Origin of the sequence: Niveispirillum sp. KHB5.9, assembly GCF_048066115.1 — a bacterium.
Classification (GTDB): domain Bacteria; phylum Pseudomonadota; class Alphaproteobacteria; order Azospirillales; family Azospirillaceae; genus Niveispirillum.
Genome location: NZ_JBLTYX010000003.1, coordinates 55,321 through 281,630, shown reverse-complemented (window position 1 = coordinate 281,630; position 226,310 = coordinate 55,321). Strand labels below are relative to the sequence as shown.

Here is a 226,310-nt window from a genome sequence, read left to right as displayed (position 1 = left end):
TCCGTGGCGGCGGTAGAAGGCCACGGCCCGGTCATTGGCCCAGCGCGTCTCCAGCAGCAGCCTTTCATAGCCCAGCCCACGCGCCGCCTCCTCCAGGAAGGCCAGGACGACCGCGCCCACCCCGGCACCGCAGGGAACGGCGTACATGCGCTTGATCTCCCCCACCCTGCCATCGAACGGGCGGACGGCACCACAGCCCACGGGCACCCCGTCCAGCCGGGCCAGGGCGAATATCGACCGGTCGGCGACATCCGTCCAGCCGGCCAGCCCGCCGCGCCCGTCACTGCCGAAACGGGCCGCCAGATCGGCGGACAGGGCATCGATCAGGGGCAGCGCATCGGGATCGTCGGGCGACGCCGCCGCCACCGTCAGACCCGCCGGCCGTTCCCGCAGCTGCCGGTACATGACATGGGTGGCATGGCTGGTGCCGTCGCCATTCAGCGCGTAGTCGGGAATGATGCCGCAGCTTTGCCAGCCCAGCCTTCCGTAAAGCCGCTCCGCATCGTCACCCTGGCGCGTGTCCAGCACGAGAAGGCGCCTGCCGTGGAGCCGCGCCACCTCCTCCGCCCGTTTAAGCAGCGAAGCGGCGATGCCCCGGCGGCGGGCATCGGGATGCACCAGCATCTTGGCGATCTCCGCCCGATGGGTGCCGTTCACCTGCGGCGCCAGGGCCAGGGTGACGGTACCGACAACACGGTCCCCGTCGGTCGCCAGCAGGATGATCTTCTCCCCCGCCCGCACCGCCGATTGCTGGCCTTGCCAGAAGGCGGCGGCCATGTCGGCCTCCAGCGGCGGGATGAAGCCGACCGCGGCCCCGTTCATGACACAGGCCCGCAGCAATTGGGCGAGTTCGGGGATCGCGGCCGTGAAACTCTCCCCGGCCGCGGTGACGATGTCATACTGCATGAAAGCCTCTTATACAGTTTCCGGTGATCGTTAGGCGATCACCGGCCTCAGGCGCCGGCGTCCACATCCGTGAACTTGGCTCACGCGGCACGGGCCGCGCGGCGGCCGTCGCCGCCGAACCCGATCCCGGTTTGGCCGGGATCGGGTTTCAGGGTCTTGTGATGGCGATGATGTAGCGGGCAGGCACGTCGCCCAGGCTGTGGAAGCGCGTGGCGCCATAAAGCCGGAAGCGCAGGACATCGCCCGGTTCCAGCACATGCGCCACCCCGTCCAGCCGGTATTCCAGCCTTCCTTCCAGCAGCCAGATATGCTGTTCCAGGCCCGGCACGGGCGGGGCGTCGTAATCGATGATGGTGCCGGCCGGCATTGTGCCGTGGATCATCTCCGTCTCCAGCCCGGAGGCGGGCGGAGACAGGGATCGGCGGACAAAGCCGGTGGCGGGATCGGTCCAGACCGGTTGGTCCGCCGCCCGGATCAGCAGGGCGGGCTCCGCCTCCACCTCCGCCAGCAGGCGGGACATGGGGCGGCCATGGGCGGCGCAGAGCCGGCCCAGCAGGCTGGCGGTGGGGCTGGTCTCTCCCCGCTCCAGACGGGACAGGGTGGCCTTGGGGATGCCGCTGCGCGACGCCAGCTCATCCAGGGACCAGCCGGCGTCCCGGCGCAGCTGCGTCAGGCGGTTGGCCAAGCGTGTGTCGATATTTTGTTCCATAAATGAGATAAAATCCCATTTATGGAACACCGTCAAGTGTGGAAGTCGTCAAGCAGGGATATCATTCCCCGCGCAGCATGCGCCGGATCGCTTCGGCCAGCATCCGATAGGGGTCCTCCCCCTTTTCCTTGGCGGCGCGCTGCACCTGCTCCTTGAAACCGCGATCCTTGGCCTGGCGGCGCAGGCGCTCGATCTCCCCCTGCCGGATACGGCCATCCAGCTCGCCCTCCGCCGGGGCGGGGGCGGGGACCGGTGGCTTGGGCGGGGGGCGACGGGCGATCATCCCATGCCCTCAATCCCCGACGAAGGTGTTGCCCACGCCGGTGTTGCGGACATTGGCCTTGCCTTCATGCTTGGCGATATGGACGTTGCCGGAACCCGATGCCACCACCAGCGGGTCATAGGCCGTGCCGTTGAATTCGAACGTGCCGGCGCCGCTGACATTGGCCTGCAGCGGCCGTGCTTCGCCCGACCCGATGCTGACACTGCCGGCACCGGGGAAATCCACCTTGATGGGGCCGTCGGCCCGGCCGATATCCACCTCGGCATGGCCGGGGATGGACAGGCTCACCCCCTCCTCCACCCGGCCGAGCGAGACATTGGCATGGCCCTGGATTTCCAGCTGCGCGCTTTGCGCCCGTTCCACGGACAGTTCACCCGAACCGCTGACATTGAAACGCACATCGCCTTCCACGCGCTGGACGGAAACCGACCCCGATTCCTTGATATCGACGGACAAGGCGCCCACGCGTTCGGCCGACACGTCGCCGCGCAGCAGCTGCACCGACAGCTTGCCGTCCGACCGGCCGCCGATGGACAGGTTGCCGGCCAGCCCGGCCACGGTCAGGTCGCCTTCGCTGGGCATGGTCAGACGAATCTCGGCATTGCCGACATGCGGATCGCTGTTGCTGCGAACAGTCAGCACGCCGTCCTTCACCACGACATCCATGGTGCGCGCACCCTTGTCGATCTCCAGCTTCACCTTGTCGGCACGCGAAGACCGCTCGATGGTGACGTCGCCGCCGATATTGACCAGCTGCACGCCCTTGGGCGCGTCGAAACTCTGCATCAGGCTGCCTTCGCCGGCATTGGCGCTGTTGGCGGCCCCCATGGCCGCACCCGATGCGGCGGCCACCCCCATCTCGGCGACACGCAAAGCGCCCTCGGCGATGGCGGGCACATCCTTGCCCTCCGCCCGCAGGCGGGCACGCGCCTCTTCGATCTCGCGCCGCGCATCGGCCAGACCAGCCTGGGCATCGCGCAGGGCCTGCATATGGGTGGCATCGACATCCACACCCCGCATGGCGTCGCGCACCGTGCGCTCGACCATGGCCGGGTCGATATCAACATTGACATGCACGTCGCCGGGCGCGCGGGGCGGACGCGGCGGAGTGGGGGCTTCCGGCGGCTCGGGCGGTTCAGGGGGCTCCGGCGCGTCGAAGCTGACACTCATCCGGTGATTGTCGCGACCATCGCCGCCGGCGGCCAGGCCCCAGCCGATGACGCCCAGGGCCACGATGATGGCGGCTATGCCGCCGGCCGGCACGCCCGGCGTCAGGCGCGGGCGGCTGGACAGGCTTGAGGGCGGGTTGGGGGAAAGCGCGCCATCCATGGGTCGGTTCCTGTATTTCATCGGTTCCGTTGTCTCACCTTGGATATTGCGGCAGCCCGATCCCCCTGTCCGCCGCGTTTGCAGGGGGCTTACAAAAATCCGGCCTTGGTAACGGACCGACGCGTGTCCGTTACATAAGCTTAACTCTTCATACGCCATCCCGTCGAATAAAGCCGCACGGCCAGCGCCAGCAGCGCCATGATCCCGATGCCCAGGAACAGGGCGGACAGGGCGGGCGACTGTGCCGCGCCGCCCAGCATGCCGTGCCGGAACCCCTCCATGGCGTGATAGAGCGGGTTCAGCTTCACGATGGCGGCAAAGGTGGCCGGCATCGCATCCACCGGCGCGAACAGGCCCGACAGGAAGGAAAGCGGGGTGAACAGGAAGGTGAAATAGGCGGAGATATGGTCCCACTTGGTGCTGGCCATCCCGCACAGGAAACCGCACAGCGCCATGAACAGGGCGGCGGCCAGCACGAAGCCGATGGCCGTCAGTGGATGGGCCACCGGCAGCGGCCAGAAGAACAGCGACGCGATCCACACGGCCAGGCCGCTGATCAGGCCCGCCGTCACCCCGGCCAGCAGATAGGCGGGCACCGCCTCCCGCGCGCCGACGGGGGCCATCAGTTCATCGATGATATGGCCTTCGATCTTGCTGTAGAGCAGGTAGAACCCGCCGCTTTCCGCCGCGCGCAGCAGCACCGACAGCATGATCAGGCCGGGAACGAGATAGGAGAGGACGGCGTCGCCCGTCGGGGTACCGCGTTCCGGCCCCAACCCGAACAGGAAGCAGAAGAAATAGATGATGGCCATCAGGGCGGGCGCCACGATGAAGGCCACCGCCATCTTCATCATCCGCCGCAATTCCCGCCGGCACAGGGCCAGGAAGGCGACCCAATGGAAGGACGGCACCTGCCGGCCGATGGCGGCGTTGAAGGCGCCGGCCGGGCGGCCTGTCTGTTCCACGCTGCTCATGCCCCGCTCCTAATCCGGATACCAGACCGGGTCCCGTTTCGGGGCCCGGACAGCGGCGACTGCCGCCGTGCCGCTCGTGCGGCGTAAGCCAAGGCGCCGGTGGCGCCGCCGGCGACTGAGGCCGCTGATCGGTCACGATCAGCGGAAAGGCGTTAAGCCTTCAGCTTGTAACCCTTGGCGATCATCCGCCAGGCAACGAAGCCCAGCACCAGGTTGGTCCCCAGCATCACCAGGATGCCAGTGCCCAGCGTCCCGTCCGTCTGGCCGATGAAGCCGTAGCGGAAGCCGTCGATGAAATAGAAGAACGGGTTCAGGTGCGCGATGAAGCGGAAGGCAGGCGGCACGCTTTCGATGGAATAGAAGGTGCCCGACAGGAAGGACAAGGGCGTGACGATGAAGTTGGTCACCACCGCCATATGGTCGAACTTGTCGGCCCAGATGCCGCCGATCAGGCCCAGCAGCGCCAGCAGCGACGCCGCCGCCACCCCGTGGAACAGCACGAAGCCGATGGAATGGATCGACAGCGGCACGAACAGCGTGATGGCCAGCGCCGTGACCAGCCCCACCATGGCGCCGCGCACCACGCCCCCCACGATATAGGCACTGGTCAGTTCCAGGGCGGAGATGGGTGGCATCAGCACATCGACGATATTGCCCTGGACCTTGGCCACCAGGACCGAGGAGGAGGAATTGGCAAAGGCGTTCTGGGCGATGGCCATCATGATCAGGCCGGGCGCCAGGAACAGCATGAAGGGCACGTCGCCGACCATCCGCACCACCCCGCCCAGCGCCAGGGCGAAGACGGCATAGAACAGCAGGGTGGTGACGATCGGGGCGGCGACCGTCTGCACCCAGACCTTCAGGAACCGGTGCACTTCCTTGCGGATCAAGGTGGAAAGCCCGATCCAGTTGACGGCGCCGACGGCGCGGGGCATGGGGGTGGTCGGTTGTGGCATGTTTGTCCTGGGACGCCTGTCGGGGGCGATGGGAAGGGCCAGACACTATACGGCCGGCCGGATAGGGGCAATGCTGCCCTATCTTCAGGGGGATCGACAGTGACGGACGACACGGGTGGGCGTACAGGCGGGCGCCCGGAGGCGCGAAAGGTGAAGCGGGTAAGTTCCGCCTATCTGGATCGCGCCGCCCTGCATTATCTGGAACGGTTCGCCAGCTCGTCGGCAAACCTGCGCAAGCTGCTGCTGCGCCGTGTCGATGCCTCGGCCCGCGCCCACGGCACCGACCCGGCGGAGGGGCGGGAATGGGTCGAGGCCCTGATCCAGCGCTATCAGCGCCAGGGCATCCTCAATGACGGGCTGTATGCGGAGATGAAGGCCGGCGGCCTGCAGCGCCGTGGCGGGTCCACCCGCATGATCCGGCAGAAGCTGACGGCCAAGGGTCTGGACGACGGGCAGGTGGAAGCGGCACTCGCCGGCCTGGAAGGGGCCGATGAGGGGGAGGCGGAGATGAAGGCCGCCATCGCCTATGCCCGCCGCCGTCGCCTGGGCGGGTTCCGCCCCGACCGGGGATTGCCGGAGGAGGAGGTCCGGGCGCGCCGCGACAAGGATATCGCGGCGATGGCACGGGCCGGATTCGACCTGGAAACGGCCCGCCGCGTCATCGATGCCGACGACCCGTCGGCATTGTGAGATCGGCGGGGGGAGTCCCCCCGCCGTTGGGAACTATTCGCTCTGCAGCTGCTGGCGCGCGGTTTCCAGCAGGCTGTCCAGCTCCTTCTCGATCCGGTGCTCGGACACGTCCACGCCCTTGGCCTGGAAATCGGCCAGCAGCTTGCGGACGATGTCCTTGTGGCCCGGCTCCTCGAAATCCACGGCCACGATCTGCTTGGCATAGGCGGTGGCATCGTCGCCGGTCAGGCCCAGCAGCCCCGCGGCCCATTGGCCGGCCAGCCGGGCGCGGCGGGCATAGATGCGGAACAGAAACTCCTGGTCATGCTTGAACTTGTTTTCGAATGCCTGTTCGCGCTCGTCGAACGTCGTCATTTTTAATCCTCTGCAGGCGGGTCGAACCGATAGCCGGGAAAACTTATATATACGGCCGATGTGACAGAAGCCATCACCCGTCGCACCTTCCCTTCTATAAGGATGGTGCCTTCGTTTCCGTCTTTTAAGGTCCGCTCGCCCATGTGCACCGTCGTCATCCTGCGCCGCCCCGGTCATGAATGGCCGCTCCTGCTCGCCGGCAACCGGGACGAGATGGCGGGGCGCCCCTGGAAGCCGCCAGGCCGCCATTGGCCCGACCGGCCGGAGGTGCTGGCGGGCCTTGATGAAGGTGCGGGCGGGTCCTGGCTGGGCATCAATGACCATGGTGTCGTCGCCACGGTGCTGAACCGCGAGGGCACGCTGGGCCAGATGGCCGGCAAAAGGTCACGCGGCGAACTGGTGCTGGACGCGCTGGACCATGCCGATGCCGAAACCGCCGCCGAGGCGCTGTCGCATCTGGATGGCCGTGCCTACCGGCCGTTCAACCTCGTGGTGGCCGATAATCGCGACGCCTTCTGGCTGTCGCTGCCGGCCGACGGGGCACGGGTACGGTCCACATCGATCCCGGTGGGCCTGTCGATGATGGCGGCAAGCGACCTGGACGACAGGACCCACCCCCGCATCCGCTTCTTCAAGCCGCTGTTCCAGGTGGCGGCTGTGCCGGACCCGGCGGCGGACGACTGGCAGGGCTGGACGGAACTGCTGGGCTGCCGCATCTGGGACGGCGATGCCGGTCCGCGCGGGGCCATGTGCATCGTCACGCCCACCGGATTCGGCACGGGCAGTTCGGCGCTGGTGGCCCTGCCGTCGATGCAGCGTGCGGGCATGAAGCCCCGCCTGCTGTTCGCGCCCGGCCGGCCCGACCAGGTCGGGTACGACACCGTCGCCCTCTGATCGCCGCCACCCAGCCGTGACCCGCCCGCATCGCTGGTTTCATTGTGCCGAACGGTGTAGCTTGCTATAGGAGTGGCCCGGACCCGCTGGCCAGCCGCCATGCGGGTCCGTCTCCCTTTTGGCTGGAACGATTGCTGGACACCAGACCCATGACGCGACGCCGGCGCATCTACGAAGGCAAGGCCAAGATCCTGTATGAGGGCCCTGAGCCTGGCACCCTGGTCCAGTACTTCAAGGACGATGCTACCGCGTTCAACGCCCAGAAGAAGGGCACGATCACGGGCAAGGGCGTCCTGAACAACCGCATCAGCGAGTATCTGATGCAGAAGCTGGGCGAGATCGGTATCCCGAACCACTTTGTTCGACGCCTGAACATGCGTGAGCAGCTGGTGCGCGAAGTGGAGATCATCCCCATCGAGGTGGTGGTCCGCAACATCGCCGCCGGTTCGCTGACCAAGCGTTTCGGCATCCCGGAGGGCACGCCGCTGCCCCGCTCCATCGTCGAATATTACTTCAAGAACGACGAGCTGGGCGATCCGATGGTGTCGGAAGAGCATATCACGGCGTTCGGCTGGGCTGCCCCGCAGGACCTGGACGACATGCTGTCGCTGGCGCTGCGCATCAACGACTACCTGAACGGCCTGTTCCTGGGCATCGGGCTGAAGCTGGTGGACTTCAAGGTGGAGTTCGGCCGGCTTTGGGAAAATGAAGAGATGCGCATCATCCTGGCCGACGAGATCAGCCCGGACAATTGCCGTCTCTGGGACGCCAAGACCAACGAGAAGCTGGACAAGGACCGTTTCCGCCAGGACCTGGGCAATGTCGCCGAGGCCTATCAGGAAGTGGCCCGCCGCCTGGGCATCCTGCCCGAGGCCGGCCCCGGCGACCATACGGCGCCCAAGCTGGTGCAGTAAGCGCCGCTTGATCGTGTAATGAAAAACGCCGGAACCGTCCCGCACGGTCCCGGCGTTTTTCATTTCCGGGTGACCGCATGCCCGCCTGGGACAAGGCTTCCCTGCGGGTTTCGCCATCGCCAAGCAGGATCGATTTTGCTATCCCACCGCCATCGCTTTTCCGACCAAGGACACGGGTGTTCCCATGAAGGCCAAAGTCATCGTCACCCTGAAGAACGGCGTGCTGGACCCGCAGGGCAAGGCCATCGGCCATGCGCTGACCAACCTGGGCTTCGAAGGGATCGGCGAGGTCCGCCAGGGCAAGCTGATCGAGCTGGAAGTGGCCGAAACCGACCCGGCCAAGGCCAAGGCCCAGATCGAGGACATGTGCCGCAAGCTGCTGGCCAACACCGTCATCGAGAATTACTCGATCGAGCTGGTGGCCTGATACCACCAGCCATGCCAACGGCGGCGACTGCCGCCGCGCCGCACCTGCGGCGTAGCCAAGGGTGCCTTATGCGCCCGCCCGGCGATTGAGGGCATGAACCAACCCATGCGGGGGTGATACAGCCCCCGCATTCGGTTGAGATATTTCCGGCCAACGGGTACAGACAGACGCATCGACGGTTCCATAGGGAATTTGACCCGATGCGCGATTTCCGCCTGTCCCGCCTGCTTGCCGCCGCCCTTGTCCTGTCGGGCCCGGCGATATTGCCCGCCCCCGCCCTGGCCGCCGGCCAGGACGATGTGCTGAAATGCCTGGGCATTCTCGACAACAGCGCGCGGCTCGCCTGCTATGACCGCACCGTGCCGGGCCTGCGCCACGCCGCCCCGCCGCCGGCCGCCCCCATGGCTCCCCAGGCCCCGATTCCCCCCGCCCCGCCGGTGAGCAAGGAGCAGGCCTTCGGTGCCGAGCGCATCCAGGACAAGCAGAACCCCGCCGTCGCCGCCAAGCCGGAAGAGGCGGAGAGCATCACTGCCAAGCTGGTCTCCGTCAGCCAGCAGACCATCGACCGCTATACCTTCACGCTGGACAATGGCCAGGTCTGGAGCCAGGTCGTGGCCCGCTCCATCGCCAATGCCAAGACCGGCAAGACCGTGCGGATCGAGAAGGGCATCGTCGGCAGCTTCACCATGACCATCGATGGCGTCACCGGCATCATCAAAGTCCGCCGCGTGAAGTGAGCAGGGCGAGCGCCCCGAAGGGGGCTTTATACCACCGGCGAAGTACTTGCCGGTGGTACGGCGGCGACTGCCGCCGCGCGCCACGTGGCGCATGAGCCAAGCCCGCGGATGCGGGCGCCCGGCGCCTCAGGGAACAAACTATACCGGCGCCACGGAGCGCAGGAAGGCCAGGGGCATGGCCTGCACCCGGGTCGGCGGCAGGGTCACGGTGACCAGCGTGCCATGCTCCAGCCGGCTTTCCAGCCGCGCGTCGCCGCCATGCAGGCGGGCCAGAGCCAGAACCAGCGGCAGGCCCAGGCCGACACCGCCGGCGCTGCGCGAATGGCTACCCTCGATCTGCCGGAACGGCTCCATGGCGGTGGTCATGTCCTCCTCCCGCATGCCGATACCGGTATCGCGGACATAGAGCGACAGGGCCCCATCCTCCTCCACCCGCGCGCCGCAGACGACCTTGCCGCCATCGGGCGTGAACTTCACGGCGTTGGACAACAGGTTGTTCAGAATCTGTTTCAGCGCTACCTCGTCGGCGCGCACCGGCGGCAATTCCGCCTCCATCTCCGTCTCCAGCAGCACGCCGCCCTTGTCGGCGCGTTCCGCCACCAGGCGCATGCTGGACCGGATCAGGCGCGGCACATCCACCAGCTTCTCCGACAGTTCCTTCTTGCCGGCCTGGATGCGCGACAGGTCCAGGATGTCGTTGATCAGGGTCAGCAGCATCTGACCGCTGTCATGGATGTCATGGGCATATTCACGATAGGCGGGCTGGCCGATGGGTCCCATGGCCTGGGTGGCGATGATCTCCGAAAAGCCGATGATGGCGTTCAAGGGTGTGCGCAGCTCGTGCGTCATGTTGGCCAGGAATTCCGACTTGGCGCGATTGGCCATCTCGGCCGCACTCAGCGCCTGTTCCATGGCCAGCCGGTCGCGCCGCCATTGCGTGATGTCGCGCACGCTGCCCTGGAAGGCCACGGCGCGCCCATCCTCGTTGCGGATGATGCGGGCGGAGATGGCGACCCAGAAATGGCTGCCGTCGCGGTGGCGCAGTTCCACCGGCATGCTGCCCACCTCCTCCTGCGCCAGCAGGGACTGGGTGATCGCCTCGCGGTTCTCCTGGTCGACATAGAAGCTGACAGTGGCATCGACCACCTCGGCCTTCAGTTGCGCCTCGTTGTCGTAACCGATCATGGTCAGCAAGGCGGGATTGGCGGACAGGAAGCGGCCGGAAATGTCGGTGGTGAACATCCCCTCCATCGCCGTCTCGTAAATCTCGCGGTATTTGCGCTCCGACTGGGCCAGCCGGTCCAGCGCCGCCTGCTGGCGGCCCACCTGCGCCACCAGGGCGGCATTGGCGGTGCGCAGGTCGCGGCGCTCACCCAACGCATCCGCCTGATGCTGGCGGACGGCATGGATGATGACCCAGAGCAGCAGCAGCAGGGCGATGCCGGCACAGACCAGCGCCGCCGGCTGCCAGGGATCGATCCGGGCGGGCAGGGTCGCCTCCGGCCAGGCCAGGGTCACGACAATGGCAAGAATCCCGACCAGCGCCAGGGGCAGGGCCAGCCAGGGGGAGAACACCGATGCACGCGCCCGGGGGCGGTCCGGTGTATGGGGTGGCCGTTCTGCGCCGGTCGTACCGTCCATCGCCTGCTCGCGGCCAAGAGGATGAATATTGTTAGCACTCCCAACCCCTGGTGTCATGACACACAAGCATAGTATGGCCTTCGTCGTGGGCGTATGACCGCCCCCCGAGCAACCCACCCGTCAGACAGGCATGACGCATCCCACCCCCCTTCCCACCGCCATCATTGGCGCCGGCCTGGCCGGGCTGGCCGCAGCCCTTGCCCTGTCGGCGCATGGGTTACCCGTCACCCTGTTCGATGCGGGCACGGCACCGGGCGGGCGCCTGTCCACGCACCGGGCCGGCGGCTGGCGCTTCGACCATGGTGGGCAGTTCCTGACGGTGCGCGATGCGGGGTTCCGTGACGTGATGGGCGAACTGGTGGGGGACGGTCACGCCGCCCCCTGGATGGGGCATGTCGTGCGGCTGTCCGCCGATGGAAGCGTGCAACCGCATGTGGTGGAACGGTTCGTGGGCCTGCCCGGCATGGATGGCATCATCAGGGGCCTGATCGCTCGCCTGCCGGAGGCGGCCCGTCCGCGCTTCGGCAGCAGGGTCACCGCCGTCACGGGCACACCCGGCCATTGGCATCTGGCACTGGCGGATGACGCGCAGGAGGGGCCTTTCACCCGGGTCGTCATCGCCGTCCCGGCCCCGCTGGCGGCCAGGTTACTGTCCCTCGTTGCCCCCGCCCTGGCGACGCGGGCGGCGCAGGCCGTGATGGCACCCTGCCGGGCGCTGATGCTGGGCTATGGGGCCGCCGTGCTGCCGCCCTGGGATGCCGCCTTCCTGGGCGGTGCGGGCGCAGAGGATCGGCCGCTATCCTGGATCGCCCATGACGGGGGCAAGCCGGGCCGCGACGGACGGGCCGGCTTCATCGCCCATGCCGCCCCTGCATGGTCCGAACGCCACCGGGAGGACACGGACGACGCCGTGATCACCACCCTGCTGCCGGCCTTCCGCGCCGCCACGGGGATCACGGCCGAGCCCGCCTTCCTCGCCCTGCACCATTGGCCGCACGCCCTGCCCACGGCGCCGCTGTCCGACGGATACCTTTGGGACGCCCCCCTGGGCCTGGGGGCTTGCGGCGACTGGTGCCTGGAAGCGCGGGCGGAAGCCGCCTTCGTCAGCGGCGCGCGGCTGGCCGCCGCCATGGGGGCATGAACATGGAGAACCCGAGCCAAGACGATTATGTGCCCAGCCCCTGCATCCGCCGCTGCGACCTGGACCGCAAGCGCCAATATTGCCTGGGCTGCAAGCGGCTCCTGGAAGAGATCATGCGCTGGGGTGTCATGACCCCGGACGAACGCCGCGCCGTCTGGACCCGGCTGGGAAGGCCCGTGCCCGGCACGGACTGACCGTTGGGGCAAAATCCACTGGGCAAAAAGCGCCGGCCCAATGGCAATCCGCAAGGGACATTGCGGATTGCAAGAACATCATACGCCATAACTCATTGTAATCATTGAAATTTCTAGCACTGGCCCGCGCCTTGCTTTTCCACCCCCGCCATCAGCAGCGGGGGATTTCATGGACGGCAGCGCGCATATCCGGTTCATCCAGTCCGGCGAGACCGAAGCCGAGGGCAGCTTCGCCCAGCTTTACCGTCAGGCCCATGGCAAGGCCGGCCTGTCGCGCCTGGGCGTGGGGTCCATCCTGGACTGGCTGACCCGGCGTGGCGGCGAGGCCCAGGGCATCGATACGCTGCTGGAGGATGGCACGCCCCTGACGTCCGACAATCGCGACCGGGTGAAGGGCAACCTGTTCCTGTCCTTCCTGTTCCATGACCTGCGCGACAAGCTGCGGGGGCGCATGGAACTGGCCCGCACCCATGGCGACGGCCCGTTCGCTCCCCTGCCCGCCGGCCTGTCACAGGCGCAGAAGTTGAACTGGCTGCGCGCCCAGGCCTGTATCAGCCTGAACTTGGTGCTGGATGAATGGGCCGCCGAACTGGTGAACAAGCCTGTTCCCGCCTGCCCGTTCGCCCGCATGGCCCGCTTCGCCCAGGGCTTCTTCAAGGGGTCCGCGCTTTACGCCCGCGCCGACCATGACATGGTCTCCATCTCCAAGACCGGCAGCAACACCGCCCTGCATATGTGCTTCAGCCTGGTGGAGGCCTCGCTGCATCTGGGCCTGGACCTGCCCGTCAACCATTGGCGCGACGCCATGTGGCGCAGCCGCAAGGAACTGAAGACGCTTGCCGCCGGCAGCCTGGGCATGATCGTCACCTTCCTGCATGCCTCCAAGCTGGAACCGGAGGGGGAGAGTGCAGTGAACCCGACGACCGGTGAAGCTTGTGCGTTCCGCATCGAACATGCACCGGACGGCATCCGCCTGCGCCTGGATGGCCGTTCCATCACGCCGTTCAGCACGGGCAATGACCGGCTCTACACCGGCTGCCCGGCCTTCCATGTGTCGGGCATGATCGAGATGTATCTGGACTGGGTGCTGGACCTGGCCATCCATCACGGCCTGCAGGCCCCGGAACGCCCGCTCTATGACCGCCCCTGGCCGCAGCGTTGGGAAGGGGCTTCGGCCGTGGCCGATTGATCATTCTGTATCCGGAATAGAAAAGGGCCGCCCGTCACCGGGCGGCCCATTCATTTTATTGCACCACCGGAATGATCAGACTTCCAGCAGGATGCGCTCCGGATTCTCGATGCATTCCTTGACGCGGACCAGGAAGGTCACCGCTTCGCGGCCATCGATGATGCGGTGATCGTAGGACAGGGCCAGATACATCATGGGACGGACCTCGACCTTCCCGTTCACGACGACGGCGCGGTCCATGGTCTTGTGCATGCCCAGGATGCCGGACTGCGGCGTGTTCAGGATCGGGGTCGACATCAGCGAGCCATAGACACCACCGTTGGAGATGGTGAAGGTGCCGCCCGACAGGTCTTCCATCGACAGCTTGCCGTCACGGGCCTTCTTGCCCAGATCGCCGATGGTCTTTTCCACCCCGGCGAAGGAAAGCTGGTCAGCGTTGCGGACGACCGGAACCACCAGACCCTGCGGCGTGCCGACGGCAACACCGATGTCATAGTAGTTCTTGTAGACCAGATCGGTACCGTCGATCTCGGCATTGACCGCTGGCAACTCCTTCAGGGCCACCAGACAGGCCTTCACGAAGAAGGACATGAAGCCCAGCTTCACGCCGTGCTTCTTCTCGAAGCCGTCCTTCAACTGGTTGCGCATGGCGATCACGTTCGTCATGTCCACCTCGTTGAAGGTGGTCAGCATGGCGGCGGTGTTCTGCGCTTCCTTCAGACGCTCGGCGATACGCTGGCGCAGGCGGGTCATGCGCACCCGCTCCTCCAGGTCGGCCTTGGCGCGCGGACCGGACGGGGCCGGGGCGGGCTTGGGTGCGGGAGCCGGGGCGGGAGCGGCGGCCTTCGGCGTGTCGATGGCGGCCAGCACGTCGCCCTTGGTCACGCGGCCATCCTTGCCGGTGCCGGCGATGGCGCCGGTATCGACGCCGTTATCGGCAGCAATCTTGGCGGCGGCCGGGAACACGGGCGCGCCAGCCACCGGGGCAGCGGGGGCGGCCGCCGGAGCCGGGGCGGCAACGGCGGGGGCCGGGGCAGCAGCGGCCGGCTTGGCAGCCGGAGCACCGGCGCCTTCGCCGATGGTGCCCAGCAGGGCGCCGACGGCGACATTGGCGCCTTCGGCGGCCACGATCTCGACCAGGGTACCGGCGGCCTGGGCATTGACCTCCAGCGTCACCTTGTCGGTTTCCAGTTCCACCAGGGCGTCATCGACATTGATCGCGTCGCCGACCTTCTTCAGCCAGCGGGCAACCGTCGCTTCCGTGACCGATTCGCCCAGGGTGGGCACCTTGATTTCCGTCGCCATGTTTTGTGGCCTTCGCGTTTGGATGGTCTTTAAGGAATGGGTGGAAGCCGGTGGATCAGACCGTCAGCGCTTCATCCAGAAGCTTCGCCTGCTCCTGGTTGTGGCGCTTCAGCATGCCGGTGGCGGGGGCGGCCGATTCCGGACGGCCCGCGTATTTCGGACGGCTGGCCTTGTGGGAGATGCTGACCAGCACCTTCTCGATGCGGCGGTCGACGAAGGTCCAGTAACCCTGGTTCTCCGACTCCTCCTGGCACCAGACCACGTCGGCGTTCGGGTACTTGGCCAGTTCCTCGGCCAGCACGTCGGCCGGGAACGGATAGAGCTGCTCCAGGCGCAGTATGGCCACATCCTTGACGCCCCGGTTCTCCCGCTCCTGGAACAGATCGTAATAGACCTTGCCCGTGCAGATGACGACGCGGCGGATCTTGTCGTTGGCCACCAGATCCACACCCGTTTCATAGAGGACGCGGTGGAAGGTCTGGCCGTTGGAGAACATGTCCAGCGGCGATACGGCCAGCTTGTGGCGCAGCAGCGACTTCGGCGACATCACGATCAGCGGCTTGCGGAAGTCGCGGCGCACCTGGCGGCGCAGCGCGTGGAAATAATTGGCCGGCGTCGTGATGTTGCAGATCTGCCAGTTATCCTCGGCGCAGTTCTGCAGGAAGCGCTCCGGACGGGCGGACGAATGCTCCGGCCCCTGGCCTTCCATGCCGTGCGGCAGCAGCATGACCAGACCGGACATGCGCAGCCACTTCGATTCGGCAGAGCTGATGAACTGGTCGATGATGACCTGGGCGCCATTCACGAAATCGCCGAACTGCGCTTCCCAGATGGTCAGCGCATGCGGTTCCGTCAGGGAGAAGCCATATTCGAAACCCAGGACCGCGGCTTCCGACAGCGGGCTGTCATGCACCTCGAAATTGGCCTGGCTGCCCGGACGGATCAGGTTCAGGGGAACCAGCTTCTCCTCGTTCACCTGATCGACCAGCACGCAATGGCGCTGGGAGAAGGTGCCGCGGCCCACATCCTGACCCGACAGGCGCACCGGGGTGCCCTCCACGGCCAGCGTACCGAAGGCCAGCGCCTCGGCCGTGGCCCAGTCGATGCCCTGGCCCGACTCGATCGCCTCGGCCTTAGCCTTGAGCTGACGGGCGACCTTGGAATTGACGTTGAAGCCGGCCGGCACCTTGGAGATGGCCAGGCCAACCTCCTTCAGCACGTCCGGGGCCACGGCGGTGACGCCACGGCGGGCATCCGGCGTGGCGGTCGACAGGCCCGACCACTTGCCTTCCAGCCAGTCGGCCTTGTTGGCCTTGTATGACATGCCGGCCTGGAATTCGGCCTCCAGCGTCGCATTGAAATCGGCGACGTAACCATCGGCCTCGGCGGCTGTCAGCACGCCTTCGGCCACCAGCTGCTGGGCATAAAGGGCGCGGGTCGTGGTCTGCTTGGCGATGGTCTTGTACATCAGCGGCTGGGTGAATGCCGGCTCGTCGCCTTCATTGTGACCCTGGCGGCGATAGCAGACCACGTCGACCACCACGTCCTTCAGGAACTTCTGGCGGAATTCGATGGCGATGCGGCTGACATGGATGACGGCTTCCGGATCGTCACCATTCACATGGAAGATCGGGGCCTGGATCGACTTGGCCACTTCCGTCGGATACGGGCCGGAACGGCTGTATTGCGGGGCGGTGGTGAAGCCGATCTGGTTGTTGATGATGAAATGGATGATACCGCCGGTGCGGTAGCCCTTCAGCTCCGACAGCAGCAGCGTCTCGGGCACCAGGCCCTGGCCGGCGAACGCCGCGTCGCCATGCAGCAGCACGCCCAGCACATTGGCGCGGCTTTCATCCGACGGCGGCACCTGGCCGGAGATCTGGCACTGCTTGGCGCGTACACGCCCGCAGACGACCGGGTTCACGACTTCCAGATGCGACGGGTTGGGCGACAGCGACAGGTGGATGGTATTGCCGTCGAAATCACGGTCGCTGGACGTACCCATATGGTACTTCACGTCGCCGGAGCCCTGCACATCCTCGGGGTTGGCGGGGTTGCCCTGGAACTCGCTGAAGATGGCCTTGAACGGCTTGCCCATGACATTGGCCAGCACGTTCAGGCGGCCGCGATGGGCCATGCCCAGCACGATCTCCTTCAGGCCCATCTGGCCACCGCGCTTCATCACCTGCTCGATGGCCGGGACCAGCACCTCGCCGCCTTCCAGGCCGAAGCGCTTCGTGCCCGTGTATTTCACCTGGCAGAACTTCTCGAAACCTTCCGCCGCCGTCAGCCGTTGCAGGATGGCCTTCTTGCCATTGACGGTGAAGTCGGTCTGGTTGCGAATGCCTTCGATGCGCTCCTGTATCCAGGCCTTCTGCTCCGGGTCCTGGATATGCATGAACTCCACGCCGATGGAACCGCAGTAGGTGCGCTGCACCGCGTCCACGATCTGGCGCAGGGTGGCGGTTTCCATCCCCAGCACATTGTTGATGAAGATAGGGCGGTCCAGATCGGCATCGGTGAAGCCGTGATGGCGGTAATCCAGCTCCGCATGCTCAGCCCGCTTGTCCATGCCCAGCGGGTCCAGCTTGGCCAGCAGATGGCCGCGGACACGATAGTTCCGGATCAGCATCAGGGCGCGCAGACTGTCCAGCTGGGCCTGACGGACCTGCTCGGGCGTGAAGCCGTTGACAACCGGGGCGGCGGCGGCCGGGGTCGGGGCGGCCTTGTCGCCCTTGCCGGGCTTGGCCGGCGGCGGGGCGTCCGGGTCGGCGGCCCCGATGACCTTGGCGGTCGCTTTCGCCCAGGAGGCACCGTTCAGTTCGGCCAGGATGGCGTGTCCATCATCGCCCAGTTCGGCGAAGAAGGACTGCCAGCTGGCATCGACCGCGGTCGGGTCCTGACGGTAACGGGCGTAGAGTTCCGCGATGAAGGTGCCGTTGGCGCCGAAAAGGAAGGACAGGCGCTCGCTCGGGGCTTGATCGTAGGGGGCCATTTGGGGTTCCGGTCGGAAAGGCCCGCGACGTTGGATCGCCGGGGCCGGGTGCAAAGGCTTGAGAATCCGCGACGGTTTTACGTCAGCTAGGCGGTGTCATCAACATGCAGGTCTGCCGAGGCAGCCTTTTGCCGTGAGCACGGGTAACATGGGTAGCCGGACAAAGGTCGATTGAAAACCGCGCGCCCGTGCTAAAGATAGTGTCCGTGCGTGCCAAATCCAGGGAAAGTCAGGGAAAAATCGCCGATGAGCCGTCAGCCCCGCGCCGAACTCGCCAAAGCCGTCCTGCACGAGGCGCGCAAACTGGTCGCCGACCATGGGCTGGCCGCGCTGACGGCGCGGACTTTGGCACTGGCTGTCGGTTGTTCGGTGGGAACACTCTACAACCTGTACCCCAATCTCGACACGGTGCGCCTGCATCTGAACGCAGAGCTGCTAGACCGTTTACAGGTGGTGATGAAGGCGGCCGATGACGCCGTGCCGAGCGACGCGGCGGTGGAAACGCGGCTGCTGGCCCTGGCCAAGGCCTATCTCAGCTTCGCACGGTCCAACCTGAACCTGTTCCAGACCCTGATCGACAACCGCCCGCCGGTCCTGACCGAACCGCTGCCCGACTGGCTGCTGGAACGGATCGTGCGCCTGCGCCGGGGGATCGAGATGGCGGTGGCGCCGCTGATCCCCAAGGCCAGCCCCGACCGGCTGGAACGCGCCGCCGCCACCACCTGGGCCGCCGTCAACGGCCTGGTGGAAGGCATCGTTTCCGGCAACCTGGCCCCGGTCAGCAGCGCCGACCCGGAGGTGATGATGGCCGAACTGGTGGAAACGCTGGCGGCGGGGCTGCGGGTGCGGGGATAGCTCCTGCTTGCCAACATCATCGCTATTGGCGATGATGATTGTGATGAAGCTGATCATCCTGACCAATGCTCAGAAGATGTTGGCCAACATGCCTGCGCATGGTGGTCGGGCCATGCGTGAGACGCTTCGCGTATTCGCCGCCGATCCTTACGGCATCCATCCATGGGCAAAGGCGTTTGGGGACGGCGTGGGCCGTATTCGCCAAGGCGACTGGCGTGCCCTGTATCGTATCGACAATGGAGTGATGACGGTGACGATCACCCGGATCGGCAACCGTCGGGAGGTCTATCGATGAACGCCCTGTCCTTGCGACCGATCCATGAAGACCAGGAAAGCGTCACCCTGCGCCGCGCCGATTTCGAGGCTCTGCTGGAGATGCTGGAAGACGCGCAGGATATGGCGGAAATCCAAGCGGCTATGCGCCGTCTGGAACGGGGTGAGGAAGAGGCTGTTCCCTTTGAATTGGCTGAACAGATCATGGATGGGATGCATCCCGTTCGCGTCTATCGCCAGTACCGGGAACTCACCCAGCAGGCACTGGCCGAACAGGCCAGCGTATCCCCTTCTTATCTTTCCGAGATCGAATCCGGCCGTAAACCTGGCAGCCTGGAGGCCATGACCCGGCTCTCCGGCGTATTGCGCATTCCCGTTGAATGCCTGCTGCCCCCGAAGCGGGCGGATTGATGCGCGCTGCCCGACTGATCGTCGCCACCCTGGCGCTCTCCCTCACCCTCCCGGCCACAGCGCAGGAGGCTCGCCCCAACGCGCTGCTGGAAAGCCGGCTGTGCGGGGCGCTGACGGTGGCGGTCGATGCCGTGCCCGGCAAGGGGCCGGCCTTCCTGCGCAGCTTCGACCACCCGTCCGGTGCCGGGGCCCCGGCCGAGGATGCGCTGAAGAATGCCGCCTTCACCTATGATAATGCGCTGGCCGCCATCGCCCTGGTCGCCTGCCGCCGCGCCATCAAGGCCAGGCGCATTGGCGACGCGCTATTGTCGGCGGTGGACAGTGACCGGGCCGGACCGCAGGGGCGGCTGCGCACCACCTATCGCGCCGGGCCGCAGCAGGAATTCCCCATCCCGCCCAATGGCTGGTGGAACCAGAAATCCCAGCGCTGGGAAGAGGATGCCTATCAGGTCGGCACCGCCACCGGCAATGTCGCCTGGGCCGGCCTGGCCCTGCTGACCCTGGCCGAGGCGCTGGACGAGCCGAAATACCGTGACGGGGCCGCGAAGCTGGGCGCCTGGGTGCTGGCCCACACCGCCGACGCCAAGGGCCCCGGCGGCTTCACCGGCGGCGTGCATGGCGACGGGGCCGGCACAAGGCCGCTGGGGTGGAAGGCCACGGAACATAATACCGACCTTGTCGCCCTGTTCGGCTGGCTGGAAAGGTCGGGCGCCAAGGGTGGTGACTGGCCCGCCGGCAAGGCATCGGCGCGTTCCTTCCTGGACGCGATGTGGCGGACGGGCGCCGGCCATTTCCCGACTGGCACCCTGGAAGACGGGGCCAGCGTGAATAATGGCAATTCCGGCCTGGATGCCCAGCTCTGGCCCCTGCTGCTGCCCGGTGCCGCAACAGAATGGCGGCGCGCCCTGGACTATGCGGACAAGGTGCATGGCGTGGCCGGCGGCTATGATTTCAACGGCGACCGCGATGGGGTCTGGGTGGAGGGCACCGCCCAGGCCGCCCTGGCCTGGTTTGCCGCCGGTGATCGGGAACGCGCCGATACGATACTGGCCACCCTGGTCAGTGACATCAGCCCCGGCGGTTACCTGTGGGCCACGCGCGGGGAGAAACTGTCCACCGGCTTCGCCATCGGACCCGACAGCAAGGATGCCGACTTCTTCTATTTCCGTCAGCCGCATCTGGGCGCTACATCCTGGGCGGTGCTGGCGGCGAAACGCTGGAACCCGTTTACCGGCAAACCCCTCACCACCCCTTGATAGGGCGGGGCCGCTTCTGTGATGCTGCCGCTTCGGCAATCCACGACCAGAAGAAGAAGCGACATGCGCCTGACCTTGCTTGCCACCGCCGCCCTGCTGGCCCTGTCCATCCAAGCCACCGCCGAGGAGGCGCCCAAGCGCGCCACACCGGCGGAAGTGCTGGCGGCATCGCCCGCCACCGACTGGCGGGCGCCTGCGCCGGAAAACACGCTGTACATGGAACTGCCGGGCGGACGGGTGGTGATCGAACTGGCGCCCGGATTCGCGCCCGTGCATGTGGAGAACATGCGCAAGCTGGCACGCGAGAACTGGTACGAGGGCACGTTCATCGTCCGCGTGCAGGATAATTACGTGACCCAATGGGGCATGCCCGACGAAACGCCCAAGCCGATGAAGACGGCGCTGGACAAGCTGGCACCGGAATTCACCGTCAAGGACGGGGCCAGGAGCCTGCCCTTCGCCAAGCTGCCCGATCCGGACGCTTATGCGCCGGAGGTCGGCATCTCCGATATCTTCCCCGCCGCCCGCGATCCGAAATCGGGCGAAGCCTGGATGACCCATTGCTATGGCATTGTCGGGGTCGGGCGCGGCATGCCGCTGGACAGCGGCAGCGGGGCGGAGCTGTACACCGTCATCGGCCACTCCCCCCGTCCGCTGGACCGGGTCATCACCCTGGTGGGCCGCGTCCTGAAGGGCATGGAACTGCTGACCGCCCTGCCGCGCGGCACGGGCGCGCTCGGCTTCTATGAGAAGGTCGAACAGCGCGTGCCGATCAGCACGGTGCGGCTGGCCGCCGACGTGCCGGAGGCGGAGCGGGAAAAGATCGAGGTCCTGTCCGGCCAGTCGGAGACCTACACCAAGTGGCGCGACGCGCGGCGCTTTCGCCAGGATGATTTCTTCATCCGCGCCTCGGGCCATGTCGATGTCTGCAACGCCATGCCGCCGGTGCGGCCGGTAAAGGGGTAGTTTTCAGTTCCCTCGAGAAGCCGGGCCGGCGGTCATGAGAAATGACCGATGGCTCACAGCTGCTTCGGCACCGCCAGACCACGGTCGCGCGCGGCCCTGGTGAAGCTGTCCCACGCCCGGTCGGCCACGCCCTCCGCCCAAGCCTGGCCCAGCGACATGCTCTGCGCCATGATGGTGGGCGACAGCGCCACCAGCTTGCGCCCGGCCGGGGAGCGGTAGAAGGCGATCATCTGATCCAGTTCGGCGGCCGTGAAATGTGCTGCATAGAGGCCGGTGATGCCGCGCGACAGTTCCGGCAGGGCCGCCCTTGCCTTGGGCAGGAAATGGTCGCGGACCAGGATCGTCACCTCCGCCTCCCGCCCTGGATTCTCATGCGCGATCAGTTCTTCCGCCTGGCGCGTCACGGCCAGCAGCGCCTGATCGGCCAGGACATCGCTGCCCGACAGTTCCATCAGCACCCGCGCCTTCTCCAGCCGTGCGGCATCATTTGCCCAGGCAGGGGGTGCAGTCAGGATCAGGGCGAGCAGAAGCGGAAGAAGGAAGCGCACGGGGAACGGCCTGCGGCGGGGGCGGATCATCATGGGATACGCCACCGGCACGCGGCGATCAATGCAGGGTACCGCCCGTGGCCGCCGCCGGGGCCGTGGCGCGGCCGCCGGCCTGATACTTGTCCATGGCACGGCTCATCATGTCGGCGATCAGTTCCTTGGGCAACGGCGTCGCCCCACCCGGTGGCCAGGCGGCGGCCGGCTGCTGCTGCTGCTGCTGCTGCTGCTGCTGCTGCTGTGCCTGGACGCTAGAGACGGTTTCGGCAACCGGAACCGCGGCCGGGGCCACGACGGTGGCCGTGCTGGCGGCCTGCGGCTTCACCGTCTGGGTGGTCATGGCGGGATGGGTCGCGACATTGGCGCCCGGCATGTTGGCACCGGCGGCACGGGCCATCTGGTTGGCACGCGAGGCGACGACGGGCTTGATCTGCATGGACCCGCTGGAAATGGCGGCGGCGCGGTAATCCGCCAGGCCCCTGCCCATGTTGGGGCTCTTGGAACGCTGCTGGTCCTGTTCCATCGCGGCCAGCAGATTGTCGCCGGCACCCGATGCACCCGGCGCCGGCAGGCTGGCCACCACGGCGGCCGATCCCATGCCGCGCGCGGCGGTCAGGGCGGCCGACGCACCGGGCGTGGCTTCCAGGTCCTTCAACTGCTTCGCCGTGGCGATGCCACCGGCGGCAGGGGCATGGGCACTGATGGAAGTGGCGGTGACGGCGGCGGGAGCGGGCGTGACAGCGGCCGCCGGGGCGGCAACGGTTGCAGCGGCGGCGGGCGCGCTGGGCAAAGCCTGCCCACCACCGTTCATCAGCCGCTCCAGCAGGGCCGCCTGACCGGCCGACAGATCGATGGGCTGGCCGGACGGGGTCACCGGCGCGGCGGCAGCGGGTTCTTCCTGCGGGGCCGGGGCGGCTTCCGCCGTTTGCAGGCGCGGGGCGGTGACGGTGAAGGGATCATCCTCGGCCGGCGCCTCGGCGGGGGCGTCCTTGTCCAGGCCCAGGGCACTGGTGACATGGCCCAGCGCATCTTTGCCCGTTTCCTTCTCCAGCACGGCATCGGCGCTGGCCACGGCCATGCCGATGGGGCCGAAGAACAGGGCGGCGCCGGCGATCTTGGCCGGGGTGCGGATCGTGTCGCCGGTGATGGCCTGATAGATCTTGTTGACGCCTGGGATATGCTGCAACGGGTTCACCACGTCCAGCACGTCCCAGAAGGACATGCCCTCGCCCTTATCCGCCTTGTCCGCCTTTTCAGGCTTGGCCGTTTCCGCAGCCGACTGACGTTCCAGCGCCGCGCTGTGCAGGTGCTGGGTCTTGGCACGGATCTGGTCCATATGGATGGCGCTGGGGGGCATGACGTTCCTCCGGGTTCGGGAACATCAATGCAGGGACCGTGCCAAGTGCGGGAGGGAGATTCCTGCCGGGTCATGCCAAGTCACATCTTCGATGTGACTTGGCTGGCGCGTTGAGCGCCCGCGCCCCCATGGACGCGCAAGCCAAGCCGCCGGATGGCGGCGCCCGGCGTCTGAGGGAACTGTAAAAAACCTTAAAACAAATGCCCCGACTTCTCGGCCTTGGTGCGCAGATAGGCCTCGTTATGGCCATTGGCGGGGAAGATGTGGGGAACGCGTTCCACCACCTCCACGCCCCAGCGCGACAGCTGTTCCATCTTGTCAGGATTGTTGGTCAGCAGGCGCACCTGGGCGAAGCCCAGCTGGCGCAGCATGCCGGCAGCGGGCAGATAGACCCGCTCATCGGCATCGAAGCCCAGGACATTGTTGGCATCCACCGTATCCAGCCCGCCATCCTGCAGGCGATAGGCGCGCAGCTTGTTCATCAGGCCGATGCCGCGCCCTTCCTGAGCCAAGTACAGGACGATGCCCTGGCCGGCCTCCGCGATCTCCTTGATGGCGCCGCGCAGCTGCGGACCGCAGTCACAGCGCAAGGACCCCAGCAGATCGCCGGTGAAACATTCCGAATGCAGGCGCGCCAGCACCGGCTGGCCCGGCGCCGGATCACCGATGACGATGGCCAGATGTTCCGGCCCGCCATCGGTGGGGCGGAAGGCGATGATGCGGGTCCGTTCCGCATCCTCCAGCGGCACGGCGGCTTCGGCCACGCGCGCCAGGCTCTGGGCGGAGCGGCGGCGGTAATCGACGATGTCGGCCGCGCGCACGGTCAGCAGGTCGTGACGGCGGGCGAAGGCGCCGGCATCCACAGGTCCGCGTCCGCCGGGCAGCGATGCCACGATGGCGGCGGGCAGCAGGCCGGCGATCTTGGCCAGAATGGTGGCCGCCCCTTCCGCCGCACCGTCGATGGCAGCAGCACCGGCCACCTTGCCGGCACGGGCCGGGCGGGTGGGATCGGTCAGGTCGCGCACCAGATCGGCGGTCAGGCCGGCGGGCGGGGAAACGCGCACAGGCCCGTCCACGGGCACGCCCAGGCCCAGGGCCCGGCCGCGCTGGCCGGTGATCACCAGGGACGGGGCGGCACCGGACAGCTGCGCCAGATGGTTCAGGGCCTGGGTCGTCACCGCTTCCGCCGCCATGACCAGCAGCGCCCGGCCAGCATCGGCCGTGACCACCAGCACCTCCCCCCGGCGCAGGTCGGACAGGGCGCGATCAACCGCGCGCTGGGCCGCATGGTCCGGCGGGGTGGCGTGATCGGCGGAGGCGTATTCCAGAACCATGCTATCCATTTTTCGTTCCACCGGCGTCATCGCGGCGGCTCAGGAGCCAAACCGTATCGGCGCTGAAAGAGAAAAGCAAAAGCGCAAGCGCTGCACCCACCGCAAGGCCGGTCAGCGGCGGCCCGGCCAGCGGCGTGACGGCCAGGGCCAGCACCCCCACCTGCACCATGCAGATGACCCGCCGCCGCTGGCTGTGGGGCAGTGGCCGGGCCACCACGGGCCAGACCCACCCCGCCGCCACGAACAGGGGCCGCAGCAGCGCCGACAGCAGCACCCAGGCCCCCACCTCCCCCGACAGAAAGAGCAGCAGGCAGAGATAGAGGATGGCGAGCGTGTCCATCTCCATGTCGAACCGGGCGCCATAGGGGCTGGACAGTCCCTGCCGGCGCGCCAGCCAACCATCCACCCCATCCAGGACCAGGGCGGTGACGGCGATCACCGCCACCACCCATGCCGGGCCTGTGCCCAACGCATGGGCGAAGGGCAGGGTTCCCCCGACCAGGGCCAGCAGGCCCGACCGCAGCAGGGTGACGCGGTTGGCGTGGCCCCAGCCGGGACCGGCATGCGCCCCCAACCGGGTCAGCGCGAACCACAGCACCGGCAGGAACGCCACCAGCACCGCAGCCGGATAGGCATAGGGCACCCCCATCGCCTGCCCCAGCCCCCAGGCGACGGCCAGCAGCAGCGGGATGGCGGCACCGAGATGCGCCAGCACCGACCGGCGCAGCAAAGGGGCGGGTCCAAGGGTTTGGGTCATGACCATGGAATTAAGGTTGGTGCGACCGCCCGCAAGGCAAGGGGAAATTTTGCACAGGCCCGTGAAGCTGGCTCATGTCGGCCGACCAAGCTATGGTTGCCGCCGCATAAAACCCACCTCCGTCAGGAACGGCCATGACCGGCGATTTCCCCAATCTCTTCGTCCTCGACCATCCGCTGATCCAGCACAAGCTGTCCTGCATGCGGGACAAGGACCGGTCGACCATGGGGTTCCGGCAGCTGCTGCGCGAGATCGCGCTGCTGATGGGGTATGAGCTGACGCGCGACCTGCCCATGACCACGGAGCGGATTGAAACCCCGCTCTGCCCCATGGATGCGCCGGTGATCGAGGGCAAGAAGCTGGCCGTGGTGCCGATCCTGCGCGCCGGGCTGGTGATGGCCGACGGGTTGCTGGAACTGGTGCCGGCGGCGCGCGAGGGCCATATCGGGCTCTATCGCGACCATGAAACCAAGCGGCCGGTGGAATATCTGGTGAAGCTGCCCGACCCGACGGGCCGCATCTTCATCCTGGTCGATCCGATGCTGGCCACCGGCCATTCGGCCGTGCATGCCGTGGATGTGCTGAACCGCCACGGCGTGGCCGACAGCCAGATCCGCTTCATGGCCCTGGTATCGGCGCCGGAGGGCGTGCGCACCTTCCACGCCGCCCATCCGGATGTGCCGGTCTATACGGCGGCACTTGACAGCCACCTGAACGAGAACGCCTATATCGTCCCCGGCCTGGGTGACGCCGGGGACCGCCTGTTCGGGACGAAGTAACTACCGCAAATCCGCCATCGCCAGAACCTGGCGCAGCTGTTCCGCCCCGCCGACATCGCGGATGGTGACGGTGACCGCCTGTTTCGCCCAGTCGATCTCGATCAGGCCGAAATTCTGCGCCCGGTAAGCCTCGCCCACCCGTCGCGCGTTGGGCGGCAGGACGGGCCAGACCTCCGTCAGGCCGGACGAGGTGAAGTCCCACAGCGGATAGGGCACGTTCCAGTCCAGCTTTGAGATTTCCGCGTAATGCGTGTCGCCGGAGATGCAGAACAGGCCGTTGGCCTGCTTCTCGCGGATCGCCTCGATCAGGCGCTGATGGTCATGGGTGAAGTTGATCCAGGCTTCCCAGCCGGGGAAATCGGAGACCACCTGCAGGCTGGATGCCAGGATGCGCAGGTCGGCGGGCCGGGCCATTTGCGCCTCCAGCCATTGCCATTGCGACGCACCCAGCTGCGTGGCCGCATCCTCGGGCAGGCGGGCATAGGGGCCGGGGACGGTCTGGCCGGCCTCATGCCGGGCCGTGGCCCATTCCTTGTATTCCTTGCCACCCATGTCGATGGTGGCCAGCGCCGTACGGTTCCAGCGCAGGTCGGGCAGGATCACCTGCAACCGCTTGCCCCTGGGCCCGAACTCGTACGCCGTATAGATGCCGTCTGGCCGGGTGCGGCGTACGCTGTCGGCCGCTTCGCCGAAGAAGTCGCAGAACAGCTTGCGGCTATGCTCCTTCATCGGATAGTCGGCACCGGCATCATTTTCGCCGAAATCATGATCGTCCCAGGTGGCGACGATGGGAATGGCGTCGCGCACCCGCTGGAACCCCGGCTTGGCCGCCAGCATGGCGTATTTGGCCTTCATGTCGTCGACATTGCGGGTGTCGAGATAGACATTGTCGCCCAGCAGCACCAGCAGGTCGGGCTTGGCCGCCAGAATCGCGTCCCAGATCGGCTGATCCTTGGTCTGGTGGGCACAGGAACCAAAAGCGATGCGGGTGGGCGTGGCGTCGGCGGGCAGGCGGCGGACGCTCTGCGCCTGGGCGGCCTGGACCACGAGCGGGGAAGCGGCAAGCCCGGTCAGCAGCAAACGGCGGTCGAGCAGGGTCATGGGGGCATCCTGTCGGTCAAAGAAAAGACGGAGCGGACCGGCGGCCCGCCCCGTTCAAGGCGACATCAGGGAAGAGAGAGATGAGAGGTGCCGGGCAGAGCGGCTTCCGGAACTCGGAAGCCGCTACGGCGCTTGAGGAACACGAAACTTAAAACTGCTTCTTCAGCGAGACGAAGAACTGGCGCGGTGCGCCGGCCAGCAGGGTCTGGGCGGCCCCGGTCGGGTCGCTGTTGACGAAGCCGTTCGACCCGATGGTCGAGACATACTTCTTGTCGAACAGGTTGGTGACGTTGGCCTGCAGCTCCGCCCCTTCCAGCCAGTCGCTGCCCTCGAACCGATAGCCCAGGCTGGCTTCCACCAGCGTATAGGCATCGACGGCACCGTCATTCAGGTAGGTGTAATAGCGCTTGGACGTGTAGTTGGCGCCCAGCGTGGCAAACAGGTTGCCGTCGTCGTAGCTGACCTCGCCCTTCAGCAGATGCTTGGGCGAATTGACGACGGTCTTGTCCTTGGTGGCGATGACATTGGTGCCGTCCAGGACGTTATCGTCATAGGCGCTGTCATTATAGGTGTAGGAGGCGAACAGCGAGACGGCGTCCATCACCTTGAAGGTGCCGGCAGCCTCGATACCGCGGGTGGTGACGCTGCCGACATTCTGCAGCGACGGCGGCAGGCCCTGGATGCCCGAGCCGACGGTGACGGTCAGCAGGCGGTCGTCGAACTTGACGTCATAGGCGGCCACCGAGCCCTGGAAATTATCGACACGGAAGCGCCAGCCCAGCTCGAAGGTACGGGAATTTTCCGGTTCCAGATTGTCCTTGATCGCATCGAAGGCAACCTTCGTCGTGCTGAACGGACCGCCGGTGCCCGACGATTCGAAGGCGCGCATGTTCTCGGCATAGGAGCCGAACACCTGATGCTCGTCGTCGATTTCATAGACGATGCCGGCTTGGGGCAGGAAATTGTCCTTGGCCTTGATCTTGCCGTTCTTGACCGGGCCGGCGACGGTGGCCCCCGTATTCTCGATATTCAGCGACTTGAAGCCGGCATTGACGGTCAGCTGGTCGGTGACCTTCCACGTGTCGGACAGGTTGAACTGCGTGGTCTTGGTATTGAAGTCGTATTCCCACTGCGTGGCCATGGCCCCGGTCTGGAACTGGGTGGAGGACCGGCCCGGCGAGGCACGGTTCAGGCCATAGAAGCGACGGGCCTGGTTGAAGTCGTTATCCTCGACCCACACGCCACCGCTGACCCTGTGGTCGCCCACCTCGGCTGTCAGCTGGCCGATGCCGCCGACGCGTTCGATGCTGTATTCCGTGGTGCGGATCGACATCGGGGCACCGCCCGGCGTCGGGGTATAGGGCGTGAACCACAGGCCCTGGCCGTCATTCTGGTGGCCATAGCCGGTCAGGTCCAGCTTCAGGCTGTCGGTCAGCGGATAGGTGAAGTTCACCGCACCGATCGTGTCCTTGCGCAGGCCGGCGGCGTCATAATAGGCGTCATCCACGGTCTGGATCTTGCCCGGGAACGGGCCGGTGGCCAGGCCGTTATAGATGTCGGCCACGCGCAGGGCCGTGGCCCAGTCCTTGGCGAAATTGTCCCAGTCGTAACCCAGGCGGTCAATCATCTGCAAAGACAGGTCCTGGTAGTCGTTCTCGCGACGGTCGGACCAGTTCAGCCAGGCGCTGACCTCGCCCTCGCCCACACTCTGGACGACCTTGAAATTGGCCTGATCCTGCTTCTGGATGCCATTGCCCTTCCACTTCTCGGCATTCTGGCGGGTATAGCTGATATAGGCGCTGGTGCCGGTGCTCAGCTCGCCCGTCTCCAGGCGGACGAAGCCGCGGCCCGTGCTCTCGCTGCCGAACATGCCGGCGACATAGGCGCCGGCTTCCTTGGACGGCTTGTGCGAGGTGAACTGCACCGTGCCGCCCAGGTTGCTGGAGGACGCGGTGGAGAGCGAGCCGGCACCCTGGGCCACCGTCACCTCACCGACATTCTCTGAGCTGATGGCGCGGGAGATGTGCAGGCCGTTATGGTTGCCGTACGACATGTCGCCCAGCGGCACGCCGTCCAGGGTGAAGCCCAGCTGGTTCTGGTTGAAGCCGCGGATGGAGATACGGGCCGACCATTCGTAATTGCCGAACGGGTCGGCCGACTGGAAGCTGACGCCGGGCAGGTTCTCGATGGCCTTCAGCGGGCTGGTGCCCGGCGCTTCCAGCGCGATGGCGGCGGCGGTCACGCCCTGGACCTGGCGGGCTTCGCCACGGCCATAGACGATGATCTCTTCCAGCAGCACGGGCTCGGCGGCGGCTTCGGCCACCTGGGTGGTCTGGGCGAGGGCGGGGGAGACGGCGAACAGGGTGGCGAGTGCTGTCGCCTGGATCAGCTGACGATGGTTCATTATTAGGCATCCCTTCGGTCGCCGGCATGGTTGCTGCGGCGCACAAGGGGCGGATAGCATTGTTATATTTCAGGGATTTGACGGGTTTCCGGCGGAAACATGATGGTTGTGTTTCGCGGTTGCGTGACTGTCCGGCACCACATACGCCTTCCGTAACGGAAGGTGAAGTCGTGCAATACCAAGGGCATGAGCTTTTGACTCATGCCCTTGGAGGCTGGCCCTTGGAGGCTGGCGACCGCCGGCCCGCGCTCACGTGGGCGCGTAAGCCAAGCCCGCGGATGCGGGCGCCCGGCGCCTGAGGGACATGAAACTTTGCCGCAACTGTCCCCGCCGCAAAGCGCCATTGTCCGGCAACGGCACTGCGGCTAGAAAGGCCCATCATCCCAAGGTTTTGTTGGCGGAGAGTTCCATGCAGCCGATGTGGCGTGTCGCGTTCGAAGTGCCGGAGGCGCTGGTCCCCGTTTTCGCCGATATGGTGGAACCGCATGTCGACGCCGTCTCCACCTTCGAGTTGCAGGAGGGCGGCCAGTGGCTGATCGAATGCACCTCCTACAGCGAGCCGGACACCAGCCGCATCGGCCTGAAGCTGGCCGTGCTGGCTGCCGCCCATGGCATTGCCGAACCGGAGCTGACCAAGGAACCGCTGGCCCCCATCGACTGGGTGACCAAGACCTATCTGTCCTTCCCGCCGATCGAGGCCGGGCGCTTCTTCATCCATGGCAGCCACCACAAGAAGCCGGTGCCCAAGGGCAAGCTGGGTTTGCAGATCGAAGCCGCCATGGCCTTCGGGTCGGGTGAGCATGCCACGACCCAGGGCTGCCTGCGTGCCATCTCCGAATTCGCCCAGCGCGGGCGCGGCACCTTCCGCAACGCGCTGGACATGGGTTGCGGCTCCGGCATCCTGGCCTTCGCCATCGCCAAGCTGGCGCGCAAGCCGGTGATCGGTGTCGATATCGACAAGCTGTCGATCGAAATCGCCACGGAAAATGCCGAACTGAACCGCGTGCACAAGCTGGTGAAGCTGTACGCCGCCAACGGCTACGCAGCCGAAGCGGTGCGCAAGCATGGCAAGTTCGACATGATCGTGGCCAACATCCTGGCCCGCCCCCTGGCCAAAATGTCGCCGGCGCTGGACAAGTATCTGGTGCCGGGCGGCATCTGCATCCTGTCCGGCCTGCTGCATCGCCAGGAACCGCTGGTCATCAACGCCCACCGCGCCCAGGGCCTGCGCCTGGTCAAGCGCTACCGCCTGGGCGACTGGTCCACACTGGTGATGAAGAAGGGCTGAGGCCTTGGCCAGCGGCACGATCCTTCTTTATATCGTGGCCGCCTTGGCGGAGATCGCCGGCTGTTTCGCCTTCTGGGCCTGGATGCGGGAAGGGCGCTCGGCCCTGTGGCTGGCACCCGGCATGGCCAGTCTGGCCCTGTTCGCCTGGGTGCTGACGCGCGTGCCGGTGGACGCGGCGGGCCGCGCCTATGCGGCCTATGGTGGCGTCTATATCGCCGCTTCCCTGGCCTGGCTGTGGTTGGTGGAGGGGCAAAGGCCCGACCGGTGGGATGTCACTGGTGCCGCGCTCTGCCTGGTGGGGGCGGCGGCGATCCTGTGGGCGCCGCGGGGGGCTTGACGGAAATGAGCCGTAGGTCAGGTCGAGGGCGCAAGCCCGAGCCCTGACAGGCTTCGGCGCCTGTGAATGTCGGGGCTCGCCTATGGCTCGACCTGACCTACGCGCGATCAATCACAACCACCCGCGCTTGCGGAAATACCAGAGCGGCCCCAACGCGGCCAAAACCATCAGCCCCAGCGCCAGCGGATAGCCCCAGGTCCAGTCCAGCTCCGGCATATGCTCGAAATTCATGCCATAGATGCTGGCCACCAGGGTCGGCGGCAGGAAGGCGACGGACGCCACCGAGAAGATCTTGATGATGTTGGTCTGCTGAATATTGATCACGCCCAGGGTCGCATCCAGCAGGAAATTGGTCTGCATGGCCTGGAAGGCGGCATGTTCGACCAGGGAATGCACGTCGCGGCCGATGGTCTTCAGCCGGGATTTCTGGTCCTTGTTCATGCGCGGGCCGGCCACCGTGGTGGCGAATGCCACCAGCCGTTCCAGCCCCGCCAGACTGTCGCGCACCTTCTGCGTCAGGTCGCCCGCCCGGCCCACGGCGTTGATCACGGCACGCATGGACACGGTGGTGGGTGGGCGGCGGCGCACATGCTGCCGGTCGACCACCTGTTTGCGCTGGACCACGCCGCCATCGCGGCCGACCAGCGGTTCCACCGTCCGGTCCTCATGATCGGCGAAGACGCGGTGCGACAGCCGGTCCAGGTCCGCCGTCACCCGTTCCAGCACGTCGGCCGCCCGGTCCACCACCGCCTCCAGCAGGCCCAGGAACGCCTCCAGCGGATTGCACACCAGTTCCGCCTGCCGCAACGCGCGGGCCGCGAAAATGGCGAACCACAGGGGCTCGGTATGCCGGATGGTGACCAACATGTCGGGTGCCAGGACGAAGGTCAGCAACCCGCGTTCCAGCGGCCCGCTGGCCGAGCGCACGATGACCGGCGTGGTCATGAACGCCACATCGCCCTCGGTATAGAGGCGCGAGGAGGTTTCGATCTCGTTGATATCATCCTGTGTCGGCAGATCGACCGACAGCAGGTTGGAAACAGTCAGCCGTTCCGTCTCGTCCGGATACAGCAGGTCCAGCCAGACCGTGCCCGGGGGAACGGCTTCCCCTGTGGCCAGGGCCTGGGCATGCAGCCCTGCCGCATCGCGGACGTAAGCGGTAATCAAAGGCCGATCCCGTCTGGAACTGCCACCCCTGCCGACCGGCAGGCGGCGGTGACGGTGTTGGCCAGCAAGCACGCGATGGTCATCGGCCCCACCCCGCCCGGCACCGGGGTGATGGCGCCGGCCACAGACGCCGCTTCGGCATAGGCAACGTCGCCGACGATACGGGTCTTGCCGGCGGCGGCCGCTTCCGGATCGCGGGCCGGCACGCGGTTGATGCCGACATCGATGACGATGGCGCCTTCCTTGATCCAGTCGCCGCGCACCATTTCCGGCCGCCCCACGGCGGCGACCAGGATATCGGCCTCCCGGCAGACCGACGCGATGTCACGCGTGCGGGAATGGGCGATGGTCACGGTGCAATCGGCCTGCAGCAGCAGCTGGGCCATGGGCTTGCCCACGATGTTGGACCGGCCGACGACAACGGCATGCAGGCCGCGCAGATCCTTCACAATATCCTTCAGCAGCAGCATACAGCCCAGCGGCGTGCAGGGCACCAGCGACGGCAGGCCCACGGCCAACCGCCCGGCATTGACCACATGGAACCCGTCCACATCCTTGGCGGGATCGATGGAGGAGAGCACGGATTGGGCGTCGATATGGGCGGGCAGGGGCAACTGCACCAGGATGCCGTGGATCGACGGGTCCTTGTTCAGCTGGTCGACCAGGCGCAGCAATTCGTCCTGGCTGACCGACGCGTCGAGGCGGTGGGTGACGGAATGCATCCCCGCCTCGCGGGTCTGCTCACCCTTGTTGCGGACATAGATGGAACTGGCCGGGTCCTCGCCCACCAGCACCACGGCCAGGCCGGGGACCAGGGCATGCGTCGTGCGCAGCTGTTCCACGGCGGCACCGATGCGGGACCGGAGCCCGGCGGCGAAGCCCTTGCCATCGATGATGCGTGCCTCGGCCATGCCCGGTCTCCCCGTCTCTCTATCTATATGATGCTAAAGCCCGCCCAGCCAATCCGTCAGCCGGGACATCAGGGCGTCCGTTTGCCCGGCAACGAATAATATCTTTGACCGGTCGGTGCCACCCGCGACGACGCCGATGCTGCTTTTCGGAATTCGCCACGCTTTGGCCAGCAGCTCGATGATCGCGGCATTGGCCTTGCCATCCTCCGGCACCGCCGTCACCGCGATCTTCACCTGTTGCCTGCCGTCCGCCCCCTCCGCCACACCCTGCACGGCGTTGCGGCTGGCACGCGGCGTGGCGCGCACGAACAGGCGCACGCCGCCCTGGGCCGGTTCCAGCGGCGGCTTGGCCATCAGCTCAACAGGCCGTAATTCAGGATCAGGCGCTGAAGGAACATGATCACCAGGATCAGCACGATGGGCGACAGATCGACGCCACCCAGGTTGGGCAACACATTGCGGATGGGCCGCAGTGCGGGTTCCGTCAACCGGTACAGCACGTCGGAGATGGTATAGACGACGCGGTTGCGGGTGTTGACGACATTGAAGGCAATCAGCCAAGAGAGGATGGCCGAGATGATCAGCACCCAGACATAGAGATCCAGCGCCACATAGATGATTTCGGCGATGGTGCGCAGCAGCGGGTCCATGATCGTCCTATCGATGGCCGGGGCGGCGGCACCGCCCCCTCTCAATCTTCCCTGGAACGTAATGTCGCCGCCCCGCCCTGTCCACCCCCACCGCCGAAGCGGCATGGGGGCGTGCGGGCAAAGTGGAACGGGGCCATGATGGCATGCTTGACAGGCGGGGGCCGGATCAGCATTATCCGCGCCACTTCGGAGGCCCGCTGTTCTTGCGGGATCGATAGTGTGGGGCCGTAGCTCAGCTGGGAGAGCGTCGCGTTCGCAATGCGAAGGTCGGGAGTTCGATCCTCCTCGGCTCCACCATTCCTCCTCCTGCCAATCGCAGAGTTTCCATATCGACAATCCTGATGTTCGGGTCTGGCAGATGCAGCGCTGTTCCGGCATGGCCAACCTGATATCCTGTCCATCGCAGGCGATGGTCGGGGAAAGCCGTCATGCCCACTGAGATCCGGCATATCATCTTCACCAATGAAGAGGTGATCCGCGCAGTCGTGGATTACCACAAGCGCGCCGGCAATCCCCTGCCGTCGGGTAGCATCATCCGGCTGGAGATACAGACGGAACCGCAAGTGCGCTGCGCCCTGCATATCGGCCTGGATGACGGCACGCGGCAGGTCAGCTGGATCGACAATCCCACCCTGGCCGCCTGCCTGATCTTCTATTGCATCAACCAGCGCATCCCGCTGCCGACCAAATCGGCCAAGCAGCTGCATATGATGAACGACAAGGTCACCCTGGTCGTCCACAAGAACGCCCAGACCGACCGTGGCGGCGCGCGGGTGGCCTGAATGCGCCGCTGGATGACAGCACCGGGCGCCTGAGGGGATTCAACATATTGCACTGCGGTGAATGTGGACAGGGCGTCGGGACGGGCGCACCATGGCCACCCTTGTTCAACATTTGGTCAGCGCCCCATGCAATCCGGCTCTGCCAACCCGTCGCAACCGCCGCCGCTTCCCCTCGGGGAGGAGCATCCGCCGGCGTTGTTGCAACCCCTGCTGCCCTGGTGGCGTGCGCTGCCGCGGGACGGGCTGCTGCCCTTATGGACGGGGGAACTGGTCTTCGATCTGAAGCCCTGGCTGGGCCATCTGCTGATGGCCCGCTTCCCGCGCAGCGGGGTGGAGGCGCGCTATACGCTCTATGGAACCGAGCTGGTGGAGTTCACCGGTCGCGACCTGACGGGCCGCGGCCTGCGCGACGCCACCAAGTCGCCGGGTTTCCGGGTGACGGCGGAAAGCTATGTAACCGCCCGTGCAAGCGGCCGGCCGCACTGGAGCCGTGTGCGCGTCGACCTGCCGGGTGGCGACAAGGTACGCTATGACCGGCTGCTGCTGCCCTTTTCCTGCAGCGACGGCGATGACCGCGTGCTGGGCGCTATCCGCTTCGACCGCCGCCTGCCCCGATTCTGGGACGCCGACGACATGAGCCTGACCATCGAACAGGAAGCGCTGCTGGCGTGAAGGCAGGTAAGGGATACCAGCGGCATAAATGCCGCCGGATGGCGGCGCCCGGCGCTTGAGGGAACAAAAAATACCCTTAAAACAAAGATGGCGGACCGTCCCAACCAGGAGACGACCCGCCATGTCTTCGATAGCCTCTCGGCTTCAGCCGGATGGGCACAAGCCATATTCAACCGCACTGTGGCGGCGGCCTCGCCGCGATAAATCCGGCCGATTGTCCGGCCGCCCTTCATCAGGATCGGTCGGTCATGGCGGGGATTGGTCCTAATCGCCCCCGTCATGAGATGAATGCTGCGCCCATCCTGGCCGGTGGGCAACGCCCAATGACGTATGGTGCGGGGCGGTAAAATCCCGCTCACCGCATGACTATCAACCATGCTGGGTAAAAACGGGGCTCATACCAATTGCCGATGCGTTCGGTTCGTCGGCGACCCTGGGGGCAGCGATCGGTGACGATCACCGGGACTTTGTATTATCGCACTGCATGCCTGCCCCTTGCCCCCCTGAAAGGTGCGGGCGCTTGACTATCGCGCCGCAGCGGATCACTTAATCGGTACCAAATTGGTCCTGTATTGAGAAAGGTTCGCAACAAGCCATGCTGCGGCTCAGCAAGATGACGGATTACGCCGTGGTGGTCCTGACCACGCTGGCGCATGCCGACGGCGCGCTGCACACGGCGAATTCACTGGCCGACCGCACGGGCCTGCCCATGCCCACGGTGCAGAAGCTGCTGAAGCTGCTGGCAAGGGGCGAGCTGCTGCAATCGCACCGGGGTGCGCTGGGTGGCTACAGCCTGTCGCGCGAACCCGCCCGCATCAATGTCGTCCATATCATCGAAGCGATCGAGGGGCCCATCGCCCTGACCGACTGCGTCGATGGCGGGTCGGGCGGCTGCGGCGTGCAGAGCCTGTGCTCACGCAAGACCCATTGGGAAAAGGTGAACGGTGCCGTGCGCCGGGCGCTGGAGGATGTGACGCTGGCCGACATGGCCACGCCCAGCCTGTTCGATTTTGACCCCAAGCCTGCCGCCCGCGCGGCGCTGGCGGGTCGGTCGACGGCTGGTTGAAGGGCGAAGGGGAGCGACGGATATGGCCGCCACTGAACAGACGATCGAACAGGTCAAGAGCCTGGCGGAGGGGAAGTACAAGTACGGCTTCTTCACCGACATCGAATCCGAAACGGCACCCAAGGGCCTGTCGGAGGATATCGTCCGTTTCATCTCCGCCAAGAAGGGCGAGCCGGAATGGCTGCTGGAATGGCGGCTGAAGGCCTATCGCCACTGGCTGACCATGGACGAGCCGGACTGGGCCAAGCTGCATTACCCGCCCATCGACTATCAGGACAGCTACTACTATTCCGCGCCCAAGCAGACGGCAGGCCCGAAGTCGCTGGACGAGGTCGATCCCGAACTGCTGAAGACCTATGAGAAGCTGGGCATTCCGCTGAAGGAACAGGCGATCCTGGCCGGGGTCGAAGGGGCGGGCGACATGCCGGCCATCGCGGTCGATGCCGTGTTCGACTCGGTGTCGGTCGCCACCACCTTCAAGAAGAAGCTGGAGGAGAAGGGGATCGTCTTCTGCTCCATCAGCGAGGCGGTGAAGACCCATCCGGAACTGGTGCGCCAGTATCTGGGCACCGTCGTCCCCTATTCCGACAATTACTTCGCGACCCTGAACTGCGCCGTCTTCACCGATGGAAGCTTCGTCTATATCCCCAAGGGCGTGCGCTGCCCCATGGAGCTGTCCACCTATTTCCGCATCAATGCGAAGAATACCGGCCAGTTCGAACGCACCCTGATCATCGCCGACGAAGGCTCCTACGTCAGTTACCTGGAGGGCTGCACCGCCCCGCAGCGTGACGAGAACCAGCTGCATGCCGCCGTGGTGGAACTGGTAGCGCTGGATGACGCCACCATCAAGTACTCCACGGTCCAGAACTGGTATCCGGGCGACGAGAATGGCAAGGGCGGCATCTACAACTTCGTGACCAAGCGCGCTGCCTGCCGCGGCCGCAATTCCAAGGTCAGCTGGACCCAGGTGGAAACCGGGTCGGCCATCACCTGGAAATACCCGAGCTGCATCCTGCAGGGCGACAATTCGGTGGGCGAGTTCTACTCCGTCGCCATCACCAACAATATGCAGCAGGCCGATACCGGCACCAAGATGATCCATATCGGGAAGAACACCCGCTCCACGATCATCTCCAAAGGCATCTCCGCCGGCAAGGCGCAGAACACCTATCGCGGCCTGGTCCGCATCCTGCCCAAGGCCCAGAACGCCCGTAACTTCACCCAGTGCGACAGCCTGCTGATCGGCGACAAGTGCGGGGCGCACACCGTGCCCTACATCGAAAGCCGCAACCGCACGGCGCGGGTGGAGCATGAGGCGACGACGGCGAAGATCAGCGAGGACCAGCTGTTCTATTGCCGCCAGCGCGGCTTGAGCGAAGAGGACGCTGTCGGGCTGATCGTCAACGGCTTCTGCAAGGAAGTGCTGAAGGAACTGCCGATGGAGTTCGCCGTGGAAGCCCAGAAGCTGGTGGCGATCAGCCTTGAGGGCTCGGTGGGCTGAGGCCCCTTGGATGAAGAGATGACGCGGAGGGCCCGGCCCTCCGCCATGAGATTTGAGTGGAGCAGCAAATGTCCCTGATCGAAATCAAGAACCTGCATGCCTCGGTCGATGGCAAGGCGATCCTGAAGGGGGTCGATCTGACCATCAATCCCGGTGAGGTGCATGCCATCATGGGCCCCAACGGGTCGGGCAAGAGCACCCTGTCCTATGTGCTGGCCGGCCGTGAGGGCTATGAGATCACCGAGGGTTCCGTGACCTTCGACGGCCATGACCTGCTGTCCATGGAGATCGAGGAGCGCGCCGCCGCCGGCCTGTTCCTGGCGTTCCAGTATCCGGTGGAAATCCCCGGCGTCACCAACACCACCTTCCTGAAGGAGGCGCTGAACGCCATCCGCAAGAGCAAGGGGGAGACGCCGCTGGACGCCATGCAGTTCCTGAAGCTGATCCGGGCCAAGGCCAAGGATCTGTCCATGACGGACGAGATGATCAAGCGCGCCGTCAATGTCGGCTTCTCCGGTGGTGAGAAGAAGCGCAACGAGGCTTTGCAGATGGCCGTGCTTCAGCCCAAGCTGGCGATCCTGGATGAGACCGACAGCGGCCTGGATATCGACGCGCTGAAGATCGTGGCCGAAGGCGTGAACAAGCTGCGCGGGCCCGAACGCGGCATGCTGGTCATCACCCATTACCAGCGCCTGCTGGATTACATCGTGCCCGACGTCGTGCATGTCCTGGCCCATGGCCGCATCCAGAAGACCGGCGGCAAGGAGCTGGCGCTGGAGCTGGAGGCCAACGGCTATGCCCAGTTCGGCGTGACCGAGGCGGCCTGATCCATGACCGCCCCGGATGTCCGCATCAGCATCGAATATGGCGTGCCGGTCACCGGACCGGACGCGGATATCGTGCTGGGCGGGTTGATGGCCTATAACGCCGCCGCCCTGCCGGCCGTCACCGGCCGGTTCAGCATCGTGGCCAGCGACCAGGAGAGCGCCGACCTGCGGGCCGGCCTGTCGATCTCGCAATGGGGTCGCGACGCCTATTGCTTCTGGGGCATCTGGGTCGTGCCGGGCGTTGAACCGGGTCCCGCCATCGCTGCCGTGCTGGCACGGACGGAGGCGGAACTGGTCCGCCGGGACGCCGACAGGCTGATCATGGTGGTGCGGTCGCATGACGACACCGCCCCCTATCTGGCGGCCGGCTATGGCGTGCGGCAGGTGATCGGCCCCCACATAAGGGGCGGCAATTTCACCGTGCTGGAAAAGCGGCTGGCCCGTGGGGCGGAACCCGCCGCCCCGGGTCTGGCGCTGGCGGTGCATGAACCGGCCCCCAAGCGTCTGGCCAAGGAAATCTGGCGCATTACCGATGCCCGCCGGCAGGGTCTGCTGGCAGCGCCGGTGAAGCTGGTGGCGGCCTATGTCCGCGATGTGTCGGCCGGCACACCGCGTGGTGCCGCCCTCTGCTATGCCGTGGAAAACGACTTCATGGTCGACATGGTCTGGCTGGACGACAGCCTGCGCGGCACCGGCACCGGTTTCGCCATGCTGGCCGCCGCGCTGGACGAGGGGCGCAAGCTGGGCTGCACGCGCGCCGCGGTGGAGACCATGGATTGCCAGGCGCCGACATTCTATCCGCAGCATGGGTTCCGGCGCTTCGGCTATGCCGAATACGACGTGCCGGGCCTGAACATGAACTTCTACGACATGAAGCTTTGAACGATGCGCGACGAACAGAACCAGACGGCCGCCAAGGGCTTCGTTGAACAGGTGACGGCGCTGCACCCGTCGCTGGGCGGTACCCCGGCGCTGGCCAGCCTGCGCGGCGCCGGCCTGGACCGCTTCGCCAAGGGCGGCCTGCCCACCACGCGGATCGAGGCCTGGAAATTCACCAATCTGCGCGGGCTGGACAAGCTGGTGCTCGCCCCGGCGCCCGATGCCGCCACGGTGGCGGTGGATGCCATCCCGTCGGCGCTGGAGGCCCAGGGCCCGCGGCTGGTGTTCGTGGCCGGGCAGTTCCGCGCCGACCTGTCGCGTGTGGGTGAACTGCCGGACGGCGTGGTGCTGGAAAGCCTGTCTTCGGCCTTGACCCGCGACCCCGCCGGTCTGGCCGCCCTGCTGGATGGTGACACCACCGGCACCTTCCGCGCTCTGAACAACGCCTTCCTGGCCGAAGGGGCCGTGCTGCGCGTGGCCGCCGGCGTGAAGCTGGCCAGCCCGGTGGAACTGGTGTTCATCGCCGCCACGGCGGGTGACAAGGCCAGCCTCTGGCACCCGCGCATCGTCGTGGATATCGCCGACGGAGCCGAGGCCACGATCGTCGAGCATCATACGGGTGCCGATGCGAGCGCCTATGTCAGCAACATCGCCGCCGATATCCGCGTCGGCGCCAAGGCCCGCCTGCATCATTACAAATTGCAGACCGAAAGCCTGGAGGCCTTCCATCTGGCCAATGTCACGGCGGTGCTGGGCAATGAGGCCACCTACGACACGTTCGTCCTGAACCTGGGCGCGCGTCTGGCCCGGCATGAGGCCCGACAGGTGCTGGGTGGCGAGGGGATCGAGGCGCGGGTGTCCGGCGCCTATGCCATCCGCGGCAACCAAGTCAGCGACATCACCACCCTGATCGACCATGCCAAGCCCAACTGCACCAGCCGCGAGGTGGTGAAGGGCGTCATCGACGGGTCGGCCCGCGCGGTGTTCCAGGGCAAGATCATCGTGCGTCCCGACGCGCAGAAGACCGATGGTTACCAGCTGAACCGCGCCCTGCTGCTGTCGGACAATGCCGAGATCAATTCCAAGCCCGAGCTGGAGATTTACGCCGACGACGTGAAGTGCAGCCATGGCGCCACCGCCGGGGAGCTGGACGAGGACCAGATGTTCTATCTGCGCGCCCGCGGCGTCCCGCGCGACGCGGCCCGCGTCCTGCTGATCGGCGCCTTCCTGGACGAGGCGTTGGACGAGATCATCGACGAGGAGGTGCGGGCCTATTTCCGTGCCCGCGCCGAGAGCTGGATGGGGACGCGCTGAACCCATGCCCGACAGCCTGTCCCGCCACCCGGTCTTGAGCTTCACCCACCGCCACCCGGCGGATGGGGAGGTGATGGGCTGGCTGCATGGCAAGGCCATGGCGGCGGAAAAGGCGGCCCTGGGCGTGGAACGCCGGCCGCTGGGCCTGTTCATCCGCGACACGGCCGGCACGATCCAGGCGGGTGCGGTGATCTGGCTCTATGCCAGCGATGCCTATATGCATGTCCTGTGGGTGGATGCGCCCTGGCGCGGCAAGGGGCTGGGTGCGGCCCTGCTGCGCGCGGCGGAGAACGCCGCCGTGGCGGCGGGTGCTGGCCGGCTCTATCTCTCCACCATGGGGTTCCAGGGGCCGGATTATTATCCGCGCTACGGGTTCACGGCCCAGGGCGTGTTCGCCGACTTCACCTGGGGCCATGCACGACATTATTTCAGCAAGGCGCCGCTGGCGACCGGTGCGGCCCTGCCGCTGCCTCCCGGCCTTTATCTGCACCGGGCGGAAGCGCCCGATGCGGCGGATGTCCAGGCGGTGGAAAACGGCCTGGACGCGCACTGGTACCTGACCATCCCCGATCCCTATACCGAACTGACGGTGGAGGCGGTGGATGGTGCCGGCACGCGGCTTGGGGCGGCCCTGGCCGTGGTGGACGGCGCCTATCTGACCCTGGTCGATCTGCATGTCGAGCCGGAATGGCGCGCACACGGGATCGGCCGGCAATTGCTGGGTGAGCTGGAGGCGGCCGGGGCGCAAGCGGGCTGCCGCTGGGCCACGGTGATGCCCATGGATTACCAGCATCCGGAATTCTTCCTGCGTCACGGATACGAGCGCCGGATGCGGGTGGACACATATCTTCTCGGCCAGGGGCGCGACTGGTTGCGCCGCGCCATCGGGGACGATCATGAGTGAAGTGCTGCACAAGCTGGGCAATGCCCCCTACGACGTGACCCGCATCCGCCAGGATTTCCCGATCCTGACGCGGCTGGTGCATGAGAAGAAGGGCCGTCCCGGCAAGCCCCTGGTCTATCTGGACAATGGCGCGTCGGCGCAGAAGCCGCGCCAGGTGATCGACGCAATGTCGCACCTGCTGGAAAACGACTATGCCAACGTGCATCGTGGCGTGCATTTCCTGTCGCAGCGTTCCACCGACCTGTACGAGGCGGTGCGCGGCAAGGTGGCCAAATTCCTGAACGCGCCCAGCCACGAGAACATCGTCTTCACCCGCAACGCCACCGAGGCCTTCAACCTGCTGGCCCATAGCTGGGGGGGCAAGTTCCTTAAGGCCGGTGACGCGGTGATCATCTCCTGGATGGAACACCACGCCAATATCGTGCCCTGGCAGCTGCTGCGTGACCGGATCGGCATCGAGATCAAGGTGGTGCCCGTCCTGGACGATGGCAGCCTGGACATGGACGCGTATGAGGCCATGCTGACGCCGGAGGTCAAGCTGGTCTCCATCACCCATGCCAGCAACGTGCTGGGCACGGTGAACCCGGCGGCCCGCATATCCCGTCTGGCCCATGCCAAGGGCATCACGGTGATCTTCGACGGCAGCCAGGCCGCCGTCCACCAGCCGGTGGACGTCCAGGCCATCGATGCCGATTTCTACGTCTTCACCGGCCATAAGCTGTATGGCCCCACCGGCATCGGCGTGCTCTATGGCCGCAAGGAGCTGCTGGACGCCATGCCCCCCTGGCAGGGTGGCGGCGACATGATCAGCACGGTCAGTTTCGAGAAGACGACCTATCGCGAGGCGCCCTACCGGTTCGAGGCCGGAACGCCGGCCATCGTGGAGGGGATCGGGCTGGGCGCCGCCATCGACTATGTGACGGCTTTGGGCATGGACGCCATCCAGGCGCATGAACAGCGCCTGCTGGCCTATGCCACGCACAAGCTGTCGGAGATCGAGGGACTGCGCATCATCGGCAACGCCCCGGACAAGGCGGCCATCATCAGCTTCACCATGGACGGCATCCACCCCCACGATATCGGCACCTTGCTGGATCGTGGCGGGGTGGCGGTGCGTGTGGGGCGCCATTGTGCGGAGCCATTGATGGACCGGTTCGGGGTGGGGGCCACCGCGCGGGCCAGTTTCGGCCTATATAATACTGAGGGCGAAGTGGATGCCCTGGTGGAGGCTGTTCAGGCCTGCAAAGCGTTCTTCGGTTGAGGCGGCACCAGAATGTTTGATGACCTTCGCGATCTTTATCAGGAAGTGATCCTGGACCACGGGAAACACCCGCGGAATTTCGGCAAGCCCGGTGCCTTCAACCGCACGGCCAGGGGCGACAATCCCATGTGCGGGGACAAGATCGCCATCTACCTGACCGTGGGTGATGACGGCATCATCCAGGACCTGCATTTCGACGGTCGCGGCTGCGCCATCAGCCAGGCCAGCGCCAGCCTGATGACCGAGATCCTGCGCGGCAAGGACATGAAGGAGGCGGAACAGCTGTTCGGCTTCTTCCACGACATGTGCACCAAGGATGAGGATGAGCAGGGCGACCATGGCCCCCTGGACGAGGAAGCCACGGACAAGCTGGCCGTCCTGTCGGGCGTGCGCGAATTCCCCATGCGGGTGAAATGCGCGACGCTGGCGTGGCACACGATGAATGCCGCCCTGCATGGCGAACAAGCCGCCTCCACCGAGAACGCGTCCTTCTGAGGGCCAGGTAATGAACCAGAGCACCACCCGCCCCATCGCCCCCGACGTCTCCATGGGCTCCCCCGTGGATGTGCCGGAGCATGAGAAGCTGCCGCCCGACGCCCCGCTTGAGGATCGCGTCATCGAGGCGCTGCGCACCGTCTATGACCCGGAAATCCCGGTGAATATCTACGAGTTGGGGCTGATCTACCGCTGCGATGTCGATGCCGATGGCGATGTCGAGATCGACATGACGCTCACCGCCCCCGCCTGTCCCGTGGCCGGTGAGATGCCGGGCCAGGTACAGCAGGTGGTGGCCGCCGTGGAGGGGGTCGGCAGCGTCCATGTCGAACTGATCTGGGAACCCGCCTGGGACCCGTCCCGGATGAGCGACGAAGCGCGCATCGCGCTGAACATGTTTTGAGCCAAGGGAGAAAGATGATGGCCCGCGCCCTGCCCAAGGCCCTGACCCTGACCGACGCCGCCGCCGAACGGGTCAAGGAACTGATGTCCCGCTCCGAAAAGCCGCTGGTCGGCCTGCGTGTCGGCGTGAAGACCCGTGGCTGTTCCGGCATGTCCTATTTCGTGGAATATGCCGAGGAGAAGAAGAAGTTCGAGGAGGTGGTGGAGGACAAGGGCGTGACGATCCTGATCGACCCGGCCGCCACCATGTTCCTGATCGGCAGCGAAATGGACTATGAAGAGGACAAGTTCCAGTCCGGCTTCACCTTCAAGAACCCCAACGAGAAGGCGCGGTGCGGCTGCGGGGAGAGCTTCTCGGTGTAAATTTTCCGCCTCCCCGCAAATATGTGGGCTGCCAGGGTTCCGACAATCTCCACCATCACCCCGGCGAAGGCCGGGGCCCACGTCGTAGAGCGAAGTGCTTGTCACTTGGGCCCCGGCCTTCGCCGGGGTGACGGTTGAAGAAACGACAGCGCCAGTGCCCATAGTTCCCCTTTTCCAAAATCACCCATGTCCCTTCCCCCCACCCTCTCCGCCGCCGCAATCACTGTCCTGACCACGGCAGACGCGCTTGAAAAGGCCCGCCAGACCCGCGCCTTCGCCGCCGCCTGGCGCGAGGGCGCCATCACGGAGCTGGGCCGCGGCACGCCCCCCGTCCGTCCCGCGCGCCCGGCCCGGCCGGAATTGTGCCATCCCAAGGACATGCCCAAGCGCGGCAAGGGCCAGTCGCTGGCCAACCGCATCGCCCTGCTGCATGCCATCGCCCATATCGAGCTGAACGCCATCGATCTGGCCTGGGACATCCTGGCCCGGTTCCATCAGCTGCCCGACGGCACGCCCCTGCCCATCGCCTTCCACACCGACTGGCTGCGCGTGGCGGATGAGGAGGCGCTGCATTTCTCCCTGGTCGCCGACCGGCTGGCCAGCCTGGGTGCGGCCTATGGCGACCATCCCGCCCATGACGGGCTGTGGCAGGCATCGGAAGCCACCGCCCATGACCTGCCGGCCCGACTGGCCGTCGTGCCCATGGTGCTGGAGGCGCGGGGCCTGGACGTCACCCCCGGCATCATCGCCAGCCTGACCAAGGCCGGCGACCATGAAAGCGTGGCGGTACTGGAGATCATCCTGCGCGATGAGGTCGGCCATGTCGCCACCGGCCGGCACTGGTTCCAATTGGCCGCGCAGACCATGGGGCAGGAGGCTGGCCCCTGGTGGCAGCATCTGGTCCGCACCCATTTCAAGGGCGAGTTGAAGCGCCCCTTCAACGGTCTGTCGCGCGATCTGGCCGGCCTGCCATCGGATTGGTACGAGCCGTTGGCCGGGAATTGATCCCTTCTACATCTTTTGAACTATGTTCATTCATCACGACCTGTGACATGGTGCACCGCAGGGTGGCTGAATGGGGGCGAAGCACATGCGGTTGATGCTGGAGGCGGGGCTATTGCTGCTGTTCGCCGTGCTGTTCCTGCTGATGGCCGCCCTGGCGGTGAAGGCGCAGCAGCCGGATGCCCAGCCGCAGGGCGCCAAGGCCCAGCAGCAGCCCGCCATGGAGGATGAGATCATCGTGCGCGGCCGGCGCAACGAGCCCGACTTCCAGGAGGAATGGGAGCATCACCGCAAGGAATTCGACCGGCTGAGCAAGATCTATGGCGACCCCTTCACCCCCAACCGCCGATCCGACCGGATGACCGACACCCCCAATCCCGACAAGGGCAAGAGCGTGATGCGCAGCCCCAGCAGCGATACGGTCCAGGGGCGTCCCAGCCGGGATTGATGCCAACGGTCATTGACAATGACCGTTGGAGACCGGCGACCGCCGGCCCGCCGCCCATGCGGCGTGAGCCAAGCCCACGGATGTGGGCGCCCGGCGCTTGAGGGAGCAAAGGCTTCCCGTTACAGCTTGTTTACAATGGATTTCTTGGCCGGAAATTGAGAACGGGTAGGATGCTGCCTCAGCAATCCAATCGTTGCAAACCGGAGCCAATATGCCCGTCCTGTCCCGCCGCGCCGCCCTTTCCGGCCTGTTCGCCCTGTCCGCCACCGCCATGGCGCTGGAGGGCATCATGCCCCGCCTGGCGCTGGCCGGCCAGGACAGCCCGGCCGACAAGGCGCTGAACGATTACCTGGAGAAATGCTGGCAGGGCGATCTGGCGCGCAGCCCGGAACAGCGCACGCGCATGGGCCTGCCCGGCCCCCATGATGCCTGGACCCTGCCGGACGAGGCGTTCCAGCAGCTCTCCCTGTCGATCGCCGCCGAACAGCTGAAGGGCCTGTCGGCCTTCGATCTGGAAGGTCTGTCTCCCACGGCACGCGTCTCCTACAAGCTGTTCGAGGGGCAGCTGCGCCGCGGCCTGGAAGGCTATCGCTGGCGCCGCCACGGCTATTCCGTCAGCCACCTCCAGGGTGCTCATACCGACATCCCCTCCTTCCTGATCGGCTATCACGCCATCACCAGCGAAGGTGACGCGCGCGATTACGTGAAGCGGCTGGAGGGTGTGGCCGCCGTCATCGATGTGGCGGCGGAGAATATGACGCGCGACGCCAAGGCCGGCGTGCTGCCCCCTTCCTTCAGCTTCGACCGCATCGTCGAGGCCGCCCGCAACGTCATCTCCGGCGCGCCATTCGACAAGGGTGCCAAGAGCGACAGCCCGCTGCTGGCCGACCTGAAGGAGAAGGTGGGCAAGCTGACCTTGCCCGAGGCGAAGAAGAAGGCCCTGGTCGCCGCCGGCACCAAGGCGCTGACCGCCGGCGTGAAACCCGCCTATGAGCGGTTCATCGCCACCGTCACCGATCTGGCCGCGACCCAGAAGAACAGCAATGGCGTCTGGGCCCTGCCCGACGGGGCCGATTTCTACAAGGCGCAGATCAAGCTGCATACCGGTCTGGACATGTCGGCCGACGATATCCACGCCCTGGGGCTGGCGGAGACGGCCCGCCTGCATGGCGAGCTGCGCGATGCCATGGTCAAGCTGGACTTCAAGGGCAGTGTCCAGGATTTCTTCAATTTCGTGCGCACCGACCCGTCGGTCCGCTTCCCCGATACGGAAGAGGGCCGCAAGGAGTATCTGGCCACCGCCACCGCCTATATCGACGACATGGCCGCCCGCCTGCCGGAGATGTTCGGCACCCTGCCCAAGGCCAAGGTGGTGGTGAAGCCGGTGGAAGCTTACCGCGAGAACGCCACGCCCAGCGCCTTCTACGAACCCTCCTCGCCCGACGGCACGCGGCCCGGCGTGTTCTATGCCAACCTGGTCGACATGTCGGTGCAGACCCGCCACGACCTGGAGGCCCTGTGCCATCATGAGGGCTTGCCCGGCCACCATATGCAGATCGCCATCGCGCAGGAGGTGCAGGGCCTGCCCACTTTCCGCAAATATGCCTGGGACACCGCCTATGGCGAAGGCTGGGCCATGTATACCGAACGCATGGCCAAGGATTACGGCTTCTACAAGAACCCGCTGTCGGAGGCCGGGCGCATCGTGTCGGAGCTGTTCCGCGCCGGCCGCCTGGTGCTGGATACCGGCATCCATCACAAGCGCTGGACGCGCGAGCAAGCCGTGACCTGGATGAACGAGAACACGGCCAACCCGCTGTCCGACAACAAGACGGAGATCGACCGCTACTTCGTCTGGCCGGGCCAGGCGCTGGGCTACAAGATCGGGATGAACAAGATCCTGGAGCTGCGGGAGAAGGCCAAGGTGGCACTGGGGCCGAAGTTCGACATCCGCGGCTTCCACGACGCGGTCCTGACCAACGGCCCCGTCACCCTGCCCATCCTGGAGGAAGTGGTCCAGGGCTGGATCGACGCGCGCAAGGCGGCGGCGTGAGGGACGAGAGCGGTTTCCGGTTACCCGGAAACCGCTTCGGCGGCGACTGCCGCCGCGCCGCACGTGCGGCGTGAAGCCAAGCCGCGGATGCGGCGCCGGCGCTTGAGGAAAAAATAACCTTTCACCAATCCACCGGCTCGTACGCCAGCACGGCATCGAACTCGGCATTGGCCGGGTCGATGTCGGCGGTGATCGGGTCGGCCTTGCCCAGCACCTTCAGCACGAAGCGGCTGGCCACCAGCCATTTGCGCCGGTCGCCCCATTTCAGTTCCGCCACCGCCTCCTCGCACAGCAGTGCTGCCGCCAGCGTATCAGCCATCAGGGTCAGCAGGCGCCGTCCATGGCGCGGCCCCTGTTCCGGATTGCGCCGCAGGAAGGACAGGGCGGCGCGGCATTCCTCGACCGCCCCTTCCAGGATGGCCGATACATCCGCCGCCGCCGGTTCGCGCGATGTCGGCGGCAGGTCGGACAGGATGGTGCCCACCCGGCCCAGGAACATCTGGTCGCCCGGCCGCTTGCCCGTGACCATGCGCAGCAGTTCCAGGGCCTGGATATTGGCCGGCCCTTCCCAGACCGACACGACCAGGCAGTCGCGATAGAAGCGGCTGGTCGCCATCTCGTCGGTATAGCCGTTGCCGCCCACCATCTCCACCGCCTGACGGCAAGCCGTCACCGCCTGCTCGGCCGTGCGGTACTTGGCCAAGGCGGTCGCCAGCCGCAGCCAGTCCCCGCCCATGTCGGGATCGGCCAGATGCGCATCGAAGGACAGGACCGACTCGAAAGCCAGGGCGGTGGCCGCTTCCTGCTCCATCATCATGTCCAGCAGCTGGTCCTGCACCATCGGATACTGGCGGATGGGGTTGCCGAAGGCCACGCGGTGCGTGGCCCAGCCCGCACTTTCCAGGAACGCCCGGCGGATCAGCCCGGCCGACCCCACGGCATTATGGATGCGGCTGTATTCCAGCGCCGCCATCATCATCTTCAGCCCGTCGGGTGGTGGGGCCAACTCCACGGCCCAGCAGCCATTCAGGTCCAGCTCCGCCGTGGCCAGCCCCTTGGTCCCCGCCTTCTCCTTCAGGCGCCGTGCACGCTGATGGTTTTGGGTGCCGTCCTCCAGGTGGGAGGGAACGAGGTAGCAGCCCAGCCCCCTGCCGCCCGGCTCCGCCCCATCGGGCCTTGCCGTGGCCATGGCCAGGCCGGCGCCGGCATTGCTGGTGAACCATTTGATGCCATGCAGGCGGTGGCCGTCGTTACGCCGCTCGGCCCGCGTCGTGGTGGCCCCCACATCCGACCCGCCATGCAGCTCCGTCGCCCAGGTGCCGCCGGACAGGGCCAGCCCATCCATGCGGATCATCTCCGGCAGATAGCGGCCGCGCACATCGGCCGGCGCCAGCGTATCCAGCACATGCGCCACCGCCCCCGTCATGGTGACAGGGCAATGGATGGAGATGTCGGCCTGCGACAGCATGTATCCCATGGTGAAACAGGCGGCATGGCTGGGCGCCCCCGTCGGTCCCTTGCCCTCGGGCAGATAGGCCAAGCCCACGGCCCCGCGCTTATAGGCTTCGGCATGGCAGGCCAGGTAATCGGGGTTGAAGACGACGCGGCCCGTGCGGTTGCCGTCGATGTCGTACCCGTCCAGACGCGGCGGGGCGAACCGGTCGGTATATTCGGCCTGCCGGTCCAGCGCGTCACCGGCCCAGGCGCCGAATTCCGACAGCCTGCCCTCATGCGCCTCCAGCACATGCGGCGCGCGGCGTTCCAGCAGGCGGATCAGGTTGGTGTCGGTTTCAAAGAAATTGCTGCCGCGCGCCGTGCGCGGATAATCGGCGGCGTCACTCATGCCCGCATCCTCCCCGTTTGGTCAAAGGATGACGAAACGGGGAGGTCGGGGGAAGGAGTATTAAGCAGCCAGCCCTTCGGCCACCGCGAACTCGGCCTCGGTCTTCTCCTTGATCTCGTCCAGCGTCACGCCGGGCGCCAGTTCGATCAGGGTCAGGGGGCCGGTGCCCTGCTTGTCCACCTGGAACACGCCCAGGTCGGTAACCACCAGATCGACGACGCGGGCGCCGGTCAGCGGCAGGGAACAGGCCTTCAGCAGTTTCGGTTCAATGGCGCCCGTCTTCTTGTCGACGGCGCAATGTTCCATCACCACCACGACCTTCTTGACGCCGGCCACCAGGTCCATGGCGCCGCCCATGCCCTTGACCATCTTGCCGGGGATCATCCAGTTGGCCAGATCGCCATTGGCGGCCACCTGCATGGCGCCCAGCACCGACAGGTCGATATGCCCGCCACGGATCATGGCGAAGCTGTCCGCACTGCTGAAATAGCTGCTGTAGGACAGTTCGGTGATCGTCTGCTTGCCGGCATTGATCAGGTCGGCATCCTCTTCCCCTTCAAAGGGGAAGGGGCCCATGCCCAGCATGCCGTTCTCCGACTGCAAGGTCACATGCATGCCGTCGGGGATGAAGTTCGCCACCAGGGTCGGGATGCCGATGCCCAGGTTCACATAGAAGCCGTCGCGCAGTTCCTTCGCAGCACGGGCGGCCATTTCCTCACGGGTCCAAGCCATTTTATTTCCCCTCGCCCTTAGTCGCGCTTACGCGTGGTACGCTGTTCGATGCGCTTCTCGTGCGTGCCTTCGATGATGCGCTGCACGAAGATGCCCGGCGTGTGGACATGGTCGGGATCGATGGTGCCGACATTGACCAGCTGCTCGACCTCGGCCACCGTAACCTTGCCCGCCATGGCCATCATCGGATTGAAGTTCCGCGCGGTCTTCCGGTAGATCAGGTTGCCTTCCGTGTCGCCCTTCCAGGCCTTCACGATGGCCAGGTCGGCGCGCAAGCCCCGTTCCATGACATAGGTCTCGCCGTCGAATTCGCGCAGTTCCTTGCCTTCCGCCACCAGCGTGCCCACGCCGGTCTTGGTGAAGAAGGCGGGGATGCCCGCACCGCCGGCGCGGATGCGCTCGGCCAGCGTGCCCTGCGGGTTGAATTCCAGCTGCAATTCACCGGACAGGAACTGCTGCGCAAACAGCTTGTTCTCACCCACATAGGAGGAGACCATCTTGGCGATCTGCTTGGTTTCCAACAGCTGGCCAAGACCGAACCCGTCCACGCCGGCATTGTTGGAGATAACCGTCAGGCCCTTCACGCCCGACAGCTTGATCGCCGCGATCAGGTTTTCGGGAATGCCGCAGAGGCCGAACCCGCCGGCCATCACGGTCATGTCGTCGCGCAGCAGCCCAGCCAGGGCCGATACGGCATCGGTATAGACTTTCTTGCTCATGTGCGCGCCCGCGGCCTCCTCCATTATGGGCTTTTCCCCAGAGGTGTACGGCGGTGCAGCATGGGAGTCAATGCGCCATGACCCACAAATATGAAAGTTGATTCGATTTTCATGTTTGAAATATGTAGTGCGTGGACGGGCACTACCTTGTTTCCAATGTTACTCCTGTGGCGCGGCCGTGGCGAGGGCGGCAAGATTATCTGCAGATGGGTTGGCGGGCCGGGATGGCCCCGGGATCGGACCCGAAACGTCATCCGAAACGTCAAAGGTGTTTTCAAATCATGCGTACGCGTTTCAATCCGGGCCGCCTTCTGCGCCCGGCCCTGGCCCTTTCCCTGCTGCTGGCCGCCGCCATCGACGCACCCGCCCGCGACACGGCGCGCGGGGCCTATCTGGTGGGCATCATGGGCTGCGGCGACTGCCATACGGCGGGCACGATGCAGGGCAAGCCCGATATGGCCCGGCCTCTGGGCGGCAGCGATGTCGGCTGGCAGGTGCCGGGCATGGGCGTCTTCGTCGGGTCCAACCTGACCCCGGACCGGGAAACCGGCCTGGGTGCCTGGTCGGATGCGGAGATCGTCACGGCCCTGCGCACCGGGGTACGCCCCGACGGGCGCCAGCTTGCCCCGGTCATGCCCTATATGGGTTACAAGAACATGACGGACGCGGATGCCGATGCCATCGTCGCCTATCTGCGCAGCCTGAAGCCGGTATCGACCAAGGTGCCCGGCCCCTTCGGCCCCACGGAAAAGCCGACCCTGCCCTATTTCACCCTGGTCATGCCGGGCAAGTGATACGGCAGGTCACAAGTACGGCGCCACGTGACGCGCAAGCCCAGGGCGCGTATGTGTCCGCCCGGCGCCTGAGGGAACATAAATGCAAGGGGCGAATGCCCCTTTCGGGCTTTCACGGGAAGGTGGTGGCGTGACAGGATGCCGGCCACCTCCGTACCCCCGACCCAGGACCATCATGACCTACTGTCTCGGCATCAAGATCAAGGACGGGCTGATCGCGCTGGCCGATGGCCGCATCACCGCCGGCACCCAGGTGACGGCCGCCCGCAAGGTAACCCTGATCAAGAACGGCAAGGACCAGTTCTTCGTCATGACCTCGGGCCTGCGGTCGGTGCGCGACAAGACGCTGGCCTATCTGCGCCGGGAAATGGCGGAGAAGAAGGCCAAGCCCTTCCCCACCATGCTGGACGCCGCCAACGCCTTCGCCCAGTGCCTGCGCACCGTGGCCAAGGAGGACAAGGAGGCGCTGGAGGCGTCGAACCTGAAGTTCAACCTGCACGCCATCATCGGCGGCCAGCTGTCCAAGGATGAGGAACCGACCATGTTCCTGATCTATCCGGAGGGCAACTGGATCGAGGTGGATGAGCGCACGCCCTACCTGTCCATCGGCGCCACCACCTATGGCAAGCCGATCCTGGACCGGGCGCTGAAGCATGAGACGACCATGCCGATGGCGCTGAAGCTGGCCTATCTCTCCTTCGACAGCACGCGCTATTCCTCCGCCGACGTGGGATATCCGATCGACGTGATGACCTATCATCCGTCCGACCGGAAATGGCGCGAGGACCAGTTCGACTATGACCATCTGGTCGAACAAAGGCATTGGTGGAACAAGCACATCACCGACCTGGCCAACCGCCTGCCCAATGGCCCGTGGATGGATACGCTGCTGCCCAAGTGAACATCCTTGCCGATTCGCAAGGACCCGTCATGGCCCATGGAGGGGCCGTGACGGGGAACCGCCATCCTCGGCAAAAGATTGCATACGCCGATGTGCCTTCCCCGCACCCGGGCGTGACAAGTCCGACGGCACACCCCCAAAACGGGTAAAGCTATTGGACATGAACACGCCTGGGGACGTAACCTTGCTGTCGGCATGGTTAACGGGAGTTCCCCGCAGTGGCGGATTTCAGCATCGTCCCCCCCGCGCCCGAGGATGAGGCGGACTGGCGCCGTCACTGGGCCGCGTACCTGACGCGCTATACCGTCAATGTCGAACCGCTGACCACCGACATCATCTGGGCCCGGATGCTGGACCCCACGTCTTCCATGCGCGGTTTCATCGCCCGTGACGCGGACGGCACGGGCATCGGCTTCTGCCACCTGATCCTGCATGACAATACCTGGTCGCTGCATCCGTTCTGCTATCTGGAGGACATGTTCGTGGCGGCCGAGCATCGCCGCCGCGGTGTGGGCCGCGCCATGCTGGACCGGATCATCGACACCGCACGGGCCAGCAACTGGGCCCGCGTCTATTGGACCAGCTGGAACAACAACGCCCCGGCCCGCGCGCTCTATGACAATGTCACCGGCGGCGCCGACCAGCTGGTGCATTATACGGTGAAGCTGCTGGCCTGATCCCCCGCACCCCCGATCCGGCACACACGCCCGAATTCCGACAGCGTTGTCGTTCCCCTTTGGTTCCGGCGGTAACCATGATAGGGTCGCTGCCGCCATGCGGGTCGGGAGGCCGGGGATGGCGGGCGGGCGCGTTTCACGAAGCCGCGGGTTTGTTTCGCGTATTCGGGCGTGAAAACGAAGGCGCCAGTGCAGATATCCAAGCCGCCCCGACCGACCTCCCCCTCCGGTTCCGCCGAGGCCGGCGGGGGAATTGTCTGGATGCTGGACGGATACGATGACTGATAAACGTGACCTGCTGCGCTCCCTGACCATCGACCGCCCGGCCGAGATGCCGGCGGCGGGCCTGGCCCCGCGCCGGTCCGGCCTGCCGGGCTGGGCCAAGGGCGTGGGCGTCGTCGCCCTGCTGGGCCTGGGTGTGGCCGGCGGCGTCTATGGTCCCGCCCTGTTCGGGGGGGAAGAAGCGGCGCCGGCCAAAGCGCCCGTCGCGGCAGCCGCCACGGCGGGCAGCGGCACCGCATCGGCCGCCACGCCCAGCGCCGCCCCCGCCCCGCGCCCGTCCAACACGCTGGTGGCGTCGGGCTATATCGTGGCACGGCGCACGGCCACCGTGTCGGCGGAGATCACCGGCCGGGTGCAGGATGTGCTGGTCGATGAAGGCATGGTGGTGACCAAGGGCCAGGAACTGGCCCGCCTGGACGCCACCCTGGCCGGCATCGACCTGGACCTGGCCAAGGCTCGCGTCGCATCCGCCCAGGCCCAGATCGAGGGGCTGGGCGCGGACTTGCGCGATGCCGAACGCATCCTGGCCCGCACCTCCTCGCTCTCCCGCGCGTCCAACGCTTCCGAAGCGGAGCTGACGCGCGTGCAGGCGCGCACCGAAACCCTGCGCGCCCAGCTGAAGGGGGCCCGCGCCGATCTGGAGGTGGCCCGGATTTCCGTGGCGCGACAGACGGAGACGGTGGACCGCCATATCGTGCGGGCACCCTTCAATGGCGTCGTCATCGACAAGAACGCCCAGCCGGGCGAGATCATCTCGCCCATGTCGTCGGGCGGCTTCACCCGCACCGGCGTCTGCACCCTGGTCGACATGGACAGCCTGGAGGTGGAGGTGGACGTGAATGAGGCCAATATCGGCCGCGTCCGCCCCGGCCAGAAGGTGGAAGCGCTGCTGGACGCCTATCCGGACTGGAAGATCCCGGCCAGCGTCATCGCCGTCGTGCCCCGCGCCAACCGCGACAAGGCCACGATCAAGGTGCGCATCAAGCTGGAACAGCGCGACACCCGCGTCCTGCCCGACATGGGCGCCAAGGTCACCTTCCTGGACGCGCGCCCGACCGGGAACTGAAATCCGATCCCCGGTGAGAAGTCACCGGGGATCGACGGCGGCGACTGCCGCCGCGCGCCTCGTGGCGCGTAAGCCCGAGCCCACGGATGTGGGCGCCGGCGCCTGAGGCCCGATGATCGGTCACGATCAGCGGGAATGCGTTCACATCTTTCCGGCTTGCTGGCCGGCACTTGGGGGAAGAACCATGACGGCACTGATCAGCATCCAGGGTGGGGCCAAGCGCTTCGTGAAGGGGCGGGAGACCATCACCATCTTCGACCATCTGGACATGACCATCGAACAGGGTGATTTCATCGCCATCATGGGGCCGTCGGGGTCGGGCAAGACGACGCTGTTGAACCTGCTGGGCGGCATCGACCGCGCCACGGCCGGTTCCATCACCTTCGCCGGCCAGCGTCTGGACCAGATGGGCGAAGGCCAGCTGTCGGCCTGGCGCGCCGCCAATGTCGGCTTCATCTTCCAGTTCTACAATCTGATGCCGGCGCTGAACGCCGCCCGCAACGTGGAACTGCCGCTGCTGCTGACCAGCCTGGGGGCCGGGGAACGGCGCAAGCGGGTGGAAACCGCCTTGCAGATCGTGGGCCTGGCCGAACGCGCCAAACATTTCCCGCGTGAGATGTCGGGTGGCCAGCAGCAGCGCGTAGCCATCGCCCGCGCCATCGTCGCCGATCCGCGCATGCTGCTCTGCGACGAGCCGACGGGCGACCTGGACCGCAAGACGGCGGATGAGATCCTCTCCATGCTCCAGCTGCTGAACAAGGAAATGGGCAAGACCATCATCATGGTCACCCATGACCCGGAGGCCGCGCGCTATGCAAACCGGGTCCTGCATCTGGACAAGGGCCGCTTCGTCGAGCAGGTGGCGGCATGAGCGACTTCTCCCTGATCCTGGCCAACCTGTTCAGCCGCAAGCTGCGCGCCGCCCTGATGATCGTGGCGATCTTCTTCGCCTTCCTGATCTTCGGCGTGCTGGCCGGCGTGCAGAACGGCTTTGACAGCTTCGGCAACGCGGCGGGTGAGAACCGGCTGGTCGCCATGAATAAGATCAACTTCACCCAGCCGCTGCCGCTCGCCTATATCAACCGCATCCGGTCGGTGGAAGGCGTGGTCCAGGCCAGCCATGCCAACTGGTTCGGCGGCTATTACCAGGACCCCAAGAACCTGGTGATGACCTTCGCCGTGGACCCGGAAAGCTATCTGGACATCTATGCCGGCGACGTCCTGCTGGCCGCCGACCAGAAGGCCGCCTTCCTGGCCGATCGCACGGGCCTGCTGGTCGGCCGCAAGATCGCGGAAAAGAACGGCTGGAAGGTGGGCGACCGCATCCCGCTGAACTCCAACATCTACACCAACAAGAATACCGGCAAGCAGAGCTGGGAGTTCACCATCTCCGGCATCGTCGATCCGGCGCGCGAGGATGGCAGCACCGATTGGGGCATCTTCCATTACGACTATTTCAGCGAGTCGGTGACCTTCGGCCAGAACACCATCGGCTATGTCATCATCGAAACGGCGGACAAGGCGCTGAACCAGAAGATCGCCAAGGTGATCGATGAGATGTTCGCCAATTCCCCCGCCGAAACCGCCACCGACACGGAAAAGGCCTTCGGCCAGGCGTTCGCGGCGCAGTTGGGCAACATCGCCCTGATCATCACGCTGGTGGTGGGGGCGGCCTTCTTCACCATCCTGATGATCGTCGGCAACACCATGGTCATGGCCGTGCGCGAGCGGACGAAGGAGATCGGGGTGATGAAGACGCTGGGCTTCCCGTCGGGCCGCATCTTCCGGCTGGTGCTGGGGGAAAGCCTGCTGCTGGCCGCATTGGGCGCGCTGCCGGCGCTGGGCGCCGCCGGCCTGCTGCTGCTGTGGATGAAGAAGGCGGTCGGCATGCCGGGCCTGGCGCTGACCCTGCCCTATGTGGCGCTGGGGGTGGGCATCATGCTGGCGCTGGGTCTGATGACCGGGCTGGTGCCGGCCTGGAATGCGCTTCGGCTGAACATCGTCACCGCCCTCGGGCGGCAGTGAGCGGGGAGCGACACATGCGTATCCTGAACCAGATCATCGCCGTCTCCGCCATCAACCTGAAAAGCCTGCCGCAACGCTTCTGGCTGTCCTTCTCCACGATCGTGGCGGTGGCGATGGTGGTGATGGTGCTGCTGTCCTTCCTGGCCATGGCGGCCGGGTTCCAGCGCACCATCAGCGGCTCCGGCTCCGACAACATCGCCATCCTGATGCGCGACGGCTCGCAGCAGGAGATCAATTCCGTCGTAATGCTGGACCAGGTGCGCCTGGTGGGCGAGGCGCCGGGCATCGTACGCAAGCCGGATGGCAACGCCGTCATCTCGGCCGAACTCTACGTCATCGTCGATGGCATCAAGCGGTCCACGGGCCTGAAATCCAACCTGCCCATGCGCGGCATCGGGCTGGACGGGGCGCCGCTGCGCGACGGCTGGGCCATCACCCGGGGCCGGATGTTCGAACCCGGCAGCAACGAGATCGTGGTGGGGGAGAACCTGCTGCGGGAATTCGCCGGCTTCGATCTGGGCCGGGAGATCAAGCTGGGCACGGCCACCTGGAAGGTGGTGGGCGTGTTCGCCATGAACGGCTCCGTCTTCGAAAGCGAGCTGTGGGGCGACGTCACCGTGGTGCAGAGCATGTTCCGGCGCGGCAACAGCTTCCAGACCATCCGCGTCCGGCTGGAGAACCAGGACGCCATCGACGGCCTGCGCACCTATGTGGAAAACGAACCGCGCCTGAAGCTGGCGGTGCAGTCGGAAAAGGGCTTCTTCGCGGGCCAATCGTCCGGCACCATCAAGCTGATCCGCAATGCCGGCTGGCCGCTGGCCATCGCCATGGCGATCGGCGCATTGGCCGGTGCGCTCAACACCATGTACAGCTCCGTCGCCGCCCGCTCGCGCGAGATCGCGACCCTGCGCTGCCTGGGCTTCGGCGGTTTTCCCAGCTTCGTGGCCACCCTGCTGGAAAGCCTGGTGCTGGCCGCCATCGGCGGCGGACTGGGGGCGCTGGTCACCTTCCTGTTCTTCGACGGGTTCAGCACCTCCACCCTCGGCGAAGGCTTCACCCAGATCGTGTTCAGCTTCAGCCTGACCGCGGCCCTGGTGCAGCAGGGCATCGTACTGGCCCTGATCGTCGGCCTGATCGGCGGCTTCTTCCCGGCCCTGCGCGCCGCCCGTCTGCCCATCGTGGCGGCCTACGCGCAGGGGTGAAGCCACTTTTGCCAATGGCATGAGTTTTTTCTCATGCCATTGGAAGTCGGCGACTGCCGGCCCGCCGCAGATGCGGCGTAAGCCAAGCCCACGGATGTGGACGCCCGGCGCCTGAGGGAACATAGAAAAAAGGCCCGGTGATCAGCGCTGATCACCGGGCCTTTGCTTTTACGCCATCGCCATCACGCCGGTCCGCCGGCCCAACGCCATCGGCGGCGGCAAGGTCGGGGCCATCTCCGCCTGGGACCGGACGCGGCGCACCACCTTCTTGTAGGCGCCGCTTTCGATCTGGCGGATACGCTCCTTGCTGACGCCATACTGGCGGGCCAGCGTCTCCAGCGTCACCGGCTGGTCGGCCAGATTACGGGCGGCGAAGATATGCCGCTCGCGGTCGCCCAGCTGGGTCAGCGCATCCTTCATCAGGGCACGGCGCGCGGTCAGCTCGCCACGGTCGGCCAGCCGCTCCTCCACGCTTTCCGTCTCGTCGGCCAGCAGGTCGATGGCCTCGTGGTCGCCATCCTCGCCCACCGGCACGTTCAGCGAGCTGACGGGCGTGGCGAAACGATGTTCCATCTCACGCACATCCTCCAGGCTGGCGCCCAAAGTCTCCGCCACTTGCCGGGCCTCCGCATCGCTCATGATCCGGTCATGGATACCCAGCCTGCGCTGGGTCTGGCGCAGGTTGAAGAACAGGCGCTTCAGGGTGGCGGTATTGCCGCCCTTCAACAGCGACCAGTTATGCAGCACGAAGGATTGCACCTCCGCCCGGATCCACCACAGGGCATAGGTGGCCAGACGGAAGCCACGGGTCGGGTCGAAACGCTGCACGGCCTTGACCAGGCCGATATTGGCTTCCGACACCAGATCGGCGATGGGCAGGCCGGAACGGGCATATTTGCCCGCCACCTTCACGGCCAGGCGCATATGGGAATGGACAAGCTTGTCGAAGGCGCGGCGGTCCTGGCGTTCGGTCCAGTCGCGGGCCAGCTGCGCCTCCTGTTCAGGCAGCAGCATCGGATAACGGTTGGCCTGGGCCGTGAAATTCCGCAGGAATTCGCCGCTGTCGGTATAACTGGCCATGATCTGTCTCCCCGGGGGTCGCGAGGCCGCAAGGGCGGCCCGGGCGCGTCCACCCGTCTTAGAATAATTCTAAGATAAGATGCCGGTATGCGGGCCGCAAGCCCGCCCAGGGTACTATCCGCAAGGACATAGCGGCCCTTCGTCCCCGGCATTGCTCTACAGGGACAACAACGATCGGTGGTGGGAAGTTCCCCCCTCCACCGACTTCAAGTGTCAGTTGAGAAGAGGGGGTAAGCTGCGCCCTCAGGCCGCCGGCAGCCCCGACAGCGCCTCCAGCACGATCCCTTCCGTCAGGATCTGCGGCAGGATCACCGGTTCCGCCTTGCCCGGCAGATACAGCAGATAGAGCGGAACGCCGCTGCGCCCATGGCTTTCCAGGACGCGGGCGATGGTGGCGTCGCGGTTGGTCCAGTCGCCCTTCAAATAGGCCACACCCTTGTCGGCCAGTGCCTTTTTCACCGCCTCACCCGACAGCGACGTGCGTTCATTCACCAGGCAGGTCACGCACCAGGCGGCGGTGAAATTCACGAAGACCGGCTTGCCCTGGCCGGTCAGGTCGGCCTGACGCTCCGGCGTCCAGGGCTCGAACCCGGCGGCCTTGGCTTCGCCTGCCGTCGCCACGGAGGCGGTGACGGGTGTCGTCCCTGTGGCGCCGATAACAGCACCCAACAGCAGGGCCAGTGCCGCAACCGTACCCACGCCGCGGCCCACCGTGCCGGCATAGCGCGTCTGGCCGTAAAGCCAGGCGGCGAAGCCGATGGCGACCATGCCGGCAAGCACCGTGGCCAGCGCCCCCGGCCCGGCCTGGATCGACAGAACCCAGACCAGCCAGGCAGCCGACGCATAGAGCGGGAAGGCCAGCACCTGCTTCACCCGGTCCATCCACAGGCCCGGCCGCGGCAGGCGCGCCAGCAGGGCGGGGGAGAAGGACAGGGCCAGGAATGGCAGGGCCATGCCCAGGCCCAGCGCCAGGAACACCGACAGGGCCACCGGCCAGGGCTGGGTGATGGCATAGCCCAGGGCCGTGCCCATGAAGGGTGCCGTGCAGGGCGTGGCCACCACGGTGGCCAGCACGCCGGTGAAGAAGCTGCCGGCCAGCCCGTCGCGACCTGCCAGCCCCTGGCCCACCCCCATCACCGACCCGCCCAGCGTGAACACGCCCGACAGCGACAGGCCCAGCAGCAGCATGACATAGGCCAGGATGGCCACCACCGGCGGGTCCTGCAACTGGAAGCCCCAGCCGATGGCGGCCCCACCGGCGCGCAGGGCCAGCAGGGCACCGGCCACGACGGCGAAACAGACCAGCACCCCGGCCGTATAGGCCAACCCGTGCCGGCGGGCATGTTCGGGCCCGTGCTTCAGCAGGGCCAGCGCCTTCATCGACAGGACCGGAAAGACGCACGGCATCAGGTTCAGCACCATGCCCCCCAGCAAGGCCAGCAGCAGGGCCATGGCCCAGCCCGTCTCCAGGGTGGCGCCTTGTTGTGCGGCCACGGGCGGGGGGGCAGCGGCTTCCGTCGCCGCCAGGGCCAGCACCTGTGCCTCCACCGCCAGGACATGCGCCGTCTCCTGGCCCTCATATTCCTCGGTGTAGCGCAGGACGCCCGTGACCGGCCCTGGGGGCAGCGCCCCGCCGGGCACCAGGGTCAGGGTCAGGCCTTTCCCATCGACAACCGCCTCCTGCGCCCCGTTGGCGCTGGCCACCTTGTAATCATGGGGAAAGAAGAAGGCGTCCTTGATCGTGTGCCCATGCAGGGCGGGGTCGGCCAGGGTCAGACGGTGGGTGTCGCCACCCGGCACCAGATCGACCGGATAGGCGCTGGGCACGGGCAAGCTGGCGCGGGCATCATGGAACAGCGACGCCACATCATGTTCCAGCAGCGCGGTTCCCACCGCCACCGGCACGTTCAGCGACAGGTCGGCACTTTCCGGGATGCAGATCTCCTCGCAGACCAGCCAATCGACCTTGGCATCCAGCTTCACCACCCCACCCGGCTTCACATCCTGCGGCACGGTCAGGGGCACCAGCAGATGCACCTGATCCTCGTACCCGAAATTGACCAGCGGCCCGATGGGGAAGCGGGTGGGGGCGGGCCAGACGATGGCACCGGCCTTCCAGCCCTCCGGCAGGGTCCATGTGATCTCGGTCGGGATGCCGCTGTCGCCGGGATTGATCCAGTAGGTGTGCCAGTGCGGGCGGATCCTCTGGGTCAACGCCGCCCAGACCGTCTGGCCGGGCGCCACGCCCTTGGTTTCCAGGGTGATGAAGGTTTCCACATTGTCCGTGGCCACCAAGTTGGACCGGACGGGTTCCGCCCGGGCGGCACCGGCCAGCAGCAACAGGGCGGACAGCACGGAAAGACCGAGTTTCTTCATCACCGCAACCATGCGTGAGGGCAACCGCATCCTATGTAATGTGCCGGCGGCCTTTCAGCCAGTGCCGCTATGGCCGCAGGTGGCTTATTCGGGACAATAATCGCGATAGGCGTGTTTATTCCCGCGCGGGTCCTCCACCTGCCACTCCCCCTCGGCCACCGGCGTCAGATAGCTTTCGGTCATCGGCACCTTCCCGTGCCCGCCGGGAATGTCCAGGATATACGTGGGCTGGCAGAGGCCCGACACGTCGCCGCGCAGCGCCTTGATCAGGGCGCGGCCGTCGGCCACGCTGGTGCGGAAATGCGCGGTGCCCTTGGCCAGGTCGCCATGGTTCAGGTGATAGGGCTTGATGCGGTTGGACACCATGGCGCGGAAGGTGCGGGTCAGCGTCTCCACATCATCGTTCACGCCGGCCATCAGCACGGTCTGGCCCAGCATGGGAACGCCGGCATCGACCAGCCTTGCCACGGCCGCCCTGCCCTCTTCCCCGAATTCCCGCCAATGGTTGGAATGCAGCACCACCCAGGTGGCAATGCGCGGGCCCTTCAGGGCTGCCAGCATCTCCACATCCACCCGTGCCGGATCGACCAGGGGCACGCGGGTATGGATGCGCACCAGCCCCAGATGCGGAATGGCGTTCAGCCGGGCGATGATCTCCCCCATGCGCCGGGGCGACAGGATCATGGGATCGCCGCCGGTCAGGATGACTTCCCATATCTCCGGATTGCCTTCGATATAGGCGATGGCCGCGTCCAGCTCGTCCGCGTTCAGCGCGTCCGCCCCCGGCCCCACCATTTCCCGCCTGAAGCAGAAGCGGCAATAGACCGGGCAGGCATGGACGGGCTTCAGCAGCACCCGGTCCTTGTAGCGATGGACGATGCCCTTCACCGGCGTGAACGGATCGTCGCCGATGGGATCGGCCAGTTCGTCGTCCCGAATGTCCAGTTCGCGCGCATCGGGCAGGAACTGGCGGCCCACCGGATCGTGCGGGTCGGTCGGATCGATCAGATCGGCCATGGTCGGGGTCACCGCGACCGCGAACTGGGCGGCCACCCGCTCCAGTTCGGGCAGGTCGGTCTTGTCCACCAGGCCCTGATCCGCCAGATCGCGGACATGGCGAAGGGTTTTGGGACGGGGGGCGGGATCGCGTGGCATGATGGGCCCTATGGGCGCCTTGCCATGCCCGCCTGTCAAGCGGCGGGCCGGCGGGGCGGCCATGCTCCCCCGCCGCAACGCCGGAGATGATGATCATGGTGCAGTCCAAGGCCGCGACCGTTGATGAATATCTGGCCCAGGCCGATCCGGCCCGACAGCCATGGCTGGCACGGATTCGGGAAGTGGCGCTGGCCAGCCTGCCCGACCCCGTGGAGAGCATGCAATGGGGCATGCCGGCCTATGGCGTCGGCGACCAGGTGGTCTTCGCCTTCGCCAGCCAGAAGCAATATGTGTCGCTCTATGTGACCAACCTCAGCATCCATGAACGCCACGCCGAGGCGCTGTCCCGCCTGGACCATGGCAAGAGCTGCATCCGCTTCCGCAAGCCGGAAACCATCGATTTCGACCTGCTGGCGGCCCTGTTGCGCGAAGGGGTTTCCCCCGTCACCCCGTGACGCCCGCCCCTTCATGCCGCAGCAGCCATTCCTTGCGGTGCAGCCCGCCGCCATAGCCGGTCAGCGATCCGTTGGCGCCGATGACGCGGTGGCAGGGCACGACGATGGCGATGGGATTGGCGCCATTGGCCAGTCCCATGGCCCGCACCGCCGTCGGCTGGCCGATGCGCACCGATATGCCGCCATAGGTCGATACCTCCCCTGGCTTCAGCCGGCGCAGTTCCGCCCAGACACGGGTCTGGAAATCCGTGCCGTTGGTGATGGTGGGCAGGGCATCGACGGCGGTCAGGTCGCCGTCGAAATAGGCGGTCAGCGCATCGCGGATGGGCCGGGGCGGCGCCCCGTCCATCAGTTCCACCGCTCCATAGTGCCGGTGTAGCAGCCGATCCATGCGTGGCCGGTAATCCTCGAAATCCAGGGCACGCAGCGTGCCGGCATCGTCGGTGACGATCAGGGACGTGCCGATTGGCGTGGACAGGGTGGAAAGGGTCAGGCGCATGGGCTTGGTCCTGCGAATGGCGACGGAGGATGGGTTAGCATGCCCCATCCCCTGTCGCTGGCGGTTATCGGACCTTTACGCTGATTTCTTTGAGACAAGCCTCAAAATCCATCCGCCAAATCCGGGCCGAAATCGGCATTCCGACCCGGATTTCAGCCCTCACGCCTTGGACCAAGCCTCAACCTGTTCCTGCAGGATGGGCATGGGCAGGCGGCCATTCTTCAGCACGGTATCGTGGAAGCCGCGAATGTCGAACCTGGCCCCCATGCGCTTCTTCGCCGCCTCGCGCAGCTCCAGGATCTTCAGCATGCCGATCTTGTAGCTGGTGGCCTGACCGGGCCAGCCGATATAGCGGTCGATCTCGCGCGCCGCGCCGCCGGGGTCCATGGGTGTGTTCTCGACAAAGAAATCGATAGCCTTCTGCCGGTCCCAGCGCTTGGCATGGATGCCGCTATCCACTACCAGCCGCACGGCCCGCCACAGCTCCGCAACCAGACGGCCGTAATCGCTGTACGGGTCCTGGAAAAAGCCCATCTCCTTGGCCAGGAACTCGGTATAGAGCGCCCAGCCTTCCCCGAAGGCGGAATAGCCGCCGCCGAATTTCTGAAAATCGGGCACGCCGTCCAGTTCCTGGGCGATGGCCACCTGCATGTGATGGCCGGGAATGCCCTCGTGATAGGAGAGCGTCTCCAGCCCAAAGCGCGGGCGGGCGCGCATGTTGGACAGGTTGACATAATAGATGCCGGGCCGCTTCCCGTCGGGCGAGGGGCCGTTATAGAAGGCACTGGACGTGCTCTTCTCGCGGAACTTCTCCACCGCCCGCACCTCCATCGGCGCCTTGGGCTGCAGGTTGAACACCAGGTCCAGCTTGGCCTTGATGGCATCGACATAGGCCGTGGCCTGCTTCAGATAATCCGCCCGCCCCTCCTCGCTGTCGGGGAAATAGAAACGGTCATCGTCGCGGGTGTAATTGAAGAAATCGGTCAGGCTGCCCTTGAACTCCACCTTGTCCATGATGGACTTGATCTCGCCATGGATGCGCTTCACCTCGTCCATGCCGGTCTTGTGGATATAGTCGGCGCTCAGCGGCAGCGAGGTCCAGCGCTTCAGGCAGGAAGCGTAGAATTCCTGGCCCCTGGGCAGACGCCAGGCGCCATGGTCGGGGTTGGCGCGCGGGGCCGCCCCTTGCAGCCACTTGATCAGCGACAGATAGGCCGGTGCCACACCCTCGCGCATCGCGGCGGCCGCCTTCTCCACCAGCGCCGCCTTCTCATCCGCCGGGATCTCCAGCTTCTCGATCTTGGTGCGCAGATCGGCGAACAGGGGGGCTTCGGCGTCCGCCTGCGGCTCCACCGGCCGGCCCTTGATCTGGTTGCGCGACACGGAAATCAGGTCGGGGAAGAAATAACGGGGCGGCAACACGCCGGCCTCATCCGCTAGGCGCAGCCGTTCCTCCACCTGCCCGAAATAACGCGGGAACTGGCGCAGGCGGGAAATATAGGCCTCGGCGTCTTGCTTGCTCTCCACCTTGTGCTGGTTGATCAGCTGCACCGGCAGGTTGGTGTGCGGACCGCTGACCAGGGTCAGGATGTATTGGTGGTGGCGCCAGGGGAAATCCTCGATCCGGTCCTCGGCGCGCTCCCGGAACAGCCTTGCATAGAGCCGGGCCGTGTCCGACAGCTTGTCTTCCGGAAACTCGCGTGTCAGGCGGGCCAGATCGGCCTTGGCCTGTTCCAGCTCCGCCACGGCGCGGGCCTCGCTGGCATCGTCCAGTTGGTCATAGCCGGTCTTGCGCCCCAGTTGCATGGCGCGCAGCGGGCTTTCGGCGACATCACGCTCGAACAGTTCGGCGAAAAAGGCATAGAGCGCCTTGTCGCCCGGCCCTTCGGCGGCGAGGGCAAGAGTGGGCAACAGGGCCAGGGCCGCGGTCGTGCCGCCCAGCGCCAGAAGATGACGACGAGAGATCATGGAAGGAACACCCGTTATTATTCATGTCCGATGAAAGCAGGGTGCCTGTTCCAGTTTCCAGGTCAAGGACTTGATGGAATTGGTCCCATGGCGGATGGAACCACCGTCAGTCGCCGGCGGCAGCCTGGCGGCGCATCGGCTGCGACAGGCGGCGGCGGATGCGGGTGCCGGCGGCACGCAGCCGGTCGCGGAAACCGGCCCAGCCGGTGGCCGGTGGCGTCAGGTCGATGCCCACCACCGACACCTTGCCGCCATCCAGCGCCACGACGATCAAATCCATCTCCCCCACCCGCACCCGGTCGCCCAGCGACGGATCATGGCCCAGGCGGCGGCGCATCAGGCCGGACAACGTCAGGGACGGATCGTCGCCCGCATCGAACCCGTACATGCCGCCCACAGCCATGGCCGGCATGTCGCCCTGGATCTGGAAATCGCCGGCCGGCCGGTCCTCGTCGAACGCCTCCACCTTGCGGCCGAACAGCCGGTCCATGACGGCCAGGGCCGACCCGTCGCCCATGGCCAGCACGGTGTCGCCGGGCTGCAGGCGGTTGGCATCCTCCGGCCGCACGGGCCGGCCATTCTGGATCAGGGCCAGCAGCTGCACCGATTCGGGGATGATCAGCTTGCCACGCCCGCGCCGTGCCGCCTCGCTGTCGCGCGCGACCGTGAACACGGCCAGCTGCCCCGACCCATCGGGCAGGTCCACATCGGCACGGCTTGGCGGTTCCGGCTGCGGCGGTGCCAGCAGGCCCAGCAGCCGTGCCGCCGGCCCCACGGTCCAGCCCTGGATCAGCAGCGACAGCAGCACAACCACGAAGGCCACGGCGAAATAGGCCTCGGCATTGGGCACGCCGGCCAGCACCGGCATGGCGGCCAGCACGATGGGCACCGCCCCGCGCAGCCCGACCCAGGAAATATAGGTCAGTTCCGGCAGGGTGAAACGGAAGGGTAGCAGGCCGGCAAAGACGGCGATGGGCCGCGCCACCAGCATCAGGACCACAGCCACCAGTACGCCCGGCACCAGATAGGGGCCCAGCTGCGACGGCGTCACCAGCAGGCCCAGCATCACGAACAGCCCGATCTGCGCCAGCCAGGCCAGACCGTCATGGAAGCGGCGGATCAGCCGGTCGGCCTTGTGCGGGCGGTTGCCCAGGATCAAGCCCGCCAGATAGACGGCCATGAAACCCGAGGCGCCGGCCGCCTGCGCCCCGCCGAACACGAACAGGGAAAAGGACAGGGCCAGGATGGGGTAAAGCCCATCGGCAAGGTCCAGCTTGTTGACCAGCCAGACCAGCACGAAACCGGCGGCCACCCCGAACATCACCCCGCCCACCAGCTGCTGCACCAGTTCCAGCACCAGATGCAGCGGCTGCAATTCACCCGGCGTGGTCAGCGCCGTGACGGCCAGCAGGGTGAGCAGTACCGCCATCGGGTCGTTCAGGCCCGATTCGACCTCCAGCGTCGCCGAGACACGGCCGCGCAGCGCCAGCCCGCGCAGGTTCAGCAGGAAGAACACGGCCGCCGCGTCGGTGGACGCGATGATGGATCCCACCAGGAATCCTTCCATCCAGCCGACATCCATGACGAAGCAGACGAAACCGCCAGTGATTAACGCCGTGACCAGCACCCCGCCCGTGGCAAGGCTCAGCGCCGGCCAGCGGGCCAACCGGAACGTGTCGGCATGGGTGCGCAACCCGCCATCGAACAGGATGACGGCGAGCGCGGTGGAGCCCATCAGATAGGCCAGCTTGAAATCGCCGAAATGGATGCGGCCGGGCCCATCCTCCCCCGCCAGCATGCCCAGGCCCAGGAAGACCAGCAGCAGCGGCGCGCCCAGGCGCGAGGAGATGCGGCCGGCCAGGATGGACAGCAGCAGCAGCAAACCCGCCAGGAAGATCATCTCGTTGACGGCTTCCACGCCCGCACCCTCTTCCCGTGCCCGTGACCTTCAGACCGCCACTATAGGCATGGCCGGATTAAGGTCATGACTATTTCGCCACGATTGTGACTTGCAAAACACAGGTCCGGTACTGAGCGAAAGGATAGTGGGCAATGCCGTACGGCCTATGACCCCGAGGGTCACCGGCGGAAACACGTCGAAGCCGGAAAGATCAGCGCCCGGCATCGGCCAGGGTGCGTTCCAGCATTTCCGCCTTCACCAGGCCTGTATCGGCACTGGCCATGGCGATGCGGCCGGGCTTGGCGGAGCCGGCGGCGACGCCGGCCATGACCAGCAGCAGGGCCGTGGTGAACACCAGACCCATGGCCGACAGCTTCTGGCGGTCGATACGGGAAAGGGTGCGGTCCAGGGTGCGGCTGGTCATGGCGTCGTCCTCCAACAGGCTTGTCGTCGTACCGGTTTCGGGGCGGGAAGCCGGCCGACGACAAGGAAGAGAACAACAGCCGCCCTGGGCGGAGTTGGGACGGGATTGGGGCCATTTGGCGGCAAGGGCGGTACCACCCGAAGGCAGTACCGGTTAACCTGAACGGGTAGGGCCCGTCCGACTCAATCCCGAATCCCCGTCATCCCGGCGAAAGCCGGGATGACGGGGTGAGCTTCGATCCCTACCGCGCCAGCGCCGCGTCGATCAGGGCCACCGTCTCCTTCACGCCATAGAGCGCGATGAAGCTGCCCATGCGGGGGCCGGTGGTCTGGCCCAGCAGCACTTCGTACAAGGCCTGGAACCAGGTGCGCAGTTCGGTGAAGCCATGCTTCTTGCCGACCTCGAACACCTGGTTCTGCAGCTGGTCGGCCGGGGTATCCAGGGCCAGGGTGGACAGAACCTCCCGCAGCTCGGTGATCGCCGCCCGTTCCTGTTCGGTCGGCGCCCGGTACTGTTTCGTGGGCTTCACGAAATCCTGGTAATAGGTGACGGCGTAGCCGACCAGCTTGTCCAGGAACGGGGCCGTTTCCGGGCTGGCGCCGGCGGCGTAGCGGCGGATGAAGCCCCACATCACGTCGGCACTCTCGGCGTTCGCCGCACCGGCCAGGTTCAGCAGCAGGCCGAAGCTGAGGCCCGCCGTGCCCTTCACATCGTTGGGCACCTGGCCGTCATGGATGTGATGGACGGCGGTTTCCAGCTTCTGCGCCGGCTCCAGCCCATCGAACTTCTCCACGAAGGTCAGATACTCGTCCACGGCGCGCGGGATGACGTCGAAATAGAGCTTCTTGGCGGCGCGCGGCTTGTTGAACATGTACAGCGCCAGGCTTTCCGGCGGGGCATAGCGCAGCCATTCCTCCATCGTCAGGCCATTGCCCTTCGACTTGGAGATCTTCTGGCCCTTCTCGTCCAGGAACAGCTCGTAATTGAAGCCGTCGGGCGGGGTGCCGCCCAGAATCTTGACGATCTTGCCCGCCAGTTCCACGGACGGGATCAGGTCCTTGCCGGCCATTTCATAATCGACGCCCAGCGCGAACCAGCGCATGGCCCAGTCGGGCTTCCATTGCAGCTTCACCGCACCGCCGGTGACGGGGGTTTCCACCTTCTTCCCGTCCTCATCCTCATAGACGATGGTGCCGGCATCGACGTCGCGCTCCAGGATCGGCACCTGCAGGACGCGGCCCGTCGTCGGGCTGATGGGCAGGAACGGGCTGTAGGTCGCCTGACGCTCGGCGCCCAGGGTCGGCAGCATCACGCCCATGATCTCGTCATAATGGCGCAGCACGGCCAGCAGGGCGGCATCGAACCGGCCCGACTTGTACCAGTCGGACGCCGACTGGAACTCGTACTGGAAGCCGAACCGGTCCAGGAAGTCGCGCAGCATGGCGTTGTTGTGATGGCCGAAGCTCTCATACTTGCCGAACGGGTCGGGCACCTGGGTCAGGGGCTTGTGCAGGTTGGCGGCCAGCAGTTCCTTGTTGGGCACATTTTCCGGGACCTTGCGCAACCCGTCCATATCGTCGGAAAAGGCGAACAGCCGCGTGGGCACGCCCGGCATCATCCGTTCGAAGGCGCGGCGCACCATGGTGGTGCGCGCCACTTCGCCGAAGGTGCCGATATGCGGCAGGCCGGACGGGCCGTATCCTGTCTCGAACAGGACATAGCCTTTGGGCGGGGCTTTGCCGCCAAGGCGCGCGACCAGTTTGCGCGCCTCCTCGAACGGCCAAGCCTTCGCCGCAAATGCCAATTCCTGTTCGCTGCTCATCGCATGATCACCAGATAGAGAAATAACAAGGCCGCAAAACTAGGGCGAAGGCCGGGAACGGTCAACGCACAGCCCCGTTAGGACGGGCATGCGGCAGGTCTAGGAGGGTGTTGTGTCCCCGGAGATGAAGGCACGCCTGCGCTACAGCCTGATCCTGTCCATCATCGCGGTCATCGCGGGCCTGGGCCTGTTCGACCGCGCCGAACGGGCGTTCCTGCCCAAGACCCTGGCCATGGCCAGTCAGGAGGCGCTGCACGACAATCTGGCCCAGGCCACCGCGGTCTTCGCCACGGCGCGGGTCATCGATGCCGCCGTGTCGGTGGCGCAGACGGTGGAGGTGTCGGCCGGGCTGGGCGTGCAGCCGGGGCAGGTGCTGGACCCTGTCAACGATCTGGTGGAACGGTTTTCCACCATGATGCTGGGGGCCACCGTGGTGCTGGGCGGGGCCACCCTGCTGGTCAAGGCCGGCGACATGCTGGGGCTGGCAGTGCTGCTGCCGGCCGGATTGCTGCTGGCGGCACTGGCAGCACCGATGCCGGGAATGGGGGCGCTGTTCGCGCGGCGGCTGGGCACGTTCCTGCTGTTCGCGGCTTTGGTGCTGAAGGTCGGGGTGCCGCTGGTGGTACTGGGATCGGCTTCCTTGTCGGCGCAGCTGCTGGACCCGGCCATCGCCGATGCGCAGTTGCGCCTGGACGCGCTGTCGCTGGCGGCGGCACCCGTGCCGGTGGAGGGCGATGGCGGGCTGATGGACCGGCTGCGGGCACTGGGCAATGCGACGGGGGCGGTGACGCGGCTGGTGTCGGCCCTGGGCGATCTGGCCGATATCGTCATCGACCTGACCATCGCCTATGCCGCCAAGCTCGTCCTGCTGCCGCTGCTGCTGTTCTGGATATTGGGGCGGATGGCGGAAACCGCCGCCTCAAGCCTGACCGCCTGGCCCGGGGAGCGGGTGGGGTGACGCCTCATCGGTGCCGAACCTGAACCGCTCTTCCTTCTCCGGCAGAACATAGGTGCCGAACATCCGGTCCCAGATGGCCAGCGCGGTACCGAAATTGCGGTCGCGATGTTGCAGCGCCATTGAATGGTGAAGTTGGTGCATGTGTGGGGAGATCAACCAGCGTGAAAGCCAACCGGGAAAGGGCAATGGCACCGCGCTGTGGCGCAGATGCGCGAAACCCAGCCCCCAGGCCAGGGTGAAGATATTGACGCCCAGCACGGTCAGCGCCGGCACCTGCGCACCCGCCAGCCCGGCGGCCAGCCCCAGCCCCAGACCTTGGGCCAGCATGTTGGCGCTGATATGCACCGCCTGCTCCCAGGGCCAGAAACGGAAGGCGGTCAGCGGCGTCAGCACGGGCGGCGCATGGTGCAGCCGGTGCGAGCGCCAGAGGAGGGGCACCCCATGGAACAGCCGGTGCGTCCAATAGAGCGCGAAATCACCGGCCACGAAGGCGAAAAACGCGGCGGCCAGCAGCAGGGGCCAGCCCGGTGCCCCACCCGGTGTGGTGCCCACGACCATCCCGGCCAGCACCGCCCCCAGCCGGTTGCCGATCAGCACCAGGCCAAGCAGCCAGGGGGCCAGCAGGAAAGGCAGGGTGGAATTGGCCAGGAAGCAGCCGGCATCGATGGGCAATTCGCGCCAGTAATCGGCCGCCCGACCCCACAGGCCGCTTTGGCGCCCGTACCAGACGGCACCCACCAGCCCAACTGCCAGGCCCGGCCACCAGAAGACGGATTCAGGTGCCGTCAGCAGACCGCCCAACGAGGCCAGCCAGTCATCGGTGGCCTTGTCCCAATCCTGCCGCGCCATGCCACGGCCACCCCGTCCTTATCGAAGACGGGGCAGCATGACAGATCGGGACCGGACCGCAAAGACGGGGTCATACTAACGGCATGATACCACCGGTCGAAATATTTGACCGGTGGTACGGCGGCGACTGCCGCCGCGCGCCACGTGGCGCGTAAGCCAAGCCGCCGATGGCGGCGCCCGGCGCCTGAGGGAACAAGAAAGCCTTACGCCGCCGGCTGGTCACTTTCGGCGTCGGCCATCTCGTTGCCCTGGTCGTCACCGCCCTCGGCATCGTCGAAGCCATCGCCATCGTGCCGGGGCACGGGCTGACGGGCGCGGCCTTCCTGCTCGTTGATCTGGCAGATGATGCGGTAATAATGCTCCGCATGCTGCAGATAGTTCTCGGCAGCCACCCGGTCGCCCGAGGCGTGGGCGTCGCGCGCCAGCGCCTGGTACTTCTCATAGACCTGGAAGGCATTGCCACGGATGCGCACATCCGGACCATTGCTGTCGAAGTTCTGATGACGCAACGGCATGTTCTGGCGGCGATTGCCACCGCCGTTATTGCCGCCGCCACCACCGCCACCATTATTGCCGCCGCCGCCATTGCCGCCACGGCCACGGCCGCGCCGCTGCTGCTGGTTATTGGGTCCCTGTCTCATTCGCTATATGCTCGGCCCCTGGTTTTCCGAGCCCCCGGACATCCTGTCGCCCCGTCTTATCCGCGTTTATTCGGCCTTGACCTTCTGGGCGGCGAAAAATCGCCTCGCCCTGGGACGCATAAGCCCCGGTCCGAGGGCTTTGCCACGGCAGGCGCCCCACGCGCTGCTGCCGTCCGAAGCGGACCCTAGCGATACTCGCCTTGCATTCCAAGGGTTTTTTACAGCTTCGTAACGATCAGCTGTGGAAATCCTGCGCCATGGCGATCCGATCGCGCCCGCCCAGGTCCTGGCGCGTATGGACATCGCCGAAACCGGCATAGCGCAGCAGGCTGGCGACATCCGGCCCCTGGTCCGCGCCATGTTCGAACCCGATGATGCCGCCCGGCGCCAGCAACGGCGGCAGCACCTTGACCAGATGCCGGTACGGATCCAGCCCATCCGCGCCGCCGGCCAGCGCCCGCCAGGGCTCGAACCGGGCCACCTCCGGCGCCAATCCTTCGATATCGGCATCGGGGATATAGGGAGGGTTGGACACGATGATGTCGAACCGCCCGGTCAGGGCATCGACCCAGGAGCCCGACAGGAAGGCCGACCGTCCGTCCAGGCCCAATGCGGCCGCATTGCCGGCCGCCACCTTTGCCGCATCGGGCGACAGGTCCACGCCCACGCCGAATGAATGCGGATATTCCGACAGCAGCGCCAGCAGGATGGCCCCGGTGCCCGTGCCCAGATCCAGGATGCGCCAGGGATGCGTCCGGTCGGGCCGGGCGCGCAGCACCGCCTCCACCAGCGTTTCCGTATCCGGCCTTGGGATCAGCGTTTCCGGTCCCAGCGCCAGGGTCAGGCCCCAGAATTCCCAATCACCCAGGATACGCTGCACCGGTTCGCGCGTGGCACGGCGATCAACCAGCGCCTGGAAGCCGGGCACGGCATCGGCTGGCACGGTCAGGCCATCGGCCCGGCGCAGCCGGTTGACGGGAATGGCGAAGGCGCGTTCGGCCAGATAGAGCAGGTCCAGCCGCGCCTCTTCCACGCCGAGATCCGCCAGCCTTTTCTCCGCCGCGCGCAGCAGGGGGGGCAGGGATATCCTCTCGCTCATCGCTTCCTCCGGCGGCGGCCTGCCTGTCGCGGTGGGGCGGCGTTGGCCGCCAGTTTTTCCGCCAGCCCGGCCAAGGCGGCGAAGGGATTGTCGGCATCGACCGCGACAGGCTTGGCGGCAACCGGCACCGGGGTCGGGTCCGGCCGGCGGCGCACCCAGATGTCCGGCGCGGGCGGCTGGCCCTCTTCCACAGACGGCTTCCGGCGCAGACGCCAGCCCAGCGCCATCAAGATCTCCGGCAGTTCGGCATTGGAACTGGCGGCCAGCGGTGCCAGGCCCGACAGGTCGATCAGGCGCCCGTCCTGCGCGCGTTCGGCAATGGTCTGCATCAGCCGGTCGGCCATATCCACCCGCACGGCGCGCGGTCCCAGCGGCAGGAAACCGGCGGCGCGCAGCAATCCGTCGCCCGCCGGGTCCCGCGGGACGGAGATGCGGCCGGGCGATGGCAGCGGGGCCGGCAGGGGCAGCCCGTGGCGCACGGACCAGAGCAGGCCCAGCATGGCGGCGGCCTTGGGCTTGATCAGGGCCGGCAGGTACAGCTGTGCGCCACCGAAGCGCACGCCCAGCCGTTCCAGGGCTGCGCGAGCCGGCTTGTCCAGGCTGGCCACCAGCCCCTCGACATCCGCGCGGGCCAGGATGCCGGCGGCCTCCGTCAGCTGGAAGGCGATGCCGCGTGCCGGGCCGGACAGGTCGGCCGCCGCCAGCCGCGCCAGCGGCGCCAGATCGGCCTTTATCCGCGTCTGTGTGAAGGTCAGCAGCCGTGTGCGTATCCGGTCACGCTGCCCACCTTCCAGCAACTCATCCCGCAGCAGGCGGACGCCGGGCGACAGCAGCCTTTCGCCGGGCAGCAGCCGTCCCAGTTCCACCCCGTCCCAGCGGATGATACCGTCTTCGTTTAGGGCGAAGGCACCGTCGCCCGCCGCGTCGGCCAGCGCCACACGCCGCGCGATCTCATCCCGCAAAGCGCGGCGGGCGGCGGTCATCAGGGTCGGGTGATCATCGTCGCCGACATCGGCCTGCATGTCGAAAGCCAGCCCCTTCAGGGCGCCAACCTCATGCCCCTCTACGAACACCACCCCGTCGGCGGTGACATGGCCCGTCAGATCGCGCCCGTCACGCAGGGATTTGACCAGCCCGGCCGATCGCTTATCGACGAAACGCTGTGTCAGCCGTTCATGCAGCGCGTCGGACAGCCGATCCTCGATCCCGCGCGTCACCCCCTGCCAGTGCTTGGGGTCGGTCACCCAGTCCGGCCGGTGGCTGATATAGGTCCAGGTGCGGATATGGGCGATGCGGGAGACCAGCGTGTCGATATCGCCCGACAGATTGTCCATCCGCTGCACCTGCCCCGCCACGAAATCCGTGGTCAGCCGCCCGCCCGGCGCCATCAGCTGGCGATAGAGCTGACCCAGCAGCCTTGTATGGGCGTCGGTCATGGTCTTGCGGAAATCGGGGACCTGGCAGACTTCCCACAGCAGCTTCACCCCGCGCGGGCGACGGGTCAGGCCCATCACCTCCCCATCGCCGGCCAGGGCCTTCAGCGCCTCCACATCATCGGCGGGGCGCGACCGGATCAGCAGGGGTGAGGGCGGGCGGGCCTCCAGCGTGCGCAGCAGGGCCTCGACCGATCGCGTATCCAGGTCGCTGTTGCGCCAGACCAGCTGTTGCAGCGGCTGGAACTCATGGTTCTCCACCGCCCGCACGATATCCTCATCCAGGGGCGAGCAGTCCCAGGTGGTGCCGAAGGTGCCGTCGCTCTGGTGCCGGCCGGCACGGCCGCCGATCTGGGCGACCTCCGGGGCGGTCAGGCGGCGGGGGCGCTGCCCGTCGAACTTGGTCATCCGCGCGAACCAGACATGGTCGACATCCATGTTCAGGCCCATGCCGATGGCATCCGTGGCCACCAGGTAATCGACGTCGCCGGCCTGATACATCGCCACCTGGGCGTTGCGGGTGCGGGGGCTGAGTGCGCCCATCACCACCGCCGTGCCGCCGCGCGACCGGCGCACCATTTCGGCCAGCTGATAGACCTCCGTCACCGAGAAAGCTGTGATGGCGCTGCGCGGCGGCAGCTTGGTCAGTTTCTTGTGCCCGCCATAGGACAGTTTGGAGAAGCGCGGCCTTGTGATCACCTCCACCTTGGGGATCAGCTTCAGGATCAGCGGCCGGATCATGTCGGAGCCCAGGAACATCGTCTCCTCGGCCCCGCGCGCATGCAGCAGCCGGTCGGTGAAGATGTGCCCGCGCTCATCATCGGCGCAAAGCTGGATCTCATCCACGCAGAGGAAACCCACCTGCCGGTCCAGCGGCATGCTTTCCACCGTGCACACCCAATAGCGCGGGGCGGGGGGAATGATCTTCTCCTCCCCCGTCACCAGGGCCACGGCATTGGCCCCCTTCATCTTCACCAGCTTGTCGTAATTCTCCCGCGCCAGCAGGCGCAGGGGAAAGCCGATCATGCCGGTGGAATGCGCGGCCATGCGTTCCATGGCCAGATAGGTCTTGCCGGTATTGGTGGGGCCCAGGACGGCCAGCACCCGGCCGCCAACGGGAGTAATCTGCGTCATGGCTTATCTGTGGGCGGACGCCTGTGATATTGCAAGCCCGGCCACGGAAAAGCCATCTGTCCAGGGCAGATGAACAGGCATGAAGAAAGCGCTTCTCCTTCTCCCCATCCTGATGCTGGCGCTGGCCGGCCCCGCCACCGCCAGCCCGGAACAGGCGGCGGCCCTGCGCGACACGGTCACAAACCGGCTGGGCGAATCGGCTGTCAGCAACGACCGGCTGCGGGTGGAACGCGTGCCCGACGTGACGGTGAGCGAGGCTGGCGGCCAGTACCGGCTGCGCATCCCCAAGCTGCGCCTGGCCGCCAATGATGGCTGGATGGTGGAAGCCCCGCTGGTGGAAGGCGACGGCACGCCGCAGGCGGACGGGTCCTGGCGCCTGAAACTGAAACTGTCACAGCCGCTGACGCTCTATGGCGCCAATGGTTTCCGCCTGGGCGACATCGCGCTGGGCCGGCAGAACCTGATCCTGTCGGTCAGTGGCGACGGGCGCAGCCTGATCGCCGCCGATATCGATCTGGGCGAGGCGAAATTCACCCCCGCCATGGGGGCCGGTACGGGCAGCTTGGCGGCCCTGCGCTTCATCCTGACACCCAGAGCCGCGACGGGTGGCACCTGGAGCGGGCAGGTGTCGCTGTCGCTGGATGGGCTGTCGGTGAAGGACCCGATGGGGGTGGACCGGCTGGCCGTAAACCGGCTGCGCCTGGACGCATCCGCCGACGCTCTGGACATGACGCGCATGGGCGCGCTGATGGCCGATGGTGACCGCGCCAATCTGGACCGGCTGGCACGCGGCATCGACATCTCCGCCGATATCGCCGGCCTGCGACAGGTGCGCGACAATGGCACCCGCACCCTGCTGGACAGTGCCAAGGGCAAACTGTCCCTTACCGGCCTGAACGCGGCCAAGGCCGGGCTGGTGCTGGACTGGGTGCACGAAGGTTTGGACCATACCGGCCCCGGCATCGATCCGGGCCTGCTGCCCACACGGGCGGAACTGGCCCTGACCGGCACGTCGCTGCCGCGCGAATTGCTGACCGGGGCCAAGCCGCCGGGCGGCTGGACGCCGCTGCTGGCCTCATCGGGCAGTAATGTAAGGATCGGCCGGCTGAGCCTGTGGAACGCGCAATCGACCGTGCTGGGCAAGGGCGATTTCCGTTTCTCCACATCCAGCGCCAATGGCGTGACGGGGGAGGCCGATCTGGCCCTGCGCGGCGTGGACCGGATCATCGGTGCTGTGAACCAGACGATGGGGGCACGGGGCGCGGGTCTGGCCATCGGGCTCTATGCCCTGCAGGGACTGGGCCGGCAGGAGGTGGGGGAGAAGGGCACCACCCTTCAATACCGTCTGACCATGGGCAATGATGGCCGCGTCATCCTGAATGGCAGCGACGCCACCAGCCTTTTCAAGGGGATGATGGCGTTCAATTGACGCCAACGGCAGAAAGCCGCTGCAGGCCGGCGACCGCCGGCCCGCCGCTCGTGCGACGTGAGCCAAGGGCGCGGATGCGCCCGCCCGGCGCCTGAGGGAACGAACAAAACGCAACGATGTTGCGTTGCACACATGCGAATCCCACCTATCCGGACTGTGACGGAAGCGTGACCTTGCGGCGACCGGGGCTTGACACCCCTTATACTCTGCGCGAGCATAAGGGAGAGTAATGCTCAATTCGAGCATAAGTCTTGTCCCATGCCCGCCCCCGCGGGTTGCCGGAGTGTCTCGCGATGTCCGCCCCCCTCGACCTCACCTACAGCCCTGCCGTGGCCGAAGCGACCCGGCCCATCTTCGAGAAGGTGAAGGGCGTGATCCCGGAGGTGGAGTGGCCGTTCCATGCGCCGCTGGTGCATGCCATCAACCGGCTGAAGAAGGAACGCAACGCCGTCATCCTGGCGCACAATTATCAGGCGCCGGAGATTTTCCACACGGTGGCCGATATCGTGGGCGACAGTCTGCTGCTGGCCCGCAAGGCCGCCGATACGGATGCCGACGTCATCGTCCTGGCCGGCGTGCATTTCATGGCGGAGACGGCGAAGATCCTGTCGCCGGAAAAGACCGTGCTGATGCCGGCCATGGATGCCGGCTGCTCCCTGGCCGACAGCATCACCGCCGCCGATGTCCGCCTGCTGCGTGAACGCTATCCGGGCGTGCCGATTGCCACCTATGTGAACACGTCGGCCGCGGTGAAGGCGGAAAGCGATGTCTGCATCACGTCCGGCAACGCGGTGGAGGTGATCAATTCGCTGCCGGGTGACGAGGTGCTGTGCATCCCCGACGAATATCTGGCCAAGTGGGTAGCCACCCAGACCACCAAGAAAGTCATCGCCTGGAAGGGCCATTGCGAGGTGCATGAGCGGTTCAGCGGCGAACAACTGAAGGCCTACCGCACCCAGTTCAAGGGCGACATCACCATCATCGCCCATCCCGAATGCCCGCCGGACGTGCTGGCGGAGGCGGATTTCGTCGGCTCCACCGCCAAGATGCAGGATTATGTCGAGGGCCAGCAGCCCAAGCGCGTGCTGCTGATCACCGAATGCTCCATGGCCGACAATCTGGCGGCGACCAATCCGGCGGTGGAGTTCGTCCGCCCCTGCAACCTGTGCCCGCATATGCGCCGCATCACCCTTTCCAACATCCTGGAAAGCCTGGTCAGCATGCAGCCGCAGGTGCATGTCGATCCGGAAGTGGGTGCCCGCGCCAAGCTGGCGGTGGAGCGCATGCTGGCGGTGGGCAAGAAGTGATGGTTAGCCATATGCACCAAAGGCCGGCGACCGCCGGCCCGCGCCACGTGGCGCGTGAGCCAAGCCGCCGGATGGCGGCGCCCGGCGCCTGAGGGAACAGCAAAATGCAGATGCGGCATAGCGATGTGATTGTCGTCGGGTCCGGCATGGCCGGGCTGGTGGCGGCCTTGTCGCTGGCGCCGCTCAGCGTCACGCTGCTGACCAAGACGGACGATCTGCCGGGCGGGTCCAGCAACTGGGCCCAGGGCGGCATCGCCGCCGCCATCGATCCCGCCGACGATCCGGCCGAACATGCCGCCGATACGGTGGCGGCCGGGGCCGGGCTGACCGATCCGGAAATGGCGTCGTTGCTGACGCAGGAGGGGGCCAAGCGCCTGACCCGCTGGATCAATCGCGGCCTGCCGTTCGACCGGGAGGCCAATGGCCGCCTGTGCCTGGGGCGAGAGGCGGCGCATGGTGCCGCCCGCGTTCTGCATGCCGGCGGTGATGCCACGGGCCGGACCCTGATGGCGGACTTGTCGGCGCGGGTGCGGGCGGCGGATCATATCAAGGTGGAGCCGGGTACCTTCGCCTGGGATCTGGTGACGGGTCGACAGGGTGTGGTCGGGCTGCTGGCCCATCATGCGGCCGAAGGCTGGGTGTTCCACCGGGCCGGGGCCGTGCTGCTCGCCTGCGGTGGGGTGGGGCAGCTTTACCGGCACACGACCAACCCGGCGGAAGCGACGGGCGACGGTATCGCCCTGGCCGCCCGCGCCGGGGCCGATCTGGCCGATCTGGAATTCGTGCAGTTCCACCCCACCGCCCTGGCCGGGTCGCGCACCGGACAGGTGCCGCTGCTGACCGAGGCACTGCGCGGGGCCGGCGCGCATCTGCTGGACGAGCATGGCGGGCGCTTCATGGTGAAGGCGCATCCGCTGGCCGAACTGGCGCCGCGCGACGTGGTGGCCAAGGCCATCGGCGCGCGCATCGCCGGCGGCCTGCCCGTCTATCTGGATCTGCGCAGCCTGTGGGCCCAGGGCGGGGCCGGGAAGTTCCCCACCGTCGCCGGCATCTGCGCCAATGCCAAGCTGGACCCGGCCCGCATGCCGATCCCGGTGGCGCCGGCCGCCCATTATCACATGGGCGGCGTGGTCACCGATGCCGATGGCCGCACCAGCATCCAGGGCCTCTATGCGGCGGGGGAGGTGGCCTGCACCGGCGTGCATGGCGCCAACCGGCTGGCCAGCAATTCCCTGCTGGAGGCGCTGGTGTTTGCCGAGCGTGCGGCCGATGCGATCCTGGCCTCCACCCCGGCCCGGCCCGGCCCCGTGGGCCTGCCCGCGATTCCCGATGGTTTCACGCCCACGGCCCAGGCGGCCCTGGTCGCAGTGCAGGCGGCCGACATCATGGCGGAAAGCGTCGGCCTGCTGCGTGATGGTATCGGCCTGTCCTGCGCCATTGCCGAGCTGGAGGCTTTGCAGGCCGGGCTGGAGCCGCAGACGGGCATCGACGATGCCACCGCCATCCGCCTGTCGGGCGAGGTGCGCAACCGGCTTCTCGTCTCCCTGCTGATCGCGCGGTCGGCGTTGAACCGGCAGGAAAGCCGTGGTGCGCATCAGCGGTCCGACTGGCCCGACAGCCGGCCGGAATGGCGCCAGCGCCAGCGCGTGACCCTGTCCGGCCCGGCCCCGCGCATCCGCGTGGCCCCGCCCCGTTCCCCCCTGCCGGTGATGTGATGACCCTGCCGCTCTACCCGATCCAGTACGAGACCCTGATCCGCACGGCCCTGGCGGAGGATCTGGGCATGGCCGGGGACCTGACCGCCGATGCCTGCGTGCCCGAAGATGCCACGGCCAAGGGGCTGTTCAACGCGCGGCACGAGGGCGTGTGCGCCGGGCTGGACGCGGCCCTGCACACCTTCACCCTGCTGGACCCCAGCCTGAAGATCACCCGCCATGTGAAGGATGGCGACCGCATCGGTAAAGGCACAGCCCTGGCCACGGTGGAAGGGGCGGCGCGGCCCATTCTGACGGGAGAGCGCACGGCGCTGAACCTGCTGGGCCGGCTGTGCGGCATCGCCAGCGAGACGCGCCGGCTGGTCGACCGGATCGAGGGCACGGGCGCCACGGTGGTCTGCACCCGCAAGACCACGCCCGGCCTGCGCGCGCTGGAGAAGTATGCCGTGCGCGTGGGCGGTGGTGGCAATCACCGTTTCGCCCTGAACGACGCCGTCCTGATCAAGGACAACCATCTGGTCGCCGCCGGCGGCCTGCGCCCCGCCGTGGAACGCGCCCGGGCACGGGCCGGCCATCTGGTGAAGATCGAGGTCGAAGTGGATGACCTGGACCAGCTGGCCGAACTGATCGAGCTGAAGGTCGATGCCGTCCTGCTGGACAATATGGACCCGCCCACCCTGCGCCGCGCCGTGCAGATGGTGGATGGCCGCATGGTGACCGAGGCGTCGGGCGGCGTGACGCCGGAGACCATCCGCGCCATCGCCGAGACGGGCGTGACCCTGATCAGCCTGGGCTGGCTGACCCATTCGGTGAAGAATTTCGATATCGGCCTGGATTTCGTGGTGGGTTAAGGCGCATCTGCCTGCTCACTTTCGCGAGGCGTCTGCAAAACTTCTGGGCACCCTTGTTGCCCCTCTCTCTACCGTCACCCCGGCGGAGGCCGGGGCCCAAGTCGTAGAACAAAGCGCTTGTCATCGGGCCCCGGCCTCCGCCGGGGTGACGGTAGATATTGTTGAAACTCTCACAGCCCAGACTTTTCCGGGGAAGCAATAAGGGGCTGATTTTCTTTACGTCCCCCGTTCAAGGCGCGGCCATACCCGCCGCTTCCCGGAAATAGGCCGTCACCCCGGCCGGTGCGTAATAGGGGGTGGGATCGCCCGGCAGGGTGCGGGGACCGCGCAGGGCTGCCAGCCGCCCATCATCATCCAGCAGCAGCCAGGGCGGATCGCGCCACAGCGCCTCGTCCAGGTCCAGCAGCAGCGAGGGCACATCCGTCCCCTGGGCGCGGGCCGGGCCGGTATGAGCGGCGACCATGGCCACCCGTCCGCCATCGCCATCCGACCGGTGCAGCCAGTGGCTGACACCCGGCCGTTGCCGCCGCACGGCAAGGGCGGGCCAATCGCCATCGGGCAGGCGTACGGGGATGATGCCGAAGCTGGCCACCCCCGCCGATCCCGGCACCACCCGCCCATCGGCCAGCATCAGCGGCAGGGGGGACGGTAAATCCGCGCCGGTGTCGGGCAGCAGCACCAGACCGCGCGCATCCACCACCACACCCGTCACCGCACCCCAGCGGACCAGGGCCGCCCCCGGCGCTGCGGCCGGCGCCTCCGGTACGGCTTCGGGTTCCACCGGCGGGGCGGGTGGGAGCGGGGTGGACAGGGTGGGTGGCAGCAGCGATGCCGTCACGCCCCCACCCGGTGGCATCGTCGCCAGCGCCCGGAATTCCGGTAATGCTGCCAGACGGCGGGCAGCGTCGGCCATGGCGTTGCGCAGGATGACGTCATAGCGGCCATTGATCGACGGGATGTCGGTTTCACCCTGCCCTTGCGTGGTGAAGCGCTGCACCGGGTTGGGCGGGTCGGTCAGTTCCCAGTCAATGCGCACCCGCCCCTCCCCCGTATCACCGATGGGCACGCGGGTCAGCGGTTCGACCTTGCGGCAGAGCGACAGGTCGACATCGACCAGCCGGCCGGTCAGCACCCGGCCGGCGCCGTCCGTCGGGCTCAACCCGCCCCAGCCCAACCCGTCGCGCGCCGCCTGGACCAGCAGGCCGGGGATGCGGCCTTCGGTGATCCAGGCCACATCATTGAACGGGCTTTCGCAGGCCCAGCCCCATTCATAGGTGCCGGCCTTGTGCCCGATGGGCAGGTCGACCAGCACCTTGCCCATCGATAGCGATGCCGGCTGACGCGGGCCGGCCGGCGGCGGCTTGGCGGCACAGGCCGTCAGCAGCAGGCAAAGGGCGGCGCTGATAAGGATCGAACCGGCAGGGCGGCGCATGCGACACAATCGGAATGGATCAAGCCGCCCTATAATTACAATTATAACCGCCTGCCCGTCCAGGCCCGCGCAACGGAACGGACGCAGCCTTGCAAAAGGGCCGGATGACAGGAACCTCTCCGGTTGATAGGAAAAATCCCATGTCGAACGCAGCCGCCCCCTCTGCCCGTTCTCCGCGCCGTGCCGTTGTCGAACGCACGACGAAGGAGACCCGCATCCGCGTCGCCGTCGATCTGGACGGTACCGGCATCTACAAGGTGTCCACCGGCGTCGGGTTCCTGGACCATATGCTGGAACAGCTGTCGCGCCATTCGCTGATCGACCTGGAGGTCGAGGCGGTGGGCGATCTGCATATCGACTTCCACCATACGACCGAGGATACGGGCATCGCCATCGGCGAGGCCGTGGCCAAGGCTCTGGGCGACCGCAAGGGTATCCAGCGCTATGGCGACGCGCTGATCCCCATGGATGAGACGCTGACCCGCGTGGCCATCGACCTGTCGAACCGCCCCTACCTGATCTGGAAGGTCGGTTTCACCCGCGACAAGCTGGGCGACATGGATACCGAACTGTTCAAGGAATGGTTCCAGGCCTTCGCCCAGGCCGCCGGCGCCACCCTGCATGTCGAGAACCTGTACGGCGAGAACAACCACCATATCGTGGAGAGCTGCTACAAGGCGCTGGCCCGGGCGTTCCGCGCGTCGATCGAGATTGACCCGCGCAAGGCCGATGCCGTGCCCTCCACCAAGGGGGTCCTGGGCGGGTCGCTGTAAGGCACCCTCCATTCCCCGTCCCTCCCCGTCGCATGGGCAGGCACCATGACCGATAGCGTCGCCCTGATCGATTACGGCTCCGGCAATCTGCGCTCCGCTGCGAAGGCGTTGGAGCGTGCCGTGGCCGATGGCGGGCTGGATGCCCGCATCCTCGTCACCAACGACCCCGACATCGTGCGCAAGGCCGCCCGCGTCGTCCTGCCCGGTGTCGGCGCCTTCGCCGACTGCAAGGCTGGGCTGGACGCGGTGCCCGGCATGGTCGACGCGCTGACCGAGCGGGTGATCCGCCAGGGCGCCCCCTTCCTGGGTATTTGCGTGGGCATGCAGCTGATGGCCAAGGCCGGGGTGGAGCATGGCGTGCATCCGGGCCTGGGCTGGCTGGATGCGACGGTGGAGGCGCTGACGCCAGCCGACGCGTCGCTGAAGATCCCGCATATGGGCTGGAACCAGCTGGTGGTGAAGGCGCCGTCGCACCCGGTCCTGGCCGGCATCACGCCTGAAACCCATGCCTATTTCGTGCATTCCTTTGCCATGAAGACGGATGATCCCGCTTTGGTCCTGGCCGCCTGCGATTATGCCGGGGAATTCCCGGCCATTGTGGGCCGCGACAATCTGGTGGGCACGCAGTTCCATCCGGAGAAGAGCCAGGCGGCGGGCCTGTCGATCATCGGCAATTTCCTGCGGTGGCTTCCATGAGCACGGATAACCAGAACCCGCTGGCCGGCAGCGACAGCATCGTGGCCGTGGACAAGGTGGCGGAGCTGAAGCGCTCCGACCTTTACGACCTGTGCGACGCGGCCGATGCGGCCATCATCGATGGCGGCGGCTTCGGCTGGGTCAGCCCGCCCGACCGCGAAGTGATGGAGCGGTACTGGAAGGGCGTGATGGCGGTGCCGGAACGGGTGCTGTTCGTCGGCCGCCTGGACGGCATCATCGCCGGGTCGGCGCAACTGATCCGCCCCACCCGCAATAACGAGGCGCAGGCCTTTGCCTGCAACCTGACCACCAGTTTCGTGGCCCCCTGGGCACGCGGCCATGGCATGGCGCGCCGGCTGACCCAGGCGGTGATCGACGAGGCGACGAATCTCGGCTTCGGCATCCTTAACCTGGATGTGCGCGAGACGCAGCGGGCGGCCATTACGCTCTACGACCATATGGGTTTCACGCGCTGGGGCACGCATCCGCACTATGCCCGCGCCAAGGGCCGGACCATCGCCGGCCATTTTTATTACAAGGTCCTGGAACGGCCGGAAGACGAGACGGAGCCGCAAGCATGATCCTCTATCCCGCCATCGACCTGAAGGACGGCAACGCTGTCCGCCTGCTGCGTGGAGAGATGGAGCAGGCCACCATCTTCAATACCGATCCGGCAGCCCAGGCGGAGCAGTTCCAGGCACAGGGCTTCGAATGGCTGCATCTGGTGGATCTGAACGGCGCCTTCGCCGGTGCGCCGGTCAATGGCGCGGCGGTTGAGTCCATCCTGAAACGCGTGAAGCTGCCGACCCAGCTGGGTGGCGGCATCCGGGACCTGGAGACCATCGGTTTCTGGCTGGAACGCGGCCTGACCCGCGTTATCCTGGGTACCGTGGCGGTGAAGAACCCGGCCCTGGTCAAGGAAGCCTGCAAGGCGTTCCCCGGTCATGTCGCGGTGGGCATCGATGCCCGTGACGGCTATGTCGCCGTGGAAGGCTGGGCGGAGACCAGCACCTTGAAGGCGCTGGACCTGGCCCTGAAATTCGAGGATTGCGGGGTCGCCGCCATCATCTATACCGACATCGACCGTGATGGCGCGCTGGGCGGGGTGAATGTGGAGGCGACGGCCGATCTGGCCAGCCACCTGACCACGCCGGTCATCGCATCGGGCGGTGTTTCCTCCCTGGCCGATCTGCGGGCGCTGAAGGAAGTGGAACATACCGGCATCAATGGCGTGATCTCCGGTCGTGCACTCTATGACGGGCGCATCGATCCGGCCGCCGCCCTGGCCGTGCTGCGCGGGGAGTGACCTTATGCTGAAGGCCCGCATCATCCCCTGTCTGGACGTGAAGGACGGGCGCGTCGTCAAGGGCGTGAATTTCGTCGGTCTGGTCGATGCCGGCGACCCGGTGGAACAGGCGCGGATCTATGACGCAGCCGGTGCGGACGAGCTGACCTTCCTGGACATCACTGCCAGCAGCGACAATCGCGACACGATCTTCGACGTGGTCCGCCGCACCGCCGAACAGGTGTTCATGCCGCTGACTGTGGGCGGCGGTGTGCGGACGGTGGAGGATATCCGCAAGCTGCTGCTGGCCGGGGCCGACAAGGTGTCGATCAACACCGCCGCCATCCACCGGCCGGAATTCGTGCGCGAGGGCGCGCAGAAATTCGGCGCGCAATGCATCGTCGTGGCCATCGACGCCAAGGAAGTGGAACCCGGCCCGAATGGTGAGCAGCGCTGGGAGATTTTTACCCATGGCGGCCGCAACCGCACCGGCATCGACGCCGTGGAATGGGCCAGGCGCATGGCGGAATATGGGGCCGGCGAGATTCTGCTGACCTCCATGGACCGGGACGGGACCAAGCAGGGCTTCAACCTGCCTCTGACCCGCGCCGTGGCCGATGCCGTCACCATCCCGGTCATCGCGTCCGGCGGTGTGGGCAACCTTGATCATCTGGTTGAAGGCGTGACGCAGGGCCATGCGTCGGCCGTGCTGGCCGCCAGCATCTTCCATTTCGGCACCTACACCATCGCCCAGGCCAAGGCCCATATGGCGGCGGCGGGGATTCCGGTTCGGCTCTGAGAGGCAAGCAAATGTCCAATTCCGCCATCCTGGACGATCTCTACGCCACCATCCTGTCGCGCAAGGGCGGGGACCCGGAAAGCTCCCACACGGCCCGCCTGTTCCATCGCGGCCGGGCCAAGATCGCCCAGAAGCTGGGAGAGGAGGCGGTGGAGACGGTGATCGAGGCCATCGCCGACAATCGCGAAAAACTGGCTTCGGAATCGGCCGATCTTCTTTACCATCTTCTCGTGCTCTGGGCCGATGCCGGGGTGCAACCTGGTGATGTCTATGCCATCCTGTCGGCGCGGCAGGGCATCAGCGGGATCGACGAGAAAAAGAACCGCAAACCCGCCTGACGGGAGGACAGGGCGTTTTCGGCCATGCCGGAAGTGCCCCGGCGGCGACTGCCGCTGCGCCGCACATGCGGCGTGAGCCAAGCCGCCGGATGGCGGTGCCCGGCGTGTGAGGGAACGAACGTACAGAACAGAAGGAAACGGCGCCTTGATTTATGATCGCAGCAATATCTTCGCCCGTATCCTGCGCGGGGAAATCCCCTGCAAGAAGGTCTATGAGGACCCATATGCACTGGGCTTCCATGACATCAACCCCCAGGCGCCGACCCATATCCTGGTGATCCCCAAGGGCCCCTTCACCAGCTTCGCCGATTTCAGCGCCCAGGCCACGGTGGAGGAAATCGCCGGTTTCGTCCGCGCCGCCGGCCTGATCGCCCGTCAGGCGGGGGTGGAGGATAGCGGATACCGTCTGCTGGCCAACCATGGCCCCGACAGCCATCAGGAAGTGCCGCATTTCCATATCCATATCGTGGGTGGAAAGCCCCTGGGCAAGCTGCTGGCCTGATCGGCCGACATGTCGGTTGCAAAGCCCCGGTGCCGAGCGAACGGTGCCGGGGCTTTTCTATTTCCGGCCCTGTGACGGACGTCACTTGAACAAAGTTCAAGTTGGGATTAAACGATGTCCAGGACGGGCTGCCAAGGCACCCGATCCGGCGGACAGCGGTGGTTGAGCACCAATATCCGCCAATGGTTTCGTTCCGGCCTGCGGCCCCACCACGGTCGGAACGTGGGCAGACCTTGTCGCCCTCATTCGGGTCTGCCTTCTGCCCCCGGTGCCGTCCCCACGGTGCCGGGGGAAACTTTTTCGGCCTCCGTCAACGCCGCCCAGACACCGCCCGATCGCCGACGTAAGGATTGCCCTGCCGTTCCCGGCCGAAGGTGGAAAGCCCCCCATGGCCGGGCAGGAAGGTGATGTCGTCACCCAGCGGAAACAGCTTCTCCCGCACGGAACGGATCAGGTCCTCCATATTGCCGCCGGGGAAATCCGTGCGGCCGATGGAGCCTTCGAAGATCACGTCGCCGACGATGGCGAAGCGCGAGGGCTCATGGAAGAACACGACATGGCCCGGCGTGTGGCCGGGGCAGTGCAGCACCTGCAGCACCAGTTCGCCCACGGTGACCGTATCGCCTTCCACCAGCCAGCGGTCGGGGGTGAAGGGGCGGGCATAGGGCATGCCATAACCGGCCCCATGCTCCTTCAGCGCGATGATCCAGTAATTATCCTCGATCGCCGGGCCGTCCACCGGGACCTTCAACACATCCTTCAGGTCGGCGACGGCAGCGGCATGGTCGACATGGCCATGGGTGACCAGGATACGCTCCACCGTCAGCCCGTGCTGGGCGATGGCCTTGCGGATCTCCTCCACCCCGCCGCCGGGATCGATCACGGCTGCGCGCAAGGTCTTGGTGCACCAGATGATGGAACAGTTCTGCTGGAACGGCGTGACCGGGATGATCACAGCCTTCATGGGGGGTGTCGCACTCATCCCTGTCACGCCTTCCGTCGCACGAATTTCAATGCCGTATGCGTGGGTGACACCGCGCATACCTTGTTGTCAACAAGACCGGTGGCACGTCCGGCCGTCAATACACCCATCTCGGTGATGTCGCGCCGCCCCTTGGGATAGGCGATCCACAGGCCGGATTTCGGACCCAACGCCGCGGCGATGTCGGCAACGGCCTCAAGACCGTCAGGTGCATCGGCCACCAGCAGCACGAAATCGGCGTCATCGCCGGCATCACCTGTCACGCCGCCGCGCGCCAGTTCCACCGCCAGGACGGGATCGGGCGGGTCACCCACCAGCCGGACGCGGTGGCCAGGCTTGATGCCCAGCTTGTCCAGCACAGACTTGGGGTTGCGGATGCGGTTCAGCCAGTCGGCGGCCTTGGTGGCACCCAGCTCCAGCGACAGGGCCCCCTCCGGTGCCGTCAGGACCAGGGCATCGCCCACCGCCTCTACTGTCGTCAGGTCGGCCAGCATCAGCTTGACCCGGAAATCACCCCGGAACAGCAGATGATCGCCCTCCAGCAGGGCCTTGCCCTGGCTGTTGCTATCGCCCCAGCAGGCGGTGACATTGGCTTCTTGTCCCACCGCTCTTCCCCCTTAAACCCGTGCCGCCAGTTCCCCCAGCCCCCGGTCGCGGATACCCAGTTGAGCCAGATGGTCGATCAGGCTGGTCAGGTAATCGACATTGCGGCCCGACTGCCCGATGCCCTGGCGGATCAGGGCGGCCGTGCCGTCCAGCCCCAGCCGCCCGCAATATTGCGCATGCGCCGGATCGGCGGTGAAGGTCAGGGCCGGCACGTCGCCGGCGTCGGTCTTCACCCGCATGCGGCGCGGGATATAGACACGATAGGCCATTTCCCGCTGCCACAGGTAATCCAGCACGGAAGGGGCGGTATCGGCCGCCACCCGATAGACCATGCCCCGGCACGACCCGCCCCGGTCCAGCCCCAGCACCGCACCCGGCCGTTCGGGCGTGCCGCGATGCTGGTGGCTGTAGATGCAGAAGCCACGGTGATAGCCGCGCAACAGCCCCTCACGCTTCTCCACATAGTCAAAGCCGGGGTTCCACATCAGCGAACCATAGGCGAAAACCCAAAGGTCGGTGCCGGGCGGGTGGTCGAATTCGGCCGCGTGGTTGGTGTCGGTCATTCCGGTTGCCGGTTCCATCTCGCAATCGCAAAATGGTAACGCAAGCCCCGACCCCTGCCAACGCGGATATCCCATGCTCAGCCGCTACCGTCCTTTGTTCCTGGCCCTGTCCGTGATGATCCTGCTGCTGCTGGCCTATACGGCCTATTGGGCCGCGGCCGCGTGGCGGTTGAGCAAGGCTTTGGCCGAGGCATCCGGCAAAGCGGCGGAGAAGAATGTGGAACTGACGCTGGACCACCCCGCCGTGGCCGGCTTTCCCCTGCGCCTGACCGTGAACCTGTCAGGCCTGCGGGCGCAATGGCCCAGCGGGACGTTGGTGGAGGCGGGTCCGCTCACCCTGTCGGCTTGGGCCTGGTCGCCCCTGGATATCACACTGGAGACGGTGGCCCCGCTACGCCTGGACCTGGCCGGCTCCGCCCGGCATGCGCCGGCCAGCGGCACGGCCACGGGGCTGACGGGGCGGGCGGAACTGGGCCTGGACGGCAAGCCGCGTCTGGTCAGCGCCACGTTGACGGGCGTGAGGGCACAGACCGACGCACCGCTGGCCGCGGCGGAGGTCGTGGTAAGCTGGACCGCACCCGCCCAAGCGCCGGAAGGCCCGACCGATCCGCAGGGCCGGATCGATCTGCTGGTCCGCGACCTGGACCTGCCGGGGGCGGTGCCCCCGCCCCTGAAGCCGCGCATCGACCAGCTTGCCCTGTCCTACGAGGCGCGCGGTCCCCTGCCCGCCAAGCCCAGCGTGGAGGGGATGACCGCCTGGCGCGACGGCGGCGGCACGCTGGAAATCCCGGGGGCACGCCTGCTGTGGAGCGGGATGGACCTGCGCGCCAACGCCACCCTGGCGCTGGACGGCGCCATGCAGCCGGCCGGCAAAGGCACAGCGGAGCTGTCGGGGGCGGAAACACTGATCGACATGCTGGTCGAAAATGGCAGCCTGCGGCCCGAACAGGCGGAGGGGGCGAAGGCCGGGATGACCATGCTGGGAAGGCGCACGGACGATGGGCGCTCAGTTCTGTCGGTGCCGATACTGCTGAAGAACAGCCAGCTTTTCCTGGGCCCGCTGCATGTCGCGACCCTGCCGCCGATCCCGTGGAACTGAAGCAGGGAATATCGCCTATTGAGCGATTAACGATAGACTTGTAATCGCACTCATGCCGAACATGGAAGCGGCGGGTCGGAATTCCCCGGCCCGCCGCTCATGGAGGTACGACATGCGTAAGAAGTCGTGTCTCCTGGTGCTCCGCATCCCGGTTTGGCGCCGTTCTGCACGTCGTCATCCTGTTGGGATAAGGGCCTAGGAGAGGGCTGGCTGGGATCGCACTCCCAGTCAGCCTTCCTCCCCAATATAGGTGAAACCCGATACCAAGTCTATTGATACGAGAGTTGCCGACGCCGGGTCCGGTCACTCCCCTCGTTCTGCCTGGAAGGCGTGCATCGTCTCCGTGACCCATTCCACGAAGGCCTTCACGGCCGGGCGGCGGAAATGCGGGGCGGGGGCGACCAGCTGATAGGCGTCATAGATGGCGGTCTGCGGATAGGGCCGGACCAGCCGTCCCGCCGCCACATCGTCGGCGGCCAGGATCGTGTCGCCCAGCGCCAGCCCCTGCCCGGCCGCCGCGGCATCAATGGCATTGCCCGCATCATAGAAGCGGGTGCCGCGCAAAGGGGCGGTCACGGCCACCCCGGCCGCCCGGAACCAGGAATGCCAGGGCATGTCCATTTCCTCCAGCAGCAGGTCGCCGTCCAGCAGGCGGGCGGGATCGGCGGGAAGCTGGGCGGCCAGACGCGGCGCGCAGACGGGGAAGTTGACGACGACGGACAGCAATTGGGCCTGCAGCCCCGGCCAGGGGCCGCTGCCATAGCGGATGCCCAGGTCGGCCCCACCCTTGCGGAAATCGGCCGGGGCGCGGGTGGCATCCACCACCACCTCCACCTCGGGATGGCGGGCGCGGAACCCGCCCAGCCGCGGGATCAGCCAGCGCTGCGCAAAGGAGGGTTCCACCGACAGGATCAGGCGGGACCGGCCGGCCAGGGGAGGAGCGGCACGCAGCAGGCCGGTGGCCGACTCCAGCAGGTCGAAGGCGGCCACGGCGGCATCGCGATAGGCGCGCCCGGCCTCGGTCAGCGACAGGCCGCGATTATGGCGGGTGAACAGCGGACAGCCCAACCAGGCCTCCAGATCGCGGATCTGCCGCGACAGGGCGGGATGGGCGACGTTCAGTTCCTCCGCCGCCCGGCTCAGGCTTTCATGGCGGGCCGCCGCCTCGAAAGCGCGCAGATGGGTCAGGGGTGGCAGGCGGCGCATGGACATCCTAAACTACAGGCCGCCGACCGGCGGCCCGCGACCACGTGGTCGCGTAAGCCAAACCACCGGAGGTGGCGCCCGGCGCCTGAGGGAACGCATAGCTGTAACTTAAACTTACAGCCACTGTATTGTATTGATGTTCGACGTCAAGCCGGCGATCCGCGATGATCGGGACCAACCACATCCCATACTCTTTGATGGAGCCACCGCCATGATCCGCCGCACTTTCGTGCCCGAACCCGCCAGTTGGCCCTTCGCCATGCTGTTCAGCCTTCTTTCCTGCCGTTTCGCCCCGGTTTGTCCCTGCCAGCGCCATTGACAGGGGGGGTGGTTTGCGGCAGTTGAGAGGCACCCTAGTGCCGGGCGGACGGCCGCCCCATGCCTGATAGATTGCCGGGACCGATCAAGATGACCGACGTCGCCAACGCCGCCGACGCTCAACAGATGCCGCTGTTGTACAACAACCCCGTCGCCGTGAGCGCGCAGCGCCATGGCGACGTGAAGGTCAAGCGCAACCGCACCTTCAAGTACGCTTCCAAGATCCACGCTGTCCCGGTGCTGGCCGAAGAGATGCCGCAGCTGCAGAACCATTATCCGCTGGTCTTCGGCCCCGGCCCGTCGGCCGGCGTTATGGCCCTGACGGGCCTGCGGGCAGGCGAGAACCTGTTCGTGCGCGAGGATGGTTCCTGGGCGCTGAATTCCCAGATCCCGGCCTATATCGGCCGTTATCCCTTCATCCTGGTCGAGATGCCGGAAGACAAGCGTCTGGTCCTGATCATGGAAGAGGATGAGGAGATCCTGGTGAAGGGCGCCGGTGCGGAGGGCGACATGGCCCTGTTCGCCGATGGCAAGGGCACCAAGGAAGGCGAAGAGATCCTGAATTACTGCGTGGCCTTCAACCAGTCGGCCCGCCAGACCCAGGCCTTCTGTGAAGAGGTGGAGAAGCTGGACCTGTTGGTCGAGCAGCGCGCCGAGGTGGTGACGCCCGACGGCAAGCAGCTGTCCCTGTCCGGCTTCCGCATCATCGACGAGACCAAGTTCAACGCCCTGCCGGACGAGACCTTCCTGGAATGGCGCAAGCGCAACTGGATTGGCTTGGTCTATGCGCATTTCGTGTCGCTGGGCCGCTGGCAGAACCTGATCGACCGGCTGCCGAAGGCAGCCTGATTTACGCGTTCCCTCAGGCGCCGGGCGCCGCCATCCGGCGGCTTGGCTTACGCGCCCATGTGGGCGCGGGCCGGCAGTCGCCGGCCTCCAGTGGCAGGCGTTAAAACGCGTGCCACTGGCATGATCCTAGGTGCCATGAGTTGACGTGAAGACGGCCCCGGTGGTTTCCCACCGGGGCCGTTTTTCATTGTGGCCCGGTTACTTGGCCTGGGCCGGCTTGGTTTCGACCTTGGCGTCGGCCTTCACATCAGCGGTCACCGTGGGGGCCGGGGTCACGCTAGGCTTGGCTTCCGGTGCCGGGCTGGCCGCCGGCTTTTCGGTCGATTTCTCCACCGCCGCAGCCGTCGTCGCAGTCGCCGGGCCTGCCGTAGCCGCCGTATTGGCGGCGGTCTGGGTGGTGGCATTGGCCGCATCACTGGCCGTGGTGGCGGCACCGGTCACGGTGCCCTTGGCGGCGTCCGTGGTGGTGGCAGCGGTGGTCGCAGCCTTTTCCTTGGCCTTGTCGGTGGTCTTCTCCGCCTTGGTGGAGACGTCGCGCTTCAGGCGGCTGGCCGTGCCACGGGTCTGGTCCAGGGTGGAGCCGGCATTCAGGCCCGAATGCAGACCGGCGGCACCATTGGCACCCAGCGTCGTGCCGGCAACGCCCTGCACGGTACCACCCAGCCCGGCGGAGCCGTTGCCGCCCACCAGCTGCGCCTGGGCAGCACCGGTCAGCAGGGCGAGGGTCAGGCCGGTCATCAGCATCACGGAGCTACGCATGTGGATCCTCCAGATCTCTGTCTCGTGGGGGAGCGTCGCCTTGTGGCTTCGTCGTTCCCCCGACAGCTTCATGAAGCACCGCAAGCGTGGCATCCGCTGGTCCGGCTCCAGGCGCAGTTCGGGAATTTCCGCGGCATTTCGACGTCCGATCCGACGCTTTGCCGCCATAATCGGGTTTCAGCCGCCATCATCCGGCCTATTTGCGCCCGTCCTTGGCCCTGTTGTCCATCTTCACGCCCTTGGTATAGGGCGCGATGCGCAGGGGTTCGCCCGTGGCCTTGTAATCCTCCGGCCGCATGGCGGCCACGGACCCGGCGGGCCCTGGGGACACCGGCGATGCCATGATCTTGGCATCCTCCGTATTGCCCACGGTCCTGGACAGGGTTTCGGGCGGCTTGTCATTGAAGATGTGGGGAGGGGCGGCCAGAGACTTGTCCTTCACCTCCCCGCCGTTTCCCAGCCAGTCGGGCTTGTTGCCCGTGCCTGGGGCACCGCCGGTGGTGGCGCGCATGGTGCCGAGCGTCTGGACCGTGTTCAGGTCGCCCGGCTGGGGCGTGGTGTTCTGCTGGGCGTTGGCGGCACCGGCCAGCAAGGCGATGGCAAGCCCGGTCATCAGCATCAGGGTACGCATCTGATCCCTCCCAAAGGGCGGTGGGGAACGTTGTCGGGATTTGAAGGGAAACGGTCGGGCCCGGTCAGGGTTCCAGCCGGGCGAGAGAGAAAGCCGATTGTCCGTTAAATTGATATTGATTCTCACACGCATTCCTATTATCAAGCTGCGAACGGTTCGCAATTGAGTGTGGAGCAGGATTGAAATGCGGCGGAATATGACGGCGCTGCCTCTGGTGATGATCGCTATGGCCGGCCCGGCTTTCGGGCAGGATGTGCAGGTGGCTGACGCCGCCGCCACGCAGGTCAGCGAAATCACCGTCATCGCCACCCGTACGCCCAAGGAAACGGTGGAGGCTCCGGCCACGGTCAGCGTCATCGACCAGGGGAAGATCAAGGATCGCCTGGTCACCGACATCAAGGACCTGATCCGGTATGAGCCGGGCGTTTCCGTCCGCGCCGCCCCGTCCCGCTTCACCGCCGCCGGTGCCAATACCGGCCGTGACGGCAATAGTGGCTTCAACATCCGTGGCCTGGAGGGCAACCGCGTCCTGATCCAGACCGACGGCATCCGCGCGCCCGACGCCTTCGCCTTCGGCGGGCAGTCGGTGGGCCGTGGCGATTATGTCGACCTGGACCTGCTGAAGTCGGTGGAAATCCTGCGCGGCCCCGCCTCGGCCCTCTATGGTTCCGACGGCTTGGCCGGTGCGGTCAGCTTCATCACCAAGGACCCGACCGATTTCATCGCCAACGGCAAGTCCTATGGCGGTGAGGTGAAGGCCGGCTATACCGAGGCCGACAAGGGCTGGGGCAAGGGCATGGTCCTGGCCGGCAAGGCCGGCGACTGGTCCGCCATGGTCGCCTATAACCGCCGCGACGCCAAGGAGACGGAAACCAAGGGCAGCGTCGGCACGGCCAACATCACCCGGACCAAGGCCAATCCGCAGGATATCGCCGACAATTCCGCCCTGGCCAAGCTGGTCTGGCAGCCGACGTCGGAACATACGCTGCGCCTGACCTATGAGCTGTTCGACCATGACATGACGGCCGATGTGCTGACCGCCGTGGCCCTGCCGCCGCTGGCCGGCACCAGCGTGCTGGGTCTGAAGGCCCACGATACTTCGCGCCGTGAGCGTGTCAGCCTGGATCACCGCTACAACCCGGCCGATGGCGGCCTGATCGACAGCCTGCACTGGACGCTGTACCGCCAGGACAGCGACACCTACCAGTATGCCAGCGAGGACCGTAATACGGCGGCCGACCGTCTGCGCATCAACACGTTCGACAACAAGGTCACAGGCGTGAACGTCGATGCCAGCACGCGCATCAAGGGCGACGGGATCGATCATCTGCTCGTCTATGGTGGCGATTACTCGCTGACCGAACAGCTGGGTACGCGTGACGGCACCGTGCCGCCGGCCGGTGAGACGTTCCCGGCCCGTGCCTTCCCGACCACCGACCATACGCTGGCTGGCCTGTTCATCCAGGACGAGATCACTTTGGCCAATGGCGCACTGTCGCTCTATCCGGCCATCCGCTACGACTATTACAAGATCAATCCGCAGAATGATCCGCTGTTCACCACCCCGGCCACGGGGCAGAGCGACGATCATTTCTCGCCGAAGTTCGCCGCCCTGTACTGGCTGAACGACAATGCCGGCCTGTTCGCCAATTATGCGGAGGGGTTCAAGGCCCCGGCGCCCAGCCAGGTGAATACCGGCTTCGCCAATCCGTTGCAGAACTATCGTTCCGTCTCCAATCCTGACCTGAAGCCGGAAGCCAGCCAGACCGTGGAACTGGGCCTGCGTCTGCGCGGCAGCGACTGGCAGGCGGCGGTGACCGGCTTCAAGGGCTGGTACGATGATTTCATCGACCAGGTACAGGTGTCCGGCAACTTCACGGCCGCCAACCCCGCTACCTACCAGTTCATCAACGTCGCCAAGGTCACCATCCAGGGCCTGGAAGCCAAGGGCAACTGGGAAGTCGGCCAGGGCTTCGGCCTGATCGGTGGCGCCTCCTACACCAAGGGCGATGCGCGGGCGGCCGGTGGTGCCAAGGCCCCGCTGAACAGCATCGATCCGGTGAAGGTGTCGCTGGGGCTGAGCTGGGAAGAACCCGAGGATGGCCGTTTCGGCGCCAGCCTGTCGGCGATCTATTCGGCCCGGAAATCGGCAGACAAGGTCAGCGGCACCTGCTCCGACCCGCTGCGGCCCACCCTGACCGGCCTGCCCTGCTTCCGGCCCGACAATTTCATCGTGCTGGACGCCACGGCCCGCTGGCAGGTGGCGGAGATGGCGACGCTGCGCGCCGGCATCTTCAACATCACCGACAAGAAATACGCCTGGTGGAGCGACGTGCGCGGCATCGCCGAAAGCTCAGCCGTCCGTGACAGCTACACCCAGCCGGGCCGCAATTTCAGCGTCTCGCTGAGCGTGAAGCTCTGAGCGCTCAAGAGATCAAGGAACGACCCCCGATGAGCATCTCCCTGAAATCCGGTCTGACGATCCTGTCGCTGCTGGCGGCAGCCCCGGCCTTCGGCCAGACCAGCACCGATTGCGGCAAGGCGGACTGCACCGCCTTCAACGCCGATCGCGCCTCCATCCTGGCCATGGCCGGCACCTATCGCGTGAAGTTCGACTTCCGTGAGACGGCCGCCTTCGTGCCCGATTACGAGATCTATGAGCCCAAGCGTTCCGGCGGGTTCGAGGCCGTGCGCGTCATCGAGGATACGGGCCGCGTCATCCGCCTTCAGCACCTGTTGGTGGTGAAGGACGAGAATGACAAGCCCATGATCATCAAGCATTGGCGCCAGGACTGGACCTATGAGCCGGAAACGGTGCTGACCTATGAGGGCACGGACCAGTGGAAACTGACCCCGGTTTCGGCGGAAGACCGCAAGGATGCCTGGGCCCAGACCGTCTGGCAGACCGATGACAGCCCGCGCTATGGCGGTGTCGGCTACTGGAAGCATGACCGCGGCGAGCATCGCTGGATCAGTGGCGAGACCGACCGGCCGCTGGCCCGCCGCGATGCCATCCGCAAGCCGATCTATGATCATTATGTCGGCACCAACCGCCATGCGCTGACCCATCAGGGCTGGGTGCATGAGCAGGACAATGCCAAGGTCGGCACCCGCAACGGCAAGCCCGCCACCATCGTCCATGAAGTGGTGCTGAACAGCTACGTGCCGTCGACGGATTTCGATTTCAAGGCGGCCGACGATTACATGGCAAAGACCAGCACCTTCTGGGCCGCCGTGCGCAAGGAATGGGACGATGTCGCCGCCCGCAATGGCGGCATCCACCTGGTGCAGGAGGCCGAGAACGGCTCCAGCACCGGCAAGCAGTTGATGGAACTGGCCGACAAGGTGGCCAAGGGTGAGACGGGCACGGCCGACGCCGTGTCCCAGGCCCGCCACCTGATCACGGCTTCAACGAGACCGGCCGCCGCCACGGCCGGCGCGTCGCGGGGGTGACGCGCGTCCGGGGTTGTCGGCGGTATTATGCGTCGACGGCCCCGGATGGAATTGCAGCGGGCGGACCAGCGGGGGCTGGTCCGCCCGTTCGCTTTTTGGCTTGTCCTGCACCCTCGTACCAACGGTCATAATTCATGACCGTTGGTCATCTGGAACACCCTTACCGCGGCAGCACCACCGTGAAGCGCGCGCCGGCAACCGCTCCGTCCGCGCCCTTGATATTCTCCGCGAAGATCCGGCCCTGATGGGCGTCGATGATCTGTTTGGAGATGGACAGGCCCAGGCCGGAATGCTTGCCGAACGCCTCCGACTTCGGCCGTTCGCTGTAGAACCGGTCGAAAATGGCGTCCAGCTTGCCCTCCGGGATGCCCGGCCCCTGATCCTCGCAGGTGATCTCCACCCGGTCGGGCAGTGACTTGGCCTTGAACCGCACCAGCCCGCCCGGCGGGGAGAAGGACAGGGCGTTGGACAGCAGGTTCTGGAACACCTGGGTCAGGCGCCCCTCCAGCCCCGGCACCACCAGCCCGTTGCGGGTGTTGGGCAGGTCCACTTCCACCCGCACCGGTTCCGGTGCCGCCGACACCTCTCCGCCCGCTTCCACCGCCGCCTCACGCAGCGCCTCGGCATTGCCCAGGGTGGCGTCGTGGATATTGGCCAGCATGGTCAGGGTCTGACCGACATCGGCCGGCTCCGCCCTTGCGCGCGACAATTCGGCGTCCAGGCGGCTGGCATTGGAAATGTCGCTGATCAGCCGGTCCAGGCGCTGCACATCGTGATGGATGATGGACAGCAGGCGCTGGCGCTGCTCGTCGGTCTTCACCCGCTGCACGGTTTCCACGGCACTGCGCATGCTGGTCAACGGGTTCTTGATCTCATGCGCCACGTCGGCGGCGAAACGCTCGATCGCGTCCATGCGGTTCCAGATGGCATCCGTCATCTCGCGCAGGGACACCGACAAATCCCCCACCTCGTCCCGGCGGCGGGAGAAGTCGGGGATGGTCACCTGTCGCCCATGGCCATGGCGCACCTCGTCGGCGGCATTGGCCAGACGGCGGATGGGCCGGGCGATGGTGCCGGCCAGATAGAAGGACAGCAGCACCGTCACGCCCAGGGTGATGGCGAACAGGCGCAGGATATCCATGCGGAATTCCCGCACGGCCGCGTCCACCGCGCTGCCCCCGCGCGAGATATAGACGGCACCCAGCACCTTCTTGTAGCGCTGCACGGGCACGGCCACGGTCAGCACCATGTCCGACCGACCGTCGGGCCGGCCGATGCGCCAGACATTGCTGCCCAGCTCTCCCGCCAGCGCCTTCAGCACGTCGGGATAATTATCGGCATTCTGTTCCTGTTCGCTGGGATATGCCGGCAGATGCTCGCGCTCCGGCACGGCGTTGACCAGGTAGTCATAGATGGCGATGCCGATCTCGGTCAGGCGGTTGCCATCGCGCAGTGGCGGCAGCTCCTCGATCTGCACGGTGCCCTTGGGCCCGCCCAGCACGCGGCTGTCGGCGATCAGGTCGCCATTGGGGGCGAACAGGCGGGTGCGGGTATCGGTGGTCTCCACCAGGCGCCGCACCATCTGGCGGGCCAGCTCATAGGACAGCTGGTTGGTCGGCTCGTTGAACTCGTCGGTGGCGGGCTGCATGGCGCCTTCGCCAAGCGCACCGGCGAATATCCGCGCCTCCGTGGTCAGGGCGGACACTTCCTTGTCGATCAGCCATTGCTGATAGGTCGACAGATACAGCAGACCGCCCAGCAGGATGGCCAGAGCCAGCATGTTGACGGCCAGGATGCGCAGCGTCAGCGGCGAGAAATGCCGCACCCGCCGCCGGGCGGGGGGCGCTGCCTCCTCGCCGGCCGGATCGCCATAGGGGCGTTTCACCGTTCGCTCACTCCCGGCGTCAGGGGTTGTCCGGGGATCAACGCCCGGGCACCCCGATTGTTATAGACGGCATGGGTTTTTGACCCATGCCGTTACAGGCCGGCGACTGCCGGCCCGCCGCACGTGCGCCGCAAGCCAAGCCCACGGATATGGGCGCCCGGCGCCTGAGGGCGCGTTGACATTATTCCTTGTACTTGTAACCAACGCCGTACAGCGTCTCGATCTGCTGGAAATCGTCGTCGGTGGCCTTGAACTTCTTGCGCAGGCGCTTGATGTGGCTGTCGATGGTGCGGTCGTCGACATAGATATGCTCGCCATAGGCGGCATCCATCAGCTGGTCGCGGTTCTTCACATGGCCCGGCCGCACGGCCAGCGCCTTGACCAGCAGGAATTCGGTGACCGTCAGGTCGATCTCCTTGCCCTTCCAGGTGCAGAGATGGCGCACACCGTCCAGCACCAGGTCACCACGCACCAGGGTCTGGCCCGGATCGGGGGCGGCACCCTTGCCCTGGGCCACTTCGGCGCGGCGCAGCAGGGTCTTGATGCGTTCGATCAGCAGGCGCTGGCTGAACGGCTTCTTGATGTAATCGTCGGCCCCCATGCGCAGGCCCTGCAGCTCGTCCGTCTCGTCATCCTTGGAGGTCAGGAAGATGATCGGCATCTGCGTGGTCTGGCGCAGGCGCTGCAACAGTTCCAGCCCATCCATGCGCGGCATCTTGATGTCCAGCACGGCCATGTCGACGGGGCGCGAGCTGATGCCGCGCAACGCCTCGTCGCCATCGCCATAGGTGCGGACCTCGTACCCCTCGGCCTCCAGCGCGATGGAAACGGATGTCAGGATATTGCGGTCGTCATCGACCAGGGCGATCACTTGGGCCACTTATCGTCTCCAGCCTCCGGCCGGTTCTTCCGGATTACTTCCGAAAGACCGGCGCATCCAAACCGACTGCACTTTCAATATGTCATGATTGCGGCGCGGGAAAGAGGTGTATCGACATAAGACGGCGCTAAGACCAATGGCGGGCAGGTGCTGCCGCCTCTGCCACCTGTAGGAGCCGATAGTACCGACGGTCATTGCCTATGACCGTCGGAGGCCGGCGACTGCCGGCCCGCGCCCCGTGGCGCGTAAGCCAAGCCGACGGATGTCGGCGCCCGGCGCCTGAGGAAACACAAAAAACTAAAACCCCCGCACCATGGAATGGTGCGGGGGGTAAAGGGCGGGCTTGTATGAGGGCATGGCCAAGCCCACCATCGCCCCGGTCGCTGTGGGGCCGCGAACCGGGACGGGGGAGGATGATCCGGAGATCAGAAGCGGTAGGCGACGCCGACGCGCAGCTGGTTCTCCCGGAAATTGGTGTTGTCGTAGTTGACGTAATTGTACTCGGTGCGGACCAGCACATTGTCGGTCACGGCATATTCCAGGCCGCCGCCCAGACGATAGCCGTCCAGATCATCACTGGCCTTGAACCGGGTGGCGCCGGTGCCGACCGTGACGTCATAGTTGGTGCGCTGCCAGCCGGCGCGGCCATAGACCAGCAGGTCGTTGGTCGCCAAGTAACCGGCGCGGACCGACAGGCCCCAGCTTTCATTGGCGTTCAGCTTGGTGGCGAAGCCGGCGACGGTGCCGGAATTGCCGCTCAGGCTGGCGGAACCGACCTCGGCCTCGGCACCCAGGTACAGCTTGTCGAAGGTCTTGCCATAGCCGGCATAGGCGCCATACAGCCAGGCGTCGGCATCGATATCGGCGGTGGCGGCGCCGGAAGCGGCGGAAGCATTGGTATCGGAGTAGCCGGTGAAGACGCCGACATAGGCGCCGTCGAAGGGCGACTGCGCCAGCGACGGCGCGGCGCCAACGGCGACCAGAGCAACACCACCAAGCAGGGCAGAAGCAATACGCGACATTCTTTTCTCCATATGCGGTACCGCCAGGCACAGTTTCTCTGTGGCGCCAGTCCATGGCGCATCCTTGGCGACCATTCAGCTCACTCATTATTGCGATTATGGCGATTTCTTGTTTGAAACCTGGCCACGTCATCGCGGTGAAATCTGTTTAGCGCTGTTTGAACGATGTTCGATGTGAGTTTCATCACAGAAGCCATGCGACAAGTCGATGGCCGCCATCTGTGACCCCGGGTTGAATGCATGGGTGCCTGCCCCAAGGAAAACGCTTTTGCATGGGTGGTTGACAAGGAAACCATCTGGATATAGTTTCCTAGGAAATCAAAATCACCCAAGGAACCCGACAATGGATGCAGCGCTGATCACGATCCTGGAGGATTGCACCCGCCTGTCCTACACGACCACGGGGGCCTTCCCGCGCATCGTGGCGATGCTGGCCCAGGCGGGGGTGGACCAGTACCATGCCGACCTGCTGCGGGCGGAAAAGACCTTCTATATGCCCGACGGCTCCTCCCACATCTGTGCGGCGGAACCGGTGGCAGTGCCCGTAGCCGACCGGTTCGATGCGGCTTTGGTGCAGGCCGCCATCCGCGACAGCCAGGCGGGCAGCCTGCATTACCGCGACTTCATGGCCCGCATCGCGATGGCCGGCTGCACCAGCTATTTCGTCTCCATCAGCGGCCGCCGGGCGCTCTATCTGGGGCGGCGTGCCGACAGCCATCTGGAGCTGTTCCCTGGCACTTCCCCATGAACAAAGAAGGCCTGGGGGATCGCTTCCCCCAGGCCCTCTCCGTCCCTCCCCGGTCATCCGGAGGGAAGATGGAACAGTCTTTTACGCGGCGGTACGGATACCGGCGCGCACGACCTTTTCGTCCACCTGATCGGCAAACTGGGTGAAATTGGCCTCGAAGCGGCGGGCCACCTCATGCGCCGTGGCATCAAACGCCCCTTTGTCGGCCCAGGCGTTGCGGGGCAGCAGCACATCCACCGGCACCCCGTCGCAGCCTTCCGGCACGGCCAGGCCGAAATTCGGCTCCGGCTTGTGGGCGACGGCGGCCAGCTTGCCCGACAGGGCGGCATTCACCAGGGCGCGGGTATGGCCGATCTTCATGCGGCTGCCCGTGCCATAGGAACCGCCGGTCCAGCCGGTATTGACCAGCCAGCAATTGGCCCCGTGCGCCTTGATCTTCTCGCCCAGCAGCTTGGCATAGGCGGTCGGGTGGCGCGGCATGAAGGGGGCACCGAAGCAGGTGCTGAACGTGGCCTGCGGCTCCGTCACGCCCTTTTCGGTGCCGGCCACGCGGGCCGTGTAACCGGACAGGAAATGGTACATGGCCTGATCGGCCGACAGCTTGGAGATCGGCGGCAGCACGCCGAAGGCATCGGCCGTCAGCATGATGATGTTCAGCGGCTGGCCGCCCAGGCCCGTGTCCGACGCGTTGGGGATGAAATCGATCGGGTAGCTGGCGCGGGTATTCTCCGTCAGGCTGGCATCGTCCAGGTCCAGCGCACGCGTGCGCTCATCCATCACGACATTTTCCAGCACGGTGCCGAAGCGGCGCGTGGTCTCGAAAATCTCCGGCTCGGCCTCCGCCGACAGGCGGATGACCTTAGCGTAACAGCCGCCTTCGAAATTGAACACGCCGCGATCGGACCAGCCATGTTCGTCATCGCCGATCAGGGTGCGGGAACTGTCGGCCGACAGGGTGGTCTTGCCGGTGCCCGACAGGCCGAAGAAGATGGCCGTGTCGCCGCCCGCACCGATATTGGCGGAGCAGTGCATGGGCAGCACGCCCTTGGCCGGCAGCAGGAAGTTCAGGATGGAGAAGATCGACTTCTTGATCTCACCGGCATAGGAGGTGCCGCCGATCAGGACCAGCCGCTTCTTGAAATTGATGACCACGAACACGTCGGACCGCGTACCGTCCCGTTCCGGCACGGCCCGGAAATCGGGGGCCTGCAGCACGGTGAAGGCGGGTTCGAACGCCACACGGTCCTTCAGCGCCGGGCGGATGAACATGTTCTGGGCGAACAGGTTGTGCCAGGCATGCTGGGTGACGATGCGCACCGGCAGGCGATAGGCGCTGTCGGCACCGGCATGGAGATCCTGGACGAAGACTTCCCGGTCCTGCAGGAAGGCGGTGACGCGGGCATGCAGCCGGTCGAACGCATCCTCGGTGAAGGGCTTGTTGGGACCCCACCAGATGTCGGCCTCCGTCGTCTCTTCCCGCACCGTGAACTTGTCGTTGGGCGAACGGCCCGTATGCTGGCCGGTAATGGCGACCAGGGCGCCATCCTTGGACAGCTTCGCCTCATTCCGCTTCAGCGCCTGCTCATACAGCGCGCCGACGCTGAGGTTCCAGTGCGCGGCCTTCAAATTGGTCAGGCCCAGATAATCCAGGCCGAAGCTGCTGATGACGGGACCGGTATGTTCCACGTTGGTGTTTCCCTCTCCAGTGTCAAACGACCGCTCCCGCATGCCCGGGTGAAGCTCTCATGTAACGTCGGCAAGGGACGCTACAGGGCTTTTTATGTAACGGCTTTTGTACACTTACCGTTCCCATGCAAGCCTGACAACCCCCATGGCGGCGGTACCCCCAGAGTGCGGGGTATGGCTGTCAGCCAGCTGTCACGTAGAGCCGCATCATCACGGCATAAGGCAGGAATATCGCCGTGGCGATGCCCAGCGCGACCAGCACCAGCCCGGCGGCGGCAGGCAACACGGCCTGCAGGCGCGGCGGCACGAGATGGCCCAAAGCCGGGACCAGCAGCCCCGGCAGCAGGGCCAGCGGCGCGAAATAGCGGCCCTGCACCCCGTCCACCTGATCGGCGCCCACAGCGGTGAAGGTCAGGTACTGCAACAGGAAGATGGCGATGATGGTGCCCAGCAGGCCCAGCGCCACCCCGGCCTTGGGCATCCAGGCCGGGCGGTTTCCGGGCGACAGCGCGCTCAGCACCAGCAGCAGGCCGAAACCCCAGAGATAGGCGGGGTACAGCGCATCGGGCAGGACGATATTGACCTGGCCCCAGCCGATCCAGCCCAGCATGGCCACCGTGAAGGGCCAGAGCCATTCACCCAGCGTGGCCGCCATGGCGATGGGAAAATCCAGCGGATGTGAGGCCAGATGGGCCAGTTGCCCACGCAGGTCGGGCACCACGTCGCCATGCACCTGCATCACCTGTACATACAGCACCGCATGCAACGCCCAGCCCATGGTCAGCAGCAGCACGGGCGGCAGGGCCAGCCAGGCCGGCACCCGCCCGATCCGCCCCGGCATGATGAACAGCAGGGGCAGCAGCAGCGCCAGATTGGCCGGCCTGGACATGGAGATCAGCAGGGTGATCAGGGCCAGGCCCAGGAATTCCGCCCCCGTCGCCTTGCGCCCACCGGCGATGGCGCGCGACAGCAGGGCGGCATAGAGGGCGCCCAGCGCGATGAACAGCCCATCCTGCGAACAGGCGGCATATTGGGCCAGGCACATGGGCCAAAGGCAGATGGCCAGCATCGGCCCATGGCCGAAGGCGGCCAGGCGCAAGGCGGCCGCCACCAATCCCACGGCACACAGGATGTTGGCCAGGCGCGCCAGCCGGATGCTGGCCTCCACCGGCAGGTCCAGCCCCTTGCCCAGCCACAGGCCGGCCATGGTGGGCAGATAGAGCGTGGGCGGATAGATCGCCGTGTTGGGGATATTGACGAAGCGCGTCTCCCCCGCCCAGGGGATGGTCGCCGCCTCCGCCATCCGGTCGGTACCCACCCGCCCTCCCGGTTCCGACATGACGGGCCAATAGCGCGACAGCAGAGTCAGCAACCCGGTATCGATGACGCCACCCGATGAACCATCGGCATCCCGCACGCCCAGGACCTGTCCCTGCAGCACCGTTTCGGCCCGCATGACATGGTTGGTCTCATCGACATTGAAATAGGGCGGCATGACCCAGGCCATCAGCGACGCCACCGGCAGGGCCAGCAGCGCAAACAGCAATACCGCGATATTCCTTGGCATCGAACCCGGTCCGCTCGCCTCACCCTTGCCCCTGTTTACCCCACACGGAGCCGCCGGGACAAACAGCAAGGTGCCGCAGGGCCCCAGGTCACGCAAATGACATGGGGTGATGTCAACCGGCGGGACGGTTCACACCCAGGGCCGGGCAGGCGCGGTTCAGCCGGCCCGCCTTGGCGGCCGCCTCCACCTCCGCCGCCAACGCCCGCGCCGCGCGGCCGATATCGCCGGCCAGACGGGCATCGGCCATGGTGCCGGCCTTGTCGGCCACGGACAGCAGGTCGGGCAGCACGGCCCCCGCCCCCTCGCCGGTATTCAGCCGGTCCAGAAGCCGGGCGATGGCACCGGAGAACAGGTCCGTCGCCGTCTCCGGCCCCGGCGGATCGGCCGCCAGCATCGCCAGTTCCTCACCCGCCGCCAGGGCGTCATTGGCATAATCGTCGCGGAACCGGTCGCACGCCTCCACCAGCCGGTCCTTTTCCAGCCGCAGATGCAGGGTGGTCGATGGCGAACAGGCGTTGCACAGCGGCCGGTAGCCTTCGAAGGTGGACAGATAGCCGGTGACGATGATGTCGGGCGCCGATGAGGTCACCTCGCGCAGGGCCACGCGGGCGTCGGCGGGCTCCACAGACAGCAGGCGGCCGTCCGACAGCAACAGCGGCACCAGCTTCTCGCACCCCATGCAGCTGCCGCCCGTCGATGCCTCCACCAGCAAGAGCGGCCCCCAGGGCGTCTCCACCACCGGATCATCGACCGGGCTGACATACAGCTGCACCGCCGGCAGGTCGATGGCGGCGACCTGCTTCGGCTTGGCCCTGTCGGCGCGGTGATAGAGGGTGACACGGGTGGGCACACCCGCTTCCGGTTCCGCCGCCGGGTCCAGGCAGGGACGCCAGGCGACGACCAGCCATTCCCCGCCCTGCGCCGCCGCCGACCGGCCGGCTCCCTTCAGGGCCAGTTTCGGCTCGGCAATGCCCTCGCGGGCCAGGGCTGCCACCGTCTCCGTTTCCTCCGGCGACTGGCATCGGGCCGGCGGGCGGTCCTGGGCCATGGCTGGCAGGGCCAGCAGGCAAAGCAAGGGCAAGAGAAGGCGAAGCAGGCGCATCGGCGGGTCCGGGGCGTGAAGGGCTGGGGGGAGAGTAGACCCACCGGCCCTCAACGCCAACGGCATGAGTTTTCACTCGTGCCGTTGGAGGCCGGCGACCGCCGGCCCGCGACCACATGGTCGCGCAAGCCCGAGCCACCGGATGGCGGCGCCCGGCGCCTGGGAGGCGCAAGACAGTGTTACGCCGGATGCGCACCCGCCTTGGAAGCCAGTTCCAGCGCCTTGGCCAACGCCTCGTCGGCGCCGGTGGCGATATCGGGGGTCACGCCCTGGCCTTCCCAGCCCCAGTCGGTTTCCGGATCATAGGTGCGGCCCACGGGGATGAAGGCGGCGAAGCGCTTGCCGATCGCCTCCACCCCGCCGAAGTGGCCGGCGCCATAGGTCTTCTCCCCGATCAGGGTGGCACGCTTGGTGCGCTTGAAGGACAGGGCCAGATGTTCGGCCGCCGACGCGCTGCGTCGTGACGTCAGGTAATAGACCGGCACCGATTGCAGCCGTGTCTCGCCCTTGTCCGGGGTGACGGTATGGTCCTGGCGGATGATGGTCGCCGGTGCCTCGCGCGCCACCAGCGATGGCGGATTGGGAGCGCCGTCGGCAAAGGCCGAGGCGCGGGTATCCATGCGCACCAGCACCGTCGGCTGGGCATAGAGCAGGGGCAGGATGGCATCCATCTCCGCCAGCCCGCCGCCACGATGCGGGCGGGCATCGATGATCACCGCCCTGGCCGTGCCGGCATTATCCAGCAGGAAGCGCCGCGCCGCATCCACGACCTTGTCCTCCCCGAAGAAGCCGTTGAAGCGCAGATAAGCGACGTCGCCGATCATCTTCGTCTCCTCCAGCCCTTGCGGACCGTTGGGCTTGGCGCTGACCGGCATGTCGGCGGGCTGCGGCCGGGGCGTACGGGTGCGGAACGCCGCCTCCGGTGCCAGCCGCAGATGCCCGTCGGCGCTGACCGCCTGCAGGTCCGCCGTCACCTTCTCCCCGAAGGTGGTGGGATCGGTCAGGGCGGCATAGGCATCGTTGTCGGCCTTGGCGCGCAGCATCGCGGCATAACGGGCGCCGACCTCGGGGAAGACGAAGCTCTGTTCCAGGCTGTCGGCCAGGCCGCGCAGCACCGCCTGGCGTTCGGCCTTGTCCAGGGGTACGTCCGCCGGGACCTGGGCCAGGGCGGGAACGGTCAGGCTGGCCAGGGCAGCGGCGATGAAATGGCGGCGGTGCATGGCGTCTCTCTCCGGGATCGCGATTGGATACCCCACTGAAGCAGCCACCATGCCAGTTGAAGAATTCAATAATTTCAATTCGTTAGAGTTTCATTACAAACGACTGTACTGTCCGGCGGCGAACAGTCCCGTCCGGAAACGGACAGTTCACGTCCGCCGCGCCACCCCCACCAGCCGCACCAGCTCCGCCCGCGCCATGTCGGCATCACGCACGCGGCCACCGAAATCCAGCCTGGCCGACAGTTCGCCCGCCCGCAGGTCGCAGCCATCGGGATCGATGCCCGTCAGGCGCCAGCCACACGCCGGCTGACCCAGTAATTTGGTGGCATAGAGCGACACGGCATCGGCATGGTCGTCATTCATATGGCCGATAATGTCATCCTGCCGGGCCGCCAGTTCCGTCCAGTCGGCACCATCCAGACGCAACGCGTCCGCCGCCAACCCATGGATGCGCCCGAACCCCGCGACCATGTGCCCACGCAGCACTTCCACCCGCCACAGGGAGAAATCGCCGAAGCCGGCATAGGCCGCGGCCGACGGATGGCGGGCGATGAAACGCTGTCGCAGGCCGGGGTCATCGTCGCGCAGCGCCCGCCCCTGCACCGACAGGCGCGGCCCTGTCAGCCGGTCGGCATGGCCCGCCGTGCCATCGAACAGCAAGCCACAGCGCGGATCGGCCTCCAGGTTCTTCGTATGCTCGGCCAGGGCGGAGATCAGCAGCAAGGGGCTGCCATCCAGGGCGAAACCGGTCAGGACCAGCGACGGGGAAGGAAAGCCCGCGCCATCGCCGCCCGGCCGGCCGAGGGTGGCCAGCGTCGCCTGCGCACAGGCACGCATCAGCCGGCGTGCCGTCACCCCGATATCATCCGTCATGGAACGCTCCCTAACCGTTATTATCGGCAGGGTGGGCGATCCGCGACGGCTTGGAAAGGCGTTAGATCAACCGATCTGTTTGCGCATCGGCACGAAGGGGATGGTGCTGCCATCGGCCAGATGCACGTCATGGGTGCCGGTGGCGATGAAACCCAGCGCCGTGTAGAGCGGCACGCCGGGCAGGGTGGCCATCAGCTCCAGGCTGGTGAATCCTTCGGCCAGGGCCGCCTGTTCGGCCGCCCGCATCATCAGGCTGGCGATGCCCCGCCGGGCGAAGGCCGGATCGACGAAGAAGGCGCGGATCTTGGCGGCGTCGGTGGCGGGGTCCAGCAGGTCGGCCGACCGGCCTGCCGCCTGATCGCCACCGAACAGGGTGCGCCGCCGGCTCCAGCCGCCGCAGGCCGCATATTGGTCGCCAACCAGCACCGCGAAATAGGTGCCGTCGGCGATCAGGGTGCCGTCGATGCCGAAAATGGCCTTCAGGGCGGCATCGATCTGGCCAGGGCTGTAATGATCCCGGCTCAAGCTCCGCACCGAGCGTTCCAGCAGCGTCTCCAGCGCCGGCCGGTCGGCCAATGTTGCCAGGCGCAGGATCGGTTCCTCAGACATGATTACTGCCGCATCCCCTTCACATCCTCGACGGTCACCGGGTCCTTATAATCGTTGCCGAAATGGGTGCGGACATAATTCACCACAGCCACCACCTGTTCGTCGGACAGATAGTGGAAGGAGGGCATGGCCTTCTGGCCGTTGACGATCATGTGGATGGGATAGGCCCCGGCCTCCAGGTTGGGATTGGCGGCCAGGGCCGGATAGGTTCCAGCACCCGTCGCCCCCTTGCCGTCGGGCATGTGACAGCCCTGGCAGATGGCATGGTACAGCTGCTCCCCATTCTTGTAGGGGAAGGACCGGGCATCGGCGAAGTCGCTGGTCTGGGCGTCGGTACGCTGGGCACCGGCGGGGGCCGCCAGCCCGCACAGGGCCAGCGACAGGACGGCGGTAAGGATGCGGTTGCGCATCAAGTCTCTCCCGGAAGGGGTCATTTCGCGGTGACACGCTGGTGCAGGCGGGTGATGGCGTCCAGCGAGGACAGCACCGCCCCTTCCTGCCAGGCCGGCAGGTAGGAGACATGCTCACCCGCCAGCAGGATGCGCCCGTCGATCTGGCAGAGGTTCTTGTAATGCTCCGCCCGCTTGGCTTCCGTCCAGGCGCCGAAGCAGCCCAGCGTCCAGGGCACGCGGTGCCAGGCCACGGCCACGCCGTTATCGAATTCCTTCAGATATTGCGGATGGATCTGCGCGCCGAATTCCACGCATTTGCGCACCCGCTCCTCCGGCGCCATGGAGGCGAATTCATAGGCGAACGGGCCCCAGGGATAGGCGCCCAGCAGCACGCCCTTGCCCTTGGAGCCGTAATGGCTGCTGGGATAGGAGATCACGGAGATGGGCAGGTCGGTATAGGTGATACCGCCATAGATCTCCTCATCCTGTTCCCAGAAGCGGCGCTTGAACTGCAAACCCACCTTGAACGCCGCCTCATACGGCAGGGCGTTGATGGCCGCGTCCATGTCGGACGACACGTTCTTCTTGATCTGCGACAGGATGGAGGCGGGGATGGTGCAGAGGCACCAGTCGGCCTTGGCGATCTTTGGCGCCCCACCGCTTTTGGCATCGACATAGGTGACGGTGACGCCACCGGTATCCTGCTGGATCTCGGTGACCTTGGCGTTGAAGGTGATCTTGTCCTTCACCTTGGCGGCCAGGGCCAGGGGGCCGGCATCCATGCCGCCTTCCGGCTGGAACAGGGCCGTCTGGAACTCATATCCCGAGCCGGTGCCGATGGCCCGCCACAGGCCCGACTGCAACAGCTGGGAGAATTCGATGGGCTTGGAGAAGACCGGCTCCCCCGATAGGCCGCCGCCGGGATCCTTTTCGAAGCCGCGACGGTTGGAGGTGTCGGCACTGGCCTTGTAGGCGTAATTATCGTCCAGCGCGCCCCAGTCCTGCATCGCCGCCAGCAGCTTTTCCTGGTCTTCCTTGCTGACATAGGCGTCCAGGCCACCCTTGTGGCCCAGCTTGGACAGCAGCTCGGCGACATGGCCGTTGAAATCGGCCAGGACATGGCGATAGCGCTGCGGCTTGCCGCCGAACGCGTCCTTGGAATGGACATAGGCGTTGTAGTTGATCTGGAAGAACGGCTCCAGCTTCACGCCCAGCTCGTGATAATAATGCATCACGCCGCGATGATGGTAGGGCACGCGCCAGGGACCGGGATTGAGATACAGGTCCTTGTCGAACCCCACCTTCTGCGTGAACCCGCCCAGTTCGGTATAGGTGTCGCCGCCGCGCAGCGTCCAGGCGCGCCCGCCGGCCTTTTCCCGGTATTCCAGCACCTGCACCTTGTAACCGGCCTTGCCCAGCTCATAGGCCGCCACCAGACCGGCCCAGCCGGCACCCAGGATCAGCACCGAGGTGCCCTTGGGCGCGCCGGACAGGGCGGGCGGGCCCTTGAACTCGCTCTCCGCCGCATAACCCAGCGAGGTCGCCGCCTGATACATGACGGAACTGCCGGCGGCCGTACCGATCATGGCCAGCAGCTCACGCCGCGTCATGCGGCCACGCGGGGTCATGGTGTTCGTTGATACCATCATTGCCTCAAAAGGAAGAAGCATGAGAGCGGTGGAAACCGCTCCGGCGGCGACTGCCGCCGCGGCGCACATGCGCCGTGAAGCCAAGCCGCCGGATGGCGGCGCCGGCACTTAGAGGGCTCTCGCAAGCACCGCCCCCGGGATCGCCGGGGGCGGTGTAAGTCGAGATGACAGGGAAAGTTGAAAGCGCCGGGGGCAAGGGGATGGGCCCGCCACCCCCGGCGTCATACGTCAACGCTTAGAACTTCACGCTTAGGCGGACATAATAGGTGCCGCCATTATACCCCATGGGCGAGGTGTCGGGATAAACCTGACCCACGGCGTACCCGCCGCCCGCCAAGGCATCGACCTTGTCGGGATAATTGTCGAACAGGTTCTGCACGCCGACGGCCAGGCCGATATTCTCGTAGAAGTCGTAGGAGACTTCGGCGTCGAACAGCCATTCCGACCCGAAGGTCTTCGCGTAATTGACCGTATCGGTGAACTTGTCGTAGTAGCTGGCGCGACCCATGATCGAGAACGCGTCCAGCGAATAGACCGCGGTGAAGTTGCCGCGGAACTTCGGCAGCTGCTTCTCCAGGTCGGCCACGCGGGTATCATCGATGACCGCCGGATTGCGCGCGATCACCTTGGTCTTGTTGTAGTTCAACGCCGCCGTCAGATCGATCTTGCCCTCGCCCACCGGCACGGTGGTGTTGGACACGAAGTCGATACCCTGGGTACGGGTATTGAAGGCATTGGTGAAGTAGTTGACGGCACCCAGCGTGTTGGCGCCGGGCACGCCCAGGGCCGCCAGGGCGATACGGTCGGCCGCCGTCGGGTTGAAGTCGGCCGACAGCGCGATACGGTCCTTCACCTTGATATTGTAGTAATCGATGGTGACATTGATATCGGCGACGTCGGCGACGATACCGCCGGCGAAGTTCGTGCTCTTCTCTTCCGACAGCGGGCTGGCGCCGAAATATTCGGCGACGACGCTGCTGGCCGGATAGGTCCCGCGGGCGACCGGGCTGGAGCTGCCGGCCGGGAAGTAGGTCTGCACGGACGAGGTCTGCGACTGGCCGGGCGTGGGTGCACGGAAGCCGGTATTGACCGAACCGCGGATGGCGAACGCGTCCGTGAAGTCATAACGGCCGCTGACCTTCCAGTTGAAGGTCGATCCGAAATAGTCGAAATCCTCGTACCGTGCAGCGGCACCGATGGTGAACTGCTCGGTGATGGAGCCTTCGGTATCGACATAGAAGGCGATGTTGTCGCGCTTGAATTCGCCCGAATCCTCCGGACGGAAGCCCGGATAGCCGTTGGAGCCGATGGGCAGCGCCGCCGGCAGGCCGGTGCGGAAATCGATGAAGGAGGCGTAGGGACCGACTGTGTAGGAGGCGGTGTCGCCGGGGCCGATCTCATACAGCTCGCGGCGGAATTCCGTACCCACGGCCACGTTCAGCGGCGTGGCCCAGCCCAGATCGACCGGATAGGACAGGTCGACGTTGACATTCTCTTCCTCCTGCACCAGGCGGCCGACATAGAACTCGGTCGGGCTCGCCGGACCCAGGGACGGGTTGACGGTGTTCTTCAGGTCGTAATCGATCTGGCTGCGGCCGAAGGAGCCGCCGATGCTGTAGGTCAGGCCGCTTTCCAGCTCATGCTTGAAGCCGCCGACGATGGAGGCATCCTTCACGTCGCCATAGAAGCGCGGGGTGAAGCCCGTGGGGAACCATTCGGAGAAGCGGAAGCCGTTCGGATCACCCGGGACCGGCAGGGTCGGGCCGTTCACGGCATGGTCCAGCGTCGGCGGACGATAGTAGAAGGAACCGTTGGCCTTGGACGCACCATAGTTACCGAACAGGTAGATGGAGGCCGTGTCGGTCAGGTCGATGCCGGAATTCACGAAAATGCGCGTGGATTCGCTGTCCGGATCACCCCAGTTCATGGCCAGATCGGTCTTGGCGGCCGGCGCGCGCGGGTCCTGGACACCACGGTTGGTCGGGTCGCCCTGGCCATATTCGGCCGACAGGTTGAAGAAGCCGTTGGGGCCGAGCGGCAGGCCGACATTGGCGGCGAACTTGGCATTGTCGCCGTCGCCCTCATAGGTGGAGCCGTACTGGATCGTGGCGGAACCGCCTTCGGATGCGTCCTTCAGCTGGAAGTTCATCACGCCGGCGATGGCGTCGGAACCATACTGGGCGGCGGCACCGTCGCGCAGCACTTCCACCTGCTTGATGGCGATGGTGGGGATCTGCGACAGGTCGGGCGCCTGGGCGCCGGCGGCCAGCGCACCGCCGGACAGCTGCACCAGGGCCGAACGGTGGCGGCGCTTGCCATTGACCAGGATCAGGGTCTGGTCGGGCGGCAGGCCGCGCAGCGTCGGCGGACGCACGAAGGTGGAACCGTCGGAAATGCCGTTACGGCTGACATTGAAGGACGGCACCAGGGTACGCAGGATGTCGTTGGTGTCGGTGAAGGCCTGCTTTTCCAGATCGCCCGCACCCAGAACGTCGATGGGCGCCAGGCTTTCGGTCGCGGTGCGGTTGGCGACGCGCGTACCGGTGACGATGATCTCCTCGATTTCCAGGCCCTGCGCCGCGGCAGGCGCCGCGAAGCCGAGCGGGATCAGGCTGGTCGTGCACAGGATGCCGAAGGCGGCCTTTCGCGCGATGGCGCGGGCGGCCGGCTTGCTGTTGTTTACCTTCATGAGAAGTCCCCTGTTCAACTCGGTTGTTTGGTTCCTTCCTCCTCGGTTGCGTTTCTTCCCGGTTGACGGCCCCGTTTGCCGGGGCGCTTCGTCGAGGTCCGGTCCCGCGCCGGTTTTCCGGTCGCAGGCCCTCCGGCCCCTGTTCCCCCATCCGGCCCTACCCGTAGGCCTTCGGGGGTTCGTTCAAAACCGAAAGGGCCGGCTGGTGGCTTTCCCGTGCCACCAGCCGGCCCCGCCGGTCATTTCTTAGCCTTGGCGGCCACCACTTCGATCTCCACCAGCATGCCGGGCACGACCAGGCTGGAGATCTGCACCGTGGAGCGGGCCGGTTTGTTGGGCTGCTCCGCGGTGCCGAAGAACTTGGTATAGCCGGCCATCATGCCGGCGAAATCCATCTTGCCTTCCTTGGCCGGGTCGCCGACCAGATAGACATGCATCAGGACGACGTCGCCCATGGTCAGGCCCTGGGCCTTCAGCGTCTCCTGGATGCGGGTCAGGACATTGACCGTCTGGGTTTCGGTATCGCCGAACACCTCGGTGCTGCCGGCGGGGGCTTCCTTGTTGATGGCCGGCGGCGTGCTGCCGGACAGGAAGAACATGTCCGACCCGGCGGGCACCTGCACCGCGGCGGAAATGGGGAAGTTCGGCACGTCCGTGCGCTTGATCTCCCTTGCCTCTTCCTTGTTGCAGGCCGTCAGGGCTGCTGCGAGGACCAGGAGACTACCCAACCGCTTCAACATTCTTCCTCCGTTATTTGGTGAATGCCCGCGTGGGCCCGTCATCCGCGGACCGGCAGGGCAGCGGGATGAACCAGCCAGACCTTGCGGCCTTCATCCCAGGAGACGCCGGACAGAAGTTCCGGCGCATTGGCGCACGCCGGGCGGTCCGGCTGCCGGACCTGACGATCCGCCATCCGCGCCTTCGCGGCAAGGGCGGGTGGTGCCTTCACCACCCTGACGACGTTCCTGACGGCGACCCTTACGGCATTCTTGGCCATGTCCACCCTGTGCGTCTGCCGATGGACGATGCGGTCGGCGCCCCCTGGCCATCACGCTGTCGCCCATCCCCCTGATACGAAACAGGGTTTCAGCAACAACCGTGCCACGGTCGCGCCTGTGCGAAACCAAGGATGCCGTACGGGAACCGGGCAAGACGACTGCTCAACAAAGCAGCAACCTGCCGACAAAGAAGAAGATGTGATGAATTTTAAGGCAAGCAACGCCTTGAAAAGGACAGTTTGGTTAATTTTGTATTAACAATAGCAGGGATAATGCCGTTTTTCACGGCAAAGCCGCCGCAATATCGACTTTCGTCGTAGGTGCTTAATAATCGCTCGCAAATGATTGTCAACCCGGTTTCGATGATCGCGACCGATGCGTGGCCTCACTCGCCGACGGCGGCGGTCGCCGCCGAACCCGTCTCCGGCATATCGGCCGCATCGGGAATTGCAGACCCCCGCTCCCGTTCGGCCATCAGCAGGGCCGGCTGGCTGTCGGCACGGCGCCAATGGCGGCGGCCCGGCACTTCCTGCGCCACGAAGACATAGCCTTCGGCGGCCAGCTGTTCAGGGCGCATGGGGTGATGATGACGATCATCCAGGAAAATCTCCTCCACCCCGCGTTCCGCCTGCCGGCGCACGGACAGGATCAGGTGGTGGCCGCCATTGCCGGGCAGGCGCACGATGGTGGCGCGCAGCGCCGACCGCGGATAGCCGCGGCGCAGCAGCCGGGAGATGGTGGTCATCACCACATCGTCGCAATCCCCCGACCAGCCGCGGCCGGGCGTGCCCAGCACCTCCCACCGGTCCTCGCGATCCTCGCGATAGACCAGGTCGGACACGACCTGCCGGTGGATCATCACCGCCATACCCAGCGTGGCGCGACCGGCATCCACCCGGTCGACACCGATGGGGGTGCCCACCCGGCCCCCCAGGCTGACGGCGCAGCCGGGATCGCGGTCGCCATAGGTCTGGCAATAGGTACGGTATTGCGACAGGGGCTCCATATCCCCGTCCCAGGCCAGGGCGAAGGCGGGGGCATTGGCGGTCAGCACGGCGGACAGCAGCAACAGCAGGGCCAGGAACGGCGACAGGCGCCGCAACCGCGCCAAGGTGATAGACCGTAAGGCCGAGAGAATATCTTGTCCATAAACAGAAATTAAGATATTGGTAACCAATATCCAGGCAACGAAACGCCGGATTGGCATGTAATAAGTGACATTATTGCGGCGCAAAATGTCCTTATCCGCACCGCAATATAGGAATTGCGGTGACGCATACGCAAGTGATGCGGCCATGGTTAATCGCTTATTGGCGTTTCCTCTTACACGTTACTTTATTCCAGACGAAATTATTCGCCACCTGAAAATTGCTACCGCGACAAGAAAGCGGGAGGACGATCATCAGCAACGATCTTTTCAGGCCGGCGACCGCCGCCCCGGCGCACGTGCGCCGTAAGCCAAGCCGACGGATGTCGGCGCCCGGCGTCTGAGGGAACAAAAAAAGAACAAAAAAAAGACGCGCCGATCCGTTGCCGGCATTGCTGCCGGGCGGTCAGGCGCGTCCAGTGGGTAGGTTTGGGTGTGAGATGATCGGGCGGGGGGTCGGACTTCCCCTGCCCGGGACAAAGGGTGGTCTAACGAAGACCACCAGGAACCGCCGGCCCGGGAGAGGGCGCGGCGGGTACTCTCGTCAGGCGCGGCTGCGCCAGCCGGGCGCTTCCGCGTCCAGGATCTTTTCAAGCTGCAGGACCCGGTCCTCCAGCCGTGCGGCGCGGCCGGACAGTTCGGCCGCGGCCCCGTCGGACAGGCCGCCCACACGCATGGCCCGCATCTGGGTCAGGTGCTTCATGACGATGGCCACGATGGGGATCATCAGGGCGACGACGGGGATGATGAAAGGGCTGTTGAACATCTTCTGCGCCTCAGGGGGGCCGATGGTTCAGGAGGAGGGGCGTTCCAGGTCGCGGAACTGCCGGTTCAGGCCGAATTCGGGGCTGGTGACATAGCGTTCGATGCCGGCCACCCGCCGGTCGATATCATCCAGCGCCCGGAAGCGCCGACGCAGATCGACCTCGCTCTCCGCCACCTCGATATCGATCTGGTGCCAGCGCCGCACATTCTTGGCGATGATCGCCACGATGGGGATGCACAGGGCCAGGACGGGGATCATGAAAGGGCTCATCTCGTCACCTGACGGATGGGAAGAAGGGGCGCGGACGCCTTACTTCTTCTCCAGGTCGCGGAACTGCCGGTGCAGGTCGTATTCGCGGGACGCGATGAACCCTTCCAGCTTGGCGATGTCGCGGTCCAGGTCGCGGAACTTGCCGCGCAGGCCCGACAGGGTCTGGTCCGGCTTCGTGGCGACGGAGCGCCAGAACACCTCTTCCTCGCGCGTCTCATACAGGCCCACGGGCCGTTCCTTCAGCAGCCACCAGAGGATCAGGTAGCCGAAGAAGGCGACCGGCGGGAAGAAGAAGAAGCCCAGGATGAAGCCGACGCGCACGATCCAGGCATCGACATTGGCATATTCGGCGATACCACCGCACACGCCGGCGATCTTGGCATCGGTGCGGCTGCGCCACAGCCGGTAGCGCGTGTTGGAAGCGTGGTGGTCGGCCATGGCCTCATCCTCCGCATTCTGCCGGTGGGTATCGTGCCGCCCATCATCATGATGATGGGTGTGGTCATGGGCCCAGTCGGTCCGCTGCCGGCGGCTGCCACGGCCCTTGCCGCAGAAGGTCTCGGAGCCCAGACCGAAATAGTCGGCCCAGCTCTGGTCCGGGCGCTTGCCGAAATATTCCTGTTCCCAGCTGCGGCCGGGGGCGTACCCCCGGCCGTGGCGCGACCGGTACTGGTCGCGGCCGGGGAAGGGCGGCGGTGTGCCGGGCCCGTGACGGTCCTTCATGCTTTCGCCCTCCAGCCCGGGGCCTCCGCGTCCAGGATCTTCTCCAGCTGACGGATGCGGTCTTCCATCTTGTTGGCGGAGTGCCACAGGTCGGACAGCATCTGCTCGTCATCCGAAGACAGTGTCTTGGCGATACGCCAGCGGGTCACATAGTGGAAGATGATCCAGACGGGCGCCACGATCACCATGAAGATGACGGCGACGACGAATACTCCTTCAGGCATTGTTGCCCCCTTTTCCCAAGGCCCAGCCCATGGCGGCCCCCCTGCATTCCCTGCCGCGAGGGGCCCCCGGTCGGGAGTTATCCCTGCTGCTGATCCTTGCCCGCCAGCTTGGCCTTGAGGGCCGCCAGTTCCGACTCCACCTTGGATTCGGCTTCCAGTTCGGCGATCTCGTCGTCCAGGCTTTTGGCGCGGCCCATCCCCAGCACTTCCGACTTGCCTTCCAGCACGTCGAGATTACGCTCAACCTGCTCGAAACGGGAGAACGCATCGGTGATGCGGTCGTCGTAAAGCTGCGTACGGACCTTCAACCGGTTGGTGGCGGTTTTATGCCGCGCAATCAAGGTCTTTTCGCGGGTCTTGGCATCGGCCAGCTTCAGCTGGAGCGCGCCGATATCCTCGTTGGTCTTGGCCAGCGCGCTGTCCAGGCGGCCCAGCTCGGTCGCCATCTGTTCGGCGGCCTCGGCCAGCTTGGCCTTGGCGACCAGCGCGCCCTTGGCCAGATCCTCGCGATCCTTGGACAGGGCGAACTCGGCCTTGCGCTGCCAGTCTTCCGACTCGCGGCGGATCTCGGAGAGGCGGCGTTCGATCTCCTTCTTCTCCGCCACCGTCTTGACGGCGGAGGAGCGGACCTCGACCAGCGTGTCCTCCATTTCCTGGATGATCAGCCGGACCAGTTTTTCCGGGTCCTCAGCGCGATCCAGGATGGCGTTGATGTTCGAATTGACGATGTCGCCGAGGCGGGAAAAAATGCCCATGTGGAGGTCTCCTTCAGGCAAGGGCAATGAAAAGGTTGCTCAAACCGGTGGCCACCGCAAGGATGATCCAGGCTTCCACCGGCACGGCCCGGAAATCCTCGTAGAGGTCCCGGAACATGCCGCCCGCGGGGCGGGCGAAGAACCCGTCGGCGGACTTGGTATAGCCGGTCGCCGGCTGATCGGACATCCCATTGTCAAAGGTGAAGTCGGTCATGGCTGGCTTCCTTGCGATCTCGTTGTTTCCCCGGTGTCTGGGAACAGTAAGAGCAAGGGGTGTGCCAAGTGCCGAAACTTCTTTGTATTTCATTATAAATCAATGTCTTAGGAAAATTCTTCCATTTTGCCCCCTCCCCACCATGGTGGATGTGGGGCCACTCGGTGGCGATTTCCACCACTCACTCGCCAATCCGCCCACTTTCCTTTATGGTCTTGTTCGAGATCATAAAAAAGGACGCGTACCGGCCCATGTCCCCCACCGCATCACCCCCGTCGCTGATCGGCCAGGCCCCGTCCTTCCTGGGGCTAATGGAGCATGTGTCCCAGGCGGCCCCGCTGAACCGCCCCACCCTGGTGATCGGGGAGCGCGGGACTGGCAAGGAACTGGTGGCCGCCCGCCTGCACTATCTGTCACCGCGCTGGGACAAGCCGTTCGTGAAGCTGAACTGTGCGGCCTTGTCCGACACGCTGCTGGAGACGGAGCTGTTCGGGCATGAGGCCGGGTCCTTCACCGGGGCGGCCAAGCGCCATGTCGGCCGGTTCGAACTGGCCGATGGCGGTACCCTGTTCCTGGACGAGATCGCCACGGCCACCCTGCGCGTGCAGGAGAAGATCCTGCGCGTCATCGAATATGGAGAGTTCGAGCGGGTGGGCGGCAACACCACTATCCAGATCGATGTGCGCGTGGTGGGGGCGACCAACGCCGACCTGCCGCGCCTGGCCGACCAGGGCAAGTTCCGCGCCGACCTGCTGGACCGGCTGTCCTTCGACGTGGTGACCATCCCGCCCATGCGGGCAAGGCCGGAGGATATCCCCATCCTGGCCGAGCATTTCGGTGTGGCCATGGCGCGGGAACTGGGCCGGCCGTTCTTCGGCGGTTTCTCCAGCGATGCGATGCAGCAGATGCTGGCCTATGAATGGCCGGGCAATGTGCGTGAGCTGAAGAATGTCGTGGAACGCGCCGTCTATCGCAGCGCCGATCCGGAAAGCCCCATCACCGACATCCATTTCGACCCGTTCCAGTCGCCCTGGCGGCCCAAGCAGATGTCGATCTACGACGATGCGGCCCCGGCCCCCATCGTGGTGACGGTCCCGTCGCCGGCCGCAGCGCCCAGCGCCCCCGCCGCCCCGGCGGAGCCATCCGGCCCGGCCCTGCCCGAGGGGCCGTGCGACTTTCTGGGCCTGGTCTCGGATTTCGAGAAGGCGCTGCTGCGCGCGGCATTGGAACGAAACCAGTTCCATCAGAAGCGGGCAGCGACGGAACTGGGCCTGAACTATCACCAGTTCCGGGGATATCTGCGCAAGTACGAGCTGCTTGAGCGCCGCCATGGTCCACGTGGGGCGGATGAGGTGGAGGATGCGGAGGAAGCCTGATGCCGCCCAAGGCCTATAAGAGCGTGGAGGAATTCCTCTCCGACCTGTCAGACGAGTCACTGGCGGTGACCGAGGGTCTGCGCACCCTGATCAAGGCTGCCCATCCCGGTCTGGTGGAACAGGTGAAATGGAATGCGCCCAGCTTCTCCCTGGACGGTACCGACCTGATCACGCTGGGCGTGGAGCGCGACGGGTCCATCCGTCTGGTTCTGCATCGCGGGGCCAAGGTGAAGGATAGCGACGGCTTCCGCTTCGACGACCCTTCAAGGCTGGCGCGCTGGCCATCGCCCGACCGGGGTGTGGTCGTGGTGAAGGACGCCGACGGGCTGGCCGCGAAAATCACGGAGTTGAGCAATCTGATCAAACGCTGGGTGGCGGCGGCAACTGCCTGATCACGCCGCCAGCGGTGCCACACCAAACGCCGCCCCCCAGTTGGCCGGCGTCATGAAGGCCAGGTAATCGGCCTGCATCCGCGGTGTCAGAACCTCGATCATGAAACGGTTATCGACCCAGAATTCCACCACCTGGAAGGCCGGCCCGCGCCAGCAGGTCAGCGATTTCCAGCCCTCCCGCGCGGCGATGGCATGCACCGCCGCCTCGTCCAGAGACGTGCCGATGGCGATATGGGTTTCGCTGGCCTGGGCGGCCTCACCCTGTTCGGCCACCACCATCTCCGGTCCGGCATGCAGCACATGGCCGGCGGGATAGATCTCGATGGCGGTGCCGCGCCCATCGCCCGTCAGGCGATCGCCGGCGAAGACCAGATAGCAGCCGGGAAAGGGTGGAAAGGGCAGGGCCTGGGCCCCCCACAGTTCGGCGATGATCTTGGCGGTATGGGCGGCATCGGCCGCCGGGATGGATGCGTGGAACAGCATGGTGTCAGTCTCGTGTCTCTTGGGTTTGCCGCCGCCCCTCGATGGTGCGTGCGGCCGTGTCCAGCAAAGCCTTGATGGCCCAGACGCTGGCATCGCCCGCCGCCTTGCCGTCCAGGCCCCAATAATCCTTCATCGTCATCCAGGCCGTGGCGCTGTAGAGCAGCTGGATAGAGGCTAACAGGTTCCGCCCCTCCTCCGCCGACAAATGCGGCAGCAGGTCGGACAGCACGCCCTTCAGCGTGGCCTGGCGTTCATCGTTCACCCGCAGCCGGAATTCCCGCCCCTGCGGCGAGGACAGCAGTGCCCGCATCAGCCCTTCCTGCCGGTCGAAGCCGGCATAGGCCACCGGCGGCATGGACAGCAGTTCTTCCCGCGTGCGGGCAAAACCGGGAATGTCGGCCTGCCGGTTCACCCATTCCCACAGGGCGGACAGCAGCGCGTCCTTGTTGGAGAAATGGCGATAGGCGGTGCGTTCCTGCACCCCCGCCTCCCTGGCCAGTGCCGCGAAGGACAGACCCTCCAGCCCCGCATCCGCCACCACGCGCCCCGCCACCGCCAGCAGGGTCTGGCGGGTGTCATCCTTCTGCTTTTCACGCAGCGGGGAATGATAACGGGCGGAGGCGTCGGGAAGGGACATTTCAGGTCAGCACCAGATAATTGATGTCAGTTTTAATGACATCAATTATCTGGTGCGTCAAGCGACGATTGCCGCCTTATCCGTCCAGTGTTAAACGATCGTTCATCATGACGATCCTGGTGGGGGACGGGAACATGGTGGCTTTATCGATGGATGAACGGCCGGCGGGGTTTGCCGGCACGCTGCTGCGCCTGTCGGCGCGGCTGCTGGTGGCGGTGACCTGGGGCAGCGCCGGCCTGTTCGGCGCCTATATCCTGGCCTTCTATGGCGGCGCCATGGGCGATGGCACCATGGAGCGCTGGAACGAGACGCTGTCCGGCCTTTACGACCCGGCCGACCCGCTGTCCGTCCTGGGCATCGGGGTGCATTTCCTGATGGGCGGCGTGCTGCTGCTGCTGGGCCCGGTGCAGCTGATCGGCGCCGTGCGCGGCCGCTGGCCGCGCTTCCACCGCTGGTCGGGGCGGGCCTATGTGCTGGCCGCCTTCCTGACCGGGTTGGGCGGGCTGGGTTTCATCCTGGCCAGGGGCACCATCGGCGGCACACCCATGGATATCGGCTTCGGGCTTTACGGGGTGCTGGTGGTGCTGGCCTCGGTTGAGACCTTCCGCCATGCCCGCGCGCGGCGGATGGATATCCACCGCGCCTGGGGTATCCGGCTGTTCGCCCTGGTCACCGGGTCCTGGCTCTACCGCATGGATTACGGGTTCTGGCTGATGATGATGGGCAAGCTGGGCCACGCCTCGGATTTCTCCGGCCCGTTCGACATCACCATGGCCTTCTTCTTCTACCTGCCCAATCTGGTGGTGGCGGAAATGTTCATCCGGGCGCGCGGCGCCACGGCCCCCGGTTTCGTCCGGGTCGGGGCGGCGGCCGTGCTGCTCGTCGCCACGGGTTTCGTGGCGCTGGGCACCTTCTATTTCACCAAATTCTACTGGGGTCCGCCGATCCTGGCGCGGTTGGGGTTGGTGTAACCCTCACCGCCGCCGGCGCGGCGGCTTGGGTGTGTCGATGCCCGACGGTGCCGCCTCTTCCCGCTCCCGCCGGCGTTCAGGCCGGCCGCGACGCGAAGCCCCCGCCCCCGATCCGCGCCCGCCCGGCATTTCCGACCCGTCCTGGTTCAGCAGGCGGAAGACCATCGACCCGGTGATGGCATCGGCCTCGATCAGCCGGATTTTCACCCGCTCCCCCAGCCTGAACACGCGGCGGTGCCGCCGGCCCAGCAGGCAATGGTGGATCTGGTCATGGTCGTAGAAATCGTCGGGCAGGGTGGAGACGGGCACGATCCCGTCCGCCCCCGTCTCGTCCAGGGTCACGAACAGGCCGAAATTGCTGACACCGCTGATCTTGCCGCTGAAGGTCGCCCCCACCCGGTCGGCCAGGTAGGAGGCGACGTAGCGGTCCAGCGCGTCACGCTCCGCATCCGCCGCCCGGCGTTCGGTGCCGGAAATCTGATCGCCGATCGCGTCCAGCTTGCCCATCTCCTCATCCGTCAGGCCGCCATCACCCAGGTGATAGGCGCGGACCAGGGCGCGATGCACGATCAGGTCGGCATAGCGGCGGATCGGGCTGGTGAAATGGGCGTAGCGTTCCAGCGCCAAGCCGAAATGGCCGAGATTTTCCGGCTGATACACGGCCTGGGCCTGGGAACGCAGGATGACCGTGCTGATCATCTCCGACTCCGGCGTGTCCTTGGCCTTTTCCAGGATGTTGGTGAAGGCGGCGGGGCGCAGCACGTTGCCCTTGGCCAGATTGTAACCCATGGTCTTCAGGAACTCGCGCAGCGGTTCCAGCTTGTCCAGCGCCGGTTCGGCATGCACGCGGTACAGCAGGGGCGTATCGCGCGCCTCCAGCGCCTCGGCCGCCGCGACATTGGCGGCGATCATGAATTCCTCGATCAGGCGGTGGCTGTCCAGCCGGGCGCGCACCCCGATCTCCGCCACCTTGCCATCCTCCCCGATCCGCACCTTGCGTTCGGGCAGGTCCAGTTCCAGCGTGCCGCGCCGGGAACGGGCATGGGCCAGCACCGCGTACGCGCCATAGAGCGGGCGGATGACCGGGTCCAGCAGCGGCCCAGTCAGATCGTCGGGCGCCCCGTCGAAGGCTTCCTGCACCTGTTCATAGATCAGCCGTGCCGCCGACCGCATCAGCCCGCGCACGAACCGGTGACGCTTCAGGCGACCACCCGCGTCGATCCACATATGCACGGCCAGGCAGGCGCGGTTGACGCCCGGCCTCAGGCTGCACAGCTCGTTCGACAGCGCCTCGGGCAGCATCGGCACGACGCGGTCGGGGAAATAACAGCTGTTGCCCCGGTCCAGCGCCGACTTGTCCAGCGGGCTGCCGGGCGTGACATAGGCCGACACGTCGGCGATGGCGACGATCAGGTGCCAGCCACCCGGATTGTCGGGGTTCGTATCCGGCTCCGCAAACACCGCATCGTCGAAATCGCGGGCATCGGCGCCGTCGATGGTGACCAGCGGAATGTCGCGCAGGTCGGTGCGGCCGGACAGCGTCGGTTCCGTCGCCGCTTCGGCTTGTTCAATGGCAGCGGGCGGGAAATGCACGGGGATACCGTGCTGGTGGATGGCGATCAGGCTGATGGCCCTGGGCTGGTCGATACCGCCCAGCACCTCGATGACGCGGGCCTGTTTCAGGCCGTGGCGCGACGCGGGCAGCACTTCGGCCACCACCAGATCGCCGGAGGCGGCGTCCATGGCGTTCTGCGGCAGGATGACGAAATCGGCCTTGGCCCGTCGGTCGGCGGGGCGAAGCCTGCCACCGTCCGGCCCCAGCTCATACACGCCGACCAGCTGCGCCGTCTGGTCGCCGCCCAGCTTCTTGATGGTGCGGCCTTCATAGAAATCGTCGCGGATGCGCGCCAGCTTGGCGAGCGCCCGGTCGCCCTCCGCCAGGGTCGGGTTGCCGCGGCGTTCTGGCTTCATCACGATGCGCGGCGGTTCCCGATCCGGATCGGACCAGTTCAGCGGCCGGGCGATCACCTCTCCATCCGCATCGACACCGGTGACGATGACCACACCCACGGGCGGCAGGCTGGCCGGCGGGGCCAGACGGCGGCGTCCACCCTTCTCGATCGTCCCGTCCCCTTCCAGGTCGCGCAGCAATTCCTTCAAGGCGACGCGGTCATCGCCGCTGATATGGAAGGCCCGCGCGATCTCCCGCTTGCCCACTGGATAGGGGCTTTCCCGGATGAATTCCAGGACCTGTTCCTTGGTGGGAAAGGGGGCTTCTTTCTTGGGATTCTTCAAGAGAACGACTTCCGCGCGATGAAATGGACATGAAGGCAAAAAAATAGGCGAAACGCTGACAAGTTCCTTCACCAGGAATCAGCGTTTCGCCTATTTTCTTCGCGTGGTGCAACAGGGGGCGGAATGGCCCCCCCGCCACACGAGGAGCGAGAAGGATGCTTACCGAAACTAAGCACCCCCGTTCCATAGAACTGGAATTCCGCGGCTTCGGCTTTCGCCTGCGCCTTGTGATCCGGTTCTAAGGGGAAGCTGGGACAGCGCCAACTGTCCCGGCGACCTTCTTGAATATAGGCTTTCCGCCCAAATCCTGCAACGCACCGAATCGGTGTACCCAGCCTCAGCTATAGCGCTGCTCGGTCCAGGGATCGCCCTCATTGTGGTAACCGCGCTCTTCCCAGAAGCCGGGCCGGTCCTCGGCCACGAATTCGATGCGGGTGACCCACTTGGCCGATTTCCAGAAATAGAATTTGGGGATGATCACGCGCACCGGCCCGCCATGTTCGGTGGTGATCGGCTGGCCTTCCCAGCTATGGGCCAGCAGCACATCCACATCGTCGAACACCGACAGCGCCACATTGGTCGTGTAGCCGTCATAGGAATGGAAGACGATATACTTCGCCTCTGCCTTCGGCTTCACCACATCCAGGATGTGTTTCGCCGACACGCCTTCCCAGTGATTGTCATAGCGTGACCAGGCGGTGACGCAGTGGATGTCCGAGACATCCGCAAAGGCCGGCTGGCCCTTGAACTGCGACCAGCCCCAGACCGTGGGGTTTTCCACCAGCCCATCGATGGTCAGTTCCCACTGGCCCAGGTCGATTTCCGGCTGAATGCCCAGATCCAGCACGGGCCAGTTCTTCACCTCCCGCTGGCCGGGCGGCAGGCGGTCGGCGCGACGGGAGGACGCGCCGGTCATCAGGCGGCCTTCCTCGGCCCATTTCTGCTTGGATTCCACTAGCTTGGCATTGGGCGGGTTTTCGGGCGTATCGGCGGGGGCCATGAGGGGTCCGTTATCGATTGGATTGCTTTGCCCCTTACATAGCGCGCGGGCGGGCCGGGGGCGAGGGGCGTTGACGGCATGGGCCGTCACCACTGGCATGACGCGCCAGGATTGCTATGTTGGCGCTTGAGCATTGATCCGACAGCGCGTCCAGTGCGTTGGACGTTCTGCCCCGTCACCGGAAGCCAGGCCAGCACCCTATGCCGACCCGCCCGATCCGCCTTCTCCTGTCCTGCCTGCTGTTCACGCTGGCGCTTCTGTCCGCACACCCGGCATCCGCCCAGGCTACGCCGCTGGTGGACCAGCCCAGTGCCGCCGAGGTCGACCAGTTGATCACCACGCTGGAGGACCCGGCCAAGCGTGATGCGCTGCTGGTACAGCTGAAGGCGCTGAAGGCCGTGGAAAAGCCGGCGGAACCGGAAACCATGGGCAGCCGGGTGCTGGACACGCTGTCCGACCGTATCGACCTGTTCAGCCAGCAGGTGGCCGCCGCCAGCCGCGCCGTCATCGACACGCCGCGTGCGCTGCGCTGGCTGAACCAGCAGATGACCGATCCGGCCAAGCGCGATGCCTGGGGCCTGCTGGCCCTGCATCTGGCGTTGATCATCGGTGGCGGCTATGCCGCGCGCTTTGCCATGATCTGGCTGCTGTCGCGGCCGCGTCGGGCGCTGGGCGCACGCGCACCGGGCGGGCTGCTGGCCAAGCTGGTCCTGCTCTTCGCCCGGCTGGTGCTGGACCTGCTGCCCATGGGCGCCTTCGCCCTGGTCGGTTTCGGCCTGCTGTCGGGGACAGAGGCACCACGCACCGTGCGCGTCGCTTCCCTGATCATCCTGAATGCCAGCCTGATCGTGCAGGGCGTGCTGGTGGCCGGCCATGTGTTGCTGTCGCCGAAGACGCCGCTGCTGCGGCTGGCGCGGGTGGGGGATGAGACGGCGCAGTATCTGCTGATCTGGATCCGCCGCATCACCATCATCGGCGTCTACGGTTACTTCATCGGGGAGGCGATGCGCGTGCTGGGCCTGCCCGCCACGCCGCATTCCGCCTGGCTGAAGCTGGTGGGCCTGCTGGTCACCGCCATGCTGATCGTCCTGGTCCTGCAGAACCGCGAGCCGGTGGCCCAGGCCCTGCGCGGCAAGCCGGAGCCCGAGCCCGACGACCGGGACGAGGCGTTGCGCGCTGTGCTGGCTGGCGAGGCATCGGGGGACGAACCGCACCTGCCCCCGCCGCCCACCCCGGCCCAGGCGCGCCGCCATGCCGCCCTGTCGCTGGTGCGCCAGCGGCTGGCCGATGTCTGGCACATCCTGGCCATCCTCTATCTGGGGGCGGTCTATCTGATCTGGGCGCTGGAAATCGCGGGCGGGTTCGATTTCGTGCTGCGCGCCACCCTGGTCACGGGCGCCATCCTGATCGTCTCCCGCCTCTTGTCCGAAGCGCTGAACCAGCTGGTCGATCGCGGGCTGAAGGTGCCCGACGATGTCCGCCTGGCCTATCCGGGGCTGGAGGAGCGGGCCAACCGCTACCTGCCCTTCCTGCGCCGGGTGGCGCAGGGGCTGCTGGGCGTGTTCACCATCCTGCTGCTGCTGCAGGCCTGGGGGGCCGACGCCCTGTCCTGGCTGGGGTCCGATCTGGGTCAGCGGGTGGCGTCCAGTTCCGTCACCATCCTCATCGTGCTGACCCTCGCGCTGGTGATCTGGGAGATGGTGAACGGTGCCATCCTGCGCTACCTGAACGCCACCGACGACCAGGGTATCAGGCTGCAGCGCAGTGCCCGCATGCGCACCCTGCTGCCGCTGATGCGCAATGCCCTGACCATCCTGCTGGTCACCCTGGCCGGGCTGATCGTGCTGTCGGAATTCGGGGTCAATATCGCCCCGCTGCTGGCCGGTGCCGGCGTCATCGGCCTGGCCGTGGGCTTCGGCGCCCAGACCCTGGTCAAGGACGTGATCACCGGCCTGTTCATCCTGATCGAGGATACGATCAGCGTGGGCGACGGCGTCACCGTGGCCGGCCTGTCGGGCGGGGTGGAGGCCATGTCCATTCGCTCCATCCGCCTGCGCGGGTACGATGGCGCCGTCCACACCATCCCGTTCAGCTCCGTCACCACGGTCACCAACAGCACGAAGGATTTCAGCTTCTATGTGCTGAACGTGACCATCGATTATGCCGTCGATACCGACAGGGTGGTAGGCGTACTCAAGGATATCGGAGTGCAGATGCAGGCTGAGCCAGATTATGGCGCCAGCATCCTGGGGCCGGTGGAGATCGCGGGCGTCGATGCGTTCCAGGACAGCGCCGTGCTGATCAAGGGCCGTATCAAGACCCGCGCCGGCCAGCAATGGGCCGTGGGCCGCGAATTCAACCGCCGCATGAAGAAGCGCTTCGATGCGGAAGGGATCACCATTCCCTTCCCGCAGCAGGTGCTGCATATCAATTCCGGCGCCCCGGCCACCCCCTTCACGTCTGCACCGGACGGGACCGTCAAGACGGACGCATCATGATTTCCACCCAGACGCTGGTCATTTTCCTGACCACCTGCTTCTTCCTGTCCGCCACCCCTGGCCCCAACATGCTGTCCGCCCTGTCCATGGGCATGCGCCACGGGCTGGCGGGTGCCGCCTGGGGGGGGATCGGCATGTGCCTGTCGCTGGGCCTGCTGGCGGGCCTGTCGGCCCTGGGCGTGGGCGTGCTGCTGAAGGCATCGCCCATGGCCTTCACCATCTTCAAATGGGCGGGCGTGGCCTATCTCACCTGGCTTGGCATCCAGGCCTGGCGCGCGCCGATCCAGGAGGGCGACGCGGCCGTGCGTGCCGCCGTGAATGCCCGGCCCGACCGGCGGGGACAGCTGGGCCTGCTGGGCCAGGGGCTGCTGATCACGCTCTCCAACCCCAAGGCCCTGATCTTCATGGCCGCCTTCTTCCCGCAATTCATCGATCCGGAACGCGCCATGGCGCCACAGTTGACCATCCTGGTCGGGGCCATGCTGGTGATCGAATTCGGCTGGATCATGACCTATGCGGTGGGCGGCAAGGGCCTGGCCCTGCGCCTGACCGGGCCGGTCGCGCAGAAATGGCTGAACCGCATGACCGGTGCCCTGTTGATCGGTGCCGGCCTGCTGCTGGCGATGGCCTCCCTGTAAGCAAGCACCCTTCCCCGCCGCCCCGACAAACGGCATAGTGGCAACAAAACGCCCCAGATGCCGCCCATGCCGCCACCGCCCCTTGCGCGCACCGGACTGCTGATCCGGCTGTTGCTCCTGCTGGCCCTGCCGTTGACCGCGGCGGCGGCGGAGCCGGACCCGTGGGGTGATTTTCCCATCCTGTCCTTCGATGACCTGACGGTGGCCGACGGGTTGCCGCACGACACGGTCAGCGCCGTGACCCAGGACAGGGCCGGGCTGATCTGGATCGGCACCTTCGCGGGTCTGGCCCGCTATGACGGCTATCGCATGCGGCAATGGGAAGGCGGCCTGGACCAGCCGGGCAGCCTGCCCGACACCTATGTCCGGGCCCTGCTGCCTTTGTCGGATGGCGGCATCCTGGTGGGCATGGGGGCGGCTGGCCTGGCCCGCTACGATCCCGGGACCGATCTTTTCCAGCGCCTGACCCCGCCCGACGCGCGCGGTTCCCGCATCTATGCCCTGGCCCCGGCCCGCGATGCGGGCGGCGATGCCGCCTGGGTCGCCACCGATGACGGGTTGTTCCTGTGGCGCGCCGCCGACAATGAAGTGCGCCCCGTGCCGCTGGTGGATGGGGCCGGCCGCGCCCTGAACGACAAGCTGTTCACCGTGATGGAGGATGCCGACGGCACCCTGTGGGCGGGCGGGGTCGGCGGCCTGGTGCGCCGCGCCCCCGGAAAGGAAGGCTTCACCCGCATCACCACGGAAGGCCCCGCCGGCCCGACCCTGGCGGGGGAGGTCTGGACCCTGGCCCGCGACGGCAAGGGCCGGCTGTGGGTCGGGTCGGGCGACAGCGGTGCCGCCTGGCTGTCGCCCGACAGCAAGGCCCATGCCGTGTCCGGCCTGACGGGGCCCGACGGCATGGCCGGACGGCGCACCATCCGCGCCGTGGCGGAGGTGCCGGGGCGCGGCATCTGGTTCGCCACCGACGGGGCGGGGCTGATCATCCTGGATCCCGACAGCGGCCGGCTGCGGCAGGTCCGCCACGACCCGGTCCTGCCCGGCAGCCTGAACGGCGACCGGCTGCGCTCCATGCTGGTCGACCGGACGGGCAATATCTGGCTGTCCAGCGACCAGGGGCTGGAACGGTATGATCCCTATGCCGAACGGCTGCGGGTGGTGCCGGCCACGCCGCTGTCGCCCCTGGCCCTGACCAATCCGGAGGTGTTCTCCACCTTCGCCGACAGCCGGTCGCGCGTCTGGCTGGGCCTGGCCAATGGCGATGTCGATGTGCTGGACCTGAAAGCGCAGCAGGTGCACCGCCTGCGTCTACCACCCCCGCACAATGGCCGCGACGTGCGGTCGGTGCAGCCCCTGCCCGACGGCCGGATACTGGCCGCGGGCCGCGGGGTGGCCGCCATCGATCCCGCCAGCCTGGCCATCACCCCGTCGGCCGTACCCTGCCTGGATGGCGAGGTGCTGAACACCATGATCGTGGCCCGTGGCGAGGTGCTGGCCGGCAGTTTCGAGGGGCTGACCCGGTACAGCCCGGCCACGGGCGAATGCCGGACCTTCCGCCACGACCCGGCCGATCCGCGCAGCCTGGTCAATGACAATGTCCGCGCCCTGGCCATGCTGGCCGACGGACGGATCGTGGTGGGCACCGCCGGCGGCCTGTCCGTGTCGGACGGGCGCGGCGGGTTCCACAACCACCTGCCCCATGCCGGCGATCCCGACGCCCTGTCGCACGGCTATATCACCGGTGCGGCGGAGGACCGGCACGGGCGGCTGTGGCTGTCCACGGCCGGCGGCGGGCTGGTGGTGACGGATGTGGAGGATCTGTCGGGCAAGCCGCGCTTCCGCGCCATGCGCCGGCGCAACGGCCTGCCGCATGACAATATCGGCGGTGTGGGCGTCGACCCGAACGGCCGCGTCTGGTTCACCACCCCGTCGCGCATCGGCCGGCTGGACCCGCAGGACAGCCGCTTCACCCTGCTGGGCGACCGGGAAGGCGCCAGCCTTAAATTTTATACCCTGCGCGCCATGACCTGGGGGCCGGGGGGCAAGCTGCTGCTGGGTGGCCTGGGCGGGCTGGGCATCCTGGACCCGGATGCGGATACGGCCCGGCCGCCACCGGCCCCGCTCACCGTCACCGGGCTCGCCATCAATCACCAGCCCCTGCCGCCGAGCCACCTGCCGCAGCCGGGGGCCGGCCTGCAACTGTCGGCGTCGGAACGCACCATCGCCCTGGATTTCGCCCTGCTGGATTACCGGCCAGGCACGGAGCTGCGTTACCGCCATCGGCTGGACGGGTTCGACCAGGACTGGCTGGACAGCCCGCAGCGCGCGCCCGGCGCCAGCTATACCAACCTGCCCGCCGGCCATTATGTGCTGCGGGTGGAGGCGGTGCTGTCCGGGCAGGAGACGCCGGTGGCCACCCTGTCCCTGCCGGTCGCCGTAGCCCCTCTCTGGTATGAGACGATGGCTGCCCGCATCGGCGGGATGCTGGCCATGCTGCTGGCCATTCTGGGCATCGTGCAGGTGCGCACCGCCGCCCTGTCGCGCCAGCGCCGCAGGCTGGAGGCGGAGGTGGCGGAGCGTACCCGCGACCTGGTGGCCGCCAACAGCCGCCTGGACGTGCTGGCCAGCACCGATCCGCTGACCGGCCTGCTGAACCGCCGCCGCTTCCTGGAACTGGCCGCCATCGAGCATCAGCGGGCGGCCCGCCACGGCCGGCCCCTGTCGCTGCTGCTGATCGACCTGGACCATTTCAAGCGGGTCAACGACACACATGGTCATCGCATGGGCGATGCCGTGCTGCGCACCGCGGCCGGGGTGCTGTCGGCCTCGGTCCGTGCGTCGGATCTGGCGGCCCGCTTCGGGGGGGAGGAACTGGTACTGCTGCTGCCGGAGACGGAGCTGGCCGGCGCCGCGGGCATGGCCGAACGCCTGCGCCGCGATTTCGCCGCCGCAACCACGGCGCTGGACGGCAAGGAGGTGCGGGTGACGGCCAGCATCGGCGTGGCCGGCTGGCGCGGACCGGGGGAAAGCCTGGACGCCCTGCTGCACCGCGCCGACCAGGCGCTCTATGCCGCCAAGCATGGCGGCCGCGACAAGGTGATGGTCGCGGCGGGAACTGTTTGATGTTCCCTCAAACGCCGGGCGCCCACATCCGTGGGCTTGGCTTGCGCGCCCACGTGGGCGCGGGCCGGCGGTCGCCGGCCTCCGGCGGCTTGCCGCCGTGGCCCAGCGCCTGAGGGAGCAGCAGCGGCATCGCCGTTGCAGGCCGGCGACCGCCGGCCCGGCGCTCAGGCGCCGTGCGCCAAGCCGCCGGATGGCGGCGCCCGGCGCCTGAGGGAACAACAAGAAATGGTACCGGCACCATCGCAGCCCCCCCATGACATCGAACTGTCATCCACATGCTGGACAGGGGCCTTCCGTACCGTCATGTTGCGGGCGCAAAATACCAGTCTTCCGACCTTCTGTTTCATGCGGGGCGCATCATGCTGAAGGACCTGATCGAAGGGTTCCGGGAATTCCGGCGCACGAATTTCAAGCAGCAGCGCGGCCTGTTCCGCACGCTGGCCTGGGCCGGGCAGAAGCCCAAGGCGGCGCTGATCACCTGCTGTGACAGCCGCGTCGATCCCACCCTGATCTTCGCCGCCCAGCCGGGCGATCTGTTCGTCATCCGCAACGTGGCCAACCTGGTTCCGCCCTACAAGCCGAACCAGGATTACCACGGCACCTCGGCCGCCCTTGAATTCGCGGTGCGCGAACTGGGCGTGCAGCTGCTGGTGGTCATGGGCCACAGCCAGTGCGGCGGTGTCGCGGCATTGCCCAAGGATCGCAGCGACCAGAAGTCGGACTTCGTTGATCACTGGATGTCGATCGCCGAACCGGCCCTGACCAAGCTGCGCGCCGGCATGCCGGAAGGGGCGGAAACCGACCTGCCGGAGCTGGAACGCGCTGTCGTCCGCCTGTCGCTGGACAATCTGCGCTCCTTCCCCTGGATCGCGGAAGCCGAAAAGGAAGGCAAGCTGTCGCTGTGCGGCATGCTGTTCGACGTGGCCGATGCGGAACTGCACGTGCTGGACAATGCCACGGGGCAGTTCCAGCCCGTGTCCCCGCCGCGCCCGCGCTTCCACGCCGCCCTGACGGCCACGACCGCCGCTGCCGTGGATGGCCGCCACGAAGATGGAACCGTCCACTCATAATCCGGCCATGATCGGCGGTTAGAAGAGCTTCATGCGCAAGATCCTCCTGGCCCTTCTGGCCGCCGCCGCTCTGACCCTCCCCGCTGCCGCCGCCCCGACCAAGGGCAAGGCCCCACCGCCGCCGCCGTTGACGGCGGAGGAACAGGCGCGCCTGCCGGCGATCGAGGCCTATCTGAACGAGATCCGCAGCCTGAAATCGCAGTTCATCCAGTCCAGCGATGATGGTGCGCCCCTGGCCACCGGTACGTTCCAGCTGCTGCGCCCCGGCCGCATGCGCATCGATTATGAAGGCAACGGCAATTACATCGTCGCCGATGGCCGCTTCGTCTATTTCTGGGACGCGGAGGTCAAGGAGCAGCAGAACGCCCCCATCGGCAGCACGCTGGCCGACTTCCTGCTGCGGGAGAAGATCGCGCTGAAGGGTGACGTCACCGTCACCCGCATGGCCAATGATGGCGGCCTGCTGGAGGTGACCCTGGTCCAGACCAAGGAACCCGGCCAGGGCAGCCTGACCCTGGTGTTCGAGGAACGGCCCTTCGCCTTGCGCAAATGGCGGGTGCTGGATGCGCAGGGCCGGACCATCGAAGTGGCCTTGCAGAACCCGCAATTCGGCGTCAGCCTGGACAAGGACATCTTCTATTTCCGCGAAGCCGGCCGCCGCCGCGAGCGGGATTGATCCAGCGGTCATTTCCAATGACCGCTGGAGGCCGGCGACTGCCGGCCCGGCGCTCATGCGCCGCAAGCCAAGCCGCCGGATGGCGGCGCCCGGCGCGTGAGAGAACATGAAAATGCGGAGTTTTCCACATGACCCAGCCTTCGCCCGCTGCCCGCAAACCGCTGGTCGGCCTGCCCTGTGACGCGCGCGAGCTGGGGCCGCACCCGTTCCATGTCGTGGGCGACAAATATATCCGCGCCGTCAGCCATGGGGCCGGCTGCCAGCCGCTGCTGATCCCGGCCTTGGGCGACTGGTGGGATGTGGATGGGTTGCTGGACCGGCTGGACGGGCTGTTCATGACCGGCAGCCCCAGCAATCTGCATCCGGGTCATTACGGCCTGCCCGACGACATGGTCACCCCGCCGCTGGACCCCGCCCGCGACGCCACCACCCTGCCGCTGCTGAAGGCGGCCCTGGCCCGTGGCATCCCGGTCTTCGCCGTCTGCCGCGGGTTCCAGGAGATGAATGTCGCCCTGGGCGGCACCCTGTACCCCCGCATCCAGGAGGTGCCGGGCCGCATGGACCATCGCGAGCCCAAGGAAGCGCCGGTAGCGGTGCAGTACGCCCCCGTCCATCCCGTGGCCCTGACGCCGGACGGCCATTTCGCCCGCGTCACCGGTATGGCGGAGATGATGGTGAATTCCCTGCACCAGCAGGGCATCGACCGCATCGCCGACAGTCTGGCGGTGGAGGCGGTGGCCCCCGACGGCCAGATCGAGGGCGTGCGCTATACCGGCGGGCCCGGCTTCGCCTGGGGCGTGCAATGGCACCCCGAATGGCGCTTCTGGGAAAACCCGCCCTATGCCGCCCTGCTGACGGCGTTCGGGGATGCCGTCAGGAAGTATGCGGAAACCCGCCGATAAGCGGTCTTACACCAACGGTCGAAATCGGCGGCGACTGCCGCCGCGCCGCACGTGCGGCGTAGCCAAGCCAGCGGATGCTGGCGCCGGCGATTGAGGGGCGGGAAAGATTGACCGTAGGTCAAGATTTCCCGCCGCATGTATCACGCCGCCTGCCGCAGGTCGCCGATGAAGCCTTCCAGCCGATGGTTCATGTCGGTGGACAGTTTCTCCGCATCCTCGGCGGTGGCGTTGGTCTTGCCGACCGCGTCGGCGATGCCATAGGCCATGTCGGCCATGCGCGACACGGTGCCGCCCAGCGAGGCGGTGCGGCTGGACACGGTCTGGATGGCACGGCTGATCTCCAGCACCGTCGCCTCCTGCTGCTGCACGGCGTCGGAGATTTCGCCGGCACCGCTGTCCAGCGCGGTCACGGCGTCGGCCACGCCGGCGATGGCATCCACGGCGGCGCGGGTGGCGGCCTGGATTTCCGCGACCTGACGGCTGATATCCTCCGTCGCCTTGCCCGTCTGCGTGGCCAGGCTCTTCACTTCCGACGCGACCACGGCGAAGCCCTTGCCGGCATCGCCAGCGCGCGCCGCCTCGATCGTCGCGTTCAGGGCCAGCAGGTTGGTCTGGCCGGCGATATCGGCGATCAGCTGCACGACGCTGCCGATGCGGGCGGCGGTTTCCGACAGTTCGGCCACCCGCTCGCGCACGCGGACCACCTCGCCCGCCGTGCTGCGCGCCTGGGCGGCGGCGGCGCTGGCCGTGCGCGCCACCTCGGCGATGCTGGCGGCCATCTCCTCCACGGCGGCGGCCACGCTGGCGGCCTGGCCGGTCGCCTCCTCCGCTTCGGCCCGCGCGGTATGCGTCATCTCCCCGGTGCTGGCCACGGAGCGGTCCAGCAGGTCCGCCTCTTCCCGCAGGCCACGCACGGCACCGTCCAGGCGGCGGGTCATGCTTTCCACATCCACGACGAACCGGTCGGCCAGCGCCTTGCGCAGCAGGGTGCGTTCCTCCCGCTGGGCGGCGGCGGTGCGCTGCTGCTCCTCGCGCAGGCGCTCGGTCTCCACGGCGGCGGCTTCGGCCTTGGCGCGGGCCTTCTCGCTATAGAGGAAGGAATTTTCCAGGTTCCAGGACAGCCAGAGCAACACCCCCGTCTCCACGATCACCACGACGGCATGCACGATGACGCGCAGCAGGCTGCCCTGCCCGTCGGGGAAAACCAGCGAGGGCAGCAGGAAGGACAGGCTCAGATGGTGAACGGCCGTCACCCCGGCCGCCACCAGGATGACGCGCCAGTTGCAGAATGCCGTCAGCATGGCCAGAACGGCGAAATAGAGGAAATGCGCGTCGATCTGCCAGGGCCCGGCCGAGGCGGCGACCACCACCGACACCTGGGCCACGGCCAGCACGGCGATCAGGTAATGCAGCGACGCCCGCTCCATGCCCAGCAGATGAGCGGCCGTGCCCGCACCGGCGATCAGCAGGGCCAGCAGCAGCGGCATGCCCCATCCGACCTGCCCCAGGATCAGCGACACCAGCGTCAGCGGTGCGCAGGCCCACAGGAAGACCAGGAACAGCGTCAGAGCGGCGGAACGGATGCGATCGATAGGGGTCATGGGGATACCTTCCCGGTGTCGTCAGGATGATTGGGTGCCGCAGCCGGCGATGGCGCCGGACAGGGTCAGGCCCGGCAGAAGCGACAGGCGGCGCGCACTTTCCGCATCGTCCGGCCGGACCATCCAGACATGCGGCCCGAGGCCGGCCAGCCGGTGCCCGCCATCGACAAGGGCCACCCCCGTCCCGGCCAGCACCGACAGCTGTGCCTGGTACCCCATCCAGGGCGGCAGCAGCACGGCCAGCGTCCGCCCGGCTTCCGGCACGGCCGACCCTACGACCAGCAGCGGTGCGAACAGCAGCAGGATCGCGGTCAGCGTGATGAGGAAGGTCGAGCGGGAAAACATTCGTATGGAAACCAAACCATTAGTTTGAATGGCCAAACCTTCCGACAAGCATGCCTGAAAAAGGCATGAATTTCCTGCGGCCACATATGACCCGTCGAATAGGCATCACCATTCCCACGTATGCTTCTATTTGGAATTTATTTATTAATGACTAAAATTCAATCCCCCAATCCCAACCAGATGGAATATTCCTTTCGGTCATATGTCCGGGATTTTGCACCCTGGGGTGCCCCCCGCGCGCCCTGCAAGCCACCCTGGCGGCAAGCCCCCCTTGCCAGGGGACGCCGCATGCGTCATCTAGTCCCGATCATGGGCATCGAAAATCACAGCAGCAATTTCGCGCCGGCGGCCCGCGCCGACGGCCGGGTCAATCTTGTCGGCCTTTCCCGCGAGGAGCTGGAAAGCACGCTGGTCAATGCCGGATTCCAGAAGTTCCGGGCCGGTCAGGTCTGGCACTGGATCTATCATCGCGGCGTCACCGATTTCGCACAGATGTCGACCCTGGCCAAGCCGGCGCGCGAGAAGCTGGCCGAGGGGTTCGTGGTCGACCGGCCCGTGCCCGTGAAGGATCTGAAATCCGTCGACGGCACGCGCAAATGGCTGTGCCGCATGCATGACGGGCAGGAGGTGGAGGCCGTCCACATCCCGGAAGAAGATCGCGGCACGCTCTGCGTCTCTTCCCAAGTGGGCTGCACCCTGACCTGCCGTTTCTGCCATACCGGCACCCAGCGTCTGGTGCGCAACCTGACGGCGGACGAGATCGTGGGACAGGTAATGCTGGCCCGCGACCATCTGGAGGAATGGCCCAGCCCCCCCGATGGCCGCATGCTGTCCAACATCGTCATGATGGGCATGGGCGAGCCGCTGTATAATTACGACAATGTCGCCAAGGCGTTGAAGATCGTCATGGATGGGGAGGGTATCTCCATCTCCAAGCGGCGCATCACCCTGTCGACCAGCGGCGTGGTGCCGATGATGAAGCGCGCGGGCGAAGAGTTGGGTGTGAACCTGGCCGTGTCGCTGCATGCGGTGAATGATGAGCTGCGCGACCGCATCGTGCCCATCAACCGCAAATACCCGATCAAGGAGCTGATGGACGCGGTGCGCAACTATCCGGGCCTGAACAATGCCCGGCGCTGCACCTGGGAATATGTCATGCTGAAGGGCGTCAATGACAGCATGGCCGACGCGCGCGAGCTGGTGCGTCTGATCCGGGGCATCCCGTCCAAGATCAACCTGATCCCGTTCAATCCCTGGCCCGGCTCCCCGTTCGAGCGCAGCGACTGGGACCAGATCGAGAAGTTCAGCGATTATGTGAACGCGGCCGGCTATGCCAGCCCGATCCGCCGCCCGCGTGGCGACGACATCCTGGCCGCCTGCGGCCAGCTGAAAAGCGAAAGCCAGCGCCCCACCGCCGCCCAGCGGGCGTCGCAGCTTGAACAGAGCAAGATCCTGGCCGCCGAATACGCCGCCCAGATCGCGGCCAAGGAAGCGGCCCTGGCACTTTGAGGTTGGAACCGTAGGTCGGGGTGAGGCATAGCCGAACCCCGACCTGCAGCACATCAAGCCGACAGCGCGTCGGCTTCCATCACCCGGTGACGCTCCGAGGTCAGCACCTGGCGCACCAGCGGCTGGGCGCGCAGGCAGCGGGCGATGTAATCACTCTCATCGCGCGTCAGGGTGCGGACCTGCACATCGACATGCAGGCATTCCTCGGCCTCGAAATGCCGGGCCTGCACCGAGGCCGGCACCAGCCCGCGCTTGGCGAAGAATTCCAGCACGCGCGGCAGGCTGCCGGGATCGGGGTCGGCCAGCACCGCGAAACAGGCGGTGCGGCTGGGATCGGTGGGGCGGGCCTCCGCCGGCGGCGGGGCCAGAACGGGCATAAGGGTAACGGGTACGGTCATGGCCTTCACTCCGCCGCTACGGCCGGATGGCCTTGCTTGCTGGCACCGCGCATTTCCGGGCCCACCGACAGCCGGTCCAGGTCGGCGCGCTGGAAACAGCGCGACAGCACGCCCACGGGGTCGTTCATGCCCTCGCCACCATCGGCCGGCACCAGCATGGCGAAGGCCCGGTTGGCGCGGGCGGCGCGCATCGCCGCCTCCACCGCCTCGTCCAGCCCGACGCCCGGCAGCCGCTGCCAGGGTACGGGCGTAATCACCCCGCCCGCCGCGCGATGCACGGCCAGCGCGATCTGCGCGCCGGTGGCGGGATCGCGATAGACGGTCAGGCTGGCGGGATGTTCGGGGGCGGTGCTCATCGCCGGGGGCTCCAATCTCGGGGGTGGCCGCTTTTGTGCGGTGCCGTAACCATAGGGCAAGCGCCGGGGCATTTCTTTGCAAGTTTCGTCCAGATGACATAGTTTGCGCAGATGTAATGCGTGAAATGGTCAACATGGGGATGGATCATGCAGAAGCCGCTGGACAGCCTGGATTGGCGCATCCTGGACCGGCTGCAAAAGGACGGGTCGGAAACGGCGGCCCAGGTGGCGGAGCATGTGGGGCTGAGCCAGAGCCCGTGCTGGCGCCGCATCCAGCGGCTGGAGGAGGATGGGGTCATCAAGCGGCGCGTGGCGCTGCTGGATCGCAAGGCCATCGGCCTGAACGTGCTGATCTTCAGCCACGTGAAGCTGGAGGCGCATAGCGGCGACCTGCTGACCGATTTCCGCGAGGCCATCCGCCGCATCGCCGAGGTTCAGGAATGTTTCGTGCTGATGGGCCAGGTGGATTTCATGCTGCGCATCGTCACCAAGGATATCGAGGCCTATGAGGCCTTGTTCTTCGAGAAACTGTCGAAGCTGCCGGGCGTGCGCGAAATCAACAGCATGATCGCGGTTTCCACCGTGAAGGAGACGACGGAGCTGCCATTGCCGGGTTTGGGTTAACCACCATCATCCGGCAGCAGCACGACCAGCCGCAGGTCGGGCCGCGTCTCCACCGACAAGGTCATCTGCCGGAAGCGCAGCAGGCCCCGGTCGGGATGCTGGAACAGTCGTTCCCCGCCCTCCCGGCCCCTGATATCGGCCCCGGTCCAGCGGGCAGCGAAATCGCGGCTGCCCGCACGCAACTCGGCGATCAGGGCGGCCAGGCCCGGGTCCTGCAAATGCCGCCCATGGTCGGCGCGGAATTCGGCCAGTACGCGCGCCGCCCGCGATGGCCAGTCGACCAGCAGGCGCCGGGCGCCCTCGTCCAGGAACAGGTAGCGCAGCAGATTGTGCGGCCCCGGCCCCTCCAGCCAGCCGGCGAACAGCCCTTCCGCCGCCTGGTTCCAGGCCAGCAGGTCCTGGCGATGGTCCAACGCATAGGCTGGCACGGCAAGGGCCGCCACTGTGGCGCGCAGCCTTTCCTGCTGGCCCGCGGGGTCATCGGCGGGATCGGGCTGACGCGGATCGCGGCGGCCGGAAAGCTGGAACAGATAGGCGCGTTCCGCCGCACTCAGCCGCAAGGTGCGGGCCAGCCGGTCCAGCGCCTGGGGGGAGGCCTGGATATCGCGCCCCTGTTCCAGCCAGGTCAGCCAGGTGGCGCTGATCCCCGCCAGCATCGCCACCTCTTCCCGCCTGAGGCCCGCCGTGCGGCGACGGCCGGTGGCCGACAGGCCCAGCGTCGCCGGGTCCAGCCGCCCTCTACGGTCACGCAGGAACGCCCCCAGCAGATGGCGCTGGTCTGGCTGGACATCGGTGGTGGGCGGCATGGTGGTGTTCATACCAGGATAATTGCTTATCTTGTACCCGTCTGACCAGAGGGATAAGCCGGAACGCAAGACCCCCGTGGAGAGCCCCCATGTCCAACCAGACCGACAGCCAGCACGATCTCGTCATCCAGCAGTTCGGCCCCCGAGCCGCCGCCTATGTCAGCAGCCCCACCCATGCCGCCGGACCGGACCTGACGGCACTGCAATCCATCCTGCGCGATGCGGGCGCGATCGGCCGCCTGCTGGACCTGGGCTGCGGCGGCGGGCATGTCAGTTTCCACGCCGCCCCCCTGGTGGGCGACGTGGTGGCCTATGACCTGTCGGACGCCATGCTGTCGGCGGTGGCGGCGGGCGCGGCAACGCGCGGCCTGTCCAACATCACCACGCAGCAGGGACGGGCGGAGCACTTGCCCTTCCCCGACAATCATTTCGACCTGGTGGCCAGCCGTTACAGCGCCCATCACTGGCGCCATGTCCCGCCAGCCCTGGCAGAGGCGGCGCGTGTGCTGCGGCCGGGCGGGCGGTTGGTGATGATGGATGTGTTCGCCCCGGCCGACCCGCTGCTGGACACCTATCTCCAGACCGTGGAGATGGTGCGCGATCCCAGCCATGTCCGCGATTATTCCCTGGTGGAATGGCGGGACATGCTGGCGGTGGCGGGGCTGGTGCCGGGGGAAGCGCAATGTTTCCGCCTGCACCTGGAATTCCAGCCCTGGGTGGAAAGGATCGACAGTCCCGCCAGCCACCGCTCCGCCCTGCTGTCCTTGCAGGCCGGTGCCGCGGCGGAGGTGAAAAGCCATTTCGCCATCGAGGCGGATGGCAGCTTCACCATCGATACGATGCTGATCGTTGCCGTCAAGGAAACGTAAAACGATCCGGACTTGACAGCGGCGGCGGATCGGCGGCGAACTATCCTTATGATCATTCCGTCGCATCCGCCCCCGCCGCTGCCGACCGCGCAGCCGGCATCGACCACGCCGCAGAACAATGCGGCGCTGGCGACGGCTGCGGTTGCCGCACAGAAGCTGGCCCGTCCCACCCAGACCCAGACCCGCCGCGCAGCCTCGGCCGTGGCGCAGGGGGAAGCGTCGCGGGAAGGCACCGACGGTGCCTTCGTCGGCCGCGCCTTCGACAGCGAGGCCGCCGTGGTGGAGGCCCGCACCAACCACGCCCCGCCCCGTGGCCGCGGCGACCGGCTGGATGTCAGCGTTTAGGTCCCCTTCGTCATTCCGGCCAAGCGCATGGACGCTAACTAGGGGGTTTGCATTGCCGTAGAAGCCCCTTCTACCGTCACCCCGGCGCAGGCCGGGGCCCAGGTCGTAGAGCGAAGTGCTTGTCACTTGGGCCCCGGCCTGCGCCGGGGTGACGGTAGTGAGGGCGGAATGACAAAGAGAAAGTGTCTCACGCATTACGGCGCATGCGCGTCCAGCAGATCGCCCGGCAGTTCCATGGTGAAGGGCCCGTCGGTCCAGAGCAGGACGCAGCGCACCGCCTTGCCCGGATAAATCCGCGCCAGGGCCGCACGATAGGCTGACATCTGCTGCAAGTAGATCACCGGCACCCTGGCCACATCGGTGGGCGGGGGGCGGTTGGTCTTGTAATCGACGATCCACACCGCATCGTCGGTGACGCACAGCCGGTCGATGCGCCCCGACAGGGCGCGGTCACCGACCAGCCCGACCAGCGGCACCTCCGCCCGGCTGCCGGGCGCGAACAGGAGCGCGAAACCCGGATCGGTCAGCACGCGCAGCGCTTCGCCGCCGATCTCCTGCTGCTGCACCGGCGTCAGATTATGGGCAGGCCGCGCCAGCCAGGCCGCCGCTACCTCCGCCCAACGCGCCGGCTCCGTCTCCGGCAGCATCTGCAACAGCGTATGGATCAGGTTCCCGCGCTTGAACCGCAGTCCATCGTCGGGACCCAAGGGGGAACGCAGGGAGGGTTCGGGTGCGTCGGGCTGCGATGGGGCCAGCGGCTTGGACGGGCTGGGATCGCGCGGGGCGGGTGCGGTGGCCCAGGCCGGCAGCACCATCTGGGCGGCGGCTTCCGTCGTCACCGCAGGTGCATCGGGCGGGGCCACCGTCTGCGGTTCGTGCAGCACCAGCCCATCCCCGGCCCAGCCCGCCGGCGACATTTGCGTGAAATCGAACGGCTCCGGCCGCGCCAGCCCGCCCAGCGCCTCCTCCACCAGCCGGTACCAGGAACCGGGTCCGCCCTTGCGCAGCTGTTCCCAGCCGCAGACGATCAGCCGGTCCTCCGCCCGGGTCAGCGCCACATAGAGCAGGCGGCGATATTCCTGGTCCTGGCGGCGCTTGGCCAGCGCCCGGCGGGCATCGGCCGTCGCATCCTCCATATGCCGGCGCGGGGCATAGAGCGGCAAAGGCGGGCCGGGATCGGCCATGTCCTCCGCCGCTGACATCCTGGCCGGCCACAGGATCTTCAGCCGGTTCACATCCGGCTCGCGCATCGTATCGGGCAGGAAGACGATGGGCGCCTGCAGCCCCTTCGACCCATGCACCGTCATGATCCGCACCTGCCCCGGCCCGTCACCGCCGCCGGTATCCAGCTCGCGCTTGATCTCCGCCTCCGACGCCTCCAGCCAATGCAGGAACCCTTGCAGGGAGGCGACATGCTCGCGCTCGAACAGCAGGCAGGCGTTCAGGAACTCCTCCAGCGGGTCCTGGGCCTCCGCCCCCAGCCGCGCCAGGATGGCCCGCCGGCCGGAGCCTTCCGTGTCCGCCGGGCAGGGGCGCGACAGCACCCCGGCAAACAGCTCGTACGGGGCGCGGTAATCGGTATCGTTCAGGATGTCGCGCAGATACTCCAATGCCGGAAGCAGATCGACCTGGGCCTTTGACCGGTCGTTCAAGGCAGCCCACAGCCGGCCGGGCCGATCATGGGCGACATTGAACAGCTGTTCCTCCGACAGCCCGACCAGCGGCGATTTCAGCAGCACGGCCAGGTTCAGATCATCCTCCGGCAGCACCAGGAATCGGGCGAGCGCCATCAGGTCCATCACCGCCAGCTGTTCGGTCAGCACCATGCGGTCCACGCCGGCCACCGGCACGTCGCGGTCCTTCAGGGCGCGGACCAGATGGCCCACGAACTGGTCGCGGCTGCGCACCAGCACCATGATGTCGCCGGGCCGCAGCGGCCGGTTGCGCGACACCAGCCTCTCCCCGTCGGCCAGCCATTGCGCGATGCGGTCGGCCATGGTGCGGGCCAGCCGCGCCACCGGCTTGTCGGCCTGTTCGGGCGCCAGCGGCAGCGACCAGGGATCGGGATCGACCGCATCCTGCGGACTGACCAGGGGCCAGATCTCCACCCGCCCTTCCATGCCGCGCCGGTGGGGGATGTGGCGTACCTCCACATCCGGCCCGGCGACGCCATCGCGGGCCATGCCGGCGGCGAACACCTTGTCCACGGCGGCCAACACGGCGCCGACGGACCGGAAGCTGGTCTGCAGGTCGACGATGCGCCAGCTGCGCAGGGCCGCATTGACCTTGGCGTCGAAATGGCGGCGCATGCGGGCGAATTCGGCCGGATCGGCGCGCTGGAAGCTGAAGATCGACTGCTTGTCGTCACCCACCACGAACAGGGTGCGGATACGATCCTCCCGCGCCCCCAGCCCGGCGAAGAACTCCTCGGCGATGGCCGAGACCACGGCCCATTGTTCGGGATTGGTGTCCTGCGCTTCATCGATCAGCACATGGTCCAACCCGCCATCCAGCTTGAACAGCACCCAGGCACAGGCATCGGCCGCCGTCCCGCCCGACAACAGGGCAGAGGCGGCCAGGATCAGATCGTCGAAATCCAGAACGCCGCGCGCATCCTTCAGCCGCTGATACCGCCCCAGCAGCGCTTCGCCCAGCGCCAGCAGCGCCGCCGTATGCGCGGCCACCGCCACCCGGCGGCGTTCCTGGCCCACGGCGACCAGTCGCGCCGCCTCCCGCTGCAAGATCTCCAGCGCCATCGGATCAGCCTCCGACGGTTTCTTGGTCATCAGCGCCTTGCGCGGCTCCCCCTCCGTCGTCAGGTAGAGCGATGGATAGTCCGCCCAGCCCTTCACCCGCCGCGACAGGTCGCCATCCAACCAGGCCTGGATGGCGATACCGCGTTCCACATCGGTCTTGGTGCCGGTGGCCAGCACGGCGCAGGCCCGGCGCAGCCCCATCTCGTCCACCGCACCGGCCGCACAGGCGCGGGTCAGGACCATCAGGTCGGTCTCCCCCTCCGGCACCCGCAGACTGTGCCTCAGCGCAGCCACCGCCGGCTCCAGCCCGCCCTGGGCGTCCAGAATGCGCTTCAGCCGCCCGCGTTCCGCCGTCAGGCTGGCCAGCAGGTCGTTGAATTCATCCTCCGACACCGACCCGGTCAGCAGATCCACGGCACCGGCCAGTACCCCCTCGGGCTCGTACCGCCCGGCCAGCAGCACCGACTGCTTGGCCTCGGCCAGCAATTCCTCAGCCGTGCGATCGTCCATGACCTCGAAATTCGGGGCCAGCCCCGCTTCCAGCGGGAAGCGGCGCAGCAGCGACTGGCAGAAGGCGTGGATGGTCTGGATCTTCATGCCGCCGGCGGTGTCCAGCACCCGGGCGAACAGGCGCCGTGCCGCCACCACATCGCCGCGCGACGGTTCCCGGCCCGTGAGCGCGTGAAGGTTGGCGCGCAGCCTGTCCTCTTCCGCGACGGCCCAGATCGACAGCCGGTCGGCGATGCGGTTGGCCATTTCGGCCGCCGCCGCCTTGGTGAAGGTCAGGCACAGGATGCGCGACGGGTCGGTGCCGGCCAGCATCAGGCGCAGCACGCGGTCGGTCAGAACCTTGGTCTTGCCGGTGCCGGCCGACGCACCGACCCAGACCGAACTTTCCGGATCGGAGGCCAGGCGTTGCAGGACATTGGGATCGGTGGGGCGGATGTCGCTCATGGGGCGGGAGAGTACAGGGGGCGTACGGCGCCGGTCCAGACCCATACCATCGCGCGTTACGTGTCCGACGTGACTCTTTCTTCGCCCCACCATTGTGGATTATGCTGTTAACCCTGTTCGTTGCCCGGACGCGGAGGCGCCATGGACACGTTACGCTGGCTGGCAACCGCCCCTAACCGGGCGGCGCTGCGCGTCGCGTCCGTGTTCATCACGGTGTCGGCCCTGTGGATCATCTTCTCCGACCGGGCCGCCAACGCCATGTTCGGCGACGCGGCCGATCTGGCCGCCTTCCAGACGGCCAAGGGCCTGTTCTATGTCGGTGTCACCGGCCTGATCCTGTTCCTGTTGGTCCGGCTGCTGGTGGGCCGCCTTGCCGACCGCACGGCCGAGGCCCTGCGCGCACGCGAAGCGGCGGCGGAGACGATGCGCCAGGCCGGCATCGAAAGCCGGGCCCTGGAACGCGCCAAAAGCCAGTTCCTGTCCTCGGTCAGCCATGAGCTGCGCACGCCCCTGAACGCCGTCATCGGCTTTGCCGACATGATCGGCGACCCGTCCTTGCCGCTGTCACCCGACAAGGTGCGCGATTATGCCGGGGAGATCGCCACGGCCGGCCACCATCTGCTGGATCTGGTGGAAAGCATCGTCGCCTGCGCGGAGGCCGAGACGGGCCAGCCCCTGGCCCCGGAGACCTTGGATGTGCGCGAAGAGGTGGGGCGCGTGGCCGGACAGGCCCGCGTACGGGCCCAGCATCGCCGCACGGCGGTGGAAAACAATGTGCCCGACGGGCTGATCCTGCGCGCCGATCCGCTGGCGCTGCGCCAGATCCTGTTCGCGCTGCTGGACAATGCCGTCACCCACACGCCCGAACATTCCCATGTCCGCATCGACGGGGACCTGGATGGCGATGGTCAGGTGGTGATCACCATCACCGATGACGGGCCGGGCCTGCCGGCCGAGGTGATGGCGGGCATGGGCCGTCCCTTCCTGCGCGGCGGCGATCCGCTGACGGCCCGTGTGGGCGGTCTGGGGCTGGGGCTTTACCTGGCCATGCTGCTGACGGCCCGCCATGGCGGGCAGCTCTCGGCCGAACAGCCGGAAGGTGCGCATGGCACCCGCATCCGGGTGGCCTTCCCGGCGGGGTGAGAAGAACGCAAAAAGGCCCGGCACCCATTGGATGCCGGGCCTTTCAGAAGCGAACAGATCAAGCCTTGTCCAGACCGTAGGCCGTATGCAGCGACCGCAGGGCCAGTTCGGTATATTCCTCGGCGATCAGCACCGAGACCTTGATCTCGCTGGTGGTGATGACCTGGATGTTGATGCCGCGGTCGGCCAGGGCCTTGAACATGCGCTGGGCCACGCCGGCATGGCTGCGCATGCCGACGCCGATCACCGACACCTTCACGACATTGGCGTCGGAGACGAGGCGGCGATAGTTCAGCACGTCCTTGGACTTTTCCAGCACCTGCACGGCGCGGTCGATATCGGCCTTGCCCACGGTGAAGGTCATGTCGGTGGTGCGGCCATCTTCCGACACGTTCTGCACGATCATGTCGACATTGATGGCGGCATCCGTCAGGGGCCCGAAGATGCGGGCGGCGACGCCCGGCTGGTCTTCCACGCCCACCAGGGTGATCTTCGCCTCGTCCCGGCTATAGGCGATGCCGCTGACCAGTTCCTGTTCCACGATCTCATCCTCGTCCACGACCAGGGTGCCGGGCAGATCCGAGCCCGCCGCCTGTTCGAAAGTTGACAATACCTGCACCCGCACATGGTGCTTCATGGCCATCTCGACCGACCGCGTCTGCAGGACCTTGGCGCCCAGCGACGCCATTTCCAGCATTTCCTCATACGTGATGCGGTGCAGCTTGCGCGCCGACTTCACGATGCGGGGATCGGTCGTATAGACGCCGTCCACATCGGTATAGATGTCGCAGCGGTCGGCTTTCAAGGCCGCCGCCAGCGCCACAGCCGAGGTGTCGGAACCGCCACGGCCCAGCGTGGCGATGCGGCCACCCTCGGTCACGCCCTGGAAGCCGGCGACGACGCCGACCACGCCCGTGGACATGTTGTCGGACAGGTTGGTGGTGTCGATCCGCTCGATCCGCGACTTGCCATGCGTCTCGTCGGCGATCAGCGGGATCTGCCAGCCCTGCCAGGACCGGGCGGGAATGCCGATCTCCTGCAGCGCGATGGCCAGCAGGCCGGACGTCACCTGCTCGCCCGAGGCGACGACGGCGTCATATTCGGCCTGGTCATGGACCTTGGCGATCTGCTTGCAGTAATCGACCAGCTGGTTGGTCACGCCCGACATGGCGGAGACGACGACGGCCACCTCATGCCCGGCATCGACCTCCTGTTTCACCTTTTTCGCGACATTCTTGATCCGCTCGATATCGCCAACCGAGGTGCCGCCGAATTTCAGGACAAGCCGCGCCATAACGCCATTCCATCAAGGGTCAGGGTAATTTTCGCAAAGGCTCCGGTGCCGGAGCGGGCTATCCATAACCCGACACTTGGGCCTTCGCAAGGCAGGCCGCTCCCCGCCGGCCGCACTGCACCCATGAAGGGGGTGCCGACCACAACAATCGGGTGGGGCGGGAGCGGGCATCGCGCCATCTTCCCTTTCAAGAGCCGATGAAAGGAACGAAGATGCTGACCGCGACCCGCCCCACCGTCACCCCGATCCGCCCCCAAACCGCCATGGCTGACACATCCCCCGCCCCGATCGATCCCCGCGACCCCGTGCTGGCCGATGGTGGGGCGCGGCTGGTGGCGGGCGCCCTGCACCGGCTGGCCCGCGACTGGCAGGAACCACCGGCACTGGAGCAACTGGCGGAAGAGGCCGGGCTGACCCAGTGGCATTTCCAGCGCCTGTTCAAGCGCTGGGCCGGGATCAGCCCCAAGCGCTTCGCCCAGTTCGCCACGCTGGGCCATGCCAGGGCCCTGCTGCGCGGCTCCGAAGGCAACGACCTGCTGGGGGCCAGCCTGGACCTGGGCCTGTCCGGCCCGTCGCGCCTGCACGACCTGTTCGTGGTGGCCGAAGGTGTGACGCCCGGCGAGTACAAGGCCGGGGGCGAGGGGCTGACCATCCGCTGGGCCGTGCATCAGACGGCCTTGGGAGCGGCGGTCCTGGCGGCGACCGATCGCGGCGTCTGCTGGTTCGGCTTCATCGGCACCGATGGCGATGCGGCCGGGCAACTGGCCGAACTGTCCCGCGACTGGCCCAATGCCGATCTGGTGGAAGACCCGGCCCCGACGATGGCGGCCGCCGCCTCCCTGGACCCGGCATCCGGTGGCCAGGGGCCGGTGACCCTGCATCTGAAGGGTACCAATTTCCAGATGCGGGTCTGGCGGGCGCTGCTGGACATTCCCTATGGCGGGGTGGCGACCTATGCCGGCATCGCCGACCGCATTGGCCAGCCTGGTGCCGCCCGCGCGGTGGGCAATGCCGTGGGCGCCAACAAGGTCGCGTGGCTGATCCCCTGCCACCGCGTCATCCGCGGCACCGGCGTGCTGGACAATTACCGCTGGGGACCGGTGCAGAAGCGCACCCTGCTGGCCTGGGAAGCCGCGCGGCTGGCGGGGGAGTGATCAAAACTTACCCCCGTGCCTCCCCCCGCGAGAGTTATGGGCTGTGCGGCTCCAGCAATATCCACCGTCACCCCGGCGAAGGCCGGGGTGACGGTGGAGAGAGAGCGGCAACAACGGTGCCCAAGAGTTTCGCGACGAGAATAACCGGAAAATCAGCGAGTTAACCGGATCACAATCGATCCAACCGCCTTTGCAGCTCCGGCCGCTGCGGCGCGTCGGCGGGAAGCTGTTTCAGCAGCCGGCCCCACAATTCCCGCGCGCGGTCCTTCTTCCCCTCGTTCGCCGCCTGTTGACCCAGATAATAAAGCGCCTGCGGATTGTCGGGCGCCAGGTCCAGCACATGGGCCATGGCGTCCAGGAACTCCGCCCCACCCGCCGTGGCGGCATCGTCCGGCGCGGTCAGGCGCGACAGGTCCAGCCAGGCGCGCAGATGTTTGGGATCGGCCTTCACCGCCCCGCGCAGTGCCGCGCGTGCCGCCTCCGCATCGCCTTGCACCTCCCGCGCGCGGGCCAGACGCAGCCAGCCATCGACGTCGCCGGGATTGTCCTTCAGCTTGGCCTGCAGCCCGTCGACCATGGCATTGATCGTGGCCTTCTGGTCGGCCTCGTCCATCCCCGCCATGGCCTGCATCTGCTCGGGCGACAGGGCCGGTGCGCGGTCACCACCACCAGGCTGCGGGGTCTGTGACGGCGGGTTCACGGCCGGCTTGGGCGACGGCGTGATGGCGATCGGGTCCAGGCCCACGGAGGTAGCGGCGTCATGGATACGCTCACGCACCGTGGGCAGCCAGGGGGCGTCGGCCGGGCTGTCGCCGACCAAAGCCGTCCAGCGGTCCAGGGCGCCACGGATGTCGCCCGCCTGCAACCGCGCCATGCCCAGGTAATAGCGGGCGCGGGCATCCATCGCATCGCCGGCCAGGGCCGCGGTGAACAGCTCCACGGCCTCGGCCCCAACCACGCCATCGGCGGACATGGTCAGCGCCTCCGCCAGGGTGCTTTTCGCCGATGCATCCTCGGGCGACAGGCGCAGCACCTGGCGCCAGGCATTGACGGCATCCCCCGTGCGGCCCATGGCCGTATAGGTCTGGGCCAGCAGGCCCCAGCCGCCGGCATCGTCCTGATTGTCCTTCAGCGCCGCTTCCAGCTTGGCCACGGCGTCCAGCACCTGTTGCGGCACCGGCTTTTCCGCCGGGCGGCCGGCAAAGGGCACCGCCGGCATGTTGGGATGGCCCAGCGGCAGATAGATCGCCAGCGCCGCCACGGGCAGCAGCAGGGTCACCACCAGCGCCATGCGCTGCGCCGGCTTGGCCACACCACCCGCCGATGCCCGCTCCGCCTCGTCGGCGGCGGACAGCAGGCGGCGGCCCACCTCGGCCCGGGCGGCACGGGCCTGATCGTCGGACAGGATGCCGCGCTTATGGTCGCGTTCGATCTCCGCCACCTGGGCGGCATAGACGCCGCGCGCGAAACCCGCCGCCCCTTCCGGCGGCGGGGCGGGGCGCAGCAGGGCGCGCAGCAGCGGCAGCAGGACCAGGGCGGTCAGGCAGGCCGCGACCAGCCAGAATCCGATCATCGCCCGTCCCCCGACTTATCATCACCCAACAGGGCGGCCAACCGCATCTCCTCATCCGCCGTCAGGGCGGGGGCTTGTGCCCCCTCCACATCCCGGCGGCGCTGGCGCAGATACAGCGCCGTGCCCAGCGCCGACAGGGCCAGCAGCAGGAACGGCCCGCCCCACAGCAGGGCGGTGTAGCCGGTCACCGGCGGGCGCAGCAGCACGAAATCGCCATAGCGGTCATGGACATAGGCCAGCACCTGATCATTGCTGTCGCCCTTCACCAGCCGCTCGCGCACCAGCACCCGCAGATCGCGGGCCAGATCGGCATTGCTGTCATCGATCGACTGGTTCTGGCAGACCAGGCAGCGCAGCTCCTTGGAAATCTCCCGCGCGCGGGCCTCCAGCGCCGGGTCGGACAGTTTCTCGTCCGGCATCACGGCCAGGGCGGGCAACGAGAGGGCGGCCGCAAGGAACGTGGCGACAACCACCCTCCTCATTTCGACAACTCCTTGATCATCGGCAGGATCTTCTCCTCCAGATCGAACGGCATCAGCGGCCCGACATGGCGGTAGCGGACGCGGCCGGCCTTGTCGATGACATAGGTCTCCGGCACGCCATAGACGCCGAAATCGATGGCCACGCGACCGTCGCGATCCGCCCCGACACGGGTGAAGGGATTGCCCATCCGCTCCAGGAAAGCCTTGGACGCTTCCGGCTTGTCCTTGTAGGCGATGGCGTGGATGGTCACGCCCTCCTCCTTGGCCAGGCGCATCAGCAGCGGATGTTCCACCTGACAGGGCGCGCACCAGCTGGCGAAGACATTGACCAGCTGCACCTTGCCCGTCAGGTCGGCATTGGACAGGCCCGGATCGCCTTCCGACAGGCCGGGCAGGGCGAAGGTCGGCGCCGGCTTGTCGATCAGCATCGAGGGCAGCTTGGACGGGTCCCTGGTCAGGCCCAACGCGAAATAACCGCCCAGGATCAGGAAGACGGCCAGCGGCAGCAGCAGCAGCAGACGGTGACGGGTGGCAGCGCTCATTTCACGGTCGCCCTTATTCGGCGGGTTGCATATGGGGGGCGACGGGGGCGGCCCGGCGCGACGGCACGCCCACGCGCAGCCGCCGGTCGGACAGGCTCAGCATCCCGCCCAGCACCATCACCAGCGTGCCGATCCAGATCCAGGGCACCAGCGGATGGTGGTACAGTCGCACGACCCAGCCGCCGCCTTCACCATTGGGTTCGCCCAGCACGACATAGAGGTCGGAATAGAAGGTGGTGTGGATGGCGGCTTCCGTGGTCTGGGTCTTGGCCACGGGGTACCAGCGGCGCTCCGGCGTCAGGGTGGCGATCACCCCGCCATCACGGCGCACGGTGAACTGGCCCATCTCCGTCTGGTAATTGGCGACGGCCAGGTCTTCGACCTTGTCCAGGGTCAGCTCGTACCCGGCCAGGGTCGCCTTGTCGCCCAGCTTCATCACCCGCACATCCTCGGCCAGCCAGAAGCTGGTGCCGACCATGCCGGCGATGGCGATGCCCATGCCGGCATGGGCCACGGAAGTACCCCAGGCGCCCAGCGGCAGGCCCCTGGCCCGGCTGAGACTGTCGGCCAGCGGCACGCGGAACAGCTTCACCCGCTCCGCGATCTCCCACAGCGCCCCGAACCCGGCCCAGGCGGCGAGTGCTATACCGACCAGCGCCATCACCGGCTTCACGCCCTGCAGCCACAGGGCCAGCATCACACAGACCAGGGTAAACAGGGCCGCCACCCACATCCGCCCCAGCACCCCGGCCAGATCGGCCCGCTTCCAGGGCAGGAACGGCCCCAGCGCCATGGCCAGGACCAGCGGAATGGCCAGGAACGGCGTGATGAAATTATAGTAGGGCGCCCCCACCGAGATCTTGTGCCCGAACGCGTCCAGCAGCAGTGGCATCAGCGTGCCGATCAGCACGACGGCGGCCGACACCGACAGCAGCAGATTGTTCAGCACCAGCGCCCCTTCCCGGCTGACCGGTGCGAACAGGCCGCCAATGCGCAGCGTATGGGCACGCAGGGCGAACAGCAGCAGCGCCCCGCCCGTGGCCAGGCCCAGCAGCAGCAGCACCGCCACCCCGCGCTCCGGATCGACGGCGAAGGCATGGACCGAGGTCAGCACGCCGGACCGCACCAGGAAGGTGCCCAAGAGCGACAGGGAGAAGGTGAGGATGGCCAGCAGGATGGTCCAGGTCTTCAGCGCATCGCGCTTTTCCACCACGATGGCGGAATGCAGCAGCGCGGTACCGGCCAGCCAGGGCATCAGGGAGGCGTTTTCCACCGGGTCCCACATCCACCAGCCGCCCCAGCCCAGTTCGTAATAGGCCCACCAGGACCCCATGGCGATGCCCAGGGTCAGCGAGGTCCAGGCCACCAGTGTCCAGGGCCGCACCCACCGGCCCCAGGCCGGATCGACCCGCCCCTCGATCAGCGCGGCGACGGCAAAGGAAAAGGCAACCGAGAAGCCGACATAGCCCAGATAGAGGAAGGGCGGATGGAAGGCCAGACCCGGGTCCTGCAACAGCGGGTTCAGGTCGCGCCCGTCCAGCGGCACGGGGAAGATGCGGGAAAACGGATTGCTGGTGGTCAGCATGAACAACAGGAACCCGACGCCGATCAGTCCCTGCACGCCCAGTACGCGGGCCTTCAGCGTCGGCGGGATATTGCGCCCGAACGCCGCCACCGCCGCCCCGAACAAGGCCAGCATCAGCACCCAGAGCAGCATGGAGCCCTCATGATTGCCCCAGACGCCGGCGATCTTGTACATCAGCGGCATGCGGCTATGGCTGTTGCCCACCACGCTCACCACCGAGAAATCGGAGACGATATAGGCCTGCATCAGGGCGGCGAACGCGATGACCACCACGCCTAGCTGCGCGAACGCCGCCATGCGCCCGGCTTCCATCCAGGCGGCATCGCGCCGCGCGGCACCCGCCAGTGTCAGCACAACCTGAACCGACGCCAGCAGCAGGGCCAGCACCAGGGCGTAATGTCCGATCTCGGGGATCATGTCCGTCTCACTGCTTCACTAATCGGCTCGTAACCGTAGGTCAGGTCGAGGCGAAGCCGAGCCCTGACATCTTCGTGCCACACCGTTGCTTGTCAGGGCTCGCCTACGGCTCGACCTGACCTACGGGCAGCGGCAAAGCCCTCACTTCCCCTCCGCCCCATAGACGGGCTTGCCCGGCACGTCCGGGCGGAACTGGCCGGATGCCTTCAGGGCGTCGGCCACTTCCTTGGGCATGTAATTCTCGTCATGCTTGGCCAGCACCTCGCTGGCCACGAACACGCCATCGGCGCGCAGGCGGCCTTCGACCAGCACGCCCTGGCCCTCGCGGAACAGGTCGGGCAGGGGACGGCTGGTGGAGATCTTCACCGAATGCGCCGTGTCGGTGATGGTGAAGCGGGTGGTGATACCGTCATCCACCTTCTCCACACTGCCGCCTTCGACCAGCCCGCCGACGCGCACCAGCTTGTCGCCCGGCGGCTTGGTCGCCAGATCGGAGGGGGAGAAGAAGAAGGCCACATTCTCCTGAAACGCCGTCAGGGTCAGGGCCGTGGCCGTGCCCAGCCCGACCAGCGCCAAGAGCAGCATGTAGAGACGGCGCTTCTTGCGCGTCATCATGGCGTTTCCTCCCCGCCTGCCGCCGCCGACCGGCGACGGCGACGCGGCAATCCTTCCTCCAGGCTGCGCAGCAGGCGTTCCTTGCGGCGCAGGCCCGCCACGCTGGCCGCCAGCAGACCCGCCAGGATCAGCAGCGCCAGGCCATAACTGGACCAGACATAGATGGCGTATCCGCCCATGTGGAAAAAGTCGGCCATCCTGTCACACCCCCCCGGCCTGGGTCAGACGCAGGGTCTGGATCTTGCGCTCCGCCAGTTCGGCGCGCATGCGCAGGATGACGGTGGCGATGAAATAGGTCTGGAACGCCGCCGCCAGGATCAGCAGCGGCCACAGCATGTCGCCATGGATGGTGGGCCCGCCCAGGCGGATCACCGATGCCGGCTGGTGCAGCGTGTTCCACCAGTCGACGGAGAATTTGATGATCGGCACATTGACGGCACCGACCAGCAGCAGGATCGATCCCGCGCGGTTGCCCCGCTGCGGATCATCGAACGCATCGACCAGCGCCATGAAGCCCAGATAGAGGAAGAACAGGATCAGGACCGAGGTCAGGCGGGCATCCCACACCCACCAGGTGCCCCACATCGGCTCCCCCCACAGGCTGCCCGTGACCAGGCACAGCAGCGTGAAGCCGGCGCCCAGCGGGGCGGCGGCGCGGGAATAGACCTCCGCCAGCGGATGGCGCCAGACCAGGGCGCAGGCGGCCGCCACGGCCATGGAGCTGTAGGTGAACATGGCCATCCAGGCAGCGGGCACATGGATATACATGATGCGCACCGTGTCCCCCTGCTGGTAATCGCCGGGGCTGGTGACAAGCGCCAGATACAGGCCGGAGACGAAAAGCAGGGCCGACAGGGCCGAAACCCAGGGCAGGATGATGGCGGCCAGACGCAGGAAGCGGGCGGGATTGGCGAAACGATGCATGGTGGCCCCTATGTAGCATGCGGGCCGGCACTTTCACACCGGTGCCAAGGGTCACTGCGCTGATTTGATCCAGCGCAGGCGGGACGCGGGTCACCCCCAGCGCCCGGCCCGCAGCGCGCGGGCCTCCACCACCTGTCCCGTCAGGGGAATGGCGCCATGGACCAGGGCGGTGGCCATGTCGGCCTCCAGCGGCTTGGCGAACAGGTATCCCTGCGCCCGGTCGCAGCCCATGCGGCGCAGCAGCTCCTCCTGCGCCTCCGTCTCCACGCCTTCGGCCACGACGCCGAATTCCATGATGCCGGCGATGTGCAGGATGGCGCTGACCAGGGCCATGCCCTTCTCGTCCCGCGCCATGCCGGTCACGAAGCTGCGGTCGATCTTGATCGTATCGACCGGCAGGTTCTGCAGGTACGCCAGCGAGGAATAGCCGGTGCCGAAATCATCGATCGACAGCGCGATGCCCAGATCGCGCAGGCCCTGCAATATGGCGATGGCATCCCCGCCCTGGCCGATCAGCCCGCTTTCGGTGATCTCCAGACGCAGCCATTCCGGCTTGCACTCCGTCATCTCCAGCACGCCGGTGACCCAGCGCACGATATCCAGGCGCGACGGGTCCAGCTGATAGGGTGACAGGTTGACGGAGACATAGAGCGGCCGATCCGCCCGGTCGCGGTTCCATTTGGCGATCTGGCGGCAGGACTGGACCAAGATATGGTTGCCCAGGGGCACGATCAGCCCTGTCTGCTCCGCCACCGCCACGAAGGTGGTGGGGGGAATGGGCCCATGTTCGGCGTCGGTCCAGCGGGCCAGCGCCTCGAACCCCGTCAACTCGCCGTCGGCCAGGCGGACGATGGGTTGGAACACGGGGCGCACGCCATTGCTGAAATAAATGGCCTGGCGCAGCCGGTCATAGATGACATGGCGTTCGGTCAGCCGCGCCCGCATGGCGGCGTCGAAAATCCGCTTGCCGCCGCCGCCCGCGGCCTCCGCCTCGGCACTGGCGATCTCCGCATCGCGCAAAAGCGCCGTGGCGTCGCTGGCCCCGTCGGCCGTGGGCACCACGCCCAGGCTGGCGGTCACGAACATCTCCCGGCCCGCCACCGACAGGGGCGCGCGCAGCGCGTCGCGCACCGTATGGGCCAGCTGTTCCACCCGTTCCAGACCATTGTCGAAGGACAGCACGGCGAATTCACCGGTATCGATCCGCCCCACCAGATCGTCGGATGGCAGGCAGTCACGCAGCCGCTTGCCCACCGCGGCCAGCAGCGCGTCGGCATCCGCCTCGCCCAGGGCCGCCTTGACGGCGCGGAACCGGTCCAGGCCGATGACGGTGACGGCGATGTCGGCATCCACGCCCAGCGCCTGCTGCAGGGCCTGCAGGATATGTGCGCGATTGGGCAGGCCGGTGGCCCGGTCGAAATTGGCCATGACGTGCAGCTGCTGCTCCGTCCGGCGGCGATAGATTTCCGCCTGGCGCTCGGCCAGCAGATGGTGCAGCTCCTGCGCCACCTCCAGCTCCGCCTGGGTCCATACGGACCCGCCCTGGCGCAGCAGCACGACATGCCCGTCCGGCACGTCGATACCCAGCACGCCGGCGCGCCAAGCGATGCCCTCGCGCCTGGCCGCCCCCATGCGCCCCAACTGGTCCAGCCAGTAGGGCATGGGGAACAGGTCCTGGCTGGACCAATGGCTGCCCTCGATCCCGACGACCATGGCCGCATGGGGCAGCAATTCGCGCATCGCCGGATGTGCCGCGATCAACCCGTCGGTCAGGTTCACCCCCTGGCGCAGCAGGCGGCCCAGCCGCGCCAGGCCGCGGGCGGCGGCCGTGCGGGCGGCAATGGTGGCCCGTTCCTCCAGCGTGGCGATCTGCGCCGCCACGATCTCGCCCAGCGCCTCGCACAGGGCGCGCACCGACGGGCTGACGGAATGCGGCGTCACGCTTTCGCACCAGAGATAGCCCCAGAGCCGTCCGCCCACCAGCAGGGTGACAGCCAGCACGCCGCGCACACGGCGACGTCTGGCATGGCCCTGGAACAGGTTGGTGGGGTGGCGCAGGCTGGCGCGGCTGAGATCGACGGGCACGCCCGTGACCGGGTTGATGGTCGGCACCAGCGGCACCGGCTGCGCGCCCATGTCGCGCACCAGCCGGGCGCGGTTCAATTCCAGCAGCGTGGTTTCCAGCGGGCGCAGCGGTACGAACCCTTCGGCCAGCCCGCCCTCCGCGCCGATGGCAGCGGCCTCCGCCAGCACCTGGCCGGGGCTGCCTTCCGGCATGCGCACGAACAGCACCCGCTCATAGCCGGTCAGGCGGCGCAGGTCCTGCGCCACGGCATGGGCCAGATCGGCCACATCGCCGATATGGCGATAGCGGCGGATGGCGGCACCGAAGCCGGCCGCCACCATGCCGGCATCGCCCAGCGGCGACGCCGCCTCGATCTCCAGGATCAGGCCGCCGGCATCCCAATGGCCATGCGCGATCAGCCGCAGCCTTTCCCCGTCCCGGTCCAGGCGCAGCGCCACAGGGCCGATGGCATCCGCCCCGGCCTGGGCGATGGCGCGGTCCAGCGCGCGCGACGCCACGGGACCCAGCAAATCGCCCACCTCGCGGCCCAGCGCGTCTTCCACCGGCCGGCCCAGCAGGAAGGACAGGTTGGCGCTGGCCTGGATCAACCGCCGGTCGGCGGCGTCCAGCACCATCAGCCAGCCATGCGGCTGTACCAGATCCAGCCTCTCGCCGGACGCGTCGCCACCTGCCGCGATCAGCGACAAGGGGTCCGTCAATCCAAGGGCGGGGGGGACCAGCATCGGCGGCACGCAAGACCAGTCAAAGGGAAGGGGAAACGCCATACCAGAAGAACAGAGGATGATCCGCCCGTCGGTGCGATCGATCACATAGAGGCGCAGCCGTTAATATTGCGTTGAAGCGTCGGGGTAAATGCGTTGAATCAAATGGCGCCGTGACAACAGCCGTCACCGGTAGCATGCCCAGGTCGTATCCAGATTGGCAACAACGGAATCCAGGCCGACATACCTCCTTCGCGACCGATCCCCACAAAAGGGGTAGAACGCCTAGCATATTGATCCGCAGCGAAATTGCGTCGGCAGCACGGGACGTGCTAACGATAATGGCAAAAGATTGTTCTGGTCGGAGTTTGCCCGGACCATGCGGATCGAATGCTTTGTGCAAGCCGGTTTCCCGGGCGCGGCCCGCGCGTCGCGGACGGCTGGCGTTTTGGTCCCGTCCCCGCCCCGGGGATGGCGGAGTACGCGATGCTAGGCTCCCTTCTTCGTCGCCTGACCGGCCAGTCCCCCGAACCGGTCCGCACCCCCGTCCCGCCGCCGCCGGTGGAGGAGGAGGTGCATGCCGATGCGTCCTCTCCGCTGCCGGCGCCGGCGGAACCGGACCCGTCGGCTTCCGGACTGGAGGCGCCGGCCTTTGCGGCTGGTCCCGGCAAGAGCCCGGTCTTCTCCTCCCGCGCCGTGCGCGACGCCACCGTGGTGACCGGCACGATCGAGTCGCTGACCCGATTCGTCGATGGCCAGGACGTGCTTGACGATCTGGCCTGGCGGCTGGAAAGCCTGACCGCCGACCAGGTGAATTTCCTGCAATTGTCGGCCGAACCCGGCCTGATCCAGCGTGCCCAGGCCCGCAGCGAAAGTTTGAAGGGCGCCAAGGCGGCGGCCCTGCGCAAGCTGCTGACCGATCTGGCCGGCGGCGCCATCCCGGAACCGGTCAGCCGCGGCAACCCGCTGGCACCCAAGGGCCCGATCCTGCCGCCGCTGGCCTCGCTCCAGCCACGCATGCCCGATGCGGGCCAGCCGCGCACGCCGGATGCGGGAATGCCGCCCGCCGCCCCCGGCCTGGGCCCGGCCAATCCGGCCCCGCCCGGCCCCGGCGCACCCAGCCTGACCACGGCCCCACCGCTGGGCAACCGGCCCATTCCGCCGGCCCCGTCGCGCCCGCCGGTGGCACCGCCCGTGCCGCCCCCGCGGACGCCGGCCGCCGCCGCCGTTGCCGCCACGCCACCGATTCCCACTGTTTCCGTCACCCTGCCGCCCTTGTCGACGGCGGAGCCGGAGACGCCGGCACCCGACGCCAAGGCCGAAGCCCGGCCGGCGGAAGTGAAGACAGCGGAGCCGGTGGTCACCAGGCCGCCGGAACCCAAGGCCAAACCGGCGGAGCCGCCGGCAGCGCCCGAACCCAAGGCACCGGAAAGCAGGGCCCCCGCCGCGAAAGCGCCGGAACCCAAACCGGAACCCAAACCGGAGCCTGTGAAGGCACCGGAACCGGCAAGGGCGGAGGCCCCGCCCCGCCCCGCCCCGGCACCCGAACCGCCCCCTGCCACCGCCCCGCCCGTGCCCCGTCTGGGGCGTGAGGATGCGGAGGCGCGGCGGGCCCGCCTGTTGGCATCCTTGAACGACACACTCTCCTCCAGCGAGGCCGCCCCATGAGCATGCCGTCCAGCGACACCACCGACGCGCGCAAGCCGGTGGAGACGGGGGCCACAGGCGCACCCCTGACCGGGGAGGTGCAGGACAGCGTCGATGCGTTCGACTATGCGGAAACCATCGTCCGCGACCTGGCCCTGCATGTCGGTTCCCGCCTGCGCGACTTCCGCTCCGATCTGGCGGCCATGCATTCGGCCGTGGTCCAGCTGCCGGAGACGATGAAGATCAACGCCCTGGGACAGAGCATCCAGGAGCTGCGCGAACGTCTGGCCCATCTGACGGGCGTGGTCAGCCAGCAGGTGACCCGCTATCCGGAGGAACTGGACCGGGTTTCGAAATCGGCGTCGGAGCTGCTTAACCGCGTGGCCGGGCTGGAAAGCTGGATCGCCGCGGCGCGCCAGAGCATGGCCCAGGGTGGCGAGGGGCCGAGCCTGCCCCTGCCCACGGGCGGCTTTGTCGGCCATGACCAGTTCGAAGCCATCATCAGCCAGGTGCATGAAAGCATCCTGCGCGTGGTCGGTGCCGTGCGCGACCTGCAATTGGATGTCCGCGACATCCGCAGCGATATCCGCAGGCCCGCCGGCGGCGGCGATGCGCCGGCCGCCACTGTCGAGGCCGGCCCCGACCATGGCCCGGCCCTGGTGGACCTGTCCCGCCGCCTGTCGGCCCTGGAAAACCGCCCCAGCCCCGCCAGCGGCCAGGCCCTGGCCGATCTGGAACGCCGCCTGACGGCGCTGGAGAACAAGCCGGCGGAACCGGCTGCCGCATCCACCGCCGCCGTCCCAGCCGCGGCACCCGCATCGGCCCAGCCCGATATCGCCGCCCTGGTGTTCGGGGCCTGGCATCGCCTGTCGCTGCCGGCCGGCGACAAGGCCCTGACCCAGACGGTGGAAGCCGTACTGACCACGCTTTCGCGCACCTTCGACCAGACCACGCGGTCGCCGCAGGTGGCAAAGGGATCGGGCATCGTGGCCGTGGCCACCGCCACGCGTGGCGGTACGCCGGTCACCGCCCTGCTGGCCACCGAGGATCTGTGCGGCCGCACCTGGACGCTGGGTGCGGAGGGCGCGGAGATGGCGGCCGCCGTCGATGGCGACAAGCCGGCGGCCCTGCGCACCCCCTGCTGGCGGGCATTGCTGGCCGCCGTCGCCCTGGTCGAACAGCAGCAGCCGGGTGCCAAGGTGCTGCCGGTGCTGGTCTATGGCCATGGCAGCATCGACAAGCTGCCGTCGCGCGACGACATGGTGGCCTATGGCGCCCGCCTGGGCGTGTCGGCCGCCACGGAACGGCTGCTGGTCGTGGGGGCGCCGGATCAGTCGGCCCATGGCGGTTTCGCGCAGCCGCGCGACCTGATGGCCGCCCTGACCGACCTGGGGCTCTGAGCCACCATGGCGCGGCTGCTGGTCACCGGCTTCGCCCCCTTCCTGGGCCATGCGGTGAACCCCACCGCCTGGCTGGCCGAACGGCTGGACGGGGCGGTGGTGGAGGGGGCGGAGATCGTGGGCGTGCGCCTGCCCGTCACCTTCACCGGTGCCGTGCCGGCCCTGAAGGAAGCGGTGGCGGCGCACCAGCCCGATGCCGTGATCATGTTCGGCCTGGCCTATGACACGGACCTGATCCGCCCGGAACGGCTGGCGCTGAACCTGGACGACGCCACCGCCCCCGACAATGACGGCACGGTACGGCGCAACCGGCCCATCGATGAAGCCGGCCCCATGGGTTACTGGTCGTCGCTGCCGCTGGACGCCATCATCGACGACCTGGAAGCGGGCGGTTTCCCGGTGAAGACCAGCCGCGATGCCGGCGGATATATCTGCAACCACCTGTTCTTCGGCATGCGCCATTGGCGCCCCGACCTGCCCGCCGGCTTCATCCATGTCCCCCCCTTCCCCGATGGCGTGAAGCCCGACGACAAGGGTCACCGCACGGGCATGGAACCGGAACGGCTGGAACAGGCGGCACGGATCATTCTGGCGCGTGTCGCGAAAGTGCTGTAGGATTTATATCCTTATCACTTGAGCCCCCTGCATTCGGAGGGCTGGCGATCGCTTCTCTGAAACATCCCTGATTTTCCGTTCCACGATGTTGCACAGGACCGGAGTCCGATCCCCGCGCACTCCGAATTAACCCTTTACCCCTCCGCATTCGCTTGGTTGCGCCAGCGAAAGCCGATACGATGCGTGATCTTCTCCCGCCCCCTGTCCGGGACCTTCCGGAACCATGCAGATCTATCTCCCCATCGCTGAAATCTCGGTCAACGCCCTGTTGATCCTGATCCTGGGCGGCGGGGTCGGGTTCCTGTCGGGCCTGTTCGGCGTGGGCGGCGGCTTCCTGATGACGCCCTTGCTGATCTTCATCGGCGTGCCGCCGGCCGTGGCCGTGGGCACCCAGGCCAACCAGCTGGTGGGCGCCAGCGTGTCCGGCGTGCTGGCCCATTGGCGGCGCAACAATGTCGATGTGAAGCTGGGGGCGGTCATGCTTGCCGGTGGCGCCATCGGCACCGGACTGGGCGTGTGGCTGTTCGGCCTGTTGCAGAAGCTGGGCCATATCGATCTGGTGATCTCGCTGTCCTATGTGCTGTTCCTGGGCACGGTCAGCGGGCTGATGCTGACGGAAAGCGTGCGGGCCATCGTCAAGGGGCGCGGGTCGCCGGTGCGGTCCAAGCTGCATCACCATACCTGGCTGCACGGCCTGCCCTTCAAGATGCGGTTCCCCCGTTCGCGCCTGTACATCTCCGCCCTGCTGCCGGCTTTGATCGGCTTTGTCGGCGGGGTGCTGGTGGCGATCATGGGTATCGGCGGCGGCTTCCTGCTGGTGCCGGCGATGATCTATATCCTGGGCATGCCGACCGCCCTGGTGGCCGGCACCTCGCTGTTCCAGATCATCTTCACCACCGGTCTGGCGGCGTTCCTGCAGGCGGTGACCAACCAGACGGTGGATATCGTCCTGGCCCTGCTGCTGCTGGTCGGTGCGGTAATCGGGGCGCAGTTCGGCACCCGGGCCGGGGCCAAGCTGCGCGGCGAACAGGCCCGCGCCCTGCTGGCCATGATGGTGCTGGCCGTGGCGGTGAAGCTGGCCGTGGACCTGATCGTCCGGCCGGAGGATATCTATTCCATCACCCTGCCGGTGCTGACATGAGGGTGCGGCGCGGGCTTGCGGCGGTGACGCTGACCTTGGCCGGCTTCTGCCTGTGGCAGGCCTCACGGCCGGCCTGGGCGCAGTCGCTGGTGGCCGACCTGTCCAGCCACCTGATCGCCATCACCACGGGCTTCACGGGTACCGACGTGGTTCTGTTCGGTGCCGTGGACGGCGATGGCGACGTGGCCGTGGTGGTGCAGGGACCGGAAGCCGAAGTGACCGTGCGCCGCAAGGAACGGGTGGCCGGCATCTGGATGAATACCGAAGACGTGGCCTTTGCCCGAGTGCCTGCCTATTACAATGTCGCCCTGACCGCCCCCCTGGACGGGGTGGTGCCGCCGGCCGTGCTGCAACGGCACGAGATCGGCCTGGATTATATCCGCCTGGTGCCGGAGAAGGCCAAGCTGAAGCCGGAAAAGCTGGCGGCGTTCCGGGCGGCATTGATCCGCAACAAACAGCGGGCCGGGCTTTACACGACGGAGGTGGGCGAGGTGTCCTTCCTGGGCCAGCGCCTGTTCCGCACCCGCATCTTCTTCCCGGCCAATGTGGCCACCGGCACCTATACCGCGTCGGTCTTCCTGATCCGCGACGGCGACGTGGTCAGCGCCCAGACCACGCCGCTGCTAGTCTCCAAGATCGGCTTTTCCGCCAACGTGTTCGAATTCGCCCAGCGCCAGTCGGTGTTCTACGCCGTGCTGGGCATCATGCTGGCCGTCACCTCGGGCTGGCTGGCCGGCATCGTGTTCCGCAAATCATAACAATATTTCGGGGGGCCCATGACCCAGACCGCAAAGACCCGCATCTTCCTGGTCGTCGTGGACGAGACGGAAGAGATGACCGTGGCCCTGCATTACGCCGCCCGTCGCGCCCGCACCACGGGCGGGCGCGTCGCCCTGCTGCATGTCATCCCGCCCAGCGAGTTGCAGCATTGGGGTGCCATCGAAGAGCTGATGAAGCAGGAGCAGCGGGAGGAGGCCGAGCAACTGATGCAGCGGCTGGCCAAGGAGGTGGTGGATATCGCCGGCTCCATGCCCATGCTCTATATCCGCAACGGCCAGGCCAGCGAGCAGCTGATGAAGCTGATCCAGGAGGAACCCAGCATCTCCATCCTGGTGCTGGCATCGGGCACCGGGCGCGGCGGGCCGGGCCCGCTGATTTCCTATGTGGTGGGGCAGATGGCCGGCAACCTGTCGATCCCCGTCACCGTCGTGCCGGGTTACCTGTCCGATGATCAGCTGGACGCCATCACCTGACCCCGCGCCAGCGTTCCAACGCTTCGCGCAACGCGCTGGCGAAACCGCGCTTTTCATCGGGTGACAGGTAGGTCCCGACCACCAACTGCCTTCCATGGCTGGACAGCGTCACCTGCGCGCCGGGCCGTTCATCCAGATGCACGCGCAGCCAGGCGGGTTGCAGGGTCCAGGATTGGCGGCGGTTGGCCGGGTCGACCCGTTCCACAATCAGCGCCCGGTCGGTCAGTTCCACCGTTTCCCGCGCATGGCCGCTGCGATAGCTGGCCTTGAACGCCCACCAGAGCAAAGCCACGTCCACGCCCATGAAGCCGATGACCGGCCAGGCGCCGGACAGGAAGAAGCCCAGCCCCGCGCCCAGGCTGATCGCCGCCACGGCCCAGATCAGCCGCCGGAACCCGGCCGGGCTCAGGCTGCGATGGGGATGGATCACGGCACGGAACAGGACCGTATCGCCATGTGATGGGGCGGCCACATCATTCATGGCAAAGACGATAGGGGCTGGAGCCGCAGCCTTCAAGGTGGGGCGATTGCGGCCCTGTGTCCCGCCCGCTATGGTGGGCCATCCCCCGCACCATCCTAGGTTCCCCGCCTTGAAGCGCGCCGCCATCGACGAATTCTTCCGCCGCCTGTCGGAAAGCAATCCGGAGCCGAAGACGGAGCTGGAATATTCCAACCCCTATACGCTGCTGGTCGCCGTGGTCCTGTCGGCCCAGGCCACCGACGTGGGCGTGAACAAGGCGACGAAGGCCCTGTTCGCCAAGGCCGACAACCCAGCCGCCATGGTGGCCCTGGGCGAGGGGGTAGTGCGTGACCATATCAAGACCATCGGCCTGTATAAGAACAAGGCCGCCAACACCATCCGGCTATCGGAAATCCTGCTGGCCAAGCATGGCGGGGAAGTGCCGCGGCGACGGGAGGATCTGGAGGAACTGCCCGGCGTGGGGCGCAAGACGGCGAATGTCGTGCTGAACACCGCCTTCGGGCAGCCGACCATCGCCGTGGATACCCATATCTTCCGCGTCTCCAACCGCACCGGCCTGGCGCCGGGCAAGGATGTGGTGGAGGTGGAACAGGGCCTGCTGAAGCGGGTGCCGAAGAAGTGGCAGCTGAACGCCCATCATTGGCTGATCCTGCACGGGCGTTATGTCTGCAAGGCGCGCAAGCCGGATTGCCCTGTCTGCATCGTCCGTGATCTTTGCGCCTTCGAGGCGAAGGTGCTGGAATAGGAACAGAGTGATGGGTACCCCGCCCGATCCGGGTTTCGCGCTGTATGTGCATTGGCCGTTCTGCGCGTCCAAATGCCCTTATTGCGACTTCAATTCCCATGTGCGGGAAAAGGTCGACCAGCCGCGCTGGGCGGACGCCATGCTGCGCGAACTGGACCATTTCGCCGACCTGACGCCGGGCCGCAAGCTCACCTCCGTGTTCTTCGGCGGCGGTACCCCGTCGCTGATGCCCCCTTCCACGGTGGAGGCCATCCTCAAGCGTGCCGATGAGCGCTGGGGCCTGCCGGCCGGGACCGAAGTGACGCTGGAGGCCAATCCCACCAGTGTGGAGGCCGACAAGTTCCGCGCCTTCCGCGCCGCCGGCGTCAACCGCGTCAGCCTGGGCATCCAGGCCCTGAACGAACCGGACCTGAAGGCGCTGGGACGACGCCATTCGGCCGACGAGGCACTGACCGCCATCGGCCTGGCCCGCGACATCTTCCCCCGCTACAGCTTCGACCTGATCTATGCCCGTCCCGGCCAGACTGTGGCCGCCTGGCGCGACGAACTGTCCCGGGCGCTGGACCATGCCGTCGGCCACCTGTCGCTCTACCAGCTGACCATCGAGGAAGGCACGCAGTTCCACACGCTGCATGCCCGGGGCGAGCTGGTCCTGCCGACGGAGGAGGTGCAGGGCGACCTCTATGCCGCCACGCAGGAGGTGCTGAATGTCGCCGGCCTGCCGGCATACGAGGTGTCGAACCATGCGCGGCCGGGCGAGGAAAGCCGCCACAACCTGACCTACTGGCGCTATGGCGACTATGTCGGTATCGGGCCAGGCGCCCATGGCCGCCTGACCGTGGCCGGCCAGGGCAAGGTCGCCACCCGCACCCACCGCGCACCGGAGATCTGGCTGGAGCGCACGCTGGCCATGGGCACTGGTGCCAAGCCGTTCGATGGCGTGGCGGAGCAGGATCGGCTGACCGAGATGCTGATGATGGGCCTGCGCCTGTCGGAAGGCGTGCCGCTGGCCCGCATCGTTGCGGAGACGGGAAAGGGTCTGGATGCCTGGATCGATCCCGCGCGCCTGGACAGCCTGATCCGCCACGGCATGCTGGAGCGGCGTGGCGATGTGCTGGCTGCCACCATGGACGGGCGCGAGCGGTTGAATGCCGTGCTGGCCAGCCTGTTGGGTTGATCGACAAATAATTCACTGAACCAATCAAATGTCATCTTTATTCCACGGCCCTATCCCGCTGGATAGGATCGCATGCATATATATTTTTGTTTGAAGTGATAAATATAGATAACACCACAATCAAGTACTGGTAACGATTTATTCATCAATATGGTTGTTTCCAGTATCCAACATGGAAATCAAACTGCCGGCATCTACTTTGGCGGGCAAATTTTTGCGCGCAACGCATGTGCCGGTACAGCGCGAGCGAGATCAGAAATGCGTGATAACGGGCCGGTGACAAACCGCGAGATCCTGATGAATGACGGCGACCTGCTGGTGTCCAAGACGGATACCGGCGGCCGCATCATCTTTGTCAACGATGCCTTCATCGCCATCAGCGGCTACAGCGAGCAGGAACTGCTGGGCGCGCCGCATAATCTGGTCCGCCATCCGGATATGCCCAAGGAGGCCTTCGCGGACCTTTGGTCGACGGTGAAGCAGGGGCGTCCCTGGGAAGGGCTGGTAAAGAACCGCAGCAAGAATGGCGACCATTACTGGGTGCGCGCCAATGTCACGCCGCTGTTGGAGAATGGCGAGGTCGTCGGCTACATCTCCATCCGGACGCGGCCGGCCCGCGCCGACATCGCCGCCGCGGAAGCGCTTTATGCAGATATCCGCACCAGCCGCGCCCGGAACATGGCGATCCGGCAGGGAACCGCGGAACAAGCCGGCTGGCGAGCCGCCATCCGTCGTTGGGCCGGTTCCATCCGTGGCCGCCTGGCCCTGGCCTTCGCCCTGATGCTGGCACTGCAGGCGCTGATCGGCACCATCGGCATGACGGGCATCCAGCATGAGGAACAGCGGATCATCGCCCTGAATGACGAGGCGGTGATGCATATGCGGCGGCTGAAGACCGTTTCCGATGCCTATGCCGTCTTCATCGTCGATGCCTCGCACAAGGTGCGCAACGGCAACTTCACCTGGGACCAGGGCATCGGGTCCATTGAAAGGGCCAAGGCCGATATCGATAGAGAATGGACCACGTTCACCGCTTCGGGCCTGGACGCCCAGGAGCTGGAAAGCGTGGCCGCGATCGCCCCTCTGACGAACGCCGCCGACCGGACGGTGGAAGACCTGCTGAAGGCCATGCGCGCCCGGGATCGGGGCGCCCTGGACATGCTGGTCAAGGACAGGCTCTATCAGACTATCGACCCGGTCAGCGACGTGATCAGCCAGATGACCGAACGCCAGCTGGCCCATGGGCCCGAATTCATGGCGGCCGGAACCGCGGAGCGTGATCTCCTGTTCCTGGTGATGCTGGGCGTCGGGTTGCTGGGCATCGCCCTGACCGTGGCTGCCGCCCTCTGGCTGCTGCGTACTGTCCGCCGGCCGCTTGACAGCATGGCCAGCGCCTTCGCGGCCATTGCCGGCGCGCGCCTGGATTATCGCATCGACCTGCCCGCGGCCCCGGAATTCCGCGATGCGTTCATCGAATTGCGGGCCACCCGCGCCAAGCTGGCCTTCAGCAAGGAGGAACAGCGCGTCCGGGACGCCCGGTCGAAAACCGAGACGCGGATGCGCCTGCTGGCAACCTGCCAAGCCATCGAGACCGACCTCGTCGCTACCTGGCAGGGGGTCGAACAGAGTTGCCAGCGCGTCGTGGGCGGTATGGGCGTGCTCTCCGGGTCGATGCTGTCGGTGCGCGAACAGGCGGTGGTGCTGGCGACGGTGGCCGAACAGACCTCCGCCAACGCCCAGAACGTGGCCGCCGCCACTGAGGAACTGGGCACCTCCGGCACGGAGATCGCACGACAGGCCGCCCTGTCCAGCCAGGTCGTGGCACGGGCCGTGGCCAGCGCCCGCGACGCCGAGACAGCTGTGGAGCGCATGGCCGAGGCGACGGGCGAGATTCAGGCCGTGGTCGGGTTGATCGCGGAGATCGCCGCCCAGACCAACCTGCTGGCGCTGAACGCCACGATCGAGGCCGCGCGGGCCGGCGAGGCCGGCAAGGGCTTCGCCGTCGTCGCATCGGAGGTGAAAAGCCTCTCTACCCAGACCCGCAACGCCACGGAGGATATCGCACGCCGCATCGACGCGGTGCGTCAGGCCGTGGATGGCAGCGTCGACGGCATCCGCGCCGTCATCCATGTGGTGGAGGAGATCAACAATACCGCGACCGCCACGGCGGCGGCGGTGGAGGAACAGTCGGCCGCCAGTGCGGAGATCGGCCGCAACGCGGAGGAATCCGCCGGCGGTGCCGCCCAGGTGTCCAACAGCGTTGCCCGCGTCAGCAGCGATATCGATGCGGCCAATACCGCCGCCACCGACATGCAGGCAAGGGTAGAGGAGACACAGCGGGCCGTCGGCGCGCTGCGCAACCGCCTGCTGACCACCCTGCGCCAGTCCGTGGCCGGTGATCGCCGCGGCCACGACCGCATCCCGACCGACCAGCAGGTCACGGTCCTGTCGGGCGGTACACGGTATGAAACCCGGCTGCTGGACCTGTCGGTCGACGGGGCCCTGCTGGCGCGTGCCGACGGATTGTCCAGCCGCGAGGGACAGGCCCTGACCATTACCCTGCCGGAGGTGGGCTCCGTCACCGGCCAGATGGTGGGGCGGAGCGAACTGGGCCTGCATGTGATGTTCGAACCGGAGGCCAGGGAGCGGGAAGCGCTGGAGCACTATGTCCAGCGGCTGATCAATGCCGAGTCCGGCTTCGTTTCCATCGCGCAGGACACGGCCGCGAAGTTGGGCACCGCCCTGACCGACGCCCTGCACGCCGGCCGGATCGACGAGGCGGCCCTGTTCTCCACCGACCTGGAGCGCATCGACGGGTCCGATCCGGAGCAATACGTGGCACCCTTCACCGCCCTGACCGACGCGCTGTTCCCCGCCATCCAGGAACCGGTCCTGGCGCGCGACCCGCGTATCCAGTTCTGTGCCGCGGTCAATGGCGTCGGCTATCTGCCCACCCACAATGCCCGCGTGTCGGAGATGCCGCGTCCCGGCCAGCGTGACTGGAACCTGGCCCATTGCCGCAACCGCCGGCTTTATGAGGACAGCGCCGGCCTGGCCGCCAGCCGCAACAGCCGCCCCTTCCTGATGCAGGCCTATATGCGCGACATGGGCGGCGGTCAGCTGGTGCGCCTGAAGGAAGTGGATGTGCCGATCATCGTGAACAACCGCCGCTGGGGCAACCTGCGCCTGGCCTATAAGGGGTGAGCCGATCCGTGCATCAGGGCTTTCGCCCTGCGGTGAATGCCGCTATATGGGGGGCGTGGTTGGCGTCCGTAGCTCATCAGGATAGAGCGCCGGTTTCCTAAACTGGAGGCAGCAGGTTCGAGTCCTGCCGGGCGCGCCACGCTTCTCCCGACATTCTTCAAATATCCGGCCGATGGTGACCCGTTCAGGGTTGCGGTGCCGGCCGGTTGGCTTGTGCCGCATCCACCGCGGTGGGGCGCGCCGTGGAGGCCGGTGCACTGGGGGTGGGCGTCGGCGCGGCGGGCGCGGTGGTCGCGGATGCGGCACCGGCACGGGGGCCAACGGCGGGAGCCGCCGCTGGCGGTGCCGTACCGGCCGCCCCATCATCGCCCGTGTTCAAAATCACGGGCAACCCGTCGCGCCCGCCGATGATGATGGTCTTGGCATTGGTGGAGGTGGCGAAGCTCTGCGTCGCCTCGATGCCGCGCAGGCGCAGATATTCCGGGGTGATGGTGCGGGCCACGATATCCTGGAACTGGCGGATGCCTTCCGCCTCGATGCGCTTGCGCTCCTTCTCCTTCTCCTCGGTGGCGATGCGGAAATCATATTCCTGCATCACCTGCTCCTGCTGCGCCTTGCGCTCGATCGCCTGGCGCACGGTCAGCGGCAGGGTGACGCCGGACACCAGCACATCATCGACATGGATCAGCGGCATGCGCAGCGGGTTGCCGTCGCTGTCGCGGTCATTGCCGACGGGGAAGTCGATCTTGGCCTGCTGTTTCAGGAAATCCTGAATCTCCTCCCGGTTCACCGAATAGAAATTCTCCGGCGAATGGCGGGAGACGAACTTGTACAGCAGGCTGGCGATTTCCGGCTGGACCAGGGTGTCCACATAATCAGGGCCCGCCAGCTTGTGCAGCAGGCCGGCGGCCGTGGGGTTGACGCGATAGCGCAGCGCCACCTGCACCTTGATGGCGAGGCCGTTGGCGGCCACCGCCTCATACTCGCGCTCGAAGTTGCGCAGGCGGACATCATAGAGCGTCACCCGGTCCCAGGGCGGGATCAGGTGGGCGCCTTCTCGCATCACATGCTCGGTCATGGTGCCGCCCAGGAAGCGCAGCCACAGCACGCCCACCGACCCCGCCGGCACCTCCACCACCATCTGCGGGGCGACGGCCAGCAGTGCCAGCAGGAAGGTCAGTGCCAGGGCATAGAGGGAGACGGCACGTTCCTTCGCCCAGGCGTGCAGACGCCGCCAGCGGGGAAAGCGTTCGGTCGCGGCGGGCGCCGGCATGGCGTCGGTCATCGCGGGTCAGTCCCGCCCTTGGATCTTGTAATGCGTACCGGGCCGGGTGATGGCCTGGATGACGAAGGAGGCGACGGGCGTGATGAAGATCGCCAGCAGGAAATGCCCGATGAAGCCGAAGGCGGTCTTGCGGCCCATGAAGCCGCAGAGCGCGCAGGCCAGCAGATAAATGACAAGGACGATCAGCAGCATGGGGATTGGACCTTCGTCACCAACGCGCAAGACGTGAATGTGCCGCAGGAAAGAGGGGCCGGCAATGCCGCCGGCCCCCTTCCCCATGCCGGACGCGCGGATCAGGCCGCGGCGGCGGCGGGCTCAGCCGCCTTCTTGCCGCGCACCTTGTTGTACTGGTTCACGAAATATTCCTTCACCTTCTCCGGGTCGAAGGTCAGGAAGGTGCCGCCCGACGCGAAATGCTGCTGGAACACCTTGCCCACCGCATAGGTGAAGGCGGCGTTGAAGCCCGGCAGGGCCACCCAGCGATAGGCGGTGCCGATCACCGGGATGCTGGCCACCAGGGCGCTCAGCCCCGTGCTGGCCACGGCCTTGGGCGCGATGGTGGCGAACAGGGTGGCCACGGCCGGGCGCACCAGGTCGGCGCGGAAATCCTGGCCATAGACCTTGGCCAGTTCACGCACCAGGTTCAGCTGCACGCCGGCGAGCGCGGCGCTGTCCAGCAGGACGACGGGCACCACCACGGTGGCGGCACCGGCCAGGACATGGTTACGGATGATGGTGGCGGCATGGGCCGCACGTGCCGCATCCAGGTCCGAATTGTCGGCCGCCGCGGCGGCATCGGCCTCGGCGAAGGCCTGGGCGGTGGCGGGATCGGTCGTGACCACCGGGTCGACGGCCGTCTCGGTCTGGTCCTTCTTGGTTACCATGTCAGTGCGCTCCAGTAAGAACGTGGGTGGCGGCAGGCCCGCATCCGGCATGGATGGCGGCCCTGTTCTCGGCCCCTGATCGACGGTCCGCGCTGGAAGGCAGCCTTATCCCGGCCAGCGATACCGAACAATGGGCTAACCAATGGTCTGGTCATAGTCAAAACCTTTCTAGGCAGTCCAATTAACAATAAAATTAACAACTTGACGTTCTATCCGTTCCCCCGCTCATGCCGCCTCCCCCGCGTCGGGCGGGGGGCCGGGCAGCGGGCGATGGGCCACCCGTTCCAGCCTGCCCTCGTTCATGTGGTAGGCGCGGTCGGCCAGGTGGAACCAGCGGTCGTCATGGGTGACGCAGATGACGATCTTGCCCAGCGCCCGCAGTTCCGGCAGCAGCTCCTCATAAAAGATCCTGCGGAAATGCGGGTCCTGGTCGGCAGCCCATTCATCCAGGACGATGACCTTCTTGTCCTCCAGCCGCGCCACCACCAGGGCCAGGCGCTTGCGCTGGCCGGTGGACAGGCTGGTGGTGCTGAACCGGCCGTCGATGATGCGGACCTTGTCCCGCATCTCCAGCCGTTCCAGCAGCGGCGCCACCTGTTCGTCGGTGACGTCGCCCACGCCGTAAAGGCGGCGGGACAGGTGGTAGTCGGTGAAGATGGCGGAGATGTTGTCGCGCCATTCCTGCATCCGGCCGGCCGGCACGGGGGCCCCATCGACCAGCAGCGCGCCAGTGTCCAGCGGCATCAGCCCGGTCAGCAGGCGCAGCATCGTGGATTTGCCCGACCCGTTGCCGCCGGTGATGAAGCTGATCTCGCCGGCCCGGAATTCCGCCTCCAGCGGCCCGACACCAAACAGCGGATTGCCGCTGTCGTCGCGATAGGCGAAGGCGGCGCCCGACAGGGCGATGCGCACGGGATCGGCGAAGCTCCGCCCGCCGGCATCTGCCGCTGCCGGTGCCGCCTGCCCGGACCGCGCCGCCGCCTCGCGCAGGCGCCCTTCCATGCCCTCGATATTGGCCAGCGCCATTTCCGCCTGGGTCAGCATGGGCGTGACGAAGGACACGGTGCTGACCGGTCCCACGATGAACAGGGCGGCCGTGGTCGCCGGCACCACGACGTTGTGGAAATCGGTGGTCAGCAGCGGCACCGCGAACACCATCAGCCCGATCAGGGTGTAGAACATCACCTCGATCAGGGAGAAATTGCGCCCCCACTGGGTCTTGGTGGCGATGTTGACGCGACACGCCCTGGCCGATGCGCGGCCGATGGCATCGACCAGCGCGTCGGCCCGCCCCCGGCTCATCCGCACTTCCTTGAAGCCGCGCAGCAGGTCGGTCAGGCCGTCGAACACGGCGGCCTCCGCCGCGGCATTCTCCTGCAATTGCTTGCGGAACCCGTGCATGCGGGCATAGCGCACGGCAACGGCCAATCCGGCAAACCCGAAGGCCATGATGCTGGCCACCGGCGACAGCCAGGTCAGGTAGAAGGCCAGGAACAGCAGCATCACCGCCTGCTGCACCCCGATCACCAGCAGCGGCAGGATGCTGCCCAGCGCCTGGGTATCCTGCACCAGCACGCCGTTCAGGGCGGCGCGGCCGATCTTTTCCACCGTCACCAGATCCGACCGGCGCACGGCATCGAACAGGCGCAGCCGGAACCCGTGGATCAGCCGTTCCGCATCATGGGAGGCGGTGATCAGGGTGACATTGTGGCTGATCCCGAACAGGGTGATGGTGACGACATACATCAGCACCAGCCTTACCCCGGGCTGCCCGTCCTGTTGCGTCGCCACCGTCGCCGCCTGTACCAGCCACAGCAGCATGGCGGTGGTGACGGCCGACAGCACGTTCATCCAGGTGACCAGCCGCAAATTCTCCGGGATTTCCCGCAGGATGACGCGCGCCAGATTGGAATTCAGCGGGGAGCGGATCATGCGGCCACCCCTTGCCCGGCCGGCGCCGGCGGCACGGGCAGTTCGCTCAACCGCCCTTCCTCCATATGCAGCCGTCGGTCGGCCACGTCGAAATAATGGTCGTCATGGGTGACGGCGATGATGGTCAGGCCCCGTTCCTTCAGGGCCGGCACGATCTCGCGATAGAATTTGTGCCGGAAATGCGGGTCCTGGTCGGCAGCCCATTCATCCAGGATCAGGATCGGCTTCTTTTCAAGCAGTGCCGCCACCAGGCCCAGGCGCTTGCGCTGCCCCGCCGACAGGTCGCGCCGGCCGAACCGGTCGCCCTGCAGCGCCGTCACCTTCTCCATCTCCAGCCAGGCCATCAGCCGGTCGGCCTCCTCCCCATCCGGATAGGGCGTGCCATAGAGCCGGGCGAACAGATGGAAATCGGCGAACACCGTGGCCATGTTCTCCCGCCAGGCCCCCAGCCGGTCCGCCCCCACGGGCACGCCGTCCAGCGACAGCCGGCCGGCGGTGGGGCGGTAGAGCCCGGTCAGCAGCTTCACGAAGGTGGATTTGCCCGACCCGTTGCCGCCGGTGATGAACACCACCTCGCCCCGCCGCAAGGTCAGGTCGAAGGGACCGACGGTGAAGCCCGCCTCCCCGTCGCGCGACGGGAAGGTGAAGGACGCCCCCTCCAGGGCCAGTTCGCGGAAATCGGCGGGCAGGCTCTGGCCCGGCCCGTCGCTGCCCGCCTCCGCCAGCGCTGCCAGCTGCGGTTCCAGTTCCAGCATGCGGCCGGCGGCGGCTTCGGCCGCACTCATGATGGCCAGCGACTGCATCAGGCCGAAGACCGGGGCCGACATGAACAGCACGGCCGCCGCCACCTGCGCCATCTCCGTGCTGAAGCCCTTGGCGTAGACGGGCGCCACGAAGATCACCAGGCCCAGCATCAGGTTGAAGGCCATCTCCCCGAAGATGAATTGCTGCCAGCTGTGCATATGCACGACATTGCGGGCGGCGACGGTCCGGGCCGACGCATCGGCGAAACCCTGGTTCAAGCCATCGCTGCGCGCGGAATTCAGCCGCTGTTCCTTGAAGCCGTCGAACAGGTCCGACACGCCTTCGAACAGCTCCGCCTCCTCCGCCATCAATGTGCGCTGCCGGGCCTGCAGCTCCCGCCCCAGCCGGATATAGGCCCAGGTGCCCAGCGCCAGCAGCCCGCCGATCAGCATGAAGGCCAGGCCGTTGATCAGCGCCACATAGACCAGGATGGCCAGCGTCAGCAGCATCGATTGCAGGGTCAGGGCCAGGAACTGCGAATTCTGGGAAATGGTCTGGCTGGCTTGGCTGATGCTTTCGAACAAAGGCGTCTGGCCGAACTTTTCCAGCTTCAACAGGTCGGCATGGCGCACCCGGTCCAGCAGGCGCAGGCGCAGGCCGTCCACCACCTCTTCCAGATCGGTGGCCATGCGGCGCACCAGCCGCACCTGGCACAGCCAGAACCCGCCCAGTGCCGCCACGAAGGCCAGGCCCAGGGGCAGGTCGACGAAATCCGCCTTCTCGGCCGCGATGTTCTGGGCGGCCGCGTTGACGATGGCCAGCACCACGGTGCTGCTCAGCGCCGAACCGGCGGCGGCCAGCAGCAGCCGGCGCATCGGCTGCGGTCCCAATCGTCCCAGAAGGCGCAGAAGGTTCATCGGATCAGGCCGCCATGTCCAGGCCGGGCACCCCGGTTTCCGCCACCCGGATGCGCAGCACATGGCGCCTATAGTCCGCGAAGGGGCTGCGGCCGTGCAAGGCCTCATGGTTGTTCAGCACCTGCAGGCCGTCGGCGGGCATATGGATGCTGACCAGCTTTTCCTGCCTGGCCACTTCCGCATTCAGGATGGACAAGGCCCGGCGCAGTTCCACCGTGTCATAGTCGGGATAAAGGTCCAGCCCCTTGCGCAGCGTGTCGGTGCGGAAGCGCACGGCGGGCCGTGTGCCGAAGATCGGGGCGAAGGTGACCTCCACCTTGTCGGCCTTGCCCGTCTGCGTGAACACGGCCGGGATGCGGAAGGGCAGGTCGCGGCCCGTCAGGTACTGCATGGCCCAGCGCCCGTCATCGCTGGCCGACAGCGCGTCGCGCAGGCAGCCCAGGTCGCGCGAGGTGGAAATGCCGCCACCGCACGAAGCCGGCACGATGAAATACAGCATCATGTAACGCTCGGGCCGGGCGAAATACTGGGTATCGGTGTGCAGGTCGGCCTCGAACGGATGTTCGGAGAAGGTGGAGACGCTGTTGTTCTTCACCTTCTCCTCCCGCACCTTCACGTCCCAGACGACGCGGCGGTCCACCTGGTCGGTGGCGGTGGGCAGGCCCAGGCTGGCCGACAGGGCGAACATCAGCGCCGACCGCGTGGGCAGCGGCAGCCCGTCCAGCCCCAGGCGGGGAATGACCACGGCACTGTAATTGCCCTCCAGCCGGTCGCGCAGTTCACCGGCCAGGTCGGACAGGTAGGGGGCGCGCAGGGCCAGATCGCCGCGCAAGGGCCCGTCCCGTTCCGGCGGCACCAGCTTGGCGGGGTCCACCTCCCCCCCATAATGGTCGGCCAGCACCGCCAGCGCCGCGTCCACCTGGGCGCGGTCGATGGGGGCGACGGCGAATTCCCCGGTGCGGGGACCAAGGTCGCGCAGATGGGTCAGCAGTCTGGTCGGCATCGACATGGCGGTCACCTTCGACATAAGGCTGGGCTCAAGTGAAAAGGGTCAGGGCCGCCGCCACCATGGCGGACTGGCCGTCGCGCGGCAGGTCGGGCCATCCGACCCCCAGCCGCGCCAGGAATTGCTGGGTCCGGGCGGAGGTGACCTCCAGCCGGCGCCCCCTCGCCTGGGGGGAGATGCCACGATGCAGGCCGAATCCTTCCAGGATCTCGGCCAGGGCCTTCTCCATCTCCGGCACCTCCACGGCACCGGCGACCTTTTGCAGGAACGTGCCGAAATCGACCGAAGCCACCCGGCCGCCGACATCGGCGCCGGCGATGAAATCGGCCAGCGTCTCCTGCCTTGCATGTTCGACATGATGGGTCAGGTTGGCCAAGGCCGGCGCCTCGGCCAGCGCCACCACTGCCTCGGCCACGACATCGACATGGCAGAGCCAGAGATGTGACTCGTCCGGTGCCACGCCGAGCCGGGCCAGCGCCCCCATCAGGCGGAAGAAGGCGTTCTCCGTGATGTTCCGCTGCAACGGCCCGCCATCGGCGGCGAAGACGACATTGCCGACGCGGTGGATGGCGGCATTGGCCAGCCGGTCGCGGGCCTGCATCACCAGCCGTTCCGCCTCCTGCTTGCTCCGGACGTAATAATTCTCCTCCAGTTCGGCGGGCACGGGGTCGTACTCGCTGAACAGGCGGAACCCGTCGTCGGGCGGCCGGCCGCAGACGGATGTGGTGGAGACCAGGTGCAGGTCGGCCGTGGTCCCGCCATGCAGGCGCCCGCGCCGTTCGGCCAGGTCGGCCAGATGGCCCGTCGCCTGCACATTGTCGGCCAGGAAGTCGCGGTAATGGCCGACATGGCTGACATTGGCGGCGGAGTGCAGGATGGCGTCCACCTGTCCGGCCAGATGATCGAACCCGCCCTCGTCCAGCCCTAGGTCGGGACGGCGAAGATCGCCGGCCCGGACCCGCAGGCGCGGATCGGCCAGCAGGGATGCCGCCTTGTCCGCCCCGAAATAATAACCCAGGGCCCCTTCCAGGCGGCGGCGGGCGGCGGCGTCATCGGCGGCGCGCACCAGGGCCGTCACCTCCCGGCCCGGCCGGGACAGCAACCGGCGCAGCAGGTAGGTGCCCAGATAGCCGGTGCCGCCGGTCAGCAGCACATGGCCGTAATCGGCCCGCTGGCTGAGATCCAGCCCGGCAAAACCCTGGTTGCAGGCCTCATAGGCCGCCAGCGTCGGGGCCAGGACGGCGGCGCGTGCCGCCTCATAGGCGGGCAGCCCGTGGCGATAATCCTGCCAATGGCGCCGTGCCGCCTGGATCTGGTCGCGCAGATGGTCGGCGCGCGGCCGGCAGGTACGGGCGAAATTGGCCAGCACGGGGTTTTCATAAAGGTCGTTGATGCGCACGGTGTAATGCCGGCGCAGGCGGGTGATGGTGGCGATGGCCCGCAGGCTGTCGCCACCCAGGTCGAAGAACCGGTCGTCGCGCGACAGCTCCGGCCGGCCCAGGATCTCCGCCCACACATCCGCCACCGCCTGTTCCACAGGCCCACGCGGCGGATCACGCGGGGCATCGCCCGGTATGCCGGCGGTCGACAGATGTTCCTCCAGCAGGGCCAGCAGCGCCTTGCGGTCGATCTTGCCGGCCAGGTTGACCGGCAGCGACGGCAGGGCCAGCACCCCGGCCGGGATCATGTAGTTGGGCAGGCCGGTGCCCAGGAACGCCTGCCAGCCGGCCGCATCGGGCAAATCCCCCGTCCCCGGCACCACGAAGCCCCACAGGCTCAGCACCCCGTCCGCCGCCTTGCGCACCAGGACGGCGGCCTGGCGCACCGACGGATGGCGGGACAGCGCCTGTTCGATCTCGCCCAGTTCCACCCGCTGGCCGCGCAGCTTCACCTGCCCGTCGGCCCGGCCCAGCACCACCAGTTGCCCATCCGACCGCCAGCGGCCCAGATCGCCGGTACGGTACAGGCGGCCATGGATCGTATCGTAGAAGGCCTGTTCCGTTAGGTCGGGGCGGTTCAGATAGCCGATGCCGACCCCGGCCCCGCCGATCCACACCTCCCCCACCGAACCGGGCGGAACCCGTTCGCCCTGCCCGTCCAGGATCAGGATGAAACTGTTGGGCAGGGGCCGGCCGGCCGGCAGCGGATCGTCGGTGGGATCGACCCTGCCCATACTGGCCGCCGCCGTCGTCTCCGTCGGGCCATAGCCGTTGAAATAGCCCAGGCGTGCGGCATAGAAGCGGGCATCGGCCGGCACCGGCGCCTCGCCCACCGTCATCAGGAAGCGCAGGGCTGGGAATTCCGCCTGTTCGAACAGCCGCAGGTATGAGGGCGCCATGGAGGCCATGGTGACGCCCAGCCGGCGCAGCTTGTCCTTCATGCCGGACAGATCGTCCATCTCCGGCTTGGTCACCGGCACGGTGGCGCCACCGGCGGCCCAGACCATCAGCAGGTCGGAAATCCACAGATCGAAGGAAGGCGACGCGATCAGCAGGGCGCGGTCATCCGGCCCGGCCGCCGTCATATGCGCCATGCCGATGGCCAGATTGACCAGCCCGCCCTGTGACAGCACCACGCCCTTGGGCGTGCCGGTGGAACCCGAGGTGTAGAGGATATAGGCGGGACTATCCGCCGCTACCTCCAATACCGGTGCGTTCAGGTCCCCGGCCAGCATCTCCTCCGGCCGCAGCACTTTGTGGCCCGCCGCCAGCAACGCGTCGGGCGGGGTCAGCCCATCCAGCGCCAGCAGAAGGTCCAGCCCCGCATCATCCGCCATGAACCGTAACCGGTCACCCGGCAGACCATGGGTCAGCGGCAGATAGCAGCCGCCGGCCTTCCACACGGCCAAAGCCACCATGGGCAGCATGGCCGACCGTTCGGTATAGACACCCACCGGCCGGCCGGGCCGCAAGCCCCGGGCCAGCAACCCATGCGCCAGCGCATTGGCCTGCACCTCCAGCGTCCCATAGGACAGGGTGGCGGCATCGGTGATCAGCGCCGGCCGCGCCGGCTGGCGCGCCGCGATGGCGCCGAACAGTGCCGCCACGGTGCGAGCGGGGGGCGGCAGCACCTCCCCCTTCTCCCAAAGGGCCAGCTGGTCCCGCTCCGCCGGCAACAGCCGGGGTGGCGGGGCGGCGGGGTTTTCCAGCAGGGAAAGTGCCTGGCCCACCAGCCCCTTCAGCCAGGATTCCGCCGTGCCGCGGTCATAGAGGTCGGCATTGACGAACCAGGACAGCGACAGGCCACCATCGGCCAGCCCCTCATGCACCAGCACCATATCCTGGGCCGGGGCGTTGTGGCGCAGATCATAGGCGATGGTGCCCGGTGCCGGCAGGGCCAGGGCGTCGGCGGGAACGAAGCGCAGCGTGCCTCCGGCGGCATCATCCACCTGCACGGCCGGGTTCTCCGTCACCGCCATGTCGAACAGCGGATAGCGGGCGGGATCGGCCAGCGACGGATGGTCCTGGCGGAAATCCCGGGCGATGCGGGCGAACGGATAGGTGCTGTGGGCCAGGGCCCCGGCCAGGGCGGCACGGGTGGCGGCGATCGCCACACCCGCATCCGTCACGCCGGCCAGATGGAACGGCAAAGGCAGCAGCGTGACGTAATAGCCCACCACGTCGGCCTCGGCCGCTCTCGTCCGCGTGCTGGCGGCGGTGCCCAGCAGGAAGTCGTCGCGCCCCGTGCGCCGCCGCACCTCCAGCCCCATCAGGGCCAGCAGCAGGGCATGCAGGCTGGCGCCCTTGGCCTGGGCCAGCCTGCGCAGGCCCGTCGCCTGGACGGGTTCCAGGCACAGGCGCAGCAGATGGCTGCCCCGGCCGGCCCCGGCGGCCCGCACCATGGGGCGCGGCCGGTCGGTGGGCCAGTCGGCGAAGGCATCCTCTCCCAACCGGACCAGACCGCCCAGCGTGTCCCGCCACCAGTCGCCATCCTGACTGCCGGCAAGACCCAGCAGATGGGTGCGTTCCCGCCCTGCGCTTTCTTCGTAACCAGTCACGCTTTTCGGCAGGTCTTCACCTACCAGAAGTGCCGTAAGGTCGCGCACCAGCACACCCAGGGACGCACCGTCACCCACCGCATGGTGCAGGGCCAGCCAGAAGACCGGCCGGCCATCCGCCACCCGCACCAGCCCGGCCCGCCACAGGGGGCCGGTTTCCATGTCGAAGACCTGACCCTGGCGATCCCGGATGGCGGCCAGGGCGGACGACGTATCGGCGGCATGGTCGATGCGCAAGGTGCCCGGACTGTCGGTCGACACCACGCGGCGCAGGATGTCGCCATCCTCCTCCAGCGCGTACCGGGTGCGCAGCGCCCCATGCCGGGCCACCAGCCCAGCCCAGGCCCGCTGCCAGACGTCATCGCCGGGGACGGAGCCTTCCACCGCCAAAATCAGGCTGATGGTGAAGCCCCTTGTTTCCAGCCCGGCCTGCTGGGCCGTCCAGAACTCCCGTTCCCCCGCCGTCGCGATGTCGCTGGGCAGGGAATGCAGCACCGGAGCGGGGGTGGCCAGATGCGCCTCCACCCGCGCTGCGAAACCCGCCAGGGTGGGGTCGGCGAACAACAGGCGCGCGGGTACCGGCCGGGACACCAGCCCCTCCAGCCGATGGCAGAGCGCGATGGCCAGCAGGCTGTGCCCACCCAGGCTGAAGAAATCATCCTCGCGATGCACGACTCCGGTGCGCAGCAGGTCGGCCCACAGGCCGGCGATCTGCCGTTCCAGGCCCGGCAAGGGCGGGGTACCGGCGGGACGGGCCCCATCGCCCAGCCCGGCCAGCAGGGCCGCGCGGTCGATCTTGCCCGACGGCGTGACGGGGATGGCTTCCACCACATGGATGGCGGCCGGGATCATGTAGGGTGGCAGGATATCGCCCAGGAAACGGCGCCAGCCGGCGGCATCGGGCAGGTCCGCCCCCGCGTGGCTGCGGATGCAGGCCCACAGCGCCTGCCGCTCCCCGGCCTTGCCCTCCACCAGGGCCACGGCCTGGGTCACGGCGGGATGGCGGGCGATGGCCGCTTCGATCTCACCCGGTTCGATACGGATGCCGTTCAGCTTCACCTGCTGGTCGATGCGGCCCAGCACCTCCAGCCCGCCATCCCCGCGCCAGCGGCCCAGGTCACCCGTGCGGTAACGCCGACCCTCGGCCAGCGTGACGAAGGCGGCGTCGGTCAGGTCGGGCCGGTTCAGGTAACCGCGCGCCAGCCCGGCACCGGCCAGCCAGACCTCTCCCGTCGCCCCCGGCGGCAGGGAAGCACCCGTGACCGGGTCACGGATTTCGATCCCGGTATTGGCCAGGGGCCGGCCACAATCCAGCCGTTCCGGCCGGCCGGCGGACAGGCGGCCCATGCTGGCGGTGATGGAGGCTTCCGTGGGGCCGTAGGCGTTGAAATAGGCGATGTCGCCGGCCAGCCGCGCCACATCGGCCGGCAGCGGCGCCTCGCCGCCCGTCACCAGCACCCGCAGGCCCGACAGGCTGCCGCTGTCCAGCAGGCGCAGATATGTCGGCGTCAGATCGGCCAGCGTGATGCCCCGGTCACGGATCAGGGCGGCCACCCGCCCCGGCTGGTCCAGCAGGTCCGCCGGCAGCGGGCACAACGCGGCGCCGGCGGCCAGCGGAATGCCGATATCGGACAGCGACACATCGAAGGAAGGGGCGGCAAAACCCAGGCAACGGTCATCCACCGTCAGCCCATAGGTCTCGCCCGCCCCCAGCACCAGATTCAGATAGCCGCGATGGGCTAGCATCACGCCCTTCGGCTGTCCCGTGGAGCCGGATGTATAGAGAATATAGGCCAAGTCGTCCGGACCGGTCACGATATCTGGCCGGCTATCCGCTGCATTGGGGTCCATGCGCGACGCATCGACCAGCGGCAGGGCGATCCCCGCCGGCACCTCGATCCCGTCCAGCGCCAGCAGCGCCACGGCCCCGGCATCCTGCGCCATGAAGGCGAGACGGTCGGCGGGCAGCTCGGCGGTGAGCGGCAGATAGGCGGCACCCGCTTTCCACACGCCCAGCACGGCGGCGGCCAGGTTGGCGGACCGGTGGGTCAGCACCGCCACCACCTGTCCCGGCTTGACGCCCGCAGCGATCAGGCGATGGGCCAGGATGTTGGCGCGGCGGTCCAGCTCGCCATAGCCGACATCGCCATCGGCGGTCAGCAGGGCGGGGCGTGCCGCCTGTCCCGGCCGATCCACGACATGTTCGAACCAACGGGCAAAGGTTTCGGCCGGGCGGGGCCGCACCACGCCCTGTTCCCAGCCGGACAGCGTGGCACGTTCCGCCGGCAGCAGGCCGGGAAGGTCGATATCCGTGCCCTGCGCCGCCAGCCAGCGTGCCGTTTCCACCAGCCCTTCCAGCCAGAAGCGGGAAATGTCGGCATGGTAGAGGGCGGCATTCATCTGCCAGTCCAGCAGCAGCCCGCCATCGGCCAGACGCTCATGGGTCAGCACCATGTCCTGGCCCGGCGGGTTGGGCATGGCCTCATAGGCGATGCCGTCCCGCGGCAGGGACAGGAGCCGGCCCAGGCCGAGACCGCCCGTGGCCGGGCGGGCCGGCACCGGATTTTCGGTGATGGCGATGTCGAACAGCGGATAGCGGTCGGGTTGGCGCGCGCCGGGATGGGCAGCCCAGAAATCATGATAGATCCGGGCGAACGGATAGCGCCCATGGGCCAGTGCCGCCGCCAGCCCATCGGCCGTGCGGCGCAGCAGCGGGGCGAAATCCCCGCCCTCCACGCCCTGGAACGCCAGGGGCAGCATGTTGACGCCGTAATGCGGCACCGCCGCCTCTTCCGCCGTTTCCGGCACGGTGGCCGTGGTGCCGATCAGGAAGTCGGTGCGCCCCGTGCGCCGGCGGACCAGATGCGCCAGCATGGCAAGCAGCAGGGCGTGCAGGCTGGCATTGTGGCGGCGGGCCAGCGCCAGCAGGCCTTGCGTCTCGGCCGCGTCCAGGCGAGCCATGTGCCGGTGGCTGCCGGCAGCACCGGTGCCGCGCGGCAGGTCCAGCACCCAATCCTCGAACGCCGTGGCCGGCAGGGCGGCCAGCTGGTCACGCCACCAGCGCGCATCCACCGCCGCCTCACCGCCCGCCAGATAGGCCTGTTCACGCGCGGAAATGGTCGCCGGCGTCGCGGCCGGCGGTGACAGCGCCTTGCCATCCAGCAGCGACAGAAGTTCGCCCAGCAGCACGCCGAACGACCGGCCGTCACCCGTGGCATGGTGCTGGGCCAGCCAGAACAGCCACTCGCCGCCATCCGCCACCCGCACCAGCCCCACCCGCCAGACCGGCCCCCGGGCCAGATCCAGCGGCAACGCCTGACGGGCGCGGATATGGGCCAGGGCCTGGGTCAGGTCGACGGCATCGGCGTGTTCGAACCGCCGGCCGGCATCCCCATCCTCCAGGATGTCGCGGTGAAGGGTACCGTCCTCCGCCTCGCGCAGGCGGCAGCGCAGCGTGGGATGGCGGGCCACCAGTGTGCCCCAGGCCTCTTGCCAGGCGGCGATATCCGGCACGGGGCCCGACACGCGGCGGATCAGCGGCATGGTGAAGCCGCTGGTATCCAGCCCGGCCTTCTGCGCCGTCCAGAATTCCCGCTCCCCCTCCAGGGCGCGGGACCCGTCGAAGCCGGGCAACGCCTCCGCCGTGCCGCCGCTGGCGGCAAGCCGGGCTGCGAAATCGGCCAGCACCGGGGCCGCGAACAGATCGCGCGCCGAAACCGGCCGGCCCAGCCGAGCCGCCAGACGATGGGCCATGGCAATGGCCAGAAGGCTGTTGCCGCCCGCCGCGAAGAAATTCGTCTGCCGGACCGGTGGGGCGATGCCCAGAAGGTCGGCCCACAGACCGGCAATATCCTGTTCCAGGCCCGGCCGGGCCGGGCTGCCGTCGGATGCCGCCGGCCCCGACATCACGGGCGGCGGCGGCGCATCGGCCAACAGACCGGACAGTGGCAGGGCGGGCAGGTCCGGCCGGTCGGCCAGCAGAGCCGCCCGTTCCAGCAACCCGTCCAGCCAGGCGCCGGCGCTGTCGCGGCTGAACAGGGTGGCGTTGGCATGCCATTCCAGCGCGATGGCGCCATCGGCCAGCGCCTCGTGGATCAGCAGCAGATCCTGGCCATGGGCACTGTGCGTCAGCTCATAGCCGTCATCATCCGCCGGCAGACGCTCCAGCCGCAAATCACCGTCGCAGGGCGGGGTTTGCGGGTTCTCGGTCATGGCGATGTCGAACAGCGGGAAGCGCAGTGGATCGCGCAGTTCCGGCCGGCGGCGCCAGAAATCGGCATAGAGCCGGGCGAACGGATATCGCGCATGCTGCAACCCGCCGGCCAGGGCGCGCTGGGCCGCCAGGAACAGGTCGGCCAGCGGGGCAGCCCCGTCCAGGCGCAACGTCAGGGGCAGCATGTTGACGCCATAACCGACCAGGGCCGCTTCCCCCCCATCCTCGGGCGTGGAAACGGTGGTGCCCAGCACCAGATGCTCGCGCCCCGTGCGCCGCACCGCCTCCACCGCCAGCAGCGACAGCAGCAGCGCATAGGGGCTGACCGCATGCCGGCGGGCCAGGGTGCGCAGACGCCCGGCACGGTCGGGGGACAGCGTGGCCTGGAACCGGTGGGTGGCCGCCTCCCCGCCCAACCGGCGGGGGAAATCCAGCGGTAGGGGGGCGAAGGCCGATGCCGGCACCCCATCCAGCGCGTCCGCCCACCAGGCGGCATCCGCCGCCAGATCGGGCCCGGCCAGATAGGCCTGTTCACGCCGTGCCGCGCCGGCCGGGTCGGCAGTCAGCGGATCCAGGTCCAGCCCCCGCAACAGCGCCGTCAGTTCGGCCATGATGATGCCCAGCGACCGCCCGTCACCGATGGAATGATGCAGCGACAGCCAGAACAGCCAATTGCCGTCCGCCGCCACCCGCACCAGTCCCGCCCGCCACAAGGGCGGGGCCTGCATGTCGAAGGGGGCCATCTGGCGGGCGCGGATATGGGCCAGGGCCGTCGCCTGGTCCGCCGCCACATCCCATTCCAGCCCGCCCACCCCATCACCGGCACGGCGGCGCAGCCGCCCACCGGCATCGGGTGCGAAATACAGCCGCAGACCGGCTTGGCGCGTCACCAGAGCCTGCCAGGCGGAATCCCAGCGTGACCGGTCCGGCATCGGACCCGCCAAGCGGCGGATGGCGGGGACGATATGGCCGGACGTGTCCAGCCCCACCTGCTGCGCGGTCCAGAATTCCCGCTCCCCCTCCGTCGCCAGGTCATCTTCCAGCGTGGATAACGGCACCTGGGCGGGGGATGCCGCCGCCAACCGGGCGGCGAAGGCACCAAGGGTGGGGGCGGCGAACAGGTCGCGGGGAGAGACGGGCCGGCCCAGCAGCGGGGCCAGCCGGTGCGCCATGGTGACGGCCAGCAGGCTGGTCCCGCCCAATGCGAAGAAATCATCCTCCCGTGCCACGGGCAGCTCACCACCCTGGCCGCCCAGCAAGGTGGCCCAATTGTCGGCGATCTGCTGTTCCAGGGCATCTTGCGGCTTGGTGCGGATCGCAACCGCCCCCTGCTCCAGGGAGTGGTCACGCAGGGCGGCCAGCAGGCGCCTGCCATCGACCTTGCCATTGGGGGTCACCGGGATGCCCGGCACGGCGATGATGGTGGCCGGCACCATGTGCGGCGGCAGGCGGCCAGCCAGAAAGCCGCGCCATTCCTCGTTCGGCAGGGGACTGGCACCGTCCCTCAGATGCACGAAGCCGCGCAGCAGCTTGGTATCGCCGGCCCCCTTGTCCACGATGATGGCGGCCTGGCGCACGGATGGATGGGCCTGCAGCTGCTGTTCGATCTCCGCCGGTTCCACCCGCTGGCCATGCAGCTTCACCTGATGGTCGATGCGGCCGGCCAGTTCCAGCATGCCGTCGGCCGACCAGCGGCCCAGGTCGCCGGAGCGGTAGAAACGCCCCTCGTCCGTGTCGATGAAGGCCCTGGCCTGCTGCTGCGGATTGTTCAGATAGCCGCCGCCAACCCCGATACCGCCCAGCCAGACCTCCCCCGTCGCCCCCGGCGGCACCCGCGTCCCGTCCGCGTGGCGGATGGAGATCACATCGCCCGGCAGGGGGCGGCCCACATGCAGGGCGCGGTCGCGCGGATGATCGGGACCGATCCGGCCCAGGGAGACGATGATGCTGGTTTCCGTCGGGCCGTAGCAGTTCCAGAAATCGATGCCGGAATGGCGGGCCACATCCTCATGGCTGGGCGCCTCGCCCCCGGTCAGCAGCACGCGCAGGGTCGGCGGGAACGGCTTGTCCTGGCTGACCCGCAGATAGGAGGGCGCGTGGAAGGCGATGGTGACGCCCAGGTCGCGGTAGAGATCCTTCACCGCCCAGGGATCCTCCCGTTCCGCCCTGGTCACCGGTACCAGTGGCAACCCGTGCAGCAGGGCCAGCCCCATTTCCCACAGCGAGGCGTCGAAGGCCGGCGTGGCGACCAGGGCCACGCGATCCTCTGTCCGCCGGCCAGCCGCCGCCAGCGTCGACAGCACGGCATTGACCATGCCGTCATGCTTGACCCGCGTGCCCTTGGGCGCGCCGGTGGTGCCGGATGTGTAGATGATATAGGCGGTGGCATCGCCCGGCACGGCACGGGCCGGGCGTGGTGCGGCGCCGGACAGATCATCCGGCCGGATCAGCACCACCCCGTCGGGCAGCCCGCCCGGCGCCTCGGCCCCCGGCAACAGCAGCAGATGGCGCGCCCCGGCATCGTTCAGAATATAGGAAACGCGTTCGGCCGGCATCTCGATGGCCAGCGGCAGGTGCACACCGCCCGCCTTCCAGATGCCCAGGGCGGCGGCCGGCAGCCAGGCGCCATTGTCGGCCAGCACGCCCACCGGCTGTTCCGGCCCGATGCCGGCCGCCAGCAGTGCCGCGGCGATGCGGTTGGCGAGGGCCTCCAGCTCGCCATAGGTAATGGCGGCGTCGCGGGTGATCACTGCCGGGCTGTCGGGTGCGGCATCGACAATGGCCTCCACCAGCCGATGGGCCGGCAGCAGCGGATGCCGCGCGGCGGGCCCATGCTCCACCGCCGCCAGCCAGTCACGCTCCTCCCGGGTCAGGTCGGGCAGCGGCGCGTCCAGGCGGTTCCCGTCCACGGACAGCCATTCCGCCCAACCGGCCAGCGCCGTCAACCAGCCTTGCGCCGTGGCGTCATGGAACAGGGCGGCGTTCCACACCAGGCTGAGGATGACCCCGCCATCCCCCGTCGGCTCATGCGCGAAGGACAGGTCCAGGCCGGCGGCGGGCAGGACGCCGTCACCGGGCAGGGAGAGGGGCGAAAGGGTGCAACCCGTGACCGGGTCACGCACCAGGCGCGCGGGATTGGCGGTCAGCGCGATATCGACCAGTCCCATCCGCCCCGCCGGCCGCAAATCCGGCTGGCGCTGGCGCAGATCGCGCTGGATCAGCCCGGCAGGGTAGAGGCCATGGGCCACCGCCCCGGTCAGCGCCGCCTGGGCCGCGTGCAGCGCCTGGACCAGGGTCTGGCCCGCGGGCAGCGTCAGGGCCAGGGGCAGCAGGTTGACGAAATGCCCGACCTGATCCTCCGTCCCGGCCGGGCGGGTGGCGATGCCGCTGCCCAGCAGCAGCTGGCGCCGGCCCGTGCGCCGCCCCATCTCCGCCGCCAGCAGCGCCAGCAGCAGGGCATGCAGCCCCGCCCCGTGCCGGTTGGCCAGCAGGGTGAGGCGATCCGCCACGCCGGCATCCAGCACATGCTGGAACGGGACGGCGGGGATGGCATCGCCGTCATGGCGGCGGCGGTCGGTGGGCAGCGGTTCGAACGCGTCCGCGCCCAGCGCCGACAGCCGATCCAGCCAATAGTCGCGGTCGCGCGCCGCGGCGGGGGATGCCAGATGGCGCTGTTCCGTCCGGCTGGCCAGGCGGGGCGCGTCCAGGGCGGGGGACAGGGGCTGGCCGGTCAGCAGCGACAGCAGATCCTGCTGGATGCGGCTGGCCGACATGCCGTCGGCCAGGGCATGGTGCAGCACGAACCAGAACAGCAGCCCGCCATCGGCCACACGGATCAGGCCGGCGCGCGACAAGGGCGGGCGGGTCAGGTCGAAGGGCAGCGCCATCCGGTCGGCCACGAAACGGCCGGCCTCCGCCTCCGTCGCGAACAGGCCGGTTTCCAGCGGGATGTCCAGGGCCGGATCATCGGCCGCCAGGGTGCGCAGCCGCAACAGCCCGGCATCGTCGGTGAACAGGCCCGTGCGCAGGGCCGGATGGTGGCGCAGCAGCCCCATCCAGGCCGCTCGCCACCGGCCCGCATCGGGATCGGGGACCGCACCCGACAGGCGCAGCACCCGGCCGATATGCGATGCGGCCGGGGCCAAGCCCAGGCTGGCCGCCACCCAGAAATCCGTCTGGCCGGCGGTGGCCGGCGGCGTGGCGTCGCCATCGACCGGGTCCGCCGCGTCCACCGCCCGGTCGCGCAGCAACAGGGCCAGGCCGGCGACGGTCAGGCTGCCCAGGATGTCGCGCACGGTGGCGGGCAGGCCGGCCGCCTGCAATTTTTGCCCGACCTGGATGGCCAGCAGGCTGCTGCCGCCCAGGCGGAAGAAATCATCCTCCCGGCCGATATCACCCGCATCCAGGCCCAGCGCATCGGCCCAGATGGCGACGATGGCGGTTTCCACCGCGCCCTGCGGGGCGCTGCCGGCACCGCGCCGTGCGGCCCAGTCCGCCTCGGCCAGGGCCAGCAGGGCGGGGCGGTCCACCTTGCCGGCGCTGGCGATGGGCAGCGATGCCAGCACCAGCACCAGGGCCGGCACCATATAGGCGGGAAGCGACGCCGACAGCAGCCCCGCCCAATCCGTATCCGCCAGATCGGCGCCCGGCTTGGGTTCCACGAAGCCCACCAGGCGGCCGCGATGCTGCACGACCACGGCGCCGCGCACCCCGGCCCGGGCCAGCAGGGTCTGTTCCACCTCACCCAGCGCCACGGCCTGGCCGGAGACCTTGACCACGTCGCCGATGCGGCCCAGGGCCAGCAGTTCCCCGCGCTCCGTCCAGCGCCCCAGGTCGCGGGTGCGGTAGGCGCGGCCGAAACGGGTCTGGATGAAGGTTTCCGCCGTCAATTCCGGCTGGTTCAGGTATCCGCGCGCGGCGGCAGGGCTGACCACATGGATCTCCCCCTCCGCTCCCGCCGGTACCAGTTCGCCATTCTCGTCCAGCAGCAGGATGGTGGCGTTGGGGAAGGGCCGGCCGCTGGGCAGCGGGCCGTCGCCATCGGCATCGACCCGGTGCATGCCGAAGGTGCCGCACAGTTCCGTGGCGCCATGCATGTTCCAATAGGTGACATGGCGCGCGTAGTGGCGGGCATCGGCGACGTTCGGCCGCTCCCCGGCGGTCATGACCAGGCGCAGGCCGGCCGGCACCGCCCCGCCCAGCAGCCGCAGATATGACGGCGTGAACAGGGCCACGCTGACCCGCCGCCGCGCCATGCTGTCCAGCAGGTCGGCCGGCCGGTCCAGCAGCGCCCGGGTCCCCGGCACCCAGGCACAGCCCAGCACCAGCGGCAGGCACAGTTCGCGGAACCCCAGGATGAAGCCGGGGGAGGAGGAGAGCAGCAGCCGGTCCGCAGCAGAGATATCCTGGGCCAGCGCATGGCCCAGGGCCATGTTCTGGCAGGCATCATGCTGGATCAGCACGCCCTTGGGCTGCCCCGTGGAGCCCGACGTGAACAGGATGGCGGCCAGCTGTCCCGGATGGCAGGGCAGGTCCGGCCGGGTTCCATCGCCCCCTTCGGCGTCGGACGGCTCCAGCACCCGCGCGGGCCGGCCCCCGCCATTCTCCGTCAGCGCCGCCAGCAGTTCCGCCGGCGGCCGGTGCCCGTCCAGCGCGATCAACAGCCGCATGCCCGACTGCGCCGCCATGTTGGCCAGGCGCTGGGCTGGCAGGTCGGCCAGTAGCGGCACATAGGTGCCGCCCGCCTTCAGGATGCCCAGATAGGCCCAGGGCAGGGCGGCGGACCGGTCCACCAGCACGCCCACCGGTTCCTCCGCCGCCAGTTCCAGCCGCAGCAGCGCATGGGCCAGGCGGTTGGCCGCGACGTCCAGCGCCGCGGCACCGACGATGCCATCCTCACCGATGATGGCGGGGCTGTCGGGGGAATGGTCGGCGCGGATTTCGAAGGACCGGTGCAGGCACAGCGCGGGCAGGGCCAGGCGCGCCCCATGGCAGAAATCCGGCAGGTGCGGATCCATGGACGCGGCGTTCAGGCTGTCCGGCATCGCGTTCCCCCACTGGCACGGCTTCCACCAAGCATACCGGTCTAATTCTACCGGATTACGCCTTTCTTAACCAAAAGCGGTGGGCACCATACTCGTCCAATGCGGGAAGTCAACGGCTAAGATATTACCGATAAATGCATTAACGGGAAAAAGGTTCATCTTTAGCACGTATTTTTAGTGTGCCTATGCTGCCAAAGGATGTGGTCTGGACAGACTATCTTGGGCCGGCCCATTGAAAGTAATGACCAATCCGTCACCGGCCGATGACAGGGCGGGGTATACACCCATACCATGAAAATTCGAAGGAGCGGGTACACAGCGCAAGCCAGGATTGCGGTGCCGATGCCGCGGGAGACGGCCGCAAGCGATCCTTGGCGAATGCCAGCAAGGCTTGGAACCGCGAACCGGACAAGCGATGAAAGCGAACCGAAATAAACGGAATGTAGGCGAGCAGTATGATGGTCGAAAATTATTGAGCTGTCTTCTGCAAGCCCCGCTTCATCGCCGCCCGCCGGCCGCGCGCCGGGACGCACCGGCCCCCCAGCCGCGCCGGCCATCCTCGTCGAACAGCTCCGCCAGCTTCTCCATCACCGTGCCGCCCAGCTGTTCGGCATCGATGATGGTGACGGCGCGGCGGTAATAGCGGGTGACGTCGTGGCCGATGCCGATGGCCACCAGTTGCACCGGGCTCTTGGTCTCGATCCAGTCGATGACGGCGCGCAGGTGCTTTTCCAGGTACGAGCCGTTATTGACCGACAGGGTGCTGTCATCCACGGGCGCGCCGTCGCTGATCACCATCAGGATGCGGCGCTGTTCGGGCCTGGCCAACAGGCGCTGGTGCGCCCACATCAAAGCCTCGCCGTCGATATTCTCCTTCAGGATGCCTTCGCGCAGCATCAGGCCCAGATTGCGGCGCACCCGGCGCCAGGGGGCGTCGGCACCTTTGTAGATGATGTGGCGCAGGTCGTTCAGGCGGCCGGGCATGGGCGGCTTGCCCGCCGCGATCCATCGTTCGCGCGACTGCCCGCCCTTCCAGGCCCGGGTGGTGAAGCCCAGGATCTCCACCTTCACGCCGCAGCGTTCCAGGGTACGGGACAGGATGTCGGCGCTCATCGCCGCGATGGAGATGGGGCGGCCGCGCATCGATCCGGAATTGTCGATCAGCAGCGTCACCACCGTGTCGCGGAAATCCGTCTCGTTCTCCCGCTTGAAGGACAGCGGCATGGTCGGGTTGATAACGACGCGGGCCAGGCGGGCCGCGTCCAGCATCCCTTCCTCCAGATCGAATTCCCAGGACCGCGTCTGCTTGGCCAGCAGGCGGCGCTGCAGCCGGTTGGCCAGCTTGGATATAACCCCCTGCAGATGCTGCAGCTGCTGGTCCAGCATCAGGCGCAGGCGCGTCAGCTCGTCCGGATCGCACAAATCAGCCGCATCCACCACCTCGTCGAAGGCGTTGGTATAGGCCTTGTAGGCGCCGGCATCGGGTTCGTTGCGGCCGCGTTCGGCGCGCGGCGGGTTGCCGGGATTACCCGGCTCCTCCGATCCCTCGCCCTCGCTCAGCTCGCCTTCGGCCTGTTCGCCATCCTCGCCCTCGGCGGCATCCTCGGACCGGCGCTGCTGTTGCTGCTGGTCCTGCATCTCCTGCGACTGATCCTCGCCGGATTGCTGCTGGCCGCCCTGGCTGTCCATCTCCTTGTCGCTGTCGCCGGCATCGGGGCTTTCCGGGGCGTCATCCTGCTCGCCCTCGTCGCTTTCCGGTTCGGCACCGACCTCCATATCCATGTCGGACAAGAGGCGGCGGACGGCCTTGGCATAGGCGTCCTGGTCATCCATGACCGCGCCCAGCTTGTCCAGACCGCCACCCAGCTTGTCGGCCACCTTCTGCCGCCACAGGTCGATGGCGGCCTTCGCACTTTCCGGCGGCGGCGCCCCGGTCATCGCCTCGCGCGCCAGCAGGCGCAACACGTCCGGCACCGGCACCTGTTCGGGATCGTTCAGCCGGTCGAAGCCCAGCTTGCGATACTTCTCCTCCAGGCTGGCCGCCAGGTTGCCGGCCACACCCTTCATCTGTACGGCCCCGATCGCTTCCACCCGCGCCTGTTCCAGCGCCTCGTACGACAGGCGGGCCTGTTCGCTGACAGGCATGCGGTTGGCATGGATGGCGGCGTCATGGTGGCGCAGGCGCAGGGCGGCGGCATCGGCCGACCCGCGCACATGGGCCAGCTCACGCGGGTTCAGATCGCGCGGTGGCAGCGGCACGCGCACCCGCGTTCCCGCCACGCCCGCCGGTTCGGAGGAGAAACCCACCACCAGATCCTTGCGGTCGGCCAGGGCCCGCACGGTGGCGGTGGTGGCGCGCTTGAAGGTCTCAAGGGGGGATTCCTGGGTCATGATCCGTCACTGCTGGGTCCGTGGCACCGGCTGGGCGCAACAAGACAATAACGGAAGGGTGCCGCCACACCCAACCGTTTTGCCCCTATCCGTCATGCATCAACGGTTTGCCGGCCCCAACCTGCCAGGAAAAGCACCAAAGGCCGGCGACCGCCGGCCACGCGCCCACGTGGGCGCGCAAGCCAAGCCGCCGGACGGCGGCGCCCGACGCCTGAGGGAACAGCGTTATTTAAGGGAGCAGCCCTATTTAGGCGTCTTGGTCGCCATGTCGTTGCGCTGCATCTGCTCGGTCTCCGCCCGTTGCTGGCGGTAGAACTCGTCCCATTCCGCCTTGGTCCGGCAGACCTTCTTGGCGGCGAGACGGCTTCCCGTCTCCTTTTCCTTCTTGCAGATGGGCTTGTCGGCTTCCGACGCGGCCGGCGATCCGGTCACGGCCGGGGTCTGTCCGCCCGACGCCTGGGCATGGACGGACAGGGCGGGTACGGCCGTCAGGGCCACCGCCAATGTGAGAATGGCAAAACCACGCATGTGCTTCCTCCCGTTGTTATCCAAGGGACGCCCATACAGGCTTTCACCTGCGCAATGGGCAACGGCGGGCGGCGGTCCGCCCAGCCGTTGAACCGGGCCGCCCCATCGGCCCGCCATTGCGCGACATCGGATCAGCCCTTGGGCGTCTTGATCGCCATGTCGTTACGCTGCATCTGTTCCGTCTCGGCACGCTGGAGACGATAGAACTCGTCCCATTCGGCCTTGGTGCGGCAGACCTTCTTCTTGGCCAGGCGGGTGCCCGTCGGCTTCTCACCCTTGCAGATTTCCTTGTCGGCGTCATTGGCGTCGGCAGAGGTGCCGGCAGTCGCCTGCGTGCCGCCCGACGGCGCGGACTGAGCCATGGCAACACCGGCCACGAACGGCTGAGCGGCCAGCAGCAGCGTGGCCAGCCCCAATCCAAACTTCTTCATCGTCGCATTCTCCAAAGTAACAACAACTGCCCCAGGGATGACGATATCGGAAAATTCCCAACTCATCAATTGCCGCGCTGCAACCTTCGACCAATACCTATGGTGGGGATTAACATGTTTAGAATCCATCGAGGATGGGTGGCTTCTATTCATTGCATGCTTGCAAAGAAATAACTGCAACGAAAAGGGCGGCCACATCGGTTGATGTGGACGCCCCTGAAATCTTCACGGTTGTATGCTTCAGACGAGTGAGCCCTTGAAGGCGCCGGTCGGCAATTCCTGGCCGAAACAGCGCTGGTAATATTCCGCCACGGTGGCGCGTTCGACCTCGTCACACTTGTTCAGGAAGGAAACACGGAAGGCGAAACCGATATCGCCGCCGAAAATCGCGGCATTCTGGGCCCATGTGATAACGGTACGCGGGCTCATCACTGTTGAAATGTCACCGGCGATGAAGCCGCTACGGGTCATTTCCGCCAACCGGACCATGGAGGCCACGGTGCCGCGCTTCTCGTCCGTATCATAATCCGGCACCTTGGCCAGGATGATGCGCACCTCGTCGGCATGCGGCAGATAGTTCAGGGTGGCCACGATGTTCCAGCGGTCCATCTGGCCCTGGTTGATCTGCTGCGTGCCATGATAAAGGCCGGTCGTATCGCCCAGGCCCACGGTGTTGGCGGTGGCGAACAGGCGGAAGGCCGGGTGGGGACGGATGACCTTGTTCTGGTCCAGCAGGGTCAGCTTGCCTTCCACCTCCAGCACGCGCTGGATCACGAACATCACGTCGGGACGGCCGGCATCATATTCGTCGAACACCACGGCGCAGGGATGCTGGAGCGCCCAGGGCAGGATGCCCTCGCGATATTCCGTCACCTGCTTGCCATCGCGCAGCACGATGGCATCCTTGCCGATCAGGTCGATGCGGCTGATATGGCTGTCCAGGTTGACACGGATGCAGGGCCAGTTCAGCCGGGCCGCCACCTGTTCGATATGGGTGGATTTGCCGGTGCCGTGATAGCCCTGGATCATGACGCGGCGGTTGTAGGCGAAGCCGGCCAGGATGGCCATCGTCGTCTCGCGGTCGAAGCGATAGGCCTTGTCACGCTCGGGCACATGCTCGTTGGCCACGGAGAAGGCCGGGACGCGCATGTCGCTGTCGATGCCGAAAACCTCGCGCACGGAAACCGTGATATCGGGCAGTTCGTGGGTGACCGTGCTGTTGGATGCCATGTCGGGAGCCATTCTTGCGCTGCTTCTGATCTCTGATGCGATGCCGGGCCTGGGCCCTAGTCCATATGCTGGCCGCCGAACGCGGCTTTCAGCGTGGTGTAGGCCTGGTTGATGGATTTCAACCGCTCTTCCGCCTCTTTCGCCCCGCCATTAGCGTCGGGGTGGTGAAGCTTGGCCAATTGGCGGTAGCGGGCCTTGATGGCGGGGAAATCGGCGTCGGGGGGCAGTTCCAGCAGGGCCAAAGCCTCGTCCTCCGGCGTGCGGGGCCGGGGGCCGGGGGCGGTACGGCGTGCCTCGCCCTGTTCGCCCGACCAGTCGGCGCCGAAGGCGAAGCCGCCATTGAACACCTTGTCGCGGGTGCGCCGCTCATGCGTGCGCCAGTCGCCCATGGGCCAGGAGGGGCGCTGCCAGGTCGTGTCCTGGCGCACCTGCCGCTCGATCTCCGCCTGGCTCATGCCGGCGTAATAGTCCCAGGACTTGTTGTAGTCGCGGACATGGTCCAGGCAGAACCAGTAATAGTCGTTCAGCTTGTCGCGGCCCTTGGGGGCGCGATGCTCGCCCGCCTCGCGACAGCCGGTATGATCGCACGCGCGCACCTGGGCGCGCGGGCTTTCCCGGAAATCGAAGGAGAGGTTGGGCCGGTTCTTCTGCATAACCAGCGGAGTATGGGTGGCAAGGGCGAAGCTGACAAGGACGCCGATGTTGCCATGAACCGTCCCCCGGTCTGTCTGCCATGCAGGCAAACCGGGCTTGACGGCAATATCACACCCCGAACCGGCGACTCTTGCCAAAGGCCGGCGACTGCCGGTCCGCCGCATATGCGGCGTGAGCCAAGCCCACGGATTGGGCGCCCGGCGCCTGAGGGAACAATATTACTTCGGGGTTTTGGCGCCCCACAGGGCGTAGAACAGCACATACAGCTCGCACGCCGCCGTCAGCAGGAAGGACAGCTGCAGGCCGTAGATATCGGCCAGCCAGCCATGGACGACCACCAGCGCACCGCCGGCGATGGCCATGATCAGCAGGCCCGATCCTTCCTCGGTCAGCGGCCCCAGGCCGCGGATGCCGAGCGTGAAGATGGTGGGGAACATGATGGAATGGAACAGGCCCACCAGGATCAGCGCCCACATGGCCACAGGCCCGCTGGCGAACACCGTGACGATCATCACCGCGAAGGCGCCGACGGAGAACCAGGCCAGCACCGTCTCGGCCGGGATGGAGCGCATCAGGAAGCTGCCGGCGAAGCGGCCGACCATCATCCCGCCCCAGAGCAGGAACAGGTAGTTCGACGCCTCCTGGTGCGTGGTGTTGCCGATCTCCGGCTGGGAGACGAAATTGATGAACAGGTTGGCCACCCCGATCTCGGCGATCAGATAGATGAAGATGGCCGGAATGCCCCACACCAGATTGCGATGCTTCCACAGCGACAGGCCGGCCCGCGCCTCCCGGTCGGCACGCGCCGTATGCTGGCCCATGGCGGGCAGCGGGAAACGGGCGATGACGATGGCCAGCAGCACCAGCACGCCGGCCACGATCAGATAGGGCAGCTGCACCGACTGCGCATCGGCCAGGCGTTCGGCCTGGGTCAGGACCGTGCCCGCCTCCACCGTGCCGGACGTGGTGCGGCCCAGGATCAGATAGCCGCCGAACAGCGGGGCCAGCGTCGTGCCCACCGAATTGAAGGCCTGCACCAGGTTCAGGCGCGAGGATGCGCTGTCCGACGGGCCGATCACCGCCACATACGGATTGGCCGCCACCTGCAACAAGGTGATGCCCGAGGCGATCACGAACAGCGCCACCAGCGTGACGCCGTAGGAGGGCAGGCGGGCCGCCGGGATCATGCCCAGGGCACCGATGGCCATGATGGCCAGGCCGATCACCAGCGCCTTCTGATACCCCACCCGCTCGATCAGCTTGGCCGACGGGATGGAGGCGAAGAAGTAGGCGATGAACCATACCGACTCGATCAGCGTCGTCTGCGTGTAATCCAGGTCGAACACGCTGCGCAGATGCGGCAGCAGCGTGTTGTTGATGACCGTGATGAAGCCCCACATGAAGAAGAGGCTGGCCAGCAGCGTGAGGGCGGGCCGGTAGGAACCGCCCCCGGACGGCACGGACTGGGTGGCGGCGGACGCGCCGACGGGTGCTGACACGGTGTTGATCCTTCCCCGACGCGCCGATGAGGGTCCCCGGCGCATTAGTCATATTTATCGGAAGGATTTGTATGATAATAGCCGCACCCCCGGCAAGGGGATAAGGGCTATGCCAAGTCCCGATGATCGCACCGATCATCGGCCTCAGGCGCCGCCGGACCGGTTCCCGATATCGCGAACCGGTATTACCGCCGTTCCGACAGCGCCACCAGCACCAGCCCGCCACCGATCAGGCCCAGACCGGCCAGATTGGTGACCGTCAGCGGCTCATGCAACCAAAGCGCCGACGACACCAGCCCCACCACCGGCACGCCCAGCATGGCCAGCGACGTGGTAATGGCCGGCAGGGCGCGGTTGACGGTGACCATGGCCCAGAAGCCGAAGGCCGTGGCGATGGGACCGTTGAAGATCAGCAGTACGACCAGCTGTCCGGACCAGTCGATATGGCTCTGATCCTCGGTGACCAGGGCCACGATGGTGACGATCAGCGCCGCCAGCATCATCTGCCAGGGCGCCAGCGTCAAAGGCGTGCCGACCCAGCGATGGCGGCGCACATGCACGATGTTGCAGGCCCAGACGAAGGCGGCCAGCATCAGCAACCCGTTGCCCAGCAGCACCGGCCGCTGCGTCCAGTCGAAGGCCGCCGGGTTGAACAGCACCGCCACCCCGGCCAGCCCGACCAGCAGCCCGCCTGCCTTGGCCCAGCCCACCCTTTCCCGCAGGAACAGCAGCGCCAGCGGCACGACCCAGAGCGGGGTCGTATAGGCCAGGATGCCGGCCCGGCCGGCCGGCACATGCTGGACCGCGATGGTGATCATCAGCATGAAGGCACCCATCTGCAGGCAGCCGACCGAGAAGATCACCGGCAGGTCGGCACGCGACGGCAGGCGCAGCTGGCGCGTGGCGGCGGTGAAGATCAGCAGGGAGACGGCGCCCAGCAGCAGGCGCGAGGCGACGAAGCTGACCGGCGGCATATGGCCCACCACCTGCTTCATCACCGGCCAGTTGACACCCCATAGCAGGATGACCAGCACCAGCAGGGTCAAGGCCATGGGCCGCGTCACGATATGGCTGGTCTTCTTCACCGCCGGCTTCGGCGGGCTGGCATCCGGCATGATGATCCACTACCTGTTGGCCATGCTTCACCCAAGGCTAGACAAGGCCCGGAAACACATCATGGCAATCTATGCGACCCGCATGCGGGATAAGCTGACAGAGGCTCTAAACCCGCAGGCCCTGACCATCAAGGACGTCTCGCACCGGCATGCCGGCCATGCGGGCGCCGACCAGCCGGGCGGAGAGACGCATTTCGACGTCACCATCGTGTCGGACAAGTTCCAGGGAATGGGCCGCGTCGCCCGCCAGCGCCTGGTCTATGGCGCGGTGTCGGCCGAGCTGGCCGAACGGGTGCATGCCCTGTCGATCCAGGCGCTGACGCCGGATGAGGCCGCCCAACACCCGTGACGGATTTGTCACGGCATTGTTTACCCATCTCCCCAGCGACCGTCCGTCGCAGGGCATGTTGCGCCGCAGCATGACACTCTGTACCCTACTTCCTGGCGGGGCCAATCCCCCGCTCTGAGAGGGGGACGGACGATGACGCGACAGGCCCCGAAATCCCTGGAAACGCCGCTGGCCGCACGTGGTGCGGAAGTGGGGGCGGAGATATCCACCACCGCCCTGGTCCTGGGCGAGACCTTGTGGGCGGCGCAGCAAACCATCTGGCTGCGCGTCATGCGGCTGGGCGCTGCCGGCATTGATCCGACCCGCCTGAAGGATCCCGAGATCACCCGCATGGTCTGGGAAAAGCTGGACGCGGCGTTGGAGGCCCAGCGCGCCCTGGCATCCGGCCTGTGGGCCCTGTCCGATGTCTGGTTCGAATGGCTGGCGCAGCAGATTACCGCCGCCGCCCAGGCCGGCATGGAAATGGCCGCCCCGCCCGACCCCATCCGCTATGGCGGTGCCGCCAGCGACTATGTGGAAACCAGCCTGAACGCGGCGGAGATCGCCTGCGGCCGCATGGCGCTGGAGGCCACGCGCCTGGGCGGCCGGGGCCTGGCCCCCTATCACCGCGCCACCAATGAGAATGCCAAGCGGCTGATGAAGGCCGCGCGGCGGCGCGTTGCACGGCAGCCTTGACGAAATTCAACCCAGGGAGGGGGGGAATGGGGCTGTTCATATACGGAAGGCCCAAGCCTGGACGGATGTTTCGTGCCATACTGTCGCGCAGGGACAGTCCCGGAACCCGCGCGATGCCAGATACCATTCCCACCATCACCCCCAGCACCAGCCCAGCCGCCGACGGCAGCTCCCGCCGGTCCGAGGGCGGGCGGCAACCGCCGATCCCCAGCCGCAGCAGTATCACCAAGCGGCTGAACGCCCTGGTGGAGGCCCATGACGGCAGCATCGACAAGCTGCGCGGGCCCCTGCTGTCCTTGCTGAAGGAAGTCCTGGCCGAAGGCCGTGCCGCCATCCGCGCCCGGTTCGAGGCATCGCATCGCGGCGATGATTGCGTGCACCAGACGGCCAAGATGACCGACAGCATCGTCCAGGCGCTGGCCGATTTCACCCTGGACCATGTCTATCCCACGGCGGAACTGACCAAGGGCGAACGGCTGGCCGTGGCCGCCATCGGCGGTTATGGCCGCGCGGAAATGGCGCCGTCTTCCGACGTCGACCTGCTGTTCCTGCTGCCCTACAAGCGCACGCCGCGTGTGGAGCAGGTGGTGGAATACATGCTCTACCTGCTCTGGGACCTGGGCTGGAAGGTCGGGCATGCCGTGCGGTCGGTGGATGAATGTATCCGCCTGTCGCTGGAAGACATGACCATCCGCACCAGCCTGCTGGAAGCCCGCTTCCTGTGGGGTGAGAGGGTGCTGTTCGACGAGCTGCGCAAGCGCTTCGCCAAGGATGTGGTGGCGGCCGGCGGCAGCGTCACCGCCTTCATCGAAGCCAAGATGGGCGAGCGCAACGAGCGCCACCGCAAGATCGGCGACAGCCGATACATGCTGGAACCCAACATCAAGGAGGGCAAGGGCGGGCTTCGCGATCTGCAGACCCTGTTCTGGATCGCCAAATACGCCTATCAGGTGGACGAGGTGGAGGGGCTGGTGGCCAAGGGCGTGCTGACGCCGGAGGAGGCGCAGCGCTTCGCCAAGGCCGAGAGTTTCATGTGGGCCGCCCGCTGCCAGCTGCATTACCTGACCGGCCGCCAGGAAGACCGCCTGACCTTCGATGTGCAGATGGAGATGGCGCGCCGGCTTGGCTATACCGAGCATGCCGGCAAGAACGCCGTCGAGCGCTTCATGAAGCATTATTTCATGATCGCCAAGGATGTCGGCGACCTGACCCGCATCTTCTGTGCAGCACTTGAGCAGGAGAGCAAGCGGGCACCGCGCTTCGCCTTCCTGCGCCGCCGTTTCGCACGCGGGGCGGATTTCAACGGCTTCACCCTGGATGCCGGCCGCTTGAACGTGAAGTCGGAGCGGCATTTCAAGGATCAGCCCATCGACATGATCCGCCTGTTCCATGTGGCGCAGGAAAACGATCTGGACATCCATCCCAACGCCCTGCGCGCCATCACCCGCGCCCTGTCCAGCATCGGGCCGAAGCTGCGCGAGGATGCGGATGCCAACCGGCTATTCCTGGAGATCCTGTCGTCGCGCAAGGACCCGGAACTGGCGTTGCGCCGCATGAACGAGGCCGGGGTGCTGGGCCGGTTCGTGCCGGATTTCGGCCGCATCGTCGGCATGATGCAGTTCGACATGTATCATTACTTCACGGTGGACGAGCATACGCTGTTCGCCGTCGGCATCCTGCACCAGATCGAGAAGGGGGCCCTGACCGACGAGGTGCCGCTGGCATCGGAGGTCATCCACACCGTCAATTCCAGGCGCGCGCTCTATGTCGCCATGCTGGTGCATGACATCGCAAAGGGTCGTGGTGGCGATCATTCCATCCTGGGTGCCAAGGTCGCCGAGAAGCTGTGCCCCCGCCTGGGCATGAGCGAGGAAGAGACGGAAACCGTCGTCTGGCTGGTGCGCTGGCATCTGGCCATGTCCGACACCGCCCTGAAGCGCGACCTGGATGATGAGAATACCATCGCCAAGTTCGTCGACCTGGTGCAAAGCCCCGAACGCCTGAAGCTGCTGCTCTGCCTGACCGTGGCCGATATCCGCGCCGTGGGTCCCGGCCGCTGGAACGGATGGAAGGCCACCCTGCTGCGCCAGCTCTATCGCCGCAGCGAGGAGCGGATGTCCGGCGTGGTCGGCACCGAAGGCCGCGACAGTCGGGTGGCCGCCGCGCAAAGCCAGTTGCGCACGCAGCTGGCCGACTGGCCCGTGGCCGATATCGATGCGCATCTGGCGCGGGCCTATCCGGGTTACTGGCTGTCGCTGAACACGTCGACCCTGGCCCATCATGCCCGGCTGATCCGGGAGGCGGAACGCACCAAAGCGCCGCTGACGCTGGATACCCGCGTCGATCGCGGTCGGACCATCACGGAGGTCACGGTCTATACCGCCGACCATCCGGGCCTGTTCTCCCGTCTGGCCGGGGCGCTGGCCCTGGCCGGGGCGGACATCATGGATGCCCGCATCTTCACCATGACCAACGGCATGGCGCTGGACGTGTTCACGGTGCAGGCGGCCGGTGGTGGGTCCTTCGACAGCGGCGACAAGCTGGCGCGGCTGTCGGTGATGGTGGACAAGGTGCTGGCGGGGGAACTGCGCCTGGCCGACGAACTGGCCCGCAAGCGCCCGCCACAGACGGCCCGGTCCCGCGCCTTCAAGGTCGCACCACGCGTGCTGGTGGATAACACCGTCACCGGCAACCACACGGTGATCGAGGTCAATGGCCGCGACCGGCCGGGCCTGCTCTATCTGCTGACCCGCACGCTGACCCAGGCCAACCTGCAGATCGCGTCGGCGAAGATTTCCACCTACGGCAATGTCGCCATCGACGTGTTCTATGTGAAGGACGTGTTCGGCCTGAAGATCACGCACGAGCGCAAGCTGGCGGAAATCCGCGGGGCACTGTTGGCGGCCCTGGCCGAGCCGGAGGGTGAGCCGGAACCGGCCAAGGTGGCGAAGGTGAAGAAGAAGGCGGCGTGACGAAAACGGGATGGACGGTTGCCCGTCCATCCCGTGCCATTTCGCCGGAAAGCGGTGATCAGAACCGCACCAACCCCACCAGATCCTTGACCTCGTTCACCGTCCGCGCCGCGATCTCGCCAGCACGGTCGGCACCCTTCTTCAGCAACCGGTCCAGCTCCGCCTTATCACCCAACAGGCGGTTCATCTCGCCGGCGATGGGGGCCAGCTTGGCCACCGACAGGTCGGCCAGCGCCCCCTTGAAGGCGCTGAACTGCTGCCCGCCGAACTGGGCCAGCACGGCGGCGCGGTTGGTGTCGGACAGCGACGCGTAGATGGTGACCAGGTTGTTGGCCTCCGGACGCTTTTCCAGTTCTTCCACCGTCTCGGGCAGCGGCTCCGGATCGGTCTTGGCCTTGCGGATCTTCAGCGCGATCGTGTCGGCATCGTCGGTCAGGTTGATACGGCTATACTCGCTCTCATCCGACTTCGACATCTTCTTGGTGCCGTCGCGCAGGCTCATCACCCGCGTCGCCTCGCCCAGGATCTGCGGTTCCGGCAGGGGGAAGAAACCGTCGGCCTTGTAATAGCGGTTGAAGGCGCCGGCAATGTCGCGGGCCAGTTCCAGATGCTGCTTCTGATCCTCGCCCACCGGTACATGCGTGGCCTTGTAGAGCAGGATGTCGGCCGCCATCAGCACCGGATAGGCGTAGAGCCCCAGGACGGCATTGTCCTTCTGCTTGCCCGCCTTCTCCTTGAACTGGGTCATGCGGTTCAGCCAACCCAGCGGCGTGTGGCAGGCCAGGATCCAGTTCAGCTCGGCATGGCCGGAAACCGCCGACTGGTTGAACAGGATGTTCTTTTCCGGGTCGATGCCGGCGGCGATATAGGCCGCCGCGACCTCGCGGATGTTGGAGCGCAGGGTCTCCGGATCATGGTCGATGGTCATCGCGTGCAGATCGACGACGCAGAAAATCGCGTCCATCTCGTTCTGCAACTTCACCCAGTTCTTCAATGCGCCGAGATAATTGCCGAGGTGGAGCTGGCGGGTCGGCTGCATGCCGGAAAAGATAAGGCTCATGTTATGGGTCTCGATCGGTCGCTTGTGGAAGGCGAAATGCCGGGCTGCCTGTATGGCGCGCCGGCCGATCCAAGGTCAAGCTGGCGGCGTGCCCTTGCCCCGGCGCAGCAGCCCCTTGATCTCCGCAAGGCGCGTGGCCTTAAACAGGAAGCACAGCGCGAAATAGGTGATGGAGGCGCCGATGATGACAGCGGCCAGGGCCGCGATCCGCTCCGGCGCCGTCCCGGCGAACAGAAAGCGCGCCAGCAATTCCGTCAGCCCGATGCCGGCCCCGGCCAGACCAACCGCCGCCAGCGCCATGCGCCACAGCCGGCTTTTCAACCGCGCATCGGGTGACAACAGCTCCCGCCGGCGCAGGCCGATGGCCAGCAGCACCACGTTCAGCCAGGCCGTCAGACCCGGCGCCAGGGCCAACCCGACATGGCCCAGCGGGTCGATCAGGGCCAGCGACACCAGGACATTGCCGATCAGCACCACGATGGCGATGCGCACCGGCCCTTTCGTGTCCTGCTTGGCGAAATAAGCCGAGGACAGGATCTTGGCCACGATGAAGGCGGGAATGCCGATGGCGAAGGCCTGCAGCGCCGCCGCCGTCGCCGTCGCATCGGCCGCCGTGAAGGCCCCGCCCTTGAACAGGACATGGACGAGCGGTGCCGGAATGGCCAGCAAGGCCGCCGTGGCCGGCAGGCCGAACAGGGCGGCGAATTCCAGCCCGCGGGAAATGCTGGCCTTCACCCCGTCATGGTCACCGGCCGCCATCTGCCGGGACAGCAGTGGCAAAAGCGCCGTGCCCACCGCCACCCCGATCACCGACATGGGCAGCTGGTTCAACCGGTCGGCATATTGCAGATGGGAGACCGCCCCCGTGGGCAACCAGGAGGCGAGGTTGGTGCCGACCAGCAGGTTGAACTGATAGACCCCGGCCCCCAGGATGCCCGGCGCCAGCAGCGCGAACAGCTTCTTCACGCGTGGCGTCAGGCGGGGGCGACGCAACGACAGGCCCATGCCCGCCCGCTTGGCCGCCACGATCATCCACAGCATCTGCGCCAGCCCGGCGATGGGCACGCCATAGGCCAGCATCCAATGCGCCCCGATGCCCAGCGGCCCCGACAGCAGCAGCCCGGTGATCTGCACGATATTCAGCAGGATGGGGGCTGCCGCAAACGGTCCGAACCGGCCCACGGCATTGAGGATAGAGCCAAACAGGGCGGTGATGGAAATCAGCGCCAGATAGGGGAAGGTGATGTGGGAAAGGGTAATGGCCAGCTTGAACTGCGCCGGATCGTCGTGAAATCCGGTGGCCAGTATCGCCACCACCCAGGGCATTGCCAGAGCCATGATGATTGAGAAAACCATCAAGATGGCGACCATGAAGGACAAGGCCTCCTCCGCCAGCCCGATGGCGCCCTCCTTGCCGTCCTTCTGCAAGGTACCGCTGAACAGGGGCAGGAAAGCCGCCGTGAAGGCGCCTTCGGCGAACAGCGAACGGAACAGGTTGGGCAGGCGGAAGGCCACGAAGAACGCATCCGCCTCCATGCCGGCGCCCAGGAACCGGGCCTGCAGCATGTCGCGCACGAAACCCAGCACGCGGCTGACCATGGTGATGCCGCCGACGGTGGCGATGGCGCGGGCGAAGCTCATAGGGGATGGGTCCGGGATAGGGGCGCCACGTTACCGTCAGCGATACGAGGTGTCTTTAATAGCAGCAGCGCGCCCGAATTAAGGCAAAACCACCTTCCGCCACCGCTTGGGCACCTTCGTGCCGCTCCCTTCAACCGTCACCCCGGCGAAAGCCGGGGCCCAGATCACAAGCTCAGGTCTCTACGAACTGGGCCCCGGCTTTCGCCGGGGTAACGGTTGGTGATCGGGAAAGAGGAAGCTCCCAACCTCAATCCTTCAAATCCGCGAAGAACTCCTTCACCTTGGCGAAGAAGCCTTCCGACTCGGGGTTATGGCCGTTCTCGGCCGCTTCCTTCTCGAACTCGCGCAGCAGTTCCTGCTGCTTCTTGGTCAGGTTGACCGGGGTTTCGACCATGACATTGATATAGAGATCGCCACGCGCCGGGCTGCGCAGCACGCTCATGCCCTTGCCCTTCAGGCGGAACTGGTGGCCCGTCTGGGTGCCGGCCGGCACGTTGACCTTGGCGCGGCTGCCATCGATGGTCGGCACCTCGATAGAACCACCCAGCGTCGCCGTAGTCATGGGAATGGGCACACGGCAATGCAGGTTGGCACCGTCACGCTGGAAGAAGCGGTGGGCGCCAATGGACAGGAAGATATAGAGATCGCCCGGCGTGCCGCCGCGCAATCCCGCCTCCCCCTCTCCGGCCAGGCGGATGCGGGTGCCATCCTCCACGCCGGGCGGGATGGAGACAGCCAAGGTCTTCTCCTTGCGCACCCTTCCCTGGCCGTTGCAATGGCGGCACGGGTCCTTGATGACGCGGCCGGCACCGTTACAGGTGGGGCAGGACCGTTCGATGGTGAAGAAGCCCTGCTGGGCCCGCACCTTGCCCGCACCGTTGCAGGTGGTGCAGGTGGTGGGGCTGCTGCCGCTTTCCGCACCCGACCCGCCGCAGGGATCGCACATGACGCTGGTGGGCACGCGCACCTGGGTGGCGGAGCCCTTGAAGGCGTCCTCCAGGCTGATTTCCAGGTTGTAGCGCAGGTCCGCGCCGCGGTTGTTGGTCTGCCCGCCGCGACCGCCACGGCCCATGAACTCCCCGAACATCTCGTCGAAGATGTCGGCGAAGCCGCCGCCGAAATCGAAGCCGGCGGCACCGCCCCCCGCACCGGGAGCCCGCCCGCCCTCGAAGGCGGCATGGCCGAACCGGTCATAGGCGGCGCGCTTCTGCTCGTCCTTCAGGCAGTCATAGGCCTCGTTGATTTCCTTGAATTTCTGCTCGGCCGTCTTGTCACCCTGGTTGCGATCCGGGTGATACTGCATGGCCAGCTTGCGATAGGCCTTTTTCAGGTCGTCGGCGCTGGCATTCTTCTGCGCGCCGAGAACTTCGTAATAGTCACGTTTCGACATCGCGGCCTCTGTCCCTTCGCATCCAGTCCGGTCGCCCAATTTCGGCGCGACCCCCGGACCTGAAGCCAATCGTCACAATTCCATGGCCGGTCCCGTCATGCAACAGGCCCGCCCGGGGAAACCGGACGGGCCCGCGCCTTGAAAGACCAGCTTTCCGCTCCCTTCAGGGGAGCGGGCTGCTCAGTTCTTCTTGCGGTCGTCGACTTCCTCGAAGTCGGCGTCCACAACCTTCTCACCGCCCGGCGCGTCATCATCGGCGGTCCCGGCCGAAGCCTGGGTCCCATCGGCGCCGCCTTCCTGGCCGGCCTTGTACAGGGCCTCACCGACCTTCATGCTGGCCTGGGCCAGCGCGTCGGTCTTGGCCTTGATGGCGGCCGGGTCCTCGCCACCCATGGCGGCCTTCAGGTCGGCGATGGCGGCTTCCACGGCGGACTTGTCGGCCGGGGACACCTTGTCCTCGTTTTCCTTCAAGGTGCGCTCGGTGGAATGGATCAGGCCGTCGGCATGGTTCTTGGCCTCGACCAGTTCCTTGCGCTTCTTGTCGTCGGCTGCATGCTCCTCGGCATCCTTGACCATCTTCTGGATGTCGGCGTCCGACAGGCCGCCCGACGCCTGGATGCGGATCACCTGCTCCTTGCCGGTGGCCTTGTCCTTGGCGCCGACATTGACGATGCCGTTGGCGTCGATGTCGAAGGTCACCTCGATCTGCGGCACGCCGCGCGGGGCGGACGGGATGCCCATCAGGTCGAACTGGCCCAGCATCTTGTTGTCCTGGGCCATCTCGCGCTCACCCTGGAACACGCGGATGGTCACGGCCGACTGGTTGTCCTCGGCCGTGGAGAAGACCTGGGACTTCTTGGTCGGGATCGTGGTGTTGCGGTCGATCAGGCGGGTGAACACGCCACCCAGCGTCTCGATGCCCAGCGACAACGGCGTGACGTCCAGCAGCAGCACGTCCTTGACGTCGCCCTTCAGGACGCCGCCCTGGATCGCCGCACCGATGGCCACCACCTCGTCGGGGTTCACGCCACGGTTCGGCTCCTTGCCGAAGATCTGCTTCACGGTCTCGATGATCTTGGGCATGCGGGTCATGCCGCCGACCAGGATCACCTCATCCACCTCGGAAGCCTTCAGGCCGGCATCCTTCAGCGCGCTCTGGCAGGGGCCGACGGTGCGGCGCACCAGGTCTTCCACCAGGGCTTCCAGCTTGGCGCGGGTCAGCTTGATGTTCAGGTGCTTCGGACCCGACGCATCGGCCGTGATGAAGGGCAGGTTCACCTCGGTCTGGACGGAGCTGGACAGCTCGATCTTGGCCTTCTCGGCGGCTTCCTTCAGGCGCTGCAGGGCCAGACGGTCCTTGCGCAGGTCGATGCCCTGCTCCTTCTGGAACTCCTCGGCCAGGTAATCGATGATCTTGCCGTCGAAATCCTCACCACCCAGGAACGTGTCGCCGTTGGTGGACTTCACCTCGAACACGCCGTCGCCGATTTCCAGGATCGAGACGTCGAAGGTGCCGCCGCCAAGGTCGTACACGGCGATGGTGCCGGTGCCCTTCTTCTCCATGCCATAGGCAAGGGCGGCGGCCGTCGGCTCGTTGATGATGCGCAGCACTTCCAGGCCGGCGATCTTGCCGGCATCCTTGGTGGCCTGACGCTGGCTGTCGTTGAAGTAAGCTGGGACGGTGATGACGGCCTGCGTCACCTTCTCGCCCAGATAGGCCTCGGCCGTTTCCTTCATCTTCTGCAGGATGAAGGCGCTGACCTGGCTGGGGCTGTACTTCTCGGCATGCGCCTCGACCCAGGCGTCGCCATTGCCGCCCGACACGATCTTGTAGGGGACCAGGGCGGCGTCCTTCTTGGTCACCGGATCATCGAAGCGGCGGCCGATCAGGCGCTTGATGGCGAACAGCGTGTTGTCCGGGTTCGTGACGGCTTGGCGCTTCGCGGGCTGTCCCGTCAGCCGTTCACCCGACTGGGCGAAGGCGACCATGGACGGCGTGGTGCGCGCGCCTTCGGCATTCTCGATGACCTTGGCCTGCCCGCCTTCCATCACGGCAACGCACGAATTGGTGGTGCCCAGATCGATACCGATAACCTTGCTCATGACGACCTCTCTTGTTCGGCAGACCGCGCGCGGCCCTAAGCACCGCGATATGGGTCCCCAATGTTGATCCCCGGGGCGGCTCACCACCCCGGCGCACAGCAGATATAGGCAGGCTGGATTGACTGCGCAACTGTCCAGCCAGAGTCACCGCTTCGGCAAAATCGGCAAGGCTGCCTTGCCACCCGCTTTCCCGAACCGGACCGGCACGCAATGGCAAAGGTACCGTACGTGCAGACAGGGCTGGAGATTCATCCGGCGTAAACATGTTTATATGACGTTTAAGTAAACCGCACAGCGTTTAGGTTGTACAGGAACAACTACAACCATGTTTGCTTTCGCTCGAAGTGCACTTTCCAATTTATACTTATTAACAATAAAAATTAATATGTTTATGTCTATATTTCCCCATAAAAAGCCGTTAGCATCGTTTTCATAAGGCAGGGGGCGGCTTCTCAGAAAGCCGGCAGCCGTCGACACGGGGGTGCGACCGATGGACTGTACGATGAATAATCTCGATATGATCGGGGATGAACCGGCGCCGGAGGTGGCGATGGCCATCAAGCGCTGCCTGGAAAGCCTGGTGAAGGACGCGCGCCGCAGCCAGATGGGCGATCTGGCCGAATTTCTGGCGCTGGCCGTGCTGGCCGCCGATGATGCGGCCCGGGCCGGGCGCAAGCGTGGCGCGATGTCAGTACGGGAACCGGCGACGGTGAACACCAGCACCAACGATCTGGCCTTGCGCAAGGTCGTGGGTTCCTGCTGAACCGTTCCTTTTACTCTCTCATGTCATGGTGACGCTTTGCGGCTGGCGGGGCCGGCCGGGCTTGGTTAAGGGATGAGATATCCCGTCCAGCCCAGGGCCTGTCGCCATGTCCTTCGATCTTGCAGCATATCTTGCCCGTATCGGCCATGACGGCCCCGTGGCCCCCGATCTGGCCACGCTGCGCGCCATCCATATCGCCCATGTCGGCGCCATCCCGTTTGAAAACATGGATATCCAGATGGGCCTGCCTGTCCGGCTGGAGATGGAGCATCTGACTGCCAAGCTGGTCGGGTCGCGGCGCGGCGGCTATTGCTTTGAACAGAACAGCCTGCTGCAGGCGGCACTGACGGCGATCGGCTTCGATGTCCACCGTCGTGTGGCACGGGTGCGCATGGGCGGCGATCCAGGCGGGCGCAGCCATCTGATGCTGCTGATCGCCATCGATGGCCAGACCTATATGGCCGATGTCGGCTTCGGCGGCTCCTGCCTGGTCGAACCGCTGCCACTGGTGGCCGGGGAGTATGACAGTGCCGGCGACCGCTGGCGGTTGAGCCTTTCCGACTGGTCGCCGGGCTGGGAACTGGCGGTCTGGCGCGATGGTGGCTGGTTCGGGCTCTATTGGCTCGGGGCGGAGGAGGTCGTGGAATGGGATCTGGTATTTGGCAACCATTTCACCTCCACCCATCCCGCCTCACGCTTCGTGCAGAACCGGGTGGCGGCGCGCAGCACCCTGACGGAGCGGCACACGCTGCTGAACGACCAGTATCGCCGCCGCCTGAACGGCGAACTGGTGGAAGAAATACAGATCACCGATGAGGGGATGTTGCGGCGGGTGCTGGTCGAGCGGTTCGGGATCGAACTGCCGGAAGGGGCCATGCTGAAGCCCGCAGGCTGACGATGCCGGTATCAGCCCGGTACCGGTTCCGGGCGCCCCAGCAGGAAGCCCTGCATCAGGTCGATGCCAGCAGCGACCAGCCAGTCCCGTTCCGCCTCGGTCTCCACCCCTTCCCCGATCACCACCGCCCCACCATCACGGGCGATGCCGATCAGATGGCGGACAATGCTCTGCTTGTAGGCATCACCATCGATGCCGCGGATCAGCGCCATATCGATCTTCATGAAATCCGGATGCAGCGCCTGAAGAAGATTGAGGCCGGAGAAGCCGGCGCCGATATCGTCCAGCGCCACCCTGAAACCCGCCGCCCGGTAATAATCCAGGATCGAGCGCAGATGCCCATGGTCATGGACCTTGGTCGTCTCCGTCACCTCGAACACGATATCGGCCGGTGACAGCCCCAGATGCCGCACCAGTTCCTGGGTGCTTTGCAGGCAGTAGCTGGGGTCGTAGATGGCGGCGGGATTGAAATTGACGAACAGCCGCGCGCCGTCGCGTGGGCGCCGCGCCATGGTGGCGATGGCCGAACGCCGGGCCTTCTGGTCCAGCGCGAACAGCATCCCCGCCTCTTCGGCCACGCTGAACAGCGGACCGGGGCTGAGCATGGCGCCCGCCTCCGTCCGGCCGCGCAGCAGCGCCTCATACCCGAAGACGGAACCATCGGCATGGAAGATGGGCTGCAGGACGGAGAAATAGCGCTCCTCCTCCAGCAACTGCACCAGCCAGCTTCCATGGATGCCGGCGATCAGCTGGCGAAGGGGAATCGCGGCCAGCAGGTCGGTCGTTTCAGGGTGACGGCCAGCCGGCAGCAGCAGGCTTCGCCCATGCAACTGTTCCTCCCGCGACAGCACCTCCGAGGCACCCAGCATCATCCGCGCCAGCTCCGTCTGCGACAGCCGCAGATGCAGGCAGAGCGGATCATCCATCGGCTCCATCGCCACATCCTGGGCGCGGGCAAGCGCCAGCAGCTTGTCCCGCGTATGGCGGGTGGGCAGGCGCACCATCAGGATATTGTCGGGATGCCCCAGGGATGGCAGCGCTTCGCACTCGGAACACATCATCGCCGTGAAAGACCTTATGCGGATCGGATGGAAGGGGCCAAAGGCCCTGATCCGGCGTATTCTAGCTTCGGTCCAGCACGGGTGAAGGTATTTCCCTATAGGCTTTCAGTCAGGGGGATCGGTGCAATGGGTTATACCAGATACCGGTGAGCTGCACTCACCGGTATCTGGTTCGGCGGCGACTGCCGCCGCGCCGCACGTGCGGCGTAAGCCCGAGCCAACGGATGTTGGCGCCGGCGCCTGAGGTGCTGAAATTAAAGCCCCTTGGCGATGCTGTTCAGGCGTAGGCGGAGCGCGTTCAGCTTGATGAAGCCTTCGGCGTCCTTCTGGTTATAGACGCTGTCGGCCTCGAACGTCACATAGTCCAGGCGATACAGGCTGTTGGGGCTCTTGCGGCCGACGACGCGGGCGGCACCCTTGAACAGCTTCAGCCGAACCACGCCATTGACGCGCTCCTGCGTCTTGTCGATCAGGGCCTGCAGGGCCTCGCGCTCGGCGGAGAACCAGAAGCCGTTATAGATCAGCTTGGCATAGCGCGGCATCAGCTCGTCCTTGAGGTGCAGCGCCTCGCGGTCCAGCGTGATGCTCTCGATGCCGCGATGGGCGACGGACAGCAGCGTGCCGCCCGGCGTCTCGTACACGCCACGGCTCTTCATGCCGACGAAGCGGTTTTCCACCAGGTCCAGGCGGCCGATGCCATGCTTGCCGGCCAGGCGGTTCAGCTCGGTCAGCAGGGCGGCGGGCGTCAGCTTGACGCCGTTCACGGCGACGGCGTCGCCCTTCTCATACTCGATCTCGACATATTCGGCCTCGTCCGGCGCCTTTTCCGGAGCGACGGTGCGGGTGTACATGTCCTCGTCGGCCTCCACCCACGGATCCTCCAGGGCCTTGCCCTCGTAGGAGATGTGCAGGAGGTTGGCGTCGGTCGAATAGGGGGCCTCGCCGCGCTTGTCCTTGGCGATGGGGATCTGGTGCTTCTCGGCGAATTCCAGCAGCTGGGTGCGGCTGTTCAGGTCCCATTCGCGCCACGGCGCGATCACCGTCACGTCGGGCTTCAGGGCGTAATAGCCCAGCTCGAAGCGGACCTGGTCGTTGCCCTTGCCGGTGGCGCCATGGGAGACGGCGTCGGCGCCCACCTGCTTGGCGATCTCGATCTGGCGCTTGGCGATCAGCGGCCGGGCGATGGAGGTGCCCAGCAGATACGTGCCCTCATACAGGGTGTTGGCACGGAACATCGGGAACACGAAGTCGCGCACGAACTCTTCACGCAGATCGTCGATGAAGATGTTCTCCGGCTTCACGCCCAGCAGCTCGGCCTTCTTGCGGGCGGGCTCCAGTTCCTCACCCTGGCCGAGATCGGCGGTGAAGGTCACGACCTCGCAGGCATAGGTTTCCTGCAGCCATTTCAGGATCACCGAGGTGTCGAGGCCGCCTGAATAGGCCAGCACGACTTTCTTCACGCCGCTCTTCATGGGTAATATCCGTTGCGGTAACAGGTTGAACCGGGCACGGAAGTTATCGGGGGCGGCCCGCCCTGTCCAGACCCGGTGGCCCGCATCCGCATGGGGGCTGGGCGGCGATGCATGCGGCCCCCATATGGGATGGGACCAATGGCAAGGGATGGAAAGAAGAGATGAGCCGCGGTGGCCTGTTGATGTTCGCCTGCCTGCTGGCGCTGCTGCTGGCCGCCGCCGTCGGTGGAGTCATGGCCTGGAACGCGGTGGGCGGCGGCGGGCCGGAACAGCAAATCAGCCTGCATGGCTTCATCGCCCTGGGCCTGGGCGTGCTGGGCTGTCTGGCGGTCGGCGGCGGGTTGATGGCGCTGGTGTTCTTTTCCCACCGCAGCGGACATGACCGGGCCGTGCATGAGGAAACCAGCCGCCAGATGCCCCCGGACGAACTGGGTTAAACCCATAACCCCCGGCGCATCATCACGTCGCGTAGCAGGGTGGGCCGGTCGGTGATGATCCCGTCCACCCCCATGTCCAACAGCCTCTCCATCTCCCGTTCCTCATCGATGGTCCAGACATGGACGGGCAGGTCGCGGGCATGGGCGGCGCGCAGCAGACCGGGCGTGACCACCGTCAGGCCCTTGTGCCGCACGGGCACCTGCAGGCAATGCGGGCCGGACGGACCCGGCATGGGCAGGCCATGGCCCGCCGCCCAGACCCGTGCCACATCCCAGGGCCCGGCCGACGAACAGAGATCGCGGCCCATCGCCCGGCGCAGCCGGCCCAGCCGCGCCCCGGAAAAGGAGCCCACGCAGACCCGGTCCAGGGCCCCGTGCCGGCGCAGCGCATCGGGAAGGATCGCGGCGGCCGCATCGGATTTGGGATCGATGTTGAAGCGCAGGTCCGGCCAAGTCTCCAGCACCTCGTCCAGCAGCGGGATCGGTTCCCGCCCGCCGACGCGGGCCCGCGACACCACCGACCAGGGCAGTTCACCCACCCGGCCCTGCCCGTCTGTCAGATTGTCCAGTATCGGATCATGGAAGACGACCAGATGGCCATCCGCCGTCGCCTGCACATCCGTCTCGATATAGCGGTAGCCCAGGCCGGCGGCATGGGCGAAGGCCGCCATGCTGTTCTCCGGCACTTCCAGTCCACCGCCGCGATGGGCGAAGGGGATGGGGCCGGGATGGTCGAGATAGGGATGGCGTGTCCGCACCCTTAAGGATTCCGGTCCATCCGGGGCCAGCGCGTCAGCGCCAGGATCCATAGCCCAATGGTCAGCATGGGGAAGAACACAAAGACAGTGACGGCCCAGAGAGGGTTACGCCCGGTCTTGCCCAGCGCGATGCCGGCCATGCACACCGTCCAGGTAATGGTCAGCACCACCACCAGGATCGACGCCCAGCCGGGCAGGAAGGACAGCATGTCCACCAGATCGCCATAACGCGGCATGGATCAGCCCTCCCCCGTTGCGGCTTGTTCCCTGGCCCGCTGGCGCTTCAGCCGCTCACGCGGGTGCAGCTTTTCCGGCAAGGGCGGCAGGTTGGGCCAGGTCTTGAAGGCCAGGAAACTGGCGAAAATCGCCCAGCCGAACAAAGGCAGCGCCAGCCAGCCCATCAGGGAGACCGGCAGACCCGCCCGTTGCAGCAGCATCCGCGCCGGCCAGATGGCCGCCAGGGTCAAGAACACATGCACCAGAAGGGCAAGCTGCCAGCCGCCCATCCCCGTCTCCGCCGCTTGCATCCGCGCGATCCGTGATCCGAAACCGATATGGGGGGACATAGCATGAAATGCTGGCCTGGCAATATGGGATGGCGGAAACAAAAAACCCGGTTTCCGCTCGTCTTAGACGGAAACCGGGCCAGGGCCGCGACCGACCGGCGCGGCGAGGGGTTATGAAGACCTTAGAGCGGTTTCCGGTCAGTCGGAAACCGCTCCGGCGGCGACTGCCGCCGCGCCGCACGTGCGGCGTGAAGCCAAGTCGCGGATGCGGCGCCGGCACTTGAGGAACGCGAAGACTCTAAGCATGTTTGCGGGGACCGCAAACATGCTTAGAACCGGACGCGCGCACCCGAGATCACACCCAGCACATCCTTGAAGTTGGCCGCGGGCGTGTCGTAGCTGTGGTTGCGCAGGCTCAGATAGAAGTCGGCGGAGAACGCGTCGACCGTCTGCACATAGCCCACGGACCAGGCCTTGCTGTCGGCACCGGCGGCGAAGAAATCCTCCTGGGTGTAGTAATCCACCACGAAGGCGCTGTTGCCCAGGCTGGTCAGCTTGTTGATATAGCCCAGCTTGCCGTACCAGAAATCGCTGTTGCGGGCGCCCAGGTCGCGCGTACCGGCGGCGGCCGTGACGTTGAAGCCCGAGGCCAGCTTGATCGAGATCGAGCCGTTGGTCTGGGTATCGAAGCCGGTACGGCTGTCATTGTCGGCATAGGCGATGGCGCCCGCGATCTCCGTATCGCCGATCTTGCCCGTATAGCGGCCGGCGAAGTCGGTGGCGCCGCCTTCGATGAAGCTGGTCGACAGGGTGAAGCCACCGCCGAAGGTCGGCGTGTCATAGCGCACGCGATCCTCGCGGTGCATGCCGTCGAAATTGTTGAAGGCGGCATTGATGTTCGGGCCGGCGGCGCGGGTCGCCTTGTTGCGGAAATTGACACCGCCGAACAGCGAGCCGACATCGGTATGGCTGATCAGGGTGGCCGTGCCGGACAGATCGACTTCCGACGTCACGTTGGTCGCCGTGTCGCCCTGGCCCACCCAGATGCGGCCGAAGGTCTTGTGCTGAACCCAGAACTCCACCTTGCGCTCGTTGACGGTGAAGGCGCCGCTGTCGGTGCCGAAGCCCGTGGCGCGGGAAGAGCCGGACTGCGTCTCGAATTCGATATCCGTGCCCGCCGTCCAATTATCATCCAGCTTGGCCGCACCGGCGATGCGGAGACGGGAGGAGGACTGGGCGTTATCGACATGCATGCTGTCGCTGTCGAACCCATCATCGGCGAATTCGAAGGCGCGGCCGATCTGGCCGGACAGGGTCACCTTGATCTTGCCGGTGCCGGACTGGACCACCTGGGGCGCCTTGAAGACGTCGGCGGCGACCAGCGGTGCATCCGTCTTGTTGGGGGCGCCGGCGGCGGCACCCGCGACGGGAGCCGGGGCGGCGGCCGGCGCCTTTTCCAGCTTCTCGATACGGGCCATCAGGGCCTGGACCTGGGCGCGCAGGGCTTCGACCTCGCTGGCCGGGGCCTGCTGGGCCATGGAAGGCGCGGCGGTGACGGTCAGCAGGGCGGCACCCGCCAGCAGGGCAGCGGTGATCCGGGGCGAAACTTTCATCGGCAAATCCTCCCATGGGCGGCCCCGTGTGGGGGCACTCGTTTGTTACATTAGGATGTCATCTACATGACAGACCACAGCCAAGGCGAGGGAAGGTATCGGGAACTTCACCACCCGTGCTGAATCCGCAACAGTGTCATCAATGATATGTGGCGCGAATGATTGGGCCGATGATGGGATCGGCATGTCCAATACTGGCCGGCACATCAGAACAGAGGCAGATTGATGGTTAATGTCATTGAACCGTAACCCCGACCTTTGGCTTGGGCGGCGCTGCATGACGGAAATGTGACATCTTCGCCACAGGCGTTGGGCATGGCACCCCGTCCGGGCCGACACTGGTCAGCCAGGGGTGCTTGCCCTTATGGTCCGCCCCGCCTTTCCCGCCACACTCCAGCGCCAGGGCCGACAACCATGATCCCCCGCTACTCCCGCCCCGAAATGACCCGCATCTGGGACCCGGAGAACCGGTTCCGCATCTGGTTCGAGATCGAAGCCCATGCCTGCGACGCGCAGGCCGAGCTGGGCGTGATCCCCAAGGAAGCCGCCAAGGCCGTGTGGGAGCGCGGGGCCTGGGAAATCGACCGCATCGACGAGATCGAGCGCGAGACCAAGCATGACGTCATCGCGTTTCTGACCAACCTGGCCGAATATGTCGGGCCGGAAGCACGCTTCGTCCATCAGGGCATGACCAGCTCCGACGTGCTGGACACCTGTCTGGCGGTGCAGCTGACCCAGGCCGCCGACCTGCTGCTGGCCGATCTGGACAAACTGCTGGATGCCCTGAAGCGCCGGTCGCTTGAGCATAAGTACACACCGACCATCGGCCGCAGCCATGGCATCCATGCCGAGCCGACGACCTTCGGCGTGAAGCTGGCCGGCCACTACGCCGCCTTTGCCCGCAACCGCAAGCGCCTGGAAGCGGCCCGTGCGGAGATCGCCACCTGCGCCATCTCCGGTGCCGTCGGCACCTTCGCCAATATCGACCCGTTTGTTGAGGAATATGTCGCCGGCAAGCTGGGCCTGGCGGTGGAGCCGCATTCCACCCAGGTGATCCCGCGCGACCGCCACGCCATGTTCTTCGCCACGCTGGGCGTCATCGCCGCCAGCCTGGACAATCTGGCCACGGAAGTCCGCCACCTGCAGCGCAGTGAAGTGCGCGAGGCGGAGGAATATTTCTCGCCCGGCCAGAAGGGCAGCAGCGCCATGCCGCATAAGCGCAACCCGGTGCTGTCGGAGAACCTGTCGGGCCTGAGCCGCATCGTGCGCGGCTATGTCACCCCGGCGCTGGAGAATGTCACCCTCTGGCATGAGCGCGACATCTCGCATTCGTCGGTGGAGCGCATGATCGGCCCCGACGCCACCGTGACCTTGGATTTCGCCCTGGCACGCGCCACCGGCCTGGTGGAAAAGCTGGTCGTGTATCCCGAGAACCTGCAGAAGAACCTGGACATGCTGGGCGGGCTGCACAATTCGCAGCGCGTGCTGCTGGCCCTGACCCAGGCGGGGATGAGCCGCGAGGACGCCTATCGCGCCGTGCAGCGCAACGCCATGCCGGTCTGGCTGGAAGGCAAGGATTTCCGCACCATGCTGAAGTCCGACGCCGACGTGATGCAGCACCTGACGGCGGACGCCATCGACGACGCCTTCGACCTTGGCTACCACACCAAGCATGCCGACACGATCTTCCGCCGCGTCTTCGGCGAGTGATGCCAAGCCTGCGGATGCGGGCGCCCGGCACTTGAGGAAAAACAAAAGGCCCGGACGGTGATGCCGTCCGGGCCTTTTTCATGTCCGCCTGCGAAGCATCAATGGCGGAGTGCGGTCGACACCCAGGAGCCGACGATGTCGGCGGCCGATGGCGTTCCCGTTTCCGGATGGTGCCACTGGTAAACGGCCAATGCTGCCTCCAGGCAATGCGGTTCGGGAATCCCGCGCGACTGCATCTCCCGATAGGCGCGCGTGACCGCGGAGCGGCAGCAATCCCCCGTCCCCGCCGATGGATGATCGGCACAGGGACGTTCCAGATACTTGTCGAGATCGCGGCCCATGCGCATCAGACCTTGGAGCCGTGGCCACCCGGCACATAGGTCCGCTCCACCACCGGGCGATCCTTGCGCACGCCATAGAGTTCCAGCCGATGGCCGATCAGGCGATAGCCCAATTCGTCGGCGATCTTTTCCTTGATCTTCTCCAGCTCCTCGCTGGAGAACTCCACCACGTCGCCCGTCTGCACATCGATCAGATGGTGGTGATGCTCCTCGCGCGCCTCTTCATACCGGGCACGGCCGTCGCCGAAATCCAGGCGTTCGATGACGTTGGCTTCCTCGAACAGGCGCATGGTGCGATAGACGGTGGCGATGGAGATATGCGGATCGATCTCCACCGCGCGCCGATAAACCTGCTCCACATCCGGGTGATCTTGGCTGTCCGACAGCACGCGGCTGATCACGCGGCGCTGTTCGGTCATCTTCAGGCCCTTCTGGACGCAAAGCTGTTCGAGGCGGGATGGCATGTCCGTCGTCTCCGATCCGGTTCGGCTAATCAATCGTCCACATATGGACCATCCCGCGGCCCAGGGCGAGGGGTTTGGACATGATTGCCCGATAAATCCGCCTTATGCCCGTTCGGGGACAGCGGCCGTCCCCCCAACAGGGCCAGCAAGGCCGATAATTGCGCCGGGGCAAGCCGGGCGATGTCGCGGGCCAGCAGGTTGGCCACCAGCGTATGGTCGGGCGACAGGCCGGCCGTGTCCACCGTGGCACGCGGATCGCTGAGGGCGGCCAGCCGCTCCATCTCCTCCGCGGCATCCCAGATCAGGCCGAAATAGGTGCAGATCTGACGCAGCAGCATGGGCGACGGCGTGCCCTTGTGGCCATGTTCCAGGGCGGAGAGAAAGGCCGAGGAAATCTCCAGCTCGTCCGCCATCTGCTTCAGGCTGGCACCCTTGGCCGCACGAAGCTGGCGGACACGCTCACCAAACGGGGTCATTCTCTATCAGCGCCGATCACGGGACAGGAAGAGGCAGAATAGCGGCGAAAGTGTTCGCCCGCAAAGCTTCCGGCCCTGCACGCATGACGCGTGAAACCAGCGGTTCGAATACACTTTTCTGCTTGATCGGCGGCTAGCGATCCCCCGAAATGAAATGACGGGCCGCAATCAAGCGACCCGTCATTGGAGGAACGGACATGCACAAGATGTCCCTTCTCCTGGTGTTCCGGTTTCCGCTCTGGCGGCGGCGTGTCATCCACGTCACCGTCATGATCGGCCGGACCTAGGAGTGGGCGGGTCGGGGAGGCAACCCCGGCCCGCCTGCTTCCTTGTATAAGCCAAACCCATCCCCGAGTCGATAGGCGCTTGACGCCACCGCCCCCACCCCTTACAACCTCGCCCCTTTTGGCCGGGTTGGTAGGGTTGGCGATCATGGTGGCATGCGGTCTGGATTTCGGCACCTCCAACTCCACGCTGGGCGTGGCGGATGGGGCGGGTGCGCGCATGCTGGCGCTGGAGGGCGATCACGACACGCTGCCCAGCGCCATCTTCTTCGATTTCGAAACCCACCGGCCCGCCTTCGGCCGCGCCGCCATCAATGCCTATGTCGCCGGGGGCGACGGGCGGCTGATGCGATCGATCAAGTCGGTGCTGGGCACCAGCCTGATCGATGAGGAAACGCTGCTGGGCCGCCGCCGCGTCGGCTTCCGCGAAGTGATCGGCCTGGTCATCCGCCACATCAAGGAGGAGGGCGAGCGCCGGACGGGCAGCGAGCTGACCCATGTCGTCCATGGGCGGCCCGTGCATTTCGTCGATGGCGACACAGCGGCCGACCGGCGGGCGGAGGATGCCCTGGCGGATATCGCCCGGGCCAGCGGTTTCAAGGATGTCAGCTTCCAGTACGAGCCCATCGCGGCCGCACTCGCCTATGAGGCGCAGATCAATGACGAGCAGATCGCCCTGATCGCCGATATCGGCGGCGGCACCTCGGACTTTTCCATCGTGCGCATCGGTCCTGACCGGGCGCGGCGGACGGAACGGGCCGACGATATCCTGGCCAATGACGGCTTGCGCATCGGCGGCACGGATTTCGACCGGCTGTTGAGCCTGGAGGCGGTGATGCCGCATCTGGGCTATCGCTCACCCTTGCTGCGCCAGGGGCTGCTGACGCCCAACCATCTTTATGTGGATCTGGCCACCTGGGCCAAGATCAACTTCCTGTACAGTCCCGCCGTGCTGGCCGATGTGGAACGGCTGGTGAAGGAGGCCAGGCATCCGCAGCTGATCCAGCGGCTGCTGACCGTGCTGGAGCATCATTTGGGCCATGCGCTGGCCATGAAGGTGGAAGCGGCGAAGATCGAGCTGTCGGGTGCCGCCAGCATCGATATCGACCTGTCCATCGTGGAGAAGGGCCTGGATGCACCGGCCACGCGCGGCCGGCTGGCCTCGGCCGTGTCCGATCCGGTGGAGCGGCTGGGGGCGATGACCACGGACTGCCTGCGCCAGGCCGGGCTGAAGCCCGATCAGGTAGATGCCATCTTCCTGACCGGTGGTTCCACCCTGCTGCCCGCCGTGCGCGGCGCCATCACCGGGGCCTTGCCCGAAGCCCGCATCGTGGAGGGCGACAAGTTCGGCGCCGTGGGCCTGGGCCTGACCATCGAGGCGGGGCGGCGTTACGGCTGAAGCTTGAAGCGGTGGGGATGTTCCTGTATTGTTCCTGTCGTCGGTATTAGGCTCAAAAAAAACAGATTCGTACATATCTGTGCGACGATGCTATAGCTGACAGGAACGTTCCAAATGGGGGCGAGCGAGTTTTTGCGAGCCGTAAAGGCCGTTGGAAAACGACGAAGCGTCAATGTCCATTTCGACGCCCGACATGGGAAAGGTAGCCACGGCCGCCTTTATTACGGCGACAAGTCTACTACCTTGAAGGGCCTGACCAAGGAAATTGGCCCGGGTCTCCTGGCCCAGATGCTTTCAGAGCTGGGCTTGGAAAAGAAGGACTTGCTGGGCTGAAGGACTAAACGATGCGATACGCCTATCCTTATGTGCTTACAGAGGAAGGTGGGTTCTGGATGGCCCGCTGTCCGGATGTGCGCGGAGCAGCCACCGATGACCGGGAAAAAGCCGAAGCCGTGTCGGAACTACCGGACGCTCTGGTCGCAGCTTTGGGTGCCGTCATGGAGCTTGGGCAACCCATCCCCATTCCAGGCTCGGCCTGTCCCCCAGGCCAAGTGATTACCCTGCCTCCACTGGCTGCTGCCAAGCTCGCCCTTTATGAAACGATGCGGGCCAGAGGCATGAACAATTCCGAACTGGCCCGGCAATTGGGCTTGCAGGAAAATGCTGTCCGACGGCTGTTGGATCTGGACCATCGCAGCCATATTGACAGCGTGCAGGAGGCTCTGGCCGTGCTGGGCCGACGGCTGGTGGTGGAGGATGTGCCGCTGAACGCGGCCTGACCCGTCACATCCCGCCCTGCCCCTTTGTGCCTTGCGGCCGTTCGCCCATGCCATGGGCGGAGTAGCGGGCCACCGCGTCGAAGGCGGCTGAACGGAACTGCCGGCGCCAGAGGACATAGGTCACCAGCGCCACCAGGGCGATGAAGACGTAGGGATGGACCATCCAGCCCAGGCTGGCGAAGGAATAATAATAGCCGCGCAGGCCGCGGTTGAAGCTGGTGATGGCCAGGGTCATCATCTTGGCCGCCGCTTTGGCCGTGGTCAGCGCCTCTTCACCGGGCTCCAGCGGAGCCCCGCCGATCAGGGCGATCGTGTAGTTGAATTGCCGCACCGCCCAGGTGAAGCAGAAGAAGCTGTAAACGAAGATGGCCAGCAGCAGCAGCAGCTTCGCCTCGAACAACCCCCGCTCCGTTGGCTGGGTGAAGCCCAGTTCCATCACCACCTTGTGGGAACTTTCGGCCGAGGCCAGCACGCCCAGCAAGCCGGCCAGCACCAGCACCGTGGTGCTGGCGAAGAAGGACACCGAATGGATCAGGTGGCCCACCAGCATGCTGTCCATGACCCGGTTGTCCCGGTACAGCATATTGGTCATCCAGCGGATGCGGATGCGCAACATATGCTGGTTCAGGCTGGTCGGTGATCCCGACCGCCGGTCGGTCAGCCAGCCATATCCCCACCACAGCGCCACGAACCAGCCCAGCGCCGCCCAGTCCATCGGGGTCAACATGGTGAACAGCGGCGGTATCACGGGAAAACCCTCATCCCAGGCGGTAACGCGGTGCCACCAGCCCGTTGAGATAGGTCTTCAACTCGGGCGTCAGCGGCTCGAATTTCAGTGACACGGAACGGGTACCGCCGTCCAGGCCCATGACCCGCGCCTGCACCGGAACCGGTTCCCCACCGCCCGGTGCGGCCACCAGCAGCGTGACCAGTTCGCCTTCATTATACTGCGCCGGGTCGGCATCCAGCGCCATGCCGCCGAAGGACCAGTTGCGGGTGCGCGCCGTGCCCTTGCGGCTGCCCACGGCCAGGGCCGGGTGCACGAAACGGCGCAGGCGGCGGCGCTGACGGGCATCGCCGTCGGTGGCACGGGTGGCGCCGGCCAGGTCGGCCCCGCGCATGTTGACGCCGGTGGTGATGGCCCCAGCCAGGTCGGCCTTGCGCAGGATGGCGCCCGACAGGGTGGCGTTGGTCAGGTCGGCACCACGCAGGTTGGCCCCGTCCAGATTGGCCGGCCAGGTACGCCCGCCCGATAATGTCTGGGCCGTCAGATCCACACCCGCCAGATGCGCGCCCGACAGGTTGGCCCGGCGCAAGGTGGCGCCGGCCAGCACCGATCCGTCCAGCACCGCCTGCGACAGGTCGCTATAGGACAGGTCGGCCATTTCCAGCCTGTTGTCGGCCCAGTCGGCGGAGATCAGCCGGCAGCGGCGCAGCCGGGCGCCAGCCAGGTTGCGGCCGTGCAGGACCATCGGGTCCAGTTCCGCCATGTCCAGGTCCAGGCGATTGCCCTTGGCCCCGCCGGTTTCGATCCATTGCTCATGCCCATCGACCAGCCTGGTCAGTTCCGCCACGGGGATACGGCGACGCGGCGGTTCGGCGATCATGGTGGCGGTACCGTCGGGCACATGCCGGCCGCGGGACAGCGTCTCGCTGTCCACCACCGTGCCGGCCAGTTGCGCCCCCGACAGGTTGGCCCCTGTCAGATCGACACCCAGCATCACGCATTTCGACAGGTCGGCCCCCGCCAGATCGGCATCCATCAGGTCGGCCCCGGTCAGGTCGCAACCGGTCAGCTTGGCCGAACAAAGGATCGCACGTTCCAGCCGCGCCTCGGTCAGCACGGCGGCCCCGTCGCGCTTTGTGGTCCCGCTGCTGTCGGACAGGGTGCCGGACCGGAAATCCGCGCCGCGCAAGATGACGTCGTTCAAGGTGGCGCGGTGCAGGTTGGCGCCACGCAGATCGGCGCCGGAAAGGTTGGCGCCCGTCAGTTCCGTCCCTTCCAGATCGGCGCCGAACAGGTCGACGCGGGCCAGATCGGCCCCCTCCAGGTTGCAGCCCGACAGGTTGGCACCGGCCAGCTTGGCCTCCGCCAGACGCGCACCCTTCAGGGCCAGGCCCGACAAATCCTGGAACTGCAATTCCGCGCGGCGGCCGCCCTTGCCGTCAAGCCATTGACGGTGAAGTTGGAATTCCTTGCGCAGGAAGTCCAGGTCGCGGATCGGCGGTGCATGCTCGGTCATGGTCGGGGCCCTGGTTGAACCAGCGTCATTGCCTGAAAGGCTTACACCCTACGCTAGAGGATGAGGCATAACAATGCGGTGCGGTGATGTGTGCCGCGAATGGTTGACCCGCTCTGTGCTTCACCTATAATACGATCGTTCGTTCTTTTATGGATGGAGCATCATGACCCGCCGTACCCGCACCTATGACTGGGACGCCACGCCGCTGGACCCCGCCCTGCTTACCACCCTGCCCGGGATCGAGATCGTGCGCCGCATCGCCAGGGGCGAGTTGCCGGCGCCCAGCATGGCCGCCACCCTGGGCATGTCGTTGCTGGAAGGCGAGGTGGAGGAGGGTCGCGTGGTGTTCGAGGGCGAGCCTGCCGACCATGTGCTGAACCCGCTGGGCACCGTCCATGGCGGGTTTGCCGCCACGCTGCTGGACAGCGCCATGGGCTGCGCCGTGCATACGCTGCTGCCGCGGGCCACGGGCTATGGCACGGTGGACCTGAAGATCAGCTTCCTGCGCCCCATCCTGCGCGATGCCGGTGTGGTGCGGGTGGAAGGCAAGGTGATCAATGCCGGCCGTACGCTGATGCTGGCCGAAGGCAGGCTGGTCGGCCGCGACGATGGCCGGCTCTATGCCCACGGCACCTGCACCTGCTTCGTCCAGGGGGGCAAGTGAAGCCGAAGGTCATTACAATGAGCTTTGGAGGTCGGCGACCGCCGGCCCGCGCCCCCATGGGCGCGTAAGCCAAACCCACGGATGTGGGTGCCCGGGGTATGAGGGAACCGGAAGATTCCACCTTCTCTATTATGTTTTCATCTTCTAGTAGTCATAGCGGCGGGCTGGCGGCCCCTGGCTGCAGGGCCAGGGCGGCGGCGATGATGTCGATGTCACCCCTGCCGTGACCGGCCCTGGCATGGCCCTCCTCGGTCGAGGCCAGGCGGTAATAATTGACCAGGAACACCCGGATGGCCGCCGTCAGGGACGCGGCCCCCGGCTTCCTCTCCACGATGCGGGTGCAGATATCGTGGACATTTTGTCCTTCGCGCCCCGCGACATCCGCCAGCGCATCCCACATTTCCGGCTCCATCCGGAGACTGGTGCGCTTGCCCAGGACGACGACATTGCGGATGACCAGGGTGCTGCTGCCATCGGGCAGCTCTTCAGCTGAAAATCGCTTGGAACGCGGCGGCACGGATGCCTCCTTATGACTGATCCAGGAACGGGTGGCCGCATAAATCAATATGCAGACACATAAACCTATATGTCACGTCATATGACCTGATCAATCAAAATCAATCTTGGGTAAGTTGCGTCCGGTTGTGACAAAGGCCACGCACGCGCATGGCCCATGCGACACACCATCAAGATGGTGCAAAAAGAGTGGATTTCAGTCGGTTTCCGCGTCGGCTGCGGCTTCCAGCGCTTCCATGTCGGCATCGCTGAAACCGAAATGGTGGCCAACCTCGTGGATCAGGACATGGCGGACCAGATGGTCCAGATCCTCCCCCGTCTCGCACCAGTAATCCAGGATGGGCCGGCGATAGAGGAAGATCAGGTCCGGCTCGATGCGTGGCTGGGTCATGCTCTGCCAGGGCATGCCGACACCCCGGTAAAGCCCCAGCAGGTCGAACGGACTTTCCAGGCCCATCTCCCGCTCCGTCTCCTCGTCCGGGAAATCTTCCACCCGGATCAGCACATTGCGGACATGGCTGCGCAGGGCCTCGGGGATGGCATCGGCCGCACGGGCGGCGATGGTTTCCATCTCCTCCAGGGTGGGCGCGGTGGTGAAGCGGCGAAGCGATGTCATGGGCATGGGTCCGGGCAAACGGGGTAGAGGGGCCAACGGCGGCTTGACGCCGGCCCTGGCCCGGTCCACCTAAAGGTCAATAATCTGGTGAGGAGGAAGAGATGACGCAAGCCCAATCCGGACGCCCGGTCAAGCTGGACGCGGCCGCGGTCGATGATGCCCTGAAGGGCCTGCATGGCTGGACCCTGCGCGAGGATGGTGCGGCCATCATCAAGGGCTTCCGCTTCAAGGATTTCAACGAGGCCTTCGGCTTCATGACGCGCGTGGCCATCCTGGCCGACAAGATCGACCACCATCCCGAATGGTTCAACGTCTATAACCGCGTCGATGTCACCCTGAACACCCATGATGCCGGCGGCATCAGCCGCCTGGACATCGAGATGGCGGGTTTCATGGACCAGGC

General features: G+C 66.7%; 207 protein-coding genes and 2 tRNA genes (2 of these 209 only partly in view). 95 read left to right on the top strand and 114 right to left on the bottom strand.

Annotated features, from left to right (window positions below):
* The 6 genes from ACM9HJ_RS07945 to ACM9HJ_RS07920 all read right to left on the bottom strand — a co-directional run.
* Positions 1-906, bottom strand: partial view of a GNAT family N-acetyltransferase gene (locus ACM9HJ_RS07945; RefSeq protein WP_416571175.1) — the 5' portion only. 72 nt of this gene lie to the left of the window's left edge; 906 of the gene's 978 nt are visible here — the first part of the coding sequence; it begins with the start codon at positions 904-906; its stop codon lies off the left edge, out of view.
* Between the two features lie 148 nt (positions 907-1,054).
* Positions 1,055-1,615, bottom strand: a complete 561-nt coding sequence (locus ACM9HJ_RS07940; protein ID WP_416571174.1) for a helix-turn-helix domain-containing protein — start codon at positions 1,613-1,615, stop codon at positions 1,055-1,057.
* A gap of 61 nt (positions 1,616-1,676) precedes the next feature.
* Positions 1,677-1,898 (bottom strand): hypothetical protein, encoded by a 222-nt coding sequence (locus ACM9HJ_RS07935; protein WP_416571173.1) that lies wholly within the window; start codon positions 1,896-1,898, stop codon positions 1,677-1,679.
* A gap of 9 nt (positions 1,899-1,907) precedes the next feature.
* Positions 1,908-3,227 carry a GIN domain-containing protein gene (locus tag ACM9HJ_RS07930; RefSeq protein WP_416571172.1) on the bottom strand — a complete coding sequence of 440 codons (1,320 nt, stop codon included), beginning with the start codon at positions 3,225-3,227 and terminating at the stop codon, positions 1,908-1,910.
* Positions 3,228-3,367: 140 nt separating this feature from the next.
* A complete protein-coding gene (locus ACM9HJ_RS07925; RefSeq protein WP_416571171.1) occupies positions 3,368-4,201 on the bottom strand; it encodes an ABC transporter permease in 834 nt (277 codons plus the stop codon).
* Positions 4,202-4,353: 152 nt separating this feature from the next.
* Complete coding sequence (locus tag ACM9HJ_RS07920) at positions 4,354-5,157, bottom strand: ABC transporter permease (protein WP_416571170.1); 804 nt, start codon at positions 5,155-5,157, stop codon at positions 4,354-4,356.
* A gap of 150 nt (positions 5,158-5,307) precedes the next feature.
* On the opposite strand from ACM9HJ_RS07920, the gene ACM9HJ_RS07915 reads away from it, so the two are divergent.
* Positions 5,308-5,847 (top strand): regulatory protein RecX, encoded by a 540-nt coding sequence (locus ACM9HJ_RS07915; protein ID WP_416571169.1) that lies wholly within the window; start codon positions 5,308-5,310, stop codon positions 5,845-5,847.
* 33 nt (positions 5,848-5,880) lie between these two features.
* Here ACM9HJ_RS07915 and ACM9HJ_RS07910 read toward each other — a convergent pair whose 3' ends face one another.
* Entirely contained in the window at positions 5,881-6,201 is a 321-nt protein-coding gene (locus tag ACM9HJ_RS07910) for a DUF1476 domain-containing protein (protein ID WP_416571168.1), read from the bottom strand.
* 141 nt (positions 6,202-6,342) lie between these two features.
* Between ACM9HJ_RS07910 and ACM9HJ_RS07905 the strand changes: the two genes are divergently transcribed.
* The 4 genes from ACM9HJ_RS07905 (at position 6,343) to ACM9HJ_RS07890 (ending at position 9,173) form a co-directional block, all read left to right on the top strand.
* A complete protein-coding gene (locus ACM9HJ_RS07905) occupies positions 6,343-7,095 on the top strand; it encodes an NRDE family protein (protein ID WP_416571167.1) in 753 nt (250 codons plus the stop codon).
* 149 nt (positions 7,096-7,244) lie between these two features.
* Entirely contained in the window at positions 7,245-8,009 is a 765-nt protein-coding gene (purC, locus tag ACM9HJ_RS07900) for a phosphoribosylaminoimidazolesuccinocarboxamide synthase (protein ID WP_094454947.1), read from the top strand.
* 184 nt (positions 8,010-8,193) lie between these two features.
* Positions 8,194-8,436, top strand: coding sequence for a phosphoribosylformylglycinamidine synthase subunit PurS (gene purS, locus ACM9HJ_RS07895; protein ID WP_416571166.1), 243 nt, complete (start codon positions 8,194-8,196; stop codon positions 8,434-8,436).
* Between the two features lie 200 nt (positions 8,437-8,636).
* The gene (locus tag ACM9HJ_RS07890; RefSeq protein ID WP_416571165.1) at positions 8,637-9,173 is read left to right on the top strand and encodes a hypothetical protein; all 537 of its coding nucleotides are present in this window, start codon (positions 8,637-8,639) and stop codon (positions 9,171-9,173) included.
* A gap of 138 nt (positions 9,174-9,311) precedes the next feature.
* Here ACM9HJ_RS07890 and ACM9HJ_RS07885 read toward each other — a convergent pair whose 3' ends face one another.
* Positions 9,312-10,814, bottom strand: coding sequence for a PAS domain-containing sensor histidine kinase (locus ACM9HJ_RS07885; RefSeq protein ID WP_416571164.1), 1,503 nt, complete (start codon positions 10,812-10,814; stop codon positions 9,312-9,314).
* Between the two features lie 130 nt (positions 10,815-10,944).
* Between ACM9HJ_RS07885 and ACM9HJ_RS07880 the strand changes: the two genes are divergently transcribed.
* The 3 genes from ACM9HJ_RS07880 to ACM9HJ_RS07870 all read left to right on the top strand — a co-directional run bounded on the left by ACM9HJ_RS07880 (position 10,945) and on the right by ACM9HJ_RS07870 (position 13,338).
* A complete protein-coding gene (locus tag ACM9HJ_RS07880; RefSeq protein WP_416571163.1) occupies positions 10,945-11,955 on the top strand; it encodes an NAD(P)/FAD-dependent oxidoreductase in 1,011 nt (336 codons plus the stop codon).
* 2 nt (positions 11,956-11,957) lie between these two features.
* The gene (locus ACM9HJ_RS07875) at positions 11,958-12,149 is read left to right on the top strand and encodes a DUF1289 domain-containing protein (RefSeq protein ID WP_416571162.1); all 192 of its coding nucleotides are present in this window, start codon (positions 11,958-11,960) and stop codon (positions 12,147-12,149) included.
* Between the two features lie 169 nt (positions 12,150-12,318).
* Positions 12,319-13,338 carry a hypothetical protein gene (locus ACM9HJ_RS07870; RefSeq protein WP_416571161.1) on the top strand — a complete coding sequence of 340 codons (1,020 nt, stop codon included), beginning with the start codon at positions 12,319-12,321 and terminating at the stop codon, positions 13,336-13,338.
* A 75-nt stretch (positions 13,339-13,413) separates the two neighbouring features.
* Here the strand turns inward: ACM9HJ_RS07870 and odhB are convergent, their stop codons facing one another.
* Both odhB and ACM9HJ_RS07860 read right to left on the bottom strand, forming a co-directional pair.
* Positions 13,414-14,643 carry a 2-oxoglutarate dehydrogenase complex dihydrolipoyllysine-residue succinyltransferase gene (gene odhB, locus ACM9HJ_RS07865; RefSeq protein WP_416571160.1) on the bottom strand — a complete coding sequence of 410 codons (1,230 nt, stop codon included), beginning with the start codon at positions 14,641-14,643 and terminating at the stop codon, positions 13,414-13,416.
* Positions 14,644-14,698: 55 nt separating this feature from the next.
* Positions 14,699-17,638: a 2-oxoglutarate dehydrogenase E1 component gene (locus ACM9HJ_RS07860; protein ID WP_416571159.1), complete on the bottom strand. Its 2,940-nt coding sequence runs from the start codon at positions 17,636-17,638 to the stop codon at positions 14,699-14,701.
* 246 nt (positions 17,639-17,884) lie between these two features.
* Here ACM9HJ_RS07860 and ACM9HJ_RS07855 point away from each other — a divergent pair, with 246 nt between their 5' ends.
* The 5 genes from ACM9HJ_RS07855 (at position 17,885) to ACM9HJ_RS07835 (ending at position 21,399) form a co-directional block, all read left to right on the top strand.
* Positions 17,885-18,493 carry a TetR/AcrR family transcriptional regulator gene (locus tag ACM9HJ_RS07855; protein WP_416571158.1) on the top strand — a complete coding sequence of 203 codons (609 nt, stop codon included), beginning with the start codon at positions 17,885-17,887 and terminating at the stop codon, positions 18,491-18,493.
* 43 nt (positions 18,494-18,536) lie between these two features.
* Positions 18,537-18,788: a type II toxin-antitoxin system RelE family toxin gene (locus ACM9HJ_RS07850; protein WP_416571157.1), complete on the top strand. Its 252-nt coding sequence runs from the start codon at positions 18,537-18,539 to the stop codon at positions 18,786-18,788.
* Entirely contained in the window at positions 18,785-19,177 is a 393-nt protein-coding gene (locus ACM9HJ_RS07845) for a helix-turn-helix domain-containing protein (protein WP_416571156.1), read from the top strand. Before ACM9HJ_RS07850 ends, ACM9HJ_RS07845 begins: the two co-directional genes overlap by 4 nt.
* Positions 19,177-20,433, top strand: a complete 1,257-nt coding sequence (locus ACM9HJ_RS07840) for a hypothetical protein (protein WP_416571155.1) — start codon at positions 19,177-19,179, stop codon at positions 20,431-20,433. The genes ACM9HJ_RS07845 and ACM9HJ_RS07840 overlap by 1 nt, the downstream gene beginning before the upstream one ends.
* Before the next feature lie 63 nt (positions 20,434-20,496).
* On the top strand, positions 20,497-21,399 hold the full coding sequence (locus ACM9HJ_RS07835; RefSeq protein WP_416571154.1) for a peptidylprolyl isomerase: 903 nt from the start codon (positions 20,497-20,499) through the stop codon (positions 21,397-21,399).
* A 53-nt stretch (positions 21,400-21,452) separates the two neighbouring features.
* On the opposite strand, the gene ACM9HJ_RS07830 is transcribed toward ACM9HJ_RS07835, so the two are convergent.
* The 4 genes from ACM9HJ_RS07830 to ACM9HJ_RS07815 form a co-directional block, all read right to left on the bottom strand.
* Positions 21,453-21,980, bottom strand: coding sequence for a DUF2059 domain-containing protein (locus tag ACM9HJ_RS07830; protein ID WP_416571153.1), 528 nt, complete (start codon positions 21,978-21,980; stop codon positions 21,453-21,455).
* A gap of 25 nt (positions 21,981-22,005) precedes the next feature.
* The gene (locus tag ACM9HJ_RS07825) at positions 22,006-23,301 is read right to left on the bottom strand and encodes a hypothetical protein (protein WP_416571152.1); all 1,296 of its coding nucleotides are present in this window, start codon (positions 23,299-23,301) and stop codon (positions 22,006-22,008) included.
* A 191-nt stretch (positions 23,302-23,492) separates the two neighbouring features.
* Positions 23,493-24,644 (bottom strand): GTP cyclohydrolase II, encoded by a 1,152-nt coding sequence (ribA, locus tag ACM9HJ_RS07820; protein WP_416571151.1) that lies wholly within the window; start codon positions 24,642-24,644, stop codon positions 23,493-23,495.
* Positions 24,637-25,392, bottom strand: coding sequence for a CDP-alcohol phosphatidyltransferase family protein (locus ACM9HJ_RS07815; protein ID WP_416571150.1), 756 nt, complete (start codon positions 25,390-25,392; stop codon positions 24,637-24,639). Before ACM9HJ_RS07815 ends, ribA begins: the two co-directional genes overlap by 8 nt.
* Positions 25,393-25,526: 134 nt before the next feature.
* Here ACM9HJ_RS07815 and upp point away from each other — a divergent pair, with 134 nt between their 5' ends.
* Complete coding sequence (gene upp, locus ACM9HJ_RS07810; protein ID WP_416571149.1) at positions 25,527-26,171, top strand: uracil phosphoribosyltransferase; 645 nt, start codon at positions 25,527-25,529, stop codon at positions 26,169-26,171.
* On the opposite strand, the gene ACM9HJ_RS07805 is transcribed toward upp, so the two are convergent.
* Both ACM9HJ_RS07805 and ACM9HJ_RS07800 read right to left on the bottom strand, forming a co-directional pair.
* Complete coding sequence (locus ACM9HJ_RS07805; protein ID WP_416571148.1) at positions 26,172-27,272, bottom strand: alkaline phosphatase D family protein; 1,101 nt, start codon at positions 27,270-27,272, stop codon at positions 26,172-26,174.
* Between the two features lie 148 nt (positions 27,273-27,420).
* Entirely contained in the window at positions 27,421-29,676 is a 2,256-nt protein-coding gene (locus ACM9HJ_RS07800; RefSeq protein WP_416571147.1) for a TonB-dependent receptor, read from the bottom strand.
* Between the two features lie 409 nt (positions 29,677-30,085).
* Here ACM9HJ_RS07800 and ACM9HJ_RS07795 point away from each other — a divergent pair, with 409 nt between their 5' ends.
* Together ACM9HJ_RS07795 and ACM9HJ_RS07790 are read left to right on the top strand one after the other, a co-directional pair.
* Positions 30,086-30,964, top strand: a complete 879-nt coding sequence (locus ACM9HJ_RS07795; RefSeq protein WP_416571146.1) for a 50S ribosomal protein L11 methyltransferase — start codon at positions 30,086-30,088, stop codon at positions 30,962-30,964.
* 4 nt (positions 30,965-30,968) lie between these two features.
* Positions 30,969-31,301, top strand: a complete 333-nt coding sequence (locus ACM9HJ_RS07790; RefSeq protein WP_416571145.1) for a YnfA family protein — start codon at positions 30,969-30,971, stop codon at positions 31,299-31,301.
* Between the two features lie 111 nt (positions 31,302-31,412).
* On the opposite strand, the gene ACM9HJ_RS07785 is transcribed toward ACM9HJ_RS07790, so the two are convergent.
* From ACM9HJ_RS07785 to ACM9HJ_RS07770, 4 genes are read right to left on the bottom strand one after another with little or no spacing between them, the layout of a single operon-like run.
* On the bottom strand, positions 31,413-32,468 hold the full coding sequence (locus ACM9HJ_RS07785; protein WP_416571144.1) for a magnesium transporter CorA family protein: 1,056 nt from the start codon (positions 32,466-32,468) through the stop codon (positions 31,413-31,415).
* Complete coding sequence (gene folD / locus ACM9HJ_RS07780; protein ID WP_416571143.1) at positions 32,465-33,379, bottom strand: bifunctional methylenetetrahydrofolate dehydrogenase/methenyltetrahydrofolate cyclohydrolase FolD; 915 nt, start codon at positions 33,377-33,379, stop codon at positions 32,465-32,467. Before folD ends, ACM9HJ_RS07785 begins: the two co-directional genes overlap by 4 nt.
* A gap of 33 nt (positions 33,380-33,412) precedes the next feature.
* Positions 33,413-33,733: a DUF167 domain-containing protein gene (locus ACM9HJ_RS07775; protein WP_416571142.1), complete on the bottom strand. Its 321-nt coding sequence runs from the start codon at positions 33,731-33,733 to the stop codon at positions 33,413-33,415.
* A complete protein-coding gene (locus tag ACM9HJ_RS07770) occupies positions 33,733-34,029 on the bottom strand; it encodes a YggT family protein (protein ID WP_416571141.1) in 297 nt (98 codons plus the stop codon). The genes ACM9HJ_RS07775 and ACM9HJ_RS07770 overlap by 1 nt, the downstream gene beginning before the upstream one ends.
* A 221-nt stretch (positions 34,030-34,250) precedes the next feature.
* Between ACM9HJ_RS07770 and ACM9HJ_RS07765 the strand changes: the two genes are divergently transcribed.
* The 16 genes from ACM9HJ_RS07765 to ACM9HJ_RS07690 all read left to right on the top strand — a co-directional run bounded on the left by ACM9HJ_RS07765 (position 34,251) and on the right by ACM9HJ_RS07690 (position 48,001).
* Positions 34,251-34,326 (top strand) — tRNA-Ala (locus ACM9HJ_RS07765).
* A 131-nt stretch (positions 34,327-34,457) separates the two neighbouring features.
* On the top strand, positions 34,458-34,811 hold the full coding sequence (locus ACM9HJ_RS07760; protein WP_416571140.1) for a hypothetical protein: 354 nt from the start codon (positions 34,458-34,460) through the stop codon (positions 34,809-34,811).
* Positions 34,812-35,006: 195 nt separating this feature from the next.
* A complete protein-coding gene (locus ACM9HJ_RS07755; protein WP_416571139.1) occupies positions 35,007-35,483 on the top strand; it encodes a hypothetical protein in 477 nt (158 codons plus the stop codon).
* A gap of 595 nt (positions 35,484-36,078) precedes the next feature.
* Positions 36,079-36,549, top strand: a complete 471-nt coding sequence (locus ACM9HJ_RS07750) for an SUF system Fe-S cluster assembly regulator (RefSeq protein ID WP_416571138.1) — start codon at positions 36,079-36,081, stop codon at positions 36,547-36,549.
* A 22-nt stretch (positions 36,550-36,571) separates the two neighbouring features.
* Entirely contained in the window at positions 36,572-38,053 is a 1,482-nt protein-coding gene (gene sufB / locus ACM9HJ_RS07745; protein ID WP_416571137.1) for a Fe-S cluster assembly protein SufB, read from the top strand.
* Between the two features lie 68 nt (positions 38,054-38,121).
* Entirely contained in the window at positions 38,122-38,880 is a 759-nt protein-coding gene (gene sufC, locus ACM9HJ_RS07740) for a Fe-S cluster assembly ATPase SufC (protein WP_416571136.1), read from the top strand.
* A gap of 3 nt (positions 38,881-38,883) precedes the next feature.
* Entirely contained in the window at positions 38,884-39,762 is an 879-nt protein-coding gene (locus ACM9HJ_RS07735) for a GNAT family N-acetyltransferase (protein WP_416571135.1), read from the top strand.
* Positions 39,763-39,765: 3 nt separating this feature from the next.
* A complete protein-coding gene (sufD, locus tag ACM9HJ_RS07730) occupies positions 39,766-41,073 on the top strand; it encodes a Fe-S cluster assembly protein SufD (RefSeq protein ID WP_416571134.1) in 1,308 nt (435 codons plus the stop codon).
* Positions 41,074-41,077: 4 nt separating this feature from the next.
* Entirely contained in the window at positions 41,078-41,977 is a 900-nt protein-coding gene (locus tag ACM9HJ_RS07725; protein ID WP_416571133.1) for a GNAT family N-acetyltransferase, read from the top strand.
* The gene (locus ACM9HJ_RS07720) at positions 41,970-43,238 is read left to right on the top strand and encodes an aminotransferase class V-fold PLP-dependent enzyme (RefSeq protein WP_416571132.1); all 1,269 of its coding nucleotides are present in this window, start codon (positions 41,970-41,972) and stop codon (positions 43,236-43,238) included. Before ACM9HJ_RS07725 ends, ACM9HJ_RS07720 begins: the two co-directional genes overlap by 8 nt.
* Before the next feature lie 12 nt (positions 43,239-43,250).
* Positions 43,251-43,733 (top strand): Fe-S cluster assembly sulfur transfer protein SufU, encoded by a 483-nt coding sequence (gene sufU, locus ACM9HJ_RS07715; RefSeq protein ID WP_416571131.1) that lies wholly within the window; start codon positions 43,251-43,253, stop codon positions 43,731-43,733.
* Positions 43,734-43,743: 10 nt separating this feature from the next.
* Positions 43,744-44,136, top strand: coding sequence for an SUF system Fe-S cluster assembly protein (locus ACM9HJ_RS07710; RefSeq protein ID WP_416571130.1), 393 nt, complete (start codon positions 43,744-43,746; stop codon positions 44,134-44,136).
* A 17-nt stretch (positions 44,137-44,153) separates the two neighbouring features.
* Entirely contained in the window at positions 44,154-44,498 is a 345-nt protein-coding gene (locus tag ACM9HJ_RS07705) for a HesB/IscA family protein (protein ID WP_416571339.1), read from the top strand.
* 186 nt (positions 44,499-44,684) lie between these two features.
* The gene (locus tag ACM9HJ_RS07700; protein ID WP_416571129.1) at positions 44,685-45,503 is read left to right on the top strand and encodes a ferritin-like domain-containing protein; all 819 of its coding nucleotides are present in this window, start codon (positions 44,685-44,687) and stop codon (positions 45,501-45,503) included.
* A gap of 70 nt (positions 45,504-45,573) precedes the next feature.
* Positions 45,574-45,948: a hypothetical protein gene (locus ACM9HJ_RS07695; RefSeq protein ID WP_416571128.1), complete on the top strand. Its 375-nt coding sequence runs from the start codon at positions 45,574-45,576 to the stop codon at positions 45,946-45,948.
* A gap of 211 nt (positions 45,949-46,159) precedes the next feature.
* Positions 46,160-48,001 carry a DUF885 domain-containing protein gene (locus ACM9HJ_RS07690; protein ID WP_416571127.1) on the top strand — a complete coding sequence of 614 codons (1,842 nt, stop codon included), beginning with the start codon at positions 46,160-46,162 and terminating at the stop codon, positions 47,999-48,001.
* Positions 48,002-48,122: 121 nt separating this feature from the next.
* On the opposite strand, the gene ACM9HJ_RS07685 is transcribed toward ACM9HJ_RS07690, so the two are convergent.
* The 3 genes from ACM9HJ_RS07685 to ACM9HJ_RS07675 are packed head-to-tail and all read right to left on the bottom strand — an operon-like array spanning position 48,123 to position 51,295.
* Positions 48,123-49,844 carry an acyl-CoA dehydrogenase family protein gene (locus ACM9HJ_RS07685; protein WP_416571126.1) on the bottom strand — a complete coding sequence of 574 codons (1,722 nt, stop codon included), beginning with the start codon at positions 49,842-49,844 and terminating at the stop codon, positions 48,123-48,125.
* Between the two features lie 60 nt (positions 49,845-49,904).
* A complete protein-coding gene (locus tag ACM9HJ_RS07680) occupies positions 49,905-50,576 on the bottom strand; it encodes a CoA transferase subunit B (RefSeq protein WP_416571125.1) in 672 nt (223 codons plus the stop codon).
* Between the two features lie 17 nt (positions 50,577-50,593).
* A complete protein-coding gene (locus tag ACM9HJ_RS07675) occupies positions 50,594-51,295 on the bottom strand; it encodes a CoA transferase subunit A (RefSeq protein WP_416571124.1) in 702 nt (233 codons plus the stop codon).
* A gap of 281 nt (positions 51,296-51,576) precedes the next feature.
* Here ACM9HJ_RS07675 and ACM9HJ_RS07670 point away from each other — a divergent pair, with 281 nt between their 5' ends.
* The 7 genes from ACM9HJ_RS07670 (at position 51,577) to ACM9HJ_RS07640 (ending at position 58,242) form a co-directional block, all read left to right on the top strand.
* Entirely contained in the window at positions 51,577-52,089 is a 513-nt protein-coding gene (locus ACM9HJ_RS07670; protein WP_416571123.1) for a c-type cytochrome, read from the top strand.
* A 175-nt stretch (positions 52,090-52,264) separates the two neighbouring features.
* A complete protein-coding gene (locus ACM9HJ_RS07665) occupies positions 52,265-52,990 on the top strand; it encodes a peptidase (RefSeq protein ID WP_416571122.1) in 726 nt (241 codons plus the stop codon).
* Between the two features lie 218 nt (positions 52,991-53,208).
* On the top strand, positions 53,209-53,667 hold the full coding sequence (locus tag ACM9HJ_RS07660) for a GNAT family N-acetyltransferase (protein ID WP_416571121.1): 459 nt from the start codon (positions 53,209-53,211) through the stop codon (positions 53,665-53,667).
* Between the two features lie 277 nt (positions 53,668-53,944).
* Entirely contained in the window at positions 53,945-55,015 is a 1,071-nt protein-coding gene (locus ACM9HJ_RS07655; RefSeq protein WP_416571120.1) for an efflux RND transporter periplasmic adaptor subunit, read from the top strand.
* 184 nt (positions 55,016-55,199) lie between these two features.
* Positions 55,200-55,886 carry an ABC transporter ATP-binding protein gene (locus tag ACM9HJ_RS07650; protein ID WP_416571119.1) on the top strand — a complete coding sequence of 229 codons (687 nt, stop codon included), beginning with the start codon at positions 55,200-55,202 and terminating at the stop codon, positions 55,884-55,886.
* Positions 55,883-57,040 (top strand): ABC transporter permease, encoded by a 1,158-nt coding sequence (locus tag ACM9HJ_RS07645; RefSeq protein ID WP_416571118.1) that lies wholly within the window; start codon positions 55,883-55,885, stop codon positions 57,038-57,040. The genes ACM9HJ_RS07650 and ACM9HJ_RS07645 overlap by 4 nt, the downstream gene beginning before the upstream one ends.
* Before the next feature lie 14 nt (positions 57,041-57,054).
* Entirely contained in the window at positions 57,055-58,242 is a 1,188-nt protein-coding gene (locus ACM9HJ_RS07640) for an ABC transporter permease (RefSeq protein ID WP_416571117.1), read from the top strand.
* A gap of 168 nt (positions 58,243-58,410) precedes the next feature.
* On the opposite strand, the gene ACM9HJ_RS07635 is transcribed toward ACM9HJ_RS07640, so the two are convergent.
* The 3 genes from ACM9HJ_RS07635 to ACM9HJ_RS07625 form a co-directional block, all read right to left on the bottom strand.
* Positions 58,411-59,322, bottom strand: coding sequence for an RNA polymerase factor sigma-32 (locus tag ACM9HJ_RS07635; RefSeq protein ID WP_416571116.1), 912 nt, complete (start codon positions 59,320-59,322; stop codon positions 58,411-58,413).
* 243 nt (positions 59,323-59,565) lie between these two features.
* Positions 59,566-61,698: a protein-disulfide reductase DsbD family protein gene (locus ACM9HJ_RS07630; protein ID WP_416571115.1), complete on the bottom strand. Its 2,133-nt coding sequence runs from the start codon at positions 61,696-61,698 to the stop codon at positions 59,566-59,568.
* Between the two features lie 84 nt (positions 61,699-61,782).
* The gene (locus ACM9HJ_RS07625; RefSeq protein WP_416571114.1) at positions 61,783-62,853 is read right to left on the bottom strand and encodes a lysine-2,3-aminomutase-like protein; all 1,071 of its coding nucleotides are present in this window, start codon (positions 62,851-62,853) and stop codon (positions 61,783-61,785) included.
* A 95-nt stretch (positions 62,854-62,948) separates the two neighbouring features.
* On the opposite strand from ACM9HJ_RS07625, the gene ACM9HJ_RS07620 reads away from it, so the two are divergent.
* The gene (locus ACM9HJ_RS07620; protein WP_416571113.1) at positions 62,949-63,308 is read left to right on the top strand and encodes an iron chaperone; all 360 of its coding nucleotides are present in this window, start codon (positions 62,949-62,951) and stop codon (positions 63,306-63,308) included.
* Here ACM9HJ_RS07620 and ACM9HJ_RS07615 read toward each other — a convergent pair.
* The 5 genes from ACM9HJ_RS07615 to ACM9HJ_RS07595 all read right to left on the bottom strand — a co-directional run bounded on the left by ACM9HJ_RS07615 (position 63,298) and on the right by ACM9HJ_RS07595 (position 69,921).
* Complete coding sequence (locus ACM9HJ_RS07615; protein WP_416571112.1) at positions 63,298-63,807, bottom strand: methylated-DNA--[protein]-cysteine S-methyltransferase; 510 nt, start codon at positions 63,805-63,807, stop codon at positions 63,298-63,300. The genes ACM9HJ_RS07620 and ACM9HJ_RS07615 overlap by 11 nt on opposite strands.
* 159 nt (positions 63,808-63,966) lie before the next feature.
* Complete coding sequence (locus tag ACM9HJ_RS07610) at positions 63,967-65,775, bottom strand: DUF885 domain-containing protein (RefSeq protein WP_416571111.1); 1,809 nt, start codon at positions 65,773-65,775, stop codon at positions 63,967-63,969.
* Between the two features lie 106 nt (positions 65,776-65,881).
* Entirely contained in the window at positions 65,882-67,693 is a 1,812-nt protein-coding gene (locus ACM9HJ_RS07605; RefSeq protein WP_416571110.1) for a potassium/proton antiporter, read from the bottom strand.
* Between the two features lie 193 nt (positions 67,694-67,886).
* Positions 67,887-68,099 carry a hypothetical protein gene (locus ACM9HJ_RS07600; RefSeq protein ID WP_416571109.1) on the bottom strand — a complete coding sequence of 71 codons (213 nt, stop codon included), beginning with the start codon at positions 68,097-68,099 and terminating at the stop codon, positions 67,887-67,889.
* A 241-nt stretch (positions 68,100-68,340) separates the two neighbouring features.
* Positions 68,341-69,921, bottom strand: coding sequence for a lysine--tRNA ligase (locus tag ACM9HJ_RS07595; protein ID WP_416571108.1), 1,581 nt, complete (start codon positions 69,919-69,921; stop codon positions 68,341-68,343).
* A gap of 112 nt (positions 69,922-70,033) precedes the next feature.
* On the opposite strand from ACM9HJ_RS07595, the gene ACM9HJ_RS07590 reads away from it, so the two are divergent.
* Positions 70,034-70,879 (top strand): hypothetical protein, encoded by an 846-nt coding sequence (locus ACM9HJ_RS07590; RefSeq protein ID WP_416571107.1) that lies wholly within the window; start codon positions 70,034-70,036, stop codon positions 70,877-70,879.
* Here ACM9HJ_RS07590 and ACM9HJ_RS07585 read toward each other — a convergent pair.
* From ACM9HJ_RS07585 to ACM9HJ_RS07570, 4 genes are all read right to left on the bottom strand, one after another.
* Entirely contained in the window at positions 70,841-71,728 is an 888-nt protein-coding gene (locus tag ACM9HJ_RS07585; protein WP_416571106.1) for a sterol desaturase family protein, read from the bottom strand. The genes ACM9HJ_RS07590 and ACM9HJ_RS07585 overlap by 39 nt on opposite strands.
* 203 nt (positions 71,729-71,931) lie before the next feature.
* On the bottom strand, positions 71,932-72,369 hold the full coding sequence (locus tag ACM9HJ_RS07580) for a DUF4167 domain-containing protein (RefSeq protein WP_416571105.1): 438 nt from the start codon (positions 72,367-72,369) through the stop codon (positions 71,932-71,934).
* 235 nt (positions 72,370-72,604) lie between these two features.
* On the bottom strand, positions 72,605-73,468 hold the full coding sequence (prmC, locus tag ACM9HJ_RS07575; RefSeq protein ID WP_416571104.1) for a peptide chain release factor N(5)-glutamine methyltransferase: 864 nt from the start codon (positions 73,466-73,468) through the stop codon (positions 72,605-72,607).
* Positions 73,465-76,035 carry a helicase-related protein gene (locus ACM9HJ_RS07570; RefSeq protein WP_416571103.1) on the bottom strand — a complete coding sequence of 857 codons (2,571 nt, stop codon included), beginning with the start codon at positions 76,033-76,035 and terminating at the stop codon, positions 73,465-73,467. The genes prmC and ACM9HJ_RS07570 overlap by 4 nt, the downstream gene beginning before the upstream one ends.
* 79 nt (positions 76,036-76,114) lie before the next feature.
* On the opposite strand from ACM9HJ_RS07570, the gene ACM9HJ_RS07565 reads away from it, so the two are divergent.
* From ACM9HJ_RS07565 to nadC, 4 genes are all read left to right on the top strand, one after another.
* On the top strand, positions 76,115-77,464 hold the full coding sequence (locus tag ACM9HJ_RS07565; RefSeq protein ID WP_416571102.1) for a hypothetical protein: 1,350 nt from the start codon (positions 76,115-76,117) through the stop codon (positions 77,462-77,464).
* A gap of 293 nt (positions 77,465-77,757) precedes the next feature.
* Positions 77,758-78,771: a quinolinate synthase NadA gene (gene nadA, locus ACM9HJ_RS07560; RefSeq protein WP_416571101.1), complete on the top strand. Its 1,014-nt coding sequence runs from the start codon at positions 77,758-77,760 to the stop codon at positions 78,769-78,771.
* Positions 78,772-78,875: 104 nt separating this feature from the next.
* Complete coding sequence (locus ACM9HJ_RS07555) at positions 78,876-80,486, top strand: L-aspartate oxidase (protein ID WP_416571100.1); 1,611 nt, start codon at positions 78,876-78,878, stop codon at positions 80,484-80,486.
* Positions 80,486-81,337 carry a carboxylating nicotinate-nucleotide diphosphorylase gene (gene nadC, locus ACM9HJ_RS07550; protein ID WP_416571099.1) on the top strand — a complete coding sequence of 284 codons (852 nt, stop codon included), beginning with the start codon at positions 80,486-80,488 and terminating at the stop codon, positions 81,335-81,337. Before ACM9HJ_RS07555 ends, nadC begins: the two co-directional genes overlap by 1 nt.
* A gap of 229 nt (positions 81,338-81,566) precedes the next feature.
* Here nadC and ACM9HJ_RS07545 read toward each other — a convergent pair whose 3' ends face one another.
* Positions 81,567-82,769: a hypothetical protein gene (locus ACM9HJ_RS07545; RefSeq protein WP_416571098.1), complete on the bottom strand. Its 1,203-nt coding sequence runs from the start codon at positions 82,767-82,769 to the stop codon at positions 81,567-81,569.
* A gap of 140 nt (positions 82,770-82,909) precedes the next feature.
* On the opposite strand from ACM9HJ_RS07545, the gene hisB reads away from it, so the two are divergent.
* The 7 genes from hisB to ACM9HJ_RS07510 all read left to right on the top strand — a co-directional run bounded on the left by hisB (position 82,910) and on the right by ACM9HJ_RS07510 (position 87,162).
* The gene (hisB, locus tag ACM9HJ_RS07540) at positions 82,910-83,542 is read left to right on the top strand and encodes an imidazoleglycerol-phosphate dehydratase HisB (RefSeq protein ID WP_416571097.1); all 633 of its coding nucleotides are present in this window, start codon (positions 82,910-82,912) and stop codon (positions 83,540-83,542) included.
* Between the two features lie 45 nt (positions 83,543-83,587).
* Entirely contained in the window at positions 83,588-84,238 is a 651-nt protein-coding gene (hisH, locus tag ACM9HJ_RS07535; protein ID WP_416571096.1) for an imidazole glycerol phosphate synthase subunit HisH, read from the top strand.
* Entirely contained in the window at positions 84,235-84,819 is a 585-nt protein-coding gene (locus ACM9HJ_RS07530; RefSeq protein ID WP_416571095.1) for a GNAT family N-acetyltransferase, read from the top strand. Before hisH ends, ACM9HJ_RS07530 begins: the two co-directional genes overlap by 4 nt.
* The gene (gene hisA, locus ACM9HJ_RS07525) at positions 84,816-85,544 is read left to right on the top strand and encodes a 1-(5-phosphoribosyl)-5-[(5-phosphoribosylamino)methylideneamino]imidazole-4-carboxamide isomerase (RefSeq protein ID WP_416571094.1); all 729 of its coding nucleotides are present in this window, start codon (positions 84,816-84,818) and stop codon (positions 85,542-85,544) included. Before ACM9HJ_RS07530 ends, hisA begins: the two co-directional genes overlap by 4 nt.
* A 4-nt stretch (positions 85,545-85,548) precedes the next feature.
* Positions 85,549-86,322, top strand: a complete 774-nt coding sequence (gene hisF, locus ACM9HJ_RS07520) for an imidazole glycerol phosphate synthase subunit HisF (protein WP_416571093.1) — start codon at positions 85,549-85,551, stop codon at positions 86,320-86,322.
* Between the two features lie 11 nt (positions 86,323-86,333).
* Complete coding sequence (locus ACM9HJ_RS07515; RefSeq protein WP_416571092.1) at positions 86,334-86,660, top strand: phosphoribosyl-ATP diphosphatase; 327 nt, start codon at positions 86,334-86,336, stop codon at positions 86,658-86,660.
* Positions 86,661-86,805: 145 nt separating this feature from the next.
* Positions 86,806-87,162, top strand: coding sequence for a histidine triad nucleotide-binding protein (locus ACM9HJ_RS07510; protein ID WP_416571091.1), 357 nt, complete (start codon positions 86,806-86,808; stop codon positions 87,160-87,162).
* A gap of 310 nt (positions 87,163-87,472) precedes the next feature.
* Here the strand turns inward: ACM9HJ_RS07510 and ACM9HJ_RS07505 are convergent, their stop codons facing one another.
* The 3 genes from ACM9HJ_RS07505 to ACM9HJ_RS07495 are packed head-to-tail and all read right to left on the bottom strand — an operon-like array spanning position 87,473 to position 89,313.
* Positions 87,473-88,126: an MBL fold metallo-hydrolase gene (locus tag ACM9HJ_RS07505; protein ID WP_416571090.1), complete on the bottom strand. Its 654-nt coding sequence runs from the start codon at positions 88,124-88,126 to the stop codon at positions 87,473-87,475.
* Between the two features lie 23 nt (positions 88,127-88,149).
* The gene (locus tag ACM9HJ_RS07500; protein ID WP_416571089.1) at positions 88,150-88,749 is read right to left on the bottom strand and encodes a hypothetical protein; all 600 of its coding nucleotides are present in this window, start codon (positions 88,747-88,749) and stop codon (positions 88,150-88,152) included.
* Between the two features lie 12 nt (positions 88,750-88,761).
* Entirely contained in the window at positions 88,762-89,313 is a 552-nt protein-coding gene (locus ACM9HJ_RS07495) for a gamma-glutamylcyclotransferase (protein ID WP_416571088.1), read from the bottom strand.
* A gap of 73 nt (positions 89,314-89,386) precedes the next feature.
* On the opposite strand from ACM9HJ_RS07495, the gene ACM9HJ_RS07490 reads away from it, so the two are divergent.
* Complete coding sequence (locus tag ACM9HJ_RS07490) at positions 89,387-90,412, top strand: DUF2125 domain-containing protein (protein WP_416571087.1); 1,026 nt, start codon at positions 89,387-89,389, stop codon at positions 90,410-90,412.
* A 303-nt stretch (positions 90,413-90,715) separates the two neighbouring features.
* On the opposite strand, the gene gcvA is transcribed toward ACM9HJ_RS07490, so the two are convergent.
* Positions 90,716-91,618 (bottom strand): transcriptional regulator GcvA, encoded by a 903-nt coding sequence (gene gcvA / locus ACM9HJ_RS07485; RefSeq protein ID WP_416571086.1) that lies wholly within the window; start codon positions 91,616-91,618, stop codon positions 90,716-90,718.
* A gap of 136 nt (positions 91,619-91,754) precedes the next feature.
* Here gcvA and ACM9HJ_RS07480 point away from each other — a divergent pair, with 136 nt between their 5' ends.
* The gene (locus ACM9HJ_RS07480) at positions 91,755-91,937 is read left to right on the top strand and encodes a hypothetical protein (RefSeq protein WP_416571085.1); all 183 of its coding nucleotides are present in this window, start codon (positions 91,755-91,757) and stop codon (positions 91,935-91,937) included.
* A gap of 89 nt (positions 91,938-92,026) precedes the next feature.
* Positions 92,027-92,785 carry a SapC family protein gene (locus ACM9HJ_RS07475; RefSeq protein ID WP_416571084.1) on the top strand — a complete coding sequence of 253 codons (759 nt, stop codon included), beginning with the start codon at positions 92,027-92,029 and terminating at the stop codon, positions 92,783-92,785.
* 198 nt (positions 92,786-92,983) lie between these two features.
* Here the strand turns inward: ACM9HJ_RS07475 and ACM9HJ_RS07470 are convergent, their stop codons facing one another.
* Both ACM9HJ_RS07470 and ACM9HJ_RS07465 read right to left on the bottom strand, forming a co-directional pair.
* Entirely contained in the window at positions 92,984-93,544 is a 561-nt protein-coding gene (locus ACM9HJ_RS07470; protein WP_416571083.1) for a hypothetical protein, read from the bottom strand.
* Between the two features lie 196 nt (positions 93,545-93,740).
* The gene (locus ACM9HJ_RS07465) at positions 93,741-94,175 is read right to left on the bottom strand and encodes a hypothetical protein (RefSeq protein ID WP_416571082.1); all 435 of its coding nucleotides are present in this window, start codon (positions 94,173-94,175) and stop codon (positions 93,741-93,743) included.
* 184 nt (positions 94,176-94,359) lie between these two features.
* Here ACM9HJ_RS07465 and ACM9HJ_RS07460 point away from each other — a divergent pair, with 184 nt between their 5' ends.
* Positions 94,360-96,597, top strand: a complete 2,238-nt coding sequence (locus ACM9HJ_RS07460) for a TonB-dependent hemoglobin/transferrin/lactoferrin family receptor (RefSeq protein ID WP_416571081.1) — start codon at positions 94,360-94,362, stop codon at positions 96,595-96,597.
* A gap of 29 nt (positions 96,598-96,626) precedes the next feature.
* A complete protein-coding gene (locus ACM9HJ_RS07455; RefSeq protein WP_416571080.1) occupies positions 96,627-97,628 on the top strand; it encodes a DUF6607 family protein in 1,002 nt (333 codons plus the stop codon).
* Between the two features lie 160 nt (positions 97,629-97,788).
* On the opposite strand, the gene ACM9HJ_RS07450 is transcribed toward ACM9HJ_RS07455, so the two are convergent.
* The 3 genes from ACM9HJ_RS07450 to ACM9HJ_RS07440 form a co-directional block, all read right to left on the bottom strand.
* Entirely contained in the window at positions 97,789-99,513 is a 1,725-nt protein-coding gene (locus ACM9HJ_RS07450) for a stimulus-sensing domain-containing protein (RefSeq protein WP_416571079.1), read from the bottom strand.
* A gap of 181 nt (positions 99,514-99,694) precedes the next feature.
* Positions 99,695-100,393 (bottom strand): response regulator transcription factor, encoded by a 699-nt coding sequence (locus ACM9HJ_RS07445; protein ID WP_416571078.1) that lies wholly within the window; start codon positions 100,391-100,393, stop codon positions 99,695-99,697.
* 425 nt (positions 100,394-100,818) lie between these two features.
* Positions 100,819-101,415: an outer membrane protein gene (locus ACM9HJ_RS07440; RefSeq protein ID WP_416571077.1), complete on the bottom strand. Its 597-nt coding sequence runs from the start codon at positions 101,413-101,415 to the stop codon at positions 100,819-100,821.
* 343 nt (positions 101,416-101,758) lie between these two features.
* Here ACM9HJ_RS07440 and ACM9HJ_RS07435 point away from each other — a divergent pair, with 343 nt between their 5' ends.
* Positions 101,759-102,163 carry a DUF1398 domain-containing protein gene (locus tag ACM9HJ_RS07435; RefSeq protein ID WP_416571076.1) on the top strand — a complete coding sequence of 135 codons (405 nt, stop codon included), beginning with the start codon at positions 101,759-101,761 and terminating at the stop codon, positions 102,161-102,163.
* 81 nt (positions 102,164-102,244) lie between these two features.
* Here the strand turns inward: ACM9HJ_RS07435 and ACM9HJ_RS07430 are convergent, their stop codons facing one another.
* The 18 genes from ACM9HJ_RS07430 to ACM9HJ_RS07345 form a co-directional block, all read right to left on the bottom strand.
* Entirely contained in the window at positions 102,245-103,849 is a 1,605-nt protein-coding gene (locus tag ACM9HJ_RS07430; RefSeq protein WP_416571075.1) for a phosphoenolpyruvate carboxykinase, read from the bottom strand.
* Between the two features lie 181 nt (positions 103,850-104,030).
* Positions 104,031-105,416 (bottom strand): DUF2142 domain-containing protein, encoded by a 1,386-nt coding sequence (locus ACM9HJ_RS07425; RefSeq protein ID WP_416571074.1) that lies wholly within the window; start codon positions 105,414-105,416, stop codon positions 104,031-104,033.
* A gap of 112 nt (positions 105,417-105,528) precedes the next feature.
* The gene (locus ACM9HJ_RS07420) at positions 105,529-106,518 is read right to left on the bottom strand and encodes a hypothetical protein (RefSeq protein WP_416571073.1); all 990 of its coding nucleotides are present in this window, start codon (positions 106,516-106,518) and stop codon (positions 105,529-105,531) included.
* Between the two features lie 179 nt (positions 106,519-106,697).
* Positions 106,698-107,738 (bottom strand): S41 family peptidase, encoded by a 1,041-nt coding sequence (locus ACM9HJ_RS07415; RefSeq protein ID WP_416571072.1) that lies wholly within the window; start codon positions 107,736-107,738, stop codon positions 106,698-106,700.
* Positions 107,739-107,885: 147 nt separating this feature from the next.
* A complete protein-coding gene (locus ACM9HJ_RS07410; RefSeq protein WP_416571071.1) occupies positions 107,886-108,611 on the bottom strand; it encodes a HugZ family protein in 726 nt (241 codons plus the stop codon).
* 66 nt (positions 108,612-108,677) lie between these two features.
* Positions 108,678-109,220: a GNAT family N-acetyltransferase gene (locus ACM9HJ_RS07405; protein ID WP_416571070.1), complete on the bottom strand. Its 543-nt coding sequence runs from the start codon at positions 109,218-109,220 to the stop codon at positions 108,678-108,680.
* A 2-nt stretch (positions 109,221-109,222) separates the two neighbouring features.
* The gene (locus tag ACM9HJ_RS07400) at positions 109,223-109,630 is read right to left on the bottom strand and encodes a c-type cytochrome (protein ID WP_416571069.1); all 408 of its coding nucleotides are present in this window, start codon (positions 109,628-109,630) and stop codon (positions 109,223-109,225) included.
* A gap of 20 nt (positions 109,631-109,650) precedes the next feature.
* Positions 109,651-111,240, bottom strand: coding sequence for a flavin monoamine oxidase family protein (locus ACM9HJ_RS07395; protein WP_416571068.1), 1,590 nt, complete (start codon positions 111,238-111,240; stop codon positions 109,651-109,653).
* A gap of 256 nt (positions 111,241-111,496) precedes the next feature.
* Positions 111,497-113,950 (bottom strand): TonB-dependent receptor plug domain-containing protein, encoded by a 2,454-nt coding sequence (locus ACM9HJ_RS07390; protein WP_416571067.1) that lies wholly within the window; start codon positions 113,948-113,950, stop codon positions 111,497-111,499.
* A gap of 239 nt (positions 113,951-114,189) precedes the next feature.
* The gene (locus ACM9HJ_RS07385; protein WP_416571066.1) at positions 114,190-114,690 is read right to left on the bottom strand and encodes a RidA family protein; all 501 of its coding nucleotides are present in this window, start codon (positions 114,688-114,690) and stop codon (positions 114,190-114,192) included.
* A 38-nt stretch (positions 114,691-114,728) separates the two neighbouring features.
* Entirely contained in the window at positions 114,729-114,947 is a 219-nt protein-coding gene (locus ACM9HJ_RS07380; RefSeq protein WP_416571065.1) for a hypothetical protein, read from the bottom strand.
* Positions 114,948-115,333: 386 nt separating this feature from the next.
* Positions 115,334-116,059: a transglutaminase-like cysteine peptidase gene (locus ACM9HJ_RS07375; RefSeq protein WP_416571064.1), complete on the bottom strand. Its 726-nt coding sequence runs from the start codon at positions 116,057-116,059 to the stop codon at positions 115,334-115,336.
* Positions 116,060-116,639: 580 nt separating this feature from the next.
* A complete protein-coding gene (locus ACM9HJ_RS07370) occupies positions 116,640-116,861 on the bottom strand; it encodes an envelope stress response membrane protein PspB (RefSeq protein ID WP_416571063.1) in 222 nt (73 codons plus the stop codon).
* Between the two features lie 27 nt (positions 116,862-116,888).
* A complete protein-coding gene (locus tag ACM9HJ_RS07365; RefSeq protein WP_416571062.1) occupies positions 116,889-117,131 on the bottom strand; it encodes a hypothetical protein in 243 nt (80 codons plus the stop codon).
* Positions 117,132-117,170: 39 nt separating this feature from the next.
* The gene (gene pspC, locus ACM9HJ_RS07360; RefSeq protein ID WP_416571061.1) at positions 117,171-117,854 is read right to left on the bottom strand and encodes an envelope stress response membrane protein PspC; all 684 of its coding nucleotides are present in this window, start codon (positions 117,852-117,854) and stop codon (positions 117,171-117,173) included.
* A complete protein-coding gene (gene pspB / locus ACM9HJ_RS07355; RefSeq protein ID WP_416571060.1) occupies positions 117,851-118,078 on the bottom strand; it encodes an envelope stress response membrane protein PspB in 228 nt (75 codons plus the stop codon). The genes pspC and pspB overlap by 4 nt, the downstream gene beginning before the upstream one ends.
* Positions 118,079-118,155: 77 nt before the next feature.
* A complete protein-coding gene (gene pspA / locus ACM9HJ_RS07350; RefSeq protein WP_416571059.1) occupies positions 118,156-118,833 on the bottom strand; it encodes a phage shock protein PspA in 678 nt (225 codons plus the stop codon).
* A 13-nt stretch (positions 118,834-118,846) separates the two neighbouring features.
* Positions 118,847-119,047, bottom strand: a complete 201-nt coding sequence (locus ACM9HJ_RS07345) for a hypothetical protein (RefSeq protein WP_094455683.1) — start codon at positions 119,045-119,047, stop codon at positions 118,847-118,849.
* Between the two features lie 251 nt (positions 119,048-119,298).
* Here ACM9HJ_RS07345 and pspF point away from each other — a divergent pair, with 251 nt between their 5' ends.
* Together pspF and ACM9HJ_RS07335 are read left to right on the top strand one after the other, a co-directional pair.
* Positions 119,299-120,423 (top strand): phage shock protein operon transcriptional activator, encoded by a 1,125-nt coding sequence (gene pspF / locus ACM9HJ_RS07340; protein ID WP_416571058.1) that lies wholly within the window; start codon positions 119,299-119,301, stop codon positions 120,421-120,423.
* A complete protein-coding gene (locus ACM9HJ_RS07335; protein ID WP_416571057.1) occupies positions 120,423-120,815 on the top strand; it encodes a DUF1801 domain-containing protein in 393 nt (130 codons plus the stop codon). The genes pspF and ACM9HJ_RS07335 overlap by 1 nt, the downstream gene beginning before the upstream one ends.
* Here ACM9HJ_RS07335 and ACM9HJ_RS07330 read toward each other — a convergent pair whose 3' ends face one another.
* Positions 120,816-121,298, bottom strand: a complete 483-nt coding sequence (locus tag ACM9HJ_RS07330) for a hypothetical protein (RefSeq protein ID WP_416571056.1) — start codon at positions 121,296-121,298, stop codon at positions 120,816-120,818.
* 4 nt (positions 121,299-121,302) lie between these two features.
* Positions 121,303-121,935, bottom strand: a complete 633-nt coding sequence (locus ACM9HJ_RS07325) for a TetR/AcrR family transcriptional regulator (RefSeq protein ID WP_416571055.1) — start codon at positions 121,933-121,935, stop codon at positions 121,303-121,305.
* A 107-nt stretch (positions 121,936-122,042) separates the two neighbouring features.
* On the opposite strand from ACM9HJ_RS07325, the gene ACM9HJ_RS07320 reads away from it, so the two are divergent.
* The gene (locus ACM9HJ_RS07320; protein WP_416571054.1) at positions 122,043-122,906 is read left to right on the top strand and encodes a DUF2306 domain-containing protein; all 864 of its coding nucleotides are present in this window, start codon (positions 122,043-122,045) and stop codon (positions 122,904-122,906) included.
* Between the two features lie 3 nt (positions 122,907-122,909).
* On the opposite strand, the gene rnr is transcribed toward ACM9HJ_RS07320, so the two are convergent.
* Positions 122,910-125,201, bottom strand: a complete 2,292-nt coding sequence (rnr, locus tag ACM9HJ_RS07315) for a ribonuclease R (protein ID WP_416571053.1) — start codon at positions 125,199-125,201, stop codon at positions 122,910-122,912.
* A gap of 337 nt (positions 125,202-125,538) precedes the next feature.
* On the bottom strand, positions 125,539-126,201 hold the full coding sequence (locus ACM9HJ_RS07310; protein WP_416571052.1) for a sulfite oxidase-like oxidoreductase: 663 nt from the start codon (positions 126,199-126,201) through the stop codon (positions 125,539-125,541).
* A 200-nt stretch (positions 126,202-126,401) separates the two neighbouring features.
* On the opposite strand from ACM9HJ_RS07310, the gene ACM9HJ_RS07305 reads away from it, so the two are divergent.
* The 6 genes from ACM9HJ_RS07305 to ACM9HJ_RS07280 all read left to right on the top strand — a co-directional run bounded on the left by ACM9HJ_RS07305 (position 126,402) and on the right by ACM9HJ_RS07280 (position 135,108).
* Positions 126,402-128,699 (top strand): mechanosensitive ion channel domain-containing protein, encoded by a 2,298-nt coding sequence (locus tag ACM9HJ_RS07305; protein WP_416571051.1) that lies wholly within the window; start codon positions 126,402-126,404, stop codon positions 128,697-128,699.
* Positions 128,696-129,337, top strand: coding sequence for a LysE family translocator (locus ACM9HJ_RS07300; protein ID WP_416571050.1), 642 nt, complete (start codon positions 128,696-128,698; stop codon positions 129,335-129,337). Before ACM9HJ_RS07305 ends, ACM9HJ_RS07300 begins: the two co-directional genes overlap by 4 nt.
* A 66-nt stretch (positions 129,338-129,403) precedes the next feature.
* Positions 129,404-132,460, top strand: coding sequence for a diguanylate cyclase (locus ACM9HJ_RS07295; protein ID WP_416571049.1), 3,057 nt, complete (start codon positions 129,404-129,406; stop codon positions 132,458-132,460).
* Positions 132,461-132,819: 359 nt separating this feature from the next.
* Positions 132,820-133,530 carry a carbonic anhydrase gene (locus ACM9HJ_RS07290; protein ID WP_416571048.1) on the top strand — a complete coding sequence of 237 codons (711 nt, stop codon included), beginning with the start codon at positions 132,820-132,822 and terminating at the stop codon, positions 133,528-133,530.
* Positions 133,531-133,561: 31 nt separating this feature from the next.
* Positions 133,562-134,206 (top strand): LolA family protein, encoded by a 645-nt coding sequence (locus ACM9HJ_RS07285; protein WP_416571047.1) that lies wholly within the window; start codon positions 133,562-133,564, stop codon positions 134,204-134,206.
* 128 nt (positions 134,207-134,334) lie between these two features.
* Positions 134,335-135,108, top strand: a complete 774-nt coding sequence (locus ACM9HJ_RS07280; protein ID WP_416571046.1) for a gamma-glutamyl-gamma-aminobutyrate hydrolase family protein — start codon at positions 134,335-134,337, stop codon at positions 135,106-135,108.
* A gap of 140 nt (positions 135,109-135,248) precedes the next feature.
* Here the strand turns inward: ACM9HJ_RS07280 and ACM9HJ_RS07275 are convergent, their stop codons facing one another.
* Both ACM9HJ_RS07275 and ACM9HJ_RS07270 read right to left on the bottom strand, forming a co-directional pair.
* On the bottom strand, positions 135,249-136,709 hold the full coding sequence (locus ACM9HJ_RS07275) for a methyl-accepting chemotaxis protein (RefSeq protein ID WP_416571045.1): 1,461 nt from the start codon (positions 136,707-136,709) through the stop codon (positions 135,249-135,251).
* A gap of 21 nt (positions 136,710-136,730) precedes the next feature.
* Entirely contained in the window at positions 136,731-137,054 is a 324-nt protein-coding gene (locus tag ACM9HJ_RS07270) for a hypothetical protein (protein WP_416571044.1), read from the bottom strand.
* 309 nt (positions 137,055-137,363) lie between these two features.
* Between ACM9HJ_RS07270 and rlmN the strand changes: the two genes are divergently transcribed.
* Entirely contained in the window at positions 137,364-138,563 is a 1,200-nt protein-coding gene (rlmN, locus tag ACM9HJ_RS07265; protein ID WP_416571338.1) for a 23S rRNA (adenine(2503)-C(2))-methyltransferase RlmN, read from the top strand.
* Positions 138,564-138,616: 53 nt separating this feature from the next.
* On the opposite strand, the gene ACM9HJ_RS07260 is transcribed toward rlmN, so the two are convergent.
* Both ACM9HJ_RS07260 and ACM9HJ_RS07255 read right to left on the bottom strand, forming a co-directional pair.
* Complete coding sequence (locus tag ACM9HJ_RS07260; protein ID WP_416571043.1) at positions 138,617-138,961, bottom strand: hypothetical protein; 345 nt, start codon at positions 138,959-138,961, stop codon at positions 138,617-138,619.
* A 5-nt stretch (positions 138,962-138,966) separates the two neighbouring features.
* Positions 138,967-139,317, bottom strand: a complete 351-nt coding sequence (locus ACM9HJ_RS07255) for a hypothetical protein (protein WP_416571042.1) — start codon at positions 139,315-139,317, stop codon at positions 138,967-138,969.
* A 147-nt stretch (positions 139,318-139,464) separates the two neighbouring features.
* Between ACM9HJ_RS07255 and ACM9HJ_RS07250 the strand changes: the two genes are divergently transcribed.
* A complete protein-coding gene (locus ACM9HJ_RS07250) occupies positions 139,465-139,941 on the top strand; it encodes an Lrp/AsnC family transcriptional regulator (RefSeq protein ID WP_416571041.1) in 477 nt (158 codons plus the stop codon).
* On the opposite strand, the gene ACM9HJ_RS07245 is transcribed toward ACM9HJ_RS07250, so the two are convergent.
* On the bottom strand, positions 139,938-140,747 hold the full coding sequence (locus tag ACM9HJ_RS07245) for a helix-turn-helix transcriptional regulator (protein WP_416571040.1): 810 nt from the start codon (positions 140,745-140,747) through the stop codon (positions 139,938-139,940). The two genes, ACM9HJ_RS07250 and ACM9HJ_RS07245, sit on opposite strands and share 4 nt — an antisense overlap.
* 89 nt (positions 140,748-140,836) lie before the next feature.
* On the opposite strand from ACM9HJ_RS07245, the gene ACM9HJ_RS07240 reads away from it, so the two are divergent.
* Together ACM9HJ_RS07240 and ACM9HJ_RS07235 are read left to right on the top strand one after the other, a co-directional pair.
* Complete coding sequence (locus ACM9HJ_RS07240; protein ID WP_416571039.1) at positions 140,837-141,616, top strand: class I SAM-dependent methyltransferase; 780 nt, start codon at positions 140,837-140,839, stop codon at positions 141,614-141,616.
* Positions 141,617-141,664: 48 nt separating this feature from the next.
* Positions 141,665-141,961 (top strand): hypothetical protein, encoded by a 297-nt coding sequence (locus ACM9HJ_RS07235; protein WP_416571038.1) that lies wholly within the window; start codon positions 141,665-141,667, stop codon positions 141,959-141,961.
* 194 nt (positions 141,962-142,155) lie between these two features.
* Here ACM9HJ_RS07235 and addA read toward each other — a convergent pair whose 3' ends face one another.
* Positions 142,156-145,671, bottom strand: a complete 3,516-nt coding sequence (gene addA, locus ACM9HJ_RS07230) for a double-strand break repair helicase AddA (RefSeq protein WP_416571037.1) — start codon at positions 145,669-145,671, stop codon at positions 142,156-142,158.
* Between the two features lie 141 nt (positions 145,672-145,812).
* Between addA and ACM9HJ_RS07225 the strand changes: the two genes are divergently transcribed.
* Entirely contained in the window at positions 145,813-146,814 is a 1,002-nt protein-coding gene (locus tag ACM9HJ_RS07225; protein ID WP_416571036.1) for a sensor histidine kinase, read from the top strand.
* Positions 146,815-146,872: 58 nt separating this feature from the next.
* Here the strand turns inward: ACM9HJ_RS07225 and ACM9HJ_RS07220 are convergent, their stop codons facing one another.
* The gene (locus tag ACM9HJ_RS07220) at positions 146,873-148,108 is read right to left on the bottom strand and encodes an aspartate kinase (RefSeq protein ID WP_416571035.1); all 1,236 of its coding nucleotides are present in this window, start codon (positions 148,106-148,108) and stop codon (positions 146,873-146,875) included.
* A 212-nt stretch (positions 148,109-148,320) separates the two neighbouring features.
* Between ACM9HJ_RS07220 and ACM9HJ_RS07215 the strand changes: the two genes are divergently transcribed.
* On the top strand, positions 148,321-149,262 hold the full coding sequence (locus tag ACM9HJ_RS07215; RefSeq protein WP_416571034.1) for a methylated-DNA--[protein]-cysteine S-methyltransferase: 942 nt from the start codon (positions 148,321-148,323) through the stop codon (positions 149,260-149,262).
* 169 nt (positions 149,263-149,431) lie between these two features.
* Here ACM9HJ_RS07215 and ccmI read toward each other — a convergent pair whose 3' ends face one another.
* The 8 genes from ccmI to ACM9HJ_RS07175 all read right to left on the bottom strand — a co-directional run bounded on the left by ccmI (position 149,432) and on the right by ACM9HJ_RS07175 (position 158,208).
* A complete protein-coding gene (gene ccmI, locus ACM9HJ_RS07210) occupies positions 149,432-150,835 on the bottom strand; it encodes a c-type cytochrome biogenesis protein CcmI (protein WP_416571033.1) in 1,404 nt (467 codons plus the stop codon).
* On the bottom strand, positions 150,832-151,317 hold the full coding sequence (locus tag ACM9HJ_RS07205; protein ID WP_416571032.1) for a cytochrome c-type biogenesis protein: 486 nt from the start codon (positions 151,315-151,317) through the stop codon (positions 150,832-150,834). The genes ccmI and ACM9HJ_RS07205 overlap by 4 nt, the downstream gene beginning before the upstream one ends.
* Positions 151,314-151,859: a DsbE family thiol:disulfide interchange protein gene (locus tag ACM9HJ_RS07200; RefSeq protein ID WP_416571031.1), complete on the bottom strand. Its 546-nt coding sequence runs from the start codon at positions 151,857-151,859 to the stop codon at positions 151,314-151,316. Before ACM9HJ_RS07200 ends, ACM9HJ_RS07205 begins: the two co-directional genes overlap by 4 nt.
* A gap of 13 nt (positions 151,860-151,872) precedes the next feature.
* Complete coding sequence (locus tag ACM9HJ_RS07195) at positions 151,873-153,861, bottom strand: heme lyase CcmF/NrfE family subunit (RefSeq protein ID WP_416571030.1); 1,989 nt, start codon at positions 153,859-153,861, stop codon at positions 151,873-151,875.
* A gap of 141 nt (positions 153,862-154,002) precedes the next feature.
* Positions 154,003-154,473, bottom strand: coding sequence for a cytochrome c maturation protein CcmE (ccmE, locus tag ACM9HJ_RS07190; RefSeq protein ID WP_416571337.1), 471 nt, complete (start codon positions 154,471-154,473; stop codon positions 154,003-154,005).
* Positions 154,473-154,673 carry a heme exporter protein CcmD gene (gene ccmD, locus ACM9HJ_RS07185; RefSeq protein ID WP_416571029.1) on the bottom strand — a complete coding sequence of 67 codons (201 nt, stop codon included), beginning with the start codon at positions 154,671-154,673 and terminating at the stop codon, positions 154,473-154,475. Before ccmD ends, ccmE begins: the two co-directional genes overlap by 1 nt.
* 4 nt (positions 154,674-154,677) lie before the next feature.
* A complete protein-coding gene (locus ACM9HJ_RS07180; protein ID WP_416571028.1) occupies positions 154,678-155,400 on the bottom strand; it encodes a heme ABC transporter permease in 723 nt (240 codons plus the stop codon).
* Positions 155,401-155,490: 90 nt separating this feature from the next.
* Complete coding sequence (locus tag ACM9HJ_RS07175; RefSeq protein ID WP_416571027.1) at positions 155,491-158,208, bottom strand: EAL domain-containing protein; 2,718 nt, start codon at positions 158,206-158,208, stop codon at positions 155,491-155,493.
* A 465-nt stretch (positions 158,209-158,673) separates the two neighbouring features.
* On the opposite strand from ACM9HJ_RS07175, the gene ACM9HJ_RS07170 reads away from it, so the two are divergent.
* The 6 genes from ACM9HJ_RS07170 (at position 158,674) to ACM9HJ_RS07145 (ending at position 164,243) form a co-directional block, all read left to right on the top strand.
* Positions 158,674-159,855, top strand: coding sequence for a hypothetical protein (locus ACM9HJ_RS07170; RefSeq protein ID WP_416571026.1), 1,182 nt, complete (start codon positions 158,674-158,676; stop codon positions 159,853-159,855).
* Entirely contained in the window at positions 159,852-161,234 is a 1,383-nt protein-coding gene (locus ACM9HJ_RS07165; protein ID WP_416571025.1) for a hypothetical protein, read from the top strand. The genes ACM9HJ_RS07170 and ACM9HJ_RS07165 overlap by 4 nt, the downstream gene beginning before the upstream one ends.
* A gap of 6 nt (positions 161,235-161,240) precedes the next feature.
* A complete protein-coding gene (locus ACM9HJ_RS07160) occupies positions 161,241-161,849 on the top strand; it encodes a pyrrolidone-carboxylate peptidase (RefSeq protein WP_416571024.1) in 609 nt (202 codons plus the stop codon).
* Positions 161,850-162,072: 223 nt separating this feature from the next.
* Positions 162,073-162,990: a sulfite exporter TauE/SafE family protein gene (locus tag ACM9HJ_RS07155; RefSeq protein ID WP_416571023.1), complete on the top strand. Its 918-nt coding sequence runs from the start codon at positions 162,073-162,075 to the stop codon at positions 162,988-162,990.
* On the top strand, positions 162,987-163,748 hold the full coding sequence (locus ACM9HJ_RS07150) for a TIGR02186 family protein (RefSeq protein WP_416571022.1): 762 nt from the start codon (positions 162,987-162,989) through the stop codon (positions 163,746-163,748). The genes ACM9HJ_RS07155 and ACM9HJ_RS07150 overlap by 4 nt, the downstream gene beginning before the upstream one ends.
* Positions 163,749-163,766: 18 nt before the next feature.
* On the top strand, positions 163,767-164,243 hold the full coding sequence (locus ACM9HJ_RS07145; RefSeq protein ID WP_416571021.1) for a universal stress protein: 477 nt from the start codon (positions 163,767-163,769) through the stop codon (positions 164,241-164,243).
* On the opposite strand, the gene ACM9HJ_RS07140 is transcribed toward ACM9HJ_RS07145, so the two are convergent.
* Positions 164,236-164,724 carry a DUF2244 domain-containing protein gene (locus tag ACM9HJ_RS07140; protein WP_416571020.1) on the bottom strand — a complete coding sequence of 163 codons (489 nt, stop codon included), beginning with the start codon at positions 164,722-164,724 and terminating at the stop codon, positions 164,236-164,238. The two genes, ACM9HJ_RS07145 and ACM9HJ_RS07140, sit on opposite strands and share 8 nt — an antisense overlap.
* 109 nt (positions 164,725-164,833) lie before the next feature.
* Here ACM9HJ_RS07140 and nth point away from each other — a divergent pair, with 109 nt between their 5' ends.
* The 4 genes from nth to ACM9HJ_RS07120 all read left to right on the top strand — a co-directional run bounded on the left by nth (position 164,834) and on the right by ACM9HJ_RS07120 (position 169,989).
* Positions 164,834-165,469: an endonuclease III gene (gene nth / locus ACM9HJ_RS07135; protein WP_416571019.1), complete on the top strand. Its 636-nt coding sequence runs from the start codon at positions 164,834-164,836 to the stop codon at positions 165,467-165,469.
* A 10-nt stretch (positions 165,470-165,479) separates the two neighbouring features.
* The gene (gene hemW / locus ACM9HJ_RS07130; protein ID WP_416571018.1) at positions 165,480-166,646 is read left to right on the top strand and encodes a radical SAM family heme chaperone HemW; all 1,167 of its coding nucleotides are present in this window, start codon (positions 165,480-165,482) and stop codon (positions 166,644-166,646) included.
* A gap of 258 nt (positions 166,647-166,904) precedes the next feature.
* Positions 166,905-169,850, top strand: a complete 2,946-nt coding sequence (locus tag ACM9HJ_RS07125; protein ID WP_416571017.1) for a methyl-accepting chemotaxis protein — start codon at positions 166,905-166,907, stop codon at positions 169,848-169,850.
* A 62-nt stretch (positions 169,851-169,912) separates the two neighbouring features.
* Positions 169,913-169,989, top strand: a tRNA-Arg gene (locus ACM9HJ_RS07120).
* Between the two features lie 45 nt (positions 169,990-170,034).
* Here the strand turns inward: ACM9HJ_RS07120 and ACM9HJ_RS07115 are convergent.
* From ACM9HJ_RS07115 to ACM9HJ_RS07050, 14 genes are all read right to left on the bottom strand, one after another.
* Entirely contained in the window at positions 170,035-171,135 is a 1,101-nt protein-coding gene (locus tag ACM9HJ_RS07115) for a prohibitin family protein (RefSeq protein WP_416571016.1), read from the bottom strand.
* A 6-nt stretch (positions 171,136-171,141) separates the two neighbouring features.
* Positions 171,142-171,327, bottom strand: coding sequence for a hypothetical protein (locus ACM9HJ_RS07110; protein ID WP_416571015.1), 186 nt, complete (start codon positions 171,325-171,327; stop codon positions 171,142-171,144).
* Between the two features lie 101 nt (positions 171,328-171,428).
* The gene (locus ACM9HJ_RS07105) at positions 171,429-172,019 is read right to left on the bottom strand and encodes a YcjF family protein (RefSeq protein WP_416571014.1); all 591 of its coding nucleotides are present in this window, start codon (positions 172,017-172,019) and stop codon (positions 171,429-171,431) included.
* 225 nt (positions 172,020-172,244) lie between these two features.
* Positions 172,245-173,951, bottom strand: coding sequence for a cyclic peptide export ABC transporter (locus tag ACM9HJ_RS07100; protein WP_416571013.1), 1,707 nt, complete (start codon positions 173,949-173,951; stop codon positions 172,245-172,247).
* Positions 173,948-175,570: an ATP-binding cassette domain-containing protein gene (locus ACM9HJ_RS07095; protein ID WP_416571012.1), complete on the bottom strand. Its 1,623-nt coding sequence runs from the start codon at positions 175,568-175,570 to the stop codon at positions 173,948-173,950. Before ACM9HJ_RS07095 ends, ACM9HJ_RS07100 begins: the two co-directional genes overlap by 4 nt.
* 46 nt (positions 175,571-175,616) lie before the next feature.
* Positions 175,617-176,639, bottom strand: a complete 1,023-nt coding sequence (locus ACM9HJ_RS07090) for a TauD/TfdA family dioxygenase (RefSeq protein WP_416571011.1) — start codon at positions 176,637-176,639, stop codon at positions 175,617-175,619.
* Between the two features lie 10 nt (positions 176,640-176,649).
* Positions 176,650-190,872 (bottom strand): amino acid adenylation domain-containing protein, encoded by a 14,223-nt coding sequence (locus ACM9HJ_RS07085; RefSeq protein WP_416571010.1) that lies wholly within the window; start codon positions 190,870-190,872, stop codon positions 176,650-176,652.
* Between the two features lie 498 nt (positions 190,873-191,370).
* Positions 191,371-193,263, bottom strand: coding sequence for a cobaltochelatase subunit CobT (gene cobT / locus ACM9HJ_RS07080; RefSeq protein ID WP_416571009.1), 1,893 nt, complete (start codon positions 193,261-193,263; stop codon positions 191,371-191,373).
* 243 nt (positions 193,264-193,506) lie between these two features.
* The gene (locus ACM9HJ_RS07075; protein ID WP_416571008.1) at positions 193,507-193,791 is read right to left on the bottom strand and encodes a hypothetical protein; all 285 of its coding nucleotides are present in this window, start codon (positions 193,789-193,791) and stop codon (positions 193,507-193,509) included.
* 131 nt (positions 193,792-193,922) lie between these two features.
* Positions 193,923-194,222, bottom strand: coding sequence for a hypothetical protein (locus tag ACM9HJ_RS07070; protein WP_416571007.1), 300 nt, complete (start codon positions 194,220-194,222; stop codon positions 193,923-193,925).
* A gap of 240 nt (positions 194,223-194,462) precedes the next feature.
* Positions 194,463-195,452: a cobaltochelatase subunit CobS gene (gene cobS, locus ACM9HJ_RS07065; RefSeq protein ID WP_416571006.1), complete on the bottom strand. Its 990-nt coding sequence runs from the start codon at positions 195,450-195,452 to the stop codon at positions 194,463-194,465.
* Positions 195,453-195,508: 56 nt separating this feature from the next.
* Positions 195,509-196,105 (bottom strand): J domain-containing protein, encoded by a 597-nt coding sequence (locus tag ACM9HJ_RS07060; RefSeq protein ID WP_416571005.1) that lies wholly within the window; start codon positions 196,103-196,105, stop codon positions 195,509-195,511.
* 219 nt (positions 196,106-196,324) lie between these two features.
* A complete protein-coding gene (locus tag ACM9HJ_RS07055; protein WP_416571004.1) occupies positions 196,325-197,605 on the bottom strand; it encodes a sugar MFS transporter in 1,281 nt (426 codons plus the stop codon).
* A gap of 185 nt (positions 197,606-197,790) precedes the next feature.
* Entirely contained in the window at positions 197,791-198,720 is a 930-nt protein-coding gene (locus ACM9HJ_RS07050; protein WP_416571003.1) for a DMT family transporter, read from the bottom strand.
* A 61-nt stretch (positions 198,721-198,781) separates the two neighbouring features.
* Between ACM9HJ_RS07050 and ACM9HJ_RS07045 the strand changes: the two genes are divergently transcribed.
* The 3 genes from ACM9HJ_RS07045 (at position 198,782) to ACM9HJ_RS07035 (ending at position 202,716) form a co-directional block, all read left to right on the top strand.
* Entirely contained in the window at positions 198,782-199,069 is a 288-nt protein-coding gene (locus ACM9HJ_RS07045) for a BolA family protein (RefSeq protein ID WP_416571002.1), read from the top strand.
* Positions 199,070-199,201: 132 nt separating this feature from the next.
* The gene (locus tag ACM9HJ_RS07040; protein WP_416571001.1) at positions 199,202-199,744 is read left to right on the top strand and encodes a hypothetical protein; all 543 of its coding nucleotides are present in this window, start codon (positions 199,202-199,204) and stop codon (positions 199,742-199,744) included.
* Positions 199,745-199,857: 113 nt separating this feature from the next.
* Positions 199,858-202,716 (top strand): [protein-PII] uridylyltransferase, encoded by a 2,859-nt coding sequence (locus tag ACM9HJ_RS07035; RefSeq protein WP_416571000.1) that lies wholly within the window; start codon positions 199,858-199,860, stop codon positions 202,714-202,716.
* Between the two features lie 58 nt (positions 202,717-202,774).
* On the opposite strand, the gene trpS is transcribed toward ACM9HJ_RS07035, so the two are convergent.
* From trpS to dnaK, 4 genes are all read right to left on the bottom strand, one after another.
* Entirely contained in the window at positions 202,775-203,776 is a 1,002-nt protein-coding gene (trpS, locus tag ACM9HJ_RS07030) for a tryptophan--tRNA ligase (RefSeq protein WP_416570999.1), read from the bottom strand.
* 75 nt (positions 203,777-203,851) lie between these two features.
* A complete protein-coding gene (gene murJ / locus ACM9HJ_RS07025; protein WP_416570998.1) occupies positions 203,852-205,417 on the bottom strand; it encodes a murein biosynthesis integral membrane protein MurJ in 1,566 nt (521 codons plus the stop codon).
* Between the two features lie 247 nt (positions 205,418-205,664).
* The gene (dnaJ, locus tag ACM9HJ_RS07020; RefSeq protein ID WP_416570997.1) at positions 205,665-206,807 is read right to left on the bottom strand and encodes a molecular chaperone DnaJ; all 1,143 of its coding nucleotides are present in this window, start codon (positions 206,805-206,807) and stop codon (positions 205,665-205,667) included.
* Between the two features lie 180 nt (positions 206,808-206,987).
* Positions 206,988-208,910 (bottom strand): molecular chaperone DnaK, encoded by a 1,923-nt coding sequence (gene dnaK, locus ACM9HJ_RS07015; protein ID WP_416570996.1) that lies wholly within the window; start codon positions 208,908-208,910, stop codon positions 206,988-206,990.
* A 502-nt stretch (positions 208,911-209,412) separates the two neighbouring features.
* Here dnaK and ACM9HJ_RS07010 point away from each other — a divergent pair.
* Positions 209,413-209,673 (top strand): hypothetical protein, encoded by a 261-nt coding sequence (locus tag ACM9HJ_RS07010; RefSeq protein ID WP_416570995.1) that lies wholly within the window; start codon positions 209,413-209,415, stop codon positions 209,671-209,673.
* Between the two features lie 106 nt (positions 209,674-209,779).
* Positions 209,780-210,568: an arylamine N-acetyltransferase family protein gene (locus ACM9HJ_RS07005; protein WP_416570994.1), complete on the top strand. Its 789-nt coding sequence runs from the start codon at positions 209,780-209,782 to the stop codon at positions 210,566-210,568.
* 11 nt (positions 210,569-210,579) lie between these two features.
* On the opposite strand, the gene ACM9HJ_RS07000 is transcribed toward ACM9HJ_RS07005, so the two are convergent.
* Both ACM9HJ_RS07000 and ACM9HJ_RS06995 read right to left on the bottom strand, forming a co-directional pair.
* Positions 210,580-211,629 carry an EAL domain-containing protein gene (locus ACM9HJ_RS07000; protein WP_416570993.1) on the bottom strand — a complete coding sequence of 350 codons (1,050 nt, stop codon included), beginning with the start codon at positions 211,627-211,629 and terminating at the stop codon, positions 210,580-210,582.
* A 254-nt stretch (positions 211,630-211,883) separates the two neighbouring features.
* Positions 211,884-213,101 carry an argininosuccinate synthase gene (locus tag ACM9HJ_RS06995; protein WP_416570992.1) on the bottom strand — a complete coding sequence of 406 codons (1,218 nt, stop codon included), beginning with the start codon at positions 213,099-213,101 and terminating at the stop codon, positions 211,884-211,886.
* A 161-nt stretch (positions 213,102-213,262) separates the two neighbouring features.
* Between ACM9HJ_RS06995 and ACM9HJ_RS06990 the strand changes: the two genes are divergently transcribed.
* On the top strand, positions 213,263-213,538 hold the full coding sequence (locus tag ACM9HJ_RS06990; RefSeq protein WP_416570991.1) for a hypothetical protein: 276 nt from the start codon (positions 213,263-213,265) through the stop codon (positions 213,536-213,538).
* Here ACM9HJ_RS06990 and ACM9HJ_RS06985 read toward each other — a convergent pair.
* The 4 genes from ACM9HJ_RS06985 to ACM9HJ_RS06970 all read right to left on the bottom strand — a co-directional run bounded on the left by ACM9HJ_RS06985 (position 213,535) and on the right by ACM9HJ_RS06970 (position 216,415).
* Entirely contained in the window at positions 213,535-214,296 is a 762-nt protein-coding gene (locus tag ACM9HJ_RS06985; protein WP_416570990.1) for a glycerophosphodiester phosphodiesterase, read from the bottom strand. The genes ACM9HJ_RS06990 and ACM9HJ_RS06985 overlap by 4 nt on opposite strands.
* Positions 214,297-214,298: 2 nt before the next feature.
* Positions 214,299-214,532 carry a hypothetical protein gene (locus ACM9HJ_RS06980; RefSeq protein ID WP_416570989.1) on the bottom strand — a complete coding sequence of 78 codons (234 nt, stop codon included), beginning with the start codon at positions 214,530-214,532 and terminating at the stop codon, positions 214,299-214,301.
* A gap of 3 nt (positions 214,533-214,535) precedes the next feature.
* The gene (locus ACM9HJ_RS06975) at positions 214,536-214,823 is read right to left on the bottom strand and encodes a hypothetical protein (RefSeq protein WP_416570988.1); all 288 of its coding nucleotides are present in this window, start codon (positions 214,821-214,823) and stop codon (positions 214,536-214,538) included.
* Between the two features lie 308 nt (positions 214,824-215,131).
* The gene (locus tag ACM9HJ_RS06970; protein WP_416570987.1) at positions 215,132-216,415 is read right to left on the bottom strand and encodes a hypothetical protein; all 1,284 of its coding nucleotides are present in this window, start codon (positions 216,413-216,415) and stop codon (positions 215,132-215,134) included.
* A gap of 414 nt (positions 216,416-216,829) precedes the next feature.
* On the opposite strand from ACM9HJ_RS06970, the gene purB reads away from it, so the two are divergent.
* Complete coding sequence (gene purB / locus ACM9HJ_RS06965) at positions 216,830-218,125, top strand: adenylosuccinate lyase (RefSeq protein ID WP_416570986.1); 1,296 nt, start codon at positions 216,830-216,832, stop codon at positions 218,123-218,125.
* A 98-nt stretch (positions 218,126-218,223) separates the two neighbouring features.
* Here the strand turns inward: purB and ACM9HJ_RS06960 are convergent, their stop codons facing one another.
* Genes ACM9HJ_RS06960 through ACM9HJ_RS06950 form a run of 3 tightly spaced genes read right to left on the bottom strand, consistent with a single transcriptional unit; the run spans position 218,224 to position 219,406 of the window.
* Positions 218,224-218,466, bottom strand: coding sequence for a hypothetical protein (locus ACM9HJ_RS06960; RefSeq protein ID WP_416570985.1), 243 nt, complete (start codon positions 218,464-218,466; stop codon positions 218,224-218,226).
* Positions 218,467-218,471: 5 nt separating this feature from the next.
* Complete coding sequence (locus ACM9HJ_RS06955) at positions 218,472-218,930, bottom strand: Fur family transcriptional regulator (protein ID WP_416570984.1); 459 nt, start codon at positions 218,928-218,930, stop codon at positions 218,472-218,474.
* Positions 218,931-218,959: 29 nt separating this feature from the next.
* Complete coding sequence (locus ACM9HJ_RS06950; protein ID WP_416570983.1) at positions 218,960-219,406, bottom strand: helix-turn-helix domain-containing protein; 447 nt, start codon at positions 219,404-219,406, stop codon at positions 218,960-218,962.
* 432 nt (positions 219,407-219,838) lie between these two features.
* Between ACM9HJ_RS06950 and ACM9HJ_RS06945 the strand changes: the two genes are divergently transcribed.
* The 3 genes from ACM9HJ_RS06945 (at position 219,839) to ACM9HJ_RS06935 (ending at position 221,868) form a co-directional block, all read left to right on the top strand.
* Positions 219,839-221,089, top strand: coding sequence for an Hsp70 family protein (locus tag ACM9HJ_RS06945; protein WP_416570982.1), 1,251 nt, complete (start codon positions 219,839-219,841; stop codon positions 221,087-221,089).
* A gap of 114 nt (positions 221,090-221,203) precedes the next feature.
* Positions 221,204-221,422: a hypothetical protein gene (locus ACM9HJ_RS06940; RefSeq protein WP_416570981.1), complete on the top strand. Its 219-nt coding sequence runs from the start codon at positions 221,204-221,206 to the stop codon at positions 221,420-221,422.
* Between the two features lie 11 nt (positions 221,423-221,433).
* Positions 221,434-221,868, top strand: a complete 435-nt coding sequence (locus ACM9HJ_RS06935) for a hypothetical protein (RefSeq protein WP_416570980.1) — start codon at positions 221,434-221,436, stop codon at positions 221,866-221,868.
* A gap of 4 nt (positions 221,869-221,872) precedes the next feature.
* On the opposite strand, the gene ACM9HJ_RS06930 is transcribed toward ACM9HJ_RS06935, so the two are convergent.
* Together ACM9HJ_RS06930 and ACM9HJ_RS06925 are read right to left on the bottom strand one after the other, a co-directional pair.
* Positions 221,873-222,616: a DUF599 domain-containing protein gene (locus ACM9HJ_RS06930; protein ID WP_416570979.1), complete on the bottom strand. Its 744-nt coding sequence runs from the start codon at positions 222,614-222,616 to the stop codon at positions 221,873-221,875.
* A 10-nt stretch (positions 222,617-222,626) separates the two neighbouring features.
* Positions 222,627-224,111 (bottom strand): pentapeptide repeat-containing protein, encoded by a 1,485-nt coding sequence (locus ACM9HJ_RS06925; RefSeq protein WP_416570978.1) that lies wholly within the window; start codon positions 224,109-224,111, stop codon positions 222,627-222,629.
* 163 nt (positions 224,112-224,274) lie between these two features.
* Here ACM9HJ_RS06925 and ACM9HJ_RS06920 point away from each other — a divergent pair, with 163 nt between their 5' ends.
* Positions 224,275-224,775: a PaaI family thioesterase gene (locus ACM9HJ_RS06920; RefSeq protein WP_416570977.1), complete on the top strand. Its 501-nt coding sequence runs from the start codon at positions 224,275-224,277 to the stop codon at positions 224,773-224,775.
* A 151-nt stretch (positions 224,776-224,926) separates the two neighbouring features.
* On the opposite strand, the gene ACM9HJ_RS06915 is transcribed toward ACM9HJ_RS06920, so the two are convergent.
* Both ACM9HJ_RS06915 and ACM9HJ_RS06910 read right to left on the bottom strand, forming a co-directional pair.
* Complete coding sequence (locus ACM9HJ_RS06915; RefSeq protein ID WP_416570976.1) at positions 224,927-225,292, bottom strand: ribbon-helix-helix domain-containing protein; 366 nt, start codon at positions 225,290-225,292, stop codon at positions 224,927-224,929.
* 195 nt (positions 225,293-225,487) lie between these two features.
* Positions 225,488-225,907, bottom strand: a complete 420-nt coding sequence (locus ACM9HJ_RS06910) for a metallopeptidase family protein (RefSeq protein WP_416570975.1) — start codon at positions 225,905-225,907, stop codon at positions 225,488-225,490.
* 101 nt (positions 225,908-226,008) lie between these two features.
* Between ACM9HJ_RS06910 and ACM9HJ_RS06905 the strand changes: the two genes are divergently transcribed.
* Positions 226,009-226,310, top strand: partial view of a 4a-hydroxytetrahydrobiopterin dehydratase gene (locus tag ACM9HJ_RS06905; RefSeq protein WP_416570974.1) — the 5' portion only. It continues 10 nt past the right edge of the window; only the first 302 of its 312 coding nucleotides appear in the window; the start codon lies at positions 226,009-226,011; the stop codon falls past the right edge of the window.

Excerpts from the sequence above, each read along its gene's own strand:
- ACM9HJ_RS07365 (WP_416571062.1), bottom strand. The coding sequence starts at position 117,131 with ATGAGCCCTTTCATGATCCCCGTCCTGGCCCTGTGCATCCCCATCGTG.
- pspF (WP_416571058.1), top strand. The coding sequence starts at position 119,299 with ATGTCCCCCACCGCATCACCCCCGTCGCTGATCGGCCAGGCCCCGTCC.
- ACM9HJ_RS07620 (WP_416571113.1), top strand. The coding sequence starts at position 62,949 with ATGGTGCAGTCCAAGGCCGCGACCGTTGATGAATATCTGGCCCAGGCC.
- ACM9HJ_RS07170 (WP_416571026.1), top strand. The coding sequence starts at position 158,674 with ATGCTAGGCTCCCTTCTTCGTCGCCTGACCGGCCAGTCCCCCGAACCG.
- sufB (WP_416571137.1), top strand. The coding sequence starts at position 36,572 with ATGGCCGCCACTGAACAGACGATCGAACAGGTCAAGAGCCTGGCGGAG.
- ACM9HJ_RS07695 (WP_416571128.1), top strand. The coding sequence starts at position 45,574 with ATGGGGGCGAAGCACATGCGGTTGATGCTGGAGGCGGGGCTATTGCTG.
- ACM9HJ_RS07460 (WP_416571081.1), top strand. The coding sequence starts at position 94,360 with ATGCGGCGGAATATGACGGCGCTGCCTCTGGTGATGATCGCTATGGCC.
- ACM9HJ_RS07345 (WP_094455683.1), bottom strand. The coding sequence starts at position 119,047 with ATGACCGACTTCACCTTTGACAATGGGATGTCCGATCAGCCGGCGACC.
- ACM9HJ_RS06940 (WP_416570981.1), top strand. The coding sequence starts at position 221,204 with ATGGGGGCGAGCGAGTTTTTGCGAGCCGTAAAGGCCGTTGGAAAACGA.
- ACM9HJ_RS07570 (WP_416571103.1), bottom strand. The coding sequence starts at position 76,035 with ATGACGCAGATTACTCCCGTTGGCGGCCGGGTGCTGGCCGTCCTGGGC.
- ACM9HJ_RS07870 (WP_416571161.1), top strand. The coding sequence starts at position 12,319 with ATGGACGGCAGCGCGCATATCCGGTTCATCCAGTCCGGCGAGACCGAA.
- hemW (WP_416571018.1), top strand. The coding sequence starts at position 165,480 with ATGGGTACCCCGCCCGATCCGGGTTTCGCGCTGTATGTGCATTGGCCG.
- ACM9HJ_RS07930 (WP_416571172.1), bottom strand. The coding sequence starts at position 3,227 with ATGGATGGCGCGCTTTCCCCCAACCCGCCCTCAAGCCTGTCCAGCCGC.
- ACM9HJ_RS07610 (WP_416571111.1), bottom strand. The coding sequence starts at position 65,775 with ATGATCTCTCGTCGTCATCTTCTGGCGCTGGGCGGCACGACCGCGGCC.
- ACM9HJ_RS07275 (WP_416571045.1), bottom strand. The coding sequence starts at position 136,709 with ATGACCCCTATCGATCGCATCCGTTCCGCCGCTCTGACGCTGTTCCTG.
- ACM9HJ_RS06995 (WP_416570992.1), bottom strand. The coding sequence starts at position 213,101 with ATGAAGAGCGGCGTGAAGAAAGTCGTGCTGGCCTATTCAGGCGGCCTC.
- ACM9HJ_RS07240 (WP_416571039.1), top strand. The coding sequence starts at position 140,837 with ATGTCCAACCAGACCGACAGCCAGCACGATCTCGTCATCCAGCAGTTC.
- ACM9HJ_RS07150 (WP_416571022.1), top strand. The coding sequence starts at position 162,987 with ATGAGGGTGCGGCGCGGGCTTGCGGCGGTGACGCTGACCTTGGCCGGC.
- ACM9HJ_RS07470 (WP_416571083.1), bottom strand. The coding sequence starts at position 93,544 with ATGCGTAGCTCCGTGATGCTGATGACCGGCCTGACCCTCGCCCTGCTG.
- ACM9HJ_RS07125 (WP_416571017.1), top strand. The coding sequence starts at position 166,905 with ATGCGTGATAACGGGCCGGTGACAAACCGCGAGATCCTGATGAATGAC.
- ACM9HJ_RS07720 (WP_416571132.1), top strand. The coding sequence starts at position 41,970 with ATGAGTGAAGTGCTGCACAAGCTGGGCAATGCCCCCTACGACGTGACC.
- sufU (WP_416571131.1), top strand. The coding sequence starts at position 43,251 with ATGTTTGATGACCTTCGCGATCTTTATCAGGAAGTGATCCTGGACCAC.
- dnaK (WP_416570996.1), bottom strand. The coding sequence starts at position 208,910 with ATGAGCAAGGTTATCGGTATCGATCTGGGCACCACCAATTCGTGCGTT.
- ACM9HJ_RS07795 (WP_416571146.1), top strand. The coding sequence starts at position 30,086 with ATGCAGCCGATGTGGCGTGTCGCGTTCGAAGTGCCGGAGGCGCTGGTC.
- prmC (WP_416571104.1), bottom strand. The coding sequence starts at position 73,468 with ATGAGCGAGAGGATATCCCTGCCCCCCCTGCTGCGCGCGGCGGAGAAA.
- sufC (WP_416571136.1), top strand. The coding sequence starts at position 38,122 with ATGTCCCTGATCGAAATCAAGAACCTGCATGCCTCGGTCGATGGCAAG.
- ACM9HJ_RS07770 (WP_416571141.1), bottom strand. The coding sequence starts at position 34,029 with ATGGACCCGCTGCTGCGCACCATCGCCGAAATCATCTATGTGGCGCTG.
- ACM9HJ_RS07615 (WP_416571112.1), bottom strand. The coding sequence starts at position 63,807 with ATGCGCCTGACCCTTTCCACCCTGTCCACGCCAATCGGCACGTCCCTG.
- ACM9HJ_RS06920 (WP_416570977.1), top strand. The coding sequence starts at position 224,275 with ATGACCCGCCGTACCCGCACCTATGACTGGGACGCCACGCCGCTGGAC.
- ACM9HJ_RS07480 (WP_416571085.1), top strand. The coding sequence starts at position 91,755 with ATGTTCGACGTCAAGCCGGCGATCCGCGATGATCGGGACCAACCACAT.
- ACM9HJ_RS07060 (WP_416571005.1), bottom strand. The coding sequence starts at position 196,105 with ATGCAGAAGAACCGGCCCAACCTCTCCTTCGATTTCCGGGAAAGCCCG.
- ACM9HJ_RS07280 (WP_416571046.1), top strand. The coding sequence starts at position 134,335 with ATGACCCAGCCTTCGCCCGCTGCCCGCAAACCGCTGGTCGGCCTGCCC.
- hisF (WP_416571093.1), top strand. The coding sequence starts at position 85,549 with ATGCTGAAGGCCCGCATCATCCCCTGTCTGGACGTGAAGGACGGGCGC.
- ACM9HJ_RS07435 (WP_416571076.1), top strand. The coding sequence starts at position 101,759 with ATGGATGCAGCGCTGATCACGATCCTGGAGGATTGCACCCGCCTGTCC.
- ACM9HJ_RS07300 (WP_416571050.1), top strand. The coding sequence starts at position 128,696 with ATGATTTCCACCCAGACGCTGGTCATTTTCCTGACCACCTGCTTCTTC.
- ACM9HJ_RS07200 (WP_416571031.1), bottom strand. The coding sequence starts at position 151,859 with ATGAGCGCTGCCACCCGTCACCGTCTGCTGCTGCTGCTGCCGCTGGCC.
- ACM9HJ_RS07425 (WP_416571074.1), bottom strand. The coding sequence starts at position 105,416 with ATGCCAAGGAATATCGCGGTATTGCTGTTTGCGCTGCTGGCCCTGCCG.
- ACM9HJ_RS07290 (WP_416571048.1), top strand. The coding sequence starts at position 132,820 with ATGCTGAAGGACCTGATCGAAGGGTTCCGGGAATTCCGGCGCACGAAT.
- ACM9HJ_RS07555 (WP_416571100.1), top strand. The coding sequence starts at position 78,876 with ATGCAGATGCGGCATAGCGATGTGATTGTCGTCGGGTCCGGCATGGCC.
- ACM9HJ_RS07835 (WP_416571154.1), top strand. The coding sequence starts at position 20,497 with ATGCGCCTGACCTTGCTTGCCACCGCCGCCCTGCTGGCCCTGTCCATC.
- ACM9HJ_RS07115 (WP_416571016.1), bottom strand. The coding sequence starts at position 171,135 with ATGACCGACGCCATGCCGGCGCCCGCCGCGACCGAACGCTTTCCCCGC.
- ACM9HJ_RS07645 (WP_416571118.1), top strand. The coding sequence starts at position 55,883 with ATGAGCGACTTCTCCCTGATCCTGGCCAACCTGTTCAGCCGCAAGCTG.
- ACM9HJ_RS07310 (WP_416571052.1), bottom strand. The coding sequence starts at position 126,201 with ATGGCCCCCGCCGATACGCCCGAAAACCCGCCCAATGCCAAGCTAGTG.
- ACM9HJ_RS07385 (WP_416571066.1), bottom strand. The coding sequence starts at position 114,690 with ATGTTGAAGCGGTTGGGTAGTCTCCTGGTCCTCGCAGCAGCCCTGACG.
- ACM9HJ_RS07035 (WP_416571000.1), top strand. The coding sequence starts at position 199,858 with ATGCCAGATACCATTCCCACCATCACCCCCAGCACCAGCCCAGCCGCC.
- ACM9HJ_RS07665 (WP_416571122.1), top strand. The coding sequence starts at position 52,265 with ATGACCTACTGTCTCGGCATCAAGATCAAGGACGGGCTGATCGCGCTG.
- ACM9HJ_RS07640 (WP_416571117.1), top strand. The coding sequence starts at position 57,055 with ATGCGTATCCTGAACCAGATCATCGCCGTCTCCGCCATCAACCTGAAA.
- ACM9HJ_RS07175 (WP_416571027.1), bottom strand. The coding sequence starts at position 158,208 with ATGCTGGTCCCCCCCGCCCTTGGATTGACGGACCCCTTGTCGCTGATC.
- ccmD (WP_416571029.1), bottom strand. The coding sequence starts at position 154,673 with ATGGCCGACTTTTTCCACATGGGCGGATACGCCATCTATGTCTGGTCC.
- ACM9HJ_RS07420 (WP_416571073.1), bottom strand. The coding sequence starts at position 106,518 with ATGCGCCTGCTTCGCCTTCTCTTGCCCTTGCTTTGCCTGCTGGCCCTG.
- hisH (WP_416571096.1), top strand. The coding sequence starts at position 83,588 with ATGACCGATAGCGTCGCCCTGATCGATTACGGCTCCGGCAATCTGCGC.
- ACM9HJ_RS07225 (WP_416571036.1), top strand. The coding sequence starts at position 145,813 with ATGGACACGTTACGCTGGCTGGCAACCGCCCCTAACCGGGCGGCGCTG.
- ACM9HJ_RS07670 (WP_416571123.1), top strand. The coding sequence starts at position 51,577 with ATGCGTACGCGTTTCAATCCGGGCCGCCTTCTGCGCCCGGCCCTGGCC.
- ACM9HJ_RS07325 (WP_416571055.1), bottom strand. The coding sequence starts at position 121,935 with ATGTCCCTTCCCGACGCCTCCGCCCGTTATCATTCCCCGCTGCGTGAA.
- ACM9HJ_RS07940 (WP_416571174.1), bottom strand. The coding sequence starts at position 1,615 with ATGGAACAAAATATCGACACACGCTTGGCCAACCGCCTGACGCAGCTG.
- ACM9HJ_RS06935 (WP_416570980.1), top strand. The coding sequence starts at position 221,434 with ATGCGATACGCCTATCCTTATGTGCTTACAGAGGAAGGTGGGTTCTGG.
- dnaJ (WP_416570997.1), bottom strand. The coding sequence starts at position 206,807 with ATGTCGAAACGTGACTATTACGAAGTTCTCGGCGCGCAGAAGAATGCC.
- ribA (WP_416571151.1), bottom strand. The coding sequence starts at position 24,644 with ATGGATAGCATGGTTCTGGAATACGCCTCCGCCGATCACGCCACCCCG.
- ACM9HJ_RS06955 (WP_416570984.1), bottom strand. The coding sequence starts at position 218,930 with ATGCCATCCCGCCTCGAACAGCTTTGCGTCCAGAAGGGCCTGAAGATG.
- ACM9HJ_RS07400 (WP_416571069.1), bottom strand. The coding sequence starts at position 109,630 with ATGCGCAACCGCATCCTTACCGCCGTCCTGTCGCTGGCCCTGTGCGGG.
- purC (WP_094454947.1), top strand. The coding sequence starts at position 7,245 with ATGACGCGACGCCGGCGCATCTACGAAGGCAAGGCCAAGATCCTGTAT.
- ACM9HJ_RS07800 (WP_416571147.1), bottom strand. The coding sequence starts at position 29,676 with ATGAACCATCGTCAGCTGATCCAGGCGACAGCACTCGCCACCCTGTTC.
- ccmE (WP_416571337.1), bottom strand. The coding sequence starts at position 154,473 with ATGACGCGCAAGAAGCGCCGTCTCTACATGCTGCTCTTGGCGCTGGTC.
- odhB (WP_416571160.1), bottom strand. The coding sequence starts at position 14,643 with ATGGCGACGGAAATCAAGGTGCCCACCCTGGGCGAATCGGTCACGGAA.
- ACM9HJ_RS07825 (WP_416571152.1), bottom strand. The coding sequence starts at position 23,301 with ATGCCCCCCAGCGCCATCCATATGGACCAGATCCGTGCCAAGACCCAG.
- ACM9HJ_RS07815 (WP_416571150.1), bottom strand. The coding sequence starts at position 25,392 with ATGACCCAAACCCTTGGACCCGCCCCTTTGCTGCGCCGGTCGGTGCTG.
- ACM9HJ_RS07155 (WP_416571023.1), top strand. The coding sequence starts at position 162,073 with ATGCAGATCTATCTCCCCATCGCTGAAATCTCGGTCAACGCCCTGTTG.
- pspB (WP_416571060.1), bottom strand. The coding sequence starts at position 118,078 with ATGCCTGAAGGAGTATTCGTCGTCGCCGTCATCTTCATGGTGATCGTG.
- ACM9HJ_RS07805 (WP_416571148.1), bottom strand. The coding sequence starts at position 27,272 with ATGACCCTGCTCGACCGCCGTTTGCTGCTGACCGGGCTTGCCGCTTCC.
- hisA (WP_416571094.1), top strand. The coding sequence starts at position 84,816 with ATGATCCTCTATCCCGCCATCGACCTGAAGGACGGCAACGCTGTCCGC.
- ACM9HJ_RS07320 (WP_416571054.1), top strand. The coding sequence starts at position 122,043 with ATGACGATCCTGGTGGGGGACGGGAACATGGTGGCTTTATCGATGGAT.
- ACM9HJ_RS07000 (WP_416570993.1), bottom strand. The coding sequence starts at position 211,629 with ATGATGTGTTCCGAGTGCGAAGCGCTGCCATCCCTGGGGCATCCCGAC.
- ACM9HJ_RS07070 (WP_416571007.1), bottom strand. The coding sequence starts at position 194,222 with ATGAAGAAGTTTGGATTGGGGCTGGCCACGCTGCTGCTGGCCGCTCAG.
- ACM9HJ_RS07705 (WP_416571339.1), top strand. The coding sequence starts at position 44,154 with ATGGCCCGCGCCCTGCCCAAGGCCCTGACCCTGACCGACGCCGCCGCC.
- ACM9HJ_RS07405 (WP_416571070.1), bottom strand. The coding sequence starts at position 109,220 with ATGTCTGAGGAACCGATCCTGCGCCTGGCAACATTGGCCGACCGGCCG.
- ACM9HJ_RS07245 (WP_416571040.1), bottom strand. The coding sequence starts at position 140,747 with ATGCCGCCCACCACCGATGTCCAGCCAGACCAGCGCCATCTGCTGGGG.
- ACM9HJ_RS07465 (WP_416571082.1), bottom strand. The coding sequence starts at position 94,175 with ATGCGTACCCTGATGCTGATGACCGGGCTTGCCATCGCCTTGCTGGCC.
- ACM9HJ_RS07410 (WP_416571071.1), bottom strand. The coding sequence starts at position 108,611 with ATGACGGATGATATCGGGGTGACGGCACGCCGGCTGATGCGTGCCTGT.
- ACM9HJ_RS06975 (WP_416570988.1), bottom strand. The coding sequence starts at position 214,823 with ATGCAAGCGGCGGAGACGGGGATGGGCGGCTGGCAGCTTGCCCTTCTG.
- ACM9HJ_RS07700 (WP_416571129.1), top strand. The coding sequence starts at position 44,685 with ATGTCCCTTCCCCCCACCCTCTCCGCCGCCGCAATCACTGTCCTGACC.
- ACM9HJ_RS07725 (WP_416571133.1), top strand. The coding sequence starts at position 41,078 with ATGCCCGACAGCCTGTCCCGCCACCCGGTCTTGAGCTTCACCCACCGC.
- ACM9HJ_RS07630 (WP_416571115.1), bottom strand. The coding sequence starts at position 61,698 with ATGAAGAAACTCGGTCTTTCCGTGCTGTCCGCCCTGTTGCTGCTGGCC.
- purB (WP_416570986.1), top strand. The coding sequence starts at position 216,830 with ATGATCCCCCGCTACTCCCGCCCCGAAATGACCCGCATCTGGGACCCG.
- ACM9HJ_RS07260 (WP_416571043.1), bottom strand. The coding sequence starts at position 138,961 with ATGACCGTACCCGTTACCCTTATGCCCGTTCTGGCCCCGCCGCCGGCG.
- ACM9HJ_RS07105 (WP_416571014.1), bottom strand. The coding sequence starts at position 172,019 with ATGGTAACCAAGAAGGACCAGACCGAGACGGCCGTCGACCCGGTGGTC.
- ACM9HJ_RS07090 (WP_416571011.1), bottom strand. The coding sequence starts at position 176,639 with ATGTCGAAGGTGACCGCCATGTCGATGCCGACCAGACTGCTGACCCAT.
- ACM9HJ_RS06960 (WP_416570985.1), bottom strand. The coding sequence starts at position 218,466 with ATGGGCCGCGATCTCGACAAGTATCTGGAACGTCCCTGTGCCGATCAT.
- ACM9HJ_RS06950 (WP_416570983.1), bottom strand. The coding sequence starts at position 219,406 with ATGACCCCGTTTGGTGAGCGTGTCCGCCAGCTTCGTGCGGCCAAGGGT.
- ACM9HJ_RS07625 (WP_416571114.1), bottom strand. The coding sequence starts at position 62,853 with ATGCCACGCGATCCCGCCCCCCGTCCCAAAACCCTTCGCCATGTCCGC.
- ACM9HJ_RS07165 (WP_416571025.1), top strand. The coding sequence starts at position 159,852 with ATGAGCATGCCGTCCAGCGACACCACCGACGCGCGCAAGCCGGTGGAG.
- ACM9HJ_RS07145 (WP_416571021.1), top strand. The coding sequence starts at position 163,767 with ATGACCCAGACCGCAAAGACCCGCATCTTCCTGGTCGTCGTGGACGAG.
- ACM9HJ_RS07890 (WP_416571165.1), top strand. The coding sequence starts at position 8,637 with ATGCGCGATTTCCGCCTGTCCCGCCTGCTTGCCGCCGCCCTTGTCCTG.
- ACM9HJ_RS07775 (WP_416571142.1), bottom strand. The coding sequence starts at position 33,733 with ATGGCCAAGCCGCCGCTGGAACCGGCCCAGGGCGGCGTGCGCCTGTTC.
- ACM9HJ_RS07305 (WP_416571051.1), top strand. The coding sequence starts at position 126,402 with ATGCCGACCCGCCCGATCCGCCTTCTCCTGTCCTGCCTGCTGTTCACG.
- ACM9HJ_RS07530 (WP_416571095.1), top strand. The coding sequence starts at position 84,235 with ATGAGCACGGATAACCAGAACCCGCTGGCCGGCAGCGACAGCATCGTG.
- hisB (WP_416571097.1), top strand. The coding sequence starts at position 82,910 with ATGTCGAACGCAGCCGCCCCCTCTGCCCGTTCTCCGCGCCGTGCCGTT.
- ACM9HJ_RS07100 (WP_416571013.1), bottom strand. The coding sequence starts at position 173,951 with ATGATCCGCTCCCCGCTGAATTCCAATCTGGCGCGCGTCATCCTGCGG.
- ACM9HJ_RS07585 (WP_416571106.1), bottom strand. The coding sequence starts at position 71,728 with ATGGCGCGGCAGGATTGGGACAAGGCCACCGATGACTGGCTGGCCTCG.
- ACM9HJ_RS06980 (WP_416570989.1), bottom strand. The coding sequence starts at position 214,532 with ATGCCGCGTTATGGCGATCTGGTGGACATGCTGTCCTTCCTGCCCGGC.
- ACM9HJ_RS07490 (WP_416571087.1), top strand. The coding sequence starts at position 89,387 with ATGCTCAGCCGCTACCGTCCTTTGTTCCTGGCCCTGTCCGTGATGATC.
- nadC (WP_416571099.1), top strand. The coding sequence starts at position 80,486 with ATGACCCTGCCGCTCTACCCGATCCAGTACGAGACCCTGATCCGCACG.
- cobS (WP_416571006.1), bottom strand. The coding sequence starts at position 195,452 with ATGGCATCCAACAGCACGGTCACCCACGAACTGCCCGATATCACGGTT.
- ACM9HJ_RS07335 (WP_416571057.1), top strand. The coding sequence starts at position 120,423 with ATGCCGCCCAAGGCCTATAAGAGCGTGGAGGAATTCCTCTCCGACCTG.
- murJ (WP_416570998.1), bottom strand. The coding sequence starts at position 205,417 with ATGAGCTTCGCCCGCGCCATCGCCACCGTCGGCGGCATCACCATGGTC.
- ACM9HJ_RS07830 (WP_416571153.1), bottom strand. The coding sequence starts at position 21,980 with ATGATGATCCGCCCCCGCCGCAGGCCGTTCCCCGTGCGCTTCCTTCTT.
- ACM9HJ_RS07850 (WP_416571157.1), top strand. The coding sequence starts at position 18,537 with ATGAAGCTGATCATCCTGACCAATGCTCAGAAGATGTTGGCCAACATG.
- ACM9HJ_RS07195 (WP_416571030.1), bottom strand. The coding sequence starts at position 153,861 with ATGATCCCCGAGATCGGACATTACGCCCTGGTGCTGGCCCTGCTGCTG.
- ACM9HJ_RS07040 (WP_416571001.1), top strand. The coding sequence starts at position 199,202 with ATGACGCGACAGGCCCCGAAATCCCTGGAAACGCCGCTGGCCGCACGT.
- ACM9HJ_RS07760 (WP_416571140.1), top strand. The coding sequence starts at position 34,458 with ATGCCCACTGAGATCCGGCATATCATCTTCACCAATGAAGAGGTGATC.
- ACM9HJ_RS07285 (WP_416571047.1), top strand. The coding sequence starts at position 133,562 with ATGCGCAAGATCCTCCTGGCCCTTCTGGCCGCCGCCGCTCTGACCCTC.
- ACM9HJ_RS07005 (WP_416570994.1), top strand. The coding sequence starts at position 209,780 with ATGTCCTTCGATCTTGCAGCATATCTTGCCCGTATCGGCCATGACGGC.
- ACM9HJ_RS07920 (WP_416571170.1), bottom strand. The coding sequence starts at position 5,157 with ATGCCACAACCGACCACCCCCATGCCCCGCGCCGTCGGCGCCGTCAAC.
- ACM9HJ_RS07505 (WP_416571090.1), bottom strand. The coding sequence starts at position 88,126 with ATGAAGGCTGTGATCATCCCGGTCACGCCGTTCCAGCAGAACTGTTCC.
- ACM9HJ_RS06945 (WP_416570982.1), top strand. The coding sequence starts at position 219,839 with ATGGTGGCATGCGGTCTGGATTTCGGCACCTCCAACTCCACGCTGGGC.
- ACM9HJ_RS07085 (WP_416571010.1), bottom strand. The coding sequence starts at position 190,872 with ATGCCGGACAGCCTGAACGCCGCGTCCATGGATCCGCACCTGCCGGAT.
- ACM9HJ_RS07495 (WP_416571088.1), bottom strand. The coding sequence starts at position 89,313 with ATGACCGACACCAACCACGCGGCCGAATTCGACCACCCGCCCGGCACC.
- ccmI (WP_416571033.1), bottom strand. The coding sequence starts at position 150,835 with ATGATCGGATTCTGGCTGGTCGCGGCCTGCCTGACCGCCCTGGTCCTG.
- purS (WP_416571166.1), top strand. The coding sequence starts at position 8,194 with ATGAAGGCCAAAGTCATCGTCACCCTGAAGAACGGCGTGCTGGACCCG.
- cobT (WP_416571009.1), bottom strand. The coding sequence starts at position 193,263 with ATGACCCAGGAATCCCCCCTTGAGACCTTCAAGCGCGCCACCACCGCC.
- ACM9HJ_RS07925 (WP_416571171.1), bottom strand. The coding sequence starts at position 4,201 with ATGAGCAGCGTGGAACAGACAGGCCGCCCGGCCGGCGCCTTCAACGCC.
- trpS (WP_416570999.1), bottom strand. The coding sequence starts at position 203,776 with ATGAGCCTTATCTTTTCCGGCATGCAGCCGACCCGCCAGCTCCACCTC.
- sufD (WP_416571134.1), top strand. The coding sequence starts at position 39,766 with ATGCGCGACGAACAGAACCAGACGGCCGCCAAGGGCTTCGTTGAACAG.
- ACM9HJ_RS07690 (WP_416571127.1), top strand. The coding sequence starts at position 46,160 with ATGCCCGTCCTGTCCCGCCGCGCCGCCCTTTCCGGCCTGTTCGCCCTG.
- ACM9HJ_RS07650 (WP_416571119.1), top strand. The coding sequence starts at position 55,200 with ATGACGGCACTGATCAGCATCCAGGGTGGGGCCAAGCGCTTCGTGAAG.
- ACM9HJ_RS07380 (WP_416571065.1), bottom strand. The coding sequence starts at position 114,947 with ATGGCCAAGAATGCCGTAAGGGTCGCCGTCAGGAACGTCGTCAGGGTG.
- ACM9HJ_RS07880 (WP_416571163.1), top strand. The coding sequence starts at position 10,945 with ATGACGCATCCCACCCCCCTTCCCACCGCCATCATTGGCGCCGGCCTG.
- ACM9HJ_RS07270 (WP_416571044.1), bottom strand. The coding sequence starts at position 137,054 with ATGTTTTCCCGCTCGACCTTCCTCATCACGCTGACCGCGATCCTGCTG.
- ACM9HJ_RS07255 (WP_416571042.1), bottom strand. The coding sequence starts at position 139,317 with ATGAGCACCGCCCCCGAACATCCCGCCAGCCTGACCGTCTATCGCGAT.
- ACM9HJ_RS07600 (WP_416571109.1), bottom strand. The coding sequence starts at position 68,099 with ATGACCAGCCGCACCCTGGACCGCACCCTTTCCCGTATCGACCGCCAG.
- ACM9HJ_RS07330 (WP_416571056.1), bottom strand. The coding sequence starts at position 121,298 with ATGCTGTTCCACGCATCCATCCCGGCGGCCGATGCCGCCCATACCGCC.
- addA (WP_416571037.1), bottom strand. The coding sequence starts at position 145,671 with ATGAGCGACATCCGCCCCACCGATCCCAATGTCCTGCAACGCCTGGCC.
- ACM9HJ_RS07395 (WP_416571068.1), bottom strand. The coding sequence starts at position 111,240 with ATGACCCCGCGTGGCCGCATGACGCGGCGTGAGCTGCTGGCCATGATC.
- ACM9HJ_RS07095 (WP_416571012.1), bottom strand. The coding sequence starts at position 175,570 with ATGCGCCGGCTGCTGCTGGCCGCCGCCGGTTCGGCGCTGAGCAGCACC.
- ACM9HJ_RS07860 (WP_416571159.1), bottom strand. The coding sequence starts at position 17,638 with ATGGCCCCCTACGATCAAGCCCCGAGCGAGCGCCTGTCCTTCCTTTTC.
- ACM9HJ_RS07595 (WP_416571108.1), bottom strand. The coding sequence starts at position 69,921 with ATGAGCAGCGAACAGGAATTGGCATTTGCGGCGAAGGCTTGGCCGTTC.
- ACM9HJ_RS07415 (WP_416571072.1), bottom strand. The coding sequence starts at position 107,738 with ATGCACCGCCGCCATTTCATCGCCGCTGCCCTGGCCAGCCTGACCGTT.
- ACM9HJ_RS07840 (WP_416571155.1), top strand. The coding sequence starts at position 19,177 with ATGCGCGCTGCCCGACTGATCGTCGCCACCCTGGCGCTCTCCCTCACC.
- ACM9HJ_RS07580 (WP_416571105.1), bottom strand. The coding sequence starts at position 72,369 with ATGAGACAGGGACCCAATAACCAGCAGCAGCGGCGCGGCCGTGGCCGT.
- rlmN (WP_416571338.1), top strand. The coding sequence starts at position 137,364 with ATGGGCATCGAAAATCACAGCAGCAATTTCGCGCCGGCGGCCCGCGCC.
- ACM9HJ_RS07685 (WP_416571126.1), bottom strand. The coding sequence starts at position 49,844 with ATGAGTGACGCCGCCGATTATCCGCGCACGGCGCGCGGCAGCAATTTC.
- ACM9HJ_RS07050 (WP_416571003.1), bottom strand. The coding sequence starts at position 198,720 with ATGCCGGATGCCAGCCCGCCGAAGCCGGCGGTGAAGAAGACCAGCCAT.
- ACM9HJ_RS07475 (WP_416571084.1), top strand. The coding sequence starts at position 92,027 with ATGACCGACGTCGCCAACGCCGCCGACGCTCAACAGATGCCGCTGTTG.
- ACM9HJ_RS07160 (WP_416571024.1), top strand. The coding sequence starts at position 161,241 with ATGGCGCGGCTGCTGGTCACCGGCTTCGCCCCCTTCCTGGGCCATGCG.
- ACM9HJ_RS07515 (WP_416571092.1), top strand. The coding sequence starts at position 86,334 with ATGTCCAATTCCGCCATCCTGGACGATCTCTACGCCACCATCCTGTCG.
- ACM9HJ_RS07220 (WP_416571035.1), bottom strand. The coding sequence starts at position 148,108 with ATGGCGCGGCTTGTCCTGAAATTCGGCGGCACCTCGGTTGGCGATATC.
- ACM9HJ_RS06925 (WP_416570978.1), bottom strand. The coding sequence starts at position 224,111 with ATGACCGAGCATGCACCGCCGATCCGCGACCTGGACTTCCTGCGCAAG.
- upp (WP_416571149.1), top strand. The coding sequence starts at position 25,527 with ATGACCGGCGATTTCCCCAATCTCTTCGTCCTCGACCATCCGCTGATC.
- ACM9HJ_RS07910 (WP_416571168.1), bottom strand. The coding sequence starts at position 6,201 with ATGACGACGTTCGACGAGCGCGAACAGGCATTCGAAAACAAGTTCAAG.
- ACM9HJ_RS07370 (WP_416571063.1), bottom strand. The coding sequence starts at position 116,861 with ATGTTCAACAGCCCTTTCATCATCCCCGTCGTCGCCCTGATGATCCCC.
- ACM9HJ_RS07235 (WP_416571038.1), top strand. The coding sequence starts at position 141,665 with ATGATCATTCCGTCGCATCCGCCCCCGCCGCTGCCGACCGCGCAGCCG.
- ACM9HJ_RS07565 (WP_416571102.1), top strand. The coding sequence starts at position 76,115 with ATGAAGAAAGCGCTTCTCCTTCTCCCCATCCTGATGCTGGCGCTGGCC.
- ACM9HJ_RS07010 (WP_416570995.1), top strand. The coding sequence starts at position 209,413 with ATGAATAATCTCGATATGATCGGGGATGAACCGGCGCCGGAGGTGGCG.
- pspA (WP_416571059.1), bottom strand. The coding sequence starts at position 118,833 with ATGGGCATTTTTTCCCGCCTCGGCGACATCGTCAATTCGAACATCAAC.
- ACM9HJ_RS07215 (WP_416571034.1), top strand. The coding sequence starts at position 148,321 with ATGCTGACCGCGACCCGCCCCACCGTCACCCCGATCCGCCCCCAAACC.
- ACM9HJ_RS07710 (WP_416571130.1), top strand. The coding sequence starts at position 43,744 with ATGAACCAGAGCACCACCCGCCCCATCGCCCCCGACGTCTCCATGGGC.
- ACM9HJ_RS07140 (WP_416571020.1), bottom strand. The coding sequence starts at position 164,724 with ATGAATGATGTGGCCGCCCCATCACATGGCGATACGGTCCTGTTCCGT.
- ACM9HJ_RS07885 (WP_416571164.1), bottom strand. The coding sequence starts at position 10,814 with ATGGACGGTACGACCGGCGCAGAACGGCCACCCCATACACCGGACCGC.
- ACM9HJ_RS07545 (WP_416571098.1), bottom strand. The coding sequence starts at position 82,769 with ATGCGCCGCCCTGCCGGTTCGATCCTTATCAGCGCCGCCCTTTGCCTG.
- ACM9HJ_RS07875 (WP_416571162.1), top strand. The coding sequence starts at position 11,958 with ATGGAGAACCCGAGCCAAGACGATTATGTGCCCAGCCCCTGCATCCGC.
- gcvA (WP_416571086.1), bottom strand. The coding sequence starts at position 91,618 with ATGCGCCGCCTGCCACCCCTGACCCATCTGCGCGCTTTCGAGGCGGCG.
- ACM9HJ_RS07750 (WP_416571138.1), top strand. The coding sequence starts at position 36,079 with ATGCTGCGGCTCAGCAAGATGACGGATTACGCCGTGGTGGTCCTGACC.
- pspC (WP_416571061.1), bottom strand. The coding sequence starts at position 117,854 with ATGAAGGACCGTCACGGGCCCGGCACACCGCCGCCCTTCCCCGGCCGC.
- ACM9HJ_RS06990 (WP_416570991.1), top strand. The coding sequence starts at position 213,263 with ATGAGCCGCGGTGGCCTGTTGATGTTCGCCTGCCTGCTGGCGCTGCTG.
- ACM9HJ_RS07855 (WP_416571158.1), top strand. The coding sequence starts at position 17,885 with ATGAGCCGTCAGCCCCGCGCCGAACTCGCCAAAGCCGTCCTGCACGAG.
- ACM9HJ_RS06970 (WP_416570987.1), bottom strand. The coding sequence starts at position 216,415 with ATGAAAGTTTCGCCCCGGATCACCGCTGCCCTGCTGGCGGGTGCCGCC.
- ACM9HJ_RS07110 (WP_416571015.1), bottom strand. The coding sequence starts at position 171,327 with ATGCTGCTGATCGTCCTTGTCATTTATCTGCTGGCCTGCGCGCTCTGC.
- ACM9HJ_RS07455 (WP_416571080.1), top strand. The coding sequence starts at position 96,627 with ATGAGCATCTCCCTGAAATCCGGTCTGACGATCCTGTCGCTGCTGGCG.
- ACM9HJ_RS07845 (WP_416571156.1), top strand. The coding sequence starts at position 18,785 with ATGAACGCCCTGTCCTTGCGACCGATCCATGAAGACCAGGAAAGCGTC.
- ACM9HJ_RS07045 (WP_416571002.1), top strand. The coding sequence starts at position 198,782 with ATGGCAATCTATGCGACCCGCATGCGGGATAAGCTGACAGAGGCTCTA.
- ACM9HJ_RS07075 (WP_416571008.1), bottom strand. The coding sequence starts at position 193,791 with ATGCGTGGTTTTGCCATTCTCACATTGGCGGTGGCCCTGACGGCCGTA.
- ACM9HJ_RS07735 (WP_416571135.1), top strand. The coding sequence starts at position 38,884 with ATGACCGCCCCGGATGTCCGCATCAGCATCGAATATGGCGTGCCGGTC.
- ACM9HJ_RS07205 (WP_416571032.1), bottom strand. The coding sequence starts at position 151,317 with ATGAGGAGGGTGGTTGTCGCCACGTTCCTTGCGGCCGCCCTCTCGTTG.
- ACM9HJ_RS07180 (WP_416571028.1), bottom strand. The coding sequence starts at position 155,400 with ATGCATCGTTTCGCCAATCCCGCCCGCTTCCTGCGTCTGGCCGCCATC.
- ACM9HJ_RS07440 (WP_416571077.1), bottom strand. The coding sequence starts at position 101,415 with ATGTCGCGTATTGCTTCTGCCCTGCTTGGTGGTGTTGCTCTGGTCGCC.
- ACM9HJ_RS06910 (WP_416570975.1), bottom strand. The coding sequence starts at position 225,907 with ATGACATCGCTTCGCCGCTTCACCACCGCGCCCACCCTGGAGGAGATG.
- ACM9HJ_RS07295 (WP_416571049.1), top strand. The coding sequence starts at position 129,404 with ATGCCGCCACCGCCCCTTGCGCGCACCGGACTGCTGATCCGGCTGTTG.
- ACM9HJ_RS07935 (WP_416571173.1), bottom strand. The coding sequence starts at position 1,898 with ATGATCGCCCGTCGCCCCCCGCCCAAGCCACCGGTCCCCGCCCCCGCC.
- ACM9HJ_RS07905 (WP_416571167.1), top strand. The coding sequence starts at position 6,343 with ATGTGCACCGTCGTCATCCTGCGCCGCCCCGGTCATGAATGGCCGCTC.
- ACM9HJ_RS07390 (WP_416571067.1), bottom strand. The coding sequence starts at position 113,950 with ATGAAGGTAAACAACAGCAAGCCGGCCGCCCGCGCCATCGCGCGAAAG.
- ACM9HJ_RS07635 (WP_416571116.1), bottom strand. The coding sequence starts at position 59,322 with ATGGCCAGTTATACCGACAGCGGCGAATTCCTGCGGAATTTCACGGCC.
- folD (WP_416571143.1), bottom strand. The coding sequence starts at position 33,379 with ATGGCCGAGGCACGCATCATCGATGGCAAGGGCTTCGCCGCCGGGCTC.
- ACM9HJ_RS07680 (WP_416571125.1), bottom strand. The coding sequence starts at position 50,576 with ATGGCTTGGACCCGTGAGGAAATGGCCGCCCGTGCTGCGAAGGAACTG.
- ACM9HJ_RS07655 (WP_416571120.1), top strand. The coding sequence starts at position 53,945 with ATGACTGATAAACGTGACCTGCTGCGCTCCCTGACCATCGACCGCCCG.
- ACM9HJ_RS07675 (WP_416571124.1), bottom strand. The coding sequence starts at position 51,295 with ATGAGCAAGAAAGTCTATACCGATGCCGTATCGGCCCTGGCTGGGCTG.
- ACM9HJ_RS07250 (WP_416571041.1), top strand. The coding sequence starts at position 139,465 with ATGCAGAAGCCGCTGGACAGCCTGGATTGGCGCATCCTGGACCGGCTG.
- nadA (WP_416571101.1), top strand. The coding sequence starts at position 77,758 with ATGTCCGCCCCCCTCGACCTCACCTACAGCCCTGCCGTGGCCGAAGCG.